Origin of the sequence: Tunturiibacter lichenicola, assembly GCF_051013355.1 — a bacterium.
Lineage (GTDB): Bacteria > Acidobacteriota > Terriglobia > Terriglobales > Acidobacteriaceae > Edaphobacter > Edaphobacter lichenicola_F.
In genome coordinates, this window is the sequence record NZ_CP132944.1 from 1,901,072 (window position 1) to 2,131,757 (window position 230,686).

The following is a 230,686-nucleotide window of genomic DNA, read 5'->3' on the forward strand; positions in this document are numbered from 1 at the left end:
CGTCCTTCATTCTCCGTACGGAATGGTCATGCCCGCCTCGAGTCAACTGATCGAAAGCGGTTCAATCATACGATGCTTATTTCGCCTCTGAGACCACCCGACCATGAAAGGTTTAAGATAATTCCATGACTACCGCTGCCGCCAAACGCCCCCAGCTTGCCCATCTCACCGCCCAACTCAACGATCTTCGCGAGCGCGGCACCTTCTTCAAGCTGCGCGTGCTCGACGACCAGCAGGCCCCCGTCTGCACCTACGACGGCAAGCGCGTCATCAACCTCGCCTCCAACAACTACCTCGGCCTCTGCAACGATCCGCGCCTCGAAGAAGCCGCCATCGCCGCAACGAAAAAGTACGGCGTAGGCTCCGGTGCGGTCCGTACCATTGCAGGCACAATGCACATCCACATGGAGCTTGAAGAGAAGATCGCCGCCTTCAAGGGTGTCGAGGCCTGCGTGGTCTTCCAGTCAGGCTTCGCCGCCAACGCCGGCACCGTCTCCAGCATCCTCGGCAAAGAAGACTTCATCCTCTCCGACGAGCTCAACCACGCGAGCATCATCGACGGCGCACGTCTCTCAAAGGCCAAGATCAAAGTCTTCCGCCACAAAGACATCGCCCATGCCGAGCAGCTCCTGCAGGAGATTCAGAACGAGCCCGGTAAAAAGCTCCTCATCACCGATGGTGTCTTTTCAATGGACGGCGACATCGGCCCTGTCGACAAGCTCGCTGAACTCGCCGAGAAATATGGCGCCATCATGATGGTGGACGACGCCCACGCTTCAGGTGTCCTCGGTCGCAACGGCCGTGGCTCCGTCGATCACTTTCACGCGACCGACAAAGTCGACGTGCAGGTAGGCACCCTGTCAAAAGCAATCGGAGCACTTGGCGGCTACGTCTGCGGCAGCCGCGACCTGATCGACTATCTCTATCACCGCGCTCGTCCGTTCCTCTTCTCCACCTCGCACCCACCTTCAGTCGCAGCAACCTGCATCGCAGCTTTCGACATTCTCGAGTCCGAGCCTGAGCGCATCGAGCGTCTCTGGGCCAACACCGCGTACTTCAAGAAGCAGCTCACCGACGCCGGATTTGACGTCGGCGGCAACACCACACCCAAGAGCGAGACCCCTATCACTCCTATCATCATCGGCGACGGTCGCCGCACCATGGACTTCTCCCGCGCGCTCTTTGACGCTGGCGTCATGGCAACCGGCATCGCCTTCCCGACCGTCCCTGAAGGTAGAGCCCGCATTCGCACCATCATGACAAGCGAACACACCCGTGCCGAGATTGACCAGGCCCTCGAAACCATAACTTCGGTCGCAAAGAAGGCAGGCATCCTTCAAGCCTGAGAATTCGGCTTTCAACTCTCGCTCTCGATCTCCGCGCGAAGACCTGCGACGACTCATGCAGAGTTAGGGAGCAATTTGTGTCGTCGTCTGGCTCGCCGGAGCAGCGGAGGCTTGGGTAACCGTATCCGGCGGAGTACGATTCTTGTGATAATGCCCGATGACATCTGGCGCAAACTCAATGAGAAGTGCACCGAACACGCCCTCCGCAGTCACCAGCAGACCCTGCTCGATCGTCAATCCAAACCCTCGATCCGCCGCCGGATAGTAAAGATTTGAGATCCCGCCCGCAGCCATATTCCCTAATAGATTCGAGAAGTTCGGCTGCCACTTTCCGTTATCGCCCTTGCAGCGAACCGTTGTGCTCACCGAATAAAAGAACCGCTTCTTGAAAGAGCCTTTCCCCATCCGGTAGTAGCGCGCGTCTTGATGCAGCAGCACAGGGAACACGCCATTGCCGAGAACCGTCCCATTGAACTGGTCGGTGTACGACGCCCCGAAGCGCTTGGCATAAGCTCCCCAGCCCTGTTGATAACCCTCTGGCTTGTATTGCACCGGATTTGTGCCCGGAATCGGATCATAGCTGGAGTGCGAATTCTCCGCCTGCCCAATCGCCGACGTAAAGAGCGCCAGTCCGAACTGATACGGATCGACCGCGCTCCGGAAAGCCGCCCGCATCTTCTGTTTCGGCGTCATCGGAAGATTGTTGCCATCGAGCACAGCGTTGAAGTTCGGCACAATGACACCAATTCGCTGGTGAAGTTCCTTCCGGAGCTCCTCCTCCGAAGCCAACTTTCTCTCATCAGCCGTCATCGGCTTCTGCGGCGTATCCGTCTGAGCAGGCGAAGTCGGCTGTGTCGTGCTGGTCTGTGGCTGTACGGCTTGTTCGTTATCAAAGATGAAAGAAGAGCTAAATCCGTCCGTGGCGTCTGCAATCTCCGTCGGCGTTTGCGGCAGAGGCGCATCAGGCAGCGTCGCCTCAATCGGAACAGGGCCCTGCGACAGTAGCGGGGAGGCTGAAAAGATCAGGAATGTCGGACTAAGGACGGAAAGCAGAAGAAGGCGGGAAAAAACGATCACTATAAGAGTTTACCTGACTGATATTGCTTCAATTCGCGCCGCTAACCTTCGCGGCAGCGTTGGTCGCATGAAATTCCTTGGATTCTTTCGTGATTGCTTCGCTAACTTGTTCTCACGAAGAGGTCTACACAGAAACTGACCTCACGGGCACTGTTTTCCGTGGTCAGTCTCTGGGTATGGATATAGACGAGACAAATGTGTTTTCGCCTACAGTCTATGAAGAAATAAGTATGCCGTGACACCCGTAATTCGTGCGATTGCCCAATCGCCTTGATTCAAGATACGAGTTCAAACGACGTCAAGGCTCCGCCCCCTTCCGGTGGTAGGAGTAGTGGCCCACAGCCAACAAATACGTCTTCCACACACATGAAAATCCGCGCAACAAGGCGAAGTGGGTACCAGCGCAGGGTATGATCCCAAAACTCACGACCATGTCCGCCACGATTTCGTTGACCCCATCGACATGAGCGTTCTATGTTGAATCTGTCCCTCGCGAGGCCGGAGACCGCCGGTCTCTACCTGCATCGCAAACCAGTTCGCGGCGGTGCGGATGGAGGACTCAGCGACACATGCTTTCGTGAGGACAACTATGCCCACCTTGAAGATCGTTTACCTGGAGCTGCCCGCCCACGACCTGGCGGCAAGCAGGACCTTCTACGCCAATCTCTTCGGCTGGACCTTTCAGGAATACGGCCCGACGTATGCTGCATTCTCTGAGAGCGGTACCGAAGGCGGCTTCAACGCCGACCCCGCTGAACGCACGAAAGCTCCGCTCCCCGTCATCGAATCGCACAATCTCGAAGAGACGGAGCAGGACATCCTGAAAGCGGGCGGCAAGATCACGCTGCCCATCTTCATCTTTCCGGGTGGTCGGCGCTTCCACTTCACCGACCCCGCGGGCAACGAACTCGCTGTAATGCAGCGCGAATAAAATCCCTTCAACGTCGCATACGCTTTGTGCTGAGATGGGAACGAAGCGTGTGCGGCAACGTCTTGCCAAACCGATACCCGAACGAGCAGCCTAGATCGCGCCGTGTAGTGCGCATTAGCGCCTTGCTTCCTGGAGCCTCTTCAAAATCTCTGCGCGCTCCGAACCAAGTACGTGGACTTGATCCACGTTGTCGAGCCCCGGATACTTCTTGGAAGTTCGATACGAGAAGGCTTTGAAATACCTATCCTTTTCAACATCGAAATGATAGGCAGTCACTGTATAAAAATGATCCGCGAAATGTGTCTCTCCATCCATCCAATCAAAATCTGCGGTCACAAGAATAGGAAATTTAGACGCCTCAGCAATCTGCCACACCGCTCGGTCACTCTGATTCGTCACACCAACGAACGGCATTAGATCAACGATCCTGCCACCTGCTTCATATCGCAAGATAGCGAGACTATCCAACGTGCCGCTTCCTCCTCCGGAGAACTGCGATGAGAAGAAAATAAACGACCCACCACCCGACAAAGGCAGACGTTCTGACCTTGGATTAAGGCCGAACTCATACACCGCCGAATCTGGAGGATTTATTTTTCTCGAGGGCATCTGGAAGCAGACATCCGCTGGCTTCAGAAGACAAAGCTTCGCTCCCGAGGTCGGCAATCCATCCGAGTCCGCTGCGCCTTGAATCATCTTAAAACTGGGAAAGTCTGAAAATCGGTTCTGGCTAAAGGCCCGCGTGCAGCAAACGGTGATTGAAACCGCACCCAGCACAGCCCATCCTCGACTGTTTATTCGCCAGAACATCTATCCTCGATAAACAACTGCGCCTTCACAGATAGTAGCTATTACTTTGCCCATCATTTTTGCGCCGTCAAAGGGAGTATTCCGCGACTTCGATCGTGTCTTCGCAACATAAAAACTCCACTCCGCTGCAGGATCGAACACGACCACATCCGCGAAGCTGTCCACACTCAGCGTCCCACGCCCTTCAAGCGAAACAATCCCCGCCGGCTGCGCGCTCATCAACTCAATCACACGCGAGATCGACATCCCGTTCCCCTTATGCAACACGCGGAGCGCCAATCCCAGCGCAGTCTCAAGCCCGGTAATTCCATTCGGAGCCCGTTCAAACTCCTGCTCCTTCTCAAACAGCGCGTGTGGAGCGTGATCGGTGGCAATACAGTCCACGGTCCCATCCATCAACCCAGCAATCATCGCCAGACGGTCTGCATCGTTCCTCAGCGGCGGATTCATCTTCGCATTCGTGTCATAGTCCCCAACCGCTTCATCGGTCAGTGCAAAGTGATGCGGAGCCACCTCGCAGGTCACGTGCAATCCCTCACGCTTTGCCTGACGAATCGCCTCCATCGCCTTCGCTGTGGACACATGCTGCACGTGCAGATGCGGTCGCAAGCCGTCATGTCGCTCAATATCGCGCAGTAGGCGAATGTCCCTCTCTACAATCTTCGACTCCGCCTCTACCGTCATGCCGCGAAGGCCAAGCCGAAACGCCACCGGCCCCGCATTCATACTGCAGCCTCCCGTCAGCCGCGTATCTTCCGCGTGCTGAGAGATCGGCACCCCAATTCCCGCTGCCGCTACCAGCGCCGCCCGCATCACCCGATCCTCCAGCACCGGCTTTCCATCATCAGTAAAGCCCACCGCCCCGGCTCGTGCCATCTCGTGGTAATCCGTAATCTCCGCACCCAGGCTGCCAAATGTCGCTGCCGGCATCGCAAACAACTTCACACATGCCCCACGCGCCGCATCGAGCATCCACTCCAATCCCGCGACAGAATCATTCACGGGCACTGTATTCGGCATCGCCACAACACTGGTGAAACCACCCGCAGCAGCAGCCTCCGTGCCTGTCTTGATCGACTCCTTGTAGGTCTGGCCGGGCTCCCGCAGATGGACGTGCACATCGACCAGCCCCGGTGCGACGATCATTCCCTTCGCATCGATCGTCTCCTTCACCTTCGCCGCGCGTAGCGCACCCGGCGTCTCAATCGCAACGACCCGTCCATGACGGATCAGCACATCCCGCTCCGCATCCACACCGCTCGCCGGATCGACCAGCCGCCCATTCAAAATTGTCAGGTCACTCATGCTGTTACACTCTCGAATCCACCCACACCCAATGCCCGCACCAGCAGAGCTGTCCTCACTCCAAGTCCGTGGCGTACCTGATCTTCAATCGCTGAGTTCGGCCCATCCGCCACCTCACCTGAGATCTCGAGCCCCCGAATCATCGGTCCCGGATGCATCACCAGAGCCTCCGGTGCCCGCGACGTTAAGCGCTCCTGGTCCAACTGATACCGCGAAATGTAATCCGCCAGATCCAACTCCAGCCCAGCCAGCCGCTCCCGCTGAATCCGCAGCATCATGACCACCTGCGCCTGCTTCAAAGCCTTATCGAAGTCCCGCTCAATCTCCACGCCGGCACCGAGTCCCAACGCGTCCACCGGCAACAAAGCGGCAGGGCCACACAGCAACACTCTCGCTCCCAATCGCGGCAGCAGCATCGCATTCGACCGCGCCACACGGCTGTGCAGAATATCTCCGGTAATCACGACCGTCACACCTTCGAGCGTCTTTGCATTCAACAGTCTGTTGCTCATCCCGGGCAGCCGAGCCAGCATCGTGCGCAGATCCAGCAGCGCCTGCGAGGGATGCTCATGCATCCCATCTCCAGCATTCAACACCGGCAGCCCCGTCAACTTCGCCAGCAGATAAGGCGCACCGGAGTTCGCATGACGCAAGACAATGCACTCCGCCCCAAGCGCTCTCAGCGTCAGGCCCGTATCTTTCAGGCTCTCGCCCTTCTCAATCGACGACGATTTATCGCTCACCAGCGTCGTCATTGCGCCAAGCGACTTCGCCGCCAGCTCGAACGAAGTCCTGGTCCGCGTACTCGACTCATAGAACAGCAGCGCAATCCGCCGCCCAGCCAATATCCTCGCCCGATCCGCCGCGGCCATCCGTTCCATTCGGTCGGTCGCAGCCAATATCGCCGCAACCTCCTCTACCGGCAGTCCCGCAACAGTCAGCAGCGAACCCGCAGCGTACTCAGGAGCCTTCATCTCGCCTTGCATCTTTGAAGACGTCATCGAACGCAGCCTTTAGTCCGCCAACTCAACCAGCAGCACCTGCTCCTGCCCATCGATCTCGTTCAACTTCACCTCGATAATCTCGCGCTTCGAGGTAGGGATGTGCCGCCCAACGTAGGTCGCCTCGATCGGTAGCTCGCGATGCCCACGGTCGATCAGCACCAGCAGCCGCACGCTCTTTGGCCGTCCATAGTCAAACAGGGCATCCAGCGCCGCACGGATCGTGCGGCCGGTATACAGCACATCGTCCATCAAAATGATGTCCCGCCCCTCTACATCGAACCCGATCGCCCCCGGGTTCACCTTTGGACGCGGTCCATCGGTCGAAAGATCGTCGCGATAAAAGCTGATATCCAGCACGCCCGTATCTACCGGGTGCTTTTCGATCTTTTCAATCAGAACCGCCAGCCGCTGCGCCAGCGGGACGCCTCTGCGCTTGATCCCGACCAGGCCAACATTGGCGCTACCGCCATGTTTTTCAACGATCTCATGCGCCAGCCGGACCAGCGTGCGCTCGATCTCTGAGGCAGACATCAGCCTGCCCTTTTCGCGAAACTTCGGCTTCAGAACTTCCTTATCGTCACTCATACAATTGCGCTTGATGATATCAGTCCAGCGACCGAATTTCAGGTCATCGACTCATTCAAAGCGTCTTCATTGGGGTTTTGAGAGTATGTCTGGTCTCGCGTCGTTTGAATATCTCTCTATTACACCAATAGGGGATCTCAATAGCAGCTTTTCATCTCTTCACTTTGTCTCGAGCAGAAAAGCCGAGCATGATCCCCTGAAAACACTTGAGTAACAGGGTGGCGGTGCTAAACTCGACTCGCACTTAGACCCAAGTTGTCGGGAATATTAGAAAACTTATGCTATCTGCCAAGGCCTTGCTGAGAATCCTGAGCGGAGTTCGATCACTCCCCGTTCTTTTGATCGCTCTACTTGCTTCTGCCTCCACCTTTGCACAAACGCCGCCAATCTTTCCCAATCCTACGGTCTATACGCTTACCAACTACCTAGAAGGGAGGCCCTTGGTCCCGGGCGATTTCAATGGTGATGGACAACCAGACGTAGCCTACCTCTCGGACGAAGGTGAAGTAGCTGTACGTTTGAACCAAGGTTCTACCATCACGTCCACGACTTCGTTGAGCTGCCCCGCCACAACGCTCATTGCAGCCGACATGAACGCCGACAAAAAGCTCGATCTGGTTCTTACCTGCACTAGCGGGTATGTCGTTGTGATGCTTGGCAACGGCGACGGCACCTTCCAGGCGCCTGCCTATTATGCGGTCCCTGGCCTTTACGGGTCTGCGCTTCCCGTGGACTTGAACGGCGACGGATATCCAGATATCGCCGTGGTCGGCGTACAGCAAGGGACGACACAGGCGATCGCCGTTCTCCTCAATCAGGGCAGTAGCACGCCAGGGATTCTTGCGAGCCCCAAATTTTACCCGGCGACAAACAATTCTCAGCTCTTTAGCTCGATTGCCGCTGGTGACTTCAATGGCGATGGGAAACAGGACATAATCGCAGGTCCAACTCTCACCGCCTTCTATGGCAATGGAGATGGAACGCTGCAGACATCGCAGGCTGTGCCAACTCCTGCGGGAGTCCCTGGCTCATTCGTTGCCGCAGACGTTAACCAAGATGGAATTACCGACGTGGCGTACCTGACCGCAACTAACTCAACCACGTCGATCCAGGTGCTGCTGGGCAATTCGAGCGGACAGTTCACCAACGGCACGAATCTATCTATAAATTTGACTGGCGGATCACTCACTGCAGCCGGCACGACAGACGGTGGCAAAAATGTGAATCTCGCTTTGGTTGGTAATAACACTTCGATTCTGAAGGGCGACGGCAAGGGAGGGTTCGCTCTGGGGCAGTCTTTCGCTCTTACAGGAAACGTCACTCCGGAGGTTCGCAGCGATGGAACGACCGATCTCATTGTTCCTGCGCCCGGCGGCTTCACCCTTCTGGCAGGCAATGGTGACGGCACGTTCCAAGGGCTGACCACCCAACCTGTTTCAGGTTCGAGTATCGCGGTAGACGTCAATAAAGACGGGCTTACCGACGTACTGTCTCTCGATAACACCGGCACTCTTTCCACCGCACTCGGCCGCGGAAATGGCACCTTTGCCGTCTTGAACCAGATAGCCACCGGTGCACAGCCCGGCTTCCTTGTCTCTGGCGACTTCAATGCAGACGGCAAAGTCGATGCCGCTGCGATTAGTGGTGGGCACGGCATCGGTCACGGATCCACAACGCAACAGAACTCTGAACTCTTCCTGTTGATCGGCAACGGAGACGGTACTTTTCAACCTGCTACCGCCGGGGTCGATCTTCAGGTGATAGGAGCGGGCAGCGCGATCGTCGGCGACTTCAACGGTGACGGTTTTCTCGATGTCATCGCGGAGTATACGAATTTTTATGAAACTCCACCCACCGGAACAGGTCTTGTCTTCCTGCCAGGCAAAGGAGACGGCACCTTCGGGACACCGGTTCCCTTCTCACAGAGCGGCACCTTAGTGACGAGCGGAGCAATTCTCTACGGGGATCTGAATAACGATAAGAAATTGGACCTTGTTTGGAACGGTGCCGTCTATCTAGGAAACGGCGATGGGACCTTTCAGCAACTACCACTTAGCCTGACTCTTGGAATCAATCTTCAGCCCCTGGCGATCGCCGATTTGAATGGCGACGGTTTTGCCGACCTCGTGGTCGGACCCAATATCTACGCAGGCAATGGCGATGGGACCTTCCAATCCTCGCCGTTCTACACCGCGACACTTCCGCAGGATGGAGCGCAAGTAAGCTCGGCGTTGATTGGGGACATAAACGCGGACGGCCATTCCGATGTACTTTTCCAATCCACGACAACAGAGGTCGCTATATTTTTGGGCGATGGTGAAGGACACTTTGTCGCAGATGCCAACACCTACTACACGGGCACTACCTTCAATCCCGCAAATGGTTTCCCGTTAGCCACTAGTGCGCTCGCCCGCTTAAATAATCAGGCTCCCATGTTGCCCAACGACAATGCGTCGGACTATCTAACCTTCACCAATGGTGGAGCCACTTCTCTCCTCAACCTGACCAATCCAACACCCACCACCCCAGCCCCGCTGCCTTCAACGACGGCGCTCGCTCTCTCTGCAAATAGTGCCGCGCCGGGTCAACAGCTAACCGTAACGGCTACTGTCACCGGCATCAACCCCACTGGCAGCGTGTCGTTTCTCTCAAGCGGAACATCGCTCGGAGCAGCACCCGTTATCAACGGTGTCTCCACCTTGCAGTTCTCCTTACCTGCAACTGGCACGTTCTCGATAACTGCAACCTACGCGGGCGATACCAACAACACCTCCAGCACCTCCAATACCGTTCCGTTGTCGATTGCGCTGGTCCAGTCGAAGATATCGCTCGCCGTCTCTGCGACGAACGCCAACCTGAATCAACAGCTCAACCTCACCGCAACGGTCACAGGAGCCAGCCCTACCGGTAGCGTTACGTTCGTTTCCGGAACGACGACACTCGGAACTGCGACCGTCAGCAACGGCACGGCAACGTTGCCGTACTCCTTCACCGCCGCAGGCACCTACGCGGTCGTCGCGAACTACGCGGGTGATTCCGCAAACCTCGCGAGCACGTCGAATTCGGTCTCTGTCGTCGTGATAGCGCCGGATTTCACCATCTCCGCGTCGCCTTCTTCCGCAACGATCACCGCCGGTCAGTCAGCAACCACCACGCTAACCGTCACACCCATCGGAGGTTACAGCGGCACACTGCACTTCTCCTGCGGCACGCTGCCCACCAGCGTGGCCTGCACGTTTACGCCATCGTCGCTGACACCAACTGGGGCGGCGGCTACTGTCGGCCTCACGGTCTCAACGACAGCCCCCGGAGTGGCCGCACGACGTACTCTGGATAGAGGTTTGTCCGCCATCGCCTGGGCCGGAGTCATCTTTCTTGCGTTCTCTCCCAAGCGTTTATGGCGCATGAATCAGCTTCTGAAACACTCCTGCCTGTTACTGCTCCTGATCGGTGCGCTGGTCTCGCTTTCAGGATGCAGTTCAGGCAAGAGCCCCAACCCTCCAAACACCAATCCGGGAACGCCCACTGGGGCACAGACAATCGCCGTGACGGCAGCTGACTCATCCGGCAATCTCGCACACCCAATCAACTTCCAGGTGACCGTTCAATAGTAAGCAAACTGGAATAGATCGCACGTCGTTTCAGCGCCAAAACTTACCTCGAGTTGCCGGTTTGAGTGCTTACACAAAACGTGTTCGCACTCAAACCGGTTTAAGGGCCAAATTACAAAGAAGGCTGCGCCGCCTCTGACGGAACAGCAGGAAGCTTCGCCTTGCCGGCTTGTGAACCCACACCGGGAACACCCCGCGCCTTCGTCTCCTTACGCCAGATCCGAATCATCTCAAGCGATTCGGCCTGAGTGATCTTTGCCACCTTCGTGAACTTCTCCCCAGCCTTGGCGTTCATCGGCCGCACGATCGTTGCTTCCTTTGCCCCAGGGCGGATGCGTAAGAACACGCCGTGGGCCGCCCTCGGTCCGGGAATTGGTGGTGTCGAAGCCATCCGCAGCTCACCGCTCGGCTTCATATTGCCGAACGCATAGACAGCACAGTTGCCGTCCTTCAACAATTCGCGAATCAAATCTTTAACGAGTTCAGACTGATTCGAATTGAACTCGATACCATGCACGTTCGGCATTGAAAAATGCCTCCCTTCTTACTACAAGCCGATGCTATCGCGTAGCGTCTAATCAAACCGTAAAGGTGAAACACAATCGATCGAGACACACTTCTGCTATCGAACCAGTCGCCTACAGACGCGGGTCTACGAAGCGGTGAGCCTCATCGAGGAAGATCACTACCGATGACTTTTGTTCTGTCTGTGACGTCGTCGCAAAAGCAGACTGCCATTCAAGTCACGCGCTCGAAGCGCCTAGACCGAAACCTTTCGCTGCATCCGTAAAAAACCACCAACTGCCCCACCCACCGTCGACAGTACGAGCAAAATCCCCGACACCATCCCGAACCCCGTCAGCATCATCCCCGCCTTCACCTCAGGCGAATACAAAAACCGCAGAAGTTCCGGCGGCTCAGGTGTCGTCGCGGAAGCCTTCTCGATTTGAGCATGCAGCATCTGGGTCAGATCGGCGTCGAAACTCGCCATGCTATGCAGCCCGTAGCGCGCCACCAACCCAGTTCCCGCAGCAACAATCGCCAGACACACTACAAGCGCCAAACCCACAACCACGCCGATCCGTGCCCCGACTCCAGCATCCATCCAGGCGAGCGGTCGCCGCCGCTGATACAGCGCTAATGTAATCAGCGATCCACTGATCGTCCAAAGCCAGCTCAGCGGCGACACCACCTCGACACGCGCCGACACCAGGCTCAAGACTGCCGCCACTCCCGCAACCAACCATGCACATCGAATGGCCGTCTTCCACTCCACCTGCTGAGGCCTCGGCGGGGGCGCCGCGCCAGTCGTATCGCCGTCGGCAGCACCTGCCTGCTCCTCATAGTCCTGCAGATAGATCTGCGGCGACCCGCAGTGGGGACAAAACGGCGACACGCCATCACTGGCAGAAAGCTCGCCGCCACAACGGTGACAATACTCATGCATATCTTATGAAGCTATCCCACCCGGGAGAGCGCGGCAAGCGCGGGCCCTTCGCAAAACCCGCGCACCCAAACCGCGCCTGCAACTATTGCTTGCTCGAGTCATCCCCATCTCCCACTGTAAGGTGCCCAGGAAGATCCAGCGCAACCAGCCCTATCTTCGTCCCGCTCCCATCCGGATCGATCCCGACAATATGCTGGTGCTGCTTCGAACCGGCCTTCATCTGCATCTTGCCCGAGAGGTCGTTATCCACCTTGATGTGATTCTTCTGGTCGTCCGCGCAGGTCAAACCCTCTGCCGTCTTCGTCTGCGCGCCCACCGGCTTGTCGTTCTGACACTCGATCACATCACCATACCGCCCGAGCGCCTTGCGATAAAACGCCGCCACCAGGTCCGGGCTATCGGTCGACTTATAGCTCGCAGCCTTGACCCGCAGCGTGAAGCTGCCGAAGCTCATATTGATATCGGCCGCGCCATCATTTTTGTCCTTCTTCTTCACCAGTTCCGCCCCTGGATACACCGGCAGGCCAAGCCCATCCATCACAGCATTGTCATTCGTCTTTACCGTCATCCCGCCAAAGGGTGTAGCGATCTTCACGTTATCGGCGTCGCCATGTTTGTCGCTCTCGATTCGGCATCCACTCATCAACAGTGTCGCCAAGACCATCGTCGCCGCCACTGCACTCTGGTTCACCCGCATCTCCCTGCCTCCACTCCGTCATGAAAACAATACGCTGCTTTACTCCGCTCGGTTCCGTCCATCAGAATTGCTCAAGAAAAAACACTGAACCTGTCGTATTTTTTAGGTTGAGAATAACCGTCATCCTCTCACCACGTTCACCACGCATTTCACCACAACTTCACCACAAAAAAACCACGAAAAATCTTGCAACTCCCGTAGAATCCCTATCAAACACCACTCGAAATTTAATCCATCCGTCCAAATCTCTCCAGCTACATCCAATGTATTGTGACCCAGACCATGGACCATCTCTTCGCCCCTCTTAAACTCCGCAGCCTCACTGTGCCAAACCGTATCGCCGTCTCCCCCATGTGCGAATACTCCTGCGTCGATGGCTTCGCCCGCGACTGGCACCTGGTCCATCTCGGCAGCCGCGCCATCGGCGGTGCCGGCCTCGTCATCACAGAGGCCAACTCGGTCAACCCCGAAGGCCGCATCACGCCTGCTGACCTCGGAATCTGGAAAGACGAGCACGTCGCCGAACTCAAGCGCATCACGAACTTCCTCCACCAGCACGGCTCCTACGCTGGCACCCAGCTCGCCCACGCCGGCCGCAAGGCCAGCATGGCCGTTCCATGGGAGCAAACTCGCACCATTCCTGCCTCTGAAGGTGGCTGGCAGCCCGTTGCCCCCTCCGCGATACGCTTCGACGAAGCCTACCCACTCCCCACCGCTCTCGACCGCGCAGGCATGGACAAGATCATCGCCGACTTTGTCGCCGCCACCCATCGCGCAGTCGCCGCAGGCTTCGACCTCGTAGAGATCCACGCAGCCCATGGTTATCTTCTTCACGAATTTCTCTCCCCACTCTCGAACCAACGCACCGACGAGTACGGCGGGAGCTTCGAAAATCGCGTCCGCTTCCCCCTCGAAGTAGTCAAGGCCGTCCGTGCCGCATGGCCCCAGCACCTTCCTCTCTTCGTCCGCATATCGGCCACCGATTGGGCTCCCGAGTCCCTTGGCGCAAGCTGGGATCTCCCTCAAGCCGTCGCCTTCTCCAAACTCCTCAAGCAGGCGAACGTGGATCTCATCGATGTCTCCACCGGCGGCAACCATCCCGCCCAGCAGATACCGGTGGGCTCCGGCTATCAGGTTCATCACTCCGATACCATCCGCCGCGAAGCAGAGATCCCCACCGCAGCAGTTGGAATGATCACCGAACCAGCTCAAGCCGACCAGGTCATCCGCACCGGCCAGGCCGACCTCGTCCTCCTTGCCCGCGAGCTGCTCCGTAATCCCTACTGGCCTCTTCATGCTGCCGCTGTTCTCCACCAATCCACCACCTGGCCCGCCCAGTACCTGCGCAGCGCCCGCGGAAAAACCGAGCCACGCCAGCCCGTCTCCACCCCGGCCTCATAACTTCCACAACTCCACCCAGGAAAATTGCAAACCGTGTCAGACGGTTGGCCTATACTTACCTGAAGCCGGATCACGGCCACCACCGCCAGCAGGGCGGTCACGGAGTTTCTGGCATGGCGCAGCATCAGCCAATCCGCAAAACCGCCCCTCCTTCGGGACCTGACATCCCGGACAAGCTTTACTTCCGCATCGGCGAAGTAGCTAAGCTCTGCGACGTTCCTGCCTACGTCCTCCGCTTCTGGGAGAGCGAATTTCCCCAGCTCAAACCACACAAAGGCGGCACCGGCCAGCGTCTCTACCGCCGCCGCGACGTCGAGATGGCCATGCGGATCAAGAGTCTTCTTTATAACGAGGGCTACACCATCCCCGGAGCCCGACAGGTCTTCAAGAGCGAGCTCAAACAACGGGAGCCTCAACTCGCCCTCGCCATCGACGACACCAAACCAGGCGTCAATCCTCGCCAGCTGCAGAAACTTCAGAAGGATCTTCGCGATCTCCTCACCTTGCTCTCGAAGTCACCCGCCCGCGCTGCAGTACACCCGATCAGGGCACCCCGACCACACAAGAATCCCCGTCAAACGCCCGAAAAGCTCTTCGATCTTCCTCTTCTTCCGCGAGATAATAAGAGCTGACGATGAGAATCGAAGATGAATTCAGCGGTAAGTCCCGCCGCAAAGACCGTTCCCGCTCCTCAAAGACCCGTACGTCATACTTTGGAGACGAACCCCGCAAGGGTGTTCCCATTCAGTGTCAGTACTGCTCCGGCCAGACCTTCCGCCGCTCCACCGTTCGTTCAGAGGACCTTACTGAGATCTTCCTCATGCGCTACCCCGTGCGTTGCCTTCGCTGCAGCCAGCGTCAGATGGTTAGCTTCACCATCGCCAGCCTCGCCCTCTCCTCAAGCATTAAGCCCCATCGCAAGCCCCGTAGAACCGATACGTCCAGTTCTTGGAGAGAACCTGCCGGCGTAAGCGGCCCCGACACGCCAACCTCTTCTCAATCGTTACAGGGAGATCCATCCAATGTGGATCGCCCACAGGGACAGACTCGCCACAACAATCCATAACGTAACGCCCTGTACCAGCGGCCGTACGCCTACTTCCTTCAAGGTGTTGCGCGTGATGCCGGTGCCGATCAAAAACAGCACCACTGTCAGGGCCGCTCTTCCCAATCGATTCAGCGCCGAAAACAACTCCACTGATTGCGGTATGTATCGCGGGACATAGCTCGCCAGTACCGCCGCAACGCCGAAGTACAAGATAAACCACGGCCAGCAAACCTTCGCCCTACTCTTCTTCAACATGGCCGTTGCGATCGCCAGTGGCACAATCCATAACGCCCGCGCCAGCTTCACCGTCGTTCCAACTGCCAATGCCGTAGGCCCATACTTCGCCCCGGCGCCAACCACGGAGCTGGTATCGTGAATCGCCAGTGCGGCCCAAAGTCCAAACTGCGTCTGCGTAAAGTGCACCAGATGCCCAATAAATGGGAAGGTCAACAGCGCCACCGAGTTCAACACGAAGACGGTCCCAAGCGACACCGCCATCTCCTCCTCGTTCGCCATCAACACCGGCCCCATCGCCGCAATTGCGCTTCCACCGCAGATCGCCGTCCCAAAGCTGATCAACAACGACTGCGTCTTCCCCACCTGCAGCAGCTTACCAAGCAGAACGCCTAGACCAAGCGCAAACGTGATACTGATCGCGGTGTACATAAACCCCGAAGCTCCCGCATGCGCCACCTCTTTCAGATTCATCCCAAACCCCAGACAAACCACCGCCGCCTGCAGTAGAAACTTCGACAGGTTTCTTCCCTCACAATGAAAGGTGTGCACGGTACTCAACCCGAACGCCAGCCCAGCGGCCAGCGCGAGAGGCGGCCCAATCAACCCGCTCGCCGAAACGATAATCCCGACGTAGAAAAGATTCTTCTTCCACATGCTTAAAGCATGCGCGTGCAAATATTCCCAGTCGAGACGTACTTTTGAATAGGTGATAAGTAATACTTATCGGCAAGATCGCCTATTTCGCATCCGCCGAAACCATCGCAAATCGCTGAAACGCAGCCGCCGCCCCTCGCACCTCCGACCCCGCAAGCCGTACAAAGCTGAAGTCCCGCACGATCTCCAGTCCCTCCACAGCAACCACCCTCACCGTTCCCAACCGCAGCACCTTCCCGATTGCCCATCGCGAAACAAACCCCACCCCAAGCTCCGCCTCGACACCCGAGATGATCGCCTCTGTCGAATCCAACTCCATCGCCACCCCCAGCGACCGCAGCGGTATCCCCACCTTCTTGAGAGCCCGCTCGACCACCCTCCGCGAGCCCGATCCGCGCTCCCGCAGCAGCAGCGGCAGCTTCGCCAACTCCGCCGGAGTAATCACCGCACCCTTACGCAACGCTAGCGTGTGGTTGGGACTCACGATCAGCACCATCTCGTCCTTGACCATGCGCTCCGTCTTCACATCACGCCGCATCGCCGGTCCTTCGATAATCCCCAGCGCCACCTTCTTGTCCGCAACCGACTCCACAATCCGCTCCGTATTCCCACTTACAAGCGAAAGCTTCACCTGCGGATACTGCCGCAAAAACGCACCCAGAATTCGCGGCAACACATACTGCGCGACCGTCGTCGAAGCACCCAACCGCAGCTCCCCCACAACCTCATGGTTCAGCGCCGCCAGAGCCCTACGCGCCTCTACCATCGTCTCCGCCGCAGTATTTGCATACCCCAGCAACACCCTTCCCGCCTCAGTCAACGAGATCTGGCTCCCATGTCCCTCACCTCGTGCCCGGTCGAACAACTGCACCCCCGCCTCCTCCTCCAACGCGTGGATATGCTGACTCACCGCAGGCTGGCTCAGATGGAGCACCTCCGCTGCCTTGCGAAAGCTCATCTCATCCGCAACCGCCCGAAACACTCTAAGCCGAAAGTTCTCCAAGCCATCTCCTGACAACGAACCACCCCCGCCATCCCATCAGCATAAGCCCTACCGATAAAATCAAATCAACCCGTGCCCGCAGACGAACAACCCATCCCGCCTATCGCACCAGTTCGCCGCAGCCCCTTCGCCTTCCTTCGCCCCGGCGCTACGCACAACGCCTTCTCAGCAACTCTCCTGCTGATGCTTTCGTCGCTACTCTCCGGTCTCCTCGGCCTCATCCGCATCAAGTACACCAACTACCTCTTCGGCGCCGGCGCCGCGCAGGATGCCTACCGCGCCGCCTTCGCCCTTCCCGATCTGCTCGCATACTTCCTCATCGGCGGCGCCGCTTCCATCTCGCTCATCACCATCCTCAACCGCTACCGCGAAGCCGGCGATGAAGACGGCGGCGATCACGCGCTCTCCGTCATCCTCAACAACATGCTGGTCGTCCTCGCCGTAGGCGCGCTGCTTGCAGAGATCTTCGCCCCCCAGTACGTCTGGCTAGCGAACAAAGGCTTTCGCGGCGACGACGCACGCTCCTCCCTCTGCGTCGCCATGACGCGCATCATCATCCCCGCGCAGATCTTCTTCTTCATCGGCAGCGTCATGGGAGCGCGCCTCCAAGTCCGAAAAATCTTCATCTACCAGGCCTGTGCACCGCTTATCTACAACCTGGGCATCATCCTCGGAGCCGTCTTACTCCACCACTCCATGGGAGTAAAGTCGCTCGCCCTTGGCGTCTTCGCCGGAATGCTTCTCGGCTACGCTTTGCTCAACTCTCTCGGAGCCTTCCGCTCCGGCCTGCACTATCGAGCCATCGTCAACTTCAAAGATCCAGCCTTCCGCGAGTGGCTCAAGCTCTCACTTCCACTCATGATCGGCGTCTCGCTGGTCATGTTCGACCGCCAGTTCCTGAACTACTTCGCCTCTATCCGCGAGGGCGGCATTACGCTGATCGGCAACGCGAAAGACCTCTTCAACGCTCCCTTCAACGTCATCGGCCCCGCCGCTGGCGCCGCGTCGCTGCCCTTCTTTGCCTCACTCTTCCAGCAAAATCGCCTCGCAGACTTCTCCCACTCCGTCTCACGCGCCGTCTCGCGGCTCTTCGCCGTCGGCATGCTCGTCTCCGCTTGGATGATCGCCCTCGCACCGTGGCTGATGGACCTCTTCCGCGGTGGCAAGTTCAATCACGCCGACGCCGCCGGCACCACGCATCTCTTCCGCGTCCTCGCCATCACGCTCGCCATCTGGGCGGTGCAGGGCATCTACGCACGCGCCTTCTACGCCGCCAGCGACACCCGCACACCAGCGATCACCGGCACCGTCATCACGCTGCTCTCAATCCCCATCTACGCAGGCTTATTTCACACACTCAACCTCGAAGGCCTTGCCATCGCATCCGACATCGGCATCCTGGTCCAGACAGCCACGCTGGCCTTCCTGCTCCACCGCAACCGCCTCGTGGATTTTCACCATCTGGAGTTCTCTGAGTTAGGCCGCTCACTCGTAGCCTCACTGGTCGCATACGCCGCAACTGCCGCAGCAACGCATCTCCTGCCCCCGGTCTCAACTCACCCGAAAGACATCCTCACCATCGCTGCAGCAAGTACAGTCTGGGCAGCAGCAGCTTACCTCACGCTCGCAGCAACAGGCTCGAAGCTCCCAGCACAAATCCTACGCCGCAAAAGCTAAAACCAACGGTAGCGCCACAAAATCTCATCACCCAAGAGCGAAGCGTTATACACGCCACGAAGTGGCCGCCCTCCGCGCAGGAGGCCCGTCCGGCAGGACACCATCTTTACTTCGCATCCTCATACTCTTCATTCCAAGCCGTCTGAATCGCCTCCAGAATCCCCTCAGTCGACTTCCCAGGATCACCCACGAACCCTGGCAACCCAATCACATACTTGTGCAGATCGGTAAACCGAACGGTATAGGGCTCAATCTCCGGATACTTCTCCTGCAGCAAAATCCCAATCTCTTCCGAATCCGTCCAATCAATCTCACGCGGCATGGCATCTCCCCTAAACTATTCTTTGAGCGACAGATCTTCGCCTCATCAAAAGAGTACAAGAAACTCGCTACAGTTCTATGACGCACAAGCCTCAAAGCGCTCAGGAGATCTGGTCGGCATCGCTTCTCCGCCGCGACCTCAACGCTCGCGCTCAGCACCTCGCCACAACGAACCGTCTCCTGCACGAACAAACCACCGGCACCGAGCCCAGCATCATCTTTGGCCACGACGAGAAACCCGAAAAAGCAGAGCAAGCCACTCACGGCAACTTTCATCCCGCCAGCTACGCCGCCATCTGCGCCAACCCCGACTGGGCCCGTCGCCTCACCAAGACCCACACCGCGCATCGTCGTGTCCGCGCCCGCGCCGACTGGCAATGGATGGAGCTCGACTGCGCCAACAGCTCCGACGCTCTCCTGATGAATATCTTCTGCCACCCATCAGTCTTCACCGACGGCCACCTAAACATCGCCGTCGCAAATCTGCTCAGCGTACCGACAGACGCCCAACCGAACTTCGGCCTCCATCCCGGCGTGCCTCTTCGGCAAACTCGCCGCCCTCGCACCAAACGGTCAAGCGAAACACAAGAAAACAATCTCCAGCTCTTCCAAGATCCATCCGCCGCCAAAACAGATCGAACCGAATCCCTCAAAGACCGAACCGAGATCGACCTCCAACTCGGCAACCTGTTCATAGAAGCCAAGCTCACCGAATCCAACTTCCAGACCGCTAGCCTGCACCTCATCGAGCGCTACCGCGACCTCGAAGCCGTCTTCGCAGTCGACCAGCTCCCCCAAAGGGGAACCCCCACGGGAGCCGGCCCAATCCAAGGCTACCAACTCATCCGCAACGTCCTCGCCGCCTTCGCTGCCGACGCATCCTTCTGTGTCCTCTGCGATGCTCGTCGCCGCGATCTTATCGAGATCTGGTACTCGGTCCTCTCCGCAGTCCACTACCCAAGCTTCGCCTGGCGTCTCAAACTGCTCACGTGGCAGGAGCTGGCCACAACCTTACCCGAAGACCTGCAAAACTTCCTCGAAGTAAAGTACGGAATCATCCCCGCTGACCTTCGGCTGCGATAAAACCTAGGCCCCCGGCCCATGCGAGGGTTTTCCCTCTTGAACGTAGTTCCGATTCCACTTCGGAATCTCCACCACATACGTTCCCGGCTTCTCAATCACTGCCTGGCAACCCAGCCGCGAGTTCAACTGAATGTCCGCAGCCGTCTCCATTCGATCCAGCTCCAGATCCTCCGCTTCGCTAATCCCCTGTGCGCCTTCCTTCACATGAAGATGGCACGTCGTACACGCACAAACCCCACCGCACGCATGATCGAGAAAGATGTTGTAGTTCTCCGCCACATCCAAAAACGACATCGGCAAGCCGTGCCCTTCGTATGGCAGCGTATCGAACGGGAACTCCACCGTCCGGCCCTCAGGCATAAACGTCACGCGAACCATCCCTTCACCCGCAGGCTTCGACATATCTACCACTTCAGCAACCATATTCGTATCACTCATGATTCAGTCTTCCGTCGACTCTCCGGCCGTAGCCTCTTCCTTCATTGATTCTTCAATCTGCTTTGTCTCAGCATTCGCATCAAGATGCGAGCTCGTCACCTGCGCCTTCGCAAACGGATGCGGCGCCGTAGGCCCATCTCCTATGCTCTCACCTGCAGCCTCCATCGTCTTGCCCTGCATCGCGCCCGAAACCGCGTTATCCATCATCAGCTCCGCAAATCGCCGCGTAGCCGTATCCAATCGTTCGATGCCCTGGCGAATCACTTTGTACTGACTACCTTGAACCGCAGCCTCCAAAAACGAGACCTCGGTCGCAATCTTCTCGATCTCGTCACTGGTCAACATCTGCCACGCAGCATGCCCCTTACCCTTCTTCACCGCTGTCAGAATCGTCTCAGCCTCATTCTTCGCCTCGATCGTCTGTCTCTCCTGAATATCGGTCTCCGCGTTATCAAACGAATCGAGAATCATCGTCTCGACCTGTTCGTCCGTCAGCCCGTATGTCGGCTTCACCTCAACCTCAGCCTCTTTCCCGCTCCTCTGCTCACGCGCCGACACATGCAGAATCCCATTCGCATCGATCAGAAACTTCACCTCGATGCGCGGCAACCCCGCAACCATCGGAGGTATGCCCTTCAAATCAAACCGCGCCAGCGACCGGCAATCCTTCGCCAGCTCCCGCTCTCCCTGCACAACGTGGATCGCCACATTCGTCTGTCCATCCACACCCGTCGTAAAGTGCTCGGTCGCGCTTGCAGGAATCGTCGAGTTCCGCTGAATAATCTTCGCCACCACACCACCCAGCGCCTCGATCCCCAACGACAGAGGAGTCACATCCAACAACAACAAATCCTCCGTAGCAGCCGACCCACCCGCAAGAATCTGCGCCTGCACCGCCGCGCCCAGCGCCACCACCTCATCCGGATTCAACTCCGTATGCGGCTTCTTCCCACGCGCACCCATCTCAAACAGATCATCCACCAGCGCCCGCACCGCAGGAATCCGTGTCGACCCGCCCACCAGAACAACTTCATCGATCTGCGCCGCAGACAGACCAGCATCCTTCATCGCCTGTTTGCAAGGCCCCGCCGTCCGCGCAATCACACCCGCAATCAAACCCTCAAACTGCTCCCGCGTAATCTCCCGCAGATACCTCTTCCCGCTCGGCAACTCCACATCCAGCTTCGCCGACTCCGCCGCAGACAACAAAATCTTCGCCTCAATTACAGCCTTGCGAACTGCCTGCACCGCCTCGCCATTCCCACGCACATCCTCGCCCAAATCTCCGGCGATATCGTCCAGCGCAATCGCAATCATCAGGTTGTCGATATCGTCCCCACCCAGGTGCGTATCACCACCCGTCGCAACGACTTCAAAGATCCCCTCATGCAGCTTCAAAATCGAAACATCGAACGTCCCGCCGCCGAAGTCATACACCGCAATCAGCCCATCTTTGTTCTGATCCAGCCCGTAAGCTAGCGCAGCCGCGGTAGGCTCATTCACCAGCCGCAAAACCTCCAGCCCGGCAATCCGTCCCGCATCCTTCGTAGCCTGCCGCTGAGCGTCATTGAAGTACGCCGGAACCGTAATCACCGCCTTCGTCACCGGCCCGCCAAAAAACCTCTCCGCATTCTTCTTCAACTGCAGCAGCACATACGCCGAGATCTCCGGCGGAGTCAGCATCAATCCACCCACACTGACCTTCAGTACCTCACCCGCCTTCAGCCCATCCGCCAGCTTGAACGGAAACAGCTTCAACTCACTCTGCACATCCTCGATGTCCCGCCCCATCAGCCTCTTAGCCGAATACACCGCGCTAGCCGAGTCCGCCATCAGCGTCCCACGCGCAGCGTTCCCCACCATCACCCCGTTATCGGTCCACGCCACCACCGACGGCACCAGTCGCTCGCCGTCCTCACCGGGAATCACCACCGGCGTACCACCCTCCATAAACGCCACCAGCGAATTCGTCGTACCCAAATCAATCCCTACAACCCGCTCCTCAGCCATCGCTTCAAACCCTCTATTCGTCCATCTTCTATTGTCCTACAATCGCAGCACGAACACCGCCACCCACGCGCATCTCCTTCAGATGTGCCCCAACCCGAGGCCGATGCATGCTCTACCTGGAGCACCAACCCCATCCCGCCCTCAAGCCTTTCATCAAAGCCCTCTGGTACGTCCGCGACCCGCACGCCATCCACCGCCACGAACGCGTCCTCCCCACCGGCCGCGCTCAAATCGTCCTCTCTCTCGCCCGCGACTACCTCACCGACGCCAGCAACCCCGCCAATCCCCTCGAACACTCCCCAGCCGGCATCTTCCTCGGCATCTACTCCCGCTATCAGCAGATCGACGCCATCGACCTCACCGAACTCATCGGTGTCGTCTTCCATCCCGGGGGCACCGTGCCCTTCTTCTCCGGCAACACCCGCCTCTTCACCAACTGCGAAACCTCCCTCGACGACCTCTGGGGTCGCGCCTCCCAAAACCTCCGCAACGAACTCCGCGAGCTACAAACTCCAGAAGAAAAATTCGCCCTCCTCGAGTTTGCGCTCCTTACTCGCCTTTCCCTCAGCAAGTCGCAGCGGCGCGACCCCATCCTCGACTACGCCCTCACCCATCTCCACGCCTCACCCGGCACCACCACCATCGCCGAGCTCACCCGCACCACCGGCCTCAGCCCACGCCGCCTCTCCGAGCGCTTCAACGAGCTCGTCGGTATCTCCCCCAAACTCTACTGCCGCATCCAGCGCTTCCAGCAAGCGATCCAGCAAATGCACCTGGGCGCCGACATCCCATGGGCCGAACTCGCTCTCACCTGCGGCTACTACGACCAGTCTCACTTCGCGAACGACTTCCGCGCCTTCTCCGGCCTCAGCGCCTCCGACTACTCCACCACCAACCGCATCTGGGCCAACCACATCCCCATCGACTAGGAGGAACCCGAAGGGGTATACAAGTCACGAAGTGACCGCCCTCCGCGCAGGAGGCCCGTCCGGCAGGACAACCAGCAACACCGCCGATTTTTCCAAGACCACCGAGCACCATGAATGGCACACTTCCAACCATGAGCACACAAATCAACACCACCCACTCCACCATCATCCCGAGCCTCCGCTACCGCGACGCCCTCGCCGCAATCGAATGGCTCGTCACCGCCTTCGGATTTAAAAAACAAGCAGTCTTCGTAGCCCCAGACAACAAAACCGTCATGCACGCACAACTCACCTATGGCGGCGGCATGATCATGCTCGGCTCGGTCGACAACGGCGGCGAAGCCAGCAAATACATGGTCCAACCCGACGAGATCGGCGGCCGCGAAACTCAGAGCGCCTACCTGGTCGTCCCCGATGCCGACGCCGTCTACGCCACAGCAAAGGCCGCCGGAGCCGAGATGGTCATCGACATCCGCGACATGGACTACGGTGGCCGTCACTTCAGCTGCCGCGACCTCGAAGGCCACACATGGGGCATCGGCACCTACGATCCCTGGGCTCCTGAAGAAACAAAAACCAACGAGCCCGTCACAGAAAGCGCAAACCGATAACCACGCAAACAGGCGTTCAACAAACTGGCGTCGAACAAGTTTGCGCAGTCATAATGAGCTATGTTCGATGCCGAAGCTTGTGGGGCTGCCAAGCCCGTGATAGCAATGACTGGCTTGAAGTCCCTCTGTCTTTGGGTGGTTCTCGTTGCGCCTTTGGCCGCCCAAAGTTTTAGCGTAAAAATCGTCAGGCGACAAACTGGCGGAACGCGCTACCTTTATCAGGTTAGCGGTCACTTGGCCTCCACCGCCCGCGACGGTTCAAACTGCTACGGGACTGCATACGGCAGCTTCGCAAATGTCAATTGCAATGCATTGACAACAACGAACACCGATACAACAGCTCCCCAGGTCTTCTCACTCCATTTGACTGGAGCAACATACTCGCTTCTCTTGCCGGATGGACGGATTGCGGTGGTCAACTGCGTGAGCAAATTCGAAGAGCATTTCGCCGGACCGGCACGAAACCGCAGAAGTTGTCGCATGCCACCTGTGGATGACATACAAGCCGACTTCAAGGGGAAGAATGCGAAGCTCTCCTGGCCCGTCAGCCCCGATGGAAAGAAGGCGAACTCAGAGACCTACACCATCCTTGTCGTCTTTCAAAAATAGGCGAATAAGTCACAGTATCCGGACTCAACGTAGAGTCTTCAAATCGACCCCTACCCATAAAAACGAACTCTAGCCTTCCCCCCACCCCCACGTGATACCGTCTCCCAATGGAGCTAAACCCTTACGCCAAATATCTAGACAGCCGGGACCCGATCCCAGTCGTCACCAGCACCTCCGAGCGTATCCACGCCCTCACCGGCCGCCTCTCCACCTCCGAAGCCAACACCCCGCCCGCCCCCGGCAAATGGAGCGTCAGCAACATCGTCGCCCACCTCGCCGACACCGAGATGGTCTTCGCTTTTCGCCTCCGCCAGACCCTCGCCGCACCCGGCGAATCCCCTGCCATCATCCAGCCCTTCGACCAGGAAGCATGGGCCCAGCGCTACGCCGTCTACAACCTCGAACCAGCCTTCGCTCTCTTCCACGCAACGCGCAACTGGAACCTGCTCTTCCTCGCCACCGTCTCACAGGACGACCGCGACCGCCCCACCACCCATCCCGAACGCGGCGACATGAAGCTCTGGACCATCGTCGAAACCATGGCCGGCCACGACATCAACCACCTCCAGCAGCTCGAGCGCCTCACCGCACACCGTTGAACAAACTCGTCTAGTAGGTGCGCATCGACACCCCATTATGCTGGCCAGCAGCGACCGCTTCGAAATCTCGTCCCCAAACATAGCTCAAGCCACTGGCGAGTAGCAGGAGTGACCTCGACAGGCACCGCAAATCCTGGGTAGTGGGTTAGTTTGATGTGAACGACTCAACTTGCTGAAAACCCGACTTTGCAAGAGCTAGATCAACCGCAGCACTGGGCTGCGATATGCTTCCTGCATGACTTTGTTGCGCTTCCGCAAGGCGCTGGATATAACTTCGATTCCTGGCGATTGGACTCTCGTACGCCTCACGGTCGATTGGGCTGGATGCCCGCTCTTGTTGTATGCGGAGGGTAAGCCGCCGCAGCCTGATTTTCATACCGATAGCGACGCTTGGTCAGCATGGTATCGAACGCCTCCGAGGGCGCACCACGTGGTCTATCAGGAAGCAGATCGGTTGCAATCAGTTGCGTTCGATGAATCGTCTGGGCTATCTACGTTCCATGTTCAGCGATTTCAGGAGGGGTGGCTGGTTGGAGAACGCAGGGGCGGCAGAACAACAATCTATGACAAGCGTGGTGCCATACGGTCAACTCTCGATCTTGGTGATGCGAGTGAAGACCTCCAGACGACTGCTGATGGCCTGATTTGGGTGAGCTATTTCGACGAGGGCGTGTTCGGGGGCGGTATCGGTCAGCAAGGACTAGTATGCTTCAACTCCGCTGGGGATCCAGTCTTCAAATACGCAGAGTTCGCAGAGCGGTCTGATTTACCAATGATCTGCGATTGCTACGCTATGAACGTTGACCAGACGGGTGGGGTCTGGATCAACTACTACACGGATTTTCCCTTAGTTCGATTGAGCAACTTCAGGCTGGAGCAGGTCTGGAACTCATTTGGTGTTCTTGGCAAGACATTCGCAGTGCGCGGCGAACAGGTAATCCATATTCGACAAGACCACTTGGCCATTGGCAGTCTCATCGAGTCGCTGTCATCGGAACCAGTCTTCGTGCAAGCATCAGACGAACACGAAATCACGATAAGGTATGCCGATGTTGCCGCTCGTGGGTCGACGCTTGCCATCAATACCAGTGATGCGGTTTATACGTTGCTGGACTAGTCTCCGTCTCGCTCCCGCAATACGGGATTTTCAGCAACTATGCTTGCCCGGAGTCGAAGCTGACCAACTACCAAATCCTGTCAAGTGCCAAACCCAGCCATCTCATTATTTTTCAATGGATTAGGCTTGGCGTATGAGTTGTATCCCAAACGCTATACTGGATACAGAAGCAAAAAACCCCAGTCGATACTGGGGTTTTGTCATTTAAACCCGTAACCCATTTAGAAAGACGATTTTACCTCTAAGCCATTTGGAATGACGATTTTGCAGACCATAAAATCAGCAAGTAATTGAAAATAGATCATTTAGCCACACCCACCCCGGGGGGCCACCCCCCAGAAAGGTGACCGCGCAAGCAGGTCAAACACGGATGACGATAACCTTACAGCCCCAACGCCTCGTTCACATCCCGCACCAGGTTCCGCAGATAGCTCCGCTTATTCAGCAGCACCACCATGGCGTCCCGGGCCTTGGTCTTCACGGTCTCGTTCCCGGCATCCACACCCGAGTCCCATGTCGTCCACAACTCCTCCAGCTCCGCCTGCGTCTCCACCATCTTCGCGTCGAACGCATCCTTGGCTGTCATCAGGTCACGTCGCAGCTCCGGCTCATCCTCGCCCATCTTGTTAGCCGCACGCATCTCCTGCAGCTGCATGTTCAGCTCGAAGACCTCCTCCAGCAACTCCGGAGGCACGATCTGCTTCTTCTGCTCTCCCGAGGCCCGCGCCGCATCCGTCGCCGCCTTCGACTGCTCCTCCAGCTCCACCCCTTCAAGCGTCAGCAGATACTGCGTCCGCGAGATCGAATCTTTCAACGTCCGATACGCATCATTGAGCAAAGAACTCTGCGCCAGCGCAGCCTCCTGCTCGGCCAGCGGCTTCGAAGCGAACCGATCCGGGTGCAGCTTACGGCTGAGCACGTAAAACTGCTTCTCTAACGCCACAACATCCAGCGTCAGCTTCCTTGGCAGGCTGAAAAACGAGAAGTAATCCATCGATCCTATTTTAGGCGTCCAGAAGGTTTTAGGCGCCTAGAAGGGACCCTGCTTCTCGACATTCGCAATCACGGCCTCAAGCGGTGCCGTCTGCTTCTTGTAAGCAGCAAGGATGCACGCCTTATCCGTGCCGCACTTATCGCGAACGGCGGGAAAGGCCTGTTGAGAGTCACCCAGATCTCCGCGCACACCCATCCCCACAAGCCCAATTGCAATCTCGTAGTACGCAGTCGTGCGCGCATCGGCCTGCAGCAACGTCGGCGTATGACAAATCGTGCGTTCTGTGGGGGTGCTCGCCTTCGCACAATCGATAGGCGAAGCAGCATGCGCAGTCAAAGAAGCGGCAAACACCACCAGCGACAGATGAACTCTCATCACGCTCCGCACGACAACTTTAAACTATGGAACTTACGCTCTGACCCGGGCCAACTCTTCGACAACTAAGCCGTAAAGCTCGATCCACACCCGCAGCTCTTGGTCGAGTTGGGGTTGATGAAATTAAATCCCTGCCGCATCAGCGTCTCTTCAAAATCGAGCACCATGCCATGCAGGTAGATAAAGCTCTTAGGATCGACAAAGATGCGAATCGCCGCACCGTTCGTAGGATCGCCAGCCGTCGCCAACCCTTCACCGAACGAGTACACCCTATCCCGATCCCGAGGCTGCGTATCGAAGCGAATGTTGTAGCTCAACCCCGAGCAGCCACCGCCCTGAATCCCGACCCGCAGCCCACCCTGCTCCGGCGAGACATTCTCCTTCGCCATCGCAACGCGAATCCGCTTCAGCGCCTTCTCAGTGATCTGGATGCCCTTCTGACCAGGCTCCTGCCCCTGCGCGGTCAGCACATTCATTCCTGCCAGCGGATCTTTGGCCTGTCCCGATGCAGCAGCCTTCTGGGCCGCCTCCATCTCCGCCGCGGTTTGTAATGACACCATCGTCATCGTATGCCTTCGTTCACTCGTTTCAACTGCTCCAAGGCCTCGGCCTTGGTTTCAATCTAACAAAACTTTGGGGCTTAGCCCTGTGGCATGCACTCTTCAGCATCACCCCAAAACCAGCCCCGCCGTAGTTCCTGACTTACTGAGCAACTGCAACCGCTGCCGTCTCGGCAACAGTGTTCTTCTTCTTCCAGTCGCCAATCGCTGCACGAATCGCGTCTTCCGCAAGCACCGAGCAGTGAATCTTCACGGGAGGAAGCGCAAGCTCCTTCACAATATCCGTATTCGAGATCGTCAGAGCCTCGTCGATCGTCTTGCCCTTAACCCACTCGGTCGCGAGTGAGGAGGAAGCAATCGCCGAACCGCAACCGAAGGTCTTGAACTTGGCATCTTCGATAACATTCGTCTCAGGATTTACGCGAATCTGCAGACGCATCACGTCGCCGCATTCAGGCGCTCCAACCAAACCGGTGCCTACCTCGGTCGAGCCCTTGTCCATCTGACCGACGTTCCGGGGATTGTTGTAGTGATCGATTACCTTGTCGCTGTATGCCATGGTCTACTCCTCATCTGTTTAGATGATACTCCCGGGTTCCGGGGTTCGCTATCGTTTAGGACTCTTTCGGCTCAACCGGGGGAGGGTCCTTTCGTAAACGCACAATGCGCCGTTCTAAGTTCGTTGTAACTCCGAATCAGTTTCGGAAGATCTACCGGCAGCCTTTGCAGGGTCAGAATTGAGCGGTCTCAGATTAGTGAGCCGCCCACTCAATCTTCGTAAGGTCGATTCCTTCTTTCACCATCTCATACAAGGGAGAAAGCTCGCGAAGCTTCAAAACCACGTCGATCAACTTGTCCGAAACATAGTCCACTTCAGCCTTGGTGTTGAAACGACCCAGACCAAACCGGATCGAGCTGTGCGCCACATCGTCGCCCAGACCCAGAGCCTTGAGCACATACGATGGCTCAAGCGTCGCCGAGGTGCAAGCAGAACCCGAAGAAACCGCAATATCGTTGATTCCCATCAAAAGGCTCTCGCCCTCGACGTAGACAAAGCTCATGTTCAGATTTCCGGGCAGGTGATGCTCCATGTTGCCGTTCACATGCACGTAGTCCAACGCCTTCTCGAACTTGCTCCGCAGGTAGTCGCGCAGCTCCATCTCACGCTTGGCCTCGGCTTCCATCTCCCGGCCCGCGATCTCGCAAGCCGCGCCCAGGCCGACGATGCCCGGAACATTCAACGTGCCCGACCGCATTCCGCGCTCGTGACCGCCACCGTTGATCTGCTCAGAGATCTGCACACGAGGATTGCGGCGACGAACGTACAGCGCGCCAACACCCTTCGGCCCGTAGATCTTGTGTCCCGACAGCGAAAGCACATCGATGTTGTCCTTCTGCACGTCGACCGGGATCTTGCCCACGGCCTGCACTGCGTCGGTGTGGAAGATGATGCCCTTCTCATGGCAAAGCTTGCCAATCTCGGCGATCGGTTGAATCACGCCAATCTCGTTGTTCGCGTACATGATCGAAACCAGGATCGTCTTGTCGTCGATCGCGCGCTTCAGGTCCTCGATATCGATCAGGCCATCCGCCTGCACCGGCAGATAGGTCACGCGGTAACCCTGCTTCTCGAGCTTCTTGCACGTATCAAGCACAGCCTTGTGCTCAGTCACCTGTGTAATGATATGGTTGCCGCGCTCGCGATACATCTCAGCGATACCCTTAAGCGCAAGATTGTTCGACTCAGTCGCACCACTGGTAAAGATGATCTCCTTCGCGGTTGTGCCAATCAACTTGGCAATCTGTTCACGCGCCTTCTCGACCGCCTGCTCCGCCTCCCAGCCAAACGAGTGGTTGCGGCTCGCCGCATTCCCAAACACCTTGCCGAAGTACGGCAGCATGGCATCCAGGACCCGCGGATCCATCGGCGTCGTCGCGTGATTGTCCATGTAGATCGGCAGGGTCACACCTGCAGGTAATGGCTTTGAAGAATCGCTGATTACTACTCCGTTATCACTCATGTCGTTCCTCATCGTATCTCTCAAACTTGGCACTTCTGAACTTCGTTCGTTACAAATTCCCACCAGCTAGAGCGCGATGCTCACCAAACCGCCACCCACCGGTGCGCCTGTCCCAGTCTGCTCCGCTTCTCCAGCCTCAATTAAGTCTGCGATGCGTATTCCGTTTAGCAGGTCCTTGATGCTGTCATTTACTTTGCGCAATGGTTCTTTGATGGTGCAATGGCCTGCAAGGTCGCAGGCTCCGTGAATAGTAATGCAGCTTGTAATAAAAAGTGGCCCGTCAATCGCCCGGATCACCTCAAAAGCCGTGATCTCATTCGACGATCGCGCTAGCGCATATCCGCCGTTCGTTCCAGCATGCGAAACCAGTAACCCGGCCTTTGCTAAAGTCTGCAGAATCTTCGCAAGAAGTTGCGGAGGAATGTGATACGCCTCAGCAATATCTTTAGCACTGTGCGCAGTGCCGTCCTTCTGCTCTGCCAGATACTTCAGAGCCATCAGGCCATAATCGGCTTTTTTGGTCAGACGCAGCATGTTGGATTTGGGCTCCCGCCCGCCTGAAACTGGCTAACTAAGACAATTCCAGTCCTAGATAGTGTACGTCCAGATTTGCGCGCATGCAACAACCACGCCTTACCATGCTTTCCACCACACTTTCACCATCATTTCCGCCTTCAAAATCACCCGAATTCGCTGTTGACAAGGTGGCTTGGGACGGGCAAAATCCATACCATTCACCATTTTCTCCCCAAAATGACTGCCATCTGCAAACATCCCATCGTCAAAATCGTCGCCCGCGAGGAAGACGCTGAATTTGTGGAGTGCCAAAAGTGCGGTGAAGTCTTTGATTCAGCGGAGTTTAGTGACATAGCAATCGAAGAAGAAGAAGCCCTCGCCGAGACCCCTGCCGAAGACTAAACCACGGTCTGTTCCGGCGGCGAATTCATCCTGCGCAGCACAATCCATGCATACTGAGCCGCCGAAAGCGGCGCCAGCACTGCAATCGCGCGCACCAGTACATCTCGCAGTGTCGCCACAGCAGGAGACATAAACAGCTTCTGGCATAGCACGGCAACCAGAGCGACGATCTGCACAAACGTGTTCAACTTCCCAAAGAGACTTGGCCGAAAATCCCGCAGACTTCCCGTAACAAACAGCAACGTAGAGATAAGCAAAATCCCTACATCGCGGCTGAAGACCAGAACCGTTACGTAACGCGGAATCAGCCCAACGTGGGTCAAAACTACAAACAGCGAACTCAAGAGCAGTTTGTCCGCGATCGGATCGAGATACTGACCCAACGTCGTCTTTTGACTCAACCATCGAGCCAGCAGCCCATCGAAAGCGTCGCTAATTCCCGCGAGCATAAATAGCGCAAACGATATCCCGTAGTGCCCATCGAGAATTTCAATCAAAAGGAAGGGAATGATGAACAACCGCATCAACGTAAGCAGATTCGGCACGGCGCGGAATTGGCTGAGCAGGGGCACGTAGCAGGGTGAGTTCATCCTAACCCAAGTCGGGCGAAGGTTGCTCCAAGCTCCTACTTCCGTTTAGACTAGTAGAACGCACAGGCGCGTAGCTCAGTTGGTTAGAGCGCTACCTTGACACGGTAGAGGTCAGGAGTTCGAGTCTCCTCGTGCCTACCACTTATTTCTTGAAGTTCGTGGCTTGCCCTCTATCCATCCACATTCGCTCGCTACAACGCTCCAAAGCGTATGTAGATTACGGAAGCCACAACGCTTAATCGGTTCTCCGCTAAGATTCGAAGTAGGAAGCGACGAACTATCTGCTCTGGTTCCGTTCTTCGACGGAATGAAACATCTCTTCGATTTAGCATACGAGCATGCAGGAAATTCTGGTTGGCAGCAGACAGAAGATCGACGTAGAGACGTGGGAGCGCCGCGCGAGCTTTAACCATTTCAGAAATTTTACCGAGCCCTACCACGGAGTATGTCTCCGTGTTGACTGCACGGCAACATACCGTTATGCCAAGCAGCACCACATCTCGGTCTTCTTGTCACTGCTGCATCGCTCTCTCGTTGCCGCTCACCAGATTGAGAACTTCAGGACACGCATTGTCGATGGCGTCGTCTGGCGCTATGAACAGATTAATGGCGGTAGCGCTGTCGGACGCCCAAACGGCACCATTGGTTTTGGACACTATCAATTCCGTCAGCGCATCGGCGAGTTCGTTCCCGAGGCGTCCATCGAACTCGAACGGGTGCGGCAACGAAATGACCTCGAGCACTACCCCGAGGCCAATCTGATCCGTTATTCCATTCTTCCCTGGTTCGACTTCACATCCATCTCCCATGCGCGCGACTTCTCCCGCGAAGACTCTGCGCCCCGCATAACCTTCGGCAAAATTACTGATGCGGACGACCGCTCCACGATGCCTGTATCGATACACGTACACCACGCTCTGATCGACGGGCTGCACGTTGCCCACTTCGTCGAAAAGTTCCAACAATCTCTCGATGCTCCGGAATCCGAACCGTTGTAGCACTGTATCGAATGCACAACAAAGTGAACTCCCTCCTCGCTGACTTAAGACTCAGACCACGAGCCGGGACTACCCAGGCGAGATTGAAGTTGTGCACGGTAGCGTCGGCTCAACCGCAGTCTCGTTCCATTGTTGAGCACCACGTCGTACTCACCACCCTCATTAAGCTTGAGACCACGTACCCTATCAAGTTGAACGATGGTCGAACGGTGAATCCGGCAAAAGATTGACTGATCCAGCTCCTGATCGAGCTCCGCCATGCTGCGGCGCACGAGATGTGACTTTGTTCCCACGTGCAAACAGGAGTAGTAGTCCGACGCCTCGATCCAATCGATCTCGGAGACTTTCAGAAACGAAACCTGCCCGGCGCTCTTCACAACTAGTGACTCTCTTGCTCGCGGCGAGCTTCGGCCCTGCGTGATTTTTTCCTTGGCTCGGTCGAGTGCTCGTTCGAATCGAGCGTTGTCGAACGGCTTCAAGAGATAATCGAGCGCTCCAGCGTCGAAGGCCCGCAACGCATACTTGTCGTAAGCCGTGACGAACACGACAGCGTGTGGCAGATCTCTTCCAAGCATCTCGAGAACGTCAAATCCGTCGCACTCTGGCATCTCAACGTCGAGAAAAACCAGGCTCGGCTTCAATTCGCGAATCGCCGACAGCGCCTCCGCGCCAGAACCGCACTCCCCGACAAGCTCAATCTCCGGATGAAGACCCAGCAGAACGATGAGATTGCTGCGAGCCAAAGGCTCATCATCTACAACCAGCGTACGAACTCTCTCGGGACGCTCTTTCGAATGCACGAATCAAGCCTCCGCGGAGGACGGTATTACAAAGGGTAGAGAGACCGACACCTCCACGCCACCCGCGCTTCGATTCCGCATGCTCATCTCGCAGTCATTTCCATAGAGGCTCTGCAATCGGGTACGAACATTCGAGATGCCAATTCCCGGGCGAGTCGCCTCCCAGTCAGACGGAAGACTTGGGCCGTCATTGCAGACACTCAGCGTGAGCACATCATCACACCGACTTGCGCTAATCCGAATCGTCCCACCCTGCGCTCGCTTCGCAATTCCATGCTTAATCGCGTTCTCGACCATCGGCTGCAGAATAAGGCTGGGAACCTTCGCTGGATAGAGTTCGCCGGGAACATCCACGCTCAGTTGAAGGCGGTCCGCAAATCGAACCTTCTGAATGTCCAGATACTTCAACGCAAACTCCATTTCCTCTTCTAACGGCACTTGTTGCCGACTGGAGTCCTCCAGCATCCGGCGCAGAAAATCGCTTAGCCCGGCAATCATACTCACTGCGGAATCATTTCTTCCCTCACGCACCAACCCGGAGACTGCGTTGAGCGTATTGAACAGGAAGTGAGGCTCGATCTGTCGCCGCAAAGCATTCAGTTGCGCCTTCGTCAGCTGCTCGTTCAGGCGAGCGGTTTCAGTCTGCTGAAAAGCGAGGCGCTCCCTTGAGTCCAACATGGAGCTAACTATCAGAATCACAGCGTACAGCACCATGGACGAGAGAAATCCGTTGTAGAACTTGCTATGCCAAAGCTGCACAAACGTCGCCGGAGACCCGTCGGCATATGGATTCAGAAGCACATCCAGCAACGAATCCCAGGCACAAAACATCACACTGACTGCAAGCCACGCGGCGATATGTGCAAACCAATTCTGGAAGCGCCACGGCTTGGGCAGCGGAAATCGCCGTCCCAGATGCAAGATCAACGGCGTCATCAGCGCCCAGGGAAGCCAAGAAAGCAGTGTTACGACGAACAACTCCATCCAGGCGTGATGCATTCCCTCCGAACGCATGACGAAGACAGTCTGCAACGCGCCGAACAGCGCGAATCCGAACCAGATCGCCGCGACCCATCTCCATCGATACGACCCGGTCTGAATGTGGTTGTTCGTAGTCATACTGAGATCGTAGTCTTCAACTTGCCGAAAGCGCCAAGAATGCAGTGAATCGCCGGAGCCCTGCAGTAAGCGGTCTCGCTCAGGAATGAGCGAAGGTGGATACTTCTTCCATGCTCACTGCTGCGAAATCTCTCCTCCTCTTTGCAATAGTTCTGCTCTCCATCTTTGCCCCTCAAGAAAAGCCCTCCCCACGGAGTTACTCGCCAGAGTACACGAGCGACGCACAGCTCAAACTCCCCGAGCACTATCGGGAGTGGGTGTATCTAACCTCTGGGTTCGATATGAGCTATAGCGCAAATACGCAGCCGGACGACCACCACATGTTCGACAATGTCTTCGTAGATCCAGAGTCCTACAAGAAATTTGTAGAGACGGGCACCTGGCCCGACAAGACCACGCTCGTACTCGAAGTTCGCGAAGCCCATGGGAAGGGCTCGATCAATCAAAAGGGCCACTTTCAGAGCGAAATAATGGGTTTGGAAGTGCACGTAAAGGATGAAGCGCGATTTTCAGGAAAATGGGCCTTCTTCGGATTCGAAGACAAAGACAAAGCAGGTAAGATGGTTCCGACGACAGCCTCCTGCTATAGCTGCCACTCCGACCATGCAGCCGTGGATACTACCTTCGTCCAGTTCTATCCAACACTGTTGCCAATCGCCAAGAGCAGGAACACACTCAGCGCCCAGTACAAGAAGGAAATTGAAAGTCCTTCGCCATCATCGAAGTAAGACTTCCCAATCAACTCCCTTTATCATGTTGATACATGGCATCGGAGGTTGAAACGTGCGTTTCGTTGCCCTTTGTCTCACGCTCCTACTTGCGGGGTGCTCGAAATCCAGGATCTCGTCGTCATTTACGATGCAGTCGGCAGTCCCAGTCTCTGTTGCACCATCGTCTGGCACTGGCACCGCGCAGGTCTTTACTGCAACCTATCAAGACCCCAAAGGCGGCTCGCATATTGCTAAAGCTGCCCTGTCTGTAATGGCCAGCAACGTTCGACCAGGTGGACGATCGGGATGGTCAATGAATCAGTGTCTCTTGCGCTTTGACCTTGCCAGGAACGCTATCTGGTTAGTACCCAACATGGGCGGCACCTGGGGATATCACTCAATAATCGCGGGGTCTTCTTCAGAATTAAGTAACTCTCAATGCACGGTGATGGCATCTGGATCTTCCGCACACACTCACGGCAATATGGTAACGGTTAGTTTTGAGGTCAAGTTCACCCCTGGGTTCGCGGGCAACAAGCAGATCTATCTACAAAGTGCAGACGTGAGCGACAAGTGGAGCGCCAACTATCAGCAACCGTTCGGCAGCTTCACGGTCGACGCTCCATCATCAGACACTATAAAAAATTAGACATACGTTCCGCCACTCTATGACTGCTTCTTGGCCGGCTTGAGTGGGCCAGCTTTAAGAATCTTTCCACCCTCTTGAATCACGTAAAGCTGGTTAACATCTAGATTCTTAAGTTGATCCACCTGCCCACTCAGCCACCGTATCTCAACCAGATCCACCTTCTTGGCCTGATCAAGACCGAAGTGCAGACGCATATCATTTTGCGAGAAGTAACTTCCCCCGCTTCGTAACTCCTCCAGCTGTTTTGACGGCTTAGTTGCATCCGGTGTCGTAGTAGCTGTGACAATCACCCGACTACCTATCCCGGAACAATTCGACTTTACTCCAACAAGCTTTATCTTGATCCAGTTGCGGTTCAGAGTCGAGTCGCAGCGCAAAAGTTGCGGTACAGCATTGATGCAGTTGACGACGATATCTATGTCACCATCGTTGTCATAGTCTCCGAATGCGCAGCCGCGCGCAGCGGCATCCTCAAGAATGCCTGGGCCACCCTTGTTCGTAACATCCTGGAAACGTCCGTTACGCAGGTTGCGATACAGATATTTGTGCTCTGCATACTTCAGGTCGGCCTTCGACTTATCAACTTCCGGATAGACGTGGCCATTCGACATGAGAATATCGAGCCACCCATCATTATCCATATCAAAAAAACCTACACCCCATCCCAGCAGCCTGGTATTTTCACCCAGGCCACTCGGATAGGTGTGGTCTTCAAATGTTGCATCGCCCATGTTCGTATAAAGCGAATCGGTATCGCCGGCGAAGTTCGTCTTTACAATGTCAAGATTGCCGCTATGGCTGTAGTCGCCGATAGATACACCCATGCCCGCCTGCGGTTTGGCCTCTGCCGAAAGTGCTGCCCCGGCTTCAATCGCAATGTCGCGGAAGGTCCCATCCTTCTGGTTGAGATAGAGCGTCGCAGGCGCTGAATCATTTGCAACATAAATATCAGGCCACCCATCATTGTCTAGATCTGAGGCGGCAACACTCAAACCATAGGTCCCAACTGCGGTCCACATTCCAGACTTCTCGCTGACGTCAGTGAAAGTGCCATCCCCGTTGTTGTGATACAAAATATTTCTCCCACCAGGCAGTCCCGGAGGCCCGCAAGCAACAAGCATTCCCTTATAAGTGCACGGTCCATCCTCCGGCAAAGGTGCTGTCTTTAAATCAAAGTCGACGTAGTTTGCGACGAAGAGATCAAGATGCCCGTCACGGTCGTAATCTACAAAAGTACAACCGGTATTCCAACGAATCTTCGGCCCCGGCTGAGTGAGACCTGCCTGTTGCGTAACATCCGCAAACGTTCCATTGCCATTGTTGCGGTAAAGAGCATTCTGACCATAGTAGGTTACAAACAAATCGTCGTTGCCGTCGTTGTTATAGTCTCCAACACAGCACGCCTGCCCCCATCCTGTCCTATGTTCCAGCCCTGAACCAGTAGTTACATCCGTGAAGGTCCCGTCGCGGTTGTTCTTAAACAAATGGCATCGCGGCTCTTGGCCCTTGGGGAAACCATCAAGCCTCCAGCCGTTGACCATAAAAAGATCCAGCCAGCCGTCGTTATCATAGTCATAAAATGCCAGCCCGCAGCCCGTAGTTTCCAGCAAGTACTTATTCTTGCCTTCCGCACCATAGATCGTCTTACTGGTAAGGCCAGACTCCTTCGCAACATCAAGGAAGCTAACTCCAAGAGGAGTATCTTCAATCGGAGACTTCTCTCCCGGAGGCGGCGGTGCAGACTTCGCATCATAACTGCGTTCCTGCGGTCCAATGCCCTTCTGAGGTGGAGGCGCCTGCTGGAGCGGCGAGGCCAATGCCAGAATATCCGCAAATGGAAGCACCAACGCCGTGCGGCTAAGTGACTGGATGAATTTGCGACGGTTCAACGTAATCAATGTTCTTTTCAAGATCGCTCTAATCCAGCATCGGCGGCATAAGTCATCGTATGTAAACGCCCCGTACGCTCTTCGAAGTTCGAATAACTGAAGTACTTCTCACTGCCCGTGCGCCGAATTATAACGAACGTCTTAAATCTATGTACACGTACTATCTACCCACCAAGCACCGCTTCAACATGCAACAACCTAGGGATTTGCCGCAGCCTTTGCAGCCTCGCCCTTCTGACGTTCTGCCGCAGCCTCCACCGTCTTCCCAAGCCGACCTAAAGCATCGGCCAGCCCCATGTGCGCTTCGGGATAGTTTGCGTCGTAACTCAAAGCGTCTCGAAATTGAGTAACAGCGCCCTCCACGTCTCCACCCCGTAATTGCGAGTTTCCGGCCTTCGTCGCGACCTCAGCACGTTGATGATTCATGTTGCTACGCATCAGATCAGCAGCCTTCTTCCGCTCGGCAGCGGCCGCCGCCGGTCGGTTCTGTTTGGTCAGAACAGCAGCGAGTGTCAAGTGTGGGTCAGGTTGATTCGGAAGTTGACGGATGGCCTCACGTAGTGCGGATGTAGCCTCCGCCGGCTTGTTGAGCTTGTCGTAAACGCTACCTAACGCTGCCCAGCCATCGCCATTTTCCGGGCGTAAATTTAAAGAGAGATCCATCTCTCGCGCCGCATCCTCGTAGCGCCCTGTCTGCATATAAAGCACACCAAGCAAATAAGGGGCTTCAGGCGCAGACGAATCAAGCTTTTCCGCTATCTGCAGCTCCGGTATCGCCTGCGCGGCATCATCCTGCATCTTGAATGCTAGACCAAGGTTGTAATGCAGTTGAGGTTGATCGGGCGCGAGCTTGATTGCTTGACGCAATTCAGACACCGCATCTCCAAACTGACTCAGCTGCACATACGCTGCGGCAAGATCTTGATGCGCCGTTACGCTCTCAGGCGCCAGGGCAACCGCCCGCTGCAGCACTGGGACCGCATCTTTTGCAAGTTGCGCCTGGCAGAGTGCCATCCCAAGATTCGTCATAGCCTCTGCATTGTTCGGCTCCGCGGCCACAACTTTTTTCAGAAGCGTGATCGCCTCCTGCACTTTGTTGGAGCGCTGTAACGCAAGGGCGAGTTGATACGAGACCGCAGTCGATTCGGGATCTACTTCCAACACATGTTGAAAGACCGTAATTGCCTGCTCATCTTGCCCGCTGGCCGCGAGCGCCTTGCCGTACTCTACAGCAATCACCTCATTCTGTGGCGCCAGCTGCGACGCCCGCTCCAGCTCCGTTAGCCCATCCTTCTCTCCCTGGGCCTGCATTGCAAGGCCAAGATGCAAATGTGCAGCCGCCAGGTTCGAGTTGAGGCGAATCGCCGTCGCAAACTCACTCTGAGCCTGCGCCCAATTCTTTTGTTGCGCATATAGCGAGCCGAGTTCATCGTGTAACTCTGCATTCTGCGGCTCTGTCGCGAGAGCGGCTTTCATCTTCGTAATGGCCGGGCCAGTGTTTTGAGTAGCAGCGAGCGAGTAGGCATACCCTACTAAAACGTACGAGGGCAATGTACGTCCATGCAGGTGTGCATCAGCTTCAAGCCTGGAAAAAAGCGGAAGAGCTTTTTCGGGTGACCCGATCTGCTCGTACGCCAATGCAAGATTCGTTTGAGCTGCGCTATCGCTGGCTTTAATCGCAAGCGCCTTTTCAAGCTCCCGAATGCCTTCTTTCAAGTGTCCGCGGTTGACCAAAACAGCGCCAAGAGCACTGTGTCCCTGTTCAGCCTGCGGTGCTAGCTGCACTACCTGCTCGAAGTCAGCTTGCGCTGAACTCAGGTCTCTTTGAGCCAGAGCAGCCTGCCCCGCACGATAGGCCGCATCGGCCTTTTTCAGCGCTGCCGAAGGCTCTTGAGAGTGCGCAACCGTTGTGAGAGCGATCAATGCAACGAGCCCTGCATTCACAGCCACAAGCCCGTTTTGCCGAAGTTTATCCATGTTGTTCGTGAGAGACAATCGTATCTATCCGAATCCTTATCTGCCCTTCACCAAGATCATCAATAACTACAACCCTGCAACAGACCTTCATTCAAAGACGAGCGAGGTTCGCCCGAGCCGCTACGTGCTGAGGATTAAGCGCTAGCGAGCGTTCAAAGTCCTTACGGGCCGTCGCAGTATCGCCGTTACGAGCATGCAACACCCCCAGATTATTCCAATCATCTGCATTCTTCGGCTCAAGTGCCAACACCGCGTTCTGCTCGCCGATTGCATCCGGTAGTTGCCCCATCTGTGCATAGAGCTGAGCGAGCTGACGATGCGCCACTGCATCGGTCGGGCGCAAACGCTGTACTGCCTTGAACTGGTCAAGCCCATCGGCCAGCTTTCCGGATCGAGCATACACACTTCCGAGCAACTGATGAGCATCCGCGTCATCTTTCTGCTTGAGCGCCTGCTCCAACAACTCCACGGCGCGAGACAGGTTATTATTCTCCGCTTCAATTCCAGCGAGGTTATACAGCGCATCGAAGTTATCGGGAGAGATTGCAATTGCTGTCTCAAACTCACGCTGCGCATCTGCTGACCTATTTACTGCGGCGAGCACGCCCCCCAGCTCATTGTGCGCCAAAGCATCGTTAGGGCTCTCCTCGAGCACGCGACGATACTCCTGCTCAGCCTCCGCGTAGTTGTTGTGCTTGAAATCGAGATGCGCAAGATCAAAGCGCGCATCGACATACTCCGGGTCAACCGTCAGCGCTCTTTGATATTCGACCTGTGCCTGCCGCCAGTTTCCCTCCGCATCCAGCGCCGCTCCAAGAGCAGTCATCGTCCGAACATCATCCGGCGAACGAGTAAGTAACCGTTGATAGAGAGCAGCAGCAGACGCATAGTCGCCCCGAACTATCTCCACCGACGCTAGGTTGTAAAGCGCGAGATGGTCATCAGGGTTCTTCCGCAAGTTATTCTCCATCCAGGCCCGCTCCAGTGCGAGGCGAGGATCGTCACTTACATGCAAAGACGTTCGCGGCAAAACCTGCAGCCAAAGATGCCCCATCTCATCCACAGATCGATTCCCCGCCTTCACTCGTACCGGCGGGCTATTCGGATTGCGGATGTTGTCCCTTGAGTTGTCGTACATGTAGCGCATATGCAGAACACTATTCTTCGGAAGAAAAATTGGAGATTGAAAACGATAGACGGACTGACGATCTATATCCCAGTTACGAATCAGAATGAGCCACTTCTTTTCTCCGTTCGGCAGCACCGCATAACCTTCAAGCTTCTTGCCCAGATAGTGAGCATGCGGATAGACGCCTAGAACATCGACATCAATGGGAAGCTTGAGTTGGTCTTCAATAACAAATGCCGCATCGCCCGCAGGAATATCAATCGCACCATCGTGCTCAAGCTGCAAAAGCATAGGATGCGCCACAGCAGGCTTGTCAGCAAAATAAAGCCCCACAGTAGCTTGCAGACTTTCGGGCTTCCCGTTGGGTTTCAAATGCATATTGAGGATCAGATCGTTGCCAGGATCAAGCCGCCACGACATGCCCTTTGGTTCGATCAGCGCGGGTGAGTCGGGCTTCCAGAAGAGAAAGTGGCTATCAGGATCGAACGAATCACCCGAATCGACGGTAAGCTCCATCCCAGGAACTCCCTGCTCCCAATCGGTCGGGTGTTTACGTCGCAAAGAAGCGGTCCTATCGATCAGTACATTCGCATGATGAACCACTTGTGGCGCTCCCGGCCTGATCTCCATCGCGCGTACGTACTTGGTCCCCGGAATCGGAACAGGCAGAATGAAGTTGCGAAAGAGATCGGTACCGGACGCGGGGACCTGCATCTCCGATGTCGCCTTCAAGATGAGATCCGGCGTTCCAAGCTGCCACTCCTTCGAAAAGACAGGCGGCGCAGGCGCATACTTCGCATCGCCTTCGGGCATACCGGCTTCGACCCACGCGTTGATCAGCGCCACATCTTCATCAGACAGACGACGGTTATCCGCGAAGTTGCCAAAGCCCGGCTCAGGCAGCCAGGGTGGCATGTATCGAGTCTGTGTAACGGTTCGTATCTGAGTTCCCCAACGCTTCGCATCAGCATAGGAGAGAAGACTGAAAGGACCAGAGCCTCCAGGATGATGGCAGCCGCTGCATTGCTTATAAAAGATGGGTGCAATCTGTCGGTTGAAAGTAATTGGAGCCGCTACGGCCTGAACATGCGAGTGCGGCAGCTCAACAGAAAGTGTCGCAAGCGCGACAATTCCTAATAGTCCAAAAGAAATATATCTCGCCTCAGGACACGTCATGGGCGCCCTATGATTCCGCAGCCCACCGCCGGCCCATTTGGCTGCTCCACACTACGGTGCTGAAGAACGTCGCCGATCGCTCGCTCGAGATCGTGCTGCGTAGCTTGAGGCCGCTCCTGCCCGAACTGCACATAACGGTCGTCGATGCGTCCGTGATAGACGGTACGAAAAGTTTCCGCGTCAGAATGCTCTGGGACAAGAATCGCTGACTCAGGAGTCAGCTTTGCATGCGCGAAAGCTACAAGTCGATGGTCAGGATCGAGAAGAATATGTTCTTCAGATCCGTAAGCAGCTTCATGCTGACGAACGCCACTCGAAGTCTCACCAACATTGGGATAGACGAACCAAAACACAACATGCTGCGCCGAAAATTTCTCTTCGAGACTTCGTATCTCAGGGATGTAGCGATTGGAGATGGGACAGTCCGACGCGACGAAGAAGAGAACAACCGCTTCCGTCCCGGGAGAGGCCAGCCGCGTCACGGGCTGGCCATTCGTGTTGTATCCATACACTGTCGACACTCGTTGCGCGTAACACAGAGGCGCGATGACCAGCACGCAAGCCATAGTAGATCGACTAAAAAACGATCGGCGCATAACGCTTCGAGTAGACAATATCTTAAATAGTTCAGACAAGAATATTCGGTTGAAGAGAGCAAACGGTTCGTACACCACCCTTAACGAAGTTCGCATCGCTGCCCCGCATAACTTCCCGAAATCAAAAACTTACGAAGCGTCGGATCGTCTGGGTTGAACCGCGAAAGCTCCATCAGAATCTCCAGCGCTTTCTTCTTGTCACCCAATCTGCACTCGATGAAAGCAAGGTTCAGACCGGGTGCCATCTGACTTGGATCGGCGTCAACCGCACGCTGCAACAGAGCTATCGCCTCTTCAACACCTCCCGAAGACGCGTCCAGAACAGCGAGATTCCCCAGCACGGTCGCCTGGTAAGGATCCTCTTTCAACGCATCCGCATATTCCTTGCGGGCCCCTCCCTTGTCACCGGACATCTGCTGCATGAAACCAAGCTGCGTGTGAAGCTGTGCATCGTCATGGCCCGCCTTCTCTGCCTTCGCCAACAAGTGAATCGCCTTCGTCGCTGTTACGCGATCGCCATGCTCGGCAAGCTGCGCATAGGCCAGTCCTAACTCTCTGTCTCCAACTGAAACGCTACCCACCGGAACCAACTCAGTAGACTCTGCTAGATCCGTAAATCGCATCGCTGCCGTCGACGCTGGCCGACGCTGAATATTGTGGTCTGTCGCCTGTTCATGGGAGATGTCCGTAGTCGTACGAGTAGGCATGTGGCATACCGCACAATCTCTCTCCTCCGGGTGGTGCATCGTCGCCATTTTAGTACTCGTGTGACACGTCAAACACCTCCCGCGAAAGTAGCTGACACGTTCCTCTGCACTTGGCGAACTATGAGGATCGTGACAGGTCGTACACGTTAGCTTGTCGCCACTCGCAACCTTGCATGCGCTTCGCAAAAGAGCTTCGTTCTGACTGCTCGCTCGCCCGCCTCCCGACGCTGCGCTCGCCTTCACAAAATAAACAGCATAGTCTGCAAGATCTGCTCCTGCGTGAAACTGAGCAAGCGATGTGCCTGCACGATAGATCGCTACGTCCCCCTCAAGATGACACTGAAGGCAGGTACTATCTCTCCTGGCTGGCGGCAGTTTAGCCGGATTGACGATCGGGCCATGCCCCTTCTCTGCCAGATGTAGTGATGAATCGCCATGGCACGCCGTGCATCCAACTCCGCCTTGCTGAAATGGCGCTGCCTCATATTTGTTACGAGCCTCAGGGAGCGCCATCTGTACCGCCGTTGCATGACAATGGAGACAGTTCGAATCCACAGGCAGAGCCTCAGGCATGGTCTTCGTTGCACCATAGTTTGGAGCCATATCCCACAGCTGTTTTTTGCCGTAGTAGTTGATAGGAACCTCAAACCACTGACCCTCGACCTGATAAAGGTACGTACGTCCACGCCGTCCGGAGCCGACAAAATACATGAGCTGCCTCTCTCCGTGCAATACCGGTTCACGGTCGCGGGCGTAAGACATCCAGGCCTTGCCATCTCGCAAAAAAACGCTGTAGCGCACACCGGAGGCAGCGTGCAGAAAGCCCCCTTCCAACAGTCCTGAGAAAGCTGTCCCACTCCCCTTCGCCATCGGCGTCCGTTCGTACTTCTCGTAAATGTTCTGATGGCAACCGGCGCAGACGGCATCGGGGTTAGAAGAAAGTGCGGCCGTGATCGGTTGTGCTTTAGGGGTTGCAGAAGCGCGCACCGAAAGGTCAGTCAAAGCGCAAACAATCCCGAAAGCCAACGCAGCGATAGAGAGCGCGAAGATCAAGCGCCCGACACTTCGCACCAACGCTTTTAGAACTCCTGAGCTCTCTGGCAACCTGACATCGCAGGAATGTGGATACCCATCGCCCTGAGATGCACATCCGGTTGGCAACTTCTTCGGCAAAATGGCCCCTGCATTTCTAGCGAACCGTCTCCAGCTTGGGTTCACTTGCTGCCTGTATCTTTTGCGAAATCTGGATCTCACGACTGGCATCATCGGCTCTGCCCAACGACCGATACGCCTGCCCCAGCAAACTGTGGGTTATGTAGTTGCCGGAGTCCATCTGTTCTGCGTGTTCAAGGTACATCAGCGCACTCGCGGGATCTTGTCGCTTGAGTAATACCTTGCCCAAAAGAATATATGGCCCAGTCGAATTCGGCTCGAGCAGCAGTGCCCGCTGCAACGATTGCAACGCCTTCGTGTAGTCCCCTGTCCGCGAATAAGCATCTCCCAGCCTGTCATAGATGCTTCCATCAAGGGGATTACGGGCACGCTCTTTCTCAAATTCGGCGATAGCCACATCAAGGTGTTCCCCCGCCAACGCGATCTCCCCAAGCAAAGCATGCGCCAGCGGCAACTGGGGATCGAGTTCAAGCGCCTTCGCCGCAAACTGCTGCGCGACCGGCAGGTAGTCCCTCCGCAGCAACATCCGCGCAGCTAAAAGATACGCCGGCGCCGAATCTGCAGCGAAGCCATATTGAACTCCAAAGGCCCCACGAGCTTTGTCATATTGACCAGTGTCGATATAGCAAAGAGCCAGCACATAGTTCGGATCGACTCTAGTCTGCGCCGTCAACTCATGCGCCGACTCCAACAGCGGAATTGCATCCGCTGGCTTGCCCAATCGAAACAGCGTCAACCCACGCAACTGCACCGACTCCTGATCATGCGGGTCTTGCTTCACCGCACTTGCGAACGCGGTGTCCGCTTCAGCAAATTGATTCTCCGAATACAGGGCCAGCCCACGCAGCCGATTTACCCCCGCCGGTGCAGGCTGCTGCGTCGCCAAACTGTCCAGCTGCTTCAACGCACTCTCAGTCTGTCCTCGATCGATCATCACCCGCAGTCGCGCCAGGTTTTCGGAAGAGCCGTCACGAGCACCGTCACCAGTAGCTGCTGGTGCACCCTGCGTCTGTGGCGTCGGTGCAGAAGGAAGCTGCGCCCATGCAAGCGATGATGTCAACACTGCAAGAGTGAGGGGAGAAAGAAGTAAGACGACTGTGTGCAGACGACACATAGAAGATCAGGCTCGAGTGTAAACCAAGGAAAAGAGGGGAGCCGTAGCTCCCCTCTTGTGGCTGAACCGCTCGTTAGAATTGCACGCGGGCCGTGAACTGCATTTGACGTGGGTTTGAGCCGTTCCCCGGATAAGTGCCGTTAGTTATGTTTCCAGCGCTCTGAATGTTTCCACTCGGAAGGCCAAAGTTGATGTGGTTGAATCCATTGAATGCATCGGCCCGGAACTGCAGAGTGACCCTCTCCTTGATGCTGAAGTTCTTCAAAGCCGACAGATCGACGTTGTAGAAGTTCGGTCCCCATGCGTTGTTACGTCCTCCGTTGCCGATGGTATCCAGGCCCGGATCGGTGAACTTCTCACCAAGCGTCTGAGCCGGATAGAAGACCACACCGTGAGGACCACCTGCGAAGCCGATAGCATGCGGGTGGAGCTGAGATGATTTGCCGTTGACATAGCACGGCGCCGAGCCAGGTATCTCATTGCCGCATCCATTGAACGAGAGCGTGAAGGGCAGACCGCTTTGAATTACTACGATGGGGCTGACCTGGAAGCCACTTACCAACTGGTTTACGAACCCGTTGGCGTTGTGGAGGAACTGCTGGTTTCTCCCAAACGGCAGGTCATAAGTACCATACCCCGTAAAGGCGGTGCGGCGAATGGCGCTATCGTTACCGATCACAGCCTGCTTATCCCAAGTGGCAAAGCTGCTTTGCGCATCTCTCCCATGTTGATAAGCAAAGTTGGCATTGAGAGAAAGACCATGAGTATATGTCTTCGCCAAGCTAACCTGGAGTGCGTTGTAGTGGGTATCCTGGTCGTCTCCGTAGTAAGTAATTCCCTGGCTCCAACCGCAAGGCCCACCGCACGCTGGCAAAGTTCCTCCAACGTAACGCTGTAGAAGCGTCTGATTCTTTACAGCGCCAGCAAACGGGCCGGCTGTCGGAATCGTTGCTACAGTCGATCCGCCGTTGGTTGGGTCAAAGTGCAGTGCGAGTCCGGGAATGGTGCTGTACGAGGCTGGAAGGAAGATCGCTGCCTCGTTCGGATTGGTGTTGTTACCGTCGCCGTCGCTAAGGGTATGCGTCCCTTTGTTGCCGACATAGGCTACCGTGAGTGAGATAGTAGGCGATAGCGAACGCTGTACCGAAGCGTTCCATGCATCAAGAGTCGGCAGCCGCTCGGTGAACGGACGCGCCTTCGAGTTCACTTGGGAGCCAGGATTCACGATATGACCGTTCGCATCCGGAGGCAGCGGAGCATAGTTCGAGAGGCCAGTCGCCAAGCCGCCCTGTGTCAGAGCGGGATTGGTCAGATTGAAGGCGTAGGAAGAAGTACCCCCAGTAGCGTTGATCGATTGGTTGGCAAGAACCGGGAGGTTCTGCGTGACCACGTGGCCGAATACCGAACCAAACACCCCGATGTCGAAGCTACGTCCGTAACCGCCTCGAATCACAGTCTTCGCATCGGCTTGGTAAGCAAGTCCTATACGTGGATTCCAGGCGTTCTTAGCAATCCCAACACCCATGTTCGACGGGATTCCACCTACACCCGCAACATTGATGAACCCTGTATTCAAATTCAGCAGCGCTCCATTACCAGGAGCGTTGACGGTCTCAGGAAAGTAAAGTTCGTAACGTACACCAGCGTTGACAGTCAACTTGGGAGTTGCGCGCCACGTGTCCTGTACGTAAAAGAAGTCGCGCTTCTGAAACTCTTTCGCGTTGGTCGACGTGCTGGCATAGCGGTTGTAGGCCGTGACGTCACCCAAAACGAAGGTCGCAAAACCGAGTCCACCGGATGAACCGTTGGAGGTTGGACCCGTGCTGAACTGATTGACTCCTGTTCGATCGTTATCGCTCGGTACCCGGAGATTTCTTGCATACCGAAGATCGGCGCCCACCTTCACAGCATGGTTGCCAATAATCTTGGTCCAGTTGTTGACAAACTGGAACTGGTCTTCACGCTCGGTAAGTGGGCAGTTGCAACGGTCCACGTTCAAGCCTGCACCATACTGCGAGTTCGCCCCGGCAGGATTATTCGGTCCAGCCGTTGGGTTCGTCACGTTCAAGTCAGACAGATTGAAATCAGGTGCACCATAATTGACCGGAACGACAAGACCGGAGTTCGGACCCGTACCACTGATGTTTTCACCCTGGATCGGAAGGTTTGTATTGGTCGTATCGTACTTGCCCGTAATGATGTTGTAGCGGAAGTAGCCTAAGCGTATATCGGTCACCACCGTTGAGCTGACTACGATGTCGGTGCCCAGAGCAGCGCTGTCGTTCGCACCCTTCGAGGTGCCTCCGTAGCCGCCCAGACCGAGTCCAGAACCGCCCGCCAATCCAAACAACGTGGCGCCAGAGAGAAGATCGGTAAACCGGCTGAACCTGCCAAAGACGTGAACCTTCCCATTGGCCGTCCAATCCCCACGAACGTCCCACTGGTTGCTGTTGAACAGTCCCGTACCACCACCGGAGTAGTTATTCGACAGTCCGCCAAAGCTTCCCGGAGAATTTGGTGCATAAGGCTGCAGCAGCTTGAACAGATTCAGAGCCACAGGCGAGAGCTGAGCATTCGGAATAATTGCGTTCGGGTACGGAGTTCCGTCTGCTTGATAGATTTGGTAAGGATTGGATGCGCCTCCGAGGCTAGCGCCATAGTTGACGTACTGACTGAAATCGCAACCGGCACCGCTAAGGCAGCTTGATACCAACTGCGCGGTCGGAACAGTCTGTACTGTCGCGAAACCTACCTTCTGGCGAACGCCCTGATAGTCACCAAAGAAGAACAACTTGTCTTTGATGATCGGTCCGCCGACAGATCCGCCAAACTGATTCTTCAGTGCACCGGGAATCGGGCCGGAACCAGGCTGAGTGAATGGATCACGTGCCAGGTTTGCCGCGCTCTCGCGGTTGTCGAACGCCGTACCGTGAAACGCATTGGAACCAGACTTAGTCTGCACGGTGACCACAGACGCAACAGCCTTGCCAAACTCAGCGTCAAAGTTCTGCGTTGCGATCTTCGCTTCAGACATCGAATCCGAATTTGGATTGATGACGATAATGCCAAGGATCGGATCCTGGTTGTCCGTACCATCCAGCGTGTAGTTCACACCACCGAACGCCTGTCCATCCACCTGAATCTGCTTCGAACCCTGCGGGTTCTCATCGGCAGCATGCGACCATCCCAGCTGCACCGCGCCCGGCAACAACAGTTGCAGGTTGGTAAAGTTGTGATCGGGAATTGGAAGATTTTCAAGCTCCTGCGAGTTGAAGTTCACGGCAACGTCCGCGCGATCTGTCTTCAACTGGGGAACCGCATCCGCATCGACTTCAACAGTCTCGCCCGTCGCTCCAATAACCATCGTAGCTAGGATCTTCGTCGAAGCATCTGCATTAACCTGAATACCCTTCTGTGCGAACCCTTTGAAGCCCGCCGCGGAAACCGTCACGTCGTATAAGTCTGGAATAAGGTGTTCAACAGTGAACTCACCGCTGCCATTGGATTGAACAGTGACAGAAGTTCCTTTGCCGGTGTCAGTCACTACAACGTTTGCGTTCGGTATGGCAGCACCAGTGCCATCAACCACGCTTCCAAAGATCGAACCATAAACGGCCTGCCCGTAGGCCATTGGCGCAAATGTCAAAAGAACGAAAGCAGAGAGCAACCCGACCAGCCGACGCGTCATGAATCTCATGAAAACCTCCAAAGGGTCCTGCAGCTTCTATTGGCGACGTTATCTGTATTGCTAAACATCGCTCACTCGTGCCTTTGTAACTAAAAAAACAGACGGTTGAACGTTTGCCCCGCCCCACTCGTCGCACCGGAAACATGTCTTTCTGATTCGCACCGAAACCTACGCGCTCGGGTTGGGGCATGTCAACGTCGTTGGGCACGTTTGTTTCCCACCAGTTAACGTCGTACGATGTGCTCAAAAAGATCGAACCTCATACTATCAATATTGGTCATACCACTTTGCGGTACCGGCTTAGTGTTTCATAAGAGGGTTTAACCAAATCTCCAATAAACAGCGCGCTTTGCGCACTAAGGGGACGTCGAAACTTCGACTCAGGATGACTTCAAGATCAATCGAAAGGTTGACCACCAGTCCAAAATAATTTTTTTTGAGAACTCGCCAGAAGTACAACTTTGTCTATACATTCATAACCAGTTGTTCCGCTACTCGATCCAAGTGGCAGGGTGAACATGAAGGTTGAACCCTCATCCCGGAGCACCACTCTAAAAGCAAAAACCTCTATGCCTGAATTTCGCCCCGACGAAGCCGATACCACATCCCAGACTCCCAAATACCGGCAGGTCTACGAAGAGCTTCACTCGGCCATCATGACGGGTTCGCTGCAACGCGGTGATCGTCTCCCTAGCGAAGCGGAGCTGGGGAAGCGTTACAACACCTCGCGCATCACCATCGCAAAGGCGGTGCACGAACTGCAACTCCAAGGCCTGGTCTCGCGTCGCCCTGGGTCCGGCACCCACGTCATCGCTCCGACAACCTCTCGCGGCCACGTCTTTGGTCTACTGATTCCAGACCTCGGCCGCACCGAGATCTTTGAGCCAATATGCCACGGCATGATGCGGTCGCCATTAGCCAAGCCGCACTCCCTCCTCTGGGGACACTCCATCGGAGACATCGCACAGAAGGAAAAGGAGGCCGAGCATCTCTGCCACAAATACATCTCGCAAAAAGTCTCCGGAGTCTTCTTTGCCCCGCTGGAGTTCACGCCCGAAAAAGACGCCGTCAACCGGCGCATCACATCCGCGCTCGATCGCGAAGGCATTCAAATCGTCCTGCTGGACCGTTGTTACACCGCATACCCCATGCGCTCGAAGTATGACCTCGTAGGAATCGACAATCGTCGCGCAGGCTTCGTCATCACACAGCACCTGCTCCTCCACGGCGCGAAGCGCGTAGCCTTCGTCGCCAAGCCTCTCTCCGCATCGACTGTCGTAGGTCGCATCGCCGGCTATCGCGAAGCTCTCTTCGCACACGGAGTCCACCTCCAGCAAGACCTCGTTTGCCGTGGCGACCCCGAAGACCCGCACTTCATCCAGAGATTGCTAAAACAATGCAGACCCGACGCAATCGTCTGCGCCAACGACGTCACCGCGATCAAAGTCATGGAAGGCCTGGCCTCCTACGGCGTCCGCGTCCCCGAGGAGATCCGTATCGTAGGAGTCGACGACGTAAAGTACGCCAGCCTCCTGCCCGTCCCCCTCACCACGCAACATCAGAACTGCGCCGAGATCGGTGCCATGGCAATCGCAACCATGTTGCAGAGATTGGAAAGGCCGGATCAGCCCACCCGCGACATTCTTCTCCAGACCAAAACAGTTATCCGCCGATCGTGCGGCACCCACGCAAACCCAAATCACAAACTAATCTAGAACGCACGATTAAATCGTCGCTGCCCGGCACTGCACAATGCCTTGTCAAACAACCGTCATTGCCATGTCGAATGCTATAGTGTTCGGGACTCCAGGAGGCATGAATTGACCACCAACCGACACCATCGCACCTTATCCGCACGGTGGATGCGCCTCCCTCAAACCCTCGCCATTCTCGCCGCCTCCATCCTCTGGAGCGCCGCAACACCCGCCGTCAGTCAGGCTCAGCACAACGACGGCCCGTGGTGGAAACACGCCGTCCTCTACGAGATCTACCCCCGCAGCTATCAGGACTCGAACGGCGACGGCCTCGGCGACCTCAACGGCATCACCCAGCGCCTCGACTACCTCCAGAACCTCGGCGTCGACGCCATCTGGATCGCTCCCATGTATCCCTCCCCTCAGGTCGACTTCGGCTACGACATCTCCGACTACGAAAACATCGACCCCAACTACGGCACCCTAGCCGACTTCGACCATCTCCAGACCGAGGCCAAGAAGCGCAACATCCGCATCGTCCTCGACATGGTTCTCAACCACACCTCCGACAAGCATCAGTGGTTCATCGACGCCGCCAGCTCGCGCACCAATCCCAAACACAACTACTACGTCTGGAACGAAGGCATCCCAGCCAACTCCGCAGGTGTGACCGAATTTCAAAAACGATACGAACACGACGGCCACGTCCCGCCCAACAACTGGACCTCCACCTTCGGCGGTTCGGCTTGGGAATGGGTCCCCGCCGTTCACCAGTACTACTACCACTTCTTCTACAAGGCACAACCCGATCTCAACTGGCGCAATCCAGTCGTAGAAAAAGCCATGTTCGACCAGATGCGCTTCTGGCTCGACCGCGGTGTCGCCGGCTTCCGCCTCGATGCCATCCCAACTCTCTTCGAAGATCCTCAGCTCCGCGAAGAGAAAGCTCTCGGCGGCACCAACGCACAAGGCGATCCCAACTACTCCGACGCCTATCAATCCAACCTCCCCGAGGTCCACGACGTAATCCGGCGCATGCGCGCGATGATCAACTCATATCCCGGAGAACGCGTACTCATCGGCGAGACCTACCTGCCCAACACCGCCGCTCTCAACCTCTGGTATGGTGGCGAAAAGCATGACGAGCTTCAACTCCCCATGGACTTCCTCGTCGGCTTCCACGGCGACCATGACAAGCTCGACGCCGCCAAATTCCGCACCAGCCTCAACGAAGCCGAGACGCAGATTCACGGCTCCCAGCCTCTCTTCGTCTTCGACAACCACGACAACGTCCGCTCGTGGGACCGCTACGGTGACGGCGAGCACAACCAGCAGATCGCCCGCATCCTCGCCGCGATCCTCCTGACCACCCGCTCCACCGCTCTCCTCTGGGAGGGCCAGGAACTAGGCATGGTCACCACCACACCGACCCGCAAAGAAGACGTCAAAGATCCCATCGGCGTCACCGGCTGGCCCAAAGAGAAGGGCCGCGACGGCGAACGAACCCCAATGCAATGGGACGACTCTAAAAACGCCGGCTTCAGCGACGCAGCCGCCACATGGCTTCCCGTCCCACCTAACCACACAACGGTCAACGTCAAAACAGAAGAGAGCGATCCCGACTCACTCCTCAACTGGTACAAACAGTTGATCGCGATGCGTCGCAGCGACCCAACCCTCCGCGATGGAAAACAGATAATGATCGACGAGTCGAATCCATCAGTCCTGTCGTACGTTCGCGAAGGCGTCGCCGGCCACCCCTCAGTCATCGTAGCGCTTAACTTCACCGCTCAGCCCCAGACGATCTCGCTCGACCTGAGTAAAGCCAAGGTCTCCGGCAAAACCGTGAGCACACTCCTCACCAACGCGCCCGACCTAAAAAAATCAACCAGCCTCAACATCACCCTACCGCCGTACGCCTCATGGATCGGGTCAATTAAATAAAATCGTGTGACGCAAAGAGGGAAGCTCGTGAACGAAACGCGGAATCGCACCTCAAGTCTTACGAATCATCTCCTCTGCGCAGCTCTCGCGCTCGGTAGCTTCTTACCGGGCGCGTTTGCGCAGACCGCCACTCAAGTCCCGCCCGCAGTCGACCAAAAAAACACAACTGCCGATCCATGGTGGAAGCACGGCGTCATCTACGAGATCTACCCCCGCAGCTTTCAGGACACCGACGGCGACGGCATCGGCGACATCAAAGGCATCACCTCACGCCTCGACTACATCAAGCAACTCGGCATCGACGCCATCTGGATCACCCCCATGTACCCGTCGCCCCAGATCGACTTCGGCTACGACATCGCCGACTACACTGCCATCGATCCCCAGTACGGCACCATGGCCGACTTCGAGCACATGACCGCGGAAGCCAAGCGCCGCAACATCCGCGTCATCATGGACTACGTCCCCAACCACACCTCCGACCAGAGCGCATGGTTCAAAGAGTCGCGCTCCTCCCGCGACAATCCCAAACGCGACTGGTATATCTGGCGCGACCCCAAGGGCTACACCGCCGACGGCAAACCCATCCCGCCCAACAACTGGCAGAGCTGGTTCGGCCACTCCGCATGGGAGTGGGACCCAACCACGAAGCAGTACTACTACCATCACTTCTACGTCCAGCAGCCCGACCTCAACTGGCGCAACCCCGAAGTCATCAAAGCCATGATGGACGTCCTCCGCTTCTGGATGAACAAAGGTGTCAACGGCTTCCGCGTGGACGCCGTCTCACGCCTCTTCGAAGACCCCAACCTCCACGACGACCCCATCCAGCCCGGCCTCAACGCATTCGGCGACCCCAACATCCAGCACAAGTACACCGACAACCTCCCCGAGGTTCACGACATGCTGCGCGAGATGCGCAAAGTCATCGACGAGTATCCCGGCAATCCGGTCCTCATCAGCGAAGCCGACGAGCCCAACATCTTCGAGCTCTCCAAGATGTACGGCGCGAACAACGACGAGGTCCAACTCCCAATGGACTTCCAGGTAGCCGACGTCAACGAGCTCAACGCCCCCAAATTTCGTCAGCTCCTCGACGAGGTCGAAAACAATCCCGCCCACGGCCAGCCATACTTCTTCTTCGGCAACCACGACCAGGACCGCATCTGGGACCGTTACAGCATCGGCGTCAACGACCCCGCCATGAAGGCCCGCATCGCTCGCATGATGGCCGCACTCCTTCTCACCTCGCGCGCCACACCGCAGATGTACTACGGCGACGAGATCGGCATGGTCACCACAACACCCACCCGCATTGAGGACGTCAGAGACCCCGAAGGCATCACCGGCTGGCCAAAGCAAAAAGGACGCGACGGCGAGCGCACCCCCATGCAGTGGGACACCTCGAAGAACGCAGGCTTCAGCACCTCCAGCACCACCTGGCTGCCCGTCGCCCCCGACTACAAGACCGTCAACGTCGCCGCCGAGTCTCCCGACCGCGAATCCATGCTCAACTGGTACACGCGCCTCATCGAGCTACGCCGCACCAACGCCGCCCTCTACGAAGGCAGCATGCAGATGCTCAACCCAAACGAAAACGTAGTCTCCTACCTGCGCAAAGGCCCCGCCGGCAAACCCTCCGTCATCGTAGCCCTCAACTTCTCCGACAAGCCACAAACCCTCAAGTACGACTACACCGCGCTAGGCCTCACCAAGGGCGCAACCAAAACACTGGAAACCAACGACCCATCACTCACTCACGCCCCGCTCACCAAACCGGTCACCCTCGCTCCCTACGCAACCTGGATCGCCGAGGCCCGGTAGAAAGCCCAGTAAAAATCAGCAGCCTTAACCCGCCAACTGCTATCTACCAGGAGCCGAAAACTTCAGTTGTTTGCCAACGGGCAAACTGCTCTAATAAAGAGAACTTTCAGAAAGAGCATGATGTTCTCTGCCCCTATCCCAGACAATGATGCGGAACGAATAGCGACGCTGCATTCGTACGGCATTCTCGATACCCCGCCAGAAAAGGGCTACGAGGACGTAACTGCGTTTGCGACATATATCTGTGCGACCCCATACTCAACCATCACATTCGTCGATGGAGAGCGTCAGTGGTTCAAATCTGAGGTCGGCTTTGGAACAAACGAGACGGGGCGTTCCGACGGCTTCTGCGCTTGCGCGATCCTCCGTCCGGAAACTCTGATCGTCGAAGACACGCTCCTCGACTCTCGCTTTTCAGAAAATCCTTTCGTGCAAGGTAGCCCGCGGATTCGTTTTTACGCCGGTGCTCCCATCGTGGCTCCGAACGGGCATATCCTTGGCACCGTCTGCGTGTTCGATGACAAGCCGCGCAAACTTTCTTCGATGCAAATCGCAGCTCTGGAATCACTGGCTCGACAGGTTCAGGTACTCCTTGAGCAACGCAAGATGGTCTCACGCCTCACAGCGTCGCTCGCCCTTTCGAAAGAGGTCGAGCATCGTCTCGGTGTCCTGGCCGCTATTGTTGACTCGTCGGACGACGTCATCCTCAGCAAGGATCTCAACGGCATCATCACCAGCTGGAATGCTGCCGCAGCACAACTATTTCAGTACTCCGCAGAAGAGATCATCGGAACTTCTGTCCTGAAGCTCATCCCTGAGGCGCTCAGAGGCGAAGAAGAAACAATCCAGGACAGTATCCGCGCTGGCAGGCGCATCGAGCACTTCGAGACGAAACGCATCACCAAAAGCGGAAAACTCCTCGACGTCTCGATCACCATATCTCCCGTTAGGGACTCAACCGGCGAGATCGTGGGGGCTTCCAAAATCCTGCGCGACATCTCGGGTCGCAAACGATTCGAAGAGAGCCAGCAATCGATCTCGAAGAGGTTGGCTGAAGCCGCCGCCATCGTCGAATCATCCGATGACGCCATTCTGAGCAAAAACCTCAACGGGATCATCACAAGCTGGAATCTCGCCGCCAGCAGAGTCTTTGGTTTTACCGCCGAAGAGATAATCGGTGAATCGATCTTAAAGCTCATTCCCGAAGAGCTTCGATCCGACGAAGCGCTCATTATCGGAAAAATACGTGCCGGAGAACGCATCGATCACTTCGAAACGGTACGTCTCACAAAAGACGGCCGCCGCATCAACGTCTCTCTTACCGTGTCACCTGTCAAAGATGAACAAGGCCGCGTGATCGGCGCCTCTAAGATCCTGCGTGACATCTCAGACCGCAAGCGGATCGAACAATCCTTGCTCCAGGCCGAGAAGATCGCCGCCGCAGGCAGGATGGCCTCGACCATCGCGCACGAGGTCAACAACCCTCTCGAAGCCATCACAAACCTGCTCTTTCTTCTGCGATCTTTCATCACCGATGCAACAGGTATGGAGTTTCTGGCGACTGCTGAAAGTGAAATCGCGCGGGTCTCCCATATCGCGAAACAGACGCTTGGCTTCTATCGCGAACACAACACAGCAAGCTCGAATTCGATAGCCGATCTTGTAAAACACGCAATCGCGATCTACGAACCGCGTTGCGCACTCAACGGAATCACGATCAGGAAGTCCCTCGGCTCCGCAAAAAAAATAGTCCTGCGACGCGGAGAGATCATGCAGGTTATCTCGAACTTGATCGCAAACTCGATGTACGCCATGCCCTCGGGTGGCAGTCTCTCCGTCTCAACCGAAGACGCTGGCGGCTCCGAAGATGGCGTCGTCGTCGCAATTCAGGACACCGGCGTAGGAATCGCTCCAAAGGATATCTCCAGGGTCTTCGATGCCTTCTTCACCACCCGCAGCTCGATCGGAACCGGAATCGGGCTGTTCGTCGCAAAACAATTTGTCGAAGGACATGGTGGTCGAATTGAATTGGAGAGCAGGCAGGGTCTGGAGGAACACGGAACCACGGTGCGCATCTACCTGCCGCTCCACACGCCGTATGATCCAGACTCTCGCTCAATAAGCGCAAACAGCTTAGACCAAAATCGCGCGGCTCTCAGCGAGACGTCTTCGATGCTCAGATAGCCGAAGACCGAATCCTGCGCTGCCGCCATCGCACAATAGAAGAGCGTCCAAGATTAGACTACTGTCCCTGACGGCGTGTTATTCTACCGTCCAACTTCCCAGGGACAATTCAATGAGATTTTTAAGCCTTTTTCTTGCTGCTCTTTTCGCGACCTCCAGTGCAATGGCCGCAAGTGACCCGTTCATCGGGACGTGGGTCTACAACGCTGAGAAGAGCCCGAAACCAATCATCACCTACGGGATCAAGGACCTCGGCGGAGATCGTTATGCCCTGACCGGGAGTTCCGGCGAAACCACTGAAATCAGGGCGGACGGCGTCTCCATCAAGTCGCCTTCGGGAGCGACCGTCTCATTCAAAAAGCTCGATGACCACACATGGCAGATGGACAGAGTTGACTCTCGAACGATGAAGAGAACATACACAGTCTCGTCTGACGATAAAACGCTGAAACTTGTTGATGTCTTTACGGCGCCCGACGGCGGCGGGGAAAAGACAACGACTGTCTATACGAGGACCAGTCCGGGCAAGAGCCTCTTTGGCGAGTGGAAGTCAGTTTCCATGGAAGAGAAGGTATCTGGACCTCCGGAAAAACTCATTATTACGCCCTATGAAAAAGACGGCTTGAGCCTGACTTCAGCATCCAGCAAACATCGGACGGACATGCAATTCGATGGGAAGCAATATTTCGATATAGCTCCCGATGGGTCGAAAGGTGATTCTTCATCGGGAAAGCGAATCAGCGATCATGTCATTCAAACGCAGGATCAGGTGAATGGGAAGCCTGACAGCACGACTGAATTCACAGTGTCGGATGATGGCAAGACATTGACGATAGTCAACAAGTCCATCAAGACAGCTGCGGTCTTTACAAGCGTCTGGGACAAGGAATGAAAGCAGTCTAAATCCACCGCAATGGATTGGAAACCATACAAGACTCATACGACCGGATCCCGCGCTGCATTACCCACCTGAATACACGACCCGAGTCAGTTGGCGGATTGAACTTGAATATCGTGCACTAAGGGCGATTTCGGCAACGTTTTTGAATGTCAAGCTCCCAAATCACTCAACTCACGCCAACGCAAGCACTTACGCCTGGCGCATGAGTTCCGGTTCAAACCGTATACTGGATTCAGAGACATAAAAAGTCCCGCTTTCGAGCGGGACTTTCTCATTGATCCAGCTAAACCATTTAGAAAGACATATTTACCTGTAACCGTCTCAATATCACGTATTTACGGAGGGTCAATTTTGTATATCGTTGATCATAGGTAACTTATGAGGGATACCGGGGGGGCACCCCCTACCAGTGAAGGGTGACAACCTGCCCCTGATAGCCCGTTCCCTCCGTGAACTTCACCGTCAATTGGTCCAGGCCATCACCCGCATGCCCACCGGTCACACTGGAAATCGCACCGCCATCGGCATGAAGATTAAGCTTCGCCGCATTCCGGCGAACCTTAATCTCAACAACCGAACCCGCCTCAGCCTCCAGCTCCAGCTTCAACGAGTGTGAATCGACGGTCTCGCCCAACACCTTCATCTGAGCAGTTCGAGCACCCGGCAACGGCAGCCCATGCGGCACCGCAACCTCCACAGCCGGCAATGCAAAAACCGCCGAAGCACCATCGGACGCGACCTTCGAGCCTTTCACCACGCTGGCCAGCCGAACCGCAGGACCCGAGACACTCGAAATCTTCACCACCAGACTCTGCCCCTGACGCTGGTACGTGAGCGAACAGACAGACGCCCCGACATGAATTCGCTCCACCGAAGCATCGTCCCAGTCCGCAGGAAGATGCGGATCGAGCCGAACGACCCCCAAAAGCCCATCCACATCGATACCAAACAGACCACGCAGGGCCGGCGTAATCACCATCGCCGAGGACCACAACTGATGACTCGTACTCCGGCCAAACGGCTGGAAGAACGCACCCGACAGCAGCTCCGTCACCGCCCCCAGATCCTGAGCCGTAGTCAGATCCGCATTCTCCATCAGGTGCTCATACCCGGCCAGCGGATGCCCCGCACGATACTCCGCTACCGACTCCCACCCCGTAAACAACGGCCACACCGATCCCTGGTGATAGCTGATCGGATCGTAGACAGGATCGCTCTCCGCCACATCTCTCAGCCCCCAGTCGGTCGAAAAATCATGCGAAGCCCATCGCCGAAAACTAGCGTCGGAGTGTGCCAGCCCGGCACCACCATTCCACCACGCAATCGCCGGATAAACCGTGGCACTGCGATCAAGACTCCCATCGGAATTTCGACTGAAAGCATAGGCCCGACCGGCAGAGTCGTAGTACTCCGTCTCAATCTTCTTCGCCAGATCAAGCCCACGCGTCGCAGCCGCGTCCGCAGTCGCCTTATCCTTCAGCAACCCTGCAAGCTTCGACATCGCAACCGAAGCCTGCTGATCGAGCAGCGCCAGATAGATCTCCTGATGCGGCATCCCCGTCGGCCAACTCTCCACCCACCCGGTCCCCTGGGAGTTGTCATAGATTCCATCGCCATCGGAGTCATGCAACGTCTCAAAATGCCAGGCTTTTTCAACAATCTCCCGATGTTCGCGCAGAAAATTCACGTCTCCGCTGCTCTGAACATAGTCCAGCATCGCCGTCAGAAACAGCGGCGTCGAATCAGCCGCTGCATAAGCGTAAGAAAAGTCCTTCCAAACAAACGAAGCCGCAGTCTGCGGATATTCATGCATGATCTTGCCGTCATCACGCTGCCGCTTCATCAGGAACTCAAGCTCCTCACGAGTCAGCTTGAAGTCGCCAAAGCCATTTACCGCGTAGAGCGTATACAAACTGTCACGCCCGAAGTACCAGCCAAATCCAGGCCGCGCCGAATCGCCCGAAGAGTAATATCCCGCAACCAAACCGATCTCACCGCTTGGCTGAGCCTTCGCCCTCAGCTGCTCAATCGACGTCTCAGCCCACGCAAAGTCCTCGTTCAACCCCACATCAGGAGTACGAATCGCAGTCAGACTATCTCTCATCTCCGCGTAGCGAGCGGCATGCTTCGCGTACACCTCAGGCAAAGAGGCATTCAACCGCTCGAGCTTCCCCTGCAGCGCGCCACTAGTCGCAGTCTCCACGGTATTGCCCATCGCCATCAGCAACGGGAAGTAACGATTCGTATCCCGCTTCGGGTCATAGTGCAGCTTCAGCTCCAGCGGATAGAACTTAGGCTTCTCCTGGTAAGGAGCCAGAATCCCCGACTGCGCAGTAGGCATTGCCACCGCTCCCGCCAGATCCGGGAAGTCCGTATGCAGCACATACAGTCCACCCTCCCCCGCCTTCACCCACTCCGCCGACGGCCCCCCCTGGCTACGCTGCGGCCACATCGGCCGCATCTCCGGTGTAAAGCTGAAGGTTAGGTCCATCGGCCGAGTCGAATCGATCTGAAACAACACGACCGCGCCAGTACCATCCACTGCGTCATCCGGCGCGAACATGATCTGCCTCACCGTGAAGGCAATATGTGAGTACGTAATCACGGTCTGATTGGGAAACACCTCAATCTCCGCCGCATCTGCATTCAGATCGATCGGCACCGAATAACCTTCAACATCGGCTCGAATGGCAAAGTGGCTGAGTAGCTTGACGGGGAGCACCCAAGCCTCGAAGGTTCCCTCCTGCTCTCCGAGTATCGTGCCCCGGATTCCTGCTACCGTAAAAGGCTTCCCCGATTCAACATGCTGCCGGATAGCAAGCCCATCTCCTTTGATTGAAAAAGTATCAAGCGAGCGCATTGCGGCAGTCTGAGCGCTCGCAATTCCGCCAAGCATCAGAACCACCCCGAAAACAGCTCGCATGTTGCCTCCGTCACTAAAGGATCACCAGTCTACATGTTGCGGCGACCTCTCCTCACACAGTACGATTCGACTGATATGAGGCCGAACATGCTCCGTAAGGTTCTACACTCCGTCTTGTTGCTTGCCATAGCAGGGACTGCGTATGCGGCCTTTCAAACTGCGCCTCCAGATAAGAGCGGTGCGGTCGCGCCTACCCGGACGAAAGTGATGCCCCCTATCGAAGCAGCTAAGTTTCTTCCGAATGAGGTCTTTTTCCGCGGGCAGAGTGCGCCGATTCAAGCCAGAAACTCCAGTGGCGTGCAATTTGGCAGAGACTCAGTACTACTCGTTGCGCTCGTGGACACAGCTGGCTATTCGAGCGCGTTACAGGAGAAATATCAGGCCTACCTCATAACGGAAACGGCCATAGAGATTGAAGGTCACAGACTCGCCGCAGGCGCGTACGGCTGCGGCTTCCTCGCTGCTGACGCCTTCGTCGTCATGGACATCGGCGGCCACGATCTGTTTTCCGTCAGTTCCGCAAGAGACGCGGATCTACGCCGTCCGACACCTCTGCAGATCTTTCCAGCGACCGATGGTTCAGGATACCGGCTATATTTTGGTCGAAACTACGTTAAGTTTACGCAAGCACCTCTGTGACGGGCCAAAACCCTGTCTCCACTCATGATTACAATCGATGTCTGAGATGCGATTCTTTCAAGTACGGTCGCTGATGCTATGCGGTGTCATGGCGACCTCTCTTTCACTGGCCCGAGCACAAACTGTGGCCACACCGCCCGCGACTTCAGCGACTTCCGCAGACGAAAGATTACAGTCCGCTGAGGAAACCTTCCGCGCAGGATCCGCGGCCTATCAGCATAACGACCTGCACTCGGCACATGTGCAATTCGAGAAGCTGGTGCTGATGGTCCCGGAGGTCGCAGCCGGTCACAGCGCATTTGGCACGGTATTGCTCGCTGAAGGAGATGCCGCATCCGCTCTGGTGCAACTTGAACTGGCACACCGGCTCGACCCTCAGGATGCAGGCGCAATACTCAACCTCGCAATGACCTACGAACAGCTTCGCGATTACGCAAAATCAGTTCAAATGTTCCAGCTTCTCGATCAAACAGGAAGCGGTCCGCCGCAAAAGCTAACACCCCACGCTTCGATCACCTACGCCACCGCACTCAGTGCTGTTGCAGAACCAGAAGCCGCGCAGAAGCATCTCGAAAAAGCTCTGATCGACTCGCCTGATAACGCAGCGTTGTATGACACCCTCGGCACGGTCCTGGCACAGCAGGAGCACTATCCTCAGGCCAGCGTTCAGATCCAGCGAGCCATCTCGCTGGACCCAACACTCGCATCTGCCCACTTTCATCTTGGCTCGGTCTACCTCAACCAAGGCGATACATCTGCGGCCGTCAAAGAACTCACCAAAGCAACTGATCTTGCCAAGGATAATGTCGAGTACACGTTGCAATACGGAAGGGCTCTTCGAGCAGACAATCAGGACGATTCAGCCCTCACTGTTCTGCGACATGCGCTCAGCCTCAATCCCACATCAGTGGACGCGAAGTACGAACTCGCTCTCACTCTGCAAGCAAAAGACAACGCCCGTGAAGCTCTGCCCCTGTTTGAACAGGTCGTCATGGCGCGACCTCAGGATTTCTCTTCGCTCACAAACTTAGGCCTCGCTCTGGTGCAGACAGGTGACGCAAAACGTGCAATTCCTATCTACATTCGCGCCTTGACGATCAATGGGCAAAGTGCGACGCTTCGCCAGGACCTCGGTGTGGCTTATCTCCAGCAGAGTGATCTCGATCATGCGATGGAACAGTTCCGTGCCGGTCTTGCCATAGAGCCAGACAACGCATACCTCCACTACGACCTCGGGCTTGCTCTCAAACTAAAAGACGATGCTAGCGCAGCAGTTCCGGAGTTCGTACGGGCCGAGGAACTCGACTCTAAGTTGCCGGACCCGCCCTATACGCTTGGTGTTCTTTATCTACAGTTAGGCCGCTTCACCGAAGCCCAATCTGAACTTGAAAAAGCCACGGCACTGAGTCCAGACAATGGCAATGCCTGGGCGATACTAGGGAACGCTTATAGAGAATCCGGCGAGTTGCAGAAGGCAGCACCAGCCTTACGGCGGGCAATCGAATTGCTACCAAATCAACCCAGCCCGCATATCGGCCTTGCCGCAATTCTGAGCCAACAGGGCGACACGGTCGGGGCAGCAGCCGAACGGAAGAAGGCCGCAGACCTAAGCCGTATTGCCGTGAGCCGTCAGCGCGCCAACTTCGCTCTCGATTCCGGCAAGGCCCTCCTCAAAGAAGGTAAAGTCTCTGATGCTCTAGTACAACTTCAGGCAGCGGTAGAAGCCGATCCGAATTATGGAGAAGCACATTCCACCTTGGCAGATGCATTCGACCGCCAAGGCAGAAGTGCCGACGCTGCGCTCGAACGACAGAAGGCTCAGAAACTTTTACCGGCTACTTCGCCAGGCGCCACTCCGCCTGCCAACCCGTAGAATCAACGCTTATCCGCGCTTCAAAAAGCACATTGCCGCAACGCCAGATGCTCTCTATACTCAGTGGACTACTTTGAGACTCTTTCTGCGCCGCGGCTATTTGTATTTACAAGAATCCGGTAAATGGAGAGCTCTGAACGTCATCACCGGGTTGCGGCCCGGAGGAGTGCCCTTTTGAGTTGGTCCCGCCGCAGTTTTTTTACTTCGCTTTCTGCCACTGCGCTAGTCCTTACGCTCGATGATGTTCTCGCTTTGGGAATACCAGCCAATCCTCAATCGGCTCCTCAAACAGGATCGCGCCCCACCTACGACGCCGTGGCCCGTCCTGCACCTAAGGGCCTTCCTTCTCCAATCGCCGGCACTCCGCTTGGAGTCAGCTTTATCGACGTAGCTCGGCAGTCGGGCCTCAACGCAAAGACGATATACGGGGGCGAACACAAGAATAGGTATCTTCTCGAGACGACCGGCTGCGGTGTCGCGTTCTACGACTACGATCACGACGACTGGATCGACATCTTCCTAGTAAACGGCACACGACTGGAGGGTTTTCCCAAAGGACAGGAACCCGTATCCCATCTCTTCAAAAACAATCGCGACGGCACCTTCACCGATGTCACAATCAAAGCCGGCCTTGCACGGGGAGGATGGGGCCAGGGCTGCTGCGTTGGCGACTACAACAACGACGGCTGGGATGATCTATTCGTCACTTATTACGGCCAGAACGTTCTCTACCGCAACAACGGCAATGGCACCTTCACCGATGTGACCCAGAAAGCTGGATTACTTCAGTCCAAGACGCGATGGAACTCCGGCTGCGCCTTTCTCGACTATGACCGCGACGGCCATCTCGACCTCTTTGTAGCTAACTACATCGACTTCGATATAAAAACAGCCCCACTTCCAGAGGCCGCAGGCTGCGCTTACAAAGGTATTCAGGTGGCATGCGGTCCTCCTGGCCTGCAAGGCGGTAAGAACATTCTCTATCACAACAACGGTGATGGAACCTTTACGGACGTCTCGCAAAAAAGCGGCATGTGGGACACCATTGGCACCTACGGTCTCTCCGTGGCTGTCTCCGACATCGATGGCGACGGTTGGCCCGACATCTATGTGGCTAATGACTCCACCGCGGCAACCTTCTATCAGAACCAGAAAGACGGAACGTTCAAAGATGTAGCCATCGAGTCCGGCATCGCATACTCTCCGGACGGCAAGCCCCAGGCGGGCATGGGAGTCTCTATTGGCGACTTCAATCGCGACGGCCGCTTCGATATTGTGAAAACAAACTTCGCCGGCGATACCGATTCGCTGTATGTCAACCTGGGCGATGGAAACTTCGACGATCACACCTACCTATCCGGCTTAGGTGTTAATACGAGATACCTCGGCTGGGGCGTCGGCTTTTTCGATATGGACAACGATGGCTGGCCAGACATCTTCATCTGCAATGGCCACGTTTACCCAGAGGTCGACGGAACCAGCATTGACGCCCCGTACGCTCAGCACAAGTATCTCTACCGCAATCTTCGCAATGGACAATTCGAAGAAGTCACCGCGCAAGGTGGTCCAGGCATCAATACGCCAGCGCCCGGTCGCGGCTGTGCCTTCGGCGACTACGACAACGATGGTGTCCTTGACGTAGTCGTGAACTGTGTAAACAGCCTTCCTCAGCTACTCCACTGTGATTCGGCAACAGGCCGTAATTGGATCAAGATTCGAACAGTCGGCACAAAATCGAATCGGACAGGCATCGGTGCAAAGATCAGCGTCACGACATCAACACCGGACGGGGCAAAACCTTTTATTCAAATCGACGAAGTTCGCAGTGGAGGCAGCTACTACTCTCAAAACGATCTTCGCATTCACTTTGGTCTCGACCACTCCGCAAAAGCAGACTCAGTAGAGATCAAATGGCCATCCGGTACAACCGATAAACTGACAGACCTCGCAGCGAACCACCTTTACGTCATACAGGAAGGTGGAAAAATTCTGAGGACCGTAGCGATGGGCGCTTCGATATCATCAACTCCCAAACCACCCACTCCCCCACCACCCGCAACGAAGCCATGAAGCCGCTAATCGCTCTGCTCTCGAACTGCGTTTTCATCTTCTCAACGATTGCTCTCGCAGGTCAGGCCTATCCCGCCTCGACCGATCACGCGCCTCCTGCGTGGTTCGTTGATGTTGCAGCGAAGGCTGGTATTACCGTTCGCAACGTCAATGGAAGCGTCGACTCCAAACGCTACATCATTGAAGCAACCGGCTCAGGTGTTGCCATATTGGACTACGACCGCGATGGTTGGCCCGACATCTTCCTCGTCAACGGCACCGACCTTCCGAGCAAGAGCACCAGCAATAAAACTACGCAGAATAAACCCTCAAACCACCTCTTTCACAACAACCACGACGGCACCTTCACTGATGTCACAGTGAAGGCAGGCTTAATCTCCACCGGATGGGGTCAGGGAGCATGCGTCGGAGACTACGACAACGATGGATACGACGACATTTACGTTACCGGCTACGGCAAAAACCGGCTCTTTCACAACCAGCGTAACGGCACCTTCAAAGAAGTAGCCGAGCAGGCCGGCGTTGCTGGAACGGGCAAGGAGTGGGGTACCGGCTGTGCCTTCGTCGACTACGACCGGGACGGCAAGCTAGACCTTGCCGTCGCTAACTACGTCCACTTCGACCTCGCGCACACGCCGACGCCTGGCCAGACAGCTGGATGCATTTGGAAGGGCGTACCTGTCATGTGTGGCCCTCGCGGTCTTGAGAGCGCACCGAACATTCTGTATCACAATCTCGGCGCAGGAAAGTTTGAAGACGTCAGTAAACCTAGTGGATTCGAACACACTCAAGGTCACTACTGCTTCTCCATCACGACGCTGGACTACGACGATGATGGATGGCCCGACCTTTACATTGCCTGCGACTCTACGCCCGCCATCCTCTATCGAAACAACCACAACGGCACCTTCACCGACACTGCCGCGGACGTCGGCGTAGCCTTCAACGAAGACGGCCGCGAGCAGGCTGGCATGGGCTCGACTTCAGCCGACTACGACGGCGACGGCAAGCTGGACCTCTTTAAAACCAACTTCTCCGACGATACCTCTACCCTCTACCACAACAACGGCGACGGCACTTACACTGATGCAACCTTCGCCGCTGGACTCGGCATCAACGCTGACGCCCTCGGCTGGGGAGCTATGTTCGCTGACGTAGACAACGACGGATGGCCCGATCTTCTCGTCGTTAACGGTCACGTCTACCCCGAGGTTGACTCAGCTAAACTCGGCTCTTTCTATCGTGAACCTCGCTTCCTCTACAGCAATCTTGGCAATGGCAAGTTTCGCGATATCACAAAGACATCCGGCCCTGGGCTTGCTGATTCGCGGTCGAGTCGCGGCCTGGCAGTCGGCGACCTCTTCAACGACGGTCGTATCGAAGCGGTCATCAACAATCTCAGTGACAAGCCGATGCTCCTCGTCAACCTAGCAAAAAATCAGAATCACTGGCTTGGTCTGCGTCTTATAGGTACGTCCTCTAATCGCGACGCGATAGGAGCGCGTGCAACCTTGAAGTCTGCAAACCGCCTTTGGGTCGATGAGGTTCGGAGCGGTTCCAGCTACAACTCGTCGAGCGATCTGCGCCTTCACTTTGGCCTCGGCGCCGAGACGCACCTTGCAACCGTTCAGATTCGATGGCCAAGCGGAATGACAGAGTTCTACGACGCTCCTGCCGAGGTTGATCGGATCGTTGAGTTGGAAGAAGGGAAAGGCCATGAGGCATCAACAGGCAGCCAATCACCATCTGCTGCTAAGCCTTAAGCCCGCGCTCTGATTACGGCAGCAGGCAATCCGGCTCCGTGTGATAAACATGATGCTGCGAGCGTCCATTAGATTCTTACGCTGAGGAAGCTTTACTGATGCAAAAAAGGAAACTTGGAACCATAAGGACGCGCTTCGTAACCGCTCATCATCGGGCTAGCTTTGGCTTGCACTCTTTCATATTCGCTCTCTACGCCATAGTCTTTGCAGGTGCAGGAGCGATGCTCGCGCAATCCACTGCACCGAACTCTCATTCGACAGATACTCAGTCGGACAAGCCTCAGGAAGGCGGCCAGGCACCGGCGGTAGGCGGAGCAAACACCGGCGGCGTTCATGCTGCAGTGCTGGACAAAGAGCGAAGACCCATTACTGCTGGCGGATTCGTTAAAGATGGCCCCATTCTCTTTCAAGACATCGCAAAAAAAGCAGGTCTGTCGGGGTGGACCCACACAATGGGAACTCCAGAAAAGAACTTTATCATCGAGACGAATGGATCAGGCGTAGGTCTCATCGACTATGACAACGATGGTTGGCTCGACATCTATCTCGTAAACGGCTCAACCTACGACGCAATGAGTGGCAAAACGCCTGCACCCCATGCAGCGCTCTTCCATAACAACCACGATGGCACCTTCACCGATGTCGCTGCGAAGGCACTCGTTACGAATGACCGCTGGGGCATCGGCGTTGCTATCGGCGACTACGACAATGACGGCTGGCCAGACATCTATGTAAGTAACTTCGGCAAAAATCGCCTCTATCACAACAATCATGACGGCACGTTTACCGACGTAGCAGAGAAAGCTGGCGTCACTCTCGGCAACTGGTCAACTGGGGCCACATGGGGAGACTACGACGGTGATGGCAAGCTCGACCTCTTCGTCCCCGGTTACGTTCACTACGACCTCGCGAACCAACCGGGATCCGGAGGCAAAGATGTGTCCTACAGCTTCTGCCAATTTCGCGGTGAAAAAGTAATGTGCGGCCCGCGAGGCCTTAAAGGCGAACCAGACCACCTCTTCCATAACAACGGCGATGGAATATTCACAGATGTTAGCGAAAAGGCCGGTGTCGCCGACAAAAATGCGTACTACGGATTTGCATCCGTATTCATCGACGTCAATAACGATGGGAAACCAGACCTTCTCGTCGCAAACGATTCCACGCCGAACTATCTCTACATCAACAAGGGTGATGGCACTTTTGAGGATGCCAGCTACGCCTCGGGCTATGCCCTAAACGAGAACGGGCGCGAAACCGCATCCATGGGAATTGCGGTTGGCGACTATAGCAACAATGGTCTTTTGGATATCTACAACACAACTTTTTCAGATGACTACAACCCTCTCTACAGAAATGATGGTGACGCCAACTTCACCGACATCAGCTATCAGCTAGGCATCGCCGAACCGACCATCCCATTTCTTGGTTGGGGAACTGCATTTCTGGACTTCGATAACGACGGCTGGAAGGATCTTGTGATCGTCAACGGTCACGTTTATCCGCAAGTGGACCATACGGCTTGGGGAACTACTTGGGCGCAACGTCCCTTACTCTTTCGAAATATCGACGGTAAAAAATTCGATCTGGAGCCTGCAGTTGAAGGCACAGCCTTGGCGAACGTATACGCTGGCCGCGGAATGGCTGTCGGAGATCTCTTCAACGATGGCAAATTGGATGTCATCATCAACGTCCTTGATGGTCACCCCGCCCTCTTGCGCAACGTCTCACCAGACACCCATCATTGGATCGAACTGAAGCTTGTCGGCGGACCGAAGAGCCCTCGAGACGCCATCGGCGCTACGGTCTATCTCGTCGCCGATGGGAAAAAACAACGGGAAGATGTCTTTTCCGGTGGAAGCTTTGCATCTACTCATGATCCGCGTCTTCACTTTGGCTTAGGAAACAGCACCACTATCGACTCGATTGAAGTTCATTGGCCCAGCGGCACAAAAGAACAATTTGCGGTCAATAAAGTTGACCAGATCGTAACTTTGACGGAGGGTAAAGGCACCAAAATGTAATCGGCAATTGCTCTTTTAGGCATCTCAATCTTTCGATTGAGATTTTTATCCACTCGTAGGTTTATAGTCAGCGATACTTTCGGTTCATTACAATTCATGGTTCTATGAAAAGGGCTCTCGGACAGGTTGGCCGCATCGTTATCGGTACTTTGCTCGGCGCAACATCCGCGTGTATTTTCATGGCCTTGCAGAAGGGCGGCGCTCGCGCCTCGGACTCCGCAACAACTCCAGCTCAGCGAGAGATTTATACGCAGTCGGTGAAACAGCACTACAACCTTCGCTTCGGCCAGGACAAACCCTTCCTGCCTTCAAATGCAACGACAGACACTGGCCAATTCATCAGCCCGCAAGCCTTTCCCGCCGCCAAATACTGCAGTCACTGCCATCAGGAAGCACATGCCGAATGGCGCGAATCGGCTCATGCCAACTCCTTTCGCGCCCCATGGTACATCAAGAACACAGCTCTCCTCACCGCAGAAAAAGGCATCGAGTACACGCGGCATTGCGAGGGATGCCACAACCCAATCGCACTACTTTCGGGAGCACTTACAAAAGGCTCCCCAATCAATCGCAAGTTCGACGAAGACGGTGTGACCTGCACGGTCTGCCATTCCATTCAAAAGGTAGACACACGCGGCACGGGCAGCTATGTCATGGCACAGCCGGCGGTCCTTGTAGATGAGAAGGATCAGCCCATTTACGATGATGTCTCCGACAAAGAGATCCTCTCCCATCTCGACCGCCACTCAAAGGCCGTGATGAAGGACTTTTATCGCTCCAGCGAATTCTGTTCAGCTTGCCATAAAGCAGCGTTGCCGAAGCAACTCAATGACTACAAGTGGCAGCGTGCAATCTTCCTCTATGACGAGTGGCAACTATCATCCTTTGCCAAGCAGTCTCCCCTGCCCTTCTACATCAAAGACGGAGTCTCTACCTGCCAGACTTGCCACATGACACCAGAGAGCCTTACCACCTCCGACTCCGGTGCCAAGGAAGGCAGACTCGCCTCACACCGTTGGCTGGGTGCAAATACTGTTCTGCCGAAGTACTACAACTACAGCACCCAGATGGAAAAGACCGTAGCCTTTCTCAAGGCTGGAGTCTTCAATGTGGACATCTTTGGCCTCGAGAGAAATGGAGAAAAGATCATCGCGCCGCTCGGCAGCGAAGACTTCACCGTCTCCCCTGGAGATCTCCTGACGACATCTATCGTCATTCAGAACAAAGGAATAGCGCACAGCCACGTCCCCGAGCAGCGCGATATGTACGAGAGTTGGATAGAGTTCGAGGCTAAGGACGCCGCCGGCCATATTCTGATGCACTCCGGAGCGATCCAACCCAATGGTGATCTCGATCCCCGCGCGCACAGCTTCACCAATCGCCTCGTCAATACCAAGGGAGAGATCAACGATCTTCATCAGGTGTGGAACAATCGTGTTGTCGCCTACAACAACACAATCGCTTCCGGTCGCTCTCAACTAGTTCGCTACCAATTCAAGGTTCCTACAGAGGCTAAGGGCCCAATTACCGTTACCGCCAGAGTTAACTACCGCCGCTTTGACCAGCACTTCATGGACTTTGGGATGGGCAAACACTACGAAATGCCCGTCGTAGCGATGGCCGAACGGACTCGCACCTTCAATCTCGGAAGTAATCCCATAGCTGTCGACCCGCAGGACAACAAGGAGTGGATGAGGTGGAACAACTTCGGCATCGCGATGCTCGACGCTCAACAGTATGCAGAGAGCGTCCATGCATTCGAGCACGTCGCCCAGCTGCGGCCCGACTACGCTGATGCATTCACCAACATCGCCATCGCCAACTTCCAATGGGAACGCTACGAAGCATCCCGCACCAGCCTGAATAAGGCGCTAGCGCTTAGTCCCCATAATTCACGTGCACTTTATTACCTCGCGTTAGTCGAACGAAATCAGGGTCAAGTAGACAATGCCATTGCGGATCTGCGGGAAGTCATCACAAAGTTCCCACGTTCACGCGACGCGCATCGAGAGCTTGGTTTCTCCCTCTACCAACAGCACAAGTACGATGAAGCCCGAGTCGAATACGAGACTCTCCAATCCATCGACCCAGACGATCTGGCCGCTCACTACATACTTTCCATCGTCTATCGCAGACTCGGAATGAAGGAAAAGGCATCATACGAAGCAGCCATGTTTGCCGATCAAAAAGACGACCCCACGGCCAGCACCTACGCACTCGAGTTCCTTCGCAAACACAATGAAGTCGCATCGGAGACTGTACCCTGGCATACTCACACCGATTTTGCTCCAGAACCAGCCCACTCAGTGGGACCATCTACCCAATGAATCTGTCACGTTTCCCGGTCATCCTTATCTTTGCAGCCACATCGTTTTTTCCGGCACTTGCATCAGCAGCCGACAAGAGTCACGGAGCCGCACTGTTTGCAGACAACGGCTGCCAGCACTGCCATACCATCCGCAAAAACGGGGGCATCAAGGGACCTGACCTCTCCGGAGTTGGCCGATCTCGTAGCAAAGATCAGATACGCACGCAGATACTGCAAGGCGGTCATGAGATGCCAGCCTTCGCAGACATCCTGAAAAAATCCGAAGTCGACGATCTTGTCGCCTATCTTCATTCCTGCCGCGACAAAAGCCAGAAATAACTCTACAGGGTTCAAATCGATAGGCCGTATCATCCGAGTTGTAACCAATCCGGCATAGTAAGTTCAACATGCAGCGAACTCGGCATGAATCTTCCTTCTCCTCTCCATCTCGTGCTGCGATCCTCCCTCCTATGGACCCTATGCGGAATTGCCACCCTCTCGCCCGTCGCCCAATCTCAAGATTCGATCAATCTGGGCCATCAATCTTGGTCCACTGAGAACGGCCTCCCACAAAACAGCGTTCATAGAATCTTCCAGGCACGTGACGGCTATATCTGGATAGCAACCGAAGGCGGTGTAGCCCGCTTCAACGGCATAGATTTCACAACCTTCAATCATGAAACCACGCCCGTCTTTACCAGCGACGATATCTGCTGCTTCGCCCAGGATCCCACCGGGCGAATCTGGATTGGAACCGCGGACGGTTTGCTTCAATACTCAGGTGGAATATTTCGCCGCTACTCAACCAGCGATGGACTCCCTGCTGGCGAGATCATCTCTCTCGCAGTAGCTGATGATGGAACTTTGCTGATTCTCTCTGGTGGTCTCATCACCAGGTTCGATGGGGTTCACTTCACAACGCTGGCCCTTCCGGACTCTGCCACTCCGGCAGCAATGGCCTCTGCCGATAACGGCGATGTCTGGATCGTATCAACCTCTGGAGTGTTTTTATATCAGCATGGTAGCTTCCACTCCCAGCAGTTCAGCCCATCACTGCCATCCGCGGACATCCAGGGCATTGGACCTCTACCAGGCGACGGTCTCTGGTTGCGAGCGGGAACGACTTTAGCGACAGTGCAAAACAGAACCACCCACACTTTACAAATAGAAACTAGTACGTCTGCGTCGCGCATCCAGACGGTCTTAGCTGACTCCACAGGAGATCTCTGGATAGGCACCAATAAAGGCCTTTTTTTTCTTGATAAAAATAGCGCCCGTCCACACCTCCAAACGGCTCTCGGCTCCAATAGCATTCTTTCTATCTTTCAGGACAAAGAAGGAAGTCTCTGGGTCGGCACAGAAACTAGTGGCCTCGCAATCCTTCGACGACAAAACTTCCGAACTATCTCTGACCTCTCGGATCACACAACAACAGCCATTACTCAGGCATCAGACGGCGCAATGTGGGTCGGCACAAATGGGGATGGCCTGGACCGCTGGCGGTCGGGAAATGTCCAACACTTTTCTACTCGCGATGGTCTACTAAGCGAGGTCATTCTCGCTTTGGCACCCGCAGCAGATGGCAGCATATGGGTCGGTACACCCGACGGTTTGAATCATATCGAAGGCACCAAGGTGCAGGCTTACACCTCCGCCGATGGACTTCCCGACGATCTCATCCGCTCTCTTCTCCCGGACGCTGACGGCTCCCTTTGGATCGGTACACGACGCGGCCTTGCGCATTGGCAGAACAATCGGTTCACCACATTGACGCAGGCCGACGGCTTCAAAAGCGACCTCATCGGAGTTCTTCTTCAATCCCACTCCCGCATATCTCCCCCCGGCCTGTGGATCGGCACCCTGAACGGACTCTCCCGCCTCCACAACGGAAAGATCACCACGTTCACTACAAAAGACGGGCTATCGGGAGATGTCATCACCTCACTCGCCGAGGGACACAACGGAACGCTTTGGATCGGAACCAAGGGAGGAGGTCTCAGCGCCTGGTCATCCACCGGCTTCAAATCTTTTCATCGAAACGATCTGCCGCAGGAGATTGATTCAATCATCGAGGATAATCATGGCGATCTATGGCTAGGTTCAAACCGAGGCATCACACGCGTCTCCGCCCCTAAACTCACTGTTTGCGGAACCTCTCCAAATTGCGACCCTCACCCGTTCTCTTACGGACGCTCCGACGGCATGCCAACGGAAGAGGGCGGCTCCATCGGCCACCCGGCCTCATGGAAGAGCACCGATGGGCTTTTATGGTTTGGGACCCGACGTGGTGTCGCAGTTGTAGATCCCGCCCAGCTCGCCGAAAACCACATTTCTCCGCCCGTAGTTATCGAACGATTCACACTGGACGATATCGAACTGTCACTCCGTACGACGGAGCAAAATATCGCTCCCGGCCATCACAGCTTTGCCTTTCAATACGCTGGCCTCAGCTATGTGTCGCCTGGCAAGGTCCGCTATCGATACATCCTCGAGGGATTCGATAAACAATGGACTGACGCTGGCTCACGCAGAGTCGCCTACTACACGAATCTTCCCCCGGGTCATTATCGTTTCCGTGTACAAGCTGCGAACAACGACGGCTTATGGAATGACGAGGGAGCGCAAGCTACTTTCTATGTCAAACCACCCTTCTATCGAAGGCTCTGGTTCATTCTTTTGACCCTCTTTTTCATCGCGGCCATCGGGTTTCTCCTCTACCGTCTTCGTATTCGGCGTCTCCAATCAAAATTTCAGGCAGTTCTCGCCGAACGTAATAGAGTCGCCCGCGAGATTCACGACACCCTGGCACAAAGTTTTGTGGGCGTCTCGGTACAGCTTGAACTCACAGCCCAACTTCTTGCTCAATCGCAGGTCTCTGCCGCCGGGCAGCAGATAGACAACACCCGAAAGTATGTCAGAGAAGGATTGGCAGAAGCTCGTCGTAGCATCTGGGACCTTCGTGCCGTCACAGCGCAACATACTCTGCCTACACGACTCAAAAATCTTGTAGAGCAACGCGCCGGGAAGCAACTTCTCATTCAACTAAACGCCGGTGGTACCTACCGACAGCTCCCCCCAGCGCTTGAAGATGAAATCCTCCGCATTGCCCAAGAGTCTCTGGCAAATGTAGCCCGTCACGCAAACGCAACTCAGGCATCAGTCGATCTGCGCTACCATTCGAATCAATTGACGTTGATAATCACTGACAATGGCCGCGGGTTTGCCGCCTCGGACAACTCCCTCTCCGGCAAAGGCCATTTTGGCCTCCAGGGAATGCGCGAACGGGCAGATCAGATTCGTGCTCAACTCACCATAGAGAGTTCGCAGGCAAAAGGAACTACCATCAAACTGGATGTTCCGATCCCTGCAGAGAAAGGTGCAACAAATAATGGCTGAACGCATTCGCATCCTTGTAGTAGATGACCATCACGTAGTTCGGCAAGGACTCGTGGCACTACTCAATATCATGCCTGGCATTGAAGTTGTCGGCGAAGCCGGCGACGGTCAACAAGCGATTGAACTCTACCGCACTCTACTTCCAGACCTCACTCTGATGGACCTGCAACTGCCCACACTTGGGGGAGTTGATGCCATTTTAAAGATCCGGGCTGAAGCGCCTGCCGCAAAATTCGTAGTACTCACCACCTTCGACGGCGACGAGGACATCTTCCGAGCCCTTCAGGCAGGCGCGAAAGCATATCTGCTTAAGGGGATGACCGTCGACGAACTGCTCTCGACTATTCAAGCGGTTCACGAAGGTAAAACCAAAATCTCACCAGCCATAGCGGAGAAGCTAGCTGAAAGAATGGGCACGCAGGCACTGACAACACGCGAGCTAGGCGTCCTGGAGCGCATCGTCGCCGGTCGAGCCAACAAGGAGATCGCCTCCGATCTCGACATCAGCGAAGCGACTGTAAAGTCACACATCAACAGCCTGCTCAGCAAACTTGGCGTCAGTGATCGCACCCACGCCGCAACCGTTGCTCTTCAGCGAGGAATCGTACATCTCAAATGAGCCGCCCTATGAATTCTCTTCTCATCACTCTGCTTCTTCTGCTTGTGCTGCCGTCTTTTTCCACCGCTCAGCAACGATCTACTTGGCGGTCAGCGACGCCGGAAGAGTTACAGACCGCACTGCCTGCTCGTGCACAGGTTGAGAAAGAGAGGATCGAAACTGAGATGCGTACCGCCTCAGGCATCATCGATCCGCACGGTAAGATCATCGCGGGAGTCGTCCTCATCACAGCAGGCTATTCCGCTGATGGAAAATACTCTCACTACCTTTTGATTCAGTCTCCTATCACCATCGGTGACGTCTCACTCTCCGTTGGCAGCTACGTCCTCGGTTGGAGGAGAGACAACGATAGCCTCTCCGTCAAATTCTATGACGCAACAACCGGCGATCAGCGCGGCACCGTTGAAGCTCACCGACTGACGAATGGCGCACGCGTTGAATCTTTCCGCATCTGGCCACCCTCCGACAATGCATATATTCAGATCGGTCGTTTCTCTGTACCTTATGTGTTAGGAAATCAAGCCGCAAAGTAGCACTCACACTAAAAACAAAGTCGGCAGTTGTTATCCGCTCGCAGGCACTGTACTTTGTACACATGAAAATGTGGAGCAAGATAAGTCTGTCAACAGCATTGCTCTGCGCAGCTGCTCTGCACGCACAAGATACTGCAAAGTGGGAGATCGGCCCTTTCGCGCGCCCCTCGCAGGGTAATCCAGTCATCTCTCCACGCTCACAATCGACATTCGCAGATCCCATACTCAAAGCTCCCGTTCATTGGGAGACCCTTCACACCTTCAACCCCGCCGCCGTTGTTCGCGACGGCAGAGTCTATGTTCTCTATCGCGCCGAAGACGACTCCGGCACCATGCAGATCGGCGATCATACTTCGCGGCTTGGCCTCGCGGAGAGCCTGGACGGCATTCACTTCACCCGACTCGCCGAACCGGTATTCTATCCAGCCGAAGATGCTCAAAAATCACGCGAATGGCCCGGCGGCGTCGAAGACCCACGCATCGTCGAAGCACCAGACGACACCTATGTCCTCACCTACACACAATGGAATCGCACGACTTACTCGGTAGGAATCGCAACATCCTCAGATCTTATGCACTGGGCAAAGCACGGACCGGCCTTTGAAAAGGCCGCAAACGGAAAATACGCACACCTGAAATATAAGTCGGCCGGGATAGTAACGCACCTCATCAAAGATCGGCTCATCGCAGCAAAAATCGACGGAAAATACTGGATGTATTGGGGAGAAGGCGCTATACACCTGGCAACTTCGAGCGACTTGATTCATTGGAATCCAGTCGAGAATGCGGACGGCAATCCCATCGAAGTGTTGCGGCCACGACCCGATCACTTCGATAGCACGTTCCCCGAGACAGGTCCGCCACCAGTCCTGACGCCTGCAGGGATCGTCGTCATCTACAACGGAAAAAACGGAGTAAAAAGCGGCGATCCGAATTTAGGGCCAAACGCCTACGCAGCTGGCGAAGCTTTATTTGATGGCAATAACCCTGCTCATATCCTGCAGCAGACGGAGCAACCCGTACTCAAGCCCGCAATGCCATACGAGAAGACGGGACAATACGCGGCGGGTACGACTTTCGCTGAAGGTCTCGTATACTTCCGCGCTCACTGGTTTCTCTATTACGGATGTGCCGACTCGTTAGTAGCCGTCGTGACAGCGCCGAATAATTAGTTAGTTATCATTGGCAGACCGGTCACTGGCCAATGATCTACACGAGACTCCGTGTTGGGTGCAATGCCGATCCCTGCAGATGACGCAGCATTGACGTCAACGTTCCATCCGTCGACAACCACAAGCGCTTCATCTCCTTTGAGATCCGAGGTGGCAACTTCAATCGTGATCTCCCTACTCTCATTCGGCAAGAAAGACACGTAGTTGTCGCTGTAGTAGACAGGCAAAACTCTCTCTCCGGATTTTTTGCGCCTCAACTGCAAATGAGCCATTAGTGCAACCTGAGAGCCAGGATTGTGAAGCATAACAGACAAATGGCTCTTACCCTCCACGTCGCTGCGTGTGACCTTCGCATCCAACACTACCGTTGGCAAACTACCCAACGCCTTCAGGTCGTCCTGTTGTTCCGGCAAGCCATGCCAGTAGAAGTTATCCGAGATCAATTTCCCCGTTGCGTCACGCAACTCCAGTTTAACGAAATGGACCGCCGACAAATTTGCGGGCCACGAAACGGGCCCAAGCGTAGTCGCGGCACTCGCAAGAGCGGTTACATCAAAATCATGTTGGTACTGGACCGACCCATCGAGATTGTAGATAGCAAGATGAGCGCGGGCCCCGTCCAATGGAGCGTCCAGATTATTAATTACCTGAACCTCGCCACTCGCCTCGTTCAGTTGAATATGTATCGGCTCAGCCGCCTTCTTCACTGCAAATAAAGCCGAGTTGGGTTCAAGATCGTGATGATAAAGCTGCCACACAAAACTGGGCTGCGCAGGGTTGCTCATCCACGTGAGTACACCGGTCGTTGGATGGAACAACTTTGCATTACGCCCCTCATACATCGCTCGAAATGCCTCATAGTTCGCAAGCTGCGACTTACGTACAAAATCAGCAAGGTTTGCCACTTTGCCATAGCGATCCGCAATCATCTGAGGATACGAATCGCCACCCGAGGCGCCCTTGGCAAAGTCATGCTCCGCCCAGTCGTCGTTGATCGTCTCCCAATCCTTCTCTGGCATCATCCCATGAATCGACTCAAGCGTCGGTACCGACACACTTCCGATCTCGGTCTTGAACGCCTCGTCGTACACGTAAAACTCTCGTGGCGTCCTCCAGTGATAAGGACCGTGCGAATTGACGCCGCGCCCATCCGCGGAGTTGGCCTGATACAACCGCGTAGGGTCAAGCTCCGCCATCAAAATGCGAAGTGCTTCGTCAATCTTTTTGGGAGGATACCCCTCATTCCTTGCACACCACAAAACGATGGAAGGATGATTACGGAACCGCAGAATCTTATCTCGCACATTGGCCATGTACGTGTCGAAATCGTCAGGATCAGGGCCGTCCGAAGGGTTCGGTTGAAAAAACTCGTCCCACACCAACAGGCCATACTTATCGCACAACTCGTAGAAGTCTTCGCTCGTACTCTGCCCAACCCAGTTGCGAATCATATTGAGATTAGCAAGCTGATGCATCCGAATCTGCGCCTCAAGTCGCTCTCTCGGATTGCGCTTCATCGCTTCGTCCAATCCCCAATTCCCGCCACGTACAAAAACACGCACTCCGTTCACTGAGATGGTAAGGTTCGGCGAATCCGGAACCTCATACGTAAACTTCCGAATTCCGAAGCTCACATCGCGGCTATCGGAGTCCTTCCCATCGACCTCAAAGCTGAGATGTAGCGTATAGAGATTCTGCGGTCCATATCCATTTGGCCACCAAAGCTTAGGATGGCTCATATGCAGAACGGCAGTCGTTCGCGGATCAAGCGAAATCGTCTGCGAGCTATGTGGTGCCACTTCCACGGCCTGCTGAAATGACACGTCTCCGAAGTTTCCCTTCAACACACCTTTCTGCGGCACATCGCTGATGTTGTCGAGCTTCGTTTGAATGGAGACATCCGCAGTGTCCACCTTGGGCAACGGCAGATCTGTCGTCACCAACGGGTCCTTGATCACCACCGGACCACTCGCCGAAATGAAAACTTTCTGCCAGATACCAGTATCGCGATCGCGAATTGCTGGGATCCAATCCCAACCGATCGTAGAAAGAAACGTAGGACCATCAATCGCAGTGATACCGCCGTTCGCTCCGACACCGTTGCGAATGGTATGTTCATGAGGGTCGCCAGGGTGCGGTTGCGGAGAGACAAGAACTGCCAGCACTGCCTTCTTCCCTGGCGTCACCATCGTTGAAATATCAAAGATCCCTCGCCGAAACGCGCCCTTCGTCGTGCCGACTTGCGTTCCATTCACCCACACTTGCGAAGAAAAATTAATGCCTTCAAAATTCAGCCAGACGTGCTTACCCTCATACGACTTCGGTGTCAGGAAGGTTGTTCGATACCAGTACGGCGAACGTGCCAGACTATCAGGGATCTTGTCTGGACGATTATTCTCCCCATACAAAGGTTCTGGATAAACACCAGCATTTACGAGGCTCGTCAGCACAGTTCCAGGAACAATCGCTGCATGCCAGCCCCGCGTCTTGAACCTCTCGGATGCAACATCGGCTCCAGTCTGCGACACCTCCGCAGCATCCTGCAACTGCCAACCTGAATCGATCGTAACCGCCTGTGCAATCGGTAAATTCGCTGCCAATGCCACCGCCCCCCACCCGATTGAACTGACGGCAACTGCAAAGACTAACCCGGATCCCCAAACTTTCATTCGCATTCGGCCATGCCTTTGATCTAACAAATTTTCGCAATCTACGAGGAGACTCTCTATTGCGATGGATATAGAAACCCTACACGATTCCGCATCTCAGGTCATGCCGCGTCGCTACTTCTGTATCGTCGTCTCCGCCTTCGTAAGTTTCTGTGAAACTTGGGCGGGTGTCGGTAGCTGAGTCCTATCCCATCCGCCACCTAACGCTTCAACTAACTGCACCGACGCAGTCATCTCCTGCACATGCAGAGAAGCGAGAGTCTCCTGATTCGACAGCAGAGTCGTCTGCGCCGTCACAACATCGATATACGGATCGATACCGGTCTCATAGCGAGACGTCTCCAGCTTCAGCCCCTCTTCAGCCGAGCTCGTTGCCTGCTCCTGTTTCAAAATCTGCTGCGACAAAATACGCACCGCCGCCAGGTTGTCCTCCACCTGCTGAAACGCAGTCAGTACCGTCTGCCGGTAGCTCGCAACGTCACTGTTATACGTTGTGATGAACTGATTGACCGTGGCGCGGCGCAACCCGCCATCGTAAACCGTCTCGCTCACCGTCGGTCCAATCGACCACACTCGGCTCGGCCAGTCGAATAGATGCTTCCATGACGAGCTCTCGAAGCCGCCCGACGCGCCCAACGTCAGCGTCGGATAGTACGCGGCGTAAGCTATTCCGATCTGTGCATTCGCTGCCGCCAGCTTTCGCTCGGCTCCAGCAATATCCGGCCTCCGCTCCAGCAACGCTGACGGCATCCCGATCGGAATCGGCGGCGAGTTCGTCAGCAAAGGTTTCACTTGAATCGAAAACTGCGATGGGTTCGCGCCAACCAGTACCGCAATCGCATGTTCAAACTGCGCCCGCGCCACACCTAGGTTGAGCGCCTGCGACTGTACGCTCTGCAGTGTTGTCTGAGCCTCCACCACCGAGATCCTGTCACCAATGCCCGTATCGTATTGGGCCTGTGTCAGTTCAAGCGCCTTCTTATCCGCCTCCACCGTATCGTTCAGTATCCTCTGCAGCGCATCCTGGCCGCGTATCTCAAAGAAAAACTCAGCCAGGCTCGCCTGTTCGGTCAGCTTCTCATTCTCCAGGTCCGCCGCGCTCAACTGCGCGCTGTACTGCTGTTCATGGATAGTATTGCGGACCCTCCCCCATAGATCCGGCTCCCACGAGATGTTGGCCGGTAGCGATCCAAGCGAAGACTCATGTCCAGGGTTCGCAGTACCTGAAACTCCCAGGTTGGACGACGACCGCGAACGTGTATACGATGGCCCAATCCCCGCCGTCGGATAGAGCTCCGAGCGCGCCTGCGCGATCAGCGTCCGCGCCTCCATAAAGCTCTCGAAGAACTGTTTGACGTTCTCGTTATTGATATTTAGCTGATCTTCCAGTGCGTTCAGCTCCGGCTCGTTATAGACTTCCCACCACTTCCCACGAAGCATCGCGTCCTGCGGCTGTGCAACCCTCCATCCGTCCGTCTCCTGAAACTGCGTTGGCGACTCCTTATACGTAACCACCGGCGCTTCTGCTGCAGGCGCAGGCGGTGGTGCGTGATACTTAGGGCCCACCATGCAACCACTCAGCAAGAGAGTCGCGAGGCTGAGACTCGTCGATAATTTGAGTTGGATATTGGTCATAGTTTTAAACATAAGAATCTACTCCGCACCGGCAGCAGCCGCGCTGCCTTCGGGATTAAACGTATCGCGCTGTCGCCCCAACACACGCAGACGCAGGCGATCAAGTGTGAGGTAAACAACTGGAGTGGTGTAGAGCGTAAGCATCTGGCTCATGATCAGCCCTCCAACAATTGTGATACCAAGAGGCCGGCGCAGCTCCGAGCCTGTTCCTGTCCCAAACGCCAAGGGCAAAGCGCCGAAGAGCGCCGCCATCGTCGTCATCAGAATAGGCCGGAAACGCAGCATACATGCCTCAAAGATCGCATCCTCCGTCTCCATGCCGCCTTCTCGTTCTGCCTGCAAGGCAAAGTCGATCATCATGATCGCATTCTTCTTCACGATTCCAATCAGCAACACAATGCCGATGATCGAAATAATATTCAGATCCTGCTTGAAGAGCATTAGTGCGAGCATCGCGCCTACACTCGCAGAAGGAAGCGTCGAAAGAATCGTCAGCGGATGAACCAGGCTTTCATACAACACGCCCAACACAATGTAGACAGCGAGCAGTGCAGTCACGATCAGCAGCGGTTCCGTACCCAACGACTGTTGATACGCCAGCAGGGTTCCTGCAAAAAATCCGTGAACCGAGGTAGGTGTCCCCAATCGCTGCTGCATCTGAGCAATACTCAGTGTCGCATCACTCAAAGACACACCAGGTGCAAGGTTGAACGACACGGTCACAGATGGAAAGAGCCCTGTATGGTTCAGCGCGAGGGGTGTCGTATTCGTCTGGCTCGTCGCCATCGCGTAAAGAGGAGCATTTCCAGTTGCCGTAATGCTGCTGCTGCCAGTCGGATGAAAGTAGATGTTGTTCAAAGCTGCCGGCGTCTGCAAATACTCGGGCGCCACCTCAAGCACCACGTAATATTGGTTCAACTGCGTGTAGATGATCGAAACCTCCGACTGTCCAAACGCACTGTACAAACCCTGATCCAGCGATTGCGCTGTTTGACCCAGCCTCGCCGCAGTAACACGGTCATAGGTCAGCATCTCATCGAGACCGCCATTTTGCTGGTCAGTATTGACATCCTGCAATCCGGGAAGCTTCTTCATCTCAGCCAGCAACCGAGGTCCCCAAGTCTTTAAATCCGCGAGGTTATCCGCCTGAATGGTGTATTGATACAAAGCATTGCTGTTTCGCCCTCCAATACGCAGGTCCTGCGACGCCTGCAAAAAAGCCGAAGCGACTGGGAGACGATTTAACTTCGGCCGAAGGCGGTTAATAATATCCGGAGCGCCAATCTTGCGTATATTGAGCGGCTTGAGAGCCACAAAGATATTCCCTGAATTACTCGACCCCTGGCCACCGGTAAACGCAATCACATTCTGCACGGCCGGATCGCTCTTAATTACATTCCCCAACTGAATGATTGAGTCATTCATTGCGGGAAATGACGCGTCCTGCGGTCCCTGTACACCGCCCGCGAGCGAACCAGTATCCTGCTGAGGAAAAAACCCCTTCGGAATCTTGATGACAAGCGCAACATTCAGCGCAATCGTGAGAAACAGCACAGTCAGAGTTAACCCCGGATTCTCCAGCACCCAATGCAGACTGCGCCGATACAGCGACAGAATCCAGTCGAAGAATCTCTCCGAAGCCATGTAGATGCGGCCGTGTTTGCGCTCATGTTCGTTCTTGAGAAGATACGCGCACATCATCGGTGTCGTAGTAAGAGAGATCACCATCGAAACCATAATCGCCGTTGAAAGCGTCACGGCGAACTCACGAAAGAGTCTGCCGACAATTCCGCCCATCAGCAATAGAGGAATAAAAACAGCAATCAGCGAGATACTGATCGACACCACAGTAAAGCCGATCTCTTTTGCTCCTCTCAACGCCGCTTCAAACGGTGCCATCCCATCTTCAAGATGCCGCGTGATGTTCTCCATCACTACGATCGCATCGTCCACCACAAAACCGGTCGAGATGGTCAGCGCCATCAGCGACAGATTGTCGATGCTGTAGCCGAACAGGTACATCACAGCAAACGTCCCGATCAAAGACACCGGAACCGCAACTGCCGGAATCAGCGTCGAGCGACCGTTACGAATAAAGACGAAGACGACGATGATCACCAACACGATCGAGAGGACCAACGTTCGTTCAACGTCGCTCACCGAGGCGCGAATCGTCGTAGTGCGATCCAGAACAATCGTCGTGGTGATCCCGCTAGGAATCGACGCCTCAACCGACGGCAACTGCGCGCGAATCCGATCGACCGTGTCGATAATATTTGCGCCCGGCTGCCGAAACACAATGAGCACCACCGCACGCTTCCCATTCAGGTACCCGGCCGCACGCGTATTCTGCACAGAATCGACCACGTCCGCCACATCGGACAGGCGCACCGCCAGACCCTTGTTGTACCCGATGATAATTGGCTTGTAATCGACCGCATGAGAGATCTGGTCATTCGCCAGAATGTCTGCGGATATATCCCCGTTGGTAATCTGGCCCTTTGCCAGATTCGCGTTTTGAAGACTCAGCACGGACTGTACATTGGCCATCGTCAGACCAAGACTAGCCAGTTTTGTCGGATTAACCTCGACACGAACCGACGGCAGCGCGCCGCCACCAGGATTTACCTGCCCGACCCCCTCGATCTGCGAAAGCTTTTGTTGTACGACGGTCGATGCTTCGTCGTACAGCTTGTCCGGTCCATACTTATCCGACGTCAATCCGATGATCATGATCGGCGCATCCGCCGGATTCACCTTGCGATAGGTTGGATTCGCAGGCAGGTTCGCAGGCAGGTATGTCCGTGCAGCATTGATTGCCGCCTCCACATCGCGCGCCGCGCCATCGATGTTACGACTCAAATCGAACTGGATCGTCACAGAAGTCGTGCCCAGGCTGCTCGCCGACGTCATCTCTGTGACCCCTGCTATATGCCCGAACTGCCGCTCCAGCGGAGTAGCCACCGAAGACGCCATGATCTCCGCACTAGCACCAGGCAAACTCGCAGCCACCGCAATCGTAGGAAAATCCACCTGGGGCAACGGAGACACAGGGAGCACCTTGAACGCTATTGCACCTGCGATCGCGATCGCTACCGTCAGCAGCGTCGTCGCTACTGGGCGGTGAATAAAAGGTGCAGAGATATTCATGGCTGGCCTTCCGCTACCGGCTCATTCGTAGCGCCATGCGTCGTCTTCTTTCTCGAGAATCTCTGGGCCAGATTGTCAAAGAAGATGTAAATCACAGGCGTCGTGTAGAGCGTCAGTATCTGGCTGAGCAGCAATCCGCCCACCATGGCAATACCGAGCGGTCTGCGCAGCTCCGAACCGATACCACGCCCAAACGCCAATGGCAGACCGCCCAACAGCGCTGCCATCGTAGTCATCATGATCGGCCGAAAGCGAAGCAGGCACGCCTCATAGATCGCATCCGTTGAGTTTTTTCCACGGTTGCGCTCGGCATCCAGTGCAAAATCGACCATCATAATGCCGTTCTTCTTCACGATGCCGATCAGCAGGACAAGGCCAATAATGGCCACCACACTGAGGTCCTGATGAAAAAGAATCAACGATAGAAACGCGCCCACGCCTGCAGACGGCAAAGTAGAAAGAATCGTGATCGGATGGATAAAGCTCTCATACAACACTCCGAGCACGATATACACCGTAACCAGTGCGGCAAGAATCAGCAGCGGCATACCGGACAATGAATTCCGGAACGATGCCGCAGTCCCCTGGAAATCAGCCTGCAGACTCGCTGGCATATGCATGTCCTTCTGCACCTTCGTGATCTCTGTGATCGCCCCGCCAAGCGCAGCGTTCGGTGCAAGATTAAAAGAAACAGTGATCGCCGGAAACTGTCCCTGATGCGTAATCGAGAGCGCCTCTGTCGTCGTCTCAAAGTGCGAGAACGCGCTAAACGGAACCGCGCTGCTATAGGCCGAACTTGTCATTCCCGCGGAGGTCGAGCCTTTACTCGAGGTCGAAGTGGACGTGCTCGCAGTCAATGCATTCACCGGTGGAGCAAGCGTATTCGCCGACGCCGTAAACAGCGCCGACGTCGTCAGCGCGTTCGATCCAGCCGAGCTAGAACCATTGCCCGAAGAGGTTGCCGCCGCTCCGCTGGTGCCTGACGCGGAGTTCGACTGAAGGTAAAGATGGTTCAACTTATTAGGGTCAAGTTGAAACTGCGGCTCAGCCTCTAAGATCACGTGGTATTGATTCAACTGCGTATACATCGTGTTAATCTGCCGCTGACCAAACGCATCGTAGAGCGTATTGTCGATCGTCGTCGGCGCCACACCCAGCCGCGAAGCAGTAGCCCGGTCGATGACTAACGACACCGCCAGTCCACCCAGCTGCTGATCCGTGGCCACGTCTTCCAACTCCGGCAACTGTTTCAACTTCGCGACGAAGCGGCTGGTCCAATCATTCAGCTCATTTTGATCCGGGTCTTCCAGAGTGTACTGATACTGCGTCCGGCTCACCCGATCATCGACGGTGATGTTCTGCACGGGCTGCATGAAGATCTGAATATCCTGCACACTCTTCAACTTCGACTGCAGCCGCCGAACAACATCCGAGGCACTTAGATCGCGATCTTCCAGCGGCTTCAGGTTGATCGACATTCTTCCGCTGTTGATCGTCGTATTCGTGCCATCTGCACCGATAAAAGACGAGAGGCTCTCCACCGCCGGGTCTTGGAGAATCACCTTCGCGACCTCTTTTTGTTTCTCCGCCATCGCCTTCGATCCAATGGTCTGCGGAGCCTGCGTTATACCCTGAATTACGCCCGTATCCTGTACGGGAAAAAATCCCTTCGGAATAATCACGTAGAGATAGATCGTCAGCAGAAGGGTCGCAAGCGCCACCAGCAGCGTAATCGTCTGATAGCGAAGCACCACCTTCAGGGTGCGACCATAGAACGCAATCATCCGTTCAAAGACGTGCTCCGACGCTCGATAGAACCGCCCTTGTTGATCCTCAGGGTTATGCTTCAAAATGCGCGAAGCCATCATCGGCGTAAGAGTGAGCGAGACAACCGCTGACACAACAATCGTGACGGCAAGTGTCACCGCGAACTCGCGAAACAGGCGTCCGACAACGTCTCCCATGAACAGCAGCGGAATCAACACAGCAATCAACGAAACCGTCAACGATAGAATCGTGAACCCGATCTGCTCCGCGCCCTTCAGCGCCGCCTCCATCGGCGAGTCACCCTCTTCCAGATAGCGTGAGATATTCTCCACCATCACGATGGCGTCATCGACCACAAACCCGGTCGAAATCGTCAGCGCCATCAACGATAAGTTGTCGAGACTATAACCCAGCGCATACATCGCCGCGAAGGTACCGATCAGCGACAACGGCACAGCCACGCTCGGAATGATCGTCGCGTACAAATTGCGCAGAAACAGAAAGATGACCATCACCACGAGGAAGATGGTCAACATAAGCTCAAACTCCACATCGCTGACGGAGGCCTGAATAGGTGTCGTCAGGTCAGTAAGAGTCGTGACATCGATGCCCTTAGGAAGATTGGCCTCGAGCTGCGGCAAGAGCGCCTTGATGCTCTTGACCACACTGATCGTATTGCCTCCCGGCTGGCGCTGCACGTTCAAAATCACGGCCGGCGTCTGATTCATCCACGCAGCCTGCGTGCTGTTCTCCACGCCGTCCAGAATGTGCGCAACATCGGTCAACATCACCGGCGCCCCATTGCGATACGCAACCACGACCTTCGTATAGTCATGGCTCGTGACGAGCTGATCGTTCGCATCGATCTGGTAGTCCTGGCGCGGCCCATCGAAGTTTCCCTTCGCTGCATTCACGCTGCTCTGCGTCACCGCCGTCCGCAGGTCTTCGAGATTGATGCCATACGATGACAACGCTGTAGGATTCGCCTGAATCCGCACCGCAGGTTTCTGTCCACCGCTGATGCTGACCAGTCCCACTCCACTCAGCTGAGATATCTTCGGCGCCAACCGCGTATCCACAAGGTCTTCTACCTGTGAGAGCGGCATCGTCTTCGACGTAATCGCGAGCGTCAGCACTGGAGCATCGGCAGGGTTCGTCTTGCTATAGATCGGAGGCGCGGGCAGGTTAGCCGGCAGAAAACTCTGCGCAGCATTAATCGCCGACTGCACCTCCTCCTCTGCAATATCGATGTTCAGACTAAGGTTGAACTGCAGCACAACCACCGACACACCACCCGAGCTGGTGGAGGTCATCTGACTCAACCCCTGCAGCTGGCCAAACTGGCGCTCCAGTGGCGCCGTCACCGTCGTCGACGTCACCGTCGGACTCGCGCCCGGATAGAAAGTCAGCACCTGAATCGTCGGATAGTCCACCTCAGGCAGCGCAGACACCGGCAGCTGTGTGTAACTCACAATACCGACTAGCAGAATGGCAGCCATCAGCAACGACGTTGCGACAGGTCGCAGAATAAACGGACGAGATGGACTCAAGGAGCGCTACTCCCACTCGTATTCGCAGGAACCGGCTTACTCGAAACGACAACCTTCGAATTATCCTGCAACTTGTCGAAGCTGCTATTGGCAACCACATCGCCAGGATTAATTCCCGTCAGCTGAGTCGTCATGCCTTCTGTTACACCTGGCTTCACTGGGCGCATGTGAGCAGTGTTGTCCTGCAAAACATAGACAAACGACGCCGCACCATTGTGCTGAATCGCAGATGTCGGAACCAGCGTCGCGCCTTGCAGCGTATTCACCAGCAGACGAGCATTAACAAACTCATTGGGAAACAGCAACAAGTCCTTATTGTCAAAGGACGCCCTTGCCTTCACCGTACCTGTCGTCGTGTCGATCTGGTTGTCGAGCGTCAGCAGAGTCCCGGTAGCAATCTGCTTCAAAGCCGCCCGATCATAGGCATCAACAGGCAACTTGGCCCTCTGCTGCAGCCGCGGTTGAATCTGCCCCAGGTTGTCCTCCGGAACAGTGAAGATCACCGTGATCGGCTGTAGCTGCGTGATCACCGCAAGCGTCGTCGTTCCCGATGACTGCACCACATTGCCCGGATCGACCAGCCGCAGTCCCACTCTCCCCGAGATGGGAGCCCGAATATGGCAGTAACCCACTTGTATCTCGTCGAACTTGACCGTACCCTCATCGTTCTTGACAGTGCCGGCATCCTGCAGCACCACCTTCTCCTGATCGTCCAGCGTCTGCTTCGGAATCGCATTTCTCGACCACGCATCGCGATACCGGTCGCGGTCCATCGTCGCCTGCGCCAACGTAGCCTGATCGCGCTCCAGAATGCCCTGCGCCTGCAATAAATTCGCTTCGAACGGCCGAGGATCGATCTCGATCAGAGGATCGCCCTTGCGAACGATCTGCCCTTCCTTGAAGCGCACCGCAATTACCGGCCCAGTGACCTGGCTGGTGATCGACGCCGTATAAACCGGCGTCACAGTCCCGATCGCATCAAGGTAGACGCCGATATTGCCTTTCTGCGCAGTGGCAGTAGTCAGCGTGACCGGCCCTCCGGCACCGCGCCGTGGCGATGCTGCACTCTTCGTCGTGTCGTCGTGATGACGCAGCACCAGGAAAAAACCGGCAGCGAAGATAAGCAGCAAGACAATCCAAACGATAACCCGGACCAACTTATGTCTGGGCGTTGCTGGAGGAGGGGCCGGAAGTTGATGGTCAGGCCCTATGACTGGGTGTTCACTCGAATCGGCTGGCAATACGTCTCCCTTGCTGCCACACTTGAAATTTTGGACTCTAAGCACAACCTGTCCGATACTCTATCGACGCATGGAGGTACTTAAAGACTCAAGGTGGTCCATCCATCTCTAATCTTAGGAGTATCGATGCCACAAACATCTTCGTCTCAATGAGATGCCTTCGAGCATCCGTCAAGCTGCCCGCAAGTCGCTCTAAACGGCCAATCATTGAGGTCGCCACCCTCATCATGGTATGATTACGAATCGGCAGACTACCCTTCACACGGTAGCGGTCAGGAGCCCCGACGCTCCTCGTACCATCCTTCCCGGCATCGTTTTGAGGCTTTTCGTACTCAGGCTAGCGCCCCCAAGGGAATCTTCTGCGACTCAAGATTGGAGCACTTCGTCATGGCACAAAAATGTGATCTTTGCGGCAAAGGCCCGCAGTTCGGCAACAACATCTCTCACGCCCACAACACCACCCGCCGTCGTTGGAACGTGAACCTTCAGCCAGTCAAAGCCCAGGTCAACGGCGCAAGCAAGCGCATGCGCGTCTGCACCAGCTGCATCAAGACCGGCAAAGTCGTCAAAGGCTAATCAGCCTCAATAAAGCTCCAGAAACAGGTCGCCCCAGCCGCGTCGTAGCCGGCTGGGGCTTTTCCTGTTTTTCTATGCTGTCTTACTTCTTCTCAAATCCCAGTGAAGCACTGTTGATGCAGTAGCGCAGCCCCGTAGGCTTCGGGCCATCCGGAAAAACATGCCCCAGGTGAGCCCCGCAGGTCGCACACTGCACCTCAACCCGCCTCATTCCCAGCGAATTATCCTCAATTGAGACAATCGCATCCGGCGAAACCGGGTTCCAGAAGCTCGGCCATCCGCTTCCCGATTCGAACTTCTTATCCGAGGTAAACAGCGGCGCATTACAAGCCCCACAGTGATAGATCCCATCGTCGTGGTTGTTGACCAGCGCGCCAGTAAACGCACGCTCTGTCCCGCCCTCGCGCATTACATGAAACTGCTCCGGAGTAAGCAGCTCACGCCACTCTGCCTCCGTCTTGTGAACTTTCTCAACCTTTGTCTCGGCCATCGCTCCAGCCTCCTTTTTATCTAGGTTCTGAAGATTAGATGTCCAACCGCGCATTATGCTTCAGGCCGTGCCATACCGTCCGCGGGGGTCCCTGGCGATCACTTCGATCTCAACCAGCGCATCCTTCGGCAACCCAGCCACCGCCACCGTGGACCGTGCCGGCGCTACCACGCCCTTTGGCGCCAGATGCTTGCCATACACCTCATTCATCGCCGCAAAGTCGCTCATCGACTTCAGATACACCGTCGTCTTCACCACGTGGTGCATCTGCAACCCAGCCTCGCCAAGCACAGCCTTCACATTCGCAAGAACCCGCGTCGTCTGCTCGGTAATCCCCCCGGCCACCAACTCGCCAGTCGTCGGATCGATCGCAACCTGCCCAGACGCGAACAACAGATCCCCGACCCAGATCGCCTGCGAATACGGGCCGATAGCAGCCGGAGCTTCTTTGCTGGTAACAGCAACCTTATCTAGATCACTCATGCCCCCAAGTCTATCTCGTTCTTCAAGCAATGAAAATCGACGTTCCCCCCAACGTTCCCTGTACGATGTCTCCCATGCGCCTTCCTCTTCGATTGACCGCCTTGCTAGCCCTCGCCTTATCCATCGCAGCCGCCGCCACTCCGGCCCGCGCCGAAAAGTTGAATGGCTTCTACTCCGGCAGCGGCGGTCTCGCACAGGAGGTCCATCGCGTCCTCATCATCGAGTTTGCCGCTGACGGCACAGCCATCCTCCAGCAGAAGTGGCACGATAAGGATCCCCAGACCTGGCACGGCCACTGGAAGCAGGACAAGAAAACCGTCACCATCACCTACGACCAATCAAAAGACTCAAAAGACACCCAGCTACCCACCCCCCTCGTCTTCAACCTCAAACACGGCACCCTAACCGCGACCTCGTGGGACCCAACCACGCTCGGCCCGCTGGGCCCACCCAAACTGACCACATTCGGTGGCAGTGTCCCTCAGGTCACAAGCGTTGCGAGCTGCCAGGCCCTCAACACCATGGACCCAACTCAAAACTGCATCACCTGGGACTCTCGCCGCTGACGTCTCATCGATGTATCTCTCAATCTGTTACGAATCTGTGAAACTACCAGCCCCGCGAAACCGTCTCCCCTGACGCAGATTGCTCTCATCTACGTGGGCGCAATCTCGTCGTACCGCAGGTCAAGGTACGAAGCGGTTGAGGAGTTTTGACATGAATACGTCGTATCGGGCCGGGATCTTTGCCATCTGTCTCTCGTCGTTAAGCCTTCCAGGGTTCACGCAACAGCAGCCAGGCCAGGTGCCGGAATCGGGCCAGATACAGCCGGCTCCACAAAACTCCTCCCAATCCAACCACATCCTCCTCGACGTCGTAGTGACCGACCGGTCCGGCAAGCCAATACCAGGGCTTGCGGAAAAAGACTTTGTCGTGCGCGACAACGGAAATGTCCAGAACATCCTCTCGTTTCGCGCACACGGCGGTACCACCGCAACCGACGAGCTCCAATCCACCAAAACTCCGCTCAAGATCATCGTGATGATCGATGAGGTCAACACCACATTTGATCATGTAGCGTACGAGCGCGATCAGCTCAAGAAGTACCTGTTGCAAAACGGTGGAAAGCTTCCCCAGCCTCTGTTGTTGGGCTTTGTCTCTGACAAGGGAACGGAGATACAGTCCGTACCCTCGCAAGACGGCAACGCACTCCTGGCCTCCTTTGACCAGCACGAGACGGCGCTCCGTACCATCCGTCGCAACACTGGCTTTTACGGAGCCGAAGAGCGCTTTCAGATCTCAATCAACACCATGAGGTCACTGGCCGCCAAGGAGGCTCAACAGCCCGGCAGAAAGATGATCGTCTGGATCAGCCCCGGCTGGCCTCTGTTAACCGGCCCTCGCATTGACATGACCGCCAAACAGGCCCAGCAGCTCCTCGCCTCGATCGTCGACGTCTCAACAGCATTGCGTCAGGCCCGCATCACCATGTACAGCATCGACCCACTCGGACTGGCCGACGCCGGAAGCGTTCGACTCAACTACTATCAGGAGTTCCTCAAGCCCGTGACGGCGACCAAAGACGTACAGATCGCGGATCTCAGCCTCCAGGTCCTCGCGACCCAGACAGGCGGTCTCGCCCTCAACTCCAGCAACGATATAACCAGTCAGATCGCCCGCTGTGTCGCCGATGCAGATGCGTATTACACCTTGGCCATCGACCCCCACCCAGCCGATAAACCAAACGACTTTCACGCGATTAGCGTAAAGGTCGAAACCCCGGGACTCACGACCCGGACCCGCAACGGCTACTACACGCAACCGTAACCCTCCCAGAAGGGGCTTCCCGCCAACCGGCGGCGAAGCTCCTCCGGTGACGAGGCGCTAAACACTCCGGACACGATATGATGGAAACAGGCGTGTGTTCGCGTGGTGCGGCGTACGTCTTCCGGCCATTAACCATCCTTGGAGAACACATCCGTCGTGAATCAACGCAAATCAGCGGTTATTTTGGGTGCCCAGTGGGGCGATGAAGGCAAAGGCAAGATCGTCGATGTGCTGTCGGAGAAGTTCGCCGTCGTGGCACGCTACGCAGGCGGCCACAACGCCGGACACACCGTCATCATCAAGGGCAAGAAGTTCGTCCTGCAGCTGATTCCATGCGGTGTCTTGCGCCCTGAGTGCAAAGGCGTCATCGGCAATGGCGTTGTACTCGACCCCATGGCGTTCTTGAACGAGGTAAAGAAGCTCAAAGACGCCGGCCTCCCCGTCGACGGCCAGCTCTTCGTCTCCAACCGCGCCCAGGTCATCCTCCCGTACCACCGCATGATTGAGCTGGCAGCCGAAAACGCCCCAGGCCGAACGAAGATCGGCACCACCAGCCGCGGAATCGGCCCAGCCTACGAAGACAAGATGCACCGCAGCGGCCTCCGCGTCGTCGATCTCTTGAACTCAGCCCTTCTCCGCACTCACATCCAAAACGCCTGCCACGAGAAGAACACCATCGCCCACGCCCTCTTCGGCACCGAACCCCTCGACCCCAAGACCATGTACGAGGAGTACTCCCGCGCAGCCGAGCAGATCGCCCCCTTCGTCACCGACACCGCCGTCATGCTCAACCACGCCATCGACAACGGCGACAAGGTCATGTTCGAGGGAGCACAGGGAGCCCTACTCGACATCGACCACGGAACCTACCCCTTCGTCACCTCATCCTCCTCCACAGCAGGCGGAGCCGTCACCGGCACCGGTGTCGGCCCGACCCGAATCGGCACAGTCATCGGCGTAACCAAGGCCTACGTCACCCGCGTCGGCGAAGGCCCCTTCCCCACCGAGATCCACGACTCCACCAGCGACCTCCTCCGTGCCCGCGGTCAGGAGTATGGCGCCGTCACCGGCCGTCCACGCCGCTGTGGCTGGCTCGATCTGCCCCTCCTCCGCTACAGCAACATGATCAACGGCACAGAGTGGCTCGTCGTTACCAAAATGGACGTCATGGACGAATGTGTGGAGATTCCCGTCTGCACCGGATATAAAGTGAATGGGAAGCTCACCGACCTGATCCCCGCCGACATGCCCGGCTACAACGCGATCGAGCCGGTCTACACCAAACTGAAGGGCTGGAACTGCTCAACCGAAGGCATCACCGAGTTCGATAAACTGCCGCAGCTCGCACAGGATTATCTGAAATTTATTGAGCAGGAATCGGGAGCGAAGATTGGAATGGTCTCTACCGGCCCTGATCGTGACCAGACCATGACGCTGCCGGCGTTCGAAGAAGCTCTCAAAGCGTAAGAAAAGGCCGATTATGCTTAGTTTTACCGTGCGAATGACGTTTGAACAATCCGACCGCGACGATATCACAGACACGCTCTGCCACCTGGCCGCCGCCTCACGGAAGGAGCCCGGATGCATAAGCTATGTTCCCCACTTGGTCGAAGGCGAAGCCTGCACCGTCCTGATCTACGAACAGTATGCGGATGAGGCCGCATTGGAGCATCATAGAGCTACGCCGCACTTTCACCAGTACGCAGTCGGCGGACTGTACCAGAAGATGAGGGATCGTCAGCTCGAAAACCTCACAGCAGTGTGCTAACGCTCTTCACGCGGACTTTTCAGGCAGTGATTACGTCTTATGCTCTGAGGCCGGGTACTACTAAAGTTGTTTTGACTCTGCGCGGTAAATCGGTCTACCATCCGGTACGCTTATGCGCTTGTTTGGTCGTCTAACTCGTAAGTCGCAGATGACCTCCGCTGTCCTGCTGGCCGCCGCGGTCCTAAGCGCATCTGCGCCGTCCGCGCTGGCCTTGCACATGCAGCCGCTGCGCGAGAAAAAGCACGATGCCAAGCGTCAGGTGGAGGCGCTTGAAGAGCAGTGGCGTCAGGCCCAGCTCTCCGGCGACGTAGCCACAATGGACAGCCTCTTATCCGACGACTACATCGGCATCACCATGACCGGCCAGGTCAACACCAAGATGCAGCAGCTCGACCGGATGCGGAGCCACAAGTTTGCACTCAGCAAGCTTGAGATTGGCGAGATGCAGGTAAAGCTCGTCGGGGCAATTGCAATCGTAACCTCTCGGGCGGAGGTCGAAGGCGTCAACGAAGGCATTCCCGTGAAGGGAACCTACCGCTACACCCGGGTCTACCAGCGCCTGCCCTCGGGAAACTGGAAGATTACAAGCTTTGAGGCCACACGTGTTCCAGGCCCAAGGGGCGAAGCAGCCAGCCCGTCGCCCGCACACGATGCTTCGCCCAAAGCTGCGACCAGCGTGCCTCCGGTAGGCCCTTCTTAGAACAACTCCGTAGCTAGTGGAGAGTTGCTTTCGTTTTGCTTGTCATTCCCGAAGGGAACCTGCGTTTGCGATGTCTACACAATGAGAAAATCGTAGATGCAGCTCAGTCATTGATTGAGCACCCAACAAAAAGACCCTGCTCACTACCGGCAGGGTCTTCGTTGATGCTTTATTTGAGAAGCAGACCTTCAATTCTGCGTGTCACGCAATCTTGGGAGACACCTTGGAACTCAGAGGCGTCTTACGCATCTCCGAAAACTTCCGCAGATCGTAACTAGCCTCGGTCTGAGCTTCCACGCGAGGAAGATTGAGCGCAAGCAACCGCCGATAGAGCGAACGAGTCGCGCCAGTCAGGCGCGCGTCTTCGGATTCGTGCGGGAAAAGTGCAAGATACTTTCGGGTTGAAACTGCAGGTTTGCGTGGTGGAACGGGAACAAGGTACGGACGACGATCAGGCAACGGCATGCCGCGGTTCTCAAGCGAGGCTGGGGAGCCGGATCGCAGGTTTGCGGGAAACGTCTGTGTAAATGTAGCCATTGGAGCCCTCGATAGACTCGGCGCGAACCTAAGTCTTTCTATACGGGTTGGATGGGGACGGCGAAAGCTGGGTTGTATTAAGTCTTTTTGAAGGGGAGCCGCAGCTTCGCCCATGTTACATCCAACGACTCAGGAAGTACACGGGTTTCTGCAATAACAGTCATAAAATTCGTATCGCCGCTCCACCGCGGCAACGCGTGCATATGAATGTGGTCCGCTATCCCTGCGCCCGCTGCTTCGCCGAGATTAAGCCCCATATTGATCCCACCTGGTCGATAGACCTCCCGGAGAGCAACCTCAGACCGTTGCGCCAGGACCATCAGCTCCTGCGCAGCCTCCGCGGCGACCGCTGCAAGCGAATCGACATGCTGGTACGGCACAAGCAGCAGATGCCCGGTCGAATAAGGGAAGGCATTCAGGCAGATAAAACAAGACTGACCGCGATAAACAATATGAGCCGCCTGCTCCGCCGTCTCCCGAGCCATACCATTCGCGATCGCGTAGTCGACCGCGGCAATCATATTGCAGAAGACACAGTGTTTATCCTCAGCCTCGGACGGCGGCCATGCATTCAGCGCTTCAGGAACGCCGCTCCGGGCCTGTGGATCCGAACGAGTGATGTAGCTGTAGCGCCAGGGAGTCCAAAGCCGATCCATTCGGGGAGTATAGCGTGGCAGAGCGTCCCGTCTTCAGTACGCGGAACCCGATCCAAAGCTCCATCCGACCCTTCCCGACCCAAAACCTGAGCCAGACCCGAGCCAAACCCCTCGATCGTCGTCCAACTCGCAAATACTCCCTCGCGCCTGCACACTTCTTGCTCCAGGGCGCATCAAATGACTGCGACCCAAGAAGATTTCGTCCTCTGGATGACATGGTGATGAAAATGCATGCAATGGCGCTGCCATTTGTTGACGTACCGTATGCAAAGTTCTATGCTTTATCAGTGAGCTATTGCGTGTGGGACCCAAGTGCAATAGCTCCTGTGCAAGACCTGATTCCTTCCATCCTGCCGGAGCTGTCGCGAGGATAGAAACAACCAGCATCCCTCTCAGGATCGCTGATTGTTCTAGCCCCACGCACCGCGAAAGATGGACGGAATTCCTTGGATCCCGGAGTCCGCATTCACCATGGTAGAAAACCATAATCCTGACCACAACGAGAGCAAACCCCTGACCACCGAAACGGAAGTCCTAGCGCCCGAAGCGACAGCGGCTCACACAGACCTGTCTTCTGAATCCACCTCAACCCAACAGCATGAGACCGCCAACGACACGTCAAATGTAGCTGCACAGCATGTTGCACCCGCTGCCGCCGCTCATCAGACTGCAGACCACGGAACCGTTGCCACCGTGACCGCCGCAGCAGACGAGTCTGACGATGATTTGAACTACGACGCAGCTGACTTCGCTGCAGCCCTCGCAAACTTTGATCGCGAGCAAGCCGCCGAGTCCGCCGCTGCCCAGAACCTGACCGCAGAAGAGGTCATCGTTACTGGCACCGTCGTCAAGATCACCGACAAGCATGTTGTTGTCGACATCGGTCTCAAGTCTGAAGGTCTCATCCCCCTCGAACAGGTTCTCGACATCAATGGTGTCTCGAAGTTCAAGGCCGGTGACACTGTTGAAGTTGTCGTGGAGCGCGAAGAAGCCGAAGGCGGTTACCTGGTCAGCTATGACAAGGCTCTCCGTCACAAGGTCTGGGACAAGCTCGAGCAGGCCGCGAACGACAAGACCCCTGTCAAAGGCATGGTTCTTAGCCGCGTCAAGGGTGGTCTCACCGTCGACATCGGCATCAAGGCATTCCTGCCCGGCTCGCAGGTCGAAGTCCGTCCCGTCCGCAATCTCGACGGCTACATCGGCACCGAGATCGAAGTCCGCGTCATCAAGCTCAACAAGAAGCGCGGCAACGTTGTCATCAGCCGCAAAGAGCTCCTTGAAGAAGACCAGAACGCTAAGAAGTCCGTCACTCTCGCCACCCTGGAAGAGGGCAGCGTCCTCACTGGCACCGTCAAGAACCTCACCGACTACGGCGCATTCGTCGATATGGGCGGCCTCGATGGCCTGCTCCACATCACCGACATGAGCTGGGGCCGTCTCACCCACCCCCGCGACCTCGTCAACGTTGGCGACGAGATCCAGGTCAAGGTGTTGAAGTTCGACAAGGATAAGCAGCGCGTTTCGCTTGGCTTCAAGCAGCTCACGCCTGATCCGTGGCTCGACGCAACCGAGCGCTACCCCATCGGTGCGCAGGTTCGCGGCCGCGTCCTGTCCGTCACCGACTACGGCGCGTTCGTTGAGCTCGAGCAGGGCATCGAAGGTCTCGTTCACGTCTCCGAGATGACCTGGTCCAAGCGGATGAAGCATCCGTCGAAGATGGTCAAGCCCGGCGACGAGGTCGACACCATCATCCTCAGCGTCAACCCGAACGACCGCCGCATCTCGCTCGGCATGAAGCAGCTCCAGGACAACCCCTGGGAGCAGCTCGAAGACAAGTACCCGACCGGTGCCATCATCGAAGGCCGCGTTCGAAACCTCACTGACTTCGGTGCCTTCATCGAGATCGAAGATGGAATCGACGGCCTGGTACACGTCTCGAACCTGAGCTGGACCAAGCGCATCAAGCACCCCTCCGAAGTCCTCAAGAAGGGCGAGAAGGTTCGTGCAATCGTCCTCGGCGTCGAACCCGAGAACCGTCGTCTGTCGCTTGGCGTCAAGCAGCTTCAGCCCGATGTCTGGGATACGTTCTTCGCCCAGCACCGCGTTGGCGACGTCATCAAGGGCAAGATCCTGCGCACCGCGCAGTTCGGTGCCTTCGTTGAGATCGCCGAAGGAGTCGAGGGTCTCTGCCACGTCTCCGAGGCAGTCGATGCCGACAACAAGCCAGTCGCGATGGATGTTGACTCGGAGCACGAGTTCAAGATCGTCAAGATGAACCAGGAAGAGAAGAAGGTTGGTCTCAGCATCCGCGCAGTCGGCGAAGAAGCCAGCCGCGCAGAGGTCGAGAGCTACAAGGAGCGCGAGAAGTCGCCCAAGGGCAACAACTCCGGTTCATCTTCCTCCTCCTCATCGGGCAACAGCAGCAGCACCACGCTGGGCGACCTGATCAACTGGAAGCGTTCTGAGTCTGAGCGCGACTAATCTCCGACAGAGAAACTAAAAAGGCCATCCCGATCGGGATGGCCTTTTTACTGTTTGCTACAAACGCGAAGCTGGTCGCCCAACTCTGCCTAAGCAGAGATAGAGTGCATGGTTGTGGTCGATTCGAGGGCTCCGGCGGCCATCTTCGCAGAAGCGCGACGCATGACCTCAAGCTCCGCCGGTGCGAAGAGCTCCGGAGGGATACCACCAACTGCAACGTGTCCCGGATCGTCTCCAAGCGCCATCGATATCTGATTCCACCGAAGGAACGGCGACGTAGTCGGAAGTGTAATGATGCGACGCTTCGGCTCCGGGAAGGCAAAGTACGCAGACCACGTCAGCAGAGTGAGGCCAACCGCAACACCGTTAATTACGCTGAACATGGAGTACATGTCAGCGTTGTGAGCAATCCACGCGGAGTTGACGAGGCTGGTGGTCGCAAGAAAACCTAGCCCGAGACTGACTCCAAAGATCCTGCTCCGATAAGAAAGGCCCATCGGACGAATCGCAAAGCAAACAAACAACAGCAGGCATAGCGTAAGGATGCTGGAGGTTTGCTGCAACTGCGTGATCATCGCAACCATGAAATTAATGCCGGACAGGTGCGGCGTGACAGCTACACCGACAGCGACCGCGACCGAGATGGCAGCGACCCATCGGAAGACCAACATCCCAAGGCTTTGCAGGCCTTTCAGCGGGGCCATCGCAAGTTTGAAGATGCTATAAATCACCAACAGAGAGAGGATAGATTCAAGCGCGTAGCTCGACCAGTAAACATAAAAATAGATCTGATACGCCAGATGCCGCTCGATTCCCGAGTGAGCACTCATATAGATCAGAGGTAAACAGATAAAGGAACATACCAGCCGGACGCTCATCAGCGCGAAGAGAAAAGCAAACTGACGAACTGCCTTACCACGCAGGATGAACCAGATAACCAGTGCGCAAAGGATCGGCTCAAGATATTCCAGTAAAGAGACTAGACTGTCTGGGGAAATCTTCATTTGATTTCGTACCTCTAGAACAATCCCTAGCGTAGCGTATTCCAGAGGTCGGTACAATAAATTATTGGTAACCTATGCAAAAATTTGCTGCATCAGCGGCCTTTCATGCCACAGGCATTCGGATCACTCGGAGCGCACGTAGGTACAGGCAGCATGCTCGTGCGGGATGCAGTTACCCGGTTCTTCGCGGAGGCGCTGGTGGTCTGGGTGGTAGCAGCTACACCGGTAAGGACGAGGACAGCAACGAATGCGCGGACGATGTTCTTCATGAAAGAGACCTCTTGGGAAATTTTGGTTCAACTTGTTGGTAATAAGAGTCTTAGTGCTTGGTGTTAGCGGCCCTTCATGCCACAGGCATTCGGATCGCTCGGAGCGCAGGTAGGAACAGGCAGCATGCTCGTGCGGCTGGCAACTGCGATGCTCTTCGCGGAGGCGTTGGTGGTTTGGGTGGTGGCGGCGGCGCCGGTGAGGACGAGGACGACTACGAATGCGCGAACGATATGTTTCATGAAATAAACCTCTTAGGAAATTTAGACTTAAGCTGTTGATAAAACGCGTCTTAGTGCTTTGTATTAGCGGCCCTTCATTCCACAGGCATTCGGGTCACTCGGAGCGCAGGTAGGGACAGGCAGCATGCTCGTGCGGGATACAGTTACCTTGTTAGCCTTGGTCGAGGCAGAAGAGCTCTGGGTCGTGGCAGCTACACCGGTAAGGACGAGGACAGCAACGAAAGCGCGAACGATGTTTTTCATGGTAGGACCCTCTTAGGAAATTTAGATTTAAGCTGTTGATAATAAGCGTCTTAGTACTTTTTATTAGCGGCCCTTCATGCCACAGGCATTCGGATCGCTTGGAGCGCAGGTAGGAACAGGAAGCATACTGGTGCGGCTGGCAACTACGGTGCTCTTCGCGGAGGGGTTGATGGTCTGGGTGGTGGCGGCGGCGCCGGTGAGGACGAGGACGACTACGAATGCGCGAACGATATGTTTCATAGCGAGATACTCCCTAAGTTGTATTTCTGTAAAAAGATTTCTCTGGACAAACCAGATGATGTAACAATAGGATACAAACTGGAGTAAGTCTAATAGAATCAGTTATATACGGAATTATTAAACAACAAGGGTTACTAAAGTACCCGGATTGTTCGCGCGGATGGGTAAGGGACGCGCTCCGAATAGCCGATGGGTGCCCCCGGCAATCAACTCTTCATCTTCTCGGTTTGCGGCTAAAACCCGGGAGTTTTAGGCAGATTGGAAGGCAAAGAAGCATAGGGACAATAGCGCTAAATCACACTGCTGAAGAGGTAAGCGCACTCGCTTGGATGCGATCGGAAGCCTGAAGGGATGTTTTTTTCACAAACAACCTGCCGCTGGACTATTCGTTCAGGCGCAACTTCGCTCAATCACTCCAGCGGAAACACAAATTATGTCGTGTGAAATTCCCTGCACACCCACTTCTGCGTAAAAATTACGCAAAAGTGGGCGTTTTCAGGCTTGAACTGTAGCCGGAGCGGGGGCTTCGACGGTCTTGGTTCCGGCAGCCGGAGAGGCTGGAGCAGGAGCCTTTTTCGGTGCAGGCTCTGCCTTTTTTGACGGGGCGAGAATCGCATGAAGTGTGGTTCCTTCCATGCGGGGCATAAACTCCACCAGACCGGCGTCGCCGATATCCAGAATTAACCGATTGATGATCTTGTAACCGAGATCGCGGTGAGCCATCTGCCGCCCTTTGAAGCGCAGGGACGCCTTGACCTTATCGCCTTCGCCAAGGAAGCGAACGGCTTGGTTCTTCTTGGTCTGATAGTCATGCTCATCGACCGTAACCGAGAACTTGACCTCTTTGATGACGATCACCTTCTGCTTCTTGCGTGCCGCACGGTCGCTCTTGTCCTTCTCATAGAGGTACTTGCCGTAGTCCTGGATTTTACAGACCGGTGGCACGGCATTAGGCGATATCTCTACAAGGTCAAGCGAGCGTTCGCGAGCCATCTTAAGAGCGTCAAAAGGTGCCATTACGCCAAGCTGTTCGCCGTTTTCGTCAATGACGCGAATCTCGCGGGCGCGAATGCGTTCGTTGGTGCGGATAAATGACTTCGCGGAACGTTTATCAATTGGTGGAATAAGTCGCCTCCACAGCGGGGTTTTCAGCCTGCTATGCGTTGTTTAGGGTTAGATGCAATCGTACGAAAGGTTGCACCGCAACATAAAGTATAGCACCTTGACCACGACGAGCCTCCTCGTCAAACGCGGTCCCACTCTCGCTATCAAGGTAGGTACGGCCAGAAAGCTCCCCGTGTTCCAACGCACAGCCCGATTCATCTCCCGGCAACGTCACCGACTTTGGAAACCTGCCCCCAATCATGTATGTTTGCTCGGAAGCAGTAGAAAGGAATCAAAATGAGACGCCGTATCTTGCTGGTTGATGATGAAGTCGCCGTGTTGCTGACGTTGAAGGCTGTGCTCGAGATCAGCGGGTTTGATGTGGACACCGCAGCCTCCGGTCGCGAGGGCGTCTCAAAGCTTCACACGCGCGAGTACCAGATGCTGATCACCGACATGCGCATGGAACACGAAGCTGCCGGCGTCGAAGTCATCAAAGCCGCACGCGCCGCCGCGTATCACCCCGCAGTCGCGCTCCTCACGGCCTTTCCCGTAGCCGAGGAGGACTGGCAGGAGATGGGCGCCGACGAGCTTCTCGTCAAGCCGATGCACACCCGTATGCTTCTCCAGCAGATCGAGGACCTCATCACCTCCCACGAGCAGAAGCTGGGCCTGCCGACCGGCATGGAAAAACAATCCCCGCCGCCCGCTTCAAAGAAACCCGCAAAAAAAGCCACCGCCGACAAGCCAGTCGCAAAGAAGGCCACCAAGAAGGCAGCGAAGAAATCCTCCACTAACGCGGCCGCAAAAAAAGCCGCTGCGAAAAAGCCCCTCGCAAAGAAGGCCGTTACGAAGACGGCAAAGAAGCCCGTGAAGAAAGCCCTGAAGGCCTCCCGCAAACCCAGGTCAACTCCCCGCCGCACTAAAACCTAGCCGGACGTAGCCGAAAGCCTTGCCTCAGTGAGACGTGTGTTCCTTGATGTAAGTACGCAGGGCCAGGTTGAGGCTCATCGCCTTTTCCACCCCGCTATCCAGCATGCGCAGCCAGTCCGACGCCGGCTCCTTCAAGTGAGCCGTGTTGAGCAGATAGCTGGTCTGCACAATAATCTCAAGCGCGTTGCTCAGGTCGTGTGCGATCTTGCGCATCTCGACTGAGATCTCTTCTGGAATCTTTTCGAGAGTCTCGGGAGCCTGGGAGTTAATCTTCGATTCAGTCATGTGTTGGTGGTGCCTTCCTTACAGACTAAACTCCTTTTCCAGTGATAAGTCTCTAGGCTCCTGAAATTGGCTGCAGTCCGATAGATGCAATAAAGAAATAGATGCTCCCAAACTCCTCTGGCGACGCGCAAAAATTCAACATCACGCCGCAGCCACCACAAGCCGTCCGATTGACAGCAACCCCGGTGTTTGTAAGACTAAAGACTCGCGGTTAGCGTGCTCCGGCCATCAGTGCGGAGTGTTTGACACCGTGCCGTAGTGGCGGAATTGGCAGACGCGCATGGTTCAGGTCCATGTACTCGCAAGGGTGTGGGGGTTCGAGTCCCCCCTTCGGCACCAAAGCTTTCGACAAGGTAGCGGCTAAGCCTGCAGGAATAGGCACACGCCAGACACAAGCCGCTACCGGCAGCCTCCGCCACTCACCCGTGCTGTGAACTGAAAAGACCTCATGCCCACCCAGCTCGACCAGATCCTTGCCCACACAAAGCTGCAGGTCGAAGCCCGCAGAGCAGTCGCCGACCTCGCCCAACTGGAACGCAACGCCGCCCAGCACACTCCACGCGGCTTCCGCGCAAGCCTCCAGACTGCGGCCAGCGAAGGCCCAGCCATCATCGCCGAGATCAAAAAGGCCTCCCCTTCAAAAGGCCTCATCCGCGCCGACTTCCACCCCGCAACCCTCGCCGAAACATTCGAGGCCTCCGGCGCAGCAGCACTCTCCGTCCTCACCGACGAGCACTTCTTCCAGGGCTCCCTCGCCTTCCTCCGCGAAGCCTCCACCGTCGTCCGAATCCCCTGCCTCCGCAAGGACTTCATCCTCGACCCCTTCCAGATCCTCGAAGCCCGCGCCCACGGCGCCGATGCGATCCTCCTCATCGTCTCCGCTCACACCGACGCAGCCCTCAGCTCCCTCCGCGACGAAGCCCACCGCCTCGGTCTCGATGTCCTCTGCGAAGCCCACGACCGCGAAGAGCTCTCCCGCGCCGCCGCCCTTGGCTTCGACCTCATCGGCATCAACAGCCGCGACCTCCGCACCTTCGCCGTCCGCACCGAAGTCTTCACCGAGCTTGCCGAGCACATGCCGAAGAACGCCCTCATGGTCGCCGAGAGCGGCATCCGCACAGCCGACGACCTCAGGCATCTCCGCGACGCCGGCTACAGCGCCTTCCTCATCGGCGAGACGCTCATGCGCCAACCCGACCCCGCCGCAGCCCTCGCAGGCCTGCTGGATCGCGAATACTCCCCCAACATCTAATCGTCAGCGCCACTCGCATCATCGAATCGAGAGCCTCATGTGGATCAAGATCTGCGCGAACACAAATCTCGACGACGCCCAGCTAGCCGCCGAACTAGGCGCAGACGCAGTCGGCTTCGTCTTCGCACCCAGCGCACGCAACATGACCGCAGCCGGCGTAGCGAAGATCACCCCACACATCCCGTCATGGGTCGAGCGCGTCGGCGTCTTCCCCACCCTTGAAGCCGAAGAGATCGCCCGCACCGCGCAGCAAGCGGGCCTGAATGCAATTCAGCTTCACGGCGGCGTCAGCCTCGACCTCCTACGCCGACTCCACACTCTCCTCAACGGAAGCGCAAAGCTGATTCAGACGGTGCATTGGAATGTAACCGCTGGCGATACAAATAATGCAAGCGCCGCAGTAGTAGCCAATCACCTCCGCGAAATCGCCGCAGACGGCCTCGTAGACCGCGTACTCATCGACTCAAAGGTAGGCGCAGCAACAGGCGGCACCGGCATCACCTTCGATTGGGACGCCGCGCGCACAACATTCGCCGAAGCAGGCACAGGCCTCAAGCTTATAGTGGCTGGAGGCCTGCGTGAAGACAACGTCACGGACGCAATTCACAATCTGCGTCCGTGGGGCATCGATGTTGCAAGCGGCGTAGAGCAGACACCCGGTAAAAAAAGTCCAGAGAAGCTGGCCGCATTCATTCGCAAAGCGAGAGAGTCCGCCCAATAGCAGACTGCGCTTTGGTGTTTACTCTAAATTTTGTTTTTAGATTTGATTGAGAGCGTCATGCTCTTCGACAGTTACATCCGGCCAACCTACACCGAATGTTTTGAATTAAGCGTGGTGCGGAAGCGACTGGTGAATGCGCATCTTCGGGCTGCGATCATGAAACGTCTGTGTACGCAGGTGCACAGTCGCCTCTCGCGGCTTCGCCGAAGCGAACGCAGGAGCCAGGGCCAGCAAGAAAGCGATAGAAATCTTCATCTTCATAGCGGGAACCTTTCTATATATGAGACGCGCTACAGGCCAACCCGGATTCTTATTTCACGCCACACGAACCACAAAAACAGGGCGGATGAATATACAACAAACGGGTAATGACGCAAGTATGAACGCCAAAAAGCCTTAGGTCATTCGATTTCGCGCACCCGGTAGCCAAACCTCTATTGCCCAACTAGTATCTGCCCACCACATAGTGGTTCAGCAGCGCAGCGACACACCAGGTGGCACACCCCATACAACCTCATCGCGAAAACAAATAGGGAATCTGTCTCGCCACAAATAAACAAATCACGTGGCCGAACCTCATCGCCAAAAAAATCGGGTGGCTATCGTTTGAATTCTCACCGCAAGAAAATCGGGTGGCCCATCCTTTGCAGTCTCACCGCAAAGGGTGGGTTATTCGCGCTACGCGCGAACCAGCCTTCACTCCACGTCCCCCAGCTACTTCAGCGAAACAACCCCCAAAGCCCTCACCATAAACGCATACTGGTCCACCGTAGCCTCGATGCGTTTGCTCAACGGCATCCCCGCCCCATGTCCCGCCCGCGTCTCCACCCGAATCAAGATCGGATTCGCCCCCACCTGCGCAGCCTGCAACGCAGCCGTGTACTTGAAGCTATGCGCCGGATACACCCGATCATCATGGTCCCCCGTAGTAATCAACGTCGCAGGATACGCCACCCCCGGCCTGATGTTATGCAGCGGCGAGTACTTGTAAATCGCAGCAAACTCCTCCGCACTCTCCGAAGGCGCCCCGTACTCCTCCTTCCACGCCCACCCAATCGTGAACTTATCGAAGCGCAGCATATCCATCACACCAACCGCCGCCACCACCGCACCAAACAGCTCTGGCCGCTGCAACTCACAAGCCGCCACCAACAGCCCACCATTACTGCCACCAAGAATCGCAAGCTTCGACGCGGAAGTGTACTTGTTTGCAACCAGCCACTCAGCCGCCGCAATGAAATCATCAAACACGTTCTGCTTCTTCAGTCGCGTGCCCGCATCATGCCACGCCTCGCCATACTCACCACCGCCACGCAGACCAGGCTGCGCATAGATCCCGCCCATCTCCATCCACATCACATGCGCCGAAGAAAACTCCGGCATCAGCGGAACATTGAATCCGCCATACGCATACAGCAGCGTCGGCGCGCTCCCATCAAGCGCAATCCCCTTCTTCTTGCTGACGAACATCGGCACACGCGTGCCATCCTTGCTCGAATAAAAGATCTGCTCGGTCTCATACAAACTCGGATCGAACAGCAGCTTCGGCTGTCGATACACGGTCGACTTCCGCGTCTTCATATCCAACCGGTAGATCGTACCCGGCGTCGTAAAGTTGCTGAACTGATAAAAAGTCTCCGTGTCCTCACGCAGTCCACCGAACCCATTCGCCGTACCAATCGCAGGCAGCGCAAGCCTCTCAATGAACCTCCCATCGAGACTATGCAGCTCCACCAGACTCTGCGCATCCGCCAGATAGTTTGCAATAAACGTATCGTCGATGATCGACACATCGCTGAGCTTGTTTTTACTCTCCGGAATGACAGTCTTCCAGTTCTCCCGCTCGGGATGATTCAAATCAATCGAGATCACCTTGCCATTCGGCGCATCGAGCGTAGTCAGCAGCCAAAAGAGCGTCCCGTCATTATTAATCGGCGCATACGTCGCATCCGCAACATCAATCAACCGCACGATCGGCGCATCGGGCTGCTGCAGATCCTTAATAGCCAACTCATTGTTAGGGCTCGTCCCCTTCGACTGATGCAGCACCAGGTACCGGCCATCATCGGTCACCTGTGCGCCCACGTTCAACTCCTTATCATCCGGACGATCGAACACTAACTTGTCTTCGCTCTGCGGCGTCCCCAGCTTATGAAAGAAGACCTTGTGAAAGTAGTTCGCAGCCTTCAGCGCCTCAGCCTCGGGAGCGTCGTACCCCTCATAGAAAAATCCACTGCCATCCTTCAGCCACGACGCCCCGCTGAACTTCGACCACTCCACAACATCAGGCAGATCGTTACCCGTCGTTACATCGCGCACATGCCACTTCACCCAATCACTACCCGCATCCGCAATCGAGTAAGCCGCCAGCGATCCATCGTCGGTGATGCTCAGTCCGCTGATCGCAACCGTCGCATCTTCTGAAAAGGTATTCGGATCGAGCAGCACCTTCGGCTCACCATCCAACCCCGTGTGCCAGTAGATGACATTCTGATTCTGCAACCCGCTGTTATGCGAATAGAAATACCGGCTCCCGCGACGGGCAGGAGCGGTGTACCTCTCAAAGTTGATCAACTCCATCAACCGCCGCTGCATCGCCTCGCGAACCGGCACCTCGGCAACATAGCTCTGCGTCAACTCGTTCTCAGCATCCACCCAGGTCTTCAGCTCAACCGAATCCACATCCTCCATCCACCGATAAGGATCGCTAACCGCCGTCCCAAAATAATCATCCATCTGCTCAACCTTGCGAGCAACGGGATAGTTGAGCTTCGAAGAAACCAAAGAAGAGGTCGACGCAACATCAGAGGCGAGTGTCATTGAGAGAGCATCTTTCAAAAAGTTAGGGCAAAAACTGCCACCCTTCCGGACTATAACGCACAACGCATACGTGAGCGCACAACGGCATATCTGGGCAATTGCTGTTGCCGTTGCTGTTGCCGTTGTCCTTGTCGTTGCTTGTTTTTTTGGTTGTCATTCCGCAGCGAAGCGGAGGAATCTGCTGTTGCGGTTGTCCTTGCCCTTGTCTTTGCTCGCCTTTTGTTGTCATTCCGCAGCGAAGCGGAGGAATCTGCTGTTGCTGTTGCTGTTGCGATTGTCCTTGCCCTTGTCTTTGCTCGCCTTTTGTTGTCATTCCGCAGCGAAGCGGAGGAATCTGCTGTTGCCACCGTTCGACCCGACACCACCCCAAACTCCTGTCATTCTGAGCGCAGTCGAAGGGAACACCTGCAGTTGGTCCACCAAACCCCCCACCCCTCCATTCCACCGCCCAAAAATAAAGTTCAAAAACGTGGCGTATTTTTCGCCCCCAAAAAAGTGCCCTCCACCACCACGATTACCACGCAAACCACCACAAATGGACCACAAACTACCATCCAAAATCACTCCAAAAACTCAAAAACCCCCAATAGAATCCCACTCCACCACACCAAACTTTTTTCCAAAAAACACAGCATAAAAAATCCCAACACCCTCCGGTTAGACTTGAGCCATGCGGGTCATCCTCTTCCTCCTCCTGCTCTCAAGCGCCGTAACCACCCTGGCGCAGGAGCCTCCCGCCACCGGCGACCAAAGCTACACGCTCAAAACCCAGTCCAACGTGGTTCTGGTCCCCACAACCGTCCAAACCAAGCATGGCGAGATGATCTACGAACTCAAACCCGAGCAGTTTGTCATTGAAGACAATGGAGTTCCGCAGATCGCCCACCTCGACGTAGACACCGACTCCCTAGGCCTCTCCCTCGTCGTCGTCGTCCAGTGCAGCCGCGCCGCTGGCTTCGAATACACAAAATTAGCCGGCCTCGGCACCATGGTCGACGCCGTAGCCGGCGACGCCCCACGCGAGGTCGCCATCGTCACCTACGGCTCCGCACCGCTCCTCCTCGGCAAGTTCTCCAACAACGTCGACTCCATGAGCGCGGCCCTCGCGCAGCTTGAACCCTGCGACGATCCCGACGCCTCAACACTCGACGCCGTCTCCTACGCAACAAAACTGCTGGAAGCCCGCCAAAATCACTACCGCCACGCCATCCTGCTCATCAGCGAAACCCGCGACCACGGCAGCAAAGCCAAGCCCGCCGAGGTGGTCGCAGCGCTCGGTCGCACCAACACCGTCGTCGATTCGGTAGCCTTTGGCCCCGGAAAAACCGAGGTTATGAACGATCTAAAGTACGGCGGCGGCAGCGGACCAATCGGCCTGCTAGTCATGGCCGTCAACGCTTTGAAGAAAAACGCCGCACACGAGTTGGCTGCCCTCTCAGGTGGCGAGTACATCAACTTCACCACGCAGAAGGGCTTCGACGAAGGCCTCCATCAGCTCTCAAACCACGTCCACAACTACTATTTGCTGAGCTTTCAGCCCCACGCTGAAGCAAATGGCCAGCCCGCGTCCGGAATGCATCGCATCCGCGTCAGGATACCGGACTATCCCGATGCACGCATACGATTCCGCGAGAGCTACTTCGCCGGTGAGCTGGACTCAGCAGCGGCCGACACTAACTAATCGCGTTCGAACTCAAGATTTTGCCTCTCTTCTGCGATCAATCCACCGTGACGAATGGAGCATATTATGGGTCTGGCGCTAACCAGTGGTGCGAACCGCTGCCTTCGCCGATAGAGTATTTTCGTACTAGTTATGGGCATAGGTTCTTCAAATGAGAGTGGAGAAGGCCGTCTACCATCTCTCAAGCGGATGGCACTCATTGGACTTGCTCTCGCATGTCTTGGCGCCGCTGCGCTACTGCTCAACATGCACAGCTGGAACGAGGGCGGCGTCACGATTATGTGGCCCTCAAACGGTCTTCTTATCGGCGTATTGTTGTGTGTGCCCCGGCGTCAGTGGCCCGCATACCTGGCCGTTGGCTTTGCCGTCGATCTGGGGATCAATCTTGCCTTGTCGTTCGCATTCTGGGTCTCCGCATACCTTGCGTGCTGCAATATGGTGGAGGTCGGCATTGCGGCGTTTTTGATGTATCGAACCGTCTCACCCAGACCAGACCTGACCCAACGCAAACAGTTGATCAGTCTGCTCCTGTACGGCGTCGTCGTCGCTCCTGCAATCGCCTCGCTGCTTGCGCAGTTGAACACCACCAGCGCACACTCGCAGCATCTATTCACCTCCTTCAAACACTGGTTCGCGGCCGACGCTCTTGGCGTTGCCGTAATGACACCGCTCTACCTCTCATTCGTGGAGCGTGAGCGGTTTGCCGGGCGGTCGCGACTCGAGGTCGCAGGTCTCTTGACGATAGTGAGTGTCGCCACAGTCGGTGTCTTCTGGCAAACGCAGTTACCCCTTCTATTCCTTTTGTTACCGTTGCTGCTCATAGCAGGCGTTCGCTTGCGGCTGGCAGGCTCCGCACTGGGGCTGTTGATCGTCTCAATTGTTGGAGGATTTCTTACTATTCAAGGCCGCGGGCCAGTGGCGCTGATGCACTTTGGCACGCCGACGACGCATGATCTGCTTCTACAGTTCTTTGTCGCAATCTCAATGTTGATGCTCTACATCGTAGAGGTCGTTATCGCCGAGCGCGAGCGGTTGCAGACTGACCTCACAGCCAGCGAGACACTCTTCCGCCTGCTGGCCGAAGCCTCGAACGACGTAATCGTACTCACCAATCTCTCTGGCAAGAGACGCTATATCTCACCCGCGGTAATCACTGTTCTGGGATGGCATCCAGATGAGCTCACAGGGCATACCTATCATCAGATCGTTCATCCAGAGGACGTCACCGCTGTGGAAGCGATGATGGAGAGTTGCCGCGAGGGCATCACCGCGGAACCTCTTATCTACCGATGCCGCAAAAAGGACGGTAGCTACGCGTGGATGGAGGCCAGCATGAGGCTCTACCACGACGACACGAGCAACGAGCCTATCGGATTCGTCAATGTCGTCCGTGACGTCTCAAACCGTAAAGCTGCAGAAGACGAGTTGACCCATGCCTTCCGCTTAGTGGAGAACCTCGCCATGGTGGATGGCCTGACATGCATCGCCAACCGCCGGCGTTTTGACGAAACCATGGACCGTGAGTGGCGACGCGCCATGCGGGACGGAAGCCTGCTCTCCTTGTTGATGATCGATGTCGATCACTTCAAACCCTACAACGACATCTACGGCCACGTATTGGGCGACGCGTGCCTGCGCCGGATCGCCGAAGCAGCACAAGAGGTGATTCATCGCTCCTCAGACCTCTTTGCGCGCTATGGCGGCGAGGAGTTCGTAGTGGTGCTACCAAACACGGATCGAAACGGAGCACAGCTGGTCGCGGAACAGATTCGTCGCGCAGTTGAAATGTGCAGCCTGCCCCACTCCGGCAATCCGCACGGAGTGGTCACGGTAAGTATCGGCTGTGCAACTCTGGCGCTCGGCCACGACTCTGCCGCAACCGCACTGGTCGAGGCTGCAGACCAGGCCATGTATCTGGCCAAGTCTGCCGGACGAAATCGTGTCGAAGTCGCTGCCTCATCCGCGGTTGCAGATGATCTCCCTGCAAAAAGCTAGGCAGTGATGACCGGCAGCTGAAGCGTTGTGCCAATCGGAACGCTATTGGGATCGGCTAAATTATTGGCCTTCGCGATCTGAGGATACTTGTTGGCGTTGCCGTAGAACAGCAGGCTGATGGCCGAGAGGGTGTCGCCCGATTTGATGGTGTAGGGCTGGGTATCGCCGCCGGTGTTTGTGATCTCGTGATGAAGGTCAGAGTACGTGGGATCTGCCTTTTTGATGTGGTCCCACACACGCTCGAGGACGACTCTCGAAGGAACCGAGCCTTTGATGTGGAGCTGCTCTCCGTCGAGATCAACTGCATCGACGGTGGCTCCATATGGAGCAAACTTCTGCAACGACTCAATGACACCAGCATACTTCTGTTTCAGAGCTTCAAGATCTGCCATGGCATGACTCTCCTTTGTCAGCGTGACTGACTGTTGTGTGATCCTGTTTGGAGCGAACGCCGTGGCCCATGCGCCCATCGAGATTCAGCCAAATTCGAGTCTGACCGATACAAGTACGTCGGACTAAACGAACTTGCTGAGAAGCGACTGCGCCATGCTGCCCATGGAACTCGTTGGCGCTGCCTGTCCATTCGGAGCGAAGTGCTGGATGACCATAGGTAGAACTGCAGCGAGCGCAACTTGAACGACTTGTGGAGACACGCCTGCCTTCTCTGCGGTCTTTTCTATGAGCCCCGTACCGCCCAGGCCCTGCTGAACCTGCTCGGGCGTTGCTGTGGCAGCCTGTCCTGTGCCCCAGGCACCGACGTGTTCCGCCATGCCATTGTTCTTGAAAGCGTCCAGAACGCCTTGAATCCCTTCAGGGTGCTGGGTGAGAGCTTCGATGAATCCTCCAGCTACCTTGGCCTGATCGGTCCCGGCCGCAGCCCCGGTCTGTCCGGCGAGCGATTGAATCATGTCCATAATTCCCATGTTGTTCACCTCGCACCCACTATATGTCTGATCCTCGCGCAATGCAGCGGCAACGCCAAAATATTTTATGAATTCTCATGAGGCGGAACACTGAAACCATGTCATTTCAATCCAGAGATATACGAAAAAGCCGTTTTCAAACCCGATATTTCAAAATCAGCGGTCAAGTTAAACCTTCGCAAAAACTCTTCTCCGGAAATGGCCCAAAACATCCTGTAGATTCATTTTGATAGCGCAATCAGTGGCTCTGCCGTTATCCTCCTCATGCACGCGCCCGATCAAATCCGTTCATCCAACGGAACACACACGCTCTCCGAATCCAACACGCCTCCGGTCTGATACATGCCCGCACCACGCCTGCTCTACGGCTTTACCATCTTCCTCGGCGCGTTTCTGCTCTTCCTGGTTGAGCCGATGGCCGCCAAACAGCTCCTCCCCGCCCTGGGCGGATCCTCAGCCGTATGGCTCACCTCTCTTGTCTTCTTCCAGACCACCCTCCTGTTGGGTTATCTCTATGCCCATTGGCTCACGCGCACACCCGTACGGAGCTGGCGAAACCACCTCTACCTCGCGTCTTTAGCCACGGCCATCATTCTCATCGCCACCCAAAGACTTCTCCCTGCCAACCTCAGCTCCAGCTCAGACCACCCTGTCGCCACCATCTTCATCGATCTCACCCTTACGATTGGCCTGCCCTTTCTGCTCCTCAGCTCAACCAGCCCCCTGCTGCAGATCTGGTTTCTTCGCGCCAATGGCGGCACAATTCCTTACCGCCTCTTCGCCCTGTCAAACGCCGGCTCGCTCCTTGCCCTGATTGCTTACCCATTCATCGTCGAGCCCAACTTAACGCTCAAACTTCAGCGAACCCTCTGGTCTTTTGGCTTCGCTGTATATGCCGGCTTCTGCGTCGTGCTGGCCCGTCAAGCCCGCACCACCCCACAACCGGAAGTATCGGATATAGAACCGACAACACCGCCAACATCAGCTCTCACAAAATGGCTATGGTTTCTCCTCCCCATGGCTGCTGCGATGCAGCTAAGCGCCGTCACGCAGCATCTCACCGTCAACATCGCCGCCATTCCCCTGCTCTGGATGCTCCCTCTGGCTGCATACCTTCTCACCTTTATCCTGGCCTTCGAGTTCCCTTCTCTGTACCGTCGCGGTATCGTCGTGCGCCTCCTGGTCGTCATGCTGGCCGCACTAGGCTATGCCATCTCAAAGACCGACGTCAGCCTTCCCATTGGCATCGCCATCATCTTCTTTCTCGCAGAAGCATTCATCGCCTGCCTCTTCTGCCACGCCGAAGCCTGCGCACTACGACCCCACCGCTCCGCTGAAACAACTCTCTTCTACCTTCTGATCGCCGCCGGAGGAGCAGCCGGAACCTTCTTCATCGGCATCCTGAGCCCACTCATCTTCTCCGCCAACTACGACCTCGCCATCTCATTCTTCGTCACTGCCGCCCTCGCCGTCGCCGTCACCTGGAACGATGGCTGGCCGCAACGTCTTCTCTGGTCCACCGCCAGCGGCCTGCTGCTCTTCTTCGCCATCATGCTCCACACCGCCTACGGGCACGACGCGATCCTCGAGGTCCGCAACTTCTACGGCACCCTCCGCGTGAAGCAGCTTCCCACCAATCACGGCGACATCGAGCGCATGCTCCTCAATGGAACCATTCAGCATGGCACCCAGCTCTTTGCCCCTGGTCTCACTCGCACACCCACCACCTACTACGCCGACAACTCTGGCATCGGACTAGCCCTGCGCAACTGCTGCGACGACCGCCCCCGAAATATCGGCGTCATCGGGCTCGGCACCGGAACCCTTGCCACCTACGGCACCGCCAGCGATCACATCCGCTTCTACGAGATCAACCCACTCGTCCGCCCCATCGCGCAAAACCTCTTCACCTACCTCCGCGACTCCCCTGCGCAGATCACATTCGCAGACGGCGACGCCCGCACCTCGCTGACCAGCGAATCCCCGCGAAACTTCGACGTCCTCGCCATCGACGCATTTTCAGGCGATGCCATCCCGCTGCATCTGCTCACCACCGAGGCCATCGCCCTCTACAAAAAACACCTAGCGCCAGACGGCGTCCTGGCCTTCCACGTCTCAAACCAGTACCTGAACCTGCCCCCTGAGATCGCCCAGCTCGCCACCGCCGCCAATATGCAATCAAAGCTGGTCGAAAGCCAACCTGATGAGTCCCTCGGAGCGTTCCGATCCACCTGGGTACTGCTAACCACCAGCCAAACCTTCTTTAGCCGTCCTGAGATCGCCAACGCCGCCACTACAACACCCACAGATGCACGCCTGCGCCCCTGGACCGACGACTACTCCACTATTCTGCCCATCCTGCAGCTAGCCCACCACTAAACGGCTTACTTCGCCCACGCCAATCCATCCGCCGCGACCCCGGCATCGATCAGGCGCGTCATCTTCCATTGCTCCAGATCGATCTGCGCAACCTGCTTGCTTCTGGTGCAGGAGACAAACGCCGATTTGCCATCTGGACTCACCAGAACCTCAGTCGGGCCATCCGCAACGTCGATCGTCTGCGCAACCTTCATCGTCTTCAGATCAACTACAACTACCTGTTTGCCCGTCCGTTGCGTCACCAACAACCATCGTCCATCCAGCGTCGACGCCGTCCCATACGCAACCGCGGGCAGCGGCACCCACATCTTGATCTTGTTCGTAGCAGTATCGATCACCGCGAGCTGCGGCTTCGTCTGGTCAGCCGTAAAAACCATGCTGTCGTCCCGCGAGATAGAGATACGTTGCGTGTCTTTCGAAATAGGAATAATCGCCAGCGTCTTCCGCCCTTTCATATCCAAAACGGACACCGTTCCTGGCCCCACGTTCGCCGTATACCCTCGCGACCCATCTCGCGACAGCACTAACATATGCGACTGCTCCTGCCCCGTCGGCACACTGCCCACAATCTTCAACGACTTCGGATCGATAATGCTCACCGACTTGTCCAACTCCGTCGTCACATACAACATGCCGCTGTTTCGGTCGTAGATCGCGCAGTGCGGTCGCACGCCATGGCCGAAATCAACTGTGTGCACGATCTTCCTGCTGGCCAGATCGATCACAGAGAGCTTGCTGCCGTCCGTCCCAGCCTTCCCCACACCCGAGTCGCCATAGATCGGCACATACGCCGTCTTCCCATCCGGAGATGCCGCGACTTCGTGACCAGTCACACCGTCAACCGGCACGGTGGCAATCTGCTTGCCCGCAGCAGGGTCGACGAGGCTCAGGTCACGATCCCCCTGGTTGACCACCAACAGCATCGGCTGCACGCTTTTGCTTTGAGCACCCGCAAGACCCGTTGCAACACACACAACTCCGCACATCGCCAGAGAACGCAGAAAGAGAACACTATTCATAAGGCGATAAGTATAGCCGCACTGAATCCGACACCGGCGAAATCTTCCAAACGCCACCATCTCGGCCAATCGACCTATACTTGCAGAAGGTCATGCCCGAACTTCCCGAGGTCGAAACTGTAGCAAACGGTGTCCACGCCCGCACTCACGGCCAGACCATACGCTCCGTATGGACCAGCAACAAGCCCCAGACCTTCAAGTCCTCACCCGACGAGATCATCGAAGTCCTCACAAACAGCCGGATCGACCGCGTACACCGCGTCGGCAAAACTATCGTCGCCGACCTGACTCGCTCCAAAGATCAGGGCAACCAGTCAGCCCAGTTCCTCGTCCACCTCGGAATGACCGGCCGCCTGCTCGTCTCGACACCCGACACTCCAATCCCGCCGCACACTCACGCCATTCTGACTCTAAGCAGCGGAAAGGAGCTCCGCTTCGTCGACGCTCGACGCTTCGGCCGTCTCTCCGTCGTCGCGTCCGCCACACAGGAAGAGAAATACATCGGCCCAGGCGCCGAACCCCTCACCATCTCCCTCGAAGACTTCGTCGCTCTCTTCCGCAACCGCAAGACCCCCATCAAGGCCGCGTTGCTCAACCAGTCCCTTCTCCACGGCGTCGGCAACATCTACGCCGACGAGGCACTCTTCCACGCGGGCATCCGCCCCACTCGCTACGCCGGTCGGCTCACTCGCGCAGAACTCACTCGACTCCGCGCCGCACTCATCAAAGTCTTGTCGGAAGCCATCAAGCTGGGCGGCTCTTCGGTCTCCGACTACGTAGACGCAGACGGCGTCGCTGGCTTCTTCCAGCTCCACCACCACGTCTACTCACGCACTGGCCAGCCCTGCCGCATCTGCGGCACACCCATCAAGCGCGTCGTCGTCGGTGGCCGCAGCACCCACTACTGCACTACTTGCCAGAAGTAGGGCTCGACTCCACGAGCGTTAGAGCCCACCACCTACCGAGTGGCAGCCTGCTCAGCTGAAACTGCGGCTCCGATAACCCGTACTTCCGGGGTATCTTCGACGATCTCCAGGGAATAACCCAGCAACGGGCTCATCTTCACCATCTGCGACAGATAGTCCTTCAGCATCGACATATCAAGAAACCGCGTATTGAAGCCCGCAATAAAGATCTTCCCCGGCCCTGCCATATGAATCGTAGTAGACGACGCTGCCGCCAGCGCCTTGTGCCATAGCCGTTTGAACTCCAGGCAGCGGGCGTCGCCCTGTTTTGCCGCTTCAAAGACCTCTTCCGGTTCCATATCGAGAAACCGCAGCCGCATCGCACGATGGCCCATGATCCCTTCCATGTGCCCACGCCCGCCGCAGCCGCAATAGCGCTCCTTCTCATCGAGCGTCACAACAGAGTGGCCACCCTCCCACACGCCGGGAGCGAACGGGTACCTTCCATAGCCAATTCCCACGCCCAGCGTCCACACACGAATCATGCTGTCCAGCTTGCCATGCAGCGAGGCCAGGCCCGCAGCCATGCCGTCCGCATCGTTCACCGCCGTAACGCTCACGTCAAGCCCGTGATTGCGCAACTGTCCGACAAGCAGCTCCTGGATCTTCGCGCCCTTCAACTGCGGCAGGTTCGGGGCCTCTGCGACCACGCCGTCTTTTACCAGCCCGGGCAGAGCCACGCCAACCGCCGTAAAATCCTTCGCACCATCGGCTGCGAGGAGCACCTGATTTGTGATCGTCTCCACCAGCGCTTCGGTATGCTGCTCCACCAGTGCGTCTTCGTCGTCGTGATCTTCAGGAAAGCGTCGCACCGGCCCGACGAGCTTGTGGTCTACCACCAACCCGGCCGAGATCCGTTCCGACAAAATAACCCCAATTGTCTTTGCCATTACCCTGTCCGCCTCATCCTGGCTGCCGCATTTTTACTATTCAAACTTGCTCACGCGGTTCAACCCGTTGAAAGCCGCAACTTTATAACATTCCGCGAGAGTTGGGTAGTTGAATACCGTATCGACGAAATAATCCAGCTTTCCGCCCAGTGCCATCACCGCCTGCCCGATGTGCAACAGCTCACTCGCGCCCTCGCCGATAATGTGCACCCCGAGAATCGCATGTGTGGTCCGGTGGAAGATTAGTTTCAACCGGCCCGTCGTATCGCCGCGAATCTGTCCCCTTGCAATCTCGCGATAGTAGGCCACGCCAACCTCGTACGGCACGTCCTCTTCGGTCAACTGCTCCTCCGTCTTCCCAATAAAGCTAATCTCTGGGATCGTATAAATCCCATACGGATACAGCCCCGGGTTCGACAGCACATTCTCGTCGCCAAACGCCCTTGCCGAGGCCACCCGGCCCTGCTCCATCGACACCGACGCCAGTGACGGAAACCCAATCACGTCACCCACGGCAAAGATATGCGGCACCTTGGTCCTGAAATCTTTATCCACCGGAATACGTCCACGCGAGTCCGACTCGATCCCCACAGCCCCCAAATTCAGTTCATCCACATTACCCTGCCGCCCAACCGCATACAGCAGCGCATCGCCCTGAACCTTCTTCTTACTCTCCAGATTCGCCACAACGGTGCCGTCCGGCATCTCTTCAACCGACTCCACCTCTTCATTCAGCCGCATCGTCACCCGCGTGTCTCGCAGATGGTAGCTCAGAGCCTCGATGATCTCCTGATCCGCGAACTCCAGCAGCCTCGGCCTGCGCTCGATCAGCGTCACCCGCACTCCCAGAGCCGCGAACATACAGGTGTACTCCACGCCAATCACGCCGCCGCCGACGATAATCATCGTCTTCGGCAGATTCACCAACTCCAGCACCAGGTCGCTGTTGATGATGCTTCGGCCATTAATCGGCACCTTCGGCGACGCCGCCGGCTTGGTCCCCGTCCCGATCAGGATGTTCTTTGCCTCATACACACTCGACCCACGAGAGTTGGTCACCTTCACATGCGTCTCGTCTTCAAAGCTCGCAACACCCACCAGCATCTCGATGTTGTTTCGCGAAAGCTGCGCCTCGGTCACGTCAATCTCGGTCTTGATCACATGCTGAACCCGGAACGCCAGATCAGCCATCGTGATCCGTTCCTTCACCCGGTAGTTCATCCCATAGATGGACTTGTAGTTGTAGCCCGAGAGGTGCAGCACTGCCTCGCGCATCGTCTTCGAAGGGATGGTCCCGGTGCTGATGCAGGCGCCCCCAACTACCTCGCGCATCTCTACCAGCGCGACTTTTTTGCCTAATTTGGACGCATAAATTGCTGCTCGTTGCCCGGCTGGGCCAGACCCGATGACAATCAAATCATAAACACTACTCATAGTGGCACTTACTCATGGACATTGACTCCAACGCCGTGGCTGGTTCTGTCCCGTTATCGGCCCCTCGAGTGGCGATCGTGAGGGGCCAGTTTGTTGACTGTGTGCGCGTTCGCCTTACTGCCTTGAAACTACCACACCAACATCACAGACTCCACTTAGAGGGCCTTGGCACCATACACTGATTTGACCATGATTCGCTACGCCATCACCAGCCGCGCTTTCCACCCTGGCACCGAACAGGAAAAACAAGCGGCCCTCCTCGCCGAAGCCTCCCGCTGGATCGTCGAAGGCATCGACTTCATCCAGCTTCGGGAAAAAGACCTTCCCGCCGCCGAACAGGTGCACCTGGCCCGTAAAATAACGGAAGCAATAGCGTTATCTTCCAACCCCACGAAACTCCTGATCAACTCCCGGCCCGATATCGCCCTTGCAACAGGCGCTCACGGCGTCCACCTCACCAGCAGCCCAGGCGAACTCAGACCCGCCCACGTCCGCACCCTGTATGCTGACGCCGACCACGAACCGCCCCTCATCACAATCTCCTGCCACACCCTTGCGGAGGTACAGCTCGCCTCTCAAAACAAGGTCCACGCCATCCTCTTCTCCCCGGTCTTCGAAAAACCGCTGCTCGATTCATCCCCGCTCCCCGGCCAGGGTCTAGGCCAGCTCAAGGCTGCGTGTTCCTTCGCCTCTCCCACCCCGGTCTACGCTTTGGGCGGAGTCACCCTCCAGAATGCTTCATCCTGCCTCGCCGTCGGAGCCGCAGGCATCGCTGGAATTCGTCTCTTTCAGTCCGTTACGGCAAAGTAGCGACAGACAGTCGCTTTTTGCGTTCCAGCCCATTCGCGGTAGTATGGCATCCTCTCGCTGAGCTCGATCATCCTGCAGAATCAGAAAGGTGTCGGCCATGACACAGCCTGATCCCCACGGGCACCTGTGCGACACCCCGCCCGAACACCGCGCCGCCCCAGTCTACTTCGCCTGCCTCATCAACGATGCCGAACGCCTGATGCAGTACGCCGCCGAAATCGGCCTCGACGTCTCCAACGAAACTCGACACGCTATCCTTTCCGCTCGCGCCATCTACCCCGCGGAGTGGACCGAGGACGCAGCCGCAAACCTGCTCGCTGCCGTCACAACCCTCGCCAACCGCCTCAAGCCTGTTACCGCAGAAAGTCTCAAGGCCTACCACGACGACACCCGCCCGACCGTCCGCTCTTACCTGCGAATCGCAATCGTCCTGGCCTGCATTATCATCCCGGTCTCCGTGGCATCTTTCGTCACCTCAGCCCTCTCCGTCGCCGTCAACGCCGATATCACCAAAGCGAATGCCCTCGCCGTCAAACTGCGGGCGCAACTGGGTCCCCCACAAGGCCCAGGCGAAGCCCTGGCACCACTTCCGAAAGGAATCAGCGAAGCCGATCTGATCTCCGACCTGCAGGACTACGCTTCCACCGTCAGAATCCTCAATGCCCGCGCCCGCAAGCTGAACTACTTCATCATCCCATTCCACCGGATACCATCAGAAGACACAGGCACCCCGGAACAACGAAAACAACGCTTCGAACTCCCCATCGGCATACCCGACCCGATCGCCGCCCGCGACAACATCACCAACACCTATCAGGATGTGCGCTACTTCGCCCAGTCCATCCTCACCGACATCGCTGTCTTCTATGGAGCGATCACCAGTTGCATCTTGCCAGTGCTCTACGCTCTGCTGGGCACCTGCGCCTATCTCCTGCGCAGCTTCGAAGACCAGATGGGCAGCCGAACCTTCACCCCGTCCGCCGCCAACTCCGCCCGTTTCCTCATCGCAGCAATCGGCGGAGCCATCATCGGGCTCTTCAACAACTTCACCGTTAGCCCGGATGCTTCGATCCCGCCCCTGGCCCTGGCCTTTCTAGTGGGCTACGCGGTCGATGTCTTCTTCGCTTTCCTGGAAGGTCTCCTCAAAGCCTTCACCAGAAACGCAAGCGCGTCGAACCCGCCCCCAAAGGTGGGGCCAGCCTAACCGCTGAAGCCACCACTGCTGTTCGCCCGTCTTTTTTGGTTGTCATCCCCGAAGGGGATCTGCTGTCGCCGTTGATCCCGCCGTTCCTTCCCGTCGCCATACGAACAAATGACCTTTAGCCGACCCACCTGTCCCAGATGCCCGTTTCTCAGACAATGGATCGCCAACTTACTTCCGATAAGCCGACATCTCGGTACCAATCCTGTAGGAGCAAAGCAATAATGTCGTAGCTCTGCAAAGCCAAAGTGTCGCCGGGTGATCCTTGGAACAAGGATCGTGAGGCGAAGATTGGGCTGGCTACAGATGAGCAAGCAGGAGTTACGACGGGTTGAGGTTTTGACCGAGGTACTTGCTGGCCGGCGGACGACGGAGTCGGCGGCGGGTGTGCTGGGTGTGAGCTTGAGGCAGGCGCAGCGGCTGGCGGCCAGGTATCGAGCTGGTGGTGGTGGAGCGATGATCCATCGGTCTCGGGGTCGGCCCGCGTCCAACCGCTTAGGTCCAGGCGTTCAGGAGTACGTGCTCGGGCTGGTCCGGCAGAACTTCCGCGACTTTGGTCCAACGCTTGCTGCCGAGGCCTTACTCGAGAGGCATGGGGTTACGATCTCGCGTGAGACGCTGCGCAAGTGGATGGTCGCCGAAGGTCTATGGCTGTCGCGCAAGCAGCGCCGAAGCTTTCACCAGCCGCGGCTGAGACGTGAGTCCTATGGCGAGTTGATCCAGATCGACGGCAGCGATCACCGCTGGTTCGAGGACCGCGGCGAGCCCTGCACCCTGCTGGTATTCATCGACGATGCCACGAGCAAGCTGATGCAACTGCGCTTCGTGCCCAGCGAGAGCACGGACTCCTACTTTCAGGCGCTGCAGGGCTACCTCGAAGCCCATGGCTGTCCGGTAGCCTTCTACTCTGACAAACACACCGTCTTCCGCGTCAACAAGCCGGATGCCAGCGGAGGCTCAGGCATGACCCAGTTCGGTCGTGCTTTGGCCGAACTCAACATCGAGATCCTGTGCGCGAACTCCAGTCAGGCCAAGGGACGGGTCGAGCGAGTCAATCGCACTCTCCAGGACCGCCTGGTCAAGGAGCTGCGACTAGCTGGCATCTGCGATATGGCAGCTGGCAACGTCTTCCTGCCGGCGTTCCTGGAGCACTTCAACGAGCGCTTCGCCGTGCCTGCTCAGAAGCCAGAGAACCTGCACCGCTCACTCCATGTCAAGGCAAGTCAACTCACCGATATCCTCTGCCACCGCGAGCAACGTCATGTCGGCCAGCAACTCACTCTTGCCTATGATCGCAAGCAGATCATTCTGGAGCGGAGTGAACTATCGGAGAAGCTGGCCGGTCAGTACGTCGAGATCTTTGACTTCTCCAACAGGCCTTTAGAGGTGCGATGGAAAGGGTACTCGCTTCCCTACCGCGTCTTCAGCAAGGATCAGCGGGTAAGCCATACCGCCGTCGTCGAAAACAAACGCCTTGGCCATGCCCTCGCTGTGGTCAAGGCGCAGCAGGATGTGAAGCATCAACCGAAGATAAAGACCAACAGCGAGAAGCTTGGATATCAGAAGCGAGGCCGACAGCTTTACGGACCCGATTACAAAGCAAAAATCGTGGCGCCCCCCGCGGTGGAAATGACGGTCTGATGGAAAGCATGGAACGATGAAACTGTCCCACGCTTCCCACAGCCCTTGGAAATCGATAGAGTACATCGATTCCCACATTACGCACCGCACGACGACTACGACGCGTTATGATGACAGAACCGCTTTGCAGAAGCAGCGACGTTATCGCTTTGCAGCAACAAATCCGAACCTCGACGTTGACGAGTCTGTGATGCCGGCCCCGGACTGAGAACGGTAGAGTACATCTATTGCCAGTATGGCAGTGCGTTGAGCGAAGTTGAATCAATGTTGAATGCTTGTCTGCGCAATCCCATACTGTATCGCTGTTTTGAGAACATCGACTTTTATGTCTGCTAACGTTTTGAATTTGATGCAGTACCCTGTCACGCTTGCTTTGCCGAGATCCCGCCCAAATGTCTCGCCCAGATACTTCTTGTCCTCTACTCCCATAATGTAGACGGAAATGCCGGTTGTATTAGCGCTGACACCGATTTGATAGAACTCCCTGGTTTTCCCATTGGCGTATTCAATAGTTTGGGATCCATATCCAATGTTTGGGTTGGAAACGATTTTTCCCTTCTCGTCTTTCCCATCTAAGAACCACAACTTACAAGCTGGCATCAACGCCAAAATCATGCCATGTAGCTCTTGCATTTCGCTACGTTTTGGCTCCGGTTGAGCAGCAATGTACTCCTTGAGTTGTTTCTGCACCGTCATGTTGATCTCCTTGGCCCTAGCGGTAGTCCAGTGCTCCGGGAAGACAGTATTGGATCGGCCTGATAAGCAGTGTCAAGCGATGAAAATGATAGCGGGGCTTGCCGTCAATACGAAATTCTGCCTGAAGTGTCCAGGCCAAAGCGCACGTTGACCCACCATTGGCGGCGACGCGGATTAGTCCCGATAAACGCCGATCTCGTCACTTGTCCGACAAAGTCGGCATATCGGACGAGTTGCGTTGTGCGGGGCGACCCTGGGATGGCATCTTTCTGAAACGCCGGTCAGAAAATGGTTCAGGCAATCGCCGTCTCCTCCAAATTCATGTCAAGCCCCTCTGCACGAAAACCCGCGCCAATCCTGAACAATCGCGTGGCGTATCAGTTACCCCCAACCCGATATACTTAATACATAGAACTTAGAAGGCCCCGGGCATCTCAGACCGGGGCCTTCTTCTTTGGGGAAGGAAGAATAGCCGTAACTCGTTTGTTAAGACGATTTTGGGCGCAACTGCTTTATTATGACTATTTTACAAGGAGCGTATCTCGTTAAACCTCTCATAATAAAAGACTTATAACCGGGTATGAGGGGGGGGGAGGGGGGTAGATCAATTGACAAGTAGAAGAGCAAATCTAGGAAGGCCGCAGCGCCGCTTCAATGCCCGAATTGACTTCGGCCTGCGCAAACTCAGCCGCCACCCGCACGCCATTCATAATCGCCTTCTCATTCGACGACCCATGCCCCACGATGCACACCCCTCGCACACCCAACAGCACCGCACCGCCGTACTCCGAGTAATCCAGCCTCTTCTTGAACTCCGCAAAAGCCCTGCGCGACAGCAGCGCACCAACCTGGGAGGTCACAGTCGACTTCAACGACTCGCGCAGCGACGCACTCAACAACTGTGCCGTACCCTCAATCGACTTCAACGCCACATTCCCCACAAAGCCGTCGCACACCGCCACATCGCAGTGCCCATTGAACAGATCCCGGCCTTCAACATTGCCCTTGAAATTAATATCCTTCGTTGCACGCAGCAGAGGCAGCGTATCGCGAGTCAGCGCATTGCCCTTCGAATCCTCCTCTCCAATGGAGAGAAGCCCGACGCGCGGATTATTAATCCTCAGAATATTCTTGGCATACATGTGGCCCATCACGGCAAACTGGACCAGGTTATCCGGGTCGCAATCCACGTTGGCGCCCACATCCAGCAGCAGCGACGGAACCCGGTGAACGGTCGGCAGAATCTGCGCCAATGCCGGCCGATCCACTCCCGAAAGCATCCCCAGAACCATCTTCGCAGTGGCCATCGCAGCGCCGGTATTGCCAGCCGTGAAGAAACCAGCAGCCCGGCCCTCGCGGACCATCTTGAGCCCCACCCGCATCGTGGAATCGCGCTTGGACCGCACCGCCTGCGCGGCCTTATCGTCCATCGTGATCCACTCGCTCGCCGGCACAATGAACACCGGAAGCCGTTGTCCACGCAACGCCTGCCTCAAAATGGGACGCAGCTTATCCTCGGGGCCAACCAGGTGCACCCGCACGTCATACTGGCGTGCAGCAAGTACAGCCCCGCGAACCTCAGGTTCGGGGGCCTTGTCGGAACCCATTGCGTCTACAACGATGTCAGTCGGCATCAGCAGGGAAGAGCAGGGTTTGAGGGAGAATTCTTAGCTGGCTTCTTTGGTCACGAGAACGTCGCGGCCCTTATACGTACCGCACTTGCGGCAGGCACGATGGGGAAGCTTGCGCTCGTGGCAGTTGGGGCACTCAGAGAGGCCGGTGGGGGTCAAAAAGTCGTGGCTGCGGCGCTTGGCAGTCCGTTGCTTGGAGTGGCGCCGTTTTGGATTAGGCATTGCAGTATCCCTTTCAATCTTCCGCGGCAATCACGTAAGAAGAACGCGGTCGACGAGGCAAAAACTTTGATTAGTGCTTCAACTCGAGCTTGTCCGCCAGACCCGCAAGCGCATTCCAACGCGGATCAGCCGGAGCCTCGTCGCAGGAACATTTCGCTTGATTCAGATTCTGACCACAGCGCGGGCAAAGCCCCTTGCAGTCCGCCGTACAGAGGGTGCGACTCGGCAGGGAGAGTAACACCTGCTCACGCACCACATCCTCAAGCGAAAGACCGCTCTCTTGATAATACCCGATTTCGGTCTCGTCCGCAGTAATAGAACGCTCTCCCGCGTCCGCATCGGCAGCCTCGGGCCGAAAAATGAGGTCAAACTCACCCGAAAGCGGCACCGCCACCGGATCTACGCACCGCGCACACAGAATCTCGAAGTCCGCGCTGTAGTTCGCCCGCAACCGGATATCGTTCACATGCGCACTCGCGCTGCGGTGCTCGATCAGCAGATCGGCCACGCCACTTACCGGCAGCGGACCCACCTGTTTGATGTCGGACGCATACTCCAACGCACCTGCAGGGATGACTTCACTAAATTCAAGCGGTTCGTCTACGAGTTGGAGCGGGGTAATCAGCACACTATTAAGGTTAGCAGGTTCCTGCAGCAGATCAAGTCGCACTGAAACGACGCGGCTTCGCAGTCTCCCAACCTGAAAAGCCGCGCCGTTAATCACACCCCTGCAGCAGCCTTATTTCTCTGGAGCAGCCCTTCGACGCCGCCCACTCAGCAGATAAATCGCAGCACGCAACTCCAGCAGCGGGTCATCCGACGGTTCAATCCCCTCAACACGCGGAATCGGATCAAAGATAATCTGCTTCTGCTCGTGCGCATCATCGGCTACCGGCGCAATCAACGAGATCGTCCCCAACTCCAGCAGCTTCCGATCCTCCGGCCAGTGAATCGTAGCGTCATCCACCACATCGCCCTCGTCCGCCACCTGAACGAGAACCCTGTACTTAACCGGCCCCTTGGCGATCCGCTCCGCAATCTCATCAAAGAGATAGTTTGCACTCTTGGCAGCAGCGGCAGCATCATCCAGATGCTCCACGCCTGCCTCCGGCACAATCCGGTAACGCCCAAACCGGCTGACTCCATCTTTGTTCGTAAACTTCATCGCCGTCACACCGAAATAGGCTTCGCGCGCAAAGCTCGACGGTGCAGGCTTCGGCGCCTGGACAAACGCCAGAGCCTTCGGGTGCGAGCCAAGAAACGCCTCCAGCGGCGAACCCTTCAGATTCGCCGGATCACTCGTCGCCAACGCCTTCAGAAACTCCAAAAACTCCTGCCCGGTGTGTGTCGGAAACCCATCCGTTGAGTGGCTGACTATATCGGTATGCACATGCTCGGCAAGGTTGAAACGTACAGCAAATCCGCGTGGATTCGCATTCGGGTCGTTATCGGGTATCAGCGGAACTCCCGTTGAATTTGAAAACCGCACCGTCACCGGCGTCGACGCTCTAACAATATGTGGAGCCTTCGACAACGAAGCAGCAGCGGCCGTGGGAATAAACGTACCAGTCAGCATCGTGCCCTTCGCGTGAGCGGGCCGAAAACCCGGATTCAGTCCAAAGATTGCATCAAACTGCTGCAACAGCTCCTGGCTCAACGCGATTAGTCGTTCATCCGTAGGAAGCGGCATCGTTATCTCCTTTTCGCACTCTCTGCTCTCTGACATTCAAAAGAACAAAAATACTCGTTCAACCGTATAAATTCATTTTTAGCAGACAGTGCGAAGCCGTCCCCGCTCCGAACCGGAAATACTTCGCATCTTAATCCGCCCCCTCCCTCGTCCAATAGCGATGAGCAGAAAGTGGCAAGCATCCGACATTCCCTCGCTGACCGACAAACGTGTCCTCATAACCGGCGCGAACAGCGGCATCGGCTACCACACCGCATTGAAGCTGGCCCGCAAGGGAGCCCATATTCTGCTCGCATGCCGAAACCGCCAACGTGGCGAAGCCGCCCTCGCGCGCCTCCACTCGGATTCACCAGGCATCCAGGCAGAACTCATCTTGCTCGACCTCGCCTCGCGCGAATCCATACACAACGCGGCTGCAACAGTACTCGCACAACATCAGCCATTGCATCTATTGATCAACAACGCCGCCGTCTTTGCCCCGCCCACCCGCCAGGAGACCTCTGACGGCTTCGAACTTCAATTCGGCACAAACGTCCTCGGCCATTTCGCACTGACCGCGTTGCTCTTCCCCGCCCTCCAGCAAGCCGCCAACGAATCCGCCGAGTCCGCCGTCAGGCCTCGCGTCGTCACGATCGCCTCCATCGCCCACAAACGAGCTCAAATCAACTTCGGCGACCTCCACGCCTCACAAAGCTACTCGCCCATGCGCGCCTACCAGCAGTCCAAGCTCGCCAATCTCCTCTTCACCTTCGAGCTCGATCGCCGGCTACGTGCAACCAACTCGCCCATCATGAGCGTCGCGGCCCATCCCGGCGTCGCCCACACAAATCTCTTCCAATCGGGCAACTACTCGCCGTTCGAGAAGACCGCCCGCAGCCTCTTCGGCCACGTCATCGGTATCGTCCTCAACTCAGACTCCGAAGGCGCCCTGCCAACGCTCTATGCCGCAACCGCAGCCGACGCAAAAGACGGCGGCTACTATGGCCCACAAGGCTTCCAGGAGATGCGCGGCCACGAGGTTGGCCCCGCCGTCATCGCGCCCCAGGCGGTAGATGTCGCCGCAGCCGCCCGTCTCTGGCAGGTCAGTGAAGAACAAACCGGCCTTAAATTCCCAGCTTGATCACAAAAGAGGTCGACCATCTCAAGGTCACCCTTCTCTGGCTGAAAAATTGCCGAGGCTCTCATCACCCCGAATTAGCCATTTGGCGGGCTCATCCCTCCCACAATCATGATTTTTAGGTGCGATATCTAGCTTCAGAATCAATAGGGTGAGTCGGCGATGCCAAGACAAGGCAATTTGTCCCATCAATAATGCTTGACACTAAAGGTCCAACCACTATACCGTTTCGACCCGATAGGTGAGACCACGGTTTTCGTCCGCCAAATTCGATCGGCTTCGCAAACCAGCAGAGAAGTCGCGACGCATCAGTAAGTCCTTTCAGCGACGTTGCGATCAGTTTCAGCACCTTTGGGACCGGTCGCTGGAAAGCATACGCCGCCATGGATGACGAGCATGCCGATCGGTAGCTAGACCACTACTTTTGGAGGCAGTTTGATGAACGCACTTACTACGAAATACACATGGATTGCGAGCTTTCGATGCGCAATCTTAGTCTGCATCGCCGCATGTTTGCTGGTTGCCCAGGGCAAAGCCCAGACTGCAGGAACAGGCAGTATTCAAGGTGCGGTGACAGACTCGACCGGTGCCGTCATCCCAGGCTCGAATGTCACGGCAACCAATGTGGCGACTCAAGTCAAGCACACCACCGTCACCGGTTCAAACGGCTCGTATAGCTTTCCAAATCTTGACATTGGAACGTACACTGTCGGTGTCACAGCCCAGGGATTCGAGCATTATGAGCAAACAAATATCGTTCTGGAAGTCGGCAGCAGCATCGCCATCAATATAGGCATGACCGTCGGAGCATCAGACCAAAGGGTCGAAGTTCAGGCAAGTGGTCTGGCCTTACAGACAGAAGACAGCTCGTTCAAACAGACGATCGATCAGAAAACCATCACCGAATTACCCCTCAACGGGCGCCAGGTAACCTCGCTGATCACCCTCTCCGGCGGCTCCGTCAACGCGAACGAAAACAACGACCAACAAGGGAGCAAGACCTTTTTTAGCTCCGCGGTCATCTCAGTTGGCGGCGGACAAGGCAATGCCACTGACTATCGACTCGACGGTGGCGACCACAACGACTACATGACGAACGTAAATCTGCCCTTTCCATTCCCCGACGCCGTGGCGCAGTTCAGCGTTGAAACCACCGCCCTCGGCGCTCAGAGCGGCCTTCACCCCGGTGGTCTCGTCAACGTAGTAACCCGATCCGGATCAAACGACTGGCACGGAACAGCCTTTGAATTCATCCGCAACAACTTCATCGATGCCACCAACTTCTTCTCAACTGCCAAGGACACGCTGCATCAGAACCAGTTCGGTGGCACCTTTGGCGGAAGAGTGATCAAGGACAAGTTATTTTTCTTCGCCGGCTATCAGCGTCTCAAAGCAGATCAGAGTCAGGCGCTCACGACAGCATACGTCCCTACCGCTGCAAATCTGTTAGGTGATTTTTCGGCCACAGATAGCGCTGCGTGTCAGTCGAATGGCAAGGCTATCCAACTGGTCAACCCAAAAACCGGCGCGATCCTACCCAATAACCAGATCGACCCCAGCAGCTTTAGTGCGGGCGCACTCGCTCTGCAGAAGCTTCTCCCTGCTGCAACAAACAACTGCGGTCTCGTAACCTTCGCAATTCCGAATCTGGTCGAAGAAAATCAGTTCATCACTCGTGTCGATGCAACGATCAACTCGAAGAACAGTCTGTATGGTCGCTATTTTCTGGATGGTTATCAGAGCCCCGCTTACTATCAGCCGACGAATCTATTGATCACAAGCCAGCCGGGAAACTACGAGCGCGCGCAAGCTCTCACGATCGGCGAGACATACATCATCAACTCGCAGATGGTGAACTCGTTTCATGCGACGGGCACAAGACGGCGCGATGATCGCGGCCCCGCTGCAACGGGCGTCAATGCCTCGACGATTGGATTGGACATGTACGTTCCTATCGCTGTAGGTCTACAGGTTACAGCGACCAACAAGTGGAGTTCATACTGCGGCACCTGCGCTGTCGCTCACTTCAACGACAACACCTTCTCTTTTGCGGACGATGTGAACTGGGTTCGCGGCAAGCACCAGATTGCATTCGGTGGAGAGTATGTCAAATCACAACTCAACATCTCCAACGTGTATGAGTCGAATGGAACCTTTACCTTCTCCGGCGTCTACGGTCAAAAAGGACCTGCCGGCACAAGCGCCGGCACCGGCGCCGACGCGAATCTGGACTTCCTAACCGGATCGATGAGTGCCTTCCAGCAGAGCAAAGCACAACAGAATGCTCTGCGGGCACCCATACCAAGTCTCTATATTCAGGACACCTTCCACCCAACTAAGACACTTGTACTCTCTGCCGGTGTGCGTTGGGATCCCCTTTACTTCCCCACCGATTACTTCGGTCGCGGATCGATCTTCAACATGAGCGATTTTGAGAGCAATACCTTCAGCACCGTATTCCCGAATGCGCCTGCCGGCAGCCTCTTCTATGGCGATACCGGCGTTCCGAAGGCATTTACGAAGAACTCTCCATGGCAGTTTTCTCCACGCGTAGGCGCGACGCTCGATCCCTTTGGTACCGGCAAGACTGTCTTCCGTGTCGGTGCAGCATTGGTCTACGACGAGCCGAACTTCTTTACCGGACAGCGCACAAATCAGAACCCACCCTTCGCCCAGACCATTTCGAACAATCCTGTGAACGCTCCGCTGAACTTCGACAGCCCATGGTCCAACGGGACACAAACCTCAAACCCATTCCCTCAGCCATTCAAACCAACCGCCGCTACAGTCTTCCCCAGTGGTGGACAGTACATCGTGCTGACGTCACAGTTCCACGCTCCCTACACGATGCAATGGACTGCCAGCGTTCAACAGGAATTCGGCCGCGGTTGGGAGTTCCAGATCGACTACATCGGCAACCGGACTGACTTCAACCCGTATGGCTACCCAATCGATCCCGCAACCTACCTACCGGGACAGTGCGCAAAGGGTCCATGCTCGACAATTGGCAATACGGCCTCACGCTACTCACTTACCCTCGCTAACCCCACGCAGGGACCGAAGTATCTCGGCGGTGGTGCCGGATCTATCTTGATCAAACCAGGCGCCAACGCGAGCTACAACGGGATGATCACAACCATTCAACATCGTGTGTCGTCCAACTTCGTCTTCCTGGCGAATTACACCTGGTCGCACTGCATCGACATCTCGGACAACTCAGCCGACGTCGCAGGAACGTCCGTTCAGAATCCGTTCAACATCAGAGGTGATCGAGCCAGCTGCGGATTCGACTACCGAGCCGTCTTCAATACAACCGTCGTAGCGTCGAGCCACTTCTCACTGACCGGATGGAAAGCATACGCCTTCAATAACTGGCAGATCGCTCCACTCATCCACATCACAGATGGAACTCCATTCAACGTGACATCCGGTGTGGACAATTCGCTGACTGCCGTGAACAACGACCGTCCAAACCTCGTCAACCCGATCGGAGTCTACACTCACGCAAAGATCAGGAGCGGTCGCTCAACGAACGCGCAGTTCATCAACCTCTCCGCCTTCACCGCAAATCCAACCGGCACCTTTGGAAACTCCGGACGCAACGCCTATCGTGGTCCTGAGTTCCTTCAGGTCGACAGCGCAATAAGCCGTGTCTTCCCTCTCCACGATCGCCTCGCGTTGAATCTCCGATTCGAAGGTTTCAACGTTCTGAATCACCCCAACTTTGCCGCTCCTGGCAGCACGGCAGGCTATGCAGGATCGTCCACTTCCATCGTCTCCTCCACCTTCGGGCAGGTCACGTCAACGGTCAACGGCTACGGAGCCAGAATCTTCCAGGGAGCCGTAAAGTTGACCTTCTAAAGACTCGCCCAGGCGAAGACACACAAGTATCACTCGACGCATAAGTCGTTAGCCCATAAGCATGGCTCGTTAGAAACGCATCACCAACCATCGGTCGAAGGAGACAACTGATATGGCAGGGCAGGATAACAATCGCAGAGATTTTCTAAAGATGAGTGGCGCCGCGCTGGCAACCACCGCGGTGTCGTGGACCGCGACCAGCTACGCAAGCATCATTGGCGCAAATGATCGGGTAAAAGTTGGCGTGATCGGTTGTGGCGACCGAATGAAAGGTGCACTCATCCCCGCGTTCGCACAAAACGCGAAGGACATGAACTTCCAGTTCGTCGCCGTCTCGGATATCTGGAACCGGCGGCGCGAAGAAGGTGCTGCTTACATACAGAAGGTCAGCGGAGATACAGTTACGCCCGTGCGCAACAACGACGAACTGTACGCGCGAAAAGATGTGGACGCTGTACTCATTGCGACCGCAGACTTCCAACATGCTCGACACGGAGCCGAGGCGGTAAATGCTGGTCGCGATGCGTACGTCGAGAAGCCCACAGCCCACACCATGGAAGACGCTCGCCTATTCCTTGCTGCCGTAAAGAAGACTGGCAAGATCGTTCAGGTCGGAACGCAACGCCGCAGTACGCCGAGCTACCAGAAGGCGGCTGAATACATTCAATCAGGAAAATTTGGGGACATCGTAATGGTGGAGATGACGTGGAACGTCAACCAACCCGGACGATGGCGGCGCCCCGACGTCGTGCCTCTGTTGAAAGAGGAGGACACCGACTGGAAGCGTTACCTGATGAACCGCCCGCATGAGCCATTCGACGCACGCAAGTACCTCGAGTTCCGTCTCTTCTGGCCTTACTCCTCTGGTATCCCCGATCAATGGCTCGTTCACCAGATCGACACAGTGCACTGGTTCAGCGGGCTACCGCATCCACGAAGCGTCGTCGCAAACGGCGGGATCTATCTTTGGAAGGATGGCCGCAAAAACTGGGACACCATGACGGCTGTCTTTGACTACGGTCCGCTCGACGATCTCAGCAAGGGCTTCCAGGTGCAGTACTCGTCTCGATTCACAAACTCCGCCGGCGGAGTAAAGGAGCTCTACTACTCAAACGCGGGAATGATCGACATGGACAAGCAACGAGTCACTCCAGACGGCGGGCTGAAGGATAAGGCTGCCGCAGAGATGGGCATGAAGCCGAATCTTCTACCCAGCTTTGCGCTAAGCGAAAACGTTGAAGCCGTCTCAACCGCAGCCGACACAAAGGGTGATCCGCAAACCTCAGCAAACATGCGGAACTGGATGGAGTGCGTCCGCTCCCGCAAGACACCCAACGCGAGCATCGAAGCCGGTTATGCACACTCAGTCGCACTCTGCATGAATGTGGCCGCCATCCAGACCGGACAGAAGATAACATTCGACGACAAGACCCAGCAGGTGATGGTAGGAGGAAAGGTGTATGCCTAAGTTGTTGGTGCTGGGTTTTCTTGCAGCAAGCTTTGGGTTTGGAGGAAATCATCTTGCGAGTGCGGCAGTGAAGGGCGTCCAGGTAGTCGCTGATGAGTCACATCAGCGAGTCGACATCACAATCGACGGCAAGCCTTTTACCTCGTACATCTGGCCAACATCATTGAAAAAACCTGTTCTATACCCGCTAATAACGGATCAAGGAATAACAGTGACGCGCGGCTATCCACTAGAGCCGCGACCGGGTGAGCGAGTTGACCATCCGCACCATGCGGGGCTCTGGTTTAACTATGGAAATGTAAACGGATTTGACTTCTGGAATAACTCCGATGCGATCAAGCCGGAAGGCCGCGCGAAGATGGGAAGCATCTTTCAGAAGAAAATCGTATCAACCAAAAGCGGAGCCGACCGAGGAGAGCTGGTCGTTGAATCGGTATGGATCACTGGAGAAAATAAGGAGATCCTGAAGGACACCACAAAGTATGTCTTCACAAAGCGCAAAGATGGTCGTTCCATCGATCAGATCACGACGTTAGAAGCTTTGGACAAAGTCGTCTTCAACGACGATAAAGAAGGCTTGCTGGGAATGCGAGTCGCTCACTGGCTTGAATCCGCAGACGAAAAGGGCGGCATCTTCATGGACGCTAGCGGAAAGCCCACGAAGGTGGACGCCGCCGACACAGCAGGTGCAACTGGAGTTTACTTGACCAGTGAAGGAGTTAAAGGTGGAGCGGCGTGGGCCACCCGTGGCCGATGGTGCACTCTGACTGGTACAAACCCCGAAGGTCATACGGTCACGATCGCAATCATCGACCAATCGAAGAATCCAGGCTATCAAACCTACTGGCACGCTCGCGGATATGGACTCTTCGCAGCGAATCCACTGGGCCGAAGTATCTTCGACCCAAAGCAGCCGCCGTTCAACTACACCATCGAGAAAGGTCAGACCGCAACCTTCCGTTACCGAGTGATCTTGTTCTCACAGACCGTGGACGCCGCGCAGATGAACCAGGAGGCAGATCTCTTCGACACGAACTCGAAATAGTCGCAACCTCAGAAAGGTCAACGACCTTCATTGGCTGTAGTGAAACCGGATGTGCTCAGCACATCCGGTTTCAATTTAAGAAATGACCACCCCGCAAACAATGCAAGGAAGCCAGTCATAGTGGTAAGTTACGGCATGGCCATCAACGTTGGAGATCTCGTCGGCGATCACGAAGTAATCGGCACACTCGGTTCTGGAGGTATGGGACACGTCTACCAGGTACGCCATACCATCTCACACAGAATCGAGGCCATGAAGGTCCTGCTGCCGGGCCGTCCCGCCACCGAAGAGATCGCCCAGCGATTCCTGCGCGAGATCAGACTGCTGGCACGACTCGACCATCCAAACATCGCGGTCCTTCATACAGCCTATCGCCATCAAGGCGAGCTCATCATGATCATGGAGTTCGTCGAGGGACCCACCCTTCGTGCAAAGCTCGACTCAGAATCAATCATGATGGGGAAGAGCATGGACTACATACAACAGGTCCTCTCAGGCTTAGCCTACGCTCACGACCTTGGAATTATTCATCGCGATATAAAACCGTCGAACATCATGATAAGCAGGGGAGATCGGATTAAGCTGGTGGACTTTGGGCTCGCTTTCCCGACCATTGGCTCCGATGTAACACGCACGGGCGCAATCCTTGGCTCACTGCACTACATGTCTCCAGAGCAGGTCATGGGCGAGCACCTCGACGCTCGGTCCGACCTTTATTCCGTCGGCATAGTGCTCTATCAGTTACTCACCGGACGCCTCCCCTTCGACGGCGCCGGCGAATATGCGATCGCCAGCAGTCATCTCCGAGGAGTCCCGGTCGATCCTGCCTCAATCAATCAGAACATCCCCACGCGGCTCTCCGAAGTCATGCTCAAGTCTCTGGCAAAACTCCCCGACAATCGATTCCAGACCTCAGGGGACTTCCTGCAGGCCTTGCGATCTGTGCATACAGAGGCGACCACACTCCTGGTTCCACCACGTCAAACGAAGGAATCGAACCAGTACCCCACGCCGCCCGACAGTCACGCTGCATCCACCAACTCGATCAAGTCAGCTCTCAACGAAAAACATCTCGAATCGGTCAGCCGCGATCTCGCATTTCATATCGGGCCTATCGCGAGACTCGTTGTCAACCGCGCCGCCAAACGTGCGATCAGCTTAGATGAGCTTTACACGCTTGTCGCAAATGAGATCGACTCCGACGACAAGCGCAGGGTCTTCCTCGCAACGAGACACAAATACTCGTCGTCCTCATGACGAGCCTTACTTGTCGAGCATCTCGATTGCCTTCTTAAGGCTCACATACATCCGATTAAACGACGCAGTCACTTCAGCGATCTCGTCTTTTCCTTTAGAGATCAACTCGGGCTGACTCAAATCGCCTTTGCTTACCAGGTCAGCGGTTGTCGCCAGCCGCCGCACTGGAAGGATGATGATGTAATAGAGGCCCAGGTCGATCACCGCCAGGGTAACGATGAACGAGGCAGAGATATACAGCAGCAGCGTATGGAAGATGTGGGAAGCAATTCCTTCGGCAACCGCTGTCGGTACCGAAACAATCTGTGCTCCGATCACTTCGTTGAGCGTCCATCCAAAACCATTTGCGTTCCCATAGGTTTGAATCTGCGTAGGGGGTGCAGCCGTCGGCGAACCGTGGCACTCCAGGCAGCTTGCATTCGTAACGATAGGCTGGGACAGCGAGATCGATGTACCGGTGGCCGTTTGACGTTCTCCGATCAACTGCTTCTGATCCGGATGGTTGCGGAAATACTCAATAATGTCGGCCTCCCACTGGTCGGCGCGATCGCGCGGATTCGTGGGGTTGAGAGCAGCTTCCTTGTACGTGTAGTCCGGATAATCTTTACGCAAATGATTGAACGTAACGGTTGCGGCATAAAAAGGAATCGTCTGCGGCAGGAAGCGCTTTGCGCTCTCCGGCGTCTTTTCAAGCAGAGGATCCAGCTCCTGCTCCGTGTAGTCCCTGGTTGATCGCGCGCTCGAGATCATCAGCTTTGCCTGTTGCAGAGTCTGGTCGCGCGCATTCTTCTCGAGGAACTCGCGCGAGAGCTGCGATACCAACAGCAGACCGATGCCAAACAGCAGGATGAGCATTAAGTTGAACTTCGCTAACAGTTTCAAAAAATTACCTCTCGTCTGAGGGGGGCTGCGTTTTGCATGCGGAGCAGCTCACGCAGCTATCCTCAACTTCCAAAGGTTGGATGCTCACGACACTTTGCGGTATTCCAAATCTGCTTACGTCCAGAAGATTCGCAGTAAAGCCGAACCACTTCGTTCGACTCTGCAAAGCAATGACGTATCAAATAATGATGGACAAGGGTAACAGCAAGGCCGATGATTTGTGACGGCGAAGCAAACGTCGAATTCTTGTCCAAAAAAACGCACTGCGAATATAGATTACTGATGTGAGCCACAAGTTGAAAAAGTGCATTGCCAAGACGCCCCCCGTTATTGCCCTTCTGTGCAGCTTCCTATTGGTGCTTGGTGGAGTAGCGCAAGTTGCCGGCAAGACAGCCGCGCCCCAAACCCAGCCTCCTCCACCACCACAAGGAGGATCTGCTACAGCAGGTGTGTTCGCACCTGTTAAAGACTCAGAGCTGCGCCCTATCACCGCCGGAGGTTTCGTCAAAGACGGACCGGTAATCTTCCAGGACGTCGCCAAACAAGCGGGCTTGACGAGCTGGCATCACACCATGGGGACACCCGAAAAAACTTACATCCTTGAGACAACAGGCTCCGGGGTTGCACTCCTGGACTACGACAACGATGGATGGCTCGACATCTACCTCGTAAACGGTTCCACCTACGAAGCGATTAAGGGTACCGCGGAACCACCTCACGCTGCGCTCTTTCACAACAACCACGACGGAACTTTCACCGACGTTACCGCTAAGGCAGGCGTTGCAAACGACCGCTGGGGATACGGCGTCGCCATTGGAGACTACGACAACGATGGTTGGCCGGACATCTACGTCTCAAACTTTGGGAAGAACCGGCTCTATCACAACAACCATGACGGTACATTCACTGATGTCGCCGAAAAAGCTGGAGTCACCCTCGGAAACTGGTCTACCGGTGCGACCTTTGGAGACTACGACGGAGACGGCCGACTCGATCTCTTCGTTCCAGGATATGTTCACTATGACTTGAACCACCCACCCGATCCTGGCACTACAGCCGCTGGCTTGGTCTACTGCCAGTTTCGTGGAGTGAACACCCTATGCGGCCCCCGTGGCTTGCCAGGAGAAGCCGACCACCTCTTTCACAACAACGGCGACGGCACTTTTACCGATGTCAGCGAGAAGGCCGGCGTCTCCGACAAAGCCCACTACTACGGCTTCACCGCAACCTTTGTCGATATAGATAACGATGGCAAACCTGACCTCGTCGTCACCAACGATTCATGCCCGAACTATCTCTACATGAACAAGGGAGACGGAACCTTCGAAGATGTCAGCTACTACTCGGGCTTTGCATTGAACCAGCAGGCACGCGATCAGGCAGGCATGGGTCTCGCCATCGGCGACTATCTCAACAATGGCCTGGTCGACCTCTACACCGGCACCTTCTCCGACGACTACAAGCCGCTCTTCCGAAATGGCGGAGACCAGGGCTTCACTGAAATCAGCCCTGAGATGGGCATCGCCGAGCTGACCTATCCTTTTCTCACTTGGGCCACCGAGTTTATCGACTACGACAACGACGGATGGAAGGACATCTTTCTCGTCAACGGCCATGTCTACCCCCAGGTGGACAAAAACGACTGGGGCACCTCCTACGCCCAGCGCCCGCTTCTCTTTCATAACGTGGACAAAGGAAAGAAGTTTGAAGTCGTACCTGCGGTGATCGGTACGGGCCTCGCCGAAGTAATACCAGGCAGAGGAGCTGCATTCGGCGATCTGTTCAACGATGGAAAGACCGACGTAGTCATCAACTCCATGGATCACGTCCCGTCGCTCATGCGTGATGTCAGCCCCGATCACCATCATTGGGTGGGTTTGAGGCTCATTGGCGGTCCGAAGAGCCCTCGCGACGCCGTAGGGGCGGTCGCCTATCTGACGGCTGGCGGTATAAAGCAGCGAGCAGACGTTCTCAGCGGCGGAAGCTACGAATCCTCCAACGATCAGCGCCCCCACTTCGGCATCGGCGACGCCACCTCCGTCGATGCCCTTGAGATTCATTGGCCAAGCGGAGCCGTCGAACACATAACCCTCCCATCGATGGATCGTTTCTTCACCATTCAGGAGGGGAAAGGTATCGTACCGGGCACCCTGGATGAGCCTACGAAGGCAAAAACGTCCGGATTACAGGGCAGACAAACATCACGATAGCTGAGTAGAATACGGAGCACATTGAGCCACCGCGATCGACGCGATCAGAGAGTGGAGGAGCTATGCAACAGCTTTCGGAGTGGGCCAAGACGCAATCGGCAAAAGCCATCGGTTTTGCACGACGCTCTGTCGCGGTGCGCGCCGCGTATCTAGCGTTGGTTGCAGTTCTTTCCCTGGCAACCGTCTTCGCCTTCCTTCCTAAGATTCACGCAAGCTCCGACCAAAGCGAGACGCAGCAAAAGCTAACGGATCAGGATGCAGCTCGCAAGCTGTACGCCGACAAGATCGGCAAAACCTACAATTTCGCCTTCGGCCCGAAGAATATCTCGACCCCAGGCAATGCAGCCGTAGTCGGCGACACCTTCCTCCAACCAGACACGTTTCCCACGGCCGACTACTGCGGCCATTGTCATCAGGAGGCGTACCACCAGTGGCGCCAGTCGCTCCACTCCAACTCATTCCGCACTCCCTTCTACCGCACCAGCGTCAACATCCTCATCAGGACCAAAGGAATCGAGTTCTCCCGCCACTGCGATAGCTGCCACAACCCCATCGCGGTCCTCGGCGGCGGCCTCACGCAAGACTCCCTCGTCGACCGCAAATTCGATCAGGATGGCCTGACCTGCACCACCTGTCACTCCGTTCAGAAGCTCCAATCAACCATGGGCAATGGCGGCTATGTCATGGGCGTACCTGCTGTCCTGGTCGATGAAAACGGCGTACGCATTCCGGGCCTCGTACCAGACTCAGAGATCCTCGCGCATCTTGATCGGCACTCGAAGGCCGTCATGCAGACCTTCTATCGCACACCCGAGTTCTGCTCCGCATGCCATAAAGCCAATCTGCCGAATCCCCTGAACGGCTACAAATTCATTCGCGCCTTCACCGCCTACGACGAGTGGCAGAACTCGAAGTTCTCGCAGCGAAATCCCCTCACCTTCTATCAGGCCGACTTCACCACCTGCCAGGGCTGCCACATGAAGCGTGCCGCCAATGCATTGAAGGAGCCCGGCGCAAAGAACGGAACCTTCGCCTCACACCGGTGGACCGCAGGAAACACAGCTGTTCCCTTCTACTATGGCTTCGACGAGCAGTTGGCAAAGACAGTCGAATTCCTCAAGACCGGCAACTACCTCAACGTCGATCTGTTTGCGATCCGAAAAGCAAACGACGACAAACTGATCGCGCCTCTCGGCTCAACTCCCTTCACACTCGCGCCCGGCGACGTCATCCAAACAATGGTGGTCATTCAAAACAAGAACATCGGCCACTCTCTCATACCCGAGGTGCGCGATCTCTACGAGGCGTGGGTCGAGTTTGTCGTAACCGACTCAGACAACAAAGAGATCTACCACAGCGGCTTCATCAAACCGAACGGAATGTTGGACGAGCGAGCCCACAGCTTCACGAACCGTCCAGTCAATACGGAAGGAACGTTCGTCGACAATCACAAAGTGTGGACAATCCACTCTGTCGCCTATGACAACACCATTCAGGCAGGCCGTTCCGTCCTGGTTCGCTACGAGTTTCGTATTCCCACCACAGTCAAGGGAGCCGTGAAGATAACGGCGCGCGTCAACTACCGCCACCTGCGGCAGAGCTATCTCAACAACGTCTTCGGCGAAGACCACGTCCTCTATCCAGTTGTGGAACTCGCCTCGCGCACCCGAACTCTCAACATCGGAGAAAATCCCGCCACCGCACCCGAGCGCAACGACAACGCCGACTGGATGCGCTGGAACAACCTCGGCATCTCTTATCTCGATCAGCTGCAATACAGCGACGCAGTCCAGGCGTTCGCCCAAGTCGTGAAGCTGCGGCCCGACTACACCGACGGCTACACAAACATCGGTCTCACCAACATCGAATGGGAGAAGTACGGCTCAGCACGAGCCAGCCTCGAAAAAGCGCTGGAGCTCAATCCCGGCAACGCACGCGCCCTCTACTATCTCGCCTTGGTCGAACGAAGAGCAGGACACTACGACGCCGAAGTAGAAGACCTGAAAAAAGTTCTCGCGCAGTATCCCCAGTCTCGAGATGCTCGTCGCGAACTCGGAATCTCCTACTATCAACAGCGCAGGCCGCAGGAAGCAATGGAGCAGTTTGAAGCCCTCCAGGCGATCGACCCCGATGATCTCGCCGCGCACTACAACCTCTCGCTTCTCTACCGTCGCATGGGCATGAAGGACAAGGCGAAAGAGCAGTCCGCGATGTTCGTCACTAAAAAAGTCGATCCAGGTGCTCCAACCTACTCCCTCGACTTCCTCCGCAAGCACCCTGAGATCTCAATCGAGAGCGTACCGTGGCACATGCACACAGATATGCCTCATACCGGCGTAAGCAGCGGAGGGGAGCAGTGACCGAAGCACAGCAGAAGCCTCTTCCTTGGGCTTGCCGCTCTTCTATCTCTCCTCGAAGGGGCCTGCGCACCAATCTAAAACCCGGCTGCGAAACGACATCTCGCATCGACAACAACGTCTGAGCGGAGCTGGAATGATACTGAAAAAACTAAGATGGTTCGCTCTCGCGTTTTCGGTAATCGCCGGATTAAATCCCAGTCAAACGCGGTGCTTCGCGGAGGTCCCATGTCCATGGCTCAATGCGGCTACCGCAGGTGGGGTCCTGGGCGGAGAGGTTCAATCGAGCACAGTAGCGGTTACACCGGATGGCGACGGAACCTGCCGCTTCGTCCGCAAACAATCCTCCTCCACACTCACGTTGAGCATCGAGGTGCACACGATGCCTCTTCCGTCGAAGACCTTTGCAACGTATCTGGCCCAATGCAACGGAACATCCTTGCCTCTCACTGCAATCGGCAATGAAGCGTTTCAGTGCGTCTCGCGCAACTCCACCGATGGCGAGGAGAAAGTCATCGGACGAGTAAGAGATCGTGCTTTCGTTCTAACCATCAATGCAAGTCTGACCAAACAATCAGCTAAGACGGGCTTGAGTCCAGAGACTAGAAACGTTGCAGAACAGGTAGCGGGAGCCCTCTTCTAGAAATGTCACCGAACCCAGGGTCTTCTTCCATCAGGCTTCAACGACTACGATGTTGTCTCATTGGGTTCATTGGATCTGCAAGCCTCGTTCTCATCCTCCATGCCAACGCGCAACAGAGCAGTCCTACGCCTGCTGCGGCGAAGCCTCCAGCCAATTCAACGCCGGGCAACACAACAACCATCGATGATATCCAGCGAATGCTCTCGCGTGGCCAGTTGAGCGAAGCGGAGACGCGCCTGAACACCCTGGCCACGCAGCAGCCTGAGCCCGCAGGGGTCGAACGCATGCGCGGCATGATCCACTACCAACGCAACGAATTCGCAGCCGCAAACATCGCTTTTGAAAAAGCCATCGCCCAACAAAGCAGCGATCTCCAGGCCATACAAATGCGAGGTGTGACCTTATACCGCATGGGGCAGCCCGCCGCGGCGATCCCTCTGCTGGAACGCGCAAATTCGACGATCGCAAGCGTCAACGCCGACGGCACCTACGTCCTGGCAGTCTGCTACCTTGACGTACATCGTTACGATGACGCGCGTCGCATTTTCGCGAAACAGTACAAACTCCCCGACGATTCGGCCGCATCGTATCTTTTTGTAGGTCGAATGCTGCTCCGTCGCAACTATCCGGCCGAGTCGGAACATATGGCACGAAAAGCATTGGAAATCGATCCGCGATTACCGCTGGCGCATCTCCTGCTGGGTCAACTCGCTCTCTCGAAATCTCGCGAAGCCGACGCCATCGTCGAGTTCGAAGCAGAGCGCACGATCAACCCAATGGACGGAGAAGTCTATGAGCATCTAGGCGATTCGTATCTGCGTGCCTCACGCTTCGAAGACGCGCAACAGGCTCTGAACTGCGCGCTCCTCCTCGAGCCGAACGCAACCGGACCATATATACTGCTTGGTCAAGTACTGCTCAAACGCGAAGACCCTCTCACCGCACTCAACTATCTAACCCATGCTGAGCGCATGGATCCGGGCAACCACCTCACTCACTTACTACTCGGTCAGGCTTACCGATCTCTAGGTCGCAAGGAAGACGCCACGCGCGAGTATAAGAGCGCCGAGAACCTTCAAAACTCTTCCGAAAATCAAAAATAGCAAAACCTGAATAACGCACCCGACGAAGATTTCGAGGAGCATATCAGCTCTCGGCGAAGATTCGATGTGACGGAAACCAAACGCTTCATTTACATCCCATCAACTTCAACCCGATAACATAGTGGGTCATGCTAACCTCCACTCGAACACGAACTCTGATCGCAACCCTTTTCACCACTGCAACCCTCACCGCCCAGCAGGCCCCCATGCAAAATCCCTTCCTCGCGCTTATGACTGCCGCCAACGCCCACGCGAAGGCCCACAACGCCCAGACGCCTGTCCTCTCTCCCGTCGACACCACGCTCATCGGCCCGAACCCATTGGTCGACGTCGCGCAACTCCACAAAGCCGGATTCAGAGTCATCCCCTGGACCACCAATGACCCCGCAAAGATGCGCTCCCTCATCGACCTCCGCGTCGACGGCATCATCTCCGACCGCCCCGACCTCCTCCAGCAAGTCGTAACAGAAGAGAAAGCCGCACACCCCGACGAAGCCCAGTACTTCGCCACCTTCGTCGTCTCCGCCCATCGCGGCGGTCGCGGCCTTCGCCCCGAAAACACCCTTCCCTCCTTCGAAGACGGTCTCGACCACCTCGCCACCGAACTCGAAACCGACACCGGCGTCACCACCGATCACGTCTCCCTCATCTGGCACGATCAGTTCCTCAACCCCGAGTCCTGCCGCCGCGCCGACGGCGCTCCCTACACCCTCGAAAACCGCGTCTACACCCGCGACATCTCACTCGCCGAAGCCCAGAGCACCTTCATCTGCGACAAGCTCCACCCGCAGTTCCCCGACCAGAAGAACGACCTCGCGCTCTCACCCGTCGCCGTGGCCTTCGCGAAGCAAGAGAACCTCATCAGCCCCTACGTCCCCACCCACGCCGAGCAGCTCTTCCGCTTCTCCCGCTTCTACGCCGACTACTACCGCACCGGCCCCGGCAAATCGCATCCTGACGCCGCCGCCCGCGCAGCCAATGCGCAGAAGGTCCGCTTCAATCTCGAAACTAAAATCCTCCCTCTGCCCAATGACTCCACCGGCAAGTCCGCATCTCTCCCACCTATGACGAACGCCCATGCCGAGCCCACCACCAACCACACCGTCGATCCCCAGACCTTCGTCACCACACTCTGCGGCGCGATCGTACGCAATCACATGGAGTCTCAAGCAGAAGTCCAGAGCTTCGACTTCCGCACCCTCATCCTCATCGAAGAGCAGTTCCCCAAAATCCCCACCTACTACCTCACCGGCGACCCTAAAATGCTAAGCACCGCCTTCATCCCAGCCTCCCTCCGCCAACCCCCGCAATAGCCCACCGCCGCAGTAGCTTTTGCAGTTGCCTTTGCTTTTTTGGTTGTCATTCCCGAAGGGAATCTGCGGTTGTCGTTGCCCGTCCCACTCACGATCTCATCGCAAGTGACGCAGTGCAGAGCCCCCACAATCAGCAGCATAAGAAAAGCAAAAAATTCATGCCACGGACCCTCCCGTCGATTATGCTTTTCTCACAATGGCCCGTTTTTCTTTCGCCGTCGTCTCCCTTGCACTCTTCACCAACGCCATCGCGCAAACCCCTCCACCGCCCGTGCTGGACGGTATATGGCTCGGCACTCTCCACACAGGTGGACCTTCTCTCCGCTTGCAGCTCCATCTTCACCAGGACACTCGCAAATGGACATGTTCGCTCGACTCCCTCGACCAGAACTTTATCGGCATTCCCTGCACCGTCTCCTCCCCAACCAACCCCATCACCATCGACGTCCCAGCCGTTCACAGCAGATGGTCCGGCAGCCTCACCGCGAACACCCTCGACGGAACCTGGACACAAGGCACCGACTTGCCCCTTACCTTAGAGCGCCAGACCTCCGTTTTGAAGCCCACGCCCGTCGCACCACCGGACGCCGCTCTCCCTCCTGCCGACGCGAACACCATTCAGGCCATCCTCAACAACGATCTCGCGGCAGCACTCACCAAAGGCGCGCTCGCTCCCTCCACCCACGCAGGCATCACCATCGGAGTCATCAGTCACGGCCAGCGCACCATCTTCAGCTACGGCACAGCCAAGCCAGATTCTGTCTTTGAGATCGGCTCCATCACAAAGACATTCACCGGACTCATCCTCGCCCAAATGGTCGAGCAGAAATCGGTCCAACTAACCGAGCCCGTCCGCGATCTCCTTCCCACCGGAACCGTCGCCAAGCCCTCCGGCCCCGAGATCACGCTGCTCGATCTCAGCGATCAGCACTCCGGTCTCCCTCGCCTGCCCGACAACTTCGCGCCAGCCGACCCCACCAACCCCTACGCCGACTACGACACCAAACTCCTCTACGCCTTCATCGCCAAACACGGCGTCGAACTCCCCGCCGACGCTCCCTTCGGCTACAGCAACCTCGGCGTCGGTCTTCTCGGAGCCGCGCTCGCCAACCGCGCCAATCTTCCTTACAACGATCTTCTTCATCAGCAGATCACCGGCCCCCTTCAGATGAACGACACCGCTGTCACCCTGACGCCTGCGATGAAAACACGATTCATCGCAGGCTACGACGCCGATCATCATCCCGCTCACGCCTGGGATCTCGACGCCCTCGCCGGAGCCGGGGGCATACGCTCCACCGCCGCCGACATGCTCCTCTATCTCGAAGCTCAGCTTCATCCCGACAAGCTTCCCCCCGCAACAACCCCGCGGGGCAAAACCCTTCCCGCGGCAATCAACGCCTCACACATCATCCACGCCGAAGTCTCACCCGCAGCACACATCGCTCTCAACTGGTTTCACACCGATGCCGACAACGGCTTCTGGCACAACGGCGGAACCGGAGGCTACAGCTCATACGCCGTCTTCAATCCAGACAAGGACTTCGCCGTCGTCGTCCTATTCAACACCGCCCCCGACAATAACGCCTTCGCCGACAAACTCGGCCAACACATCGCGCAACGACTCGTCGGACAACCTGCGATCTCCCTGGCTCCATAGACGCGCGCACAGAGTCGCTACAAATACCTCTTCATCTCATCCCAATCTGCCTGATACGTCGTCTTTCTTCCCCGGCACAGAAAGATCGGCCCATGCTCCCAGGGCATCGCATACGGCAGCTCCCGCATCCCCACAACCGTGCACAAAGCATAAGCCTTCTGCATCTCCTGCAGAGTCGCCCCATTGATTACGATCGTCTCCTCCCCGGTATACCCACGCGGCCCCCACAGCCAGTAAGTCAAATGCCCACTGATTGCATGCGGCAACCCGTACTTCTCACCGAGAATATCGATCGCCCCAGCTTCTCCATAGTTCCCAGCCAGAATCCCGGTCACCGCTCGCTCCTGCGGCGGCAGTGCGTTATAAATCCCGGCAACCTGCTCCACCATCTCATGCCAGCCAAACCGGTCAGCATAAAACTGCGGCAGCGGAGTAGCCGCATGCGTCTCACTCTCCTTCGGCCTGAAGTGCAGCTTCTCCGTATAAGCAAGCCATTGCTGCGGCGGCATCACAGGAACGGAGAGCGGAAAGAAAACCACCAAACCAACAACAGTAACCACCGCATAAACACCGATCAGCGCATTCCGCCAGACAACACGCTGCGCCCAGGCAAACCACGCAACAGCTCCAGCCGCAAAGAACACCGGATACGCCGGCACAAGGTAGTAGTCCTTCGCATGCAACGCCATCATCATCACAAGAAAGATCGGATAAAACACACCGACAAAACGAAACTCCCGCGACGCCTTCGCAAACAGCAGCCACAAAACGCCGCTTCCCCAAAGCAAAACGCTATAAGGAGTAAGCGTCAGTATCTGCGCCACAAAAAACTCGCCCGGCGGAAACTTCACAACCTTATCCGAACCCTCCGTCTTGTGCAGCCACTCCAACGTAGGAAAGTGATTATGTACCTGCCACAAAAAGTTCGGCAACGCGACCAGCACAATCAGCAATACCCCAACACCAAACCAGCGATTCGCAAGTATGCGCCGCTGCGGCGTCAGCACCAACGCAATCAGCATCGCGATCAAAAAGAAGACAACAGAATCCTTATTCTCAAACGCAAGCCCAGCGCTAACGCCAAAGACAATCCACCAATTCCGAATCTCACTCGGCGACTCCGCCTTCACGATGCGCACCAGCGCCAACGCACACCCCATCCACAACACCGGGTCGAACGAGTTCATCGAGAGAAAGCTATCGATACCGAGATAAACTCCAGCCCCAATCACCGCAAGCATCGCCAGCGCAGCCGCCTTACGCCCACCACCAAGCGCCCACACCAGCAGCCCCGTAAGGAACACCTTCACAGCCCCGGCCATCGCCGAGATCAGCCGCAGCGACCACATCGTGTCGTGTCCAAACAGCATCTCGCTCAACCGCGCCTGTAACGCAACCAGCGGAGGCTGATCAACATATCCAAACGCAAGTCGTCGCCCGCACACCAGGTAGTACATCTCATCGCGAAAGATGCCATACCCAGCATGTTGCGCCTGAATATTGCCCACAACCTGAATCACAAGCTTGAGCGCAGCAAATCCCACGCTGAGCCAAATAATCGCGCGCAAATCTGCCTGAAGTTTTATCGGCTGCCGAGCTTCCATGTCACCTGCCGGATTCGAGAGTGTATGCGTATTAATAATCCACTACGCCCACACCACATGGAAGTTCCATTACCGTCAAAATTCGCCGATAGTCGCTACAAACATCGTTCTCAGCCGGTCAAGCTCTATACAAACCCGAGACTGTTCGTCGAGAAGTTCCCGATGTTGGGGAAGATAGCCGGCAACTGCGCCGCACTAACGCCGAACCACTGCGCAAGCGTCGCCGCATATTGAATGCTCGCTGTAGTAGGAACCCAGCGGCCATTCGACCCTGAGTCGTCAGGCCCAGCAAGCGCCAGTGTCGGGTACGTGCCATACAACTTGCCCCCCTTGACCGCCCCCCCGATGACCATATGATGCGATCCCCACGCGTGATCCGAACCGGTATTCGAATTCGGTTGTAACGCACGGCCGAAGTCGGACATCGTGAAACTCGTTACATTATTCTGCACACCAAGCTCCTGCGTCGCCTGATAAAACGCTGCGATCGCCGAACTTATACCAGCCAGCAGTTGTCCCTGCGCTACCACCTGGCCAGAGTGCGTGTCGAAGTTTCCAATGCCCGCAAAGAAGATCTGCCGGTTCACACCCAGCGCCGACCGCACCTGAATAATCTGCGCAATCTGCTGAAGCTGCGCCGCCAGCCCGTTGTTCGCAGGAAACACCGTCTTCAGCGGATTCACCGACTGAACCGCATCAGAGAGAGCCTTCGCATACGCATACGCCTTCGTCGTAATGTTGTTGTCGGCCTGGACAAGCGTAATACCGGAGTTGAATCCAAGCAGTGCCTGAGCGGTAGCCTGCCGACCTGCGCACTCCGCCACCTCCGAGCATTGACCCGCGCCAATGTTACCCGGACTCACCGAGACAGGCGACGTGTGTGATCCATCACAAAACAGCGTGTCACCCGCGACCGACGTCACCATCGGAAAGTTCCCATTCGGGTTATACGTTACGTTCAACGTATCAGCGATGCGCCCAGCCCATCCGGTCTGCGTTGTGGTGCTCGCCGCGGCATTCTCCCACTCAAGCCGCTGGTCAGGGTGCGAAAAGAGATTGCTTGGCAACCCCTTGCCATTGAACTGGCTCGCGATGTACTGCGCCCGACTCGTAGGCTCGATCAACGTTCCAACGTTCGAAACAAACGCCGCCGCTTTGTTGTCAAACAGAGACTGAATATCAGGAAGATTCGGATGCACAGCAAACGTCGGCGCCGCGCTTAGCTGCAGCAGCTGGCTCTGCGGAATCGCAAGCGGGCCACGGATGCTGGAGTAGTTCGCGTAACCTTTGCTATCAAACTGCACCAGGGTATTGTTCCCATCGTTGCCGCCAAAAAGGTAGATGCACACCAGCGCCTTGTAATCACTGGCGCTTTGAGCAAGAGCGTTGAGAGCACCAAACGGACGTAGTCCGGCGGCACTACCCGCTGCCGCTAGAGATGCAGATTTAATGAACGTGCGTCGATTGAAACTCATGTTGTTGCTCCTCTTGCGATAATCGCTAGTTTTCGATCTTGTACTGCGAGGACGTGATCACCAGGTAGGTGGCCACGCGAACGCGCTCCGGAATATTCGTGATCGTCGCCACATGGTTCACGATCGCGGTACGCATCTGCGTCGGCATCTGGCCATGCATAAAAATAATCCCGAGCGAATCAACCAGGTTGCCCGCATCGGTCGCAGCAACGCCAGTCTTCGAAGCCGTGATCCCAAGTGCACTGGTGGCGCTCAGATCTCCTTTGAAGTAGGAGATCTTGTTGAAGACAACATTGTCGGCAATCGTAAGACGCAGAATGGCACTCCCCGTATTCTCCAGGCTGAACTCAGGAGAGTTCGTCGCTGTATCTGGAATGACATAGTTCGGCGGAAAGAAGTTGAAAACGCTGCTGGACAAATACGGGACCTCTCCAATCGTAGTCGTGTACGTGCTAAGCATGCTGTTGTCGCCCGTCGGTGAGGTAGACGTAAATCCGAGCCCGCGCAGCACATTTGTCATATACAACATTGGCTCGCGCAGGTGACCGCCATCGGAGGCAGCATTCGTATCGCCCGCACGTGCCTCAGTGTCTTCGAGAATTGCACGCACCACGGCCTGCATATCTCCGCGAACGTTATTGCCATTGTTCCCAAACACGGCGGAGATTCGTGCAACATAAGCAGGGCTCGGATTACCCGTCACGAGATGCTGAATCAGTTGCCGACAGATGAACGGACCAACATTGGGATGCGCAAACAGGTTCGCCAGTGCGCCGACAAGATCCTGCTCCGCAGTCTGTCCCGCAGGAAGAACGGTCCCATTCAACAGAGTCTTCGCAGTCGTGTCGTGGCTACTCTCAACCGCAACCAACGGATAAGAGAAGTTAGCTGTGTAGTTCGGAAACGAGCTAGGCACCCCACCCGTAGAGGTGGCAAATGTCCAGCCGGTATATGCGCGAGCAAAGGCCTCTACCTGAGCTTCGGTGTAAACCGGAATCGGGTTGCCGCTTCCATCCAGTTGCAGGCTCCCATCCTGGTTCAGAACATCGATACCTGTGCTGAACAGTTGCATCATCTCGCGGGCATAGTTCTCGTTCGCTATCTGCCCCGCAGGCGGCTTGTTACTGTTCGCCATGTTCAGATAGGTAGCCATCGCTGGAGAGAGCGTGACATCTTTCATGATGGTCGAGAAGTTTGTGAGAGCGTCGTTCACCAGCATGTTCTGGTACAGCACGACAGAGCGGCCATCCAAAGCAACCGTCGATACAACGAAGATCTGCGACAGCGCAAAGGCAACTCGCTGGCGAAGCTGGTCAGGCGAGGTCAGCATCGTATGCCACCACTCCGACTGCACGCAGGTCCAGTAGTTCCCATTCGCGCAGATAGCAGCAGGAACAACAGGAAGTACGCCTAACGGTGTCGCCGGCTTACTGAATTGCTCAGTAATGTAAGCGTCAATTCCTATCTGCTGAACATGCTCGATATCCGTCAACGTAGGACCGAACGTTGACTGGTCAAGCAGTCGTGCAGCAGCAGGAAGAGCCGTTTGCGCCGCGCCGATCGCCGCATACTCCGTCGCCGAAGCCGTACCACCAGACGTAGGATTCAAAACATTGATCGTCAGTGAGGTCGTTCCAGAGGGAACCGTCACCTTGGCAGTCAGCTGAGTCGCTGACACGAAAGTTGTAGTAACCGCGGTGCCGCCAACCTCGATCTGCGCTCCATTCACAAAGCTGGAGCCGCTTACCGAAAGGGTGTACGTCGTCGAGTTGCCGCTTTGTGTTGCAATCGCGCCCGTCACATTTGGAATTGGATTCAGAATCGTCGCGGTCATCGTGCCCGGCGTTGAAACGGCAGCGCTGACGGCAGCAATCGTGACAGTGTTTGGTGACGGCAGACTATTTGGCGCGGTGTAGAGACCAGCGGCAGAGATCACACCGGCAGAAGCTGAACCACCGCTGACGCCATTGACCTGCCAGTCGACCGCGTTGCTGCTGCTTCCGCTCACCGTGGCCGTAAACTGCGCTGTCCCACCAACGCGAACCTGTCCGGCACCCGTGACAGAGACGCTGGACCCAGTCGATGCTCCACCAGAACCTGTAGAGCCCGTGGAACCACCGGAGCCTGTAGAACCACCAGAACCGTCAGAGCCTGTGGAGCCTGATCCAGTTGATCCAGTAGAGCCATTGGAGCCCGTAGAACCAGTTGAACCAGTTGATCCCGTAGACGATCCGCTAGAACCCGCACTACCGGCCGCACAACCACCTGAGATAACAAGCAGGCCAGTGGCCAAAGTCATCAGGAGGAACAGATTTCTAAATTGCATCCGCTTTAAGTCACGGATAGAAAAAAGCAAAAAACGCACGGTGCCTCCGACTCGTTCACAAATTCGTTCCCACTAGTCAGAACTTCCGGCAGACAAAAAGATCAGCTATGCTCAGTTACTCTATGAAACTTCCCTGGTTACCAACATGTGCCTTTTAGGGGATAGACCTTCATTCCCGCATCAACGTTGGATAAACACACTCGCCGTCCGTTTTCTGCGACGGGCGCTATCGAAATTCTTGTGAACTCTCGCGAATGAAATAAGCAAGCAGGTAGGTGTGCACCGCCCTGGAAGCGTGTCGCAGCAAGAGAGCGACTGGCCGCCGGACGCGGTCACATTTAAAAGAGAATAAGTAACCTTATCTGTTGCTTATGAGGAGCACTCCTGTCTCCTCAAGTCTCGGGACGAATTACCTGCCTACGCCACCCGACGTATTACCCATATGGATCAACCGAAAGATCCGCACCGGATAATATCCGCAGGTCGCCCCGATCGCGATCAGCGTCGCTGGCAAAAACATCCATGCCGGTCCCGCTTCAATGCCCATTCCATTTCTTACTAACGCCGAACAAAGGTAACCAAATATCAAACTAATCTCCGTGTTCCTTCACTCTAACATCGTTACCACTTCCCAATGCAACCCACGCCTCTGTTCAAAAGCCCGTAAACATCATCACCACGGTGTTTAGTTTGTTGAAGAGACAACACCTCAACAGATTTTTTTTCCGCCGCGAAATTTCCGCCGCGAAATTAACCATGTGCCTGCGTCGATCTCAACATCTGCACGAGGTAGTATCCACACGTCGCCCCAATCACACTTAACGTCGCCGGCAAAAACGCAAACCCCAGCGTCTCCTGCAGGCCCAACCCAATTCGCACAATTGCCAGACATACATAGCCGAGCGTCCAGACGATCTCCGCCTTCAACCATCCCACAAGCGCGAGAGCACCCACCCGCGCCGCACTCTCCTGCTCCGACGTGAGTGGTCGAAGCAGATTCACCTTCAGCGGAAGAAACGGTACCGCCGACATCACCCCATACACAAAGATTGCATTCCCCGCGAGCAACCAGAGTATCGCCCGCCCACCAAAACCATCCGCCACTCCCGCCGCGTTGAAGTGAGTCGCAACCTTCTCCGGCAGTCTCGAATAAAAGATCGCTGCAACTCCCACCGTAAACAAAACACCCAGCCCTGCAATCAACTCCCGAATCGTCTTCACTTAACCTCCGCAAAAGAAAGTGAAAAATATCTCAAAAAGTTGGCGTATTTTTCGCGCTCAATCTTTCATCACACTCCAGCCACACAATTCACCACGAATCCACCACATTTCACCATCCAAAGCACCACATTTGAACACCACAAATCTGCAAATACCCCTGCAAAAACCACACTCCACCACAAAGAAAAAATCCGCTAAAACAGACTCAGCTTCCGCGGCATCTCGATCCCAAGGTGCTCATACGCAAGCCTCGTCGCCACCCGGCCCCGCGGCGTTCGATCCAGAAATCCAATCTGAATCAGGAACGGCTCATACACCTCCTCCAGCGCATCCTGCTCCTCTGCCAGCGCTGCAGCCAGCGTATTCAAGCCCACCGGCCCACCATCGTACTTTTCAATAATCGTCCGCAGCAATCGCCGGTCCAGCTCATCGAACCCATGAGCATCCACCTCAAGCAGCGCCAGCGCCGCCTGCGCTGTAGGCCGGTCAATCACGCCCTGCGCCCTCACCTGCGCATAGTCCCTCACTCGCCGCAGCAGGCGATTCGCAATGCGCGGCGTCCCCCGCGACCGCATCGCAATCTCCGCTGCGCCATCGCGATCGATCGGCACTCCAATCACCTCGGCGCTGCGCTCCACCACAAACCGCAGCTCATCGTCGGTATAAAACTCCAGCCGCAGCAAAATCCCGAACCGCGACCGCAGCGGCGAACTCAGCAGACCCGGCCTCGTCGTCGCCGCCACAAACGTGAACGGCCGAATCTCCATCACGTGCGTCCGCGCCGCAGGCCCTTGCCCAATGATGATGTCCAGCTTGTAGTCCTCAAGCGCCGTATACAGCTTCTCTTCGAGCACCGGCTGCAGCCGATGAATCTCATCCAGAAATAAAACCTGTCTCTCCCGCAGATTCGTCAGAATCGCAGTCAGGTCGCCCTGAATCTGCAGCGCCGGCCCCGACGTCTGTTGATACCCCACGCCCAATTCATTCGCGATAATCGTCGCCAGCGTCGTCTTACCCAGCCCCGGCGGCCCAAACAGCAGCACATGATCCAGCGCCTCACCGCGAGACTTCGCCGCCTCCAGCGCAATCGCCAGCTGCTCCTTCGCCTTCTCCTGCCCGATAAACTCCGCCAGTCGCGTAGGCCGCAGCTTCAGCTCAAACGCCGCGTCATCATCGACCTTCCCAGCCGAAACCAACCGCTCCGCCTCAGCCGACTTCTCCCTATTCAGATCCATCTTCGCCCTGTTCTTCGCAATGTCCACTCAGGGCGATACTAAGGCGAACCTACGCGCGAAGCAACCACTCCCCACAAACCACTACTCACGCAGCGACAACACGATCGACCCATGCGGCGGCAGGTCCACCGTCAACGCACTCTGCACCCCCAGCTCCTTCCTCTGCCACAGATCCCGCACCTTATACTGCGCCCGGTCGACAAACCCATACTCCGCGTACGCCCTGTCGATATGCAACGGAGCATCGCTCAGATTGAACACCGCCAGATACTTCTTCGGCGTCCCCGCAGAGGACTTCGATGTCCACACCACCATGTCTCCACTCTGCTCCGTCTGTCCGCTCTCCACCGAGTGCTGATCCATCTCAATCACCCCCGGATTCGTCAGCAGCGACTTCATCGCATCATCCATCTGTGTCAGGTTTCCTCCGATAAACAGTGGTGATCGCGCAATCGCCCACAACGTAATCATCGTCCTCTGTTCATCCGTCGTCAGCCTGGAGGCCCGCGGCTTTCCCTCTCCCGGCACCGGCCGCAGCTGCCCTATCGGCAACATATCCGCATCCGGCCAGCTCCCCGGCTCCACAAATCTCGCCCAGCTCGCAATCACCGGAAACTGCCCCTTCACACTCTGCGACCACTCCTTGCCCTTCTCCGTATCCCAGTGGTCCCACACATCGTTCGAGATCCTCCACAGCTGCGCATTCTTCGCGACCTCGGCCACATTCTCCAGCGAAGTCGGCCCCGGCGACAGACTCAACACCATCGACCTTCCTGACCGTTCAATCGCCTTATGAATCATCCGTATCTCCGCACCCTTATACGGATGCGACGCAATGCAATCCACCTTCAGATAGTCCACGCCCCACGACGCATACTGCTTCATCAACGCGTCGTACCACGCCTGCCCTGCCGCATTCGTCTTCACGCCAAAGTTATCCGGATTCCACGGACACACATCGGCCGTATCCGCTGCAAAGCTCGCGCGATACTTCGTCCTGCCAATCCGCGTATTCGCCAACACCGTCTTCTTCGGAATTCCGCGAATGATATGAATCCCAAACTTCAGCCCTTCATCATGCACCGCATCGCTCAGCGGTTTGAACCCACCGCCATTCACCGACGAAGGAAACCGATTCGCCGCTGGCTCATACTGCCCACGCAGATTCACCGTATACCGCAACGCCTCCGGCACCGACGCGTTCTCAGGGTTCTGCAGATACCACCCTTCATCCACCACCACAAACTGCCACCCAAACTCCTTCAACTGCGCCGCCAGCACCGTCATGTTCGCCCGAAACTGCGCCTCCGTCACCGTCAGCCCATACGAGTCCCAGCTGTTCCAACCCATCGGCGGCGTCGGGGCAAGCGTCTTGCTGTCCTCCGCGACACCAGACGAAACCACCAACCCCAACGCTAGAGCCGCACAAAGGCGCTTGATCCCCATGCGAATAAACATACCAAATCCGCCTTCAATCCAATCGCTTACCAACATCCCGGCACACGCGAACGACGCAGCGACTGGTCTCTCACACGTATAGATGCATACCGCGACCCGGTAACGATTAGACTGATCCCACCCAACAAAGCCGTACAAGGAGCATCACCCGCATGAAGATTCGTTCTGCCGTCGCCTCCGCCGCTCTTGTCTGCCTCTCCACACCCTTGCTCGCCCAGGCAATTCCCCCCGCAGTCAAAGCCGCAGAGGCCTCCATCGACGGCGAAAAGATCCGTGCCCACGTCCAGTTCCTCGCCGACGACCTCCTCGAAGGCCGCGGCCCCGGCCTCCGCGGCAGCGAGCTCGCCGCCAAGTACATCGCCACCCAGTTCGCCCTCTACGGCCTCAAACCCGGCGGCGACAACGGCACCTACCTCCAGCAGATCAACTTCGTCGGCATGAACGCCATCGCCGCCAAAACCACCTTCTCCCTCGTCCCCAAAAAGCCCGAGGGCCAGATGTCGATCGACCTCTACTCTATCGACCTCAAGTACGGTGACGACTACACTGTCTCCAACCGCACCCTTACCCCCGTCGTAGACATCGACGCCCCCATCGTCTTCGTCGGCTACGGCGTCGACGCCCCCGAGTTCCAATGGAACGACTACGCCAACATCGACGTCAAAGGCAAAGTCATCCTCTGCATCGTCGGCGACCCACCCTCCACCGATCCCGCCTTTTTCGGCGGCGACGCCCTCACCTACTACGGTCGCTGGACCTACAAATTCGAAGAAGCTGCGCGCAAAGGCGCCATCGGCGCACTCATCATCCATCGCGCCGACCTCGCCAGCTACGGTTGGGACGTAGTAAAAAACTCCAACACCAGCGAAAAAACGTATCTTCGTGACGACAAAAATCCCCAACTCGAGGATGCGAGCTGGATCCAGCTCGATGCAGCCAAGCAAATCTTCAAATCCTCCAACCTCAACGCCGACGCCGAGATCGAAGCAGCAGGCAAGCGCGGCTTCAAGGCCATCGAGCTTCCCGTCCGCCTCCACGCCCACGTCGAAAGCGTCGTCCGCCCCTTCCAATCTCCCAACGTAGTCGGCATCCTCCCCGGCGCAAACGCTTCAGGAGCTGCCGACAGCTCCGGCAAAGATCAGGCAGTCCTGTACACCGCACACTTCGATCACCTCGGCTTCGTCCCCGGCATGGCAGGCGACAACATCTACAACGGAGCCGCCGACAACGGCACCGGCTGCGGCATGCTCCTCGAACTCGCCCGAGCCTGGTCACAGTCCGGCATCAAGCTCCCTCACTCGCTCATCTTCGCCGCCGTCACCGCCGAAGAACAAGGCCTCCTCGGCAGCGAATACCTCGGCCAGCACCCACCCATCCCCGCCGGGCAGATCTCCCTCGACATGAACTACGACATGATCCTGCCCATCGGCGTCCCCCTCCAGACCAACGTCAATGGAGCCCAGCGCACCACCTTCTATCCCACCGTCGAAGCCACCGCCAAGCGCTTCAACCTAGCCATCGTGCCCGATCCCAAGCCCTCCGCCGGTAGCTACTACCGCTCCGACCACTTCAGCCTCTCCCGCGTCGGCATCCCCGCCTTCTCCATCGAGACCGGAAACCTCTACGAGGGACACGACGCTGCATGGGGAAAGAGTCAACACGAAGAGTTCACCGCGCACGACTATCACAATTTCACCGACAACTATCGCCCCAGCTGGGACTTCGCCGGCAACGCCAAACTCGACCGCTTCGGCATGGAGCTAGGCTGGATCGCAATCTCCGCACCCGCCCCCATCCAGTGGAACCCTAAAGACGAGTTCGAAGCCGCACGCAAAGCAAGCAGCAGCATCAGATAGTCCGAAGCAATTAATTCACCAATAATTATTCTTGACGTCTTGGTTACGCTCCAATCGCCATGATCAAAGAAGAAGAGAGCCCCAGACCAACGGGGCTTTCTTCATTTAAGGCATAACTCGTTTGTTATCCGCAAGCGTCGAGAGACTGTCTTGGATCATCGAGCTAATTGTTGACCTGGCAAATAAATGAACTCAACAATGAACCCATAGTAGAATTCGTCTCACTCCCCGGTTTTCTTTTATCTGTTGTAGCCACGCACGCTAACTACTTGCCGTGCTGGATTGAGATACCTCGAACCACTGTGCTCTGCAAGCCAATCGCAAGCTTCAACAACGGAGAGAAAAAAGCATGCAATTTCAATACCTGATCGACAAGATCAATTCGGCTAAGTTCGAGGATTATCCCTTCTCACATATTCAAATCAATAATCTGTTCAACGATAACCATCTGAAACAGATCCTGGCTGCAAATGAGATTGCTGTGCCCAGTGTTCAATCGGATGAGCAACTCTTCTCATCCCTGTTCGAAAAAGGCTATAAGATCATCAATTTTCCTGGCTGTATTACCGACCGGGATATCTACCTGAAATGGCACAAGGATAAAAGCTCCAACCACACCACAAATTCAGCGTGTGAAGGCTTTGGCATGACACTTCGCCTTATGTCACCGACGTCGGCGATCGTCTCGGATCTATCCGAATTTATGAAAGGTAGAGAATTTCAAGAGGCACTCGCCGCAAAGTTCGGACTCGACTTAGGCACCGTAACCTATGACACGGGAATTCAAAAATACCTGGATGGATATGAGATAAGTCCGCATCCTGATATCAGGCGCAAGGCGCTGACTTACATGGTGAATATTAATCCCGACGCGCAATCCGAAAAGCAGGATCACCACACTCACTATCTAACATTCCGAGACGAGTTCAAATACGTTCAGGCTTACTGGGACGGCCATCTCAACGAAGACAGATGCTGGGTTCCATGGACTTGGTGTGAGACAAAAAAAGTGCAACGCGAAAATAATAGTATGGTCATCTTCGCCCCGAAGAATGACACGATGCATGGTGTAAAGACCGCATACAACCACCTGAGTGGCCAACGAACCCAGATGTATGGAAATCTTTGGTACAAGGAAGTAAAGGTGCAGGAAGGTCCTGCATGGGAAGACCTTCGAATTGGAGCGAAAGCACCAGCCAGCAGCACAACGCTAAAAGCGAGAGTAAAGGCATTCGTTCCTGCATCGGTTAAAGATCTAGTCAAAGGAAAAAGAAACGACGTGAACGTCGTCGCCGACAGACTTAAATAATCAAGCGACCTGCCAACTCGGACACGATCTCTTACAGGGAGACATCGTATGGTGACCACCGAAAGTTTCACTTGGGAACAACTGCAGGACAAAGCAGCTTTCGCCTCGAGGAAGTCTGTGCTCGAACTAAGCGTCGCGATGTCCGAACGCGTGCCTGGTCACATCATGGAGTTCGGCGTCGCGAATGGCAATTCAACCCGCATTCTTCGCAATGCATCCGCGCGCTCGAAAAAGCAGGTGTTTGCCTGCGATTCGTTCGAGGGATTGCAGGAAAAATACGAAAACTGCGAGATCGGCGAGTTTGCCTGCGAACCGCCCAGGATTGCCGGAGTACAGATCGTCAAAGGATTCTTTGACCAATCCCTCACGCCGGAACTGGCATCTCGCGTTGGCCGCGTCTCTCTCGCTTCCCTCGATGCGGATCTCTATTCCTCCACGATGTGCGCCTTGATGTGGCTGACACCATTATTGGGAACCGGCAGCTTGTTGCTCTTCGACGAATTCCTGGGGGAACAGGAATCTGAAAAACGCGCCTTCGAAGATTGGGCGCAAAAGACCGGTACGCAGACCGTGCTCGTAGCCGAGTTCCTGCGAGAACCAAGCGGTTATGGAACAAAGATCGACCAGAGGGCACTCTTTCAAGTTGTCTGCCAAGAGTCTCTGCCGGTGCCTGAGAAGAGCATCCGGGAGCGAATTCTCGCGAGCCCCGTCGGCAAACTTGCGCGACGGTTGAAAAACTAAAGCAGCGCCGCAGTTGGCGTAGAGTCGCTTTCGCTTTTTGTCATTCCCGAAGGGAATCTGCTGTTGCCGTTGCTTTTCTTGTTTGTCATTCCCGAAGGGAATCTGCTGTTGCAGTCGCTACACCATAAGGATCATTGCCATAAGTCCCCGAAACTAAGTCCCCGACAAGTCACGGCGTGCAAACCGCCGGCCTCACGCAACGGACCCGTCCAGCATGACCCCTCAGCGACGCTGACGAACCGAACACACAACCGCTCTCCTGCTAAACCTCCGAAACATTATCTCTGCGGAGGCGGAGTTGAACTCGCAGGAGTACCTTCTGCTGGCGCATTCGGGTTCGCCTTCTCATCCGCCTGCACAGCCTTGTCGTGCTGCTTCTTCGCCTTCGCGTCAGCCTTCGTCGCCTTGGCATTCGCATCTGCCGACTTCTCTTCCTTCTTCTGCTGCGCCTTCTGCGCCTTCAACTGATCTTTCGTCAACGGCGCGGCTCTATCCGGTACATTCGTGTCTGGGTAGACCGGACCAGCCGGGGTAGCCTGCTGCGCACCCGCAACGCTGACCACACCGAAGAGGGCTATATTTGCTGCTAAAACATGTATCCGGTGCATGAGTCTGATCTCCTTACCTGAACTCCAGAGATTGGATGACCCACCAACACCCAACGATGTTCTCAAACGGGTGTGAGCGCTACCAGGATGGTCCTACCCCCACCCCCCCTATTACCTGCGCGTAAAGTGCTTGTAATCATGGGTTTACGGTTTACAGTCCCTCGCAAATTCGTCATAATAAATGGGTTGCGTCCAAATTCGTCCAACGAAAGGAGTTAGCCCCGATATCGTGCTTCCCATCTCAATTCTTGTCGTTACTTTCAAGTATAGCGGTTGGAGTATAACTCATACGCCAAGCGGATGTAGCTGACAGAGAAAGGGTTACAAGGTTCTGGGGCTTGACAGGCACAGTCCGTGCGTAGAAAGTTGCACCGTATGCGTCTAGTAGAAGTCCGCGCAGCTCAGAAAGTACCCGCAGGTCCGGCACACCAGCTTGCACCGGCTGTCCTCCAGCCGCGACGAGCAGGTGGGACAGAAGCGGGAGTGATGGTCAGTCGGAACGGAAGGGATCGGGCACGTGGTCACTTCCTGCTCAACGGCAATCTCAGCGGCGCAGAGAATCGGCATCAGCCGATGCTATCGCAGACCGGATTTTTTTCAAGCTCCTTTGGCGCAAGCGGAGCATCGAAGGAGATACCGTTGACTGAGTAACAGTTGAAACGACAAGGAGATTCAAAGATGGATCGCACTGGAAGCGCAGTATGGCAAGGCAAGATCATGGACGGCACCGGCACCATTTCAACCCAGAGCGGCACTCTGAAGGACACGCAGTATAGCTTCAAGGCACGCTTTGCCGACGGTGTAGGCACCAACCCGGAAGAACTGATCGCAGCCGCCCACGCAGGCTGCTTCACCATGGCCCTCAGCGGAGAGATCACCAAGGCTGGCCTCACCCCGGATACGATCGAGACCACAGCCGTGCTCACTCTCGACGTCCACGAGGCTCCAACCATCACCAAGATCCACCTCACCACCAAGGCCAAGGTCCCCGGCCTCGACAAGGCAAAGTTCGACGAGCTCGCTCACAGCGCCGAGGTCAACTGCCCCGTCTCCAAGGTCCTCAAGGCCGCAACCATCACCCTCGACGCAACCCTGCTCTAAGCAGCGGCCCGTCTAGTCCAGCCAGAACTTGTTGTCGTGAAAGTCGAACGTCACTTTATACGGCTCCAGCACATCTGCCCCGACGGTGCCATCAAACAGGCCGTCGGGCAGATGCACTTTAGGACCTGCAAAATAAAGCGCAGCTCCAGCAGCGATCGTCTTCGAACCAAAGCCTACCTGCCGGACCTGCGATTCGAACATATCGACTCCGCCGTCGGTAAACGCAATGTACTTCGATATCTTGCTCTGCGCTTCGGCCGTCATTCCCAGCTTCTCCACTGAAGTCGGATAGATAAGCAGCGTGCCGGCGAACATCGTATCCACCTGAACCGCGATAGGCTTGCCATTCACAGTAAATCCGGTGGTTGTAACGATGGGCGGACCATGATGGCCAAAGGTGATCAGCGAGATATCACCGCAGAACACCGGACACTCGGTCGAAGTCGTTAGCGGCTGCGAGAGGCTGAAGACGGCGTCAGGGTAGTCAAGCTGAAGAATGCGGTTCTCGAACGTCTTATATCCGAGCGTACCGTCAACATCAGGAAACGTCTTGTTGTTGATCGCCGAGGAAAGATCGATGACAAGAAACTTCAGCTCGTCGAACTTCACGTCTCCCACCGCTACATTGTTCACAACAGTCTTCTGGTAGTTCGCCACGGGCTTCCCGTCAGCTCCAACAACGGGCTGCAGCGTGAGACCCAGGGCGCGAGCAACCTTCACGCTCAACACCGGACTCGGATCGCCAATGTCGATGGCGAGCCGAATATGTTTTCCTCCAAGCACGGCATCCACACACGGCAACCCATCGCAGCTTAAGAGCTTCGCGTGAGCTAACGGTGGCAAACTTGCCGGAGCAGATGGAGTCTGTGCAACAGACAAGAGTGTGGTAACCAGCAAGAGAGCACAAAGGCGGAGGAAAGGACTCATGGTCACCATACGAAGAGCCACAATACGAAGTTCCCGCAATTCAACTAACTCGAAACGTAGAAAGAGGCGCCAGCCTCAATGCGAGTGGCTGTGACCATGATGATGATCATGTGCTCCGACCGTCTCAAGTTCCGGCGGTGCGGCACAGCCATGAGTCGTCTCACAGCCAGTCGTTTCAAACTGAATCGTCGTGTGAGTGATGTGAAATCGCTCCCGCAAGGCGCTGTTGATACATGTCAGAATGTTTCCGCACTCGGACATCGGCATCTCGGCGATGGTTACGTGACTGGCCAAAGCATGCGACTTTGATCCAAGGCTCCAAACATGGAGATCGTGGACGTTCAGCACACCATCGACCGCAGCCATCGCCTCACGAACCTCACCAAGCTGCAGATTGCGCGGTGTGCCTTCAAGGAGAATATTCAACGTCTCCCGAACAATGCCAATTGAGCTCCACAGAATCATCCCGGCAATAATGATCGAGAGCGCGGGATCGATCCATGTGAGACCCGTGAAGAGAATCGCTGCGCCGCCGACGATGACTGCGGCGGTCGACAGAGTATCTCCGAGCATGTGCAGAAACGTGCTGCGGATGTTCACGTCTCCAGAGAAGCGCCAAAGGAGGGTGGCGATGGTTCCATTCATCACAACGCCGGCAAGAGCGACGATCATCATCAGCTTGGGTTGGACGGCAACCGGGGCGCTGAGGCGCTCAATAGCCTCGATGGCGATCCAGACCGAAAGAACCACCAGGGTGGATGCGTTGACAAATGCGGCAAGGACACCGGCGCGCTGATAGCCAAAAGTCTTCTGTTCCGTAGCTGGTCGAGACTGGAAGTACACAGCGACGAATGAGAGCACAATCGCCAATAAATCGCTGACGTTATGGCCAGCCTCAGAGATCAGAGCAAGCGAATGCGCCCTCAACCCGAAGAAGAAGGTCGCACCAACATACGCCAGCGTAAGGACCATCGAGAATTGCAGGACCCGTTGCATCTTACGATTAGGCGTGGCAACCATGTGCATAACAACAAGTGTAGTCCGCGCAGCAACGACGTTCAATGAAGAGAGAAATAAGCCGAACGTGAAACGTGAACTTTCCGGCTTTCATCAAGCTCCGGAGACTAAGACGCTTCCTCCTGCGAATCGTTCCGGGGCGGTTGCGAAGGGCTGAGCCGCAAACCGCTCCACGTCTCCGCTACAACAATACTGTTGGCAGGATTCTGCGGTGCATACCGAACCTGGATGGGCAGATCGGTACGAATACCCTGCACCAGCTCGGCGAGCATGGTGACATCCTGAGCACATTCGTATGTCACTCCAGCGATGCGGTAAACGTAGACGATCATGTCAGGGGTGAGAGGGCCCTCGTTGATATGTTCAGTCTCATCCGCGAGATCCAAAGCAGGACTGCGGACCTCCGCAACCATCGTGTCCATGATGGTCCCGTCCGTGATGCGCCCGATCCGCGCCAGCAGGTCACGACGCTCACGCTCTAACTCTTCCGCCGTGGGTTTACGACGAGTAAGGACATAACTTGCCAATCCAATTGCGGCCGCAGCAGTCGCTCCAATAGCAAAGACGACTCGCGGAGAACGGAGTGAGAGCGGCAGATGGGTTGGAATCAGCAATAGCACAGGACTCTGCCAAAAAGCATAGCTGATAGCGGCTAGGTTAGCAGGAGGGAGGTGCTGCCTGAGTACACAACTTTCCGGCCGTGGAGGAACCAGTCTGTTCTATTAAAGTTGCCGCCCCATTGCGCGATATACTGAAGCTTGCCCATGAAGCCGTCTCTCAATTCCCCTGCCAAGTCGTCCCCTTCTGTAAAAACTGCCTCTGTTGCCACGTCCAGCCTTGCCCATCCTCTCGATCTCGGCGATGGACGGCGCATCCGGTCTACGACTGTAATCTGTGTTCGGCGTGGCGATTCCGTCGTAATGGCAGCCGATGGACAGGTTTCGCTGGGAGCGACTGTCATGAAGGGCTCGGCAAAAAAGATTCGCCGCCTGTATCAGGACAAAGTGCTTGCCGGATTCGCCGGTTCGACCGCGGACGCTTTCTCGCTCTTCGCTCGATTCGAGGTAAAACTGGAGCAGTACGCCGGTAATCTCGGCCGTGCAGCTGTGGAGCTTGCTAAAGACTGGCGCACCGACAAGATGCTCCGCCAGCTGGAGGCTCTCCTGATTGTGGCCGACCCGAAGCAGACCTTTCTCCTCTCAGGCACTGGTGACGTCATCGATCCCGACGAAGGGATTGCGACCATTGGCAGCGGCGGCAGCTATGCCCTGGCCAGTGCCCGGGCACTGATGGAAAACACAGATTTAAGCGCTCGGGAGATCGCCGTGAAGAGTCTAAGGATTGCTGGACAGATCTGTATCTACACGAACGACCAGATGACCATTGAAGAGCTGAAGTCCGAGACGCCAGCGAACCAATAGCATTCATCCTTCGTAGAACCTTCAAAGTTTCGTCGCAACGTATAGCGCGACTAGGAGTACCGCATCATGGCAATTTTTCTACCTGGAGCCGCTGAAGATCAGGCGCTCGCACTCGACGAAATGACGCCGCGTGAGATCGTCACAGAGCTGGATAAGTACGTCGTCGGACAGCATGCGGCCAAGCGTGCTGTTGCGATTGCGCTGCGCAATCGGATGCGCCGGCAGAAGCTCTCGCCCGAACTAGCCGACGAGATCATGCCGAAGAACATCATCATGATCGGGCCTACGGGCGTTGGAAAGACAGAGATTGCTCGACGCCTGGCGAAACTCACAAACTCGCCTTTTCTCAAGGTGGAAGCCTCAAAGTTCACTGAAGTCGGATATGTTGGCCGCGATGTGGAGTCGATTGTGCGTGATCTGGTGGAGATCGCCATCGACATGGTGCGAGAAGAGAAGATGGAGGAGGTTGAAGACAAGGCTGAACTGGCTGCCGAGGATCGGCTAATCGACCTGTTGTTGCCTCCGACGCCTGCGTCTCCGGCTGCTGCGGCTGCTCCTGAACCGGAGAGCAATGTCATTCAATTGCCAGCGGTTACGACAGTGGTGGACGATTCCGAGGAGAAGCCGGGAGATCGTGAGCACAGGACCAGAGAGAAGCTGCGACAGCAGTTTCGTGAAGGCAAGCTGGACGAGCGCACCGTCGAACTAGACGTGCGCGACCGCAATCAGCCGAGTTTTGAGGTCATCTCCAACCAGGGTTCGGAGGAGATGGACATCAATCTAAAGGACATGTTGCCGGGGCTGTTTGGGCAGCGCACCAAGAAGCGAAAGATGAAGGTCGCGGAGGCGTTCGACTATCTCGTGCAGGAGGAGGAGAGTCGGCTGATCGACATGGATCAGGTGACGCGGCTTGCGGTGGAACGTGTTGAAGACTCAGGGATTGTGTTTTTGGACGAGATCGACAAGATTGCCGGACGCGAAGGTGGTCATGGGCCGGATGTTTCGCGCGAAGGTGTTCAGCGCGATATTCTGCCGATTGTTGAAGGGACTACAGTTAGCACTAAGTATGGAATGGTTTCGACCGATCACATTCTGTTTATTGCGGCTGGAGCGTTTCATGTTTCGAAGCCGAGTGATTTAATTCCTGAGTTGCAGGGGCGTTTTCCGATACGTGTTGAACTTAACTCGTTGACCGTGAATGATTTTATTCGTATCTTGACGGAGCCTAAATCGTCTTTGGTGAAGCAATCTACTGCGCTTTTGGAGACTGAAGGATTGAAGCTGGAGTTTACGAAGGAGGCGATTGCGGAGATGGCGCAGTTTGCGTTCAGGGTGAACGAAACAACTGAAAACATTGGGGCTCGGCGGTTGCATACGATTCTGGAGCGAGTGCTGGATGAGATCAGTTTTCAGGCGCCGGATCTGTTCAAGAGCCCGCGGGCTGAGGTAACGGAAGAGGGAGTTGTGGCGGAAGTACCTGTTTCTGCGTCACTTACTTCGGAGGTGCAGGTGCCTTCGCCGCCGCTGCCGGTGATTGAGCGTCAGACCGCGACAGGCGTAGAGAAGGTGATCGTGGTGGACCCTGAATACGTGCGTCAGCAGGTGGCTTCAATCGTGAAGGATCAGGATCTTTCGCGCTATATTTTGTAGGTTTTTTTGGGCGTGGTGGAGTGGTGTTTTTGCAGGGGTTTCTGCGATTTTTGGTGCGCAAAACGTGGTGAATTGCATGGTGAATGTGGTGCGTTCGTGGTGAATTGTGTTGCTGCAGGTTACATAAAAAAGCTGGCGAAAAATGCGCCAGCTTTTTCAGTTTTATTTTGAAGGGTCTACTTTGGGAATAAGTGAGACTACCTGATTCGAGCGGAGAGCTTTCGGTCTCTCAGATACGAAAACGACACGAGCCACGCGCTAACCGTTTGTTATTCTGGTGCGGTACCCGGAGGCTATGTGATCACGGTATGTTTGATCCGGTTCTGGTGCTGGCTCCGCAACAAAGAGGTCAAAGGCCTACGTCAGTGTGTTATCTGTGGGAGAGTCAGGCGAAGGTCGGGGATGATCCTAACGGCAGGCCATACCTGGGCCTGCAGCAAAAAACATGCGAAGTTATTTGAAGACAGCGTCGATATGACGACCCGAGGTAGACGTGAAGACCGAAGAGCAGTTGGGAATCAGCTATGAGTACACCGCTGCAAATCATGAAGTCAGCCACTCTTACCTGAAGCCGATCGTGGATCAGTTTGTCGAAGATGTTCCTCCCCACAGTGTGATCCTGGACATGGGCTGCGGCAACGGAAGCTTCCTATCGCTCTACAGAGACCGCGGCTGGATGCTCCACGGAACCGACTTCTCAACCACGGGGATCGAGATTGCCAAAAAAAACTATCCTGACATCAACTTCATTCTTGGCGACTCTCAAACGTCGGCTGAAGATCTCACCAAGCAGGTAGGTTTAGTGGACCTGGTGATCAGCACCGAGGTGGTTGAACACCTCTATGACCCCAAAGCCTTCCTTCGAACCGCATACAGCGTACTGAAGCCTGGAGGGCTGTTGGTGGTGACGACGCCGTATCACGGCTATCTGAAGAATTTGGCGCTGGCGGTTACAGGGAGCATGGATAAGCACTTTACCGTTCTTTGGGACCATGGACACATCAAGTTCTGGTCAGCGAAGACTCTGAGCAATGCTCTCGAAGAAGCTGGATTTCGCGATATTCGATTCAAAGGTGCTGGTCGGCTTCCGTACATGTGGAAGAGTATGGCGATCGCCTGCCGGAGACCACTTTAGAATCGATCGGCGTGATAGCAACTTATTGACCCAGATTGGGTTACATAGCCAGGCACATTCTGCACGGGTTGTGACCTTTCGCCTCAAGGCACATCTAAAACCATAGAGGTTTTACGGATATGTCGGGGCTCAAATCACTTCTCCTGCTCTCGTTGACGACTCTGTTAGTGCCGGCTTTTGGACAACAAGGCGCAAACCAGGCCCGCCCAGGAACTCTCAATTACGTTGAAGGCCAGGCTTCTATCGATGGCCATCAGGTCTCTGCTCAATCTGTCGGTCAGGCTGGACTCGAACCAGGTCAGTATCTTGCTACGGCTGACGGTAAGGTCGAAGTGCTGCTGACGCCGGGCGTCTTTCTGCGACTGGATAAAAACAGCACCGTCAAGATGATCACTCCGGATCTGACGCACACCGAAGTCTCGGTGGAGCGTGGGCGCGCTGAGGTGGAGGCAGACCAGCTCTATCCGCAGAATCGGATCCTGATCGATCAGAAGGGCGGTCAGACCCAGATCCTGAAGAACGGCTTGTATGAGTTCAACGCCGACAACAATACGGTTCGAACGTTTGATGGCAAGGCAGCGGTCTATCCCGGCGACAACCTGCAGAGTAGCGTGAAACCGATCGACGTGAAGGGTGGGCATCAGCTAGCGCTAACCGGTGAGGCGGTGAAGCCTGTTGGATTCGACAAGGATCGCTCACAGGACGATCTGTATCGCTGGAGCAGCCTGCGCTCGCAGTATCTGGGGGAGGCGAGCGTCGACCTTGCAGCGCAGTATGCCGGGTACGGCCCGGCGTATGGCTACGGCGGGTTCGCTCCTGGTTGGGACTGGGACCCTTACCTCTACTCGTATGACTGGATCCCAGGTGGCGGACCCTTCTTCAGCCCCTTCGGGTTCGGCTTCTACTCGCCGTACTACCTGTATGGCGGTGGGTTTGTGTACGGCCGCGGCTTCTACGGGCGAGGCGTCGGATTCGGCGGAGGCTACGGCTACCGTGGAGGCTATGGCTTCCGTGGCGGTGCGGTATCGAGTGGCGGGCTCCATAGCGGCGGCGGATTCTCCGGTGGTGGTGGGTTCCACGGCGGTGGTGGTGGCGGCGGTGGTCACCGGTAATGTTGAAGAGATGGGCTGGGCGAATCATCGCCCGGCCCTTTTTCTTTGCCATGAGAAGGATGTCAGTTTCGAAAGCATGGCCGATGACACTGAGCTAACGACTTTACTTAAGGCGAATGTCTTCCCGTCTCATGTGCAAGACGGCTGATGGTTATGCCGGAGAAGAAATCCCAAAATGTCTTTGGAAAGGCATCGCCTTCGAAAGCTTTGAGTTTGACGTTTATCGCGGTCGCGCGACGGCGACGATCAGCGCAAAGTAGGCAAGCACCAAGACGCCTCCGCCAGCGAACTTCCACCATCTCCTGTTGTCGGCGTCGCGATGGCAGATGGCGGCGAGACAAGCGGCGATAAGAATGAAGTGCCCGATGCCTCCAACGAGCACCATCAATGTGTCTGGCCGCTTCAACTGGCCAGTTCGGAGTAGAGACCACAGCTCTTCCAGGCCAGCTTGCATCAGATGAGTGACGAAGAGGCTGAAGGCGTTCCAGAACATTGCAATTGTGAGCCCAGCTCCGTAGCCCCATGGACTGTTACGGCGCGACAGAACAATAATCGCAATGTAGATCAATGCCTGAAGTAGATGAAGAGGCCGCAGCCCGGGAGTAACGAACGCGGACCCCGCCAAGGCTGTCAGGAAGAGCGCAACTCCGATCCAAATCCACGTAAACGTCAAGGCAGACTCGCGCGTTGTCATCGGCGACATTAGATCTGTTACGGCACGTGCTGATGAAAAGTTGCGCAGATCGCAGTTCCGACCATCTTGTGGGAGCGTTCTTAGAAGGCTCGCAGCTTGTGAAGTGAAGAGTGCCGCTTAAGCTACCGTGCTCATTTATCGATTTGAAGCCTTGACAATCGTGTCGCGTGCTCTCAAACTTCAGCGCATTGGTTGCGTCTGGGAGTAGCGGAGAGATACGAAGATGAGTGCAAATCATTGCGCAGTATCGATTTGAGTCGCGTCGAACTTCACACTGGTGAAAGGCAGCGATAAGTTGTTGAGAAATGAGTATTGAAGCGTTGCAGCTGTGGTGGGAGGGATTTTAATGATGGTTTTGCTGGGAAATAACAGATAATTGGGAACAAGGAACGATCTATCCGTCTCATGGGTGCGTCAATCCGACAGGGCCCAAATAAAAGTTTGTCAGCTGGCTTGAAAAAATGCCTCCGCCAGCGGGTATGGTGACACCTTTTGGGAACGAATTCCGCTTTACCTTAAAGAGCACGCGGGATCTACCTCTTCGATTCGGCTGGTGATAGCTCCTCCGGGTGGTCTGTAGATATTTCGTGTTTTGTGAGAGGCGCCCCTTGAGGTCGTGTCGACTTGGGTGGCGGTTGGGAGTTTCTGTTCTCATCGATGGTTGTCGATGGATTATTGTTGCAATCTATCGCCGAACTGGTAAATTGCATCTCGCTGAGGTCTCCGGTTGAGGCCAAATCCAATAAGCGAGGTGGCACGGGGCCCAATGAACTTTGCGTTCCTTCCAGACCTTCTCGCGTTGGCCCTCCTCATTGTCATTCTGCTGTTGCTGCGTCACCGGCATCCTCAGGAACGGACGAATCTGTGGCTGCTAGGCCTTTTTATCACTCTGGTTGAAGCGGTGGCCCATACGTTTTACGCACACGACGGGCCGCCGCAAAGGATTCTGCATGTGGTCGTGATGGACTGCTATCTGCTGGCGGGGATAGTGTTCGTGTGGGCGTCGGGCGGCTACTCGATCTCTTCAAGATCCAGGCTTTGGTATCTCACACTGAACGCGTTGCCACTGCTCGATCTGACCACGATGTACGGGCTGCACCTCAATACACCGATCGTTTACTTCCCTTGCATTGCAACAGGTCTGGTGATTGGCGTGGCCAGTTCGCTTTACCTGCGGCGTAGTTGGCATTTAGCGGCGCTGCACGTCTTCGGATGGATGGCGCTGGGATACCTGATCCATATGGCCAACTATCGGGCAGCGGTGTACTGGAGTTTGTGTTGCGTCTATGCGACTGCGACGTTCAACTTCCAGCGACGACTGCCGAGAGAAAGTACCGGCAGATTGGCGATTGTGACTGGTTTTATGATCTGGTCGCTGAATCTTCTTCTGCATCCGTGGATTGTGTCGTACCGCTCCTATGCCGACATTGCGTCGCATATCTGGAATATGCAGAAGTCGCTGATCTCGATTGGAATGATTCTGGTGATGCTGGAAGAGCAGATCTCAAGCAACGAGTGGCTGGCACTGCATGATGAGCTGACAGGGCTGCCGAACCGTCGGCTGTTTGCTGACCGGCTCCAGAGTGCGATCGAACGCTGCGAACGGACGCGCAGCCGAATGGCGCTGCTGATCGTGGATCTGAATGGGTTCAAGAAGATCAACGACACGATGGGGCACCAGGCGGGCGATCAGGTGTTGCGCGAGGTCTCGAGCAACCTGAAGAGAGGCATCAGGGCCTCCGATACGCTGGCGCGGCTGGGTGGCGATGAGTTCATCATCGTTGCAACGGACGCGGAGCAGGATGAGTCGATGGAACACTTTGTGAACTCGGTGCGGCATGCTGTGGAGCGACCGATCGTAGTCGAAGGAAAGTCGATGATCATGACGGCCAGCCTTGGCGTGGCAATCTATCCGGATGATGCTCATGACTCCGTTCGATTGCTTAGGATTGCTGACCAGCGTATGTATGCGACCAAGCATAGGGTAGGGATGGTGCCTTCCAAAGGAGTGACGGGGTTGACTGCATCGGTGGGAGATACTGCAGTGATCGCGATCGCGAGTGGTCAGCGATAGGCTGCTCCGTTTTTAATTGAGACGAAGGTGCAATATGAAAAGGCAGACACTCCAAATTATGGGAGGTCTGCCTTTTCGATTGCGTTGCTGATGCGAAGTTCGTCGTTCGTTACATCTTCATCGTTTCATCGCTTCGCGAGCGATTTAATTAGTGGTGGCCTTCGTGTTCTCCGCCGCCAGTGTGGCCGCGTCCGTCACGCATCTCGTTGCCGTGGAAGTTCTCCACGTGGTCGACGTGATGCTCTGGCGCTGGGTGATCGCCACGGTTGGGGTAGGGGCCGTGGTAGCCGGAATCGGGATGGTAGTGGTTGTCGACGTGGCCATAGAAGTGTTCCGGGCCGTGGTACCAGGGGCCTGCACCGATGAAGACGCCGCCGCCGTTGAACCACTCCGGGCCATAGTAGCCGTATGGGGCACAGCCGTAGGGAGTGGTGTCGTAGTAGCCGTAGGGACAGTTCGGCGCGACACCGATGTTGACGCTGACTTGCGCGCTTGCCTGCGGAGTATGTGCTGCAAAGCAGAGACCGGCGACCGCGGTTGCTGCAAAAATCTTAACGCTATGCATATGTTCACCTCTGTTTGTTTAGAGGGAGGTCGGCGAGGTGGAGTTGTGTAGCGAAAAAGGTTGCCTGAACGCAGCTCGACGGCCTTTTATGTTGGCCGTCGAGTAGGTAAAGGATTGATTTTTTTAGGGGGGTTAGCGGGCTGCGGTGGCTGGCTCGTTGATCTCGCTGAGACGCTTTTCGAGAAGCACTTCGAGGTCGACGATGGCTTTGGAGAAGCCGTCGATGCCTTCCTTCAGCTTGTCGGTGGCCATGCGGTCTTCGGCGTGCATCTTGTCGAAGGTGGCTTTGTCCATCGGGATCTTCTTGATGTCCAACTTCTGGGCGTTGGCAGGATCGAGCTTGCGCGGCAGGTTGCCCTGGGTTTTTTCAAGCTCATCAAGCAGCTTCGGCGCGATGGTGAGGAGGTCGCAACCGGCAAGCTCGGTGATCTCACCGATGTTGCGGAAGCTCGCGCCCATAACGACAGTTTTGTAGCCGAACTTCTTGTAGTAGTTGTAGACGGTTGTGACGGAGTGAACGCCAGGATCGTCGACTGGGGCGTAGTCTTTGCCGGTGTCCTTCTTGTACCAGTCGAGAATGCGGCCGACGAAGGGCGAGATGAGAGTAGCGTGAGCTTCGGCAGCTGCGACGGCCTGATGAAGACCGAAGAGCAGGGTCATGTTGCAGTGAATGCCTTCCTTCTCGAGGACCTCGGCAGCGCGAATGCCCTCCCATGTGGAGGCCAGCTTGATGAGAACGCGGTCGCGCGAGATGCCGGCCTTGTCGTATAAGGCGATGATGGCGTGCGCTTCTTCGATGGACTTTTCGGTGTCGTAGGAGAGGCGAGCGTCGACCTCGGTGGAGACACGGCCGGGGACTATGTCGAGGATTTTGAGGCCGAAGGCGACTTCGAGAGGCCGGAAGGCGATTGCGGCAACTTTTTTGTCCGAGACGTTGGGGCCTGCTTCTTTGCGTACCGCTTTGAGTACGTCGTCGACGACGGACTGGTATTCAGATTTCTCGGCAGCGGCGGCAATCAACGATGGATTCGTGGTCGCGTCCTGCGGGCGGAACTGCTGGATAGCGTTAAAGTCTCCGCTATCGGAGACGACGGTGGTGTAACCACGAAGCTGTTCGAGTAACGATGCCATAATCTTTCTCCTTGGCTGTTGATGCAGATTTTATCAAGCTCTGAGAGATTTCGCTTGTGAGTTTAGTGTGCGCGGCCGGTGTTACTGGGCTGCAAATTGATTTTCGAGGACACCCAGACCGTCTACTTCTACTTGGATGCGGTCACCCGGCTGAACGGCTCCTACTCCTGCCGGGGTTCCGGTGGGGATGAGGTCGCCCGGTTCGAGGGTCATGGTGGCGGTGATGTAGCGGAGGAGCTCGGCGATGGGGAAGATGAGGTCGCGCGTGGAGCCCTGCTGCTTGATGGCGCCGTTGAGACGGGTGACGACGGTGACTGGGGATCCTGCTTTTCCTTCGAATCCGCAGGGGTCGATCTCGTCGGAGACGATGGGACCGACGGGACAGAAGGTGTCGAAGCCTTTGCCGCGAGTCCATTGGCTGTCGAACTTCTGGATGTCGCGGGCGGTGACGTCGTTGACGCAGACGTAGCCTCGAATGTAAGGGCGTACGTCTTCGTCGGGGCCGATCTTGTAGCAGCGGCGGCCGATGACGATTCCGAGTTCTCCTTCGTAATCAATACGCTGAGAGATGGCCGGCATGCGGATGGTGCCCTTGGGACCGAGGAGAGACGATGGCGGTTTGAGGAAGAGGAGAGGCTCGGTGGGGACGTCGTTGCCTAGTTCGGCGGCGTGATCGCGGTAGTTGCGGCCAACGCAGAGAATCTTCGAGGGAGTAACCGGAGGAAGAAGATGAAGATCGGAGAGTGGGGTGGGTTCGAAGTCGATCGCGAGCGTTGGGACGGGTACGCCACCGAGGATTCGAGAGGTGAGGTCCTCTTGCGGGGCCTGCATGGGAAGGGTCGCCCAAAGGACGCCGTTGCGCTTTTCGACCAGAGCATACCGTGAAAGAGGCGTGCCGCTTTCAGACGACAGATACTTACAGTAACGCATGCTGTTTATTGCTCCCTTAGGGTTTCCTGGACAGAGGTGCTTGGTGCGCTCTCGTTCCCTGTGGCATCCACTGCAGTGACACGATAGGAGTAGCGATGGCCAGGGACAGCTGTTTGGTCGCGGTAGGCAGGACCTACGACCGGGATGGAGTTCAGGCGCGCAGCTGTACCCGCGACTTCGCCGGTTGAAGTAACTTTCTGACGATACACGTTATAGCCCAGGAGATCAGCTTCTGTGTCCGGGGTCCAGGAGAGATCGATGGAGCGATCGGCTGGTGTTGCGCCTCCCGGGACGGCCTCCAGGCCGGTGGGAACGAGCGGTGGGAAGACGTCTCGCGCGGCGAATGTTACGGGTGACGATATGACGCTGCGAAGTTGAACGGTATGGCCGTCGAGGGTGACATAGCGCACTCGCTGAGCGGTGTAGATGTAGCTTTCGCCGATGTGCGTGGTCTTATCAACCGTGCCGCCTGCGTCGAGTGCCTTTTTCGGGGTCTGAAGTTTAATCTCTTCCGGAATCGTTGGGGTCATGGACACGGTCTGCGGCTTGGACTGAGGAGCAGACGCTGGAGTTAGCGACTTGTGTGACCTGGACGTGGTCTTTGTTGGCGCCACCCTGGTTGGAGCAGGTGGAGTGGGGACGCCGCCGGGTCGTTCGAGGCGTCTGTCGAGCTCTACGTCCGCGGTTGTGTCCTTCTTTTGCCACTCCAGCATTACGCCTTCGCGTATGGCGGTTGCATGAAGCTGCTCAACAGGTGGGGGTGCAGCGCCTGCGGCAGCGAAGGCCTCCTTCGACGGACCTGCGGATCGACCGTTGGCGTTGACGAGCTGAACTCGATAGGCCAGGAGGACCGGGGGATCGGCAGTCAGGGCTTGCGGGAGAACGTCGGCCGCCTGCGTGGGGCCGCTCTGAACCGGCAGGCGCTTTACAACCGTACAGGGGGATGAAGCATGCGACGGGACGGGGACGCGGCAGATCTCCGCTGTCACAGGGCCTTTGATATCAATGCGATCGGTGGTTTTAGATGGAGTGTCCCAATGGAGCCTCACCTCATCGCCCACTCGGTCGACGGTCAGGTTTTTTATCACCTCTGGCAGATTGAGCGAGGGTGCGCGGGGTGGTCCAGGACTGGCGCAGCCCACCGCGGAGGCGACCAGAATCGCGGATGCTCCTGTGACAAGCCACTGATGGATCTGCAGGTTAGAAGGATTAGGCGAAAACTTCATCTGTCTTTAGTCATCATAGGCCAGAGTTATCCGCCCGTTGGGATTGGGACGACCGTTGGCGAGGGTATCCGCAACTTTAAAAAAATGCATCCAATCCAAAAAGGATGTTCACGCGTACATCTTTTGATAGCGTTTCAACATCTTTTAGCACAGTGAAATAAACTTATGGCCAAAAATATCACCTCCGCGACGACGATAGACGCAGCAACGTTGAACTCTGCGACCACGCTTTCCGAGTCAATTAATCTTCCATCGGGCTCGGGGTCGAATGGACAGGCTGATCACAAGAATCTTCAGGTGGACGGCGAGGCAGCGGAGTCGTTCATCGCGGAGAAGCGAATTGGCGAGCGTATCAAGCATCTTCGGCTAAAGAAGTCGATGGGGCTGGTTGAGTTGGGGCGTCACACCGGACTTTCCGCCAGCTTTCTGTCGCAGCTTGAGACGGGGCGGGTTGTGCCAACGCTGCGGAATCTTGCGCGCATCGCCATGGTCTTCTCGAAGGACCTAAGCTACTTCTTCGATCCAGAGCCGCAGACACTGTTTCGGCTGCATCGGCGTGTTGAACGTGTGCGCCTGCCGCAGACCGGAGCAGACGACCCCGCGTACTTCTTCGAAAGTCTTGGATATCTCGTTCCTGATCGACAGCTCGATCCTTACTTCGCAGAGTTTCTTCCTGAAAAGGAGGGGCGCTCGCCACGTGCGCATCAGCATGGTGGGTGTGAGTTTCTTTATCTTCTGTCGGGAACGCTTGACGTGCGGCATGGGGAGACTGTGCATCACGTTGAAGCGGGAGACGCTATCTATTTTGACGCGAACACAACTCACAGCTATGTCTGCACGAGTAAGACGCCTTGTACGGCAGTAATCGTAACGTTGCAACATCCGCTGCTGATGACGTTGGGGAGCGGGGCACGATCGGCCCCTTCTGGTAATGGCAAAACGAAGGGCATTCCGGCGGCGATACTTCCTCAGCAGGTTGCAGCGAAGAAGATGTCATCACGCATGCATATGCAGTAGCTGATATATGTTGCAATTTTCAGGCTAAGCGATTCGCGAGATGTTATTCGCGTTCGGCAGCTTAGGCAGGTTCACTTTCATGACATCGAGACGCTGCAGGGCTTTGCGCGTCAACCCGGTCAACGGCATGAGGCCGAGGCGATTGGTCTGGATCCAGTGGAGATCACCTTTTGCTGCGGGGATTGCACGGCGCAGACCCCTGTCCTCGGGGCCACTCGCAGCATAGATTTGTACGTAGTAGTTCGTGTTCGTGATCGAGTGACGCAGTCGCAGGAGCGGCTCTCGGCCCTGGACAGCGTCTTGCGGCAGTGGGGGGAGCTCGTACATTCCAGGCATAAGGCTGGCGTCTGCGGCGCGGAGTTCCAGTAGTACCTCGGTTAATGTGCCGCGCTTGCGCAGGCTCAGCAGATATGCGGCGGGGCGGCTGAGCTGGGCGGCTCGAGGTGGCGTGAGATGTTCTCCTCGCGTCAGGCACATTGAAAACACCGGACAGTGCAGACAGAGGGGGGCCTTCGGCAGGCAGATCGTTGCGCCCAACTCCATCATGGCCTGATTGTGATCGCCGGCGGCGTTCGTTCCTTCGCTGATGCGACGCCTGGGAACCAGAGCGCTGGCCTGTTGCTGGACGAAGGCACGACCTGCGGCGTTGCCCTCTTCGGGACGGCCGGTGAGACGGAGGAGGACGCGCTCGACGTTGCCGTCGACCACGGCGATGCTTTCTCCGAAGGCGATGCTGGCGATGGCTGCACTGGTGTATTCGCCGATGCCTGGTAAGGTGCGTAGTTCCGCGGCTGTCGCGGGCAGGATGCCGCTGCGCTCACTCGTAATGAACTGCGCGGCCTTGTGCAGCATGCGCGCACGTCGGTAGTAGCCGAGGCCCGACCATGCGGCGAGCACATCGGCTTCGGGTGCTAGAGCCAGGGCGAGGACGGTTGGGAAGCGGCGGAGGAAGTCGTGGTAGTGCTCGATGACGGCCGCTACGCGAGTCTGCTGGAGCATGACTTCAGAGACCCAGGTGCGGTAGGGATCGTTGACGTTGCGCCAGGGAAGTTCGCGGGCATGGCTGCGGTACCAGCTCATCAGCTTGCGCCGGAAGAGAGCGGAGTCGAGCTCCGTGTCCGCTGGATCGACTGCCTGTATCAGATTGTCGTCCACCACTTCTGACCCGTTGAAAGAAGACATCGTTGCCAGTCTATAGCCTGCGGCGTGTCGAGCTAAACTCAAAGACATCATGCGGCAGAAAGAGCACTCCATGCGGCGCTGCGTCGGGACGAGAGACAGAAGAGATTTCTTGAAGCTGACCGCACTGGCCAGTGGTGCGGCGCTTCTGCCTATGGGGGCCGAGGTGCATGGTCAGACGAAGCCTGCAACTCCGGTACGGCCAGCGTTTCCGGGAGGTGAGCGGGCGGACCCCTCGTGGCAGCGAACCTGGGATGCGGCTCTGGCGGTGCTCGCGGGGAATGTAAAAACTGTTCCGAAGTTTGAGCGTCCGGTGCTGGTGGAGGGCAGTGTCTATCCCGGCATCTGGCTGGAGTGCGGGCCACATGAGGGGCTGGTCTACGGCACGCTTGCGAGCTGCGTCGTTGCGCAGGACGGTTCGCCGTCGTCTTTGCAGATCGCGCGCAACAACCATATGGCGTTCTTTGCTTTGCAGCGCCCCGTGGGCCATGAATCTGCGGGTCAACTGCCGGCGGCGATCAAGATGTCTGACGTCGGCTATGGTCAGATACAGATGGTCGTTCCGATTGCCGCCACGGCTTGGGAGCTGTCTCAGTTGACCGACGACGACGAGTTGCTGGTCACCGCGTACGCGGCTTGCAGCCGGTGGGATGCCTGGCTTCGTGAGTTTCGCGACACGCGTAAGACTGGATTGGTGGAGGGATTTTGCACTTATGACACGGGCCACGATAACAGCCCGCGCTGGACCGGCATTCCCAACCAATGCCCCAGCGCTGACGCGCGCAATTGCCCGCAGATCGCGACCATGCCGCGGCTGTGTCCTGATCTTTCGGCGACAGTGTACGGAGGGCGTATCGCGCTGAGCCATATGGCGACGGCGCTCGGCAAGCCCGGTGAGGCCGATCGCTGGCGTGCCGATGCTGAGACGATTCGTCACCTTATCATCGATCGACTTTATGACCCGAAGGATGCCGCCTTCTACGATCTCGATGCGCAGAACAACTTTGTTCGCGTGCGCTCGGATGTGAACAGCCGCGTCTTTGGCGAGCACGTGCTAAATCCGGTGAAGGATAAGGCCATTGTCGACGCGGTATGGACGCGGCAGCTCCATAACCCAAAGGCCTTCTGGGCGCCGTATCCGCTGACATCGGTTGCGATGGACGATCCGACTTTTGTGAGGCCGATTCCGCGCAACAGTTGGGGCGGTGCGAGCCAGGCGCTGACCGCGCTGCGGGCTCCGCGATGGATGCCCTACTACGGAAAGCAGGCAGAGATGAACCACATGATGCAGCAGTGGTGCGAGGCGATCATGCGGCATACGGAGTTTCGCCAGCAGATGGATCCGTTGACCGGTGAGTTTACGCAAGCGGATCCGAGCGGTTACTCACCCGCGGCGCTGGTTTTCCTCGACTATGCGCGCCGACTTAGCGCTTCGCCAGCGAAGATGACCTCAACGCCTTAGCAGCTCTGATACTTCCAGTTGCGTTGCTTGCCCTCGGCGATCCATTCAAGTGCAGTCGCGATGCGTTTGTCTCGCGTCTCCTGCCGTTTGGCATCGGCGATCCATTCGACGTATTCGCGTTTGCAGCTCGGACTGAAGGCTGCGAAGACCGTCGCTGCTTTTTTATTCTTCTTCAGTGCGGCGGATAACTCATCGGGTGTCTCGACGGCTGCCTTTGGAGCTTTTACGACCTTGTGTCTTGCAGCAATCGGACTGGTGTGCTCGCCTCGGTCGATAAAACCGGTAGATGTGCGAATAAATCCGAGGAGTGCCTTGTCGGAGGGAAGATCCTTGACAGTGGTGATGCGGCCTAACGAGCCCATCCCGCCATCCTGCACCACGCCGGCCTCGCGAAGGACGGCTCCAATCTCTTCACCCCAGAAGCCAAAGCTGCAATGCTCCTTGAAGGCCGACATGTTGCCCAGGATCGTCCCACGATACTCGAAGAACGGACGGCTCCATTTGATCGTCTCTTGAATATTGGGGCAGCCTTTGTGCACCAGCGCACGCAGGTGCCGCATGATCGGTTGCGCAAAGGGTTTTGCCTTGTTGATGTAGGCGTCCACCCTGGGATCTTCGTTAGCAGTTGCCATCGTCAGCTCCTGTTTTCAGGACAGTAGTTTACAACTACCTCAAACCGTATCGCCCGGCTTGGTCTTCGGTTCGATGGGCGTGGGCTTGATGGGGTACGGAGGGCCTTTGGCGAAGACCTTTTGCATCTCCGAATCATAACCGTAGATGTCGTCGAAGAAGTGGACCTCGTTGTCATCGACGACGATCGCTGTCAGGTAGAAGATGACGATTGGCAGCGGTGTCTTCAGGCTGACGGTCCTGTTGTCGGTCCCGCTATTCATTGCAGCGTGTACCTTATCTAGATCCCAGTCGCCGCCTTGTCCCTGTAGCACCCAGGCCGCAAGGTCGGCTGGTTTCTGCACACGGATGCAGCCGTGACTGAAGTCGCGACGTGTCTGCTCGAACAGCGAGACTGCTGGCGTCGAGTGCAGATAGATGTCGTATTGGTTGGGGAAGATGAACTTTACGAGGCCGAGGGAGTTCTTCGGGCCCGGCTTTTCGCGCACCATCACGGCGCCCTGCGCGACCTGCTTGGCTGTGTAGTCGGTGAGCACCATACCCTTGTTGTTGGTGACTTCGAAGTTTTTGCTTGCGAGGTATCCATGGCTCGCTTCCATATGCGGCACGAGCTCTTTGCGTGCAATATCGGCCGGTACACTCCAATACGGACGGAAGACGAGGTACTTCATCATGTGGGTAAACACTGGCGTCTCATGCTGTCCCATCACTTTGCCGACGACGACGCGCATGGTGAAGTCGAGCTTGTGATCGGGGTCAAAGCCACGCAGGACGAACTCCGGGAGGTTTACCATCAGACGTGCATGCAGGTAGGGGTCTGGCAGCCAGCGCCAGCGCTCCAGCGAATCCTGCAACTGGGTTACACGGTAGGTCATCGGGACGTTCAACGAGTTGATTGTTTGCGGCGTCAGCTTACCGTCCTCTGTAAAGCCGTGGCGGTGCTGGTAGTGTTTGACGGCGTCGGACAGAGTGGAATCAAAGACTGTGCTGGCCGTTGCGGTGGACGGTACAGATCCGGGTTCCGCGTCGCCTTCTAACTGCAACCGCGCCAGCAGAGCGCCAGCCGCCGGATAAGCGCCGCCTACGGACACTGGCTTAGCTACCGTCGGCAGAGGCTCGGCCTGTGCCTGCTCCTCCTGTTTGGCGAGGTCGAGGTAGTGGGCAAGTGCGGCCTCGGTCTTTCGGTACTCCACTGAATCGGGCTCGACGCCTACGATCAGCTTGGGGACATCGGTTGCGTCTACGGCGTTGTCGGAGACAAACTCGGCCAAGTCGTATTTTTTGTCCTGCACAGGAACTTCGAAGTTGAAGTGTGATGGATTCACCCTTCCGATACGCAGGTCAGAGATGTATCGCATCACGTTCACCGTCATTGCGACGTCGAAGAGCGAGATCGCGTCCGCCGATTTGCTGTTGAGCGCCTGAACCCTGTCGGCCCAGCGTGGCGCGTCGTAGTCCTCGGGGATCAATCCCTTCGCGCCAGCATTACGAAACTGCTCGATGAAAGCAGTCGCTGACGCAGTTGGTGCGCCGTCGCGTGTCCATGCTACTTCGTAGTTGCGATCATCGTAAAAGGTCGCCACGATTGTCTGGTAGTCCGAGAAGTTCGGCCAGCGGAGGTTCGGCACCTTCGTCGTGTCAACCTTCTCCGGGGGGAGGGCCTTCTTCTGCACCAACTCGTGCAAGTTGTCTGAATAAGCGGTCGTATTTGGCGCAGACTTCGACTTGCGGTGACGATGGCATCCATTTGTGAGCAACAAAATGGTGAGCGCAAATGCAGTGCCGGCGGAGCGGAGAGAGACTTTCATCATCACGAACAGACCATCCTTCAGGTACGACCGTTTTCGGGGTGCGGATCTATTATCCAGTATCTCGGGTTAAATCAATGCAAAGTCGCATGACCAACCCAGTGGCGACCTGAATGCCGATCACTTCGAGAGAGTGAGACCTTTACTTTGCGATGTCTGGCAGCAGGGTGAGGCAGAGAAGCGCCTGAGTCAGAAGGATTGCTCCCGTGAGGGCGAGAAACATCTTCCGCTGTTGCATCTCCAATACGTCGGCAAATACTCCGCCTACAAAGGTAAAGAGAAACGGCAGTGCCCAGAGCCATGGCTGAGAGACCGTCTGCGTCGTAACAAGAGGAAACAACAATAAAGCCATTGCGAGTGGGGCTGTATTGCCGAAGTATCGGCAACGCGGGATCGCGATATACAGCAGCAGAGCCACGAGAGTCGCGACGGCTATTGGTGCGTTCGCGATATTGAGAAAGAAGTGCCGGGCACCGTCGAGGGCGAACCACGCGCGGGCACCACCTCCGGTAAATACGTAGCTGAACGGCGCCAGGCGCAACGCATAAAACGCGAACAGGATCGCGAGCGCGCCCACTGCCGAGAAGACCAGAATCTGCATGACGTAACTGCGCCGGCGCTCTGCCAGATACAGCATCCAGACCACAGCCAGCGCAAAGCCAACCATCGCCGCGAGCAGATGTGCCGCAGCCGTCAATCCCAGCGCGAGGGTCAGGAGTGCAATGCGTGGCCTCCACCTGCGACGCGGCCCCTGCATCGCGTGGGCAACGCCCATCGCTGTGTACACGAGACCGTAGAGTCCCCACATCGCGAGCACTTCATTGTTTGGTGTGACCGCGTAACGCACGATTGCCGGACAAAAACAGTAGAGCCCTAGTGCGAAGAAGCCGCCTTCGTTGCCAAAGAGACGACGTGAGACCCACCAGAGGCCGCCTCCGAGCCAGACAGCGAAGAAGATAAAGGGTATGTGCAGGAGGTATTTCACGCTGAAGAGCTCGTGCCGCGCCTCCCACGTCGAACCGTTGAGCGAGCCTTCTGCGTAGAGGCGATTCTCCGGCTTGCGGAGCGTGTCCGCGCCGAGCATTGCGAGCCGCTGCATGGTGAGTGGAAGCCCAGCGATGCGATAGGCAAAGGTGCCGTCACCATTCAGGTTGCCGCAGGTTGTGAAGTAGCCTGCCAGCGGCGAGGGACGCTCCCACATCTCGCGTCCACACTCGGCGTATCGATAGTCCTGCTGCGAGAGCTGCTGTCGGCTCACCACCCAGAGACACTCCGCGAGAAAAACCAGCAGCAGGAGCGCGGCCAGTTGCTGTGGTCGTCCGATCTTGATGCGGGGAAGCTTCATTCCGTAGATGGCTGGCCTTTATCCTTCATTTATTCTCGTACCGCTTGTGTTGTCTGGCCACAGTGGAGATACGGTTTTCCACGAATCTTTTCCGCAAATCCTGGTGTGCCACGTTGATGGAAAGCGGCATCTTCGAGTGTATCGTGAGAGGTATGCAGTCGCTTTCCTTTATCCCAGGCCGAGCCTTCCTCTCATCGAACTCAACCGCTGTGCCGTGGACAGTCGTCTTTGAAGATGAAGGTGTTGCCGGTTACTTTTACGCTTGCGATCGTTCGCAGGAGGTGCATGAACACAGCATTCTCGATGCAATGCTTATCTACAACGTCGCTGCACTGGCCAAGAGCGACGCTGAGAACCAACGGCCGGAGCCGCAGAGGATTGCTTCGGTGGAGTGGTCTCGGGATGGGCTGCAGGCTGTGCTTTATCTCGACGGCACCGCACAGGCGCTCTTCGACTTCCAGGCGCGGTGTGGTTATTCCCGGATGGACTTTCCAAATTTTATTGCTGAGCAGGGCGACACGTGGCGCAAATCGAGCCATGCGTGGTCCGATGCTGCGCTCCAACGATTTGAATCGAACCTATACAGTTAGTGGCGGGCGCGTCACTACGACAAAAAGAGCTGCTCCACTTCGAGCCAGTCGTTGACCCGCTTGTAGCCCTTCACGCCGGCGTTGTGCGGAGCGTTGTAGAGGATGCCTTCGCCCTTGAAACGCCGCAACTGGCGCGGATTGTCATCGATGAGGTAGTCCGCGCGCAGGATGCTCTTGTCGCCGCAGTAGACGATGTGCGAGGCGGGAATGAAGGGGAAGTGCTTTGCGAGCCAACGGTACTTTGCCTGAAATGAGGTTGGAACTTCCATCGCCGCCGTCGCGATGAAGACCTCATAGTTCATCTGGAGTCGATGCAGCACACGCTGGGACTCCGGCATGACCGCCAGTACTTCAAAGAAGTCCTCTGATCGCAAGTAGGCATCGAGAACCGCGTGGCGATCGGTAGACACCACATCCCACAGCCACTTTCCCTGCAGATCTTTGAGCGTGATCTTCTCGCCAAAGTGCTTGTTGTAGCGCAACAGGTGCTCGCCAAGAGCATCTGCCATCACTTCATCCATGTCGACACAAATTCGGCGCATCTCAGTCCCGCTTTTGTTGTAGCAGTTGTCCCCTGAGGTGTCCAAAAAAATGTGGGCAGTCGTGGTTTTGTCCGTGTTATTTGGATCGCCGCCGGCATAGGCATCGTGGACATCAAGCCCAGCGACCAAAGGGCGATAAGCATTATCGATGCAGCTGGCCATCTCGCCGAATTTACTTTTTTGCGGCTTTTCATGGTACGAAGGTGCCCAGACAGTTACCGTATGAAGACCGACTCACCTCCATCTCCCACGACCATCGTCTACCATCAATCCAAATCCCTGCTCGAACCCGTCCTATGAGACAGCTACCCAACCCGACGCAGAAGAGCATCTATCTACTTTGAGGCCTCTCATGTTGCTTCGTTCTCCTCTCCGCCTTGCTATCATCGTCCTTGTTCTCCTTGCACCCGTGATGCTCCCCGCGCAAGATACCAATCCCCTGCATACCGCCTCTCGTCAAGAGCTGGACGTCATCAAGGTTCTGCTTGCGCAAGAGGACGCGTGGAACAAAGGCGACATCGGGACCTTTGCCAGCAGCTACAAGGACGCCCCCGACACCCTCTTTATCACTCACCAGGTCTCACGTGGCTATGCCGGGCTAATCGACCAGTACAAGCGCGACTACCCTACCCGCGCCGCGATGGGAACCCTGTCTTTCTCTGATCTCGAGGTCCGCAGCCTTGACGAGAACTTCGCCGTCGTTATCGGTAAATACCGCCTCGACCGCGGCAAAAAGGATGGCGGTAACGCGGGAGGACTTTTTTCCCTCGTCTTTGAAAAAACAGATAAGGGCTGGAAGATCATCATCGACCACACCACGTAGGTATCGCCCACCAGAATCGGGATTCGGAGAAGCTGACCGTCGCAGAGCTCGCTCTCCTCGATTTCGCAGTCGAGAGTGCCCTCTAATCGCCCAACTGCGGCACCTCTACCGTCTCGCTCAGCTCCCGAATCAAGCCCTCCAACCCCACGCGCACCCTCGCGCTCATACTCTCAAACAGAAAGCCTGCTCCCCGAGTCCTCACCATTCTGCTCGTCCCTTCGCACTGGAACACCCGATCGTGCGTCCGAAAGATGATCTCGACCGGCGTCCCCGGAGCCAACCTCAGTCGTGCCTCGGTCTCGATGTAGCACCCTCCCTGGCTGACATCCAGCACGCGCCCACGGAAGAGCATCGTCCCATCCTTCACCATCACCTCTGCCCACGCGTCGACGGAGTACCGCGTATGCTGCCGCCGCTCTACAACACCCTGCGGAGCAGGCCGACGCCGTTCCTCATGATTCTCCTGGTCCTCAGCCTCGTAGTCTTGATGGTCTTGATGGTCTTCGATCTCTTCCATGGTCCAACTCCAGCCAGCGATCTCGTGCATCGTTTATCGGCACATTCCGCGAAGACATGAGACGCAAGCGCACCTAGCCTCGTACGCCCCGCCCCGTAGAAACTCCAGCAAAATGCTCCCAATCCTTGTCATCACCACGCACTATGCGTAGTCTGAGCCTATTCCCGGGCCAAATTTATCGGAGGCATCATGCTATGCCCCACCTGCAACCGCGGCGGAGAGCTAGCCCGAACAAGACGCGTGGGCCTTCTTGAAAGGCATGTCTACCCCTTGTTCGGCTACTTCCCCTGGATCTGCGCCCTGTGCAAGGTGCGAATCTTCTTAAAATGTCGTGGCGAACGACGACCCGAGCCGAACAATCCCGACTCCGATTCAATACCTGACATTCAGCCCGACAAAAAAGGCCCTCATCGCAATCGATGAAGACCTCTCGTAATCCTGTTCCCAACGTAAGGATCAGACGGTCATGATCTCTTTTTCCTTTGCCTTGAACAGGTCCTCGATCCGCTTGATCTCGACATCGGTTAGCTGCTGGACCTCTTCGTTGGCTCGCTTCTCATCATCGGCCGAGATCAGCTTATCCTTCGCGGCCTTCTTGATCTGATCGTTGCCATCGCGCCGAATATTCCGAATTGCCGTCTTATGATCCTCGAGCGTCTTATTGAGCTGCTTCACCACATCTTTGCGACGCTCCTCGGTCATCGGGGGCACGGGCACGCGAATCACCTTCCCATCGGTCATCGGATTCAACCCCGTTCCCGAGGTTCGAATCGCCTTCTCGATCGCCGAAACCATCGCCATATCGTAGGGCTGCACCAGAATCAGAGTGGGCTCCGGCGTACTCACCTGGCCCATCTGCGCCACCGGAGTATCCGTACCGTAGTAATCGACCTTGATCTGGTCGAGCATGTGCACATTCGCCCGTCCGGTTCGCGCCGACAGCAGATGCCCGCGAAAGTCGTCGACCGAGCTCTCCATCCGCGACCGTAACTGCTGGTGTGTCCCCTTCAACGCCTCAATCCCTGCCATTGCTGATGCCATACGTTCTCCTCTACTGCACTCGATATTTTACAGAGACGTAACCAACCACGCGAGTCGAGCCAACAAAAACCGAGCCCTAATCCTCAGCCGGCGCCTGCTCTTTGTCCACCGGTCCGAGCCCTAACCCTCGATTCGGCTTCTTCTTCTTTGCCGGATAGACCTTCGCCGCCACCGGAGGAGCAAGCGCCTCTTTGACCAGCACCTCAATCCCACGCCAGTACTTCACGTCGCCCGGCAGTGCAGACGGCACTGCCAGCCGCATTCGGCAGTACCAGAGCGACCACTCCAACTCTTTTGAGTTTTTGTTCTTGATTGCAGCTTCAATCCGCGTTACTTCAGAAAAAGACGTCATACCATCTCATATTTTACAGCCCTGCGAACCAGCCGAACTCTATCTCAGAGCCCGGAGCCGCCTGCATGCCTCCGCCAGATCCCTGTCCCTCTTCGCAAAACAGAATCGCAGGAGATTCTCGCCCTTGCCGGGCCTGAAAAAAGCCGACCCCGCCACCGAAGCCACACCAGTCTTCGCCAGCAACGACCTCGCCTTCTCGGCCGCCGTAGCTCCTTCCAGATTCTTCGCCGAAGCCAGTACGTAGTAGGCTCCATCCGGCACATGCGGATCCATGCGCGCATCCCGTAACGCATCTACGATCATCGTGCGCTTCACCTCGTGCTCTCGAGCCAGCCCCTCGTAAAAGTCCGTTCCCAGCTTTTCAACGCCATCTGCACACCCTTGCTGCATCGGAGCCGGCGCACACACATACGTCAGATCATGAAAGTACCCAATCGAACCCACCCACTTTGCATCGGCAACCAGATACCCGACCCTCCACCCCGTCACTGAAAACGTCTTCGAGAACCCGGACATCAAAATCGTCCGCTCCCGCATCCCCGGAATGGTCATTGGACTAACGTGCTTCGCCCCCTCGTAGATGAAGTGCTCATAGATCTCATCTGTAAACACGAACAGATCGAACTCCTCCGCGATCTTCGCCAACCCCTCCAGCTCGCTCAGCGTGAACACCTTGCCCGCCGGATTGGACGGCGTATTGATCACCATCGCCCGCGTCTTCGGCGTGATCGCCGCCTTTACTGCCGCCAGATCCAGGTCCCAATCAGGCTCAATCAGCGCCACCGGCACCGCACGGACCCGCAGGGAGTTCAGTGTGCCGACGTGATACCCATAGAACGGCTCAAACACCAGCACTTCGTCGCCGGGATTCAACAGCGCCATCGCCGCTGCCTGAAAGGCCCCCGTAGCTCCGCTCGTGACCAGCACCTCGCGCTCTGGATCGACAGTGATTCCCAGCGTTCGCTCTGCCTTCCCCGCAATCGCCTTACGCAGACGCGCAATTCCGTCGAGGCGCGTGTAGATATTCAGCCCATCCCGTATCGCACGAATCGCCCCCTCGGCCACCACCTCGGGAACCTCGGTATCGCACACGCCCTGCGCCAGATTTACTCCACCCATCCGGTCGCACTCCATCGTCATCGCGCGAATCTCTGATTGCACCAGGCGCGGCGCCAACTCACTCAAACGCAACCCTACCGAAGTCTCCGTGGAACCCATGCCCCAAAACCTCCGCTTCATTTAAAGGGTACGCCGAATTCTCTATTTCTCGCACAAAACCGAGCACGTACAAGATGGGGCACGGCGGAAGCCGCACCCCATGTGTCAATCCGACCGAACATGCCGTGGAGATTTATGCTTCGAACTGCTCGTCCCTACTTGTAGAAAGCAGCTCTGGCCACCGCGACACGATCCAACGCAGCCCTGCGTTTTTTGCCATACTCCTGAAGGTCCTTGTTCGATGGGCTCTTTGAAAGGTGCTGCGTCGTCTTCAGATCCTTCGACGGCGTAATCGAGTCGATCCATTCGCGCACGCTCTTGTTAGCGTTCGCCTGGCCTAGATTGACGATCGTTGGCGGCTGGCTCGGATCGATGTACTGTAGCTGCTGCCACTCGTCCGCCACAGCATTGATCCAGGAGATATACCCTCCGGGCAACACCTGCCGCGGTCCCGTAATCGCGCCCGTAAAGCTGTAACGCGTTCCCGGAGTCACAAGGGGATCGTAGAAGTGCGGCGTAATAAAGTCCGACACCGGCACACCGTTGATGGAGTACGCATACTTGTCGTCCTCTGGCGGATCGCAAGCTTCGACAAGATATCCGAACTGTCCCTCCCCGTCTTGTATCTTGCCACCGACTATTTCAATCGCGACCGAAGACTGGATACGGTTTCCGTACGGATCGACCAGCATCTCCAGGGTTTCGTGGCTTGCGGCAACCGTCCAGCCTTCGTTATCGGGGCTGGCGATCACCTTCGCGTATGGCTGTTTGTGCTTGTCCATGTGGAAGCCGCCTTCGCCGGGTGGCAGGCTCTTCACCAGCTGCACGGGCCAGACGCCGGCTGGTAGTTTCTTTGGATTCGGCAGATAGATCACTGTGGCAGTTACAGGCCAGAACTGCGGCAGATCCCGCGTGACCTGAATGTTCAAAGCGGCTGCTACGGACTGCACCAACTCAGGGTCAATGCTTCCAGTTGTGTCAACAAGTCCTACTTGAATAACGGACATGGCAGATCTCCTCGTATAGAAATAGAAAGCGTGGGGCTCATTCGCCTTGAATTGGGAGCCTAAAGATATCGGGGAGAGGGGGCCGGAAGGCGACTGAATGCACGCAACTCTACACCTTCGTGGAGATCAGTACAACTCCGGTCAACGCGCTCCGGTGTGGGATCAAGGGATTTGAGCAAAAAAGCGCAAAAAGGATCGGCCATTTCAAGGCAAATCAGCCGACATCCGCCGGCCAACGCTGTCCGCCAGAGCAGGGTTAGTTGCGTAGCGCCGTCACCGGATCGACCAGCGAAGCGCGCCGTGCCGGCACTGCACACGCAATAAGCGCGACCCCACTCAGCACAAGTAACACGAACACCAGGATCAACGGATCGTGTGAACTTCCCTCCGCCCAATGCGCCATCAACCGCTGCAACGCAATCGTCAGTACTAAGCCCACGGCGATGCCGCCCGCAACACTCACCACTGTCGACTGGAACACGATCCGCAACACATGCTCCCGCTGCGCTCCCAGCGCCATCCGAATCCCGAACTCACCTGTCCGCTGCGCCACCGTATACGAGACCACGCTGTATAGTCCAACCGCCGCCAGCGACAGCGCCAGCACTGCAAATGCGCCAAACAACCACGCCACAAGTCTCTGCTGCTGCCAATACTGTTCCCCGGATATCCAATGCTCCAGATCCTGCACATTTGCATTCACCTGTTGGTCTGCATCCACCGCGCTAACCTGCGCTCCAATCGCATGCAACAACGTCAGCGGCGAAACATCCGAGCGCACCAGAATCTGCGTATACATCCGCATCGTCAGCGCGGATGGTACAAACGCCTCCGGCGCAACCGGCTTCATCAACCCATCGTCCTTCTTGTCTCCAACGACACCGACAATCTGCAGCCAATCATCCCCGCCAGGCGCCATCAGCGAGTAAGGCGGCTCCTCCTTCAGCGCCGGGATCTTCATCGAATGCCCCACCGCATCACCCTTTGGAAAATAAAGCCGCGCCATCGTCTCATTGATCACCGTGACACGCGCGCCGTTTCTGTCTTCCGTCTCGTCCCAGATGCGCCCCTGTAGCTTCGGAACGCGCAACAACGGAAAGTAAGTCGGACTCACAACGTTGATTAGAACCTTCTGTGAATCCTGCGCCTGCTTGCCCAGAAACTCCACCGTCGTCGGAAATCCGTTTGAAGGCGGCGTAGCGTTGCTTGAGATCGCCGTCATCTTCACTCCAGGCACCGTTGAAACGCGCGCTCGAAGTTGCTCAAAGTAAGCTGACCGTGCCTCCCACGTCTTGTATGTCCCGTCATGCACCGGAATTCCCACTGACATCACATTGTGCGGGTCGTACCCCAACGACGTATGCATCAACTTCAGAAATCCCTCAATCGCCGCGCCCGCGGCCGCCAGCATCACCAGCGTCAGCGCAATCTGGCCTCCGATCAGTAGATTATTCGTCGCCTTCCCGCTGATGCTTCCTGCGATCTTGCGCGTTCCTGCCTGCATTACCTGCCCCACATCCGGGCGTGAAAGCTGCAGCGCCGGCCATAAGCCAAACAGCACCCCCGTCAGCAATGCAACTGCCACGCTAAAGAACAGCACTGGCAAATTAATCTGAATTGCGGCTTCGTGCGGAAACGAATATTGCGGCAGCAGCGACACAATCACCGCGAGCAGCTTGTACGCTAGCAGCACTCCCAGTGCCGCGCCCGTCAGCGACAAGATCAATGCTTCGGTTAAGAGTTGTCGTATCACGCGCGCTCTCGTCGCTCCGACCGCCATCCGTACCGCCAGTTCGTGCTGCCTCGAAGTTCCGCGAGCCATCAGTAAGATGGACACATTGCTGCACCCAATCAACAGAAGGAACGCCACTGCACCAAACAGAAGATACAGCGCTCCGCCGATCTGTTTCACAAAGTCTTCGTTCAGCCCCGAGAGAAAGAACTCGAAGTGATCCGTTGGAAAATGCTTTGGCGTATCCTTCGCAAACTGCAAGATCATTGGCGTTAATGCGGCCACCGCCGCCTGATGCGTCACGCCTGGCTTTAGTCTCAGGCCCACGTAGTCCGACCTGGTCGGATCCTGCGTCACCTTCAACGGCAGGTACACATCTCCGTCCCCCCAGGTAAACCGCTGCGCTGCCACACCCACAATCGTGTAGTTCTTGCGAACCAGCTGCAGGGTCTGACCCAACACCTTGGGATCCGCATTGAAGTGTCGCTGCCAGAACTTGAACCCCAGCACTACCACTGGCTGCGGATCCTGCCCATCGACTGCGTCGGCCGAAATCAGCCCTCGCCCCAGAGCCGCCGGCACGCCCAAGTGCTCGAAGCTGTTCGAGGTCAGGTATATGCCATTTACATCCTCCGGCAGATCATGGCCTGTCACCGTCAGGTTCCAGTCTTCTTCCATGAACGCGCTCTCCACCACAGGAGACTGCCGAATCACCTGATACTGCGGGCTCGTTAGCCCAAACCCATTCTCGCGCCCGCTCTTGTCCCTCAGTCGAAGATGGACCATCCGGTCCGGAGCCGCATAGGGGTAAGGGTTCATCAGCACCGCATGAACGATGCTGAACACCGCAGTCGTCGCCCCAATCCCGAGGGTCAGCGAGATAATCGCAGTCAGCGTAAAGCCGGGACTCTTGACCAACTGGCGCAAGGCATAGCGGAGATCCTGAAACAGCGTGGACATAGCGTTCGCTCCGTAGACAGAGTGTGGCCCTCTCAAAGAGAAGCACTCAAACGACCAACCCACGATTCTCGTACCTGATTGATTTCTATACGGTGAGGCGCAAATCGTCGTCTCGCAAGTGACCAGATTCGCAACTTCGCTGTTCGCGAATGGACAGACCAGCTATCCCGCTAGACTGAATTCTGAGGCCGGTTGGCCAGGGACTATTTGTCAGAGATTAAATTAGGACGCCAGTCACTTGCCCAACGAGACGGTTGAGGGCCCATTACAAAATGCAGTTTTGCACCAGCCTGAATCTCTTCCCATGTGATTACTGGACGGTCTAACGGCTTGTCGTTGAGAGTGGCGGACTGGATGTATACGTTTTTTGGAGAGTTATTCTCTGCTTCTATTTGAAGAATCTTTCCGGTGCTTAATTTCAATGTCATGTTGCTATACATCGGGCTTCCGATCATGAACTCTCCGCTGGCTGGATTCACCGGATAGAAACCCATTGCGGTGAACAGCAACCAAGCTGACATTTGGCCGCAGTCGTCGTCACCATCCAGACCACCGGCGTCGTAGCCATACTCCGCTGCGGCTATCTCACGTACCTTCGCTTGTGTCTTCCATGGCTGACCACCAAAGTCGTAAAGGTATCCGTAGTGATGGCTCGGCTCGTTCGGATGCACATTGTGTCCGCCAGTGAAGTGGTGATCGAGCTTGGCATCGTACGCTTCGGCTCCGCCCATCAGTTGAATCAATCCAGCTTGATCGTGCAGCGGCGCCCAGGTGTACGCCCACGCATCCCCCTCAGTCCAACCTGAGACCGATCGATTGCCAGGCGTGTCTCTTGGTCCTCCGATGGGTGCCCATCTCCCGTCGGACGTTTTGCCGTTCATCAGGCCTAGCTCAGGGTTATAGAGGTGGCGATCATTTAAGGAACGGTGCAGGAAGAATCGATAATCTTCTTCACGACCTGCTGCCTTCGCAACCTGTGCGACGCACCAGTCGTCATAGCTGTCCTCCAGCGTGCGTGAGGAGGCTTCGTCGGTTTTATCCGTCGGAATAAATCCAAGTTGTTTGTAGTACGTGAGGCCTCCGCGTGCCTCATACGGTGTGTGCTCTTCGCGATCGAGCCAACGACGCGTTAAATCTCCATCGGGAGGAGTCATTGCATCCTTGTAGACAGCTTGCCATGCCAATTCGCGATCGAAGCCGTGAAAGCCCTTACGGACTGCCTCGGCGACGAGCGAGTCCGCGTGTGTGCCTATCATGATGTTGGTGTAACTTGGGTTAGGCCACTTCGGCATCCACCCGCCTTCTTTATAGTTCTGCAGCAAGGCCGTGATCATGCCGTCGATTCGCTCCGGCGCAAGCAGTGTCAGGAGGCTGTTCTCCGCGCGAAAGGTGTCCCATATGGAATATGCGGTGTAGCTCTCACCTGCATGTACCTGATCGTCGAAGGCACTGTAGTAGTGGCCGCCTTCCGAAAAGATTCGTGGATACAACAGCGCATGATAGAGCGCGGTATAGAGTCTAGTTTTTTCCTGGTCTGTTGCACCACTCACTTGCATCCGGCTTAGTTTTTCGTTCCAAGCGGTCTGCAATCGTTGCTTTACAGCTTCGAAGCTCCACTCGGGCATCTCATGTTCGAGATTGGAGCGGGCCTGATCGATACTCAGAAACGAGGTCCCGACGCGAACATCGGCGGTCTCTCCCGCTCCGAATTCCGCATACGCTCCACGGCTTGACTGGGCCGTGCCGTCGTCCATGCCATAGGTCCTTGCAGCGATTGGAGTCTGCTTAAACTGAACGACGAAATAGCCTTTGAAGTTGGGGAGTTTGTAAGGTCCCAGGTGCGCATCCATGCGATGTGGATTGTAACCGGTAATCTCATGGTCCTGCATATCAACAGTCGCGTATCCGCTAACACCCGGTCGAGAAGCCTCTACCAACACCCGTGCAGCGCCGCTTTTAGGAAAGTGAAAACGCAGCATTGCACAGCGTTCTGTCGCCGTCATCTCAGCGTGAATCTTGTTGCCATCCGGAGTGTCGAGAAATACGCCGTAGTAATCGGGTCGCGACGTCTCCTTGTCGTGCCGGAACGGCAGCTTGCGATCTTCGGGAGATGTTCGCAGTTCGCCGGTTTGAGGCATGAGTGTCACATAGCCGTAATCGCCCATCCAGATTGCGGGTTGGTGCGTGCCAATGAAACCGGAGATAGTCGAGTCGTCGTAGTTGTAGGAAGTGATGCTTATTTTGTTCTGCCTCGTTTGGGGCGTCCAGTTCGTCATGCCGAAAGGCGGCGTAACAAACGGCATTGTGCCTCCATAGCCGATCGCACTTTTCTGTGTGCCGATCAAGGGATTGACGTAGGAGACTGCGTCGCGCTCGGCCGCAAATGCGAAGGTGGCAAAAAGAGAACCTACAAGAAGGCACAGACTTCGAATGAACATGAAAAATGAGTATAGTGAGGGCTTGAAGACGCATGCAACGAGTTCGGACAATAGTTCAAAACATCATCCATGAGCTGGATCGAACTGACGCTCAATCTCTTCAAGCGTCTTCCCCTTAGTTTCAGGCAGGAAAAACGCCGCAGTGATGAAATAAACCACAGTGCAGGCGGCCCACACCAGAAACATCAAGTAGTAGCCGTACGTCGAAACCAGCGGAAGAAATACGCCAGCGATAAGTGTTGAGACTCCTTGATTGAGAAGTAACGCGATGCCCATCCCGGCAGAGCGGATGCGGGTTGGCATCAACTCAGACAAGGTGAGCCAGACAACAACACCTGGCCCGATGGAAAAGCTGGCAATAAACAATGCGAGGCCGAATGTGATGAACCAACCTGTTCGCTCCGCAGGAACGTTGCTGAGAAAGGCGCGCTTGATGTTCAGTTGCTGTGTGGGGAATCTGGCGTCGGGAGTGATCGATAGCGCTTCCGTATCAGTGCTGACCATGGTTGCCAGCTTGTCGCCGGTTCCGTAGGAGTAGAGAACAGTCAAAGCCTTTGCGCCGGATTCTTGAGGAGACCAGGTTTTGATATCACTCGAAGACAGTTTCAGGCCGTTTTCCTGGACTTGTCTTTGCACTTGATCGGTGATGTTCAGCCTATGAGATTCGAACCCGTAAAAGAAAAAGGCTATTACCAATAGTGCTACGATGATGCCACCCGTCCCCAGAGTAAGCAGAAACTTTCTGCCCTTCTTGTCGATTAGTGCAATGGCGACGATGGTCATGGCGCAGTTGAGCAGCTTGACCGCGAGATCTCCTTGCGCGGCATGAGTTGCAGACATGCCTGCCTGCTTCAAGATAACGATCAGATAGCTCAGGATTGAGTTGATACCTGTGGCCTGATTGCAGGCAAGAATGACGCATGCAAGAACGAATGGAACGACATATTTACGCTGCAGGAGTGATCCTGTGTGTGTTGCTGCCTGCTGCTTGTTCTCGAGTGAGAGCTCCTGCATCTCGCGCATCTCTCGTTGAGATTCTTCTTCGGAGGAGGCCCGGCGCAATGCGGCGTTCGCCTCTTCTATTCGACCCTGACGGAAGAGCCAACGCGGGGTTTCGCTGAGGAAGAATGCACCGGCAAAGAAGATGACGCCGGGATAGATGACAGAGAGAAACATCCCGCGCCAGGCATGGTCTTCAGCTGCCCGGACTAGCACAGGATCGTTTGCGGCTACTCGAATCGCCGCCTCTGCCTGATGGATGTAGAACCAGCCAGTGAAGGCTGCAGCGAGGATGCCAAAGGTGAGCATGAATTGAAAGACCGCTGATCCCCTGCCTCGGGTGTTTGCGCTTAGACACTCGGCGAGATACAGCGGGACCACGACGGCAATCACTCCCCCACTAAAGCCTTGTAGCAGCCGCCCAAGTAAAAGAGGGACAAAGCCGTGTGAGAGCACGATCAGGGCGACACTCGATACGAATAGCAGACCGCTCAGAATGACCATCTTTTTGCGACCGAACCAGTCGGCGAAGAATCCGGCGATGAGCGAGGAGAGCATGCTGCCGCCGAGTACCGCTGCGACGATCGCAGATGTCTGACTCACTGTCAGATCAACTGTTTTGCCCAGATAGAGGAGAGCTGCGGAGATGATGCCTATGTCGATTCCATAGAGGAGGCCGCCCAACCCAGCGATGCACAGGAGAAATCTGTTGTAAAAAACAGGACTGACTTTTGCTGAAGGAGCTGGGTTCATGAGTTCCCTTGAAGAGAATTTAGGCACTAATTCGAAACGGCTTGACTGCGTGCGGTTGAGGTGAAGACTCTCGCAGAGAGCGTATCGTAAGTAACTCTGCGTGGGAAATATCGCTCAATCTACTTCTGATTGCGGGACGGCACGCGGTTCAACTGGTGTATGAAGCGTTGGGAGGGGACTATCTTGACGCAAGTTTAGTGGAGTTGTAGTGTAATCGAAACAAAACGTAATAAAAAGATACAAATCGATGAGGGCTTAGTGAAAGCTTCAAGTTCAGAAGATACTCCGGACAAGTTTGTTGACATGGTGAGCGCCACGGCAGAGGTTGATCTTCGCCTGAGCGACTTTCATCCACGTTCCAGTCTGAACAGCAAAGTGCACACGGTGGAACGCGCTCGTTTTCCGGTGATCGACTATCACAACCATCTCGACTCCATGGATCCTCAGGACGTTCTCTCCATCATGGATCAATGTGGTGTAGAGCACGTTGTCAACATCACCATGCAGGTTGGCCAAAAGGCGTTAGATATGATGGATCGCTATCACGCCGCTGCGCCTGCGCGTTTTTCAACGATTGGATGGATGGATTGGACCGGAGTGGAGCGTAGCGATTTTGCGCAAGTCACCGTGGATCGCCTGCAGCGGATGATCGATCACGGCGCATGCGGCATCAAGTTCTGGAAGGACCTCGGACTAACGCTGCACGACACGGACGGTACTCTGTTGCGCATCGATGATGATCGATTTTCGCCTATCTTTGAGGCGTGCGGGAATCTGGGCCTGCCCGTGATGTTTCACACCTCTGATCCCACTGCGTTCTTCGCCCCAATCGATGCCGAAAATGAACGGTACGAGGAGTTAGCCGCACATCCCGACTGGGGGTTTCATCAACTCCCGGTCACCAAGCGTGATCTGCTGGAACAGCGCAACCGCGTCATCGCACGACATCCTTCCACTACTTTTGTTGGCGCTCATTGCGCCGAAAGCGGAGAGGATCTGGCGTATCTTGCTGAGCAGTTGGATGCTCTTCCCAATCTACAGATCGACATCAGCGCCCGCACACCGGAGCTTGGAAGACAGCCTTACACCGCACGCGCATTTTTCTTGAAATATGCGGACCGTATTCTGTTCGGCACGGATTTGTTGCCTGAAGTTGAGATGTATCGACTCTATTTTCGCTTTTTAGAGACGGCCGATGAGTACTTTGAGTACCCCTCGCACGCCTCGCGGCAGGGGAGATGGAATATCTACGGGATGTTTCTGCCAGAGGATGTCTTGTTGAAGGTGTATCGAGAGAATGCTCTTCGACTTTTGCCGCGGCTCCAGTAGTCGAGTTCGTGACGGCCGAATAGACTGCCCGAAAGCTGCTGGATGTGGCCGAACGTCTTGAGGATTTTCGTGTCTGAATTTCTAGACTCCGTTTTGCGATAGAAAGCTTTGTCTAAGGTTTTGGTCTCGAAAGGCCTCTGTACCGCCCGACGCCAGTGTAGAGAGTGCACCCGTAACATTACCGGTACGTGCAGCTTCGGTTAAAGAAGCGCCGCGGAGATAAGCGCTTAGGAAACCTGCGTTGAAGCTATCTCCTGCTCCAATCGTATCAACGGGAACAACGGAAAGACCTGGAATGTGCTGACGTGTGACTCCATCCTGTACAAGTGCTCCGCTCGAACCGCACTTGACCACAATGACCGGAACGCGGCGACCGACAATCTCCAAAGCACGCTCAACAGTTGAGACTCCAGCTATGCGGATCAGCTCACTTTGGCTAGGGAGAAGGATATCGACAAGATCGAGAATCTCATTGAGCACGCCTCCCCACTTGTCGTCCGGATCGTCGTTTGTGTCGAGAGAGATGGTCAAGCCAGCTGACTTTAGCTTGCGAAGAAAGTCTGCGAGACCGGGCTGAAGACCACGCTGAAGGTACAACGAGGAAAGATGAAAATGGCGGGACGAGGTAAGGTACTCCATGGGAAGATCCTCAACGGTCATCTCCGCCATAGTTCCCAGATAGGTAAGGATATGGCGCTCCTTCCCGTGAGGCAGAAGAACAGTCACTCCAGTACCGGAAGATCCGCCTCCGGCTTGAACGTGCGTAAGGTCGACTCCGCTCTCTGCCAGCCTTGCCAAAGCCAGCTTCCCAAGCTCATCGGAGCCTACACGCGTCACGAAACCAACCTTCAGCCCAAGTGAGGCGAGGTTATGAGCGACAATGGCAGACGAACTTCCGAGGGTGAATCGGAAGTCTGAGGCCAACAGCTCGCGCTCGACCGGCATTTCTTGAGGTAAACCGTACAGAATAAGGTCCAGGTTGATTTCACCGGCAATGGTCACATCGAAGCGAGGTTCTAAGGTCGCTCGGTTCACAGTTGTCGCTCCGTCATTAACTGCTTTCATAACTAGCTTTTATGTTACTATTTCTTGTGTTTTGTTTCTTTTGTTTTTGGATTTAGTTTACTTGGAGGACTGATTCCGTGGGTGCATTAGCAAGTTTGCTTGATCTGCCGACGTCCGAACAGGAGTCACGGGGGCTAACTTTTACACCGCGAGAGATTGCGCAACAGCCGGAGACGTGGCGAAAAACTGCGTTATTCTTCGAAGCGCAGCAGGATCGGTTTCGGACTTTCCTCGAGCAGACCGGGGTGACAGGTCCTCTCGAAAAGCGGCCAATCGTAATGCTCATTGGCGCCGGCACCTCTGACTTCATCGGAGAATCGCTCGCGCTTCTGCTCAGGCAGCGCTGGGGGTGCGAAGCATCGGCAGTTGCAAGTACAGATTTGCTGCCTAGTATGTCGGAGTACGTCATCCCGGGCCGCCGCTATCTTTGGATCTCATTTTCGCGCTCTGGCGACTCTCCCGAAGGGGTAAATGTTCTCGAGCAGGCTCTGGAGATTTATCCCGAGATCTCGCATCTGGTAATCACTTGCAATCCTAACTCCAGGATGGCGGCACTTGCTGCCAACCACATCCATGTCTGCATAGCAGTGCTCGACGATGCTGTGAACGACCGCAGCCTCGCCATGACCAGTTCATTCACCAACATGGTGGTGTTAGGGCAATGCCTAGCACACGCCTGGAGTTTCGCAGAGTATAAGCCAATTCTCGATGGCTTGATCGACGCGGCAAATAAGTTCCTGAGCGACTCTGCTGAGCTTGCACAAAAGATGGCCGCTCGCCGGACACAGCGTATCTGCATGATTGGTTCGGGATCGCTTGGGGCTGTTGCGAAGGAAGCATCTCTCAAGGTGTTGGAGATGTCTGGCGGCCAAGTCAAGACTATGCCCCAGACTTCACTTGGACTTCGTCACGGCCCAATGGCTGCCCTTGATCGTGATACCGATCTGATTTGCTTTCTGTCGTCGGAGCGAGCTCGCTTTCGTTACGAAGCTGATCTGCTTCGTGAGATTAAGGCAAAGAACATCACTGCAACCTGCATTGTTGTTGGCCTGAAATCGGCCGAGAGGGAAATTGCTCCCCTTTGCGATACATATCATGCTATCGATGGATCCTTTTCTGACACCTACCGTCCTCCTGTGGATGTCATCTTTGGGCAGCTTCTCGGTCTTTACTACTCCATCGCCTTTGGTCTGAGGCCGGATGCACCGAGCCCTGCAGGCGTGATCAACCGCGTCGTGAGCGATTTCACGATCTATCGTTAAGATGTCCTCTGTTCTACAGGATCATCTCAGATTGCGGGCTGATGGCACTCAGCCGGGAATCTATTCTGTGTGTTCGGCTCATCCGCTTGTCTTGCGCGCCGCGGCAGAGCAGGCTGCAACTGATGGAAGTGTTCTTCTTATCGAAGCGACAAGTAACCAGGTCAACCAGACGGGCGGATACACCGGGATGCAGCCGTCCGGCTTTCGCACCTTTGCCGAAAAGATAGCGGCCGACGCTCATCTCGAGCCGCAAAAGCTTGTGCTCGGAGGAGATCACCTCGGACCCAATCCATGGCGACATCTGCCGGAAGCTGAGGCGATGCGACACGCAACGACCATGGTGTCTGCCTACGCCAAGGCTTCTTTTAGCAAGATACATTTGGACGCGAGCATGTCGTGTCTTGGCGATCCCACCACACTCAGCGATGAAGCTGTTGCGAATCGAAGTGCGGAGCTCTGTGCCGCCGCCGAAGCAGCTTACGCTGGTGGCACGGACAAGCCAGTTTACGTCATCGGAACTGAGGTGCCTACGCCCGGCGGCGCGACACATTCGCTCGATGGCCTCGCGATTACTCATCCTGCAGCGGCAGCGCGTACTCTAGCGATTCATCGGCAGGTTTTTATAGAGAACGGTTTGGGCGACGCATGGAAGCGTGTGATCGCGATGGTTGTGCAACCGGGGGTAGAGTTCGATCACGACAGTGTCGTTTATTACCAACGCGCAAAGGCAGAGTCGCTCGTTGAATGGCGACAGCAAGAGGCGAGCGAGATCGTCTTTGAAGCGCATTCAACCGACTACCAGCTTCCTGATGCATATGGCGAGCTGGTTCACGACGGATTTGCCATTCTAAAAGTTGGTCCGGCGCTGACGTTTGCTCTACGCGAAGCATTGGACGCGCTTGCTGCTATCGAAGAGCTGCTGATTGCACCTAAGGAGCAATCGAACTTGTTGCAGGTTGTTGAACAGACAATGATTGCCAACCCGAGTGCATGGGAGCCTTATTACCAGGGGACCCTTCGGCAGCAGCAACTGCTTCGACGCTTCAGCTACAGTGATCGTGTTCGGTATTACTGGCACTATCCTGAGATCGTTGCTGCCGTCGCCCGGCTTATCGATAATCTCGAAGCAATAAAAATTCCAGAGAGCGTTCTAAGCCTCTATTTTCCGACTCAATATGCGCGTGTTCGGATTGGGGAGATATCAAGCGATCCCACATCTTTGATCGTCGATAAGATCAAAGATGTCCTGCGCATCTACGCTCGATCCTGCTAACTCTATCTTTAAATTGATTGGACCGTAGCTCAACCTTCGATACTTCGAACGAAAGTCTCTTTGCTGATTGCCCCATTGAGTCCGACGATGAGAAATTCGATCGTCCAAGAGTGGGTCTGATTGGGTTCAAGCACGGGCGCAACTCCGTCGCGAATCGCATTCTCAAGCGAGCCTCGCGCGGCGACGGTAGGCTCGAGTGCAACTGCAAACTGACGTTGTTCGGAGTCATCTGGCCATCCTCCATAGCAGAGCCATAGGCCGAGATAAGGCAGTTGTGCAGGATCGAAACGAAGCACAATGCCACGACCAACGACAGAGCGAAAGAGACCACATCGCCCGGAAGCGAGCGGCCCCGCGTAAAGCATGTCGGCTGTATCGGCATTGGAAGATACCGTTGCGCTTAAGTCGATCGAGTCTGATGCGTTGTATGTAATTGGCCACGAAATGGAGTCGCCCTGATTGCCAAGACGATTGTGAGCTGAAGATTCTACCCGTAACGACGCTACACTCGCCGGTAAGACGACGAGATCGCCTGGGTCAATCGAAAACAGCGGGTGGCATGCGTAGAGGTACTCGACAGCTTTTGAACTTAAATTTTCAACTGAATAATCAATTTGCAACGACGTCGGGGAGACCTCAAGCCGCTTCGTAAAACGCAACGGGCGACTATTCCCATCTGCAACAATCGTCACCGAGCGTGAAGTAGCTGACTCCTGGACTGTCCATGGAATTGTCCAGAAGTCTCCATGATCCGGTGCTTCAAGGGCTGGTATACCGATCCATGATCTCGCGACTGTGGGAAGACACTCGTCGATCCCTGAACAAGCGCCATCCTGAAAACTCATACCTGGAGTCAGTTGTTCATCAAAAGAATGGGAGGGTTGAAGCAGAAATTCAAACCCTCCACCTTGTAGCGACTCGATTCTGCCACCACTACCAGGAAGCAGGACTACTCTTACCGCACCGTTCTCCAAGATGATTCGATCGCTGCCGCTATTCATGCTACGTCGCACCAACTTTGAGGGCATTGGTCACTGCGACCTTTCGAACTCACAACTAAACCTGCGTCGCGATAGCTGATACCTTTCGCTCGCGCCACTTGCCTCGCGTAAAGTCGGGAAATTCCATCGGCGCGCTGCCGTGACTTACAGAAGCAATACTAAGCGGAGCGACCGAAGACCATGCGGCGGCGTCGTAGACATCCATGTCTGGCGGCAGACCCTCGCGCACACACTGGAGCAAACGATAGAGCATGATGTAATCCATGCCTCCATGGCCTCCGATCTTTTTGGCGATCTCCCCCTCTTTCTTCCAGAGTGGATGCTCATACTCTTTCCACGAGTCGATTGATCCCCACGATTCGTCGTTATTCTGACCATCAAGATAGATGCGCGGCGGATAGTCCTCGAAGATACCCTTCGTTCCAGCGATGAGGTTGATGCGGTCGTAAGGATGCGGAGTGGAAACTGTATGCTTTACCGTGATCGTCAGCCCATTGGCTGTCTTGATCAAGGATGTGTTCATATCGCCGGTTATGTATTTTTCTGCCATTCTAGGATCGCTCGCCTGCAGATGCTCTTTCCGATACGCGTCCAAACCGCGCTGAGGTGTGCTCATCGAAACGATGTAGCCGAACCGATCGCCACGTTCGATTCCCATGTAATTCGCCACCGGCCCGAGGCCGTGAGTGGGGTATAAATTTCCATCACGCCTGGTGTGCTCCGTCCGTCTCCAAAGGCCTTCACCAGCGTTTGAGAACAGCTCCTCCCGTAGGTCGTGAAGATAGGCACCTTCGCCGTAGAGCAGGTCGCCGAACTTACCCGCATGCACCATGCGAAGAATTAAAGTTTCGTTGTAGCCATAACAGCAGTTTTCAAGCATCATGCAGTGCTTGCGCGTCTCCTCCGACGTCTTGACGATCTTCCAACAGTCTTCGATCGTCGTGACGGCAGGAACCTCCACCGCGACATCCTTGCCGTGCTTCATTGCAGAGACAGCCATCTCTGTGTGCCAATTCCACGGAGTTGCCACTATAACCAGATCCACATCCTGTCTTGCTAACAACTTTTCGAAAGCATGTGGGCCGTCGGTATACAACTCAGGACTCTTCTGACCTGATGCCACAACCAGAGAACCGGCGTGCTCCGCCTTCTCCTTTACAACGTCACATAGTGCGACGACTTGAGCATCCGCGGCTAGCAGATTTTCAAGCAGATTGGTTCCGCGCCCGCCGGTCCCGATCATAGCGACCTTTGGATTTCGCTTTTCGAAAGGGACGTCGATCATTGTGGCTGATCCGCCCGTCTCAGCATGTGCAAGGTTTCCGAGGCTTGCGTTCACTGCGCTAGCGGCGCTCATCTGCACAAACCGGCGCCTTGTCCACGATCCCAATCCAGTAATCTTCTCGTCAAAATTCAAGTGGTTTCTCCTCGTTTTCGCATCACAGGGATTTGCTTTTGCTCTTGGCCGCCCTGCTGTAAATCTCAGCTGACTGAAACCGGCGAGCAGAACCTGTTAGACATCGTCGGTCTCAGGTATGAAAGCCAATCACCAAAACCAATTCGCAAGAAATCGAAATCTTTAATCTTTCGCATGAGAGTATTTGAATCAAAGGTGACGTGTCAAAGCAATAATATGCTCTTCGGTGAAGATATATGAAAGGTAATGAAGGTTATTCGTGCTAGAATCGGCACACTGCGACGCAGTTACAACATATTAACTATTCGTTGTAGAACAAACCAGACTCCGGGAGATCCACTTTTATGAGTGAATCTGTGGGTGCAGCACCTCCGCAGCGTAACGTTGCAGTCGATGCCTATCGTGGTCTCGTCATGTTGTTGATGATGGGCGAAGTTATGCAATTTGAGACAGTTGCCCACTCATTCCCAAATAGCACACTGTGGCGCATTCTTTCCTTCAATCAGACACATGTTGAGTGGGTCGGGATGGGTCTGCACGACATGATTCAGCCGTCGTTTACCTTTCTTGTCGGCGTTGCGCTCCCCTATTCCCTGCGGAGCCGCCAGCGAAAAGGTGAGACCTTTCAACGGATGATTGGGCATACGATCTGGCGAAGCTTTCTTCTGGTCGCGCTGGGGATCTTTCTGCGATCCATTCACAGCGAAATGACGAATTTCACGTTTGAAGATACGCTGACCCAGATCGGCCTCGGATATACCTTCGCATTTCTGCTTACTTTTGTCCGACCACGCTGGCAGTGGACCGCCTTTGGAGTGATCTTGTTTGGCTACTGGCTGGCATGGGCTCTCTATCCAGCTCCGGGAGCAGATTTCCCCTACGCTTCCGTCGGAGTGCCTGACGACTGGCATCAGCATCTCTTAAACGGCTTCGCCTCGCACTGGAATAAGAACAGCAACCTTGGACAGGCCTTCGATCTGTGGTTTCTGAATCTGTTTCCTCGACCGAGCCGCTTCCTGTTTAACGACGGCGGATATCTCACACTCAGCTTTATTCCTACGCTCGGCACCATGTTGCTTGGGTTGGCAGCCGGCCGCTGGTTGATTGCGGACCGGCCAAACGTCCCTATGCGCAAGTTCCTTACGGCAGCAGCGGTCCTGATAGCTGCCGGGCTCTTGCTGCATTATTCTGGCATCTGTCCCATCGTCAAAAGAATTTGGACACCTGCGTGGACCCTGTTTAGCGGTGGAATGTGCTTCCTCTTTCTGGCTGTTTTCTCATGGGTCATCGACATCAAAAAGAACACTCGTCTTGCGTTCCCGCTAGTCGTCGTTGGGATGAACTCGATCGCAGCTTATCTAATGGCTCATCTTTTTGAGGATTTCATCCAAAGCAGTTTCCGCATCAATCTGGGCATGCCGACGCTCAACATTTTTGGAACCGCCCTCGAGCCCGTTACGCTTGGGCTGCTAACACTCGCGGTCTACTGGCTTATACTTCATTGGATGTTCCGGAACAAAATTTTCCTTCGCATCTGATTCAAGAGAGCGGAGTAGGTGAAATGAAGAAAGAAGTAGTTGTGAACCATGCAGGTGAGTCGCGTGTGGAAGAGCCTCTGCAGGAAGGAATGATGGCAGAGGAACGGCGAATGCAGATCCTGCAGATCCTAAGGTCCGAGGGTCGGGCAAAGGTCAACGAACTCGTGCGCCGCTTCAATACTTCGGCCGTAACCATCCGCAGCGATCTCAATGAGTTGGATCAGCGCGGCCTTGTGCAGCGCTCACACGGTGGTGCCGTCATTCAGGATACCGTCTTTCGTGAGTCTCCGGTACAAGAACGAATCAAGAGTCAATCGAAGGAGAAACAGCGCATTGGCGCAATGGCTGCGACGCTCGTTCGAGAGGGCGAGACGATCATCCTTGATTCAGGAACCACGACACTTGAGGTAGCCCGACATCTTAAGAACATTCCAAATCTTCAGGTCATCACGAATGGGGTAAACATCGCATCCGAGCTTCTGGGTTCGCGCAACACCCAGATCATCATGATGGGAGGCACCGTCCGTAACGATTCAGCTTCAATCGTCGGTCGTGCGACCGAAGATATGCTGGAACAGTTCTCAGCGGACAAGCTCTTTCTCTGCGGCGCAGGCTGCGATCCTGACTTTGGTGTTAGCGGTACAAATCTGGAAGAGACGATGGCCAATCGCGCAATGCTGCGTGCAGCGCGGGAGATCATCGTAGTAGCCGATGCCAGCAAGTTCGGCAAGCGCAGCATGTCCCTGATAGCCTCATTTTCCGAGGTTGATATGGTCATCAGCGATGTAAGCTTGCAACCAGAATTGCAAGACCGGATTCGATCTTTTGGTTGCAAACTGGTTCTGGTGTAGAAGGAAAGGGATACTGCGTCAGTACTATTTTGATGTTTGCCTCTTTTGATTTTGCTCAGTACATAAAAGACCGCGTCGGCTTAGCCTTCGCGGTCTTTCTAGTAAGAAGTAGTTTAGTAGTAGAACTTCAGGCCGATCTGTATGAGCCTTGGGTCTCGAGCTGCGGTCACAACTCCAAAGTTTGTTGAACCGAATGTAGTGGCGTTATTGGAGTTTTGTGGACCGGGAGCCGCAAAGAGGAAGTTCGGATGATTGAGCGCGTTGTAGAACTCTCCGCGTAACTCAAACCGGCGAGCCTCTCCTACAGGAATTGTCTTGAGCACCGAGATATCCCAGTTCTTCACACCTGGGCCGTTGACAGTATTAAGCGATACGTCCCCGAAAGATCCGAATGCGGGATCCTGAAAGGCACAGGTGTTGAAAAACGTGCCGCCCGCGCATGGTTTCCCTGAGGCTTTCTGTCCTGGCACAAAGTCGGGCCGTTGTTGCCCATCAGAGTTTGCAAAGTTCGCATTGGAGTCGGTGACCGTATACCAGGTACCAGAAGATAGCGTAGCTATACCTGACAACTGCCAGTGCCCAATAAGGTAATCAAGAGGCTTTCCGGCAGAGCCAGCGAGTGCTTGCCCAGTCCCAATCGGAAGATCCCAGGAGTAGCCCGCCGTGAAGCGATGCCGGACGTCGAAGTCCAGATTTCCATACTCGCCCAGCAGTCTGATGTCGCGGAAGGAGTCGTTGTTTTGCGCTCCTAGATTGGCGTTGGAGGAGTTGCCCATCCCGTGGCTATAGGTATAGTTCACGATCGCTGCTACTCCATGGCTCAGGTGCTGCTCGAGTTTCATCTGGCCAGAGTTGTAGTTAGTGAAACCGTCCGAACGCAACCATCCAATCGAGGTATCGAGGGAAGGAAAGGGACGGCGCGGGGCGGATGGCGCGGACGTATCCGCGGTAGGCGAAGCCTGGTTGACGTTTGAGAAGGTATAGAGGTGCGTTCCTTTGGATCCTACATACGCTACCTCAATGGTCATGTGTGGAGTGAGTTCATGTTGCACTGTCAAATGCCACTGCGCTACGTAGGGCGTCCTCAGTTTGTCTTCCGAAAAGAGATTGGGTGTATTCGGGTCACTCAGAGCATCAGACGGAAAGCCGTCCGATAGTGTACGAAGGCCTGGGATCGAGCAGTCCGTGACAGAGGCATACGATGCGAGGCTACAAGGCGCAACATAGTTTTGTGACGCGAAGTAAGGCGGATTAAAACCAGGACTTGGATTACTGTACGGGCCACTCTCTTCACCGTTGAAGAAGAGACCACTGCCTGCACGTAGTACCCACCCCGGCGAGAACTGGAGAGCCAAGCCGAGGCGCGGCGAAATGTTGGTATAGATGGGCGGAATCAATCCGTTCGAAGCCGTTCTGTTCACCGTGAGCAATCCTGCAAGCGTCGGTGTCAGAACAGCGCTGTTGCTACGAGGGATGTCGAGGTCGCCCGTAACGGGATTGAAGTTCGCCTGCGAATTGTGCCGTTCAAGAATGGCGGAGAAGAAGTCGTAACGAATGCCAGCATTGATTGTCAGCCTGGGCGAGGCGCGCCAGTCATCCTGCAAGAAAATTCCAAAGACTTTCCTGTTGTAGTCGACGTTGTTGATGTTGTTGATACCGCCACCATCCGGCTGACCTGTGAGCAGAGTTGCCAATCCGCTTCCACCGGTTCCCTGTGCTGCTGGATTATCCGTGAACTGAGTCCCGAACGTTAAGGTTCCGCGCGGTGCTGCAGGCTGGAAGATCGTGAACTCTTCCGGCCGTATCTCGCCACCGAACTTAATGCTGTGCTCACCCGCAATCAGAGTAAAGGTGTCGGATAACGAATAGGTGTTTTGAATCTCGTTCGAAGGAAGATAGGTAGGACTGCCAAGGGTAGCCACATCGTTGAAGTACATCTGCGGCAGTCCGCCGTTATCTGTGCCTGCCTGATATGGAACCCCAGGAAAACCAACCGTCTCTGAGACGTCGGTGTTGGAGAAGAACTGGAACCTGTTCGTATGAAGCCTGTTGTAACCGATGCGAATCTCATTCACGCGTGTCGGAGAAAATACGTGCGTCTCACTCACGGCGACTGAGTAAGCATTATTTTGTCCCACCCCTGTAAAGAAGCCGCCGCCGTCTGCAAAGCCGGGAAACGTTGCTGGAATCGTTGAAGGAGAACGGCTCATGCTGAACCGATAAAAGATATTGTCGCTATGCGTCAGCACCTGGTCGACACGAACATCGCCCTGGTTCGCGTTGCGAATCAGGTTAGGATTTGAAACATAGTTGTAGCCTGAACCGTTTGCATTCGATGCCGGATAGAGAGCCACCAATTTGGCCCCGAGCGAATCGATACTTGCATTGGGAATCACGTTTGATGGTGTGCCATCCGGGTTATAACCGAACGGAACGCCGCAGTATCCGGTTGGACTCGCCGCCGAAGCCTGAGTCAGTTTCGTGTTGAATAGCTCTCCGTTGTAGGTCGGATTGCCATTACAGTCTTGCACCCCTGTAGGCGAAGTAAGATCGAGCTGGCTCGAAAAATCTCCTATACGTTGCTGTGCAGTGGGAACCAATGCGGTGTAGGTCTGCCCCTGCGACAAACGCAGACCTTCATAGTCCGCAAATAGAAACAGCTTGTTGTGAATAATCGGAAGACCGATGGTCGCTCCGAACTGGTTCTGATGATAAGCAGGCAAAGTTTGATCGAAGTAGTTCCGAGCATCAAACGCCTGGTTGCGCAGGAATTCGTAGACGACGCCATGGATATGATTCGATCCACTCTTGGTCGTAGCATTCACGACAGCGCCGGTAGCCCGACCGAACTCGGCAGAGTACGAGTCGGTCTCGAACCTGAACTCCTGAAGGGCATCGACTGATGGCATCACGACATAATTTGCCTCGTTCAAAAGATCGGGCAGGTTTGAGTTATTGTCGATGCCATCCAGCAAGAAATTATTCTGCAGGGACCGAGCGCCGTTCGCGCTGAAACCGTAACCTTGCTCATCTCGGGCGCCTGGCTCACTCACTGTCACGCCTGCAGATAACTGCGCGAGTTGGACTGGATTTCGACCGTTGAGTGGAAGCGTTTGCATCGTACGGCTGTCGATGAGTTGGCTGCGCTCCGACGTTGCAGTCTCGAGCACAGGCGCGGTATCCGTAACCTCAACGACTGCGCTCACCGAACCAGTTTGCAACGTAAGATCGATCTGCTGCCGCTGTTCAACACTCAACGTGAAAGGGCCGGCGGCGGCTTGAGAGAATCCTGCCGCACTTATTGTCAATCGATAGGTGCCGATATGAACCGGACTGATAGTCCAATCGCCGTTCGCTGCACTCTTGGCGTGATAGACGAAGTTAGTCTCCGTATTTGTGAGTGTCACCTCCGCCGATGGAACGGTAGCTCCAGTCTTATCGGTAACTCGACCGGCCACGGTTGCCGTATCAATCTGCGCCTTCAGCAAAGGGACTGCCATGAGCAAGGCAACAAGCAGAATGAAATTTGATATCTTCACATTCCTTCGCATCTGCATACGGGCTTCCCTTCGGCTTCATGAATTTTCATTTGTTTACGTATTGTTGTGAATAATCAACCAAGCTTAATAAATTGTCAACTTATTTATGCGCTTATGTGACGAACGAAAGCTCTCAACATCATGCAAATTTGGCAGATTCGGAGGGATTTACCGATGTCTGTTTCTAAGGAGGATCTATCTTGGCCGAACGTCGACCTGGCTTGCGTCCGCGACGCTTTGATAAGCGGGTCGCTGGTGACGCCGGTCGAATCGGCGGCAAGCTATCGTCTCGCAAACACCATACGCATCCAAGTCGGAATTCCCAGACCGGGGATATCACACTCTCGGTCACAGCAATGAGGTTCGCCACTGGCGCGGATGCGTACTGGTAAGCAGATGCAGTGCCGCGACTGCTACAGATAGAATTGCTAGAGCGATTGAACATGAGAATCCATGTCTAACCCCACCAGGGCTGAGCTCCTCGGCCCTCTTCTGAAGAGTGTCTCCCGCTCTTTTTACCTCACTTTAAACGTGCTTCCAGCTGGAATGCGCGACCCCGTTGGCCTCGCATATCTCTTGGCACGCGCTGCGGATACGATCGCAGACACGTCCCTGATATCGCCTGGGAAGAGGATGGAACTACTCCTGTCATTTCGCAGTCAGGTGAACGGGGTTCCCGACAGTGACGCGTTGACGGCGATCAGAGCCGAAGTGGCCAGTCAGCAAATCGACTCCGAAGAGAAGCTTCTGCTCGAGTCCCTCGAACCCGCCCTCGCAGTTCTCTCTCAATTTGAAGAGTTAGATCGCGAGGCTGTGCGTGAAATCGTCGCTACCCTCACAGAGGGTATGGAGTTCGACCTGCGGACTTTCCCCGATGAAAATTCAGGACGCATCATCGCGCTTCAGGAGTTCGCGGAACTCGATCAATACACCTATATGGTCGCTGGGTGTGTTGGAGTGTTCTGGACGAAGATGACGTACGCCCACGTACCCGAAACGTTCACGGACCCTCCGGCATTGGTGATGGACCGTGGCGTTCGGCTTGGAAAAGCTCTACAGATGACAAATGTTCTCCGGGATTGCGGCAAGGATCTGCGAATCGGCCGCTGCTACTTGCCGGCCATGATGCTCGCTCGATGGGATCTGGAGCCACAAGACCTCTTATCGCCCGATATGTCGTTGCGCGCACGACCAGTCTTGTTCGAACTGGTCAGGAAGGCTCTCGATCACTTCCGTGCGGGGATTGAATACACGCTCTCTCTTCCCGCGCTCTTCGTTCGGCTGCGGTTGGCCTGCTTGTGGCCGATCCTCATTGGGTTAGAAACAGTATCGCTTCTAGTAGACAACGATCGGTGGCTGGATCCGGCAAAGGTCTCAAAGATACGACGCGGCGACGTATACCGAATCTTGGCAGTGTCTGTGCCGATGGTTGCATCAGACAGGCTAGTCCGAATGTGGACTGAGCGACTCATAGCGAGAATTGAAGCTCGTATGAAGGAGCTGTGGGGTGATTCAGATCCATTTGCACCAAAAAAATCCGTGGCTCAATCCAAATGATCCCGAACCCTTCCCTTCGATTTAATTCGCATCGCCAAACCAGCGTCTGACCGGTTCTTCGACCCCGCTGAAGTCGGTTGTCGACTCTGAGACCCATGCGACAAAACCATCGGGTCTCACCAAAATTGCGGATAGCCCCTTATTGTCTTTCGCATTCGCGGATACATAGTCCAATCGCTTCTTCCATGTGTGACTCAGAGTGCTAAGCTCTTTGCTCTCTGCAAAGTCGAGCAACAGACCCTTACCATCATGCAGGAGTTCGCCAAGCCGAGTGCCATCTTCAAACTCAAAATCAGGCGCGCTACAGCCGACCAAAGGGTGGTCCCCATTTAGGTTGTAACGCATGGACATACCGGATACCTTCTCGGCAAAATAGGTCGTCCCGTCCTTAGTCTGAATGAGATCGCGGATGACAGTCGCGATGGCGCGAGCATGAGGCTCAGGGCGCATGATCGCGACCTGAGCGCGAGTCCAGGCGACTGCCCATGCTCCGATAGGATGACGCTCCCCGGTATACGTGTCGAGAAGGCCATCGGGTGCCCAACCCTGTATCGTCGCGGCGAGCTTCCATCCGAGATTCATCGCATCGCCGATTCCGGTATTAAGCCCCTGCCCCCCGAGAGGCGAATGAACGTGCGCCGCATCACCGGCCAACAGCACTCGTCCTTTGCGATATGTTGTCGCCTGACGCGCGCGGTCGGTATAAGTGGAGGCTACAGTCAGAGCAGTCAGCGTAACGTCAGTTCCAGAGACACGGCGCAGAACGGCCTGCAGATTTTCCAGGGTCACCTCCTGGGTACGGTCGAACAAAGCATCGTCAAACTCGACCACGCCAATGCGATCGGGTCCAGGGCCGAGAAGGTACAGACCTGCCTCGGTGAGATTAAATCCGGGTCGCAGTTTCTCGGGATCGACGACCTTGACCGACGCGGTATATCCAGTGAACTCAGGCTCGGTGCCCTCAAATTCAAACCCCGCCAGCTTACGCACAGAGCTGCGGCCACCATCGCAAACCAACGAGCCACTTCCCTTGAAAGGATTGGTCCTCTGCATAAACGATGACACCGTCTTCGTCTTCGCTGAAGTTCGTGACAGTCGCGCCGCGCCGAAGATCAACGCCAAGCTTCTCAGCCCTCTCGGCCAGCAGTAATTCGATTCCCTCGAGACTGACCATACCGCCGGATGCGGACGGGCCCGCAACGACATACTTCCTGTCAGAGAAGTCGATCTTAGATGCATCGAGCGTAATGCCCGCGAAATGGCCGCCGAAGCGAGGAGCCTGAGTCGAACCTGTGTCGGCTGTACCGCGCAGTTCCAGCCCTTGCTTCGGCCCTGCACCCATCCAGGCGAGAGCACTCCCACGGACATCATCAAGTAGACCGCGCCGATAGAACGCTTCCACCGACGGAAAGTTCAGGCCGCGCATTCCCATCCAACCCGACTTCAGGGGCGACCTAGGATCTTTCATACGCTCAAGAACAACCACCGAGAGACCTGCCAGTTGAAGCTCGCAAGCGAGGAATAGACCTACTGGTCCGCCCCCGGCAATCACTACGTCATACATCTTGACTCTCCTCAGATGACGGCACTTCCGATGTTTTACGAGTCTGGATCGCGCGCGGTTCCCTTGTGTAGATGAAGCCTCAAACCCATAGCAGGGGCTGACGAATCGGATAGTTTCGAATAATCTCTTTGTCGGTCGGATCTGGGTTTAGCGTCTTCCAGAGCGCGATGTACTCTGTGCGATTGCAGCCCAGGCCGGAGAAGAGCAATCCCGGAGACCGCACCGGCAGAGCATCGAAGTGTTCAACGTCCTTCGCGTACGGCCACTTTTCTTTATCTTTCAGAAAGGGGTACAGAAACTCCGCTGCCTTGCAGAGGCCTCGGCCATCGGGCAATGTGAAGATGGTGAGGTCGGCCCCGGATCCCTTAAGCGATTGTGCCAGGCCAGCCATCACATCAAAGTTAAAGATGGAGTAGCTGTAGGGCTTGGTACGAACCAGCTCTTTCGGAAAAGAACCATCCATGCCGAGTTGATCAGGGAGCAGCTTCCCGGTGAACCAGAGGCGGATTTCATCGCGGGTTCCCTCGTCGCCGGCCAGCCGCGCAAACTCCGAAGCCTGCAAGGCCCAGCAGGTGGCGTGGTTGTTCAAGGTGGCGCGCTCCTGCTTTCCCTTCTCGCTGTCTTTCATCCAGCTCAAGTACTCGCGAAACCATTGCTTCACGCTCTGCTGGTCTGCTGCAGAGAGCGCTTCGGCACCCAGAAAGCTTGCAGCTCGCGCCACCTCAACCAGATGGAGGGTGTCGATAATGCCGTAGTTGCGGCCGGTGGAGGCGCCGTGCACTCCCTGGGAAAACTCGAGGTTCGGGTTCATGCGAGTTTCGGGTGTCACGAACCAGGCTCGCAGGTGGTCGCCAGACCGCTTAGCGTAGCGGCGGTCTTTCGTCAGCAGCCATGCCGCCGTGAGAGCCGGCATTCGGACAGAAAGATCGATCATCACCCTGCGGTGATCGTTAAAGTTCTCAGGATTACTTTGGCCGTCCCGATTGATATATGGTCCATCGGGGTTCTTTGGGTTGGGCCAGAAGTAGTCGGCCTGAGAGAAGAAGTCGTGCGGGCCGCCTGGACTCTTGGGGGACTGAAATGCCGTAATGGTCACCGGCTCCATCGGGAAATACTGCTTAGCCGCCTGAAGGACTCGGCTCCGGTCGGTTTGCGCCACTATTTGATAACCTGCGGATCCGGCAGCTGCCCATGCTGAGCGTGTCCGTACAGCAATTGTCACCATAGCCACGCCGGCGCAAAACTCTCTTCGATTGAGTGTCATCATTCCAACCCTGTTGAGATAGCTCAGCAGAGACGTCCCTGCAGGGCGACACCACCGCCAAGCTTACTTCGCCAGTCTTTTGAAAACGACAGGCGAAGTTCAGGTTACCAGCCAATCGCTACAACCAGCGTCTTAGGTGAGTTGCAGCTTACGTCGGATGAGTATCCACCATTGTCATCATAGGGGAATGTGTACTGCTGGCCGTTGATGGCAATCTGATGGAGGAACTTACCGTAGTAGCTGAAGGGTTCGGTCTGGTAAAACTGATCCGGGTTGCCCCACAAGCCCTGATTCGCGAGTGAGCCGTTTGGGTTGAAGGTTCCGGCAACTCCTCCCACATGGCGGTAGATCGCCGCGGAGAGACCAGGGAAGGCACCCAAGCCGTCACCATTGGGAATCGCCGGTGGAGTAGCGGTAATTCCGTTGACTGCCCATAGCTGGTTGATCCAGTCGTTGTAATAGCTCACGTATGGACCGCCGGTATCGAATCCGCCGTCGCCTGGAGAGACAATCCGATAGGGAGCTTGCACCTGCGCAAGTGTTTGGAAGTTCGGGGGGACAGCATTGAGATAGCGTTGAAACGTACTCGCTCGTGATTCCGCGAAGGCTCCGGCATTTTCACCGATCGCAATATTGGTGCCGTCGCCGCAGGTCAACTGGAACGCATTCTTGATGCCAAAATTATCGACTCTGGTCGTGTCCATATTGATGAAGTAGGTAGTAGTGCTGTTCCCGGCAAAGCCGATGGTGTACTCCAGGAAGTCAGAGTAACTGTTTGCGTTCTGGCTCGGCGTCCCAAGATAGATAGGGATTCGACCTGATGCACCGGCAGGCAGCTGCAAGATTGGTTGTGCGGCGATCGAGTTTGTCACGGTCACACCATTAATCGTTGCGCTCCAGAAAACTTGATCGTCAGGGTATTGTCCATTAGTCCGGTTCAGGAACTTCACTACGAGCACCGCACCGGCAGCAGTTGGCGGCAGGTTGCTGGTATCCCAGAATGGCGTGGCATTTCCGAGAGCCAGAGACGTTGCGCTTGCGGGACCACCTACAGTCGTTGTGCCGTTCGGACTGCTTGCCTGAACGATGTAGTAATAGGTCGTTGCTGCTGTAACTACGGCGTCATTGTAAAAATTGGACTTTGTGCTGCCAACCTTGGTCGTACCGGATGGAGTGAAGGTCGGAGCCGTGCTGCGGTAGATGTTGTAGTTCACTGGCGCCGGCGCGGTGCTTGCAGGGAAGGTAAGGTCGATCTCATTGGCGGACGTAGCCGTCGCTGTCAACTGAGTTGGCGGCGCGAGCGTCGCTGCGCTGACTTGATTCGAGAACTGCGATGACACACCATCCTCATCCACGGCCTGAACGACGTAGTAATAGTTTGAAGATGCCGGAAGGCTGGTGTTGAAGAAGACAGGATTCGCCAGTGCGACAGCGATCTCGTTGCTCAGCGAGGGAACAAACCCGCTCGTCGAACTGCTGTAAACGTTATAAGTGACATTGGTGCAGTTTGCCGGGGGCGCAATGGCTGCCCAGCTTAGTCCGATGGCGCTCGAAGATGCACCAGTTGCAGCAAAGCCGGCGGGGGCCACCGTGGGCACCGAGATACAGGAGTTCGCCGGGTTTGTCGAAGCGCTTATCTGGGCAGAAGGCACCGATGCGCCGTCTGTATCCACCGCTTCGACGACGTAGTAATACGTCGAGGAAGCAGCGAGTCCGGTGTTCGAATAAGACAGGTTGGTAAGGCCGCTCGCGATGAGATTGGATGCGGAAGGAGTAAACCCGCTCGTGGTGCTGCCATACAGGTTGTACGTAACGGCGCAATTCGGTGGAGGAGTCACCGTCTGCCAATTCAAGTTAATGATGCTGGGAGAGGTTGCTTGCGCGGTGAGCCCGGTTGGCGCGGCCGCGGGTAGGAGCGTGCAGGTGCTAGGTAGTCCGCGAATCTCAATGCCGCTGGATTTAGGCTGGTCTTTGGACCCTCTTATATAGCTGATGACAATCTGTCCCTGCGGGTTCGCTGTGGCGGTGAAGGGTTCGACCAGAGCGATGTTCTCGCCACCGGCCTCTTGAAAGATATCCAGATTGGCAAGGACCGTGGTTCCGTTGATCGCGACACTGAAGATGCGGGATCCAGCGGTCTTAAAAAAGTTCTCCGCAAAGTGCAGCAGAACGGTATAAGAGGCACCGGGCTGCAGACCGGGAATCGTGTAGCTGAATGCGCCATTCCTCTCCGTCTGGTAAACCGCTTCCGGAGCGGCGTTGGTTACCCCCGCGACCGAAACGGCGGCACCTGAGCCCGATGTTCCACCGGTGTCGTAGTACTCGTCGGCAACAAAAGATGCATCGCCGCCATTGGCGTTGCTTACCGCCGGACCGCCTGAGTGGATCGCAATAATCTCCGATAAAGGTGATGCCGTGGTCGTGTCCTGAACCTGAGCAGAAGGTGTCGAGTTCCCTGCCCCATCGACTGCTTCGATGACGTAGAAGTACGTGGTGGATGCAGCCAGACCAGTGTTCGTGTAGAGGTTTGAGGTGAGTCCACTGGCTACCAGGTTCGTCTGCGACGGGACAAAACCGCTCGCAGTGGTGGCGTAGACGTTATACGTGATGCTACAGCCAGCCGGAGTTGTATCCGCTGTCCAGGCCACGCTGATGCTGCTGACTGAAGCTGCATTCGCCACCAACCCAGCAGGCTGCGCAGGGACAGTAGTGCAAGGCGTGGTGGGCGACGAAGCAGACAGAGTTGTCGCACTCACCTGTGTCGAAGCTGCAGAGCTGCCGACAGCGTCCACTGCTACTACTGCGTAGAAGTAGGTTGTGGCAGCCGTGAGGCCGTTGTCAGTAAAGGAAGTTCCTGTTTGGCCGGACGCTACCAGGTTCCCCGACGCGGGCGTGAAACCGGACGTCGTGCCGCGATACACGTTGTATGTCACGGTGCATGAAGAGCCAGCAGAACTTGCACTCCAACTCAGACCAATCTGGCTGCTGGAAGCCGCCGTCGCGACGGGAGAGCCCGGAATGCCTGGCGCCGCTCCACAACCGGTGCTGCCGCCCGCTGTGACCGTAAGAGTTGCAGGTGAACTGGTCACGGAGCCGGCTGCATTTGTCACGACAACGGCGAAGGTTGTGCCGTTGTTCTTTGTGGTCAGGGCTGGAGTTGTATAGGTTGCGGCGGTTGCTCCGGCGATGGAACTGCCATTGCTTTGCCACTGGTATGCCAGCGGCGCGGTGCCCGTCGCCGTAACGCTGAAGGTGGCCGTCTGCCCAGCGGTTACAGCGATCGAGGCGGGTGGGACCGTAATGGCGGGTGCGATCGTCGTTGCCGGTGGTGTTGGTGATGAGGTTTGAGAGCCGCCTGTTGAAGGTGAGCCGGTAGTAGACCCGCAACCGCTAAGCAGAGCCATGCCAAACACGCACATCGCCAGCATGAGCTGCACACGATACCGTCTCTTCCTGCTAACAAAACACAGCGCAACGGCCAACATAGATCCTGGAAGCAAAGGGCTCAGGTTGTGAACTTCCGCTGATGTCGGAGGAACGTTCGGAGTCGCCACAACCAGTGAAAAGGTCGTGGTGTGATTCAAAGAACCAGCCGATGCAGTAACAGTAATCATTGAAGTCGCCATTTGAGGGGGTGGTGGCTGTACGCCGCAGCCGGTGAGCAATGTCATACTGGCGACGCACACCGCCAGCAGAAGAAGTTGCAGACCACGCCGCTTCCTTCTGCCGAAGAAGTACAGCGCAACCGCCAACACCGATCCTGGAAACCACGGACTGGATTTATAGCTGGCGGTAGAGGATGCCATGGTGGTCTTTACGGTTAACGTCGAGACCATATTGCCGGTCGACGTAACGGTGGTGGGAGAAAAACTGCACGTGGCGTCGCTGGGCAGACCGGAGCAGGTGAAGTTCACGGCCGCGGTTGGGGTAAATCCGTTCTGCGGCGTCAACGTGATCGTCTCTGTTCCACTACTGCCTGCGGTCACCGGAAGCGATGCCGAAGAGACACTGAGCGAAAAGTCCGGCGTAGTAGGCCCAGTTCCAGAGCCTGTCATGGCACTAGACTGGTTCGAGGCCGTCGATGCGCCATCCCCGTCGACCGCCTCCACCACGTAGTAGTACGTCGTCGACGCAGCGAGGCCGGTGTTGGAATAGCTCGTTCCCGTCACTCCGGCGGCAAGCAGATTAGCGGCAGACGGAGTGAAGCCAGCGGTTGTGCTGCCATAGACGTTGTAAGAGCCGACCGAGCAGTTAGTCGGTGCGATCACTGCCGTCCAGTTCAGTCCAATGGAGCTGGACGAAGTCGCCGTCGCCTTCAGCCCTGTCGGTGCTGTGGGAACGCTGGAGCATGCTCCTCCGCCTCCGGTGGAGTTGTTGGTCACAGTAAGGACAGCGGAGTTGCTGGTTACAGTGCCACTTCCATTGGTTGCCGACACGCTGAAGGAGGCGCCGTTATCGGTAGCGACGGTTGGCGGCGTGGTGTAAGTAGCGCCTGTTGCACCGACGAGTACGCTTCCGTTCCTGAGCCACTGATAAATTGGCGCGGGCGTGCCGGCAGCAAACACCGTGAACGTTGCTGATTCTCCCACGGCTACCGTTGTGGATTGTGGTTGTGTTTCGATGACCGGAGCCTGAGCCCCTGACGCACCCGAGCCCGTAGCCTCAGTGCACAGCGTAGCGCCGGGGAAGTTGTTGGTTACGTTGAAGGTGCTGCTGCCGTCAAAGTTGACGATCGCGGTCTCGGTCGCATCGTTCGGATCCAAGGTGGAGGTCCATGTGCTCCACGTACCCGGGAAGGCGCAGGACGCGTTGTTGTTGCCGCTGATGCCAAGCGCTTCGATCTCAGTCGGAATGCGCATATTGATGCTCTTGCAATAAGCCGCCGCACTCACGCCGGTGAACTGCGAACCAATCGCGCTATCCGTCTGGATGGTGCGGGTCCAGGTCAGACCAAGCACGTTATCCATTACCAGTGAGGGGTTGGCGGAGCTGACGGTATAGCGCTCGCTTGGACCTCCGCAGTTAGGGACGTTGTAAACCTGGAACTCGAAGATCGAGTAGCCAAAGTTACCGCTTCGCACCGTGGCGAACAGCCGGATATAGCGAGCCTGAACGGTATTAAAGGTGAGTGTCTCGGTACCGCCCACGCCAGCGTTGTTCGTGGTTGCTACGTTCCACGTTGGGTTGGTCGAAGGATCAGCGTCGGTGTACTGAATCTGGTACTGCGCCGCGTAGGCATTCTCCCAGTTGATGATCACCGTGTTGAAGGACTGCACGGAACCGAGATCCACCTGCAGCCACGAAGGATCGACGCCTGGGACAGGAGTTGTTGGAGGTGCACCTGCGGTCGCCGATCCCCAACGGGTATTCAGGTTGCCGTCAACGGCGTTCTCCGCTCCCAGGCAGCCGGCGCCGGTGAGAGGTGGCTTTGTCGTTGCATCCTTGCATGCGTTTTGTGAGGAGCTGGAAGTTGCCGTCTTATTCAGTGCAAGATTCACGCCTGGAGGCGCAAGCGTCAGCTGCGCCGCTGCACTCGTTACCGGAGCGGCAGCAGCGTTGTTGACCGTTACTGTGTACGCGCCGACATTGGCCGTACTCATGGTCGGGATCGTGTAGGTGATAATGCTCGAACTCTGTGTGTTGCTCAGAAGGATGGTCGCAGAGCCGCCTTTGGGTGTGAACTGCCACTGATACGTGTAGGGAGCAGAACCGGCAACCACGGCAGTAAACTGCACTGGTTGATTGGTCGCAACGATCTGATTGGCAGGCGAGGTAACAATACTTACCGGCATGGGCGCGTTAATGGTGAGGGCCGCCGTTGCGGATTGCATCTGATTGACGGGATTGCTGACAACGACATAGATGCTTGCTGTTCCGACGGCAGTCAGGATAGGCGTGGTGTAGCTAGGCTGCGGCCCGGTTTGGACCTGCGTGCCATTCTGAAACCACTGGTAGTTGAGCTGCGGGGAACCGGTCGCAGCCACAGTGAAGGTCGCCGACTGTCCGACGACGACGGTCTGCGTGGCTGGTTGCGTGGTGATGGCGACGCCGGCCGGTGCGTCCACGGTCAGCGTGACCGGGGTCGAGGTAACGTCGCCAAAGTTGCTATGAATCGCAACTGTGACACTCTCGCCGTTTTGGGCGAGAGTGGCTGCCGGTATGGTCAAGGTCGGGCTGGTTTGTCCCGTGACCTCACTTCCCGCAACAGCCCATTGGTAGCTGAGCGTTCCGGAGCCGGTGGCCGCAACAATGAAGGTTGCAGGTTGACCAGCCGTCACTGCCGTATCGACCGGTGGCACGATGATCGCCGGCGGCTGCGACTGAGGAGGTGCCGTAGGTGTAACCGAGGTCAGCTGAACGCTGCCGCTCGCAAGCCCCGGCGCAGTTGCCGTCACCGTCACAGTTCCAGGAGTGAAGGTGCTGCGCAGCGCGATCTTCTGCAATCCTCCTTCAAAGTTCAGCTCCGGGTCGCCGGGCGAATGGAAGAAGATATACGGTTCGCCGTTAATATCGTTAGTGTGCGCCTTCGAGAACGCATCCTGGTAATAGTCAGTCCACGAGGGATCCGCTACAAGCTGTTGCGTGCCGCCCATGTACGTGGCTGGCCCGGTCACCGTGAAGGTGACGTTATCTGCTGCGGTAGGCACAACGTTGCCGTTTGCGTCCTGCACCTCGGCCATCACAAAGGCCGCGTCAGAACCGTTTGAGGTCCACTGGAAGCTTGTGCCGTCTGGCTTGACTACCTCTGGAACGACACTAAGTACGATTTTGTTCTCGGCTCCTGCCGTCGCCACCGAGTGGGTCACGCCCGGAACCACATTGCCGTTCGTGTCCAGACACTCTGCCGTCACCGTGCCCGGAGCCCAGTTCACCATCCAGTGAACCTGGCCAGGCATGACCTTCGTGCTCTGACTCAGATCCGCGTGCGAGTTGATGTTCCAGGGATTTGGAACCTGGTCCGCGAGGATCGCTCCCGTCACCGGATCCTTGGCCACGCCATTAATCAACAGGCGAACCGAGGGACAGTTGCTGAATGCGTTCTCCTGAATCGGAGTCCCCGGGGTGTACTCATAGGCACGATTCCAATCATGTGCCAGGTGAACTACCGGTTGGATCGAGTAAGGAATCCAGTTCGCCTGGTAGATGTAGTACAAAAGCCGCGGGAAACGGTTCTGATCAACCGACGAGTAGCCGAGCGAACGCACAAAGTGCTGCATCGCAGGCTGATTTTGAAACTCCGCCCAGAGACTATCTTCACCCGGCGTATCGGCAAAGTACCACTGCGCCATGCCAAACGCATTCGCAGCTTTGCCCTGGCGCCAGTCGTCCAGGTATGGCGCCGCAAACGCCAGCTCATAGTCGTACGCATAGACCGTGTTGGCTCCGGTGCCCGTCTGGGTCCCGCGTCCTGTGCCCATATTGTCCCAGTACTCAGCACCAAAGGATGGGTTATTGGGATTCTGGTTCTTGACCCCCGTCTCGCAGCCGGCGCCGTCGCACTCGCCCATGAAGGAGTACGAAGGCGAGTAGGTGCGATCGGCCTGCACCCGCGGATTGATGTTGTCCCACGACGTCTCGATCGTCGCAAGCTCATTGGCCAGCGGCTGGTTCATTCCGCCGTTATCTTCCTCCCAGTCCAGAATCGAAGGATGGCTGCGATCGCGGATAATCATGTCGCGATGCACCTCCTGCTTCAACTGAAGATCATCTGCCGACGGATTGGACGAGGCATTCCAATGGCCTTCGCCATCCCCGCTGGGTTGATCGATCATGATGCCATACGCATCGGCGGCCTCGACCATCTCCTCGCTGCTGGTCGAGTGGCCCGGACGCCAGACGTTGCCGCCCTGAGCCGCAATCTGAGCCATGTCGCGCCACCACTGCTCATCCGGAACCGAAGAACCAAGCGCTGGATAGTCGTACCGGCTCGAACCTCCCCACAGATACATTGCATGACCGTTGAAGTAAGGAAAGTTCGCATCCCACGTAATGGTGCGAATCCCCAGCGGGCTCTGGAATGAATCCACCACAACGCCGTTCACACTGACGAGGTGATAGACCTTGTACATATACGGCTTTCCGTATATCGAGTTATTCGGATACCACAGGGTTGGATTCGGAACCGTAATCAGCTGCTGGAAAATTGGTGTCGGCGTCGACGGAAACGTGCCCGCAGTCATCGGGGATACCGATTGCGTCACTGGCGGCGCAGTCACCACCACGTTTCCGGCTGCATCCACAATCTGCGTCGTCAACGTAACCTGCTGGACCGTTGCCGTCTCATTAACAACGTTCGTCTGCACCTCGACAACCGCGGAGGCCGCCGTCGCCGTTACGCCCTCCGCGCCCGCCACCTCGGAGACCGTGCCTACATACGTACCCCACGTCTTCGTGTTGGAGTACACATTCAAAGGAATATGCACCGGATTGGTTACATATAGAAACACATTACGGAACAGCCCCGCCATATCCTGGCCGAAACGGAAGGAGTTTGAAAATTGGGGCTGCTCAAACCACGGACTCCCCCTGGAAACATCAATTGCAATCACATTATCTGTCGCGCCGTCGGCATGCAGATAGGGCGTGAGATCGACCACCACAGGGACAAAACCCACCACGTGCGTCGCCTGCGCATCGGCAGCGACCGCGCTGATACCAGGCAGCAAAGTACCATTGATAAAAACCTGAACCCCTGTATGCGCACCTTCGAGATTCAGAAGAAACTTCTGGCCCGCATACTTCGGGTCTACCTTGAAGTGCAGGCGATACCAGTTATTCTGCCCCGTATCAGAGCCCGCCCCACCCCCGGAGTCCTGATTGATAAAGGTCCGCGGTATGTTCGCGTCATAAGGCAGCCCCACCTGCTGCCACGCAGGGTCTGAGCTCTCCACAAAACTCGTCGTCGCATACGTCGCTGAGTTCTTCGTGTTCTCAAACCACCACTGACTCTGCGGGGCATTCGACGTCGAAGCAGCGTTCCCAACGTACGCCGGAACTCCAGCCGACAAATTAATCGTAAACCGCTGCGACAGCGGCAACGTAGCCTCCACCTGCTGCGCGTCTAACCTGCGCGAGCAGAACGTAGCTACAAAAAAAAGAACCATCACTAGAAAAAGGAGTGGCCCATTAACACTTTGCAGGCCGGTGGAATGATGTCGATTCCTACAAGTTGGAGAACTAAGATCTGGACTGGCGAACATCACACTGGAACTGGAGGGGCTTTCGACAACTTCGTACATGCGAAACATTTAATTCCTCTTTCACCGGATGCGATTGCCCGGATTCACTTCCTCTAACCAAAAGCTATATTTTTGCGTAAACAATCCAGCGAATACGTAGCCACATGTATATGGGAACAAAACGGTCCTGGCTTGGAGATGCTAACAAGAAACCAGTTCGCAGAGACGGCTGCAACTGGGTGAATGCGGCACTCAAGTACTGCTCAATCTGATCGGGTCGATACAACCACACTCGTGGAATGACTCTAAAGAGAGCTCAAAGGCTTAACCTGCTATCTTTCGCGTCTGTATCTGTAACTACGGAGGTCGAAGTAATCCTCGTCTTTTGCGGCAAAATAAAGTCTGAAAAATCTTTAAACCAACCGAAGACTATGGCTCCATTTAGGGATGGTCAAGGACACGAAAGTTGTAGCCTCATAGATAACTCCCGGAAGCATCTAACGAAGACGCCCTCTATCGTCCGACCTCAATGAACCCACGGCTCATTGGTCGAAGACGCGACAGACTAGAATATTCATAGGCTATATCTCAAGGCTATGCGCATCTGCATCTCGATAGATGCTCTGTAACTAGGATTGTCGGTGCAATCTCACTATCGAGATCTGCTCATCGCTTACGGGCCACGCACAACGTCTTCTGACAGAAGTCCGCTACCGGAATGCATCCCAAGCCGTCAGGACGACAGAACCTTATCGTCAAGATGTTACAGATGCCATGGTAAGAGTTTTTCGGTCAACGAAGTGAATCTCAAGAATTCAATGCGCAGCACCGCTGAAGACGGTGCAAATCGATACCCCTTCATGCCACGTCACTTCTGCACACTCTCATCCACAGATGGAAGTGAACCGAGATAGCGCACCAGGTCATCCAAGTCCTCTCCCTTGATCTTTTCTTCATACGAAACCATTGGATTGGTATCAAGGATCGTGAACTGGCGAAGTTCTGGCTTTGAATAGGTAGCTACTTCTCCCGAAGCATCGATGACTCGGACATCATGATCACTTTGGCTAAGAATCCGGCCAACAACAGTCTTTCCGCCGGCAGTGGTCAGTCGTATGAGGTTGTTACTCGGGTCGAGCGTTGCATGTGGGTGAACAATAGCATCTCGTATCTCGTCCGTTGTACGTCGCACTTTAAGGCCATTCAATGTTGGTCCGGTATACGCTCCTTGTTTTTCTACTCGATGGCATGCCAGACAACCATTCTCGGCAATGACGCGTTTCGCGCGATCGATCTCCGAAGAGTTCAGCGCCGCTGATCCACCAGAGACCGAAGAAAGCACTGGAGATTGTGCCGTCGCGGCTGTGCCAGGCCTATCCGTTGCAAAATATTTGTCCAGATAGACCACCACTTTGTCGATATCTTCCTTCGAGCCATCCGACCCGCGAGCCGCCATGTCGTCGACGCTTTTTCTCCACTCATCCGGCGTCTTCTTCGCACGGAGGACCATACCTGCTGAATGACAGTCCAGGCAGTTGTGTATAAATTCTGCTTTGCCTGTACCGTCCGGCAGATTTTGGGCAAACACTGCACTTGATAGGCAAAGCCCGCAAAATAACGCACGCATCGCCCCAGACACTAGTTGAAGTTTCCGGTCCATTCATCGTCCTCCCAGGTCTGCATCGGCATCTCCTTAGCAGTCGACATCTTCAAAGATGCGAACGTTCCGATCCGCCGCCTGCACAAGACGGTGGACCGGAACATTCATCTCGCCCGCAGACCGAATGCATTCTCCACGCCGCAAAACCTGCCTTTATTTTGGCGTCAGACGGAAGAGACCACCCGTCTTCGAATCTTCGATCATCCACAGCGCGCCGTCAGGAGCGACCTCAACGTCGCGGACTCTGTGACCTACATCCCATCGCTCAGCAGGCGTCGCTCCGCCCTTTCCATCGAACGTAATCCGGGTAATCGACTTCGATATCAGCCCGCTTGCAAGAGCTGAACCATTCCACTGCGGAAACAAAGCGCCTTTGTAAAAGACAAGGTTGCCTGGCGCGATGACCGGCGTCCAGTAGATGACGGGCTTGGTCAAGTCAGCTCGCGTGTCCGGACTCGGGATTGGCACATCATCGTAGTTGACCGCGTAGGAGACCAACGGCCAGCCATAGTTTTTGCCCGGTTCGATCAGGTTCAGCTCATCGCCGCCCTTCGGGCCATGTTCAAGCTCCCATAGCCGTCCATCGGGTGCAAAGGCCAGACCGTAGGGAGTACGAAGTCCCGAAACCCAGGTCTCCGATGGCGTCAGGTTGGGGCCGGGGAAGGTATACGTTCGTACGACAGGCGCCGTCTTCGCGGCTTCCGTATCCTCAGGCGGGTTAATGACGGGCACACTGGCCGCACCTGTCTTGCCCGCCATGGGATTCCCCGGAGCAGGTTTGCCATCGAGCGTCAGCCGCAGAATCTTACCAAGCGGCTGGTTCGGGTCCTGGGCTGGCGTCATGCGCTGCCGATCACCCACGGCGAGGAAGAGATATTTGCTATCCGGAGAAAACGCAACCGATGCGCCGAACTGTCCACCATCACCCCTCTCGCCGTCGCGCCATATGACCTGGAGCCCCTCGAGGCTCGCCGCGTCTTTGTCGATCTTCAACCTGGCCCGCGCAAGCGCCAGGCTCGACCCCCCGTCACCTGGCTCTGAATAAGTGAGGTAGACACTATGGTCTTTGGCATAGTGTGGCGAGAGAAATACGCCCAGCATTCCACCCTGACCCTTCCAGAGAACGGCTGGTATGCCGGTAACCGGCGTCTTTGCTCCTTGCTGGGTAACGAGAAACAAACCGCCGACCTTCTCGGTAATGAGCATCCGCCCGTCGGGCAGGAAAGCAATCTTCCAGGGCAGGTTCAACGTCGCCACCTGGGCCACGTTGAACGGCAGACTAGGCTCTGGCTTCTGTTCGCCTGCATTGATCTGCGCAGATGCGCGGCTCGCGGTCATAGCTAAGAACAGCCCCGCGATTGCTAAGTGCTTCATCTCGTTCTCCCTTTATTCATAGAGTGATCCAGCATCAAAAATCTGTCGCTACGCCAACGCTTGACGTCGCAATGTCTCGTCTCTTACTTATAAGGTATCGCGTTCTCACATCACTTTTGTCACAGCCGTCTTTCATAAACTCTACACAACGCGAGTATCAGAAAGATGCGTCCTCAACACGACACTGGCGACGAATCAAATTAAACAGGCAGTGGCTACCTATGTAGACGAAGCTCGAGTCTGATTTTTCCCATTCCGCATACTGAATCGGCAATCACACGGCTGCTTTCACCCCGAAAGCCTCTATGAATCATTGGTATGGTGTCGAGATCGAACCAGACGGACGACCGTCTCGCTGTACGCCTTGCACCGGCTTAATCAAACAACAACACCGTGGTGAAATACTGATCAGATGGAACAAACAAGACGGGGCTTTCTTAAAATTGCAGCGATGTTAGCCGGGACTGCCGGCGTCTCCGGAGCCATTCCAGAATCAATTCAGCGAGCATTTGCTATCGAGCCGGAGAAGGGATCCACTTATCTCGACGCTGAACACATAGTCATCTTGATGCAGGAGAATCGATCCTTCGATCACGCGCTTGGGACTCTGCAAGGCGTTCGTGGATTCAATGACCCTCGGGCGATTCGCCTTCCCAACGGCAACTCCGTCTTCGTGCAAACCGACGCCGCCGGAGATTCCTATGCACCCTGGCGACTGGATATTCACGACACTCGCATTACCTGGATGGGATCGGTCCCGCACACTCGCCACAGCCAGGTGGACGCCTGGAACGACGGCCATCATGATGGATGGCTCGAGGCGAAGCGCTCGTATTCCCATGAGTACGCCAGTCTCCCCTTGACCATGGGGCATTACACTCGCGAGGACCTTCCGTTCTACTATGCTCTCGCAGATGCTTTCACGGTCTGCGACCAGAACTACTGCTCGGCGATGACCAGCACAACACCGAATCGCAGTATCTTTTGGACCGGGACCGTGCGAGATGCGCAGCGAGTCGACTCCAAAGTCTACATGCGGAACGATGAGATCTTGAGCGGAGGAATGACCTGGAAGACTTTTCCGGAACGCCTGCACGAAGCTCGAATCAGTTGGCGGTTCTATCAGAATGAGTTGACGAATGCAGGCGGCCTCAACCACGAAGAGCAAGCATGGCTATCGAACTTCGGCTGCAACCTGTTGGAGTACTTCGCGGCCTACAACATCGAGGCATATCCCGGTGCTGTCTCTGCCATGCAGGATCAGATCGCTTCTCTCGCACAACAAGTGGCGAAGATGGAGCATGGGCTGGCAGACGAAAAAGATCCGCATGCGCTAGCTCAGCTCCAGACAAGACTCGCCAACGACAAAAACCGAATCGAGAAGTTGAACGCCGCACTGGCAAATAGCGGTGATTCCCGTTACAGGACCCTCACCGTTCAACAACGGGCGCTCCACAACACTGCATTTGTCACCAACGCCGGTGATCCCCACTATCACTCGCTCGACGACCTCACCTTTGATGACGGAAAGCAACTGGAGATGAAGGTGCCGAAGGGGGATATCCTCCACCAGTTCCGCCAGGACGTCAACGAAGGCAAGCTCCCCACTGTCTCTTGGCTAAGCGCGCCGGAAAAGTTCTCCGATCATCCCACGTCGCCCTGGTATGGAGCCTGGTATGTCTCCGAGGTGATGGACATCCTGACCAAAAACCCGGAGGTCTGGAAGAAGACCATCTTCATCCTGACCTACGACGAGAACGATGGCTACTTCGATCACGCCCCCTCGTTCGTCGCGTCAGATCCAAAGCGGCCACAGACGGGCCGAGCCTCTGACGGCATCGATACCGGCATCGAATATACCTATGCCGAGGACGAAATCGTGCACGGCGTAACGGAGAAGCAAGCGCGCTCCGGCCCGATCGGCATGGGTTTCCGAGTACCGATGATCATCGCTTCGCCCTGGAGCCGCGGCGGCTGGGTCAACTCCCAGCTCTTCGATCACACCTCGACCTTGATGTTCCTCGAAGACTTCATCCAGAGGAAGTACGACAAAAAAGTGAAAGAAGAAAACATCTCAACCTGGAGGCGTTCTATCTCCGGCGACCTGACATCGTGCTTCCGTCCGTATAACCCCAAAGAAGCAAAGATCGACTTCCTGGATCGCGACAAGTTCGTAGTCGGCATTCAGAAGGCACGCTACAAGGAGATTCCATCGGGTTTCAAAAAGCTGAACATGGAACAGATCGAGGAGATCAATCGCAACCCGCTCCACGCCCAGTTCACTTCGCATCAGGAGAAGGGAGTACGTCCCTCCTGTTCGCTTCCTTATGAACTCTATGCGGACGGGCGGCTCGGAACCAACGGGGCTAGCTTTGAACTGCGCCTGAAAGCCGGCAACGCTGTTCACGGAAAGCGTTCATCAGGTTCTCCCTTCAACGTGTACCTCCGCAACACCAGCAAAAGCACAGCGAACGATAGCGGGTTGATGGTGGCAACGTACGCCGTGAAAGCCGGCGATACCCTTTCGGAAAGTATCCCCCTGCCCGCAGACGGTCGTTACAGTATCGACGTGCACGGTCCAAACGGCTTCTATCGTTCTTTCAAGGGAGATCCGCACTCACCCGCTATTCAGGTCCAGGTCGCATATGAGCAAAAAGAATCGACGCTCACCGGCAACATCGAGATCCTTCTGCACAATCCTGGTACTCAACCTTGCAAGGTCACGGTGCGAGATAACTCGTATGGAACGGGAGCGACATCGAAGACCATCGCCGCCGCGCATGACGCGTCGGTCGTGCTCAATCTGAAGAAGAGTTACGGCTGGTACGACTTCACGGTGATGACCGAAGGATCGCAGACAGAGTCTCACTACGCAGGTCGTGTAGAGACGGGTCACTCCAGCTTTACCGATCCTCTGATGGGAGGCGTTGTGACCGGGGAAAGCGCATAGCCCAGAAGCTCAGGGCCTGTTGCGGTTCATCGCCCCAATTAACCCGCTGCGTACAACGCCATCTTGTGCTCGTGCAGATGAGCGTTTTTCATTACGAGTTAGCGCTGTTTTGACGGCCTGCTGTCAAAACAATCAGTCTCGGCCGAGACTTAACTCAACTCTCTTACACCACGTAAATCGTCTCTTATCGCTGAGCGCGACGCAGAATAATCGGGGGATTCGTCCGGAACCGCGATGGGTTGATGGACGGATCGGATCCATCAGGCGGTGGCCCAACTGCCGGACGTCCTGGTTCTTCCTTCGCGGGAGTCGGTATACGGAAGCCGCCTGTAGTTGTTTGTTGCAGTTCGATCTGCTCGCCCTTCAGTGTCCCTGCGAAGGTGCTGTTCCCAGCTTTGAAGGAGACTTGGTCGCCATCGATCTTGCCGTCAGTGATCGGGACCGGCACGTCGGCGCCGCCGAAGAACCCACCGGCTGTGCCCTCCACCGTGCCGGTTAGGCCAACCCCACTCTGCTGCAGAGAGAACACACTGCTGCCCGCACCCCTGAGTAGCGCGACGATGCCGGAGTCACCCCCGGTTGACGGAACCGGCCTCCATAGTCCCGTAATGCCAGAGCCCGTCGGAATCTCGCGGCTCCATAGCGCCACTTGCGGACGAAGCGTTACACCTTTTGCCGTAACCGTAACGCTGGCCGGCGCCAGTCCTGGAGACGTCGCCTCAACCGTAATGCTCCCGGTAGTCTTGGTTGACTGCACAAGAGCCATGCAGAGGCCCGCAAACGCCTTTCGCGATGTGCTCTTATCGGATTCGTGATCAGTCGGGTCACCGCTGCCCACACCAATCAGTTGCCCCTGGCCGGAAACCCGGAAGGTCACTTCGTTATCGGTGATGGGAAGCACGCGTCCTTGAGCATCCTGAACCTCGACAGCGAACATGGCCACATCCTCGCCATCGGCAGAGACCTCCTGTCGATCCGCGCTCATCACCAGCTTGGCAGCAGCCCCAGTGGTCTCACGCTTGGCCGTCATCACGACCTTGCCGTCTTTATACCCCCGTGCCTCGATAGCCCCGGGAACATATTTGACGGTCCACGCCAGATGCGAGTCCTTTTTCACATCCTTCACGCCCAGACTCTGGCCATTGAAGAACAGCTCCACCTTATCCAGGTTCGAATACACCCACACCGCGATCTCTTTCCCCTCCATCCCTGGCCAATTCCAGTGCGGGAAGAGATGCAGAACCGGCTTGGAAGTCCACCACGATTGGTAGTAAAAGAAAGTATCTTTGGGGAACCCGCAGGTATCGATAATCCCATACTGCGAGCTGATGTTAGGCCACTCATTCGGCGATGGCTCGCCGCGATAGTCGAACCCGGTCCACACAAAGCCACCCGAACACCACGGCCGCGAGTTGCAAAAGCTCCACCATCCCTCCGCCGAAGCGCGGCCCGTTGTCGTGTACGGATCGTACGAACCCACAAACCCTTTCGCCGCATCGGTGACATAGATGCCGCGCGTGCCAACAGCGCTCACCGTCTCGGTGCCGACGATCGGATGTTCGGGATGCTCCTGATGATACTTCTCCGCCTCCGGGTCCATGTAGTTGTAGCCCATCACGTCGCACATCACCAGGCCACCAACTCCAATCGCATGGATGGGAGCGATCGACACAGGCCGCGAACCATCGTATTCCGTGGCGACCGCTTTCATCGCGGTCAAAATATGCAGCCCTGTGTCCGTGTTCGCCTGGCCTTCTTCGTTCCCCATCGACCACATGAAGACGCTCGGATGATTGCGGTCGCGCCGCACCAGATCGCCAAACTGGCTCAGACCCTCTGGATTGGACGACATCATGCGCGTCTCATCGAACACCAGCATCCCCAACTCATCGCAAGCATCGAGGAGCTCCGCAGTAGGAGGATTATGCGAGGTGCGTATGGAATTGCAGCCCATCTCCTGAAGCTTTCTCATGCGGTAGTACTGAACCGCATCCGGCAGTGCCGCGCCAATCCCGGCGTGATCCTGGTGATTGCAGGTTCCTTTGAGCTTCACAGAGTTTCCATTCAGAAAGAAGCCCTTCTCTGCGTCGAACCTCAAGGTACGAATGCCAAACGGCGTCTCATAGCGATCCACAATTTCGCCAGCCACCTCCACTTCGGTCACCAGCCTGTAGCGATTTCTCTCCTCGAGTGACCACAGAAGAGGCTGGCTCACTACGATCTCCTGATCGAAGCCTCTATCTTCTCCAGCCGGAATAGATGTAACGGATGCTGTCGATTTCCCGACTGCATTACCGGAC

181 protein-coding genes and 2 tRNA genes (2 of these 183 cut by a window edge) are annotated in these 230,686 nt (G+C 56.1%); 84 read left to right on the forward strand and 99 right to left on the reverse strand.

Annotated features, from left to right (window positions below):
• Window positions 1-10, reverse strand: partial view of a hypothetical protein gene (locus RBB82_RS08175; protein ID WP_433974627.1) — the beginning only. 896 nt of this gene lie to the left of the window's left edge; the window shows 10 of its 906 coding nt (coding positions 1-10); it begins with the start codon at window positions 8-10; its stop codon lies off the left edge, out of view.
• Window positions 11-125: 115 nt separating this feature from the next.
• Between RBB82_RS08175 and RBB82_RS08180 the strand changes: the two genes are divergently transcribed.
• Window positions 126-1,346 carry a glycine C-acetyltransferase gene (locus tag RBB82_RS08180; RefSeq protein WP_433974628.1) on the forward strand — a complete coding sequence of 407 codons (1,221 nt, stop codon included), beginning with the start codon at window positions 126-128 and terminating at the stop codon, window positions 1,344-1,346.
• Between the two features lie 63 nt (window positions 1,347-1,409).
• Here RBB82_RS08180 and RBB82_RS08185 read toward each other — a convergent pair whose 3' ends face one another.
• Window positions 1,410-2,423, reverse strand: a complete 1,014-nt coding sequence (locus RBB82_RS08185; protein ID WP_433974629.1) for a hypothetical protein — start codon at window positions 2,421-2,423, stop codon at window positions 1,410-1,412.
• A 589-nt stretch (window positions 2,424-3,012) separates the two neighbouring features.
• Here RBB82_RS08185 and RBB82_RS08190 point away from each other — a divergent pair.
• Window positions 3,013-3,354 (forward strand): VOC family protein, encoded by a 342-nt coding sequence (locus RBB82_RS08190; RefSeq protein WP_433974630.1) that lies wholly within the window; start codon window positions 3,013-3,015, stop codon window positions 3,352-3,354.
• A 114-nt stretch (window positions 3,355-3,468) separates the two neighbouring features.
• Here RBB82_RS08190 and RBB82_RS08195 read toward each other — a convergent pair whose 3' ends face one another.
• The 4 genes from RBB82_RS08195 to pyrR all read right to left on the reverse strand — a co-directional run bounded on the left by RBB82_RS08195 (window position 3,469) and on the right by pyrR (window position 7,058).
• Window positions 3,469-3,927, reverse strand: coding sequence for a hypothetical protein (locus RBB82_RS08195; protein ID WP_433974631.1), 459 nt, complete (start codon window positions 3,925-3,927; stop codon window positions 3,469-3,471).
• A 237-nt stretch (window positions 3,928-4,164) separates the two neighbouring features.
• Window positions 4,165-5,469: a dihydroorotase gene (locus RBB82_RS08200; RefSeq protein ID WP_433974632.1), complete on the reverse strand. Its 1,305-nt coding sequence runs from the start codon at window positions 5,467-5,469 to the stop codon at window positions 4,165-4,167.
• The gene (locus RBB82_RS08205) at window positions 5,466-6,470 is read right to left on the reverse strand and encodes an aspartate carbamoyltransferase catalytic subunit (RefSeq protein ID WP_433974633.1); all 1,005 of its coding nucleotides are present in this window, start codon (window positions 6,468-6,470) and stop codon (window positions 5,466-5,468) included. Before RBB82_RS08205 ends, RBB82_RS08200 begins: the two co-directional genes overlap by 4 nt.
• Before the next feature lie 12 nt (window positions 6,471-6,482).
• A complete protein-coding gene (gene pyrR, locus RBB82_RS08210) occupies window positions 6,483-7,058 on the reverse strand; it encodes a bifunctional pyr operon transcriptional regulator/uracil phosphoribosyltransferase PyrR (protein WP_433974634.1) in 576 nt (191 codons plus the stop codon).
• A gap of 278 nt (window positions 7,059-7,336) precedes the next feature.
• On the opposite strand from pyrR, the gene RBB82_RS08215 reads away from it, so the two are divergent.
• A complete protein-coding gene (locus RBB82_RS08215; protein WP_433974635.1) occupies window positions 7,337-10,669 on the forward strand; it encodes an FG-GAP-like repeat-containing protein in 3,333 nt (1,110 codons plus the stop codon).
• Between the two features lie 112 nt (window positions 10,670-10,781).
• On the opposite strand, the gene RBB82_RS08220 is transcribed toward RBB82_RS08215, so the two are convergent.
• From RBB82_RS08220 to RBB82_RS08230, 3 genes are all read right to left on the reverse strand, one after another.
• Window positions 10,782-11,195, reverse strand: coding sequence for a CRISPR-associated protein Cas5 (locus RBB82_RS08220; protein WP_433974636.1), 414 nt, complete (start codon window positions 11,193-11,195; stop codon window positions 10,782-10,784).
• 234 nt (window positions 11,196-11,429) lie between these two features.
• Window positions 11,430-12,116: a hypothetical protein gene (locus RBB82_RS08225; protein WP_433974637.1), complete on the reverse strand. Its 687-nt coding sequence runs from the start codon at window positions 12,114-12,116 to the stop codon at window positions 11,430-11,432.
• Between the two features lie 82 nt (window positions 12,117-12,198).
• Complete coding sequence (locus RBB82_RS08230) at window positions 12,199-12,813, reverse strand: hypothetical protein (protein WP_433974638.1); 615 nt, start codon at window positions 12,811-12,813, stop codon at window positions 12,199-12,201.
• A gap of 270 nt (window positions 12,814-13,083) precedes the next feature.
• On the opposite strand from RBB82_RS08230, the gene RBB82_RS08235 reads away from it, so the two are divergent.
• From RBB82_RS08235 to RBB82_RS08245, 3 genes are all read left to right on the forward strand, one after another.
• The gene (locus RBB82_RS08235) at window positions 13,084-14,214 is read left to right on the forward strand and encodes an NADH:flavin oxidoreductase/NADH oxidase (protein WP_433974639.1); all 1,131 of its coding nucleotides are present in this window, start codon (window positions 13,084-13,086) and stop codon (window positions 14,212-14,214) included.
• A 113-nt stretch (window positions 14,215-14,327) separates the two neighbouring features.
• Window positions 14,328-14,846, forward strand: coding sequence for a MerR family transcriptional regulator (locus RBB82_RS08240; protein ID WP_433974640.1), 519 nt, complete (start codon window positions 14,328-14,330; stop codon window positions 14,844-14,846).
• 2 nt (window positions 14,847-14,848) lie between these two features.
• Window positions 14,849-15,280 carry a hypothetical protein gene (locus RBB82_RS08245; RefSeq protein WP_433974641.1) on the forward strand — a complete coding sequence of 144 codons (432 nt, stop codon included), beginning with the start codon at window positions 14,849-14,851 and terminating at the stop codon, window positions 15,278-15,280.
• On the opposite strand, the gene RBB82_RS08250 is transcribed toward RBB82_RS08245, so the two are convergent.
• Together RBB82_RS08250 and RBB82_RS08255 are read right to left on the reverse strand one after the other, a co-directional pair.
• A complete protein-coding gene (locus RBB82_RS08250) occupies window positions 15,218-16,153 on the reverse strand; it encodes a YeiH family protein (RefSeq protein ID WP_433974642.1) in 936 nt (311 codons plus the stop codon). The two genes, RBB82_RS08245 and RBB82_RS08250, sit on opposite strands and share 63 nt — an antisense overlap.
• Window positions 16,154-16,235: 82 nt before the next feature.
• A complete protein-coding gene (locus RBB82_RS08255; protein WP_433974643.1) occupies window positions 16,236-17,156 on the reverse strand; it encodes a LysR substrate-binding domain-containing protein in 921 nt (306 codons plus the stop codon).
• A gap of 72 nt (window positions 17,157-17,228) precedes the next feature.
• Here RBB82_RS08255 and murJ point away from each other — a divergent pair, with 72 nt between their 5' ends.
• Window positions 17,229-18,833 (forward strand): murein biosynthesis integral membrane protein MurJ, encoded by a 1,605-nt coding sequence (gene murJ, locus RBB82_RS08260; protein ID WP_433974644.1) that lies wholly within the window; start codon window positions 17,229-17,231, stop codon window positions 18,831-18,833.
• Window positions 18,834-18,939: 106 nt separating this feature from the next.
• Here murJ and iscX read toward each other — a convergent pair whose 3' ends face one another.
• The gene (iscX, locus tag RBB82_RS08265; protein ID WP_433974645.1) at window positions 18,940-19,155 is read right to left on the reverse strand and encodes a Fe-S cluster assembly protein IscX; all 216 of its coding nucleotides are present in this window, start codon (window positions 19,153-19,155) and stop codon (window positions 18,940-18,942) included.
• A 77-nt stretch (window positions 19,156-19,232) separates the two neighbouring features.
• Between iscX and RBB82_RS08270 the strand changes: the two genes are divergently transcribed.
• A complete protein-coding gene (locus tag RBB82_RS08270; RefSeq protein WP_433974646.1) occupies window positions 19,233-20,237 on the forward strand; it encodes a PGN_0703 family putative restriction endonuclease in 1,005 nt (334 codons plus the stop codon).
• A gap of 3 nt (window positions 20,238-20,240) precedes the next feature.
• Here RBB82_RS08270 and RBB82_RS08275 read toward each other — a convergent pair whose 3' ends face one another.
• Both RBB82_RS08275 and hscA read right to left on the reverse strand, forming a co-directional pair.
• Complete coding sequence (locus RBB82_RS08275; protein ID WP_433974647.1) at window positions 20,241-20,675, reverse strand: 2Fe-2S iron-sulfur cluster-binding protein; 435 nt, start codon at window positions 20,673-20,675, stop codon at window positions 20,241-20,243.
• Window positions 20,676-20,678: 3 nt separating this feature from the next.
• Window positions 20,679-22,685, reverse strand: coding sequence for a Fe-S protein assembly chaperone HscA (hscA, locus tag RBB82_RS08280; RefSeq protein WP_433974648.1), 2,007 nt, complete (start codon window positions 22,683-22,685; stop codon window positions 20,679-20,681).
• A gap of 107 nt (window positions 22,686-22,792) precedes the next feature.
• On the opposite strand from hscA, the gene RBB82_RS08285 reads away from it, so the two are divergent.
• From RBB82_RS08285 to RBB82_RS08305, 5 genes are all read left to right on the forward strand, one after another.
• Window positions 22,793-23,614 (forward strand): AraC family transcriptional regulator, encoded by an 822-nt coding sequence (locus RBB82_RS08285; protein WP_433974649.1) that lies wholly within the window; start codon window positions 22,793-22,795, stop codon window positions 23,612-23,614.
• Between the two features lie 131 nt (window positions 23,615-23,745).
• Entirely contained in the window at window positions 23,746-24,225 is a 480-nt protein-coding gene (locus RBB82_RS08290; RefSeq protein WP_433974650.1) for a VOC family protein, read from the forward strand.
• 60 nt (window positions 24,226-24,285) lie between these two features.
• The gene (locus RBB82_RS08295) at window positions 24,286-24,834 is read left to right on the forward strand and encodes a hypothetical protein (RefSeq protein ID WP_433974651.1); all 549 of its coding nucleotides are present in this window, start codon (window positions 24,286-24,288) and stop codon (window positions 24,832-24,834) included.
• A 107-nt stretch (window positions 24,835-24,941) separates the two neighbouring features.
• A complete protein-coding gene (locus tag RBB82_RS08300) occupies window positions 24,942-25,433 on the forward strand; it encodes a DinB family protein (protein ID WP_433974652.1) in 492 nt (163 codons plus the stop codon).
• Between the two features lie 235 nt (window positions 25,434-25,668).
• Entirely contained in the window at window positions 25,669-26,550 is an 882-nt protein-coding gene (locus RBB82_RS08305) for a hypothetical protein (RefSeq protein WP_433974653.1), read from the forward strand.
• A 382-nt stretch (window positions 26,551-26,932) separates the two neighbouring features.
• Here the strand turns inward: RBB82_RS08305 and hscB are convergent, their stop codons facing one another.
• The 6 genes from hscB to RBB82_RS08335 all read right to left on the reverse strand — a co-directional run bounded on the left by hscB (window position 26,933) and on the right by RBB82_RS08335 (window position 31,034).
• The gene (hscB, locus tag RBB82_RS08310) at window positions 26,933-27,544 is read right to left on the reverse strand and encodes a Fe-S protein assembly co-chaperone HscB (RefSeq protein WP_433974654.1); all 612 of its coding nucleotides are present in this window, start codon (window positions 27,542-27,544) and stop codon (window positions 26,933-26,935) included.
• 36 nt (window positions 27,545-27,580) lie between these two features.
• On the reverse strand, window positions 27,581-27,919 hold the full coding sequence (locus RBB82_RS08315) for a lysozyme inhibitor LprI family protein (RefSeq protein WP_433974655.1): 339 nt from the start codon (window positions 27,917-27,919) through the stop codon (window positions 27,581-27,583).
• A gap of 65 nt (window positions 27,920-27,984) precedes the next feature.
• Window positions 27,985-28,485, reverse strand: coding sequence for a HesB/IscA family protein (locus RBB82_RS08320; RefSeq protein ID WP_433974656.1), 501 nt, complete (start codon window positions 28,483-28,485; stop codon window positions 27,985-27,987).
• A 136-nt stretch (window positions 28,486-28,621) separates the two neighbouring features.
• Window positions 28,622-29,038 carry a Fe-S cluster assembly scaffold IscU gene (gene iscU, locus RBB82_RS08325; RefSeq protein WP_433974657.1) on the reverse strand — a complete coding sequence of 139 codons (417 nt, stop codon included), beginning with the start codon at window positions 29,036-29,038 and terminating at the stop codon, window positions 28,622-28,624.
• Between the two features lie 193 nt (window positions 29,039-29,231).
• Window positions 29,232-30,500, reverse strand: a complete 1,269-nt coding sequence (locus tag RBB82_RS08330) for an IscS subfamily cysteine desulfurase (RefSeq protein WP_433974658.1) — start codon at window positions 30,498-30,500, stop codon at window positions 29,232-29,234.
• A gap of 66 nt (window positions 30,501-30,566) precedes the next feature.
• The gene (locus tag RBB82_RS08335; RefSeq protein ID WP_433974659.1) at window positions 30,567-31,034 is read right to left on the reverse strand and encodes an RrF2 family transcriptional regulator; all 468 of its coding nucleotides are present in this window, start codon (window positions 31,032-31,034) and stop codon (window positions 30,567-30,569) included.
• 219 nt (window positions 31,035-31,253) lie between these two features.
• On the opposite strand from RBB82_RS08335, the gene RBB82_RS08340 reads away from it, so the two are divergent.
• Window positions 31,254-31,418 (forward strand): hypothetical protein, encoded by a 165-nt coding sequence (locus RBB82_RS08340; RefSeq protein ID WP_433974660.1) that lies wholly within the window; start codon window positions 31,254-31,256, stop codon window positions 31,416-31,418.
• On the opposite strand, the gene RBB82_RS08345 is transcribed toward RBB82_RS08340, so the two are convergent.
• Complete coding sequence (locus tag RBB82_RS08345) at window positions 31,415-32,008, reverse strand: CDP-alcohol phosphatidyltransferase family protein (RefSeq protein ID WP_433974661.1); 594 nt, start codon at window positions 32,006-32,008, stop codon at window positions 31,415-31,417. The two genes, RBB82_RS08340 and RBB82_RS08345, sit on opposite strands and share 4 nt — an antisense overlap.
• A 64-nt stretch (window positions 32,009-32,072) precedes the next feature.
• Here RBB82_RS08345 and RBB82_RS08350 point away from each other — a divergent pair.
• Window positions 32,073-32,149, forward strand: a tRNA-Val gene (locus tag RBB82_RS08350).
• Window positions 32,150-32,346: 197 nt separating this feature from the next.
• Entirely contained in the window at window positions 32,347-33,006 is a 660-nt protein-coding gene (locus RBB82_RS08355) for a CatA-like O-acetyltransferase (protein WP_433974662.1), read from the forward strand.
• A gap of 44 nt (window positions 33,007-33,050) precedes the next feature.
• On the opposite strand, the gene RBB82_RS08360 is transcribed toward RBB82_RS08355, so the two are convergent.
• Window positions 33,051-33,806 (reverse strand): LytR/AlgR family response regulator transcription factor, encoded by a 756-nt coding sequence (locus RBB82_RS08360; protein WP_433974663.1) that lies wholly within the window; start codon window positions 33,804-33,806, stop codon window positions 33,051-33,053.
• A 3-nt stretch (window positions 33,807-33,809) separates the two neighbouring features.
• Window positions 33,810-34,925, reverse strand: a complete 1,116-nt coding sequence (locus RBB82_RS08365) for a sensor histidine kinase (RefSeq protein ID WP_433974664.1) — start codon at window positions 34,923-34,925, stop codon at window positions 33,810-33,812.
• Between the two features lie 110 nt (window positions 34,926-35,035).
• Here RBB82_RS08365 and RBB82_RS08370 point away from each other — a divergent pair, with 110 nt between their 5' ends.
• Both RBB82_RS08370 and RBB82_RS08375 read left to right on the forward strand, forming a co-directional pair.
• Window positions 35,036-35,653: a cytochrome P460 family protein gene (locus RBB82_RS08370; protein WP_433974665.1), complete on the forward strand. Its 618-nt coding sequence runs from the start codon at window positions 35,036-35,038 to the stop codon at window positions 35,651-35,653.
• A 430-nt stretch (window positions 35,654-36,083) separates the two neighbouring features.
• Complete coding sequence (locus tag RBB82_RS08375) at window positions 36,084-36,284, forward strand: hypothetical protein (protein WP_433974666.1); 201 nt, start codon at window positions 36,084-36,086, stop codon at window positions 36,282-36,284.
• A gap of 17 nt (window positions 36,285-36,301) precedes the next feature.
• Here the strand turns inward: RBB82_RS08375 and RBB82_RS08380 are convergent, their stop codons facing one another.
• From RBB82_RS08380 to RBB82_RS08410, 7 genes are all read right to left on the reverse strand, one after another.
• Complete coding sequence (locus RBB82_RS08380) at window positions 36,302-38,194, reverse strand: CRTAC1 family protein (protein WP_433974667.1); 1,893 nt, start codon at window positions 38,192-38,194, stop codon at window positions 36,302-36,304.
• Window positions 38,195-38,371: 177 nt separating this feature from the next.
• Window positions 38,372-40,150, reverse strand: coding sequence for a tetratricopeptide repeat protein (locus RBB82_RS08385; RefSeq protein ID WP_433974668.1), 1,779 nt, complete (start codon window positions 40,148-40,150; stop codon window positions 38,372-38,374).
• 91 nt (window positions 40,151-40,241) lie between these two features.
• Window positions 40,242-42,194: a tetratricopeptide repeat protein gene (locus RBB82_RS08390; protein ID WP_433974669.1), complete on the reverse strand. Its 1,953-nt coding sequence runs from the start codon at window positions 42,192-42,194 to the stop codon at window positions 40,242-40,244.
• Window positions 42,195-42,451: 257 nt separating this feature from the next.
• On the reverse strand, window positions 42,452-43,021 hold the full coding sequence (locus tag RBB82_RS08395) for a hypothetical protein (RefSeq protein WP_433974670.1): 570 nt from the start codon (window positions 43,019-43,021) through the stop codon (window positions 42,452-42,454).
• Between the two features lie 110 nt (window positions 43,022-43,131).
• Window positions 43,132-44,829, reverse strand: coding sequence for a tetratricopeptide repeat protein (locus RBB82_RS08400; RefSeq protein WP_433975352.1), 1,698 nt, complete (start codon window positions 44,827-44,829; stop codon window positions 43,132-43,134).
• Between the two features lie 118 nt (window positions 44,830-44,947).
• A complete protein-coding gene (locus RBB82_RS08405; protein WP_433974671.1) occupies window positions 44,948-46,045 on the reverse strand; it encodes a tetratricopeptide repeat protein in 1,098 nt (365 codons plus the stop codon).
• Window positions 46,046-46,118: 73 nt separating this feature from the next.
• Entirely contained in the window at window positions 46,119-49,742 is a 3,624-nt protein-coding gene (locus tag RBB82_RS08410; RefSeq protein ID WP_433974672.1) for a TonB-dependent receptor, read from the reverse strand.
• A gap of 560 nt (window positions 49,743-50,302) precedes the next feature.
• On the opposite strand from RBB82_RS08410, the gene RBB82_RS08415 reads away from it, so the two are divergent.
• The 5 genes from RBB82_RS08415 to RBB82_RS08435 all read left to right on the forward strand — a co-directional run bounded on the left by RBB82_RS08415 (window position 50,303) and on the right by RBB82_RS08435 (window position 58,271).
• Window positions 50,303-51,448: a GntR family transcriptional regulator gene (locus RBB82_RS08415; RefSeq protein WP_433974673.1), complete on the forward strand. Its 1,146-nt coding sequence runs from the start codon at window positions 50,303-50,305 to the stop codon at window positions 51,446-51,448.
• A gap of 105 nt (window positions 51,449-51,553) precedes the next feature.
• Window positions 51,554-53,371, forward strand: coding sequence for a glycoside hydrolase family 13 protein (locus tag RBB82_RS08420; RefSeq protein WP_433974674.1), 1,818 nt, complete (start codon window positions 51,554-51,556; stop codon window positions 53,369-53,371).
• A gap of 27 nt (window positions 53,372-53,398) precedes the next feature.
• Window positions 53,399-55,195: an alpha-amylase family glycosyl hydrolase gene (locus RBB82_RS08425; protein ID WP_433974675.1), complete on the forward strand. Its 1,797-nt coding sequence runs from the start codon at window positions 53,399-53,401 to the stop codon at window positions 55,193-55,195.
• Between the two features lie 117 nt (window positions 55,196-55,312).
• A complete protein-coding gene (locus tag RBB82_RS08430; protein ID WP_433974676.1) occupies window positions 55,313-57,379 on the forward strand; it encodes a PAS domain S-box protein in 2,067 nt (688 codons plus the stop codon).
• Between the two features lie 112 nt (window positions 57,380-57,491).
• Window positions 57,492-58,271 carry a hypothetical protein gene (locus RBB82_RS08435; RefSeq protein ID WP_433974677.1) on the forward strand — a complete coding sequence of 260 codons (780 nt, stop codon included), beginning with the start codon at window positions 57,492-57,494 and terminating at the stop codon, window positions 58,269-58,271.
• 412 nt (window positions 58,272-58,683) lie between these two features.
• Here RBB82_RS08435 and RBB82_RS08440 read toward each other — a convergent pair whose 3' ends face one another.
• Window positions 58,684-61,203, reverse strand: coding sequence for an amylo-alpha-1,6-glucosidase (locus RBB82_RS08440; RefSeq protein WP_433974678.1), 2,520 nt, complete (start codon window positions 61,201-61,203; stop codon window positions 58,684-58,686).
• A gap of 87 nt (window positions 61,204-61,290) precedes the next feature.
• Here RBB82_RS08440 and RBB82_RS08445 point away from each other — a divergent pair, with 87 nt between their 5' ends.
• The 11 genes from RBB82_RS08445 (at window position 61,291) to RBB82_RS08495 (ending at window position 77,600) form a co-directional block, all read left to right on the forward strand.
• Window positions 61,291-61,842, forward strand: coding sequence for a hypothetical protein (locus tag RBB82_RS08445; protein ID WP_433974679.1), 552 nt, complete (start codon window positions 61,291-61,293; stop codon window positions 61,840-61,842).
• Between the two features lie 88 nt (window positions 61,843-61,930).
• Complete coding sequence (locus RBB82_RS08450; protein ID WP_433974680.1) at window positions 61,931-63,715, forward strand: tetratricopeptide repeat protein; 1,785 nt, start codon at window positions 61,931-61,933, stop codon at window positions 63,713-63,715.
• 174 nt (window positions 63,716-63,889) lie between these two features.
• The gene (locus tag RBB82_RS08455) at window positions 63,890-65,785 is read left to right on the forward strand and encodes a CRTAC1 family protein (protein ID WP_433974681.1); all 1,896 of its coding nucleotides are present in this window, start codon (window positions 63,890-63,892) and stop codon (window positions 65,783-65,785) included.
• Window positions 65,782-67,548, forward strand: a complete 1,767-nt coding sequence (locus RBB82_RS08460; protein WP_433974682.1) for a CRTAC1 family protein — start codon at window positions 65,782-65,784, stop codon at window positions 67,546-67,548. Before RBB82_RS08455 ends, RBB82_RS08460 begins: the two co-directional genes overlap by 4 nt.
• A gap of 221 nt (window positions 67,549-67,769) precedes the next feature.
• Window positions 67,770-69,572, forward strand: a complete 1,803-nt coding sequence (locus RBB82_RS08465; protein WP_433974683.1) for a CRTAC1 family protein — start codon at window positions 67,770-67,772, stop codon at window positions 69,570-69,572.
• Between the two features lie 104 nt (window positions 69,573-69,676).
• The gene (locus RBB82_RS08470; protein ID WP_433974684.1) at window positions 69,677-71,899 is read left to right on the forward strand and encodes a tetratricopeptide repeat protein; all 2,223 of its coding nucleotides are present in this window, start codon (window positions 69,677-69,679) and stop codon (window positions 71,897-71,899) included.
• Window positions 71,896-72,219: a c-type cytochrome gene (locus RBB82_RS08475; RefSeq protein ID WP_433974685.1), complete on the forward strand. Its 324-nt coding sequence runs from the start codon at window positions 71,896-71,898 to the stop codon at window positions 72,217-72,219. Before RBB82_RS08470 ends, RBB82_RS08475 begins: the two co-directional genes overlap by 4 nt.
• 84 nt (window positions 72,220-72,303) lie before the next feature.
• Window positions 72,304-75,276, forward strand: coding sequence for a sensor histidine kinase (locus RBB82_RS08480; protein WP_433974686.1), 2,973 nt, complete (start codon window positions 72,304-72,306; stop codon window positions 75,274-75,276).
• A complete protein-coding gene (locus tag RBB82_RS08485; RefSeq protein ID WP_433974687.1) occupies window positions 75,269-75,895 on the forward strand; it encodes a response regulator in 627 nt (208 codons plus the stop codon). Before RBB82_RS08480 ends, RBB82_RS08485 begins: the two co-directional genes overlap by 8 nt.
• Window positions 75,896-75,903: 8 nt before the next feature.
• Window positions 75,904-76,428 (forward strand): hypothetical protein, encoded by a 525-nt coding sequence (locus RBB82_RS08490; protein WP_433974688.1) that lies wholly within the window; start codon window positions 75,904-75,906, stop codon window positions 76,426-76,428.
• A gap of 68 nt (window positions 76,429-76,496) precedes the next feature.
• Entirely contained in the window at window positions 76,497-77,600 is a 1,104-nt protein-coding gene (locus tag RBB82_RS08495; RefSeq protein ID WP_433974689.1) for a glycoside hydrolase family 130 protein, read from the forward strand.
• On the opposite strand, the gene RBB82_RS08500 is transcribed toward RBB82_RS08495, so the two are convergent.
• From RBB82_RS08500 to RBB82_RS08520, 5 genes are all read right to left on the reverse strand, one after another.
• Entirely contained in the window at window positions 77,597-80,275 is a 2,679-nt protein-coding gene (locus RBB82_RS08500; RefSeq protein ID WP_433974690.1) for a glycosyl hydrolase 2 galactose-binding domain-containing protein, read from the reverse strand. The two genes, RBB82_RS08495 and RBB82_RS08500, sit on opposite strands and share 4 nt — an antisense overlap.
• Before the next feature lie 108 nt (window positions 80,276-80,383).
• Window positions 80,384-81,916 carry an efflux transporter outer membrane subunit gene (locus RBB82_RS08505; RefSeq protein ID WP_433974691.1) on the reverse strand — a complete coding sequence of 511 codons (1,533 nt, stop codon included), beginning with the start codon at window positions 81,914-81,916 and terminating at the stop codon, window positions 80,384-80,386.
• A gap of 6 nt (window positions 81,917-81,922) precedes the next feature.
• Window positions 81,923-85,054 (reverse strand): efflux RND transporter permease subunit, encoded by a 3,132-nt coding sequence (locus tag RBB82_RS08510; protein WP_433974692.1) that lies wholly within the window; start codon window positions 85,052-85,054, stop codon window positions 81,923-81,925.
• Window positions 85,051-88,371: an efflux RND transporter permease subunit gene (locus RBB82_RS08515; RefSeq protein ID WP_433974693.1), complete on the reverse strand. Its 3,321-nt coding sequence runs from the start codon at window positions 88,369-88,371 to the stop codon at window positions 85,051-85,053. Before RBB82_RS08515 ends, RBB82_RS08510 begins: the two co-directional genes overlap by 4 nt.
• The gene (locus RBB82_RS08520) at window positions 88,368-89,501 is read right to left on the reverse strand and encodes an efflux RND transporter periplasmic adaptor subunit (protein ID WP_433974694.1); all 1,134 of its coding nucleotides are present in this window, start codon (window positions 89,499-89,501) and stop codon (window positions 88,368-88,370) included. The genes RBB82_RS08515 and RBB82_RS08520 overlap by 4 nt, the downstream gene beginning before the upstream one ends.
• 498 nt (window positions 89,502-89,999) lie before the next feature.
• Between RBB82_RS08520 and rpmB the strand changes: the two genes are divergently transcribed.
• Window positions 90,000-90,188, forward strand: a complete 189-nt coding sequence (gene rpmB, locus RBB82_RS08525; RefSeq protein ID WP_179640086.1) for a 50S ribosomal protein L28 — start codon at window positions 90,000-90,002, stop codon at window positions 90,186-90,188.
• Window positions 90,189-90,270: 82 nt separating this feature from the next.
• On the opposite strand, the gene msrB is transcribed toward rpmB, so the two are convergent.
• Both msrB and RBB82_RS08535 read right to left on the reverse strand, forming a co-directional pair.
• The gene (gene msrB, locus RBB82_RS08530) at window positions 90,271-90,678 is read right to left on the reverse strand and encodes a peptide-methionine (R)-S-oxide reductase MsrB (RefSeq protein ID WP_433974695.1); all 408 of its coding nucleotides are present in this window, start codon (window positions 90,676-90,678) and stop codon (window positions 90,271-90,273) included.
• Window positions 90,679-90,738: 60 nt separating this feature from the next.
• A complete protein-coding gene (locus tag RBB82_RS08535; RefSeq protein WP_433974696.1) occupies window positions 90,739-91,161 on the reverse strand; it encodes a Rid family detoxifying hydrolase in 423 nt (140 codons plus the stop codon).
• Window positions 91,162-91,235: 74 nt separating this feature from the next.
• Between RBB82_RS08535 and RBB82_RS08540 the strand changes: the two genes are divergently transcribed.
• From RBB82_RS08540 to RBB82_RS08560, 5 genes are all read left to right on the forward strand, one after another.
• On the forward strand, window positions 91,236-91,727 hold the full coding sequence (locus tag RBB82_RS08540; RefSeq protein ID WP_433974697.1) for a hypothetical protein: 492 nt from the start codon (window positions 91,236-91,238) through the stop codon (window positions 91,725-91,727).
• Between the two features lie 151 nt (window positions 91,728-91,878).
• The gene (locus tag RBB82_RS08545) at window positions 91,879-92,988 is read left to right on the forward strand and encodes a VWA domain-containing protein (protein WP_433974698.1); all 1,110 of its coding nucleotides are present in this window, start codon (window positions 91,879-91,881) and stop codon (window positions 92,986-92,988) included.
• Between the two features lie 156 nt (window positions 92,989-93,144).
• On the forward strand, window positions 93,145-94,455 hold the full coding sequence (locus RBB82_RS08550; protein ID WP_433974699.1) for an adenylosuccinate synthase: 1,311 nt from the start codon (window positions 93,145-93,147) through the stop codon (window positions 94,453-94,455).
• Window positions 94,456-94,468: 13 nt separating this feature from the next.
• On the forward strand, window positions 94,469-94,756 hold the full coding sequence (locus RBB82_RS08555) for a putative quinol monooxygenase (protein ID WP_433974700.1): 288 nt from the start codon (window positions 94,469-94,471) through the stop codon (window positions 94,754-94,756).
• A gap of 148 nt (window positions 94,757-94,904) precedes the next feature.
• Window positions 94,905-95,456 carry a nuclear transport factor 2 family protein gene (locus tag RBB82_RS08560; protein ID WP_433974701.1) on the forward strand — a complete coding sequence of 184 codons (552 nt, stop codon included), beginning with the start codon at window positions 94,905-94,907 and terminating at the stop codon, window positions 95,454-95,456.
• A gap of 201 nt (window positions 95,457-95,657) precedes the next feature.
• Here RBB82_RS08560 and RBB82_RS08565 read toward each other — a convergent pair whose 3' ends face one another.
• Window positions 95,658-95,993 (reverse strand): hypothetical protein, encoded by a 336-nt coding sequence (locus RBB82_RS08565; protein WP_433974702.1) that lies wholly within the window; start codon window positions 95,991-95,993, stop codon window positions 95,658-95,660.
• Between the two features lie 77 nt (window positions 95,994-96,070).
• Window positions 96,071-96,649 carry an HIT family protein gene (locus RBB82_RS08570; RefSeq protein WP_433974703.1) on the reverse strand — a complete coding sequence of 193 codons (579 nt, stop codon included), beginning with the start codon at window positions 96,647-96,649 and terminating at the stop codon, window positions 96,071-96,073.
• A 471-nt stretch (window positions 96,650-97,120) separates the two neighbouring features.
• Here RBB82_RS08570 and RBB82_RS08575 point away from each other — a divergent pair, with 471 nt between their 5' ends.
• Window positions 97,121-99,130: a 30S ribosomal protein S1 gene (locus RBB82_RS08575; RefSeq protein ID WP_433974704.1), complete on the forward strand. Its 2,010-nt coding sequence runs from the start codon at window positions 97,121-97,123 to the stop codon at window positions 99,128-99,130.
• Between the two features lie 89 nt (window positions 99,131-99,219).
• Here RBB82_RS08575 and RBB82_RS08580 read toward each other — a convergent pair whose 3' ends face one another.
• The 6 genes from RBB82_RS08580 to infC form a co-directional block, all read right to left on the reverse strand.
• Window positions 99,220-100,134 (reverse strand): hypothetical protein, encoded by a 915-nt coding sequence (locus RBB82_RS08580; RefSeq protein ID WP_433974705.1) that lies wholly within the window; start codon window positions 100,132-100,134, stop codon window positions 99,220-99,222.
• A 92-nt stretch (window positions 100,135-100,226) separates the two neighbouring features.
• Window positions 100,227-100,403: a hypothetical protein gene (locus RBB82_RS08585; protein ID WP_433974706.1), complete on the reverse strand. Its 177-nt coding sequence runs from the start codon at window positions 100,401-100,403 to the stop codon at window positions 100,227-100,229.
• A gap of 63 nt (window positions 100,404-100,466) precedes the next feature.
• Window positions 100,467-100,643 (reverse strand): hypothetical protein, encoded by a 177-nt coding sequence (locus tag RBB82_RS08590; protein WP_433974707.1) that lies wholly within the window; start codon window positions 100,641-100,643, stop codon window positions 100,467-100,469.
• A 63-nt stretch (window positions 100,644-100,706) separates the two neighbouring features.
• Complete coding sequence (locus tag RBB82_RS08595; protein WP_433974708.1) at window positions 100,707-100,886, reverse strand: hypothetical protein; 180 nt, start codon at window positions 100,884-100,886, stop codon at window positions 100,707-100,709.
• Window positions 100,887-100,949: 63 nt separating this feature from the next.
• Window positions 100,950-101,126 carry a hypothetical protein gene (locus RBB82_RS08600; RefSeq protein WP_433974709.1) on the reverse strand — a complete coding sequence of 59 codons (177 nt, stop codon included), beginning with the start codon at window positions 101,124-101,126 and terminating at the stop codon, window positions 100,950-100,952.
• A gap of 495 nt (window positions 101,127-101,621) precedes the next feature.
• A complete protein-coding gene (gene infC, locus RBB82_RS08605) occupies window positions 101,622-102,278 on the reverse strand; it encodes a translation initiation factor IF-3 (RefSeq protein WP_433975353.1) in 657 nt (218 codons plus the stop codon).
• A 249-nt stretch (window positions 102,279-102,527) separates the two neighbouring features.
• Here infC and RBB82_RS08610 point away from each other — a divergent pair, with 249 nt between their 5' ends.
• A complete protein-coding gene (locus tag RBB82_RS08610; RefSeq protein ID WP_433974710.1) occupies window positions 102,528-103,163 on the forward strand; it encodes a response regulator in 636 nt (211 codons plus the stop codon).
• 24 nt (window positions 103,164-103,187) lie between these two features.
• Here the strand turns inward: RBB82_RS08610 and RBB82_RS08615 are convergent, their stop codons facing one another.
• Window positions 103,188-103,448 carry a hypothetical protein gene (locus RBB82_RS08615; RefSeq protein ID WP_433974711.1) on the reverse strand — a complete coding sequence of 87 codons (261 nt, stop codon included), beginning with the start codon at window positions 103,446-103,448 and terminating at the stop codon, window positions 103,188-103,190.
• Window positions 103,449-103,700: 252 nt separating this feature from the next.
• Here RBB82_RS08615 and RBB82_RS08620 point away from each other — a divergent pair.
• From RBB82_RS08620 to RBB82_RS08630, 3 genes are all read left to right on the forward strand, one after another.
• A tRNA-Leu gene (locus tag RBB82_RS08620) sits at window positions 103,701-103,787 on the forward strand.
• Between the two features lie 109 nt (window positions 103,788-103,896).
• Window positions 103,897-104,700, forward strand: a complete 804-nt coding sequence (gene trpC / locus RBB82_RS08625; protein ID WP_433974712.1) for an indole-3-glycerol phosphate synthase TrpC — start codon at window positions 103,897-103,899, stop codon at window positions 104,698-104,700.
• Window positions 104,701-104,737: 37 nt separating this feature from the next.
• Window positions 104,738-105,421: a phosphoribosylanthranilate isomerase gene (locus tag RBB82_RS08630; RefSeq protein ID WP_433974713.1), complete on the forward strand. Its 684-nt coding sequence runs from the start codon at window positions 104,738-104,740 to the stop codon at window positions 105,419-105,421.
• A gap of 714 nt (window positions 105,422-106,135) precedes the next feature.
• On the opposite strand, the gene RBB82_RS08635 is transcribed toward RBB82_RS08630, so the two are convergent.
• A complete protein-coding gene (locus tag RBB82_RS08635) occupies window positions 106,136-108,241 on the reverse strand; it encodes a prolyl oligopeptidase family serine peptidase (protein WP_433974714.1) in 2,106 nt (701 codons plus the stop codon).
• Window positions 108,242-108,911: 670 nt separating this feature from the next.
• Between RBB82_RS08635 and RBB82_RS08640 the strand changes: the two genes are divergently transcribed.
• Together RBB82_RS08640 and RBB82_RS08645 are read left to right on the forward strand one after the other, a co-directional pair.
• Complete coding sequence (locus tag RBB82_RS08640; RefSeq protein ID WP_433974715.1) at window positions 108,912-109,922, forward strand: VWA domain-containing protein; 1,011 nt, start codon at window positions 108,912-108,914, stop codon at window positions 109,920-109,922.
• A 189-nt stretch (window positions 109,923-110,111) separates the two neighbouring features.
• Window positions 110,112-111,917, forward strand: coding sequence for a diguanylate cyclase (locus tag RBB82_RS08645; RefSeq protein ID WP_433974716.1), 1,806 nt, complete (start codon window positions 110,112-110,114; stop codon window positions 111,915-111,917).
• Here the strand turns inward: RBB82_RS08645 and RBB82_RS08650 are convergent.
• Both RBB82_RS08650 and RBB82_RS08655 read right to left on the reverse strand, forming a co-directional pair.
• A complete protein-coding gene (locus RBB82_RS08650; RefSeq protein ID WP_433974717.1) occupies window positions 111,914-112,309 on the reverse strand; it encodes a LysM peptidoglycan-binding domain-containing protein in 396 nt (131 codons plus the stop codon). The genes RBB82_RS08645 and RBB82_RS08650 overlap by 4 nt on opposite strands.
• Window positions 112,310-112,432: 123 nt before the next feature.
• On the reverse strand, window positions 112,433-112,840 hold the full coding sequence (locus RBB82_RS08655) for a YidB family protein (RefSeq protein ID WP_433974718.1): 408 nt from the start codon (window positions 112,838-112,840) through the stop codon (window positions 112,433-112,435).
• Window positions 112,841-113,182: 342 nt separating this feature from the next.
• On the opposite strand from RBB82_RS08655, the gene RBB82_RS08660 reads away from it, so the two are divergent.
• Window positions 113,183-115,219, forward strand: a complete 2,037-nt coding sequence (locus tag RBB82_RS08660) for a spermidine synthase (protein ID WP_433974719.1) — start codon at window positions 113,183-113,185, stop codon at window positions 115,217-115,219.
• 5 nt (window positions 115,220-115,224) lie between these two features.
• Here the strand turns inward: RBB82_RS08660 and RBB82_RS08665 are convergent, their stop codons facing one another.
• The gene (locus RBB82_RS08665) at window positions 115,225-116,238 is read right to left on the reverse strand and encodes a hypothetical protein (RefSeq protein ID WP_433974720.1); all 1,014 of its coding nucleotides are present in this window, start codon (window positions 116,236-116,238) and stop codon (window positions 115,225-115,227) included.
• A gap of 92 nt (window positions 116,239-116,330) precedes the next feature.
• Between RBB82_RS08665 and mutM the strand changes: the two genes are divergently transcribed.
• Window positions 116,331-117,164 carry a bifunctional DNA-formamidopyrimidine glycosylase/DNA-(apurinic or apyrimidinic site) lyase gene (gene mutM / locus RBB82_RS08670; protein WP_433974721.1) on the forward strand — a complete coding sequence of 278 codons (834 nt, stop codon included), beginning with the start codon at window positions 116,331-116,333 and terminating at the stop codon, window positions 117,162-117,164.
• Window positions 117,165-117,196: 32 nt separating this feature from the next.
• On the opposite strand, the gene RBB82_RS08675 is transcribed toward mutM, so the two are convergent.
• Window positions 117,197-118,093 carry an ROK family protein gene (locus RBB82_RS08675; RefSeq protein ID WP_433974722.1) on the reverse strand — a complete coding sequence of 299 codons (897 nt, stop codon included), beginning with the start codon at window positions 118,091-118,093 and terminating at the stop codon, window positions 117,197-117,199.
• A 36-nt stretch (window positions 118,094-118,129) separates the two neighbouring features.
• On the reverse strand, window positions 118,130-119,527 hold the full coding sequence (gene sthA, locus RBB82_RS08680; RefSeq protein ID WP_433974723.1) for a Si-specific NAD(P)(+) transhydrogenase: 1,398 nt from the start codon (window positions 119,525-119,527) through the stop codon (window positions 118,130-118,132).
• A 165-nt stretch (window positions 119,528-119,692) separates the two neighbouring features.
• Between sthA and RBB82_RS08685 the strand changes: the two genes are divergently transcribed.
• The 3 genes from RBB82_RS08685 (at window position 119,693) to RBB82_RS08695 (ending at window position 123,179) form a co-directional block, all read left to right on the forward strand.
• Window positions 119,693-120,337, forward strand: coding sequence for a thiamine phosphate synthase (locus tag RBB82_RS08685; RefSeq protein ID WP_433974724.1), 645 nt, complete (start codon window positions 119,693-119,695; stop codon window positions 120,335-120,337).
• A 97-nt stretch (window positions 120,338-120,434) separates the two neighbouring features.
• Entirely contained in the window at window positions 120,435-121,541 is a 1,107-nt protein-coding gene (locus RBB82_RS08690; RefSeq protein ID WP_433974725.1) for a hypothetical protein, read from the forward strand.
• A gap of 288 nt (window positions 121,542-121,829) precedes the next feature.
• The gene (locus tag RBB82_RS08695) at window positions 121,830-123,179 is read left to right on the forward strand and encodes an ISNCY family transposase (protein ID WP_433975354.1); all 1,350 of its coding nucleotides are present in this window, start codon (window positions 121,830-121,832) and stop codon (window positions 123,177-123,179) included.
• A gap of 261 nt (window positions 123,180-123,440) precedes the next feature.
• Here the strand turns inward: RBB82_RS08695 and RBB82_RS08700 are convergent, their stop codons facing one another.
• The 5 genes from RBB82_RS08700 to RBB82_RS08720 all read right to left on the reverse strand — a co-directional run bounded on the left by RBB82_RS08700 (window position 123,441) and on the right by RBB82_RS08720 (window position 127,418).
• Entirely contained in the window at window positions 123,441-123,875 is a 435-nt protein-coding gene (locus RBB82_RS08700; RefSeq protein ID WP_433974726.1) for a DUF1801 domain-containing protein, read from the reverse strand.
• 629 nt (window positions 123,876-124,504) lie between these two features.
• Entirely contained in the window at window positions 124,505-125,509 is a 1,005-nt protein-coding gene (plsX, locus tag RBB82_RS08705; protein ID WP_433974727.1) for a phosphate acyltransferase PlsX, read from the reverse strand.
• Window positions 125,510-125,542: 33 nt separating this feature from the next.
• On the reverse strand, window positions 125,543-125,728 hold the full coding sequence (rpmF, locus tag RBB82_RS08710) for a 50S ribosomal protein L32 (protein ID WP_125485089.1): 186 nt from the start codon (window positions 125,726-125,728) through the stop codon (window positions 125,543-125,545).
• Between the two features lie 70 nt (window positions 125,729-125,798).
• On the reverse strand, window positions 125,799-126,398 hold the full coding sequence (locus RBB82_RS08715) for a YceD family protein (RefSeq protein WP_433974728.1): 600 nt from the start codon (window positions 126,396-126,398) through the stop codon (window positions 125,799-125,801).
• A 69-nt stretch (window positions 126,399-126,467) separates the two neighbouring features.
• A complete protein-coding gene (locus tag RBB82_RS08720) occupies window positions 126,468-127,418 on the reverse strand; it encodes a catalase family peroxidase (RefSeq protein ID WP_433974729.1) in 951 nt (316 codons plus the stop codon).
• Between the two features lie 160 nt (window positions 127,419-127,578).
• Between RBB82_RS08720 and RBB82_RS08725 the strand changes: the two genes are divergently transcribed.
• From RBB82_RS08725 to RBB82_RS08745, 5 genes are all read left to right on the forward strand, one after another.
• Window positions 127,579-128,538: an oxidoreductase gene (locus RBB82_RS08725; RefSeq protein ID WP_433974730.1), complete on the forward strand. Its 960-nt coding sequence runs from the start codon at window positions 127,579-127,581 to the stop codon at window positions 128,536-128,538.
• 435 nt (window positions 128,539-128,973) lie between these two features.
• Entirely contained in the window at window positions 128,974-132,396 is a 3,423-nt protein-coding gene (locus RBB82_RS08730) for a carboxypeptidase regulatory-like domain-containing protein (RefSeq protein WP_433974731.1), read from the forward strand.
• A gap of 112 nt (window positions 132,397-132,508) precedes the next feature.
• Complete coding sequence (locus tag RBB82_RS08735) at window positions 132,509-133,864, forward strand: Gfo/Idh/MocA family oxidoreductase (protein WP_433974733.1); 1,356 nt, start codon at window positions 132,509-132,511, stop codon at window positions 133,862-133,864.
• A complete protein-coding gene (locus RBB82_RS08740; protein WP_433974734.1) occupies window positions 133,857-134,909 on the forward strand; it encodes a PmoA family protein in 1,053 nt (350 codons plus the stop codon). Before RBB82_RS08735 ends, RBB82_RS08740 begins: the two co-directional genes overlap by 8 nt.
• Before the next feature lie 120 nt (window positions 134,910-135,029).
• Entirely contained in the window at window positions 135,030-136,166 is a 1,137-nt protein-coding gene (locus RBB82_RS08745) for a serine/threonine protein kinase (RefSeq protein ID WP_433974735.1), read from the forward strand.
• A 6-nt stretch (window positions 136,167-136,172) separates the two neighbouring features.
• On the opposite strand, the gene RBB82_RS08750 is transcribed toward RBB82_RS08745, so the two are convergent.
• Complete coding sequence (locus RBB82_RS08750; RefSeq protein WP_433974736.1) at window positions 136,173-137,048, reverse strand: c-type heme family protein; 876 nt, start codon at window positions 137,046-137,048, stop codon at window positions 136,173-136,175.
• A 296-nt stretch (window positions 137,049-137,344) separates the two neighbouring features.
• Between RBB82_RS08750 and RBB82_RS08755 the strand changes: the two genes are divergently transcribed.
• The 6 genes from RBB82_RS08755 to RBB82_RS08780 all read left to right on the forward strand — a co-directional run bounded on the left by RBB82_RS08755 (window position 137,345) and on the right by RBB82_RS08780 (window position 146,334).
• Window positions 137,345-139,258: a CRTAC1 family protein gene (locus tag RBB82_RS08755; RefSeq protein WP_433974737.1), complete on the forward strand. Its 1,914-nt coding sequence runs from the start codon at window positions 137,345-137,347 to the stop codon at window positions 139,256-139,258.
• Window positions 139,259-139,320: 62 nt separating this feature from the next.
• Window positions 139,321-141,618: a tetratricopeptide repeat protein gene (locus tag RBB82_RS08760; protein WP_433974738.1), complete on the forward strand. Its 2,298-nt coding sequence runs from the start codon at window positions 139,321-139,323 to the stop codon at window positions 141,616-141,618.
• Window positions 141,619-141,751: 133 nt separating this feature from the next.
• Window positions 141,752-142,258 carry a hypothetical protein gene (locus RBB82_RS08765; protein WP_433974739.1) on the forward strand — a complete coding sequence of 169 codons (507 nt, stop codon included), beginning with the start codon at window positions 141,752-141,754 and terminating at the stop codon, window positions 142,256-142,258.
• 2 nt (window positions 142,259-142,260) lie between these two features.
• Complete coding sequence (locus RBB82_RS08770; RefSeq protein ID WP_433974740.1) at window positions 142,261-143,361, forward strand: tetratricopeptide repeat protein; 1,101 nt, start codon at window positions 142,261-142,263, stop codon at window positions 143,359-143,361.
• A 128-nt stretch (window positions 143,362-143,489) separates the two neighbouring features.
• The gene (locus RBB82_RS08775) at window positions 143,490-144,674 is read left to right on the forward strand and encodes a glycerophosphodiester phosphodiesterase family protein (RefSeq protein WP_433974741.1); all 1,185 of its coding nucleotides are present in this window, start codon (window positions 143,490-143,492) and stop codon (window positions 144,672-144,674) included.
• Window positions 144,675-144,870: 196 nt separating this feature from the next.
• Window positions 144,871-146,334, forward strand: coding sequence for a serine hydrolase domain-containing protein (locus RBB82_RS08780; RefSeq protein ID WP_433974742.1), 1,464 nt, complete (start codon window positions 144,871-144,873; stop codon window positions 146,332-146,334).
• 17 nt (window positions 146,335-146,351) lie between these two features.
• Here the strand turns inward: RBB82_RS08780 and RBB82_RS08785 are convergent, their stop codons facing one another.
• From RBB82_RS08785 to RBB82_RS08815, 7 genes are all read right to left on the reverse strand, one after another.
• The gene (locus tag RBB82_RS08785; protein ID WP_433974743.1) at window positions 146,352-147,938 is read right to left on the reverse strand and encodes a glycosyltransferase family 39 protein; all 1,587 of its coding nucleotides are present in this window, start codon (window positions 147,936-147,938) and stop codon (window positions 146,352-146,354) included.
• Between the two features lie 125 nt (window positions 147,939-148,063).
• Entirely contained in the window at window positions 148,064-149,413 is a 1,350-nt protein-coding gene (locus RBB82_RS08790) for a DUF1501 domain-containing protein (protein WP_433974744.1), read from the reverse strand.
• A gap of 25 nt (window positions 149,414-149,438) precedes the next feature.
• On the reverse strand, window positions 149,439-151,712 hold the full coding sequence (locus RBB82_RS08795; protein ID WP_433974745.1) for a DUF1800 family protein: 2,274 nt from the start codon (window positions 151,710-151,712) through the stop codon (window positions 149,439-149,441).
• Window positions 151,713-152,148: 436 nt separating this feature from the next.
• Entirely contained in the window at window positions 152,149-152,286 is a 138-nt protein-coding gene (locus RBB82_RS08800; RefSeq protein WP_433974746.1) for a hypothetical protein, read from the reverse strand.
• 203 nt (window positions 152,287-152,489) lie between these two features.
• Window positions 152,490-152,960: a DUF1648 domain-containing protein gene (locus RBB82_RS08805; protein ID WP_433974747.1), complete on the reverse strand. Its 471-nt coding sequence runs from the start codon at window positions 152,958-152,960 to the stop codon at window positions 152,490-152,492.
• Window positions 152,961-153,154: 194 nt separating this feature from the next.
• Window positions 153,155-154,195: a Holliday junction branch migration DNA helicase RuvB gene (gene ruvB, locus RBB82_RS08810; protein ID WP_433974748.1), complete on the reverse strand. Its 1,041-nt coding sequence runs from the start codon at window positions 154,193-154,195 to the stop codon at window positions 153,155-153,157.
• Between the two features lie 81 nt (window positions 154,196-154,276).
• Complete coding sequence (locus RBB82_RS08815) at window positions 154,277-155,653, reverse strand: glycoside hydrolase family 27 protein (protein WP_433974749.1); 1,377 nt, start codon at window positions 155,651-155,653, stop codon at window positions 154,277-154,279.
• 152 nt (window positions 155,654-155,805) lie between these two features.
• Here RBB82_RS08815 and RBB82_RS08820 point away from each other — a divergent pair, with 152 nt between their 5' ends.
• The 3 genes from RBB82_RS08820 (at window position 155,806) to RBB82_RS08830 (ending at window position 159,559) form a co-directional block, all read left to right on the forward strand.
• A complete protein-coding gene (locus RBB82_RS08820) occupies window positions 155,806-157,509 on the forward strand; it encodes a M28 family peptidase (RefSeq protein WP_433974750.1) in 1,704 nt (567 codons plus the stop codon).
• A gap of 349 nt (window positions 157,510-157,858) precedes the next feature.
• A complete protein-coding gene (locus RBB82_RS08825) occupies window positions 157,859-158,818 on the forward strand; it encodes a hypothetical protein (protein ID WP_433974751.1) in 960 nt (319 codons plus the stop codon).
• Window positions 158,819-158,866: 48 nt separating this feature from the next.
• Window positions 158,867-159,559, forward strand: coding sequence for a TylF/MycF/NovP-related O-methyltransferase (locus RBB82_RS08830; RefSeq protein ID WP_433974752.1), 693 nt, complete (start codon window positions 158,867-158,869; stop codon window positions 159,557-159,559).
• 278 nt (window positions 159,560-159,837) lie between these two features.
• On the opposite strand, the gene RBB82_RS08835 is transcribed toward RBB82_RS08830, so the two are convergent.
• Entirely contained in the window at window positions 159,838-160,167 is a 330-nt protein-coding gene (locus RBB82_RS08835; protein WP_433974753.1) for a hypothetical protein, read from the reverse strand.
• A 375-nt stretch (window positions 160,168-160,542) separates the two neighbouring features.
• Between RBB82_RS08835 and RBB82_RS08840 the strand changes: the two genes are divergently transcribed.
• Window positions 160,543-160,818: a hypothetical protein gene (locus RBB82_RS08840; RefSeq protein WP_433974754.1), complete on the forward strand. Its 276-nt coding sequence runs from the start codon at window positions 160,543-160,545 to the stop codon at window positions 160,816-160,818.
• A 27-nt stretch (window positions 160,819-160,845) separates the two neighbouring features.
• Window positions 160,846-161,268 (forward strand): OsmC family protein, encoded by a 423-nt coding sequence (locus RBB82_RS08845; protein ID WP_433974755.1) that lies wholly within the window; start codon window positions 160,846-160,848, stop codon window positions 161,266-161,268.
• 12 nt (window positions 161,269-161,280) lie between these two features.
• On the opposite strand, the gene RBB82_RS08850 is transcribed toward RBB82_RS08845, so the two are convergent.
• From RBB82_RS08850 to RBB82_RS08860, 3 genes are all read right to left on the reverse strand, one after another.
• Window positions 161,281-162,051 carry a retropepsin-like aspartic protease gene (locus RBB82_RS08850; protein ID WP_433974756.1) on the reverse strand — a complete coding sequence of 257 codons (771 nt, stop codon included), beginning with the start codon at window positions 162,049-162,051 and terminating at the stop codon, window positions 161,281-161,283.
• A 219-nt stretch (window positions 162,052-162,270) separates the two neighbouring features.
• Entirely contained in the window at window positions 162,271-163,191 is a 921-nt protein-coding gene (locus RBB82_RS08855; protein WP_433974757.1) for a cation diffusion facilitator family transporter, read from the reverse strand.
• Window positions 163,192-163,319: 128 nt separating this feature from the next.
• Entirely contained in the window at window positions 163,320-163,826 is a 507-nt protein-coding gene (locus tag RBB82_RS08860; protein ID WP_433974758.1) for a hypothetical protein, read from the reverse strand.
• A gap of 150 nt (window positions 163,827-163,976) precedes the next feature.
• Between RBB82_RS08860 and hslV the strand changes: the two genes are divergently transcribed.
• The 4 genes from hslV (at window position 163,977) to RBB82_RS08880 (ending at window position 168,530) form a co-directional block, all read left to right on the forward strand.
• Window positions 163,977-164,633 carry an ATP-dependent protease subunit HslV gene (gene hslV, locus RBB82_RS08865; protein WP_433974759.1) on the forward strand — a complete coding sequence of 219 codons (657 nt, stop codon included), beginning with the start codon at window positions 163,977-163,979 and terminating at the stop codon, window positions 164,631-164,633.
• A 66-nt stretch (window positions 164,634-164,699) separates the two neighbouring features.
• On the forward strand, window positions 164,700-166,283 hold the full coding sequence (gene hslU, locus RBB82_RS08870) for an ATP-dependent protease ATPase subunit HslU (RefSeq protein ID WP_433974760.1): 1,584 nt from the start codon (window positions 164,700-164,702) through the stop codon (window positions 166,281-166,283).
• A 493-nt stretch (window positions 166,284-166,776) separates the two neighbouring features.
• Entirely contained in the window at window positions 166,777-167,418 is a 642-nt protein-coding gene (locus RBB82_RS08875) for a class I SAM-dependent methyltransferase (protein WP_433974761.1), read from the forward strand.
• Between the two features lie 119 nt (window positions 167,419-167,537).
• Complete coding sequence (locus tag RBB82_RS08880; RefSeq protein WP_433974762.1) at window positions 167,538-168,530, forward strand: FecR domain-containing protein; 993 nt, start codon at window positions 167,538-167,540, stop codon at window positions 168,528-168,530.
• Between the two features lie 220 nt (window positions 168,531-168,750).
• On the opposite strand, the gene RBB82_RS08885 is transcribed toward RBB82_RS08880, so the two are convergent.
• A complete protein-coding gene (locus tag RBB82_RS08885) occupies window positions 168,751-169,233 on the reverse strand; it encodes a hypothetical protein (RefSeq protein WP_433974763.1) in 483 nt (160 codons plus the stop codon).
• Between the two features lie 757 nt (window positions 169,234-169,990).
• Here RBB82_RS08885 and RBB82_RS08890 point away from each other — a divergent pair.
• Window positions 169,991-171,298 (forward strand): diguanylate cyclase domain-containing protein, encoded by a 1,308-nt coding sequence (locus RBB82_RS08890; RefSeq protein WP_433974764.1) that lies wholly within the window; start codon window positions 169,991-169,993, stop codon window positions 171,296-171,298.
• 148 nt (window positions 171,299-171,446) lie between these two features.
• On the opposite strand, the gene RBB82_RS08895 is transcribed toward RBB82_RS08890, so the two are convergent.
• The 4 genes from RBB82_RS08895 to RBB82_RS08910 all read right to left on the reverse strand — a co-directional run bounded on the left by RBB82_RS08895 (window position 171,447) and on the right by RBB82_RS08910 (window position 175,150).
• Window positions 171,447-171,863 carry a hypothetical protein gene (locus RBB82_RS08895; protein ID WP_433974765.1) on the reverse strand — a complete coding sequence of 139 codons (417 nt, stop codon included), beginning with the start codon at window positions 171,861-171,863 and terminating at the stop codon, window positions 171,447-171,449.
• Window positions 171,864-171,995: 132 nt separating this feature from the next.
• Entirely contained in the window at window positions 171,996-172,994 is a 999-nt protein-coding gene (locus tag RBB82_RS08900; RefSeq protein WP_433974766.1) for a transaldolase, read from the reverse strand.
• A gap of 81 nt (window positions 172,995-173,075) precedes the next feature.
• Window positions 173,076-173,924: a fumarylacetoacetate hydrolase family protein gene (locus RBB82_RS08905; protein ID WP_433974767.1), complete on the reverse strand. Its 849-nt coding sequence runs from the start codon at window positions 173,922-173,924 to the stop codon at window positions 173,076-173,078.
• Window positions 173,925-173,929: 5 nt separating this feature from the next.
• The gene (locus RBB82_RS08910) at window positions 173,930-175,150 is read right to left on the reverse strand and encodes a fibronectin type III domain-containing protein (RefSeq protein ID WP_433974768.1); all 1,221 of its coding nucleotides are present in this window, start codon (window positions 175,148-175,150) and stop codon (window positions 173,930-173,932) included.
• A gap of 165 nt (window positions 175,151-175,315) precedes the next feature.
• On the opposite strand from RBB82_RS08910, the gene RBB82_RS08915 reads away from it, so the two are divergent.
• Entirely contained in the window at window positions 175,316-176,167 is an 852-nt protein-coding gene (locus tag RBB82_RS08915; protein ID WP_433974769.1) for a helix-turn-helix domain-containing protein, read from the forward strand.
• Window positions 176,168-176,191: 24 nt separating this feature from the next.
• Here RBB82_RS08915 and RBB82_RS08920 read toward each other — a convergent pair whose 3' ends face one another.
• Entirely contained in the window at window positions 176,192-177,349 is a 1,158-nt protein-coding gene (locus tag RBB82_RS08920) for an A/G-specific adenine glycosylase (RefSeq protein WP_433974770.1), read from the reverse strand.
• Between the two features lie 109 nt (window positions 177,350-177,458).
• On the opposite strand from RBB82_RS08920, the gene RBB82_RS08925 reads away from it, so the two are divergent.
• Window positions 177,459-178,808 (forward strand): MGH1-like glycoside hydrolase domain-containing protein, encoded by a 1,350-nt coding sequence (locus RBB82_RS08925; RefSeq protein ID WP_433974771.1) that lies wholly within the window; start codon window positions 177,459-177,461, stop codon window positions 178,806-178,808.
• On the opposite strand, the gene RBB82_RS08930 is transcribed toward RBB82_RS08925, so the two are convergent.
• The 3 genes from RBB82_RS08930 to RBB82_RS08940 all read right to left on the reverse strand — a co-directional run bounded on the left by RBB82_RS08930 (window position 178,805) and on the right by RBB82_RS08940 (window position 182,591).
• Complete coding sequence (locus RBB82_RS08930) at window positions 178,805-179,440, reverse strand: YdeI/OmpD-associated family protein (protein WP_433974772.1); 636 nt, start codon at window positions 179,438-179,440, stop codon at window positions 178,805-178,807. The genes RBB82_RS08925 and RBB82_RS08930 overlap by 4 nt on opposite strands.
• A 39-nt stretch (window positions 179,441-179,479) precedes the next feature.
• On the reverse strand, window positions 179,480-181,249 hold the full coding sequence (locus RBB82_RS08935) for a L,D-transpeptidase family protein (RefSeq protein ID WP_433974773.1): 1,770 nt from the start codon (window positions 181,247-181,249) through the stop codon (window positions 179,480-179,482).
• Window positions 181,250-181,388: 139 nt separating this feature from the next.
• Window positions 181,389-182,591, reverse strand: a complete 1,203-nt coding sequence (locus RBB82_RS08940; RefSeq protein WP_433974774.1) for a hypothetical protein — start codon at window positions 182,589-182,591, stop codon at window positions 181,389-181,391.
• Window positions 182,592-182,743: 152 nt separating this feature from the next.
• Between RBB82_RS08940 and RBB82_RS08945 the strand changes: the two genes are divergently transcribed.
• Window positions 182,744-183,181, forward strand: a complete 438-nt coding sequence (locus RBB82_RS08945; RefSeq protein ID WP_433974775.1) for a DUF2251 domain-containing protein — start codon at window positions 182,744-182,746, stop codon at window positions 183,179-183,181.
• A gap of 14 nt (window positions 183,182-183,195) precedes the next feature.
• Here RBB82_RS08945 and RBB82_RS08950 read toward each other — a convergent pair whose 3' ends face one another.
• The gene (locus tag RBB82_RS08950; RefSeq protein WP_433974777.1) at window positions 183,196-183,885 is read right to left on the reverse strand and encodes a 5' nucleotidase, NT5C type; all 690 of its coding nucleotides are present in this window, start codon (window positions 183,883-183,885) and stop codon (window positions 183,196-183,198) included.
• A 190-nt stretch (window positions 183,886-184,075) separates the two neighbouring features.
• Here RBB82_RS08950 and RBB82_RS08955 point away from each other — a divergent pair, with 190 nt between their 5' ends.
• Entirely contained in the window at window positions 184,076-184,546 is a 471-nt protein-coding gene (locus RBB82_RS08955; RefSeq protein WP_433974778.1) for a YybH family protein, read from the forward strand.
• Window positions 184,547-184,628: 82 nt separating this feature from the next.
• Here RBB82_RS08955 and RBB82_RS08960 read toward each other — a convergent pair whose 3' ends face one another.
• The 8 genes from RBB82_RS08960 to RBB82_RS08995 form a co-directional block, all read right to left on the reverse strand.
• Window positions 184,629-185,063, reverse strand: coding sequence for a PilZ domain-containing protein (locus RBB82_RS08960; protein WP_433974779.1), 435 nt, complete (start codon window positions 185,061-185,063; stop codon window positions 184,629-184,631).
• 456 nt (window positions 185,064-185,519) lie between these two features.
• Window positions 185,520-186,104, reverse strand: a complete 585-nt coding sequence (gene frr / locus RBB82_RS08965; RefSeq protein ID WP_433974780.1) for a ribosome recycling factor — start codon at window positions 186,102-186,104, stop codon at window positions 185,520-185,522.
• A 76-nt stretch (window positions 186,105-186,180) separates the two neighbouring features.
• The gene (locus RBB82_RS08970) at window positions 186,181-186,456 is read right to left on the reverse strand and encodes a hypothetical protein (RefSeq protein ID WP_433974781.1); all 276 of its coding nucleotides are present in this window, start codon (window positions 186,454-186,456) and stop codon (window positions 186,181-186,183) included.
• A 39-nt stretch (window positions 186,457-186,495) separates the two neighbouring features.
• A complete protein-coding gene (locus RBB82_RS08975) occupies window positions 186,496-187,674 on the reverse strand; it encodes an aminotransferase class I/II-fold pyridoxal phosphate-dependent enzyme (RefSeq protein WP_433974782.1) in 1,179 nt (392 codons plus the stop codon).
• Between the two features lie 155 nt (window positions 187,675-187,829).
• The gene (locus RBB82_RS08980) at window positions 187,830-188,681 is read right to left on the reverse strand and encodes a hypothetical protein (RefSeq protein WP_433974783.1); all 852 of its coding nucleotides are present in this window, start codon (window positions 188,679-188,681) and stop codon (window positions 187,830-187,832) included.
• A gap of 256 nt (window positions 188,682-188,937) precedes the next feature.
• The gene (locus tag RBB82_RS08985) at window positions 188,938-191,373 is read right to left on the reverse strand and encodes an ABC transporter permease (protein WP_433974784.1); all 2,436 of its coding nucleotides are present in this window, start codon (window positions 191,371-191,373) and stop codon (window positions 188,938-188,940) included.
• A gap of 203 nt (window positions 191,374-191,576) precedes the next feature.
• A complete protein-coding gene (locus RBB82_RS08990; RefSeq protein ID WP_433974785.1) occupies window positions 191,577-193,811 on the reverse strand; it encodes a GH92 family glycosyl hydrolase in 2,235 nt (744 codons plus the stop codon).
• Between the two features lie 63 nt (window positions 193,812-193,874).
• On the reverse strand, window positions 193,875-195,563 hold the full coding sequence (locus RBB82_RS08995; RefSeq protein ID WP_433974786.1) for an MFS transporter: 1,689 nt from the start codon (window positions 195,561-195,563) through the stop codon (window positions 193,875-193,877).
• Between the two features lie 258 nt (window positions 195,564-195,821).
• Between RBB82_RS08995 and RBB82_RS09000 the strand changes: the two genes are divergently transcribed.
• Entirely contained in the window at window positions 195,822-196,892 is a 1,071-nt protein-coding gene (locus RBB82_RS09000; protein ID WP_433974787.1) for an amidohydrolase family protein, read from the forward strand.
• 81 nt (window positions 196,893-196,973) lie between these two features.
• Here RBB82_RS09000 and RBB82_RS09005 read toward each other — a convergent pair whose 3' ends face one another.
• The gene (locus tag RBB82_RS09005; RefSeq protein WP_433974788.1) at window positions 196,974-197,957 is read right to left on the reverse strand and encodes a carbohydrate kinase family protein; all 984 of its coding nucleotides are present in this window, start codon (window positions 197,955-197,957) and stop codon (window positions 196,974-196,976) included.
• A 77-nt stretch (window positions 197,958-198,034) separates the two neighbouring features.
• Here RBB82_RS09005 and RBB82_RS09010 point away from each other — a divergent pair, with 77 nt between their 5' ends.
• On the forward strand, window positions 198,035-199,219 hold the full coding sequence (locus tag RBB82_RS09010) for an SIS domain-containing protein (protein ID WP_433974789.1): 1,185 nt from the start codon (window positions 198,035-198,037) through the stop codon (window positions 199,217-199,219).
• Between the two features lies 1 nt (window position 199,220).
• Window positions 199,221-200,492, forward strand: coding sequence for a D-tagatose-bisphosphate aldolase, class II, non-catalytic subunit (locus RBB82_RS09015; protein ID WP_433974790.1), 1,272 nt, complete (start codon window positions 199,221-199,223; stop codon window positions 200,490-200,492).
• Window positions 200,493-200,521: 29 nt separating this feature from the next.
• On the opposite strand, the gene RBB82_RS09020 is transcribed toward RBB82_RS09015, so the two are convergent.
• Together RBB82_RS09020 and RBB82_RS09025 are read right to left on the reverse strand one after the other, a co-directional pair.
• Complete coding sequence (locus tag RBB82_RS09020; protein WP_433974791.1) at window positions 200,522-201,520, reverse strand: aldose epimerase; 999 nt, start codon at window positions 201,518-201,520, stop codon at window positions 200,522-200,524.
• Between the two features lie 28 nt (window positions 201,521-201,548).
• On the reverse strand, window positions 201,549-202,910 hold the full coding sequence (locus tag RBB82_RS09025; protein WP_433974792.1) for a Gfo/Idh/MocA family protein: 1,362 nt from the start codon (window positions 202,908-202,910) through the stop codon (window positions 201,549-201,551).
• A gap of 344 nt (window positions 202,911-203,254) precedes the next feature.
• Here RBB82_RS09025 and RBB82_RS09030 point away from each other — a divergent pair, with 344 nt between their 5' ends.
• Window positions 203,255-204,448 (forward strand): acyltransferase family protein, encoded by a 1,194-nt coding sequence (locus RBB82_RS09030; protein ID WP_433974793.1) that lies wholly within the window; start codon window positions 203,255-203,257, stop codon window positions 204,446-204,448.
• Between the two features lie 23 nt (window positions 204,449-204,471).
• Complete coding sequence (locus tag RBB82_RS09035) at window positions 204,472-205,299, forward strand: DeoR/GlpR family DNA-binding transcription regulator (RefSeq protein WP_433974794.1); 828 nt, start codon at window positions 204,472-204,474, stop codon at window positions 205,297-205,299.
• A 113-nt stretch (window positions 205,300-205,412) separates the two neighbouring features.
• Here RBB82_RS09035 and RBB82_RS09040 read toward each other — a convergent pair whose 3' ends face one another.
• A complete protein-coding gene (locus tag RBB82_RS09040; RefSeq protein ID WP_433974795.1) occupies window positions 205,413-208,838 on the reverse strand; it encodes a TonB-dependent receptor domain-containing protein in 3,426 nt (1,141 codons plus the stop codon).
• 453 nt (window positions 208,839-209,291) lie between these two features.
• Between RBB82_RS09040 and RBB82_RS09045 the strand changes: the two genes are divergently transcribed.
• Window positions 209,292-210,395, forward strand: a complete 1,104-nt coding sequence (locus tag RBB82_RS09045; protein ID WP_433974796.1) for a phytoene/squalene synthase family protein — start codon at window positions 209,292-209,294, stop codon at window positions 210,393-210,395.
• Between the two features lie 21 nt (window positions 210,396-210,416).
• Here the strand turns inward: RBB82_RS09045 and RBB82_RS09050 are convergent, their stop codons facing one another.
• The 6 genes from RBB82_RS09050 to RBB82_RS09075 form a co-directional block, all read right to left on the reverse strand.
• Window positions 210,417-211,385 (reverse strand): FAD-dependent monooxygenase, encoded by a 969-nt coding sequence (locus RBB82_RS09050; protein ID WP_433974797.1) that lies wholly within the window; start codon window positions 211,383-211,385, stop codon window positions 210,417-210,419.
• Complete coding sequence (locus RBB82_RS09055; protein ID WP_433974798.1) at window positions 211,378-211,959, reverse strand: FAD-dependent oxidoreductase; 582 nt, start codon at window positions 211,957-211,959, stop codon at window positions 211,378-211,380. Before RBB82_RS09055 ends, RBB82_RS09050 begins: the two co-directional genes overlap by 8 nt.
• Before the next feature lie 79 nt (window positions 211,960-212,038).
• Window positions 212,039-213,226, reverse strand: a complete 1,188-nt coding sequence (locus RBB82_RS09060; RefSeq protein ID WP_433974799.1) for an alginate lyase family protein — start codon at window positions 213,224-213,226, stop codon at window positions 212,039-212,041.
• 101 nt (window positions 213,227-213,327) lie between these two features.
• A complete protein-coding gene (locus tag RBB82_RS09065) occupies window positions 213,328-222,327 on the reverse strand; it encodes an immunoglobulin domain-containing protein (protein ID WP_433975355.1) in 9,000 nt (2,999 codons plus the stop codon).
• A 943-nt stretch (window positions 222,328-223,270) separates the two neighbouring features.
• The gene (locus RBB82_RS09070) at window positions 223,271-224,062 is read right to left on the reverse strand and encodes a c-type cytochrome (RefSeq protein WP_433974800.1); all 792 of its coding nucleotides are present in this window, start codon (window positions 224,060-224,062) and stop codon (window positions 223,271-223,273) included.
• Between the two features lie 153 nt (window positions 224,063-224,215).
• Window positions 224,216-225,436: a PQQ-dependent sugar dehydrogenase gene (locus RBB82_RS09075; RefSeq protein ID WP_433974802.1), complete on the reverse strand. Its 1,221-nt coding sequence runs from the start codon at window positions 225,434-225,436 to the stop codon at window positions 224,216-224,218.
• 412 nt (window positions 225,437-225,848) lie between these two features.
• Here RBB82_RS09075 and RBB82_RS09080 point away from each other — a divergent pair, with 412 nt between their 5' ends.
• On the forward strand, window positions 225,849-228,386 hold the full coding sequence (locus tag RBB82_RS09080; protein ID WP_433974804.1) for a phosphocholine-specific phospholipase C: 2,538 nt from the start codon (window positions 225,849-225,851) through the stop codon (window positions 228,384-228,386).
• Window positions 228,387-228,570: 184 nt separating this feature from the next.
• On the opposite strand, the gene galA is transcribed toward RBB82_RS09080, so the two are convergent.
• A protein-coding gene (gene galA / locus RBB82_RS09085; RefSeq protein ID WP_433974805.1) for a beta-galactosidase GalA crosses the window boundary here: on the reverse strand, window positions 228,571-230,686 show its 3' portion. Its footprint extends 869 nt past the window's final position; 2,116 of the gene's 2,985 nt are visible here — the last part of the coding sequence; the start codon falls outside the window, past its right edge; its stop codon occupies window positions 228,571-228,573.

Excerpts from the sequence above, each read along its gene's own strand:
- pyrR (WP_433974634.1), bottom strand. The coding sequence starts at position 7,058 with ATGAGTGACGATAAGGAAGTTCTGAAGCCGAAGTTTCGCGAAAAGGGC.
- RBB82_RS08675 (WP_433974722.1), bottom strand. The coding sequence starts at position 118,093 with ATGGCAAAGACAATTGGGGTTATTTTGTCGGAACGGATCTCGGCCGGG.
- RBB82_RS08555 (WP_433974700.1), top strand. The coding sequence starts at position 94,469 with ATGCTTAGTTTTACCGTGCGAATGACGTTTGAACAATCCGACCGCGAC.
- RBB82_RS08545 (WP_433974698.1), top strand. The coding sequence starts at position 91,879 with ATGAATACGTCGTATCGGGCCGGGATCTTTGCCATCTGTCTCTCGTCG.
- sthA (WP_433974723.1), bottom strand. The coding sequence starts at position 119,527 with ATGAGTAGTGTTTATGATTTGATTGTCATCGGGTCTGGCCCAGCCGGG.
- RBB82_RS08995 (WP_433974786.1), bottom strand. The coding sequence starts at position 195,563 with ATGAACCCAGCTCCTTCAGCAAAAGTCAGTCCTGTTTTTTACAACAGA.
- RBB82_RS08500 (WP_433974690.1), bottom strand. The coding sequence starts at position 80,275 with ATGCGAATGAAAGTTTGGGGATCCGGGTTAGTCTTTGCAGTTGCCGTC.
- RBB82_RS08440 (WP_433974678.1), bottom strand. The coding sequence starts at position 61,203 with ATGCGAGCTGTTTTCGGGGTGGTTCTGATGCTTGGCGGAATTGCGAGC.
- RBB82_RS08740 (WP_433974734.1), top strand. The coding sequence starts at position 133,857 with ATGCCTAAGTTGTTGGTGCTGGGTTTTCTTGCAGCAAGCTTTGGGTTT.
- RBB82_RS08885 (WP_433974763.1), bottom strand. The coding sequence starts at position 169,233 with ATGTCGCCGATGACAACGCGCGAGTCTGCCTTGACGTTTACGTGGATT.
- RBB82_RS08450 (WP_433974680.1), top strand. The coding sequence starts at position 61,931 with ATGGCGACCTCTCTTTCACTGGCCCGAGCACAAACTGTGGCCACACCG.
- RBB82_RS08225 (WP_433974637.1), bottom strand. The coding sequence starts at position 12,116 with ATGCATGAGTATTGTCACCGTTGTGGCGGCGAGCTTTCTGCCAGTGAT.
- RBB82_RS08510 (WP_433974692.1), bottom strand. The coding sequence starts at position 85,054 with ATGAATATCTCTGCACCTTTTATTCACCGCCCAGTAGCGACGACGCTG.
- RBB82_RS08480 (WP_433974686.1), top strand. The coding sequence starts at position 72,304 with ATGAATCTTCCTTCTCCTCTCCATCTCGTGCTGCGATCCTCCCTCCTA.
- RBB82_RS08775 (WP_433974741.1), top strand. The coding sequence starts at position 143,490 with ATGCTAACCTCCACTCGAACACGAACTCTGATCGCAACCCTTTTCACC.
- plsX (WP_433974727.1), bottom strand. The coding sequence starts at position 125,509 with ATGCCGACTGACATCGTTGTAGACGCAATGGGTTCCGACAAGGCCCCC.
- RBB82_RS08230 (WP_433974638.1), bottom strand. The coding sequence starts at position 12,813 with ATGCGGGTGAACCAGAGTGCAGTGGCGGCGACGATGGTCTTGGCGACA.
- RBB82_RS09060 (WP_433974799.1), bottom strand. The coding sequence starts at position 213,226 with ATGATGACACTCAATCGAAGAGAGTTTTGCGCCGGCGTGGCTATGGTG.
- RBB82_RS08700 (WP_433974726.1), bottom strand. The coding sequence starts at position 123,875 with ATGACGGTGCAGAAACAACTCAAGGAGTACATTGCTGCTCAACCGGAG.
- RBB82_RS08855 (WP_433974757.1), bottom strand. The coding sequence starts at position 163,191 with ATGCAACGGGTCCTGCAATTCTCGATGGTCCTTACGCTGGCGTATGTT.
- RBB82_RS09030 (WP_433974793.1), top strand. The coding sequence starts at position 203,255 with ATGAGTGAATCTGTGGGTGCAGCACCTCCGCAGCGTAACGTTGCAGTC.
- RBB82_RS08535 (WP_433974696.1), bottom strand. The coding sequence starts at position 91,161 with ATGAGTGATCTAGATAAGGTTGCTGTTACCAGCAAAGAAGCTCCGGCT.
- RBB82_RS08390 (WP_433974669.1), bottom strand. The coding sequence starts at position 42,194 with ATGCCACCCTGGCTGCCTGAGCCGGGCTTTGGCAACTTCGCGGATAAC.
- RBB82_RS08330 (WP_433974658.1), bottom strand. The coding sequence starts at position 30,500 with ATGAGTGATAACGGAGTAGTAATCAGCGATTCTTCAAAGCCATTACCT.
- RBB82_RS09075 (WP_433974802.1), bottom strand. The coding sequence starts at position 225,436 with ATGAAGCACTTAGCAATCGCGGGGCTGTTCTTAGCTATGACCGCGAGC.
- RBB82_RS09045 (WP_433974796.1), top strand. The coding sequence starts at position 209,292 with ATGTCTAACCCCACCAGGGCTGAGCTCCTCGGCCCTCTTCTGAAGAGT.
- RBB82_RS08430 (WP_433974676.1), top strand. The coding sequence starts at position 55,313 with ATGATGTTCTCTGCCCCTATCCCAGACAATGATGCGGAACGAATAGCG.
- RBB82_RS08735 (WP_433974733.1), top strand. The coding sequence starts at position 132,509 with ATGGCAGGGCAGGATAACAATCGCAGAGATTTTCTAAAGATGAGTGGC.
- RBB82_RS08475 (WP_433974685.1), top strand. The coding sequence starts at position 71,896 with ATGAATCTGTCACGTTTCCCGGTCATCCTTATCTTTGCAGCCACATCG.
- hscB (WP_433974654.1), bottom strand. The coding sequence starts at position 27,544 with ATGGATTACTTCTCGTTTTTCAGCCTGCCAAGGAAGCTGACGCTGGAT.
- RBB82_RS08990 (WP_433974785.1), bottom strand. The coding sequence starts at position 193,811 with ATGTTCATTCGAAGTCTGTGCCTTCTTGTAGGTTCTCTTTTTGCCACC.
- RBB82_RS08910 (WP_433974768.1), bottom strand. The coding sequence starts at position 175,150 with ATGAAGTTTTCGCCTAATCCTTCTAACCTGCAGATCCATCAGTGGCTT.
- RBB82_RS08760 (WP_433974738.1), top strand. The coding sequence starts at position 139,321 with ATGCAACAGCTTTCGGAGTGGGCCAAGACGCAATCGGCAAAAGCCATC.
- RBB82_RS08485 (WP_433974687.1), top strand. The coding sequence starts at position 75,269 with ATGGCTGAACGCATTCGCATCCTTGTAGTAGATGACCATCACGTAGTT.
- RBB82_RS08305 (WP_433974653.1), top strand. The coding sequence starts at position 25,669 with ATGACTTTGTTGCGCTTCCGCAAGGCGCTGGATATAACTTCGATTCCT.
- RBB82_RS08765 (WP_433974739.1), top strand. The coding sequence starts at position 141,752 with ATGATACTGAAAAAACTAAGATGGTTCGCTCTCGCGTTTTCGGTAATC.
- RBB82_RS08595 (WP_433974708.1), bottom strand. The coding sequence starts at position 100,886 with ATGAAAAACATCGTTCGCGCTTTCGTTGCTGTCCTCGTCCTTACCGGT.
- RBB82_RS08900 (WP_433974766.1), bottom strand. The coding sequence starts at position 172,994 with ATGGCATCGTTACTCGAACAGCTTCGTGGTTACACCACCGTCGTCTCC.
- RBB82_RS08785 (WP_433974743.1), bottom strand. The coding sequence starts at position 147,938 with ATGGAAGCTCGGCAGCCGATAAAACTTCAGGCAGATTTGCGCGCGATT.
- RBB82_RS08935 (WP_433974773.1), bottom strand. The coding sequence starts at position 181,249 with ATGATGAAAGTCTCTCTCCGCTCCGCCGGCACTGCATTTGCGCTCACC.
- RBB82_RS09005 (WP_433974788.1), bottom strand. The coding sequence starts at position 197,957 with ATGAAAGCAGTTAATGACGGAGCGACAACTGTGAACCGAGCGACCTTA.
- RBB82_RS08825 (WP_433974751.1), top strand. The coding sequence starts at position 157,859 with ATGCAATTTCAATACCTGATCGACAAGATCAATTCGGCTAAGTTCGAG.
- iscX (WP_433974645.1), bottom strand. The coding sequence starts at position 19,155 with ATGCCGCGTGAGATTGATTGGACGGATTCGGAAGAGATTGGGATTTTG.
- RBB82_RS08635 (WP_433974714.1), bottom strand. The coding sequence starts at position 108,241 with ATGACACTCGCCTCTGATGTTGCGTCGACCTCTTCTTTGGTTTCTTCG.
- RBB82_RS08370 (WP_433974665.1), top strand. The coding sequence starts at position 35,036 with ATGCTCACTGCTGCGAAATCTCTCCTCCTCTTTGCAATAGTTCTGCTC.
- RBB82_RS08615 (WP_433974711.1), bottom strand. The coding sequence starts at position 103,448 with ATGACTGAATCGAAGATTAACTCCCAGGCTCCCGAGACTCTCGAAAAG.
- RBB82_RS08290 (WP_433974650.1), top strand. The coding sequence starts at position 23,746 with ATGAGCACACAAATCAACACCACCCACTCCACCATCATCCCGAGCCTC.
- RBB82_RS09020 (WP_433974791.1), bottom strand. The coding sequence starts at position 201,520 with ATGCCCTCAAAGTTGGTGCGACGTAGCATGAATAGCGGCAGCGATCGA.
- RBB82_RS08600 (WP_433974709.1), bottom strand. The coding sequence starts at position 101,126 with ATGAAACATATCGTTCGCGCATTCGTAGTCGTCCTCGTCCTCACCGGC.
- RBB82_RS08940 (WP_433974774.1), bottom strand. The coding sequence starts at position 182,591 with ATGAAGCTTCCCCGCATCAAGATCGGACGACCACAGCAACTGGCCGCG.
- RBB82_RS08180 (WP_433974628.1), top strand. The coding sequence starts at position 126 with ATGACTACCGCTGCCGCCAAACGCCCCCAGCTTGCCCATCTCACCGCC.
- RBB82_RS08575 (WP_433974704.1), top strand. The coding sequence starts at position 97,121 with ATGGTAGAAAACCATAATCCTGACCACAACGAGAGCAAACCCCTGACC.
- RBB82_RS08560 (WP_433974701.1), top strand. The coding sequence starts at position 94,905 with ATGACCTCCGCTGTCCTGCTGGCCGCCGCGGTCCTAAGCGCATCTGCG.
- RBB82_RS08585 (WP_433974706.1), bottom strand. The coding sequence starts at position 100,403 with ATGAAGAACATCGTCCGCGCATTCGTTGCTGTCCTCGTCCTTACCGGT.
- RBB82_RS08905 (WP_433974767.1), bottom strand. The coding sequence starts at position 173,924 with ATGCGTTACTGTAAGTATCTGTCGTCTGAAAGCGGCACGCCTCTTTCA.
- RBB82_RS08640 (WP_433974715.1), top strand. The coding sequence starts at position 108,912 with ATGCGGGTCATCCTCTTCCTCCTCCTGCTCTCAAGCGCCGTAACCACC.
- RBB82_RS08565 (WP_433974702.1), bottom strand. The coding sequence starts at position 95,993 with ATGGCTACATTTACACAGACGTTTCCCGCAAACCTGCGATCCGGCTCC.
- RBB82_RS08895 (WP_433974765.1), bottom strand. The coding sequence starts at position 171,863 with ATGCATAGCGTTAAGATTTTTGCAGCAACCGCGGTCGCCGGTCTCTGC.
- RBB82_RS08845 (WP_433974755.1), top strand. The coding sequence starts at position 160,846 with ATGGATCGCACTGGAAGCGCAGTATGGCAAGGCAAGATCATGGACGGC.
- RBB82_RS08200 (WP_433974632.1), bottom strand. The coding sequence starts at position 5,469 with ATGAGTGACCTGACAATTTTGAATGGGCGGCTGGTCGATCCGGCGAGC.
- RBB82_RS09055 (WP_433974798.1), bottom strand. The coding sequence starts at position 211,959 with ATGTATGACGTAGTGATTGCCGGGGGCGGACCAGTAGGTCTATTCCTC.
- RBB82_RS08460 (WP_433974682.1), top strand. The coding sequence starts at position 65,782 with ATGAAGCCGCTAATCGCTCTGCTCTCGAACTGCGTTTTCATCTTCTCA.
- RBB82_RS09080 (WP_433974804.1), top strand. The coding sequence starts at position 225,849 with ATGGAACAAACAAGACGGGGCTTTCTTAAAATTGCAGCGATGTTAGCC.
- RBB82_RS08405 (WP_433974671.1), bottom strand. The coding sequence starts at position 46,045 with ATGTGTCGTCTGCACACAGTCGTCTTACTTCTTTCTCCCCTCACTCTT.
- RBB82_RS08835 (WP_433974753.1), bottom strand. The coding sequence starts at position 160,167 with ATGCACCGGATACATGTTTTAGCAGCAAATATAGCCCTCTTCGGTGTG.
- RBB82_RS08385 (WP_433974668.1), bottom strand. The coding sequence starts at position 40,150 with ATGGATAAACTTCGGCAAAACGGGCTTGTGGCTGTGAATGCAGGGCTC.
- RBB82_RS08645 (WP_433974716.1), top strand. The coding sequence starts at position 110,112 with ATGGCACTCATTGGACTTGCTCTCGCATGTCTTGGCGCCGCTGCGCTA.
- RBB82_RS08890 (WP_433974764.1), top strand. The coding sequence starts at position 169,991 with ATGAACTTTGCGTTCCTTCCAGACCTTCTCGCGTTGGCCCTCCTCATT.
- rpmF (WP_125485089.1), bottom strand. The coding sequence starts at position 125,728 with ATGCCTAATCCAAAACGGCGCCACTCCAAGCAACGGACTGCCAAGCGC.
- RBB82_RS08215 (WP_433974635.1), top strand. The coding sequence starts at position 7,337 with ATGCTATCTGCCAAGGCCTTGCTGAGAATCCTGAGCGGAGTTCGATCA.
- ruvB (WP_433974748.1), bottom strand. The coding sequence starts at position 154,195 with ATGGATCTGAATAGGGAGAAGTCGGCTGAGGCGGAGCGGTTGGTTTCG.
- RBB82_RS08930 (WP_433974772.1), bottom strand. The coding sequence starts at position 179,440 with ATGGCAACTGCTAACGAAGATCCCAGGGTGGACGCCTACATCAACAAG.
- RBB82_RS08950 (WP_433974777.1), bottom strand. The coding sequence starts at position 183,885 with ATGGCCAGCTGCATCGATAATGCTTATCGCCCTTTGGTCGCTGGGCTT.
- RBB82_RS08690 (WP_433974725.1), top strand. The coding sequence starts at position 120,435 with ATGACACAGCCTGATCCCCACGGGCACCTGTGCGACACCCCGCCCGAA.
- RBB82_RS08240 (WP_433974640.1), top strand. The coding sequence starts at position 14,328 with ATGGCGCAGCATCAGCCAATCCGCAAAACCGCCCCTCCTTCGGGACCT.
- frr (WP_433974780.1), bottom strand. The coding sequence starts at position 186,104 with ATGGCATCAGCAATGGCAGGGATTGAGGCGTTGAAGGGGACACACCAG.
- RBB82_RS08720 (WP_433974729.1), bottom strand. The coding sequence starts at position 127,418 with ATGCCGCTTCCTACGGATGAACGACTAATCGCGTTGAGCCAGGAGCTG.
- RBB82_RS08335 (WP_433974659.1), bottom strand. The coding sequence starts at position 31,034 with ATGCTGCGTCTGACCAAAAAAGCCGATTATGGCCTGATGGCTCTGAAG.
- RBB82_RS08320 (WP_433974656.1), bottom strand. The coding sequence starts at position 28,485 with ATGACGATGGTGTCATTACAAACCGCGGCGGAGATGGAGGCGGCCCAG.
- RBB82_RS08960 (WP_433974779.1), bottom strand. The coding sequence starts at position 185,063 with ATGGAAGAGATCGAAGACCATCAAGACCATCAAGACTACGAGGCTGAG.
- iscU (WP_433974657.1), bottom strand. The coding sequence starts at position 29,038 with ATGGCATACAGCGACAAGGTAATCGATCACTACAACAATCCCCGGAAC.
- RBB82_RS08985 (WP_433974784.1), bottom strand. The coding sequence starts at position 191,373 with ATGTCCACGCTGTTTCAGGATCTCCGCTATGCCTTGCGCCAGTTGGTC.
- RBB82_RS08270 (WP_433974646.1), top strand. The coding sequence starts at position 19,233 with ATGACGCACAAGCCTCAAAGCGCTCAGGAGATCTGGTCGGCATCGCTT.
- RBB82_RS08300 (WP_433974652.1), top strand. The coding sequence starts at position 24,942 with ATGGAGCTAAACCCTTACGCCAAATATCTAGACAGCCGGGACCCGATC.
- RBB82_RS08285 (WP_433974649.1), top strand. The coding sequence starts at position 22,793 with ATGCTCTACCTGGAGCACCAACCCCATCCCGCCCTCAAGCCTTTCATC.
- RBB82_RS08375 (WP_433974666.1), top strand. The coding sequence starts at position 36,084 with ATGGCATCTGGATCTTCCGCACACACTCACGGCAATATGGTAACGGTT.
- RBB82_RS08295 (WP_433974651.1), top strand. The coding sequence starts at position 24,286 with ATGTTCGATGCCGAAGCTTGTGGGGCTGCCAAGCCCGTGATAGCAATG.
- RBB82_RS08725 (WP_433974730.1), top strand. The coding sequence starts at position 127,579 with ATGAGCAGAAAGTGGCAAGCATCCGACATTCCCTCGCTGACCGACAAA.
- RBB82_RS08840 (WP_433974754.1), top strand. The coding sequence starts at position 160,543 with ATGCGTCTAGTAGAAGTCCGCGCAGCTCAGAAAGTACCCGCAGGTCCG.
- RBB82_RS08340 (WP_433974660.1), top strand. The coding sequence starts at position 31,254 with ATGACTGCCATCTGCAAACATCCCATCGTCAAAATCGTCGCCCGCGAG.
- RBB82_RS09065 (WP_433975355.1), bottom strand. The coding sequence starts at position 222,327 with ATGGTTCTTTTTTTTGTAGCTACGTTCTGCTCGCGCAGGTTAGACGCG.
- RBB82_RS08800 (WP_433974746.1), bottom strand. The coding sequence starts at position 152,286 with ATGGGCATTGAAGCGGGACCGGCATGGATGTTTTTGCCAGCGACGCTG.
- RBB82_RS08345 (WP_433974661.1), bottom strand. The coding sequence starts at position 32,008 with ATGAACTCACCCTGCTACGTGCCCCTGCTCAGCCAATTCCGCGCCGTG.
- RBB82_RS08980 (WP_433974783.1), bottom strand. The coding sequence starts at position 188,681 with ATGTCCGTTATTCAAGTAGGACTTGTTGACACAACTGGAAGCATTGAC.
- RBB82_RS08820 (WP_433974750.1), top strand. The coding sequence starts at position 155,806 with ATGAAGATTCGTTCTGCCGTCGCCTCCGCCGCTCTTGTCTGCCTCTCC.
- trpC (WP_433974712.1), top strand. The coding sequence starts at position 103,897 with ATGCCCACCCAGCTCGACCAGATCCTTGCCCACACAAAGCTGCAGGTC.
- RBB82_RS08770 (WP_433974740.1), top strand. The coding sequence starts at position 142,261 with ATGTCACCGAACCCAGGGTCTTCTTCCATCAGGCTTCAACGACTACGA.
- RBB82_RS08790 (WP_433974744.1), bottom strand. The coding sequence starts at position 149,413 with ATGAGTTTCAATCGACGCACGTTCATTAAATCTGCATCTCTAGCGGCA.
- RBB82_RS08190 (WP_433974630.1), top strand. The coding sequence starts at position 3,013 with ATGCCCACCTTGAAGATCGTTTACCTGGAGCTGCCCGCCCACGACCTG.
- RBB82_RS08660 (WP_433974719.1), top strand. The coding sequence starts at position 113,183 with ATGCCCGCACCACGCCTGCTCTACGGCTTTACCATCTTCCTCGGCGCG.
- RBB82_RS08610 (WP_433974710.1), top strand. The coding sequence starts at position 102,528 with ATGAGACGCCGTATCTTGCTGGTTGATGATGAAGTCGCCGTGTTGCTG.
- mutM (WP_433974721.1), top strand. The coding sequence starts at position 116,331 with ATGCCCGAACTTCCCGAGGTCGAAACTGTAGCAAACGGTGTCCACGCC.
- RBB82_RS08795 (WP_433974745.1), bottom strand. The coding sequence starts at position 151,712 with ATGACTTTGGCCACTGGCCTGCTTGTTATCTCAGGTGGTTGTGCGGCC.
- RBB82_RS08220 (WP_433974636.1), bottom strand. The coding sequence starts at position 11,195 with ATGCCGAACGTGCATGGTATCGAGTTCAATTCGAATCAGTCTGAACTC.
- RBB82_RS08495 (WP_433974689.1), top strand. The coding sequence starts at position 76,497 with ATGTGGAGCAAGATAAGTCTGTCAACAGCATTGCTCTGCGCAGCTGCT.
- RBB82_RS08490 (WP_433974688.1), top strand. The coding sequence starts at position 75,904 with ATGAATTCTCTTCTCATCACTCTGCTTCTTCTGCTTGTGCTGCCGTCT.
- RBB82_RS08580 (WP_433974705.1), bottom strand. The coding sequence starts at position 100,134 with ATGAAGATTTCCCCAGACAGTCTAGTCTCTTTACTGGAATATCTTGAG.
- RBB82_RS08435 (WP_433974677.1), top strand. The coding sequence starts at position 57,492 with ATGAGATTTTTAAGCCTTTTTCTTGCTGCTCTTTTCGCGACCTCCAGT.
- RBB82_RS08655 (WP_433974718.1), bottom strand. The coding sequence starts at position 112,840 with ATGGGAATTATGGACATGATTCAATCGCTCGCCGGACAGACCGGGGCT.
- RBB82_RS08470 (WP_433974684.1), top strand. The coding sequence starts at position 69,677 with ATGAAAAGGGCTCTCGGACAGGTTGGCCGCATCGTTATCGGTACTTTG.
- RBB82_RS09035 (WP_433974794.1), top strand. The coding sequence starts at position 204,472 with ATGAAGAAAGAAGTAGTTGTGAACCATGCAGGTGAGTCGCGTGTGGAA.
- RBB82_RS08975 (WP_433974782.1), bottom strand. The coding sequence starts at position 187,674 with ATGGGTTCCACGGAGACTTCGGTAGGGTTGCGTTTGAGTGAGTTGGCG.
- RBB82_RS08445 (WP_433974679.1), top strand. The coding sequence starts at position 61,291 with ATGCTCCGTAAGGTTCTACACTCCGTCTTGTTGCTTGCCATAGCAGGG.
- RBB82_RS08275 (WP_433974647.1), bottom strand. The coding sequence starts at position 20,675 with ATGAGTGATACGAATATGGTTGCTGAAGTGGTAGATATGTCGAAGCCT.
- RBB82_RS08205 (WP_433974633.1), bottom strand. The coding sequence starts at position 6,470 with ATGACGTCTTCAAAGATGCAAGGCGAGATGAAGGCTCCTGAGTACGCT.
- hslU (WP_433974760.1), top strand. The coding sequence starts at position 164,700 with ATGGCAATTTTTCTACCTGGAGCCGCTGAAGATCAGGCGCTCGCACTC.
- hscA (WP_433974648.1), bottom strand. The coding sequence starts at position 22,685 with ATGGCTGAGGAGCGGGTTGTAGGGATTGATTTGGGTACGACGAATTCG.
- hslV (WP_433974759.1), top strand. The coding sequence starts at position 163,977 with ATGAAGCCGTCTCTCAATTCCCCTGCCAAGTCGTCCCCTTCTGTAAAA.
- msrB (WP_433974695.1), bottom strand. The coding sequence starts at position 90,678 with ATGGCCGAGACAAAGGTTGAGAAAGTTCACAAGACGGAGGCAGAGTGG.
- RBB82_RS08395 (WP_433974670.1), bottom strand. The coding sequence starts at position 43,021 with ATGGCTTGCGTGCTGGTCATCGCGCCTCTGTGTTACGCGCAACGAGTG.
- RBB82_RS08920 (WP_433974770.1), bottom strand. The coding sequence starts at position 177,349 with ATGTCTTCTTTCAACGGGTCAGAAGTGGTGGACGACAATCTGATACAG.
- RBB82_RS08315 (WP_433974655.1), bottom strand. The coding sequence starts at position 27,919 with ATGAGAGTTCATCTGTCGCTGGTGGTGTTTGCCGCTTCTTTGACTGCG.
- RBB82_RS08590 (WP_433974707.1), bottom strand. The coding sequence starts at position 100,643 with ATGAAACATATCGTTCGCGCATTCGTAGTCGTCCTCGTCCTCACCGGC.
- RBB82_RS09070 (WP_433974800.1), bottom strand. The coding sequence starts at position 224,062 with ATGGACCGGAAACTTCAACTAGTGTCTGGGGCGATGCGTGCGTTATTT.
- RBB82_RS08665 (WP_433974720.1), bottom strand. The coding sequence starts at position 116,238 with ATGAATAGTGTTCTCTTTCTGCGTTCTCTGGCGATGTGCGGAGTTGTG.
- RBB82_RS08650 (WP_433974717.1), bottom strand. The coding sequence starts at position 112,309 with ATGGCAGATCTTGAAGCTCTGAAACAGAAGTATGCTGGTGTCATTGAG.
- RBB82_RS08830 (WP_433974752.1), top strand. The coding sequence starts at position 158,867 with ATGGTGACCACCGAAAGTTTCACTTGGGAACAACTGCAGGACAAAGCA.
- RBB82_RS08540 (WP_433974697.1), top strand. The coding sequence starts at position 91,236 with ATGCGCCTTCCTCTTCGATTGACCGCCTTGCTAGCCCTCGCCTTATCC.
- RBB82_RS08880 (WP_433974762.1), top strand. The coding sequence starts at position 167,538 with ATGTCGGGGCTCAAATCACTTCTCCTGCTCTCGTTGACGACTCTGTTA.
- RBB82_RS08915 (WP_433974769.1), top strand. The coding sequence starts at position 175,316 with ATGGCCAAAAATATCACCTCCGCGACGACGATAGACGCAGCAACGTTG.
- RBB82_RS08570 (WP_433974703.1), bottom strand. The coding sequence starts at position 96,649 with ATGGATCGGCTTTGGACTCCCTGGCGCTACAGCTACATCACTCGTTCG.
- RBB82_RS08410 (WP_433974672.1), bottom strand. The coding sequence starts at position 49,742 with ATGAGATTCATGACGCGTCGGCTGGTCGGGTTGCTCTCTGCTTTCGTT.
- RBB82_RS08465 (WP_433974683.1), top strand. The coding sequence starts at position 67,770 with ATGCTCGCGCAATCCACTGCACCGAACTCTCATTCGACAGATACTCAG.
- RBB82_RS08970 (WP_433974781.1), bottom strand. The coding sequence starts at position 186,456 with ATGACGTCTTTTTCTGAAGTAACGCGGATTGAAGCTGCAATCAAGAAC.
- rpmB (WP_179640086.1), top strand. The coding sequence starts at position 90,000 with ATGGCACAAAAATGTGATCTTTGCGGCAAAGGCCCGCAGTTCGGCAAC.
- RBB82_RS08245 (WP_433974641.1), top strand. The coding sequence starts at position 14,849 with ATGAGAATCGAAGATGAATTCAGCGGTAAGTCCCGCCGCAAAGACCGT.
- RBB82_RS08365 (WP_433974664.1), bottom strand. The coding sequence starts at position 34,925 with ATGACTACGAACAACCACATTCAGACCGGGTCGTATCGATGGAGATGG.
- RBB82_RS08780 (WP_433974742.1), top strand. The coding sequence starts at position 144,871 with ATGGCCCGTTTTTCTTTCGCCGTCGTCTCCCTTGCACTCTTCACCAAC.
- RBB82_RS08505 (WP_433974691.1), bottom strand. The coding sequence starts at position 81,916 with ATGTTTAAAACTATGACCAATATCCAACTCAAATTATCGACGAGTCTC.
- RBB82_RS08355 (WP_433974662.1), top strand. The coding sequence starts at position 32,347 with ATGCAGGAAATTCTGGTTGGCAGCAGACAGAAGATCGACGTAGAGACG.
- RBB82_RS08250 (WP_433974642.1), bottom strand. The coding sequence starts at position 16,153 with ATGTGGAAGAAGAATCTTTTCTACGTCGGGATTATCGTTTCGGCGAGC.
- RBB82_RS08815 (WP_433974749.1), bottom strand. The coding sequence starts at position 155,653 with ATGTTTATTCGCATGGGGATCAAGCGCCTTTGTGCGGCTCTAGCGTTG.
- RBB82_RS08945 (WP_433974775.1), top strand. The coding sequence starts at position 182,744 with ATGCAGTCGCTTTCCTTTATCCCAGGCCGAGCCTTCCTCTCATCGAAC.
- RBB82_RS08415 (WP_433974673.1), top strand. The coding sequence starts at position 50,303 with ATGCCTGAATTTCGCCCCGACGAAGCCGATACCACATCCCAGACTCCC.
- RBB82_RS08730 (WP_433974731.1), top strand. The coding sequence starts at position 128,974 with ATGAACGCACTTACTACGAAATACACATGGATTGCGAGCTTTCGATGC.
- RBB82_RS09015 (WP_433974790.1), top strand. The coding sequence starts at position 199,221 with ATGTCCTCTGTTCTACAGGATCATCTCAGATTGCGGGCTGATGGCACT.
- RBB82_RS08630 (WP_433974713.1), top strand. The coding sequence starts at position 104,738 with ATGTGGATCAAGATCTGCGCGAACACAAATCTCGACGACGCCCAGCTA.
- RBB82_RS08955 (WP_433974778.1), top strand. The coding sequence starts at position 184,076 with ATGTTGCTTCGTTCTCCTCTCCGCCTTGCTATCATCGTCCTTGTTCTC.